Here is a 230686-nt window from a genome sequence, read left to right as displayed (position 1 = left end):
AGTTGGTATGAAGAACATGTAGTTGATGGATGGCATATTGATAAGGACATCTCAGGATGTCATAAGTACTCCCCAGATACCTGCGTATTTGTTCCCGTAGAAGTAAATATGTTGTTCCGTGATGCGAAGACGCAATTTATGAAAGGCGTTGTGTCAAACACACGAGGTTATCAATCACAGATTTCGGTTGATGGCAAAATCAAGAAGCTGGGTACTTTTGATACAATAGAGAAGGCACATGCGGCTTACCTAAATGCTCGTACTGAACGATTGCATGAGTTGGCTATTAAGTATCCAGTACTGAAATCTATTTTATAATAAAGAAGGGCATACACGGAAAGTATGCCCAATCAATTACAATCTATTTATGGAGCAACAAATGCTAAAATATATTCAAGCCGATTGCGGCAGTGGGAAAACTCATTCACTTATTGAAATGACAAAACGGTCAAATGAGAAGTTCATTATTGTACAAAGTACTTTGCAGTTGATAGATCAAACGTCCAAGGGATTAAGTAATATTTGTACCGTGATTACTTCTTCTGAACACAGCAATGTTATAAATTCCACAATGGAATTTTTAATGAATCCAACTTCAAGAGTACTAGTACTATCGGAAAAAGCATTTCTTGGAATAAGTGATATATCATTACTAAAAAATTGGAAAATCTACCTTGATGATGTAGTCAACTTTCATGCTTATAACATAATCAACACTGAGAAAAAGTACGAAGTTGAGAATGAGTTATTTAGGGACTTTGAAGAAGTATCTTCTCAGTACTTAACAGCTAAACCAGTACTTGAATTCAGTGATGATCTTCTAAATCATATGTCTAACTTATTCGACTTTGTTGGAACCTATGATCATTTCGTAATGAACCGTAATTTCTTCGATAAGATTGGAAAGGCGGGTAACGTTGATGTGTACTCTAATGATTGTAAGCAACTAACAACCTTAGCTTGGGTGAATATCTCCAAGTACAAGGATCTTGATGTTACTTTTATGTCGAATCTATTCGAAGAAACACTAATCTACAAAGGCAACAAGGAACTATTCGATAAAGTTGATTTAGAGGGCTTACGCGAGCGTGTGAAGCCAGTACGGGAACGTTTGAAGGTTTACTACTTCTCTGAAAACCATCGGCTCACAAAGTCATTCAGGGACTCTCACGGCGAAAAGTTACAAGAGGTATATGATTACATAAATGCTAATGTAAAACAGCCGTACTACTACACTACTAATACCCGTACTGGCAAAGTACTAAATGGTGTTCATATCAAGCCTGTAAGTCGTGGTATGAACTCATTTCAAGATTACAGTACTTGCGTATGGCTTGCATCAATGAAGCCGTCACCAGTCGAAGCAAAGCAGTTAGAATTGATGTTTAAAATCACTGGGGAAGAAATTACTTACGCTCGTGAACTAGAGAATCTCTATCAGTTCTGTAATCGTAGTAGTCTAAGAAAGTATGACAGTACTGAACAGGTAGTAGTGTATGTGTTCGACAAAGAACAAGCACAGTTCCTAAGCGACAATATTGAATACATTGATGTTGGTATTGATAAAGAAGTAGTGAAGTTTGTTCCTGCAAAACTATCAGATGCAGATTATAAAAGGTTGGGTAAGGTTACTATCAAACGTTTTCCGGATCAGGAATCATTTGATAGGTGGATGAATAGTACTGTAAATTCTCATTTGAATGATTTGCAACGTGATAAATTTTATCAGAAATATAATCGTGTTAGGGGGTAATCACCAACGTAACCCCGCTAAAATATAGGGGGTATTTTACCTATAGGGCTTAAGGTATTTCCCCCCTAACTGGAAAAGTTATGTACAAATCACTAACATAAGGGTGTCCATTTTTTACCTATAGAGCTTAAGGTATTTTATGGACATTCAATTATGAAATGAGTTGAGCAAGTGGATTTGGAGTGCTCGAGCACGACAAAATACGCAGGGAAACGAAATAATGCGGTTGCTTGCAATTGCATTTATCAAGTAATAACACTATTAATTACGCCCATTGCTCACAAGTTCGCAATAGTCGGCCTGTTGTTCTTAGTTGCACTTGCTCCGCTGCGTTTACTTGCGAACAAAGGCATTACTTTTTTAAGTAGTTAATAGGTATTTTAACGGCCTTGTTAGTCACTGACGCGGGACAAGCCCTTGTCGGGAATCGGGCTGTTTAAGCCCTTAAATGAAACTACCCAAAGTAGCCGACAGGCATTACTAACCCGATTTAATTGAACTGCCCTATGATGGTGAAAATGGAGAGGTTAAATTGACCTCTCCAAAATAGTTACTTGCCGTTCACGGTAACAGTAACATCGATATCTTTACTGATTAATATTGCGTCTTGATCTGTTTTACTGATAAAGGGTGCGTTACATGGATTATCAATATCAGTGATGGTTCCGTTAAAGCGATTTTTTATAAATTCGATAGCAGTATCAAAGGCACCAGTATATGATTTTTGGTTGTTAAAATTATTGATTGATGAGATATTATGTTGAGGTCTACGAGATATCACGTCAACGTTACAAGTACCATTTGCCATTTCAGATATAATGATATTGAAAAAATCGCCAACTGAGTTACGTACATAGACATCATGAATAATGTTGCTCGGATAAGTTTGAAACACGGTATTGCTCATAATATACCTCTTTAGTGGTTGGATGAAGTTACTATCTAAAAATTTCGTGTACTTTTACCGTCATAAGCTCATCGTAATATGAATCTAAATCTTGATAAATCTTGTCTTTATTGGAATGCAGCTCTTTTAAAATTGGTTTTTTTTCATTGGAGAAAAAATCTAGTTCTGAAAATTTAATTTTATATAGCAGGTACTTGGGTTCAGAATGCTTGGCTTGTAGGCAATATTGTGTTGTAAGGACAAAGGTTTCTGAAATTTTATAAAAATCAATGAGGCAATTACATATTACTTTAATTTTATTTCTTTCGGCAATATTAATCCCTAGTCTCTCGATAGAAAGAATTTCTCTTTGCAATCTAATGGCTAAGGCTTTTGCTTGTTTTAATTTCCCAACTTCAATTTTTGCTTGTTCAATATAGAGATCAAGTATTGGATTTTCAAAACTACTAGAGTTTTTTAGTTCATCCATATCAGAGGAAAACTTAGTTATACGCTCTTTACTATCAATTGCATCACTATACTGTTCATCAAGTTTAGAAATCTTTTCAATAGCAGCCTCTAGTCCTTTAGTTTTCGTTTGTGCTTTCAACCAGTCTTTCGCTTTGTAAGTAGCATAACTAGCAGATAATGCCATTATAGCATTTGAAATGGCAATAATTGAGTTGGCTAAATCCATTTTCTTATCCGAGTTATAATATATTGCAATCATCAATAGTAGTGCTAAAAAAATGAACAGTACTATAACAAGTCCAGTGATTACTCTATTCGTCCATTTCATCTAACGTGCTTCCATACAGTAGCGGGGATTTTGTCGTACAACTTACCCATTGTAATTTCTGCCAGGCGATGGTCAGAAGCTGCATAGAAGGTTTCTAACTCATCATTAGAAAGTTCATACTTATTCTTATCAATGACTTTCTCGAGTGTTTCAATACTAATACAACGGCGAAGTTGCATTATCCAATCTTGTTTGGTCATACAGGCTCTGTACTGTGGGAGGGGGGATACAAGTACTGATTCTACACTAAGGCCACGACGTTGGCGATACGACCCAGGGATGCAAAAATCGGTATGTACTACCACTAGTAGTGATTTTTATCTCAAACACATTATCTAGTACTAGGTGTTGCTATTTCACTCAGTGTGGTGTATGTTTAAACAGCTGTTTTGACCTGCTCCCCGTTGATTAATACACCGCGATGTTAGTAATGTCTTCATAAGCCACATGAGGACATCCCCATGAAGAAGCGTTTTTCCGACGAACAGATCATCAGTATTCTCCGCGAGGCTGAAGCCGGAGTTTCTGCCCGTGAGCTCTGCCGTAAGCACGCCATTTCCGACGCCACGTTTTATACCTGGCGTAAGAAATATGGCGGCATGGAGGTGCCTGAGGTTAAGCGCCTGAAGTCGCTTGAGGAAGAGAACGCCAGACTCAAGAAGCTGCTCGCCGAGGCCATGCTGGATAAGGAGGCGCTTCAGGTGGCTCTTGGGCGAAAGTACTGACGACAGACCAGAAGCGCGAAGTCGTGGTGTTGATGTGTGATGCGACCGGTCTGTCGCAACGTCGTGCCTGCAGGCTGACAGGTTTGTCCCTGTCGACCTGCCGCTATGACGCTCAGCGTCCAGCTGCTGATGCCCATTTATCAGGGCGCATTACTGAACTGGCACTGGAGCGCAGGCGTTTTGGCTACCGCCGCATATGGCAGTTACTGCGCCGTGAAGGGCTTCGGGTTAATCACAAGCGCGTGTACCGCCTTTATCATCTGAACGGGCTGGGCGTTAAACGCAGACGTCGTCGTAAAGGGCTTGCAACAGAACGTCTGCCGCTGCTCCGCCCGGCGGCGCCCAACATGACCTGGTCGATGGATTTCGTCATGGATGCGCTGGCTACCGGTCGCAGGATCAAGTGCCTTACCTGCGTCGATGACTTCACAAAGGAATGCCTGACTGTCACTGTTGCCTTCGGGATTTCAGGCGTGCAGGTCACGCGTATTCTGGACAGCATTGCGCTGTTTCGCGGCTATCCGGCTACGATAAGAACCGATCAGGGACCGGAGTTTACCTGCCGCGCGCTCGATCAGTGGGCCTTTGAGCATGGAGTGGAGCTGCGACTTATCCAGCCCGGCAAGCCGACACAGAACGGATTTATTGAGAGTTTTAACGGACGCTTTCGCGATGAGTGCCTGAATGAACACTGGTTCAGCGACGTCAATCATGCCAGGAAAACCATCAGCGAATGGCGTCAGGATTATAACGAATGTCGCCCGCACTCCACGCTGAATTATCAGACGCCGTCTGAATTTGCAGCGAGCTGGAGAAAGGGTAATGCTGAGAGTGAAGGATCCGACATTACTAACTGAGCCTTGTATCTAATCCTGGGGGCAGGTCAATGTGATAGTGCCTATTTTAGATTATTTCGGAATCGTGGTTTTTCAAATACCGATGAGTGATATATTTAAAGTACTGTTACTGTTGCTTGGTAACTAAAAGCCCCACGTGGGGCTTTTTTGTTATATGTATTGCTCTATTATTTTCTTATCGTGAGCTATTACATATTCAACTGAGCCTTCCAATATAAATTCATTTATTTTATTATGATCATTAATCATATCCTCTGTGACATCTTCACCTAATGAATATATTATTGTGTCTGATGTTAATGGATATACGAAGTTTTTAAATTGACATATGTCATCTTTGTTTTTGCATACAACTGGCTGATCACTTGAAATTAAGCACTTATCACTGAATTTTTTTATTCTCAGTCTTTCACTATAAAAGTCAGTAAGCAAAATTGGTAGCATTATATACTGCACGCCTTTAACAAGTGCTTCTAGTGCTTCTTTATCTTTTTTTATGGCGTTTCGTACTTTTCTCTGTAGATATTTTAAATCTTTCATATCAATGAATGGGAAGTGTTTAGTGAAATAGTCTCTTCTATCTTCATACAAACCTGTCAGGTTTGAACAATGCCCTATGAAATTTTTGTAATCGTGGTGTATGTTTCTAAAATATTGAAAAATGATCGCAACCTTGAAAATGAAAAACATTTCTTGATTGGTTTCTTTGTTTTCATTCATCACTTTAATATAGTTTGTTACTTTCATTGATTCATAGATTTTTGCTAAGTTGTTTTCTAAATCTGAATAGTTATTCTCGATGCCTCTAAACACCTCGTTTTTATACGTTAAATCATACTGTTTTATACCGTAAAATATTTGGGCTGATGTGAACTCTTTTGTTTTTTTATATGCCACATGGCATCGCCACACTTTTTTTTCATCATTATAAAATTGTTTGATATATGTCTGGGGGATAAAATGTTGATTTTTTGTATGCTGTTTTTTCTTTTTAAATATTTCTTTTAATTCTATCATTATGTTGAATCTTCAATTTTTCATTCAATATCGATAGTACATATTACTATAAAAAAACGAATGCCACACGTTCATTTTTTATGGTCGAATGTTATTTAGGTAAACTGATTTGACTGATGATATTCCAGACTTGATGCCTTGATTATGCGGCTGCTGGTTATGCTCACCCAATAAACACCCGTTTTAAAAGTAATGCGGGTGTTTTTCAGAATATATAGGGTTTGTCCGCGAGTCCTATTAATAACGTTGGATATTATTCACACTTCCAAATTGTATTCTGTACACCAGATCCGGCAGGTAGGTGAGGGTTCATGTTAGCACTATGAGTGTATGTAGCCTTTGTCCTGCCGTACTGTTGGCAAGCTGCGTTGGCCGTTTTCTGTAGGCTATCAAGTCCGTACCATCCGTCTGACTGAATGCTTACGGTCTTTCCATCGTTGTACTGCACTTGAGCACATCCTACCAAAATCAACGGAAGGCAAATTAGAGCCAGCTTTTTCATTGAGCTTACCAATTCCAATTCACCGTAGTGTTCAACCCGCGTAAGTTCGTATGTTCAGTTCTGGTTGGTTGTAGTACTACCTGACCTGTATCACGATCGATGATGTTAAAGGACTCGATTTCGGTCTGTCCCATCGTTCCTTTAACTCTCATGTTGGTTTGAACGTACTCGAACTTGTCTTTCGGGTAATTTTCTTCAAATTGTTCATCTGTCATTACATCATTCCCAGTAGGTGAGTAACCATAGACATCTTAGGGGATGAATAGGGGAGTGACAATCCATCTGATTGCAAATTGTACATTTTGTTTCAAGATGTGTAATCTGAATTTGATATCCCATCAAGAGGACTTACACATGGCAAAAGGTAAAGATCAACACGTAACACCCCATGCTGATGGATGGCAAGTAAAAGGTGAAGGTAACAAGCGTGCTACGATTGTTACTGGTACAAAGAAGGAAGCCATTGATGCCGGTAGGGCAATTGCCCGTAAGCAAGAAAGTGAGTTAGTGATCCATAATCGGGATGGGAAAATTGCCAATTCTGATTCACATGGACACGACCCAAACCCACCAAAAGATACTAAGTAATTCGACAAAGGAGCCTGAAGGCTCCTTTTTGTGGAGTTCATATTTGGGAGGAAAACGTTGCAATTGACAGGTCAATCATGTTGCCTCCTGCGGTAAGGTGATCTGTAAGTCATTACACGTTGTTGCGGTCTTCGCCGCGCACAAAGGTATATCAGAGATCTTTGTATAGGGTACCAACAATAGCAGCTAAGAATAGCAGGCTATGTGAGATTCGTCTGATGCTATCTCCACAAGATACATCACAATTCTCTGCGCGCGTATCTGCGGTTTGCCACGCAGTGACGGCGCGCTAAAATAGGGCTTATTTCCTTATCAGGGACAAGGTTATGAAACTGATATTTGCCTCGGATATACATGGTTCACTCCCCGCCACTGAAAGCGTACTGGCGCGGTTTGAGCAAAGCGGTGCCGACTGGCTGATCCTGCTGGGTGATTTGCTGAATCATGGGCCGCGCAATGCCCTGCCGGCGGGCTATCAGCCGGCGCAGGTTGCCGAACAATTGAATCGCTATAGCGACAAGATCATCGCCGTTCGCGGCAACTGCGACAGTGAAGTCGATCAGATGCTACTGTCTTTCCCTATCACCGCGTCTTGGCAGCAGGTGCTATTACAAAAAAGACGATTGTTTTTAACCCACGGTCACCTTTATCATCCCTCGGCACTGCCGCCGTTATCTGTCGGTGATGTGTTGGTCTATGGACACAGCCATTTGCCACAGGCGGAACGGCAGGGGGATATTTACTGCTTTAATCCAGGCTCGGTCAGCATTCCGAAAGGGGGCTTTCCTGCCAGCTATGGCATACTGGAGGACGGCGTTTTAAGTGTGGTCACTTTGCTCGGCGGCAAGGCTGTTGCAGAGGTGGCATTAACGCACTAATTTATACACACACAATAAAAATCTTTGAAAAACACTCATTGATTAACCAGTGCGCGGGATGCATCGCGCCAAAATAGAAGGTTTTAGAGGATGGCGGAACAGGATCAGGCTGCAGATACCGAGTGGGTTGATATCGTCAACGAGCAAAACGAAGTGATTGCTCAATCCAGTCGCCAACAGATGCGTGCCCAACGGCTGCGTCATCGTGCTACCTATATTGTGGTGCATGATGGGATGGGAAAAATTCTGGTGCAGCGTCGCACCGATATTAAAGATTTCTATCCGGGCTGGCTGGACGCCACTGCGGGTGGTGTGGTGCAGAGCGGAGAGAACGTGCTGGACTCCGCCCGCCGCGAAGCGGAAGAGGAACTGGGCATTGCCGGTGTGCCTTTCGCCGAACACGGCCTGTTCTACTTCGAAGAAGATCAGTGCCGGGTGTGGGGCGCATTGTTCAGTTGCGTCTCTCACGGCCCGTTTGCCCTGCAGGAAGAAGAAGTGGTTGAGGTGAGCTGGCTGACGCCGGAAGAAATCACCGCACGCTGCGACGAATTCACGCCGGATTCGCTAAAAGCGCTGTCGCTGTGGCTGACGCGCAATAACGAACAGGCCTATGGCAAACCGCTACGCGATAGCGATGAAAATGCCTGATGTGTTTTCAAAAATGAAAAAGCCGGTCAATTGACCGGCTTTTTTATGCCCGGCATCGGCAGACGATATGCCGCTCCACGCTTAACGAGGTGAATATGTGTGCCTGTTGTTGTATTCGGTATTGGGGGTGACAACGCCAAAGAACGCGCTATGTACCCACATTTTGCAGTTATTGCAACAAGGCGCAATTCTTCCGTCCCCGTTGAATGCAACGCAGTAGTAATGGCGTGGGTGTAAGTTTCGGGCATACAGTTCAAGCCACACATGCGCCTCGGCGCAGGCGCTGAACGGCCTCGCTTCAACTTCCGTTTTTCCGCTCCACGGCAGTATCAGACGCTTGGTCTCTTTTTCGCGGGCCTGCAGCTGTTCAATGTAATGGTCAAATACGGAGGCGTCATGATTAATGCCCGCGCTATGGCCGACGAACTTGGTTAACCCTGCCACATTACTTTTTCCCCTTGTGAGAGAAAAAGCCAGCGCCAGCATTCTGTTCGTTGTTGGGCCGAGTCGGTCGATCTTCCATAGGTAGGAATCGTAATTGATAGCATTGTTAATGAGAGTTTTAGCGATTTTTTCAACGGATTGCCCTGTGGATGGCATAGGGGATTAACCTTCAGAATATTTTATGAATGTTAATAGGATCTAGCACAAGATCGTGGGATTGGAATGGGTTGGATTGATATTGGGATTATTCCTAGCCATGAGCGAAGGGGGAATGGTATTGTAATTAGTTGATTATTCACGTGTTACGTTAAGGTAATCACAAAAGAAAGGGTTTGGCTAATCGGCATTGGTGTACAAGGCGCAGGATGGCAGGGCGCTGATGCGCCCGGGTAACTGAATGAAAATATTATTTTTATTCTAAAAAGAAAAGCACCGCCGAGAGATTCGTGCGGTGCTTTATAGCCTGTATCAATTTTCGTTCTGGTTTAACCTATGAACGATATTAATCAATCCGGCCGATCAGGCCTTGGCATCAGCCTGAGAAGACTGAATGGCGGTCAGCGCCACGGTGTAAACGATATCGTCTACCAGTGCGCCACGTGACAGGTCGTTCACCGGCTTGCGCATGCCTTGCAGCATTGGCCCGATGGACACCAGGTCAGCAGAACGCTGTACCGCTTTGTAGGTGGTGTTACCGGTGTTCAGATCCGGGAAGATGAACACGGTAGCCTGGCCTGCAACCGGCGAGTTAGGTGCCTTGGACTTGGCTACGTCAGCCATGATCGCGGCGTCATACTGCAGCGGACCGTCGATGATCAGGTCAGGACGTTTTTCCTGCGCCAGACGGGTTGCTTCACGCACTTTCTCAACGTCGCTGCCCGCACCTGAGTTACCGGTGGAGTAGGAGATCATCGCTACGCGTGGTTCGATACCGAAGGCGGCAGCAGAGTCGGCTGACTGAATGGCGATCTCAGACAGTTGCTCGGCGGTTGGATCCGGGTTGATTGCACAGTCGCCGTACACCAGAACCTGGTCAGGCAGCAGCATGAAGAACACGGAGGATACCAGCGAGCTGCCCGGTGCGGTTTTGATCAGCTGCAGCGGTGGACGAATGGTGTTGGCGGTGGTGTGAACCGCGCCGGAAACCAGCCCGTCAACTTCGCCTTTCTCCAGCATCAGGGTGCCGAGAACCACGTTGTCTTCCAGTTGCTCGCGCGCAACCACTTCGGTCATGCCCTTGCTCTTGCGCAGCTCAACCAGACGCGGCACATACTGTTCGCGGACGGCGACCGGATCAACAATCTCGATGCCTTTGCCCAGTTCAACGCCCTGAGCGGCCGCAACGCGCTGGATCTCTTCCGGATTACCCAACAGCACGCATTCTGCGATACCCCGTTCGGCACAGATAGCCGCCGCTTTCACGGTACGTGGTTCGTCGCCTTCAGGCAGTACGATGCGCTTGCCGGCTTTACGTGCCAGTTCGGTCAGTTCGTAACGGAACGCCGGTGGAGACAGACGACGTGAACGCTCGGAGGTGGCGGTCAGCGACTCGATCCACTCGGCGTTGATGTGGCTGGCCACGTAGTTCTGCACTTTCTCGATGCGCTGGTGGTCATCCGCCGGCACTTCGAGGTTGAAGCTTTGCAGGCTGAGCGAGGTCTGCCAGGTGTTGGTGTCGACCATAAATACCGGCAGGCCGGTCTGGAAGGCACGTTCACACAGCTTTCTGATAGGTTCGTCGATGGCGTAGCCACCGGTCAGCAGGATGGCGCCGATCTCTACGCCATTCATCGCTGCCAGACAGGCTGAAACCAGCACGTCAGGACGGTCTGCCGAAGTTACCAGCAGTGAGCCTGGACGGAAGTGTTCCAGCATGTGCGGGATGCTGCGCGCACAGAAGGTCACGGACTTCACGCGGCGGGTCATGATGTCGCCTTCATTGACCACAGAGGCCTTCAGGTGACGGGCCATGTCGATAGCGCGGGTGGCGATCAGATCGAAGCTCCACGGCACGCAGCCCAGTACTGGCAACGGGCTGTTGGCAAACAGTTGCGCCGGGTCAACGTTGGTCACGCTGGCCTTGGTGGAATCGTCGAAGATCTCGGACAGATCAGGACGGGTGCGGCCCTGCTCGTCAACCGGAGCGTTCAGTTTGTTGATGATCACGCCGGTGATGTTTTTGTTTTTGCTGCCGCCGAAGCTGCTGCGCGCCAGTTCGATGCGCTCTTTCAACTGTGCCGGGGAATCGTTGCCCAGCGCCAGTACAAAGACGATTTCTGCATTCAGCGTTTTGGCGATTTCATAGTTCAGCGCGTTGGCGAACTGATGCTTGCGGGTCGGCACCAGGCCTTCAATCAGCACCACTTCTGCGTCTTTGGTGTTTTCGTGGTAGCGAGCCACGATCTCTTCCATCAGCACGTCTTGCTGGTTGGAGCTTAACAGGCCCTCAACATAGCTCATGCGCAGCGGTTCGGCCGCCGTGATGGTGGAGTTGCTGCTGCGGATGATAGTGGTGGTCTGATCGAGCGAGTCGCCGCCAGTACGTGGCTGTGCGATAGGTTTGAACACGCTCAGGCTAACGCCTTTTTGCTCCATGGAGCGAATGACACCCAGGCTGACGCTGGTCAGGCCGACGCTGGTGCCAGTGGGGATCAACATAATAGTACGTGACACAGAATAGTCCTCTTCACGATTTAACATGAGGCTAAAACAGCACCGTCAGCCTGGGCTGACGGTGTCGGAGAGCGTTACGCGGTCAGACGGGATGCGTCTTGCGCGATGACCAACTCTTCGTTGGTCGGGATAACCAGCGCCAGGCGGCTACCGTCTTTGGTGATGGCACCGGATTTACCGAAGCGAGCAGCCATGTTGCGCTCGTGGTCAATCTCGAAGCCCAGCAGGCCCAGTTTGTTCAGGGTCAGTTCACGCACCATACCGGCGTTTTCACCGATGCCGCCGGTGAAGATCACTGCGTCCAGACGGCCGTCCATCAGTGCGCTGTAGGCACCGATGTATTTGGCCAGGCGGTGGCAGAATACGTCCATCGCACGCTTGGCGTCGGCTTTGCTTTCGTAGTTGTCTTCAACATAACGGCAGTCGCTGGTGACTTCGGTCAGGCCCAGCAGGCCAGACTCTTTGGTCAGCATTTTGTTGATTTGATCAACGCTCATGCCCAGGGAGTCGTGCAGGTGGAAGATGATGGCCGGATCGATGTCACCGCTGCGGGTGCCCATCACCAGGCCTTCCAGTGGGGTCAGACCCATGGAGGTGTCAACGCATTTGCCGTTGCGCACTGCGGTAACGGAACCGCCGTTGCCCAGATGACAGGTGATCAGGTTGACTTCTTCAACCGGCTTGTTAAGTGCCTTGGCTGCTTCCTGAGTTACGTAGAAGTGGCTGGTGCCGTGTGCGCCATAGCGACGAACGCTGTGGTCGCGGTACAGGCTGTACGGCAGGGCGTACAGGTAGGACTCTTCCGGCATGGTCTGGTGGAATGCGGTGTCGAACACGGCAACGTTTTTATCCGCCAGTTTAGGGAAGGATTTCAATGCCTCAGCGATACCGATCAGGTGTGCTGGGTTATGCAGTGGTGCAAATGGTACCGCATCTTTGATACCCTGCAATACATCGTCGTTGATCACGGCAGAAGCGGTAAACTTCTCGCCGCCGTGCACAATGCGGTGACCGATAGCGGTCAGCTGGGCAGAAAGCTCCGGTTTTTGTGCCAGAATAGTATTAACAATGTAGTTCAGTGCTTCGCTGTGCGCAGCGCCGGCACCCAGAGCCGCTTCGTGTTTGGCGCCGTCCATCTTCCATTTGAGGCGAGCCTCAGGCAGGTGGAAACATTCGGCCAGGCCGGAGAGGTGTTCTTCACCGTTGACAGCATCGATGATAGCGAACTTCAGGGAAGAACTGCCGCAGTTCAGGACCAGTACTAGCTTACTCGACATGGAAGTACCTACTTAAATAGTTCGTGTTGTTAAAGGAAAGACCAAAACACGTGGTGAATTAATCGTCAATCAGACAACAAGCGTAGCGCATAATGCCGTTGACATTTATGATTAACATCATGTGAATTGAACAAAGCACATGACGATGAAAAAACCGATGATTTCTCTGCGGTTTAAATAATCTTGATTTTTATAGGGCTAAAAGTTGACAGAATTCTTGTCATCTTCTACCGGCCAAAAGGCCGGCCTAGGATACCGATAGCCTGAGGCAAACACAAAATAAATTTAAAGCTTCAACTTTTTTAGTATTGTGTTGGCTGTGTCCTTATTTTCTTTGTGACGTTGAGGTACGCAATGACGAGCAAACCGTCCGGTTCCGTAAGCTGGTTTCAGGTCTTCCAGCGCGGGCAGCATTATATGAAAACCTGGCCGTCAGACAAACGTCTGGCTCCGGTCTTTCCGGAGAATCGCGTTGCGAGTGCCACCCGTTTTGCCGTCCGCTTTATGCCGCCGCTGGCGGTGTTTACCCTGACCTGGCAGATAGCCATGGGCGGTCAACTAGGCCCGGCCATCGCCACTGCACTGTTCGCCTGCAGCATGCCGATGCAGGGATTGTGGTGGTTGGGCCGCCGTTCGGTTACTCCGTTGCCGCCAACGCTGCTGCAATGGTTCCACGAAGTCCGTAACAAGCTGACCGAAGCCGGCCAGGCGGTCGCGCCGGTAGAAGGCACACCGACCTATCAGGCGTTGGCGGATCTGCTGAAACGCGCCTTCAAGCAGTTGGATAAAACCTTTCTGGATGACCTGTAATCTCAAGCATGGCCGCATTGATTGCGGCCTTGTTACCTGTTCCGGCCAATAACCCCGGTTTAAATCAAAGAACCGGCGAGTTGTGATTTCCTGCGATATTGCGCTGTGCGATGCTTCCGCCATAAGCAATTTATCGAGGAAATGATGATGGAAATGACCCACGCCCAACGGCTGATCCTGTCGAACCAATACAAAATGATGACCCTGCTGGATCCGGATAACGCCGAGCGTTATCGCCGCCTGCAAACTATTATCGAACGCGGTTTTGGCCTGCAAATGCGCGAGCTGGATCGGGATTTTGGCGAAATGAGCGAAGACGTGTGCCGCACCATTATCAATGTGATGGAAATGCACCATGCGCTGCAGGTTTCCTGGGACAATCTGAAAGAAAAACAGGGTATTGAGGCCCGCCGCCTGGCGTTTCTCGGCTTTGATGCCGCAACGGAAGCGCGTTATCTGAGCTATGTGCGTTTCCTTGTGACCACCGAGGGACGCTATACTCATTTCGATTCCGGCAGCCACGGCTTTAACGCCCAAACCAAAATGTGGGATAAGTACCAGCGGATGCTGGCTATCTGGCTGTCATGCCCACGCCAATATCACTTGAGCGCCGTAGAGATAGCGCAAATTATCAATGCCTGATTAAAAGAGGTTTCCTGTGGAGTGTAAGGGTTTTCTGTTCGATCTTGATGGGACGTTGGTTGATTCACTGCCGGCGGTAGAGCGCGCCTGGATTAACTGGGCCAAACGCCGCGGCATTAATCCGCAGGACGTACTGGATTTTATTCACGGTAAACAGGCCATTACCTCGTTGCGTCACTTTATGCCGGGTGAAAGTGAGGCGGCCATTCAGCAGGAATTTCTGCTGCTGGAGCAGGTGGAAGCGCAGGACACCGACGGCGTCACGGCATTACCGGGGGCTGCTGCCTTGCTCGATTGCCTCAATCGTCTCGACATCCCATGGGCGATCGTGACCTCAGGCTCGATCCCGGTTGCCAGCGCCCGCCGTAATGCCGGTGGTTTGCCGCAGCCGGAGGTGTTTATTACCGCCGAGCAGGTGAAGCATGGCAAGCCACAGCCTGATGCCTATTTGCTGGGGGCTGAGCGCCTGGGGCTGGCACCACAGGATTGTGTGGTGGTGGAAGACGCCGCCGCAGGTATTCTTTCCGGGCTGGCCGCGGGCTGCCAGGTGATTGCGGTCAACGCACCGGCCGATGCGCCCAAGCTGGATCAAGTCGACCTGTTACTGTCGTCGCTTGAACAGATTGCGGTAAGTAAAACCGAGCAGGGCGCGACGATTAGCCTGGTGGCGTAACGGCCCTATCTTCACCCGAATTGATTAGACCCCGCATCGGCGGGGTTTTTTTATGCTAATTTTTAAGCCCTTGGATATCTTTGCCGGATGAGGCCGTTTTGAACAGCGAATTACTGTGGGTGCTGAGTTTACTGTTGATTGCCATCGTGCTGTTCACCACCAACAAACTGCGTATGGACGTAGTGGCGTTGCTGGTGATCATCGCCTTTGTGCTGAGCGGTACGTTGACCCTGTCGGAGGCCACGGTGGGCTTCAGCGATCCCAACGTGATCCTGATCGCCGCGCTGTTCGTGATTGGTGAAGGGTTGGTGCGCACCGGCGTGGCTTACCAGGTGGGCGACTGGCTGGTGAAGGTGGCCGGCAGCAGCGAAACCAGAATGCTGATGTTGCTGATGGTCACCGTGGCCGGCCTGGGAGCTTTTATGAGTTCGACCGGCGTGGTGGCGATCTTTATTCCGGTGGTGCTCAGCGTGGCGGCGCGGATGAAAATCCCCCCGGGCAGGTTGATGATGCCGCTGAGTTTTGCCGGTTTAATTAGCGGCATGATGACGCTGGTGGCGACGCCGCCGAACATGGTGGTGAACAGTGAACTGGTGCGCGAGGGCATTGGCGGCTTTGGCTTCTTTGCCGTGACGCCGGTCGGCTTGGCGGTGCTGGTGCTGGGCGTGGGTTATATGCTGGTGGCCCGGCGCTGGCTGGGCAATGAAGATGGTGATAAAACGCGTGAAACCTGGCAGCGCCGTACCTTCCGCGATCTGATCCGTGACTATAAGCTGACCGGTCGTGCCCGTCGACTGGCGCTGCGCAGCGGCTCGCCGCTGGTCGGTCATTCACTCGATGAGTTGCATCTGCGTGCCCGTTACGGCGCCAACGTGGTGGGGATTGAACGTTGGAAGCGCTTCCGGCGGGTGATGGTTAGCGCGTCCGGCAGCACCGAACTGCGGGAAGGGGATGTGCTGCTGCTCGACATGTCGGACAGCCAGGTCGATTTGCGCGAGTTCTGCAGCGAGCAGCAGCTGGAGCCGATGGTTCTGCGCGGCGATTATTTCTCTGAGCAGTCGCGTAACGTCGGCATGGCGGAAGTCTCGCTGATCCCCGATTCAACGTTGTTGGGCAAAAGCCTGCGTGAATCCACTTTCCGTAGTCGTTATGATTTGAACGTGGTCGGTATTCGCCGCAATGGCGAAACCCTGGCAGGCAAGCTGGTGGATGAGCCTCTGGCGTTGGGCGATATTCTGTTGGTGATCGGCGACTGGAAGGCGATCCGCCAGTTGCAGGCGAAAACCCATGATTTTATCGTGCTCAATCTGCCGGCCGAAGTTGACGAAGTGGCACCGGCCATCACCCAGGCACCGCACGCCTTGTTCTGTCTGGCGCTGATGGTGGCGATGATGCTGACCGATGAAATCCCCAACCCGATCGCCGCGCTGATTGCCTGCCTGCTGATGGGCAAGTTCCGCTGTATCGACATGGAAAGCGCCTATAAATCGATTCACTGGCCGAGCATTATCTTGATTGTCGGCATGATGCCGTTTGCCCAGGCATTGCAAAAAACCGGCGGGGTCGATTTGATCGTGCGTGGGTTAATGGACGTCGCCGGTGATGCCGGGCCGCGGGTGATGCTGGTATGCCTGTTTGCGCTGTGTGCCACTATTGGCCTGTTTATCTCCAATACCGCCACCGCGGTATTGATGGCACCGATCGCCATTGCCGCTGCACGAGAAATGGGCGTTTCGCCGTATCCCTTCGCCATGATTATTGCCATTGCCGCTTCGGCTGCGTTTATGACGCCGGTTTCTTCGCCGGTGAACACGCTGGTGCTGGGGCCGGGGAATTATAAGTTCGGGGATTTCGTGCGTATTGGCGTGCCGTTCACGCTGTTGGTGATGCTGGTCAGCGTGATTATTGTGCCCTGGCTATATGCATTTTGATTGAAGGCGCAGCGTGCTGCGCCATGAAAATTACAGGGAAGAGTCCAGGCTGATTTCATCCAGCGACAGGCTGAAGCTGGGAATAAACACCTTCATGAAATAATCCATCTCCGGGCTGCTGCGTTGCTGCAGGGTTTTTTCCAGCCGCGCTTTCGCCAGCTTGAATTCGTTATTGCCGGCGGACAGCTCCTCCAGACATTTCAGGTAGGCGCACAGCGCATCGGCCTGTTTCACCACCAATTTTTCGTCTTCGGTGTAATAGTGTTCGTCGAGGATCGAGCGGAAATCGTTACGCAATTCTTCCGGGATCATATCCAGCAGTTTCTGTTGGGCGATCTTTTCGATCTTCTTGTACTCGTGGGCGATCTGCGGGTTGTAGTATTTGATTGGCGTCGGCATATCGCCGGTAATCACTTCGCTGGCATCGTGGTACATCGCCAGCAGGGCGACGCGATCGGCGCTCAGGTTGCCATTGAACTTGCGGTTTTTGATCACCGCCAGCGCATGGGCAACAAATGCCACCTGCAGGCTGTGCTCGGAAACGTTCTCGGTGCGGACATTGCGCATCAGCGGCCAGCGATTAATCAGTTTCAAGCGGGACAGATGGGCAAAAAAGTGGCTCTGGCTCATGGTGCTCTCTTTTACAACGGCAAGTGAGGGCTCCATTGTGAGCAGTGATGGCGGGTTATGCAACTCGGGCCGTGCGGTTAAGGTTTGGGGGGAATGGGGGGCAGCAGGCTGCCCCCGCTGAAATTACTGACGATAGCCTTCCAGGAAACGACCCAGTTTGCCCACCGCCATTTCCAGTTCATCTACTCGTGGCAGCGTCACGATGCGCACGTGGTCCGGGTACGGCCAGTTGAAGGCGCTGCCCTGCACCAGCAGCACTTTTTCCTGCAGCAGCAGATCCAGCACCAATTTCTGATCATCGTGAATATTAAAGCGTTTGGCATCGATGCGCGGGAACATATACAGCGCGCCCTGAGGCTTCACGCAGGAAACGCCCGGGATCTGATTCAACAACTCCCAGGTGCGGTTGCGCTGTTCATACAGACGGCCGCCGGGTTGAATAAATTCGTTGATACTCTGGTAACCGCCCAACGCCGTTTGGATCGCGTGCTGCATCGGCACGTTGGCGCACAGGCGCATCGACGCCAGCATTTCCAGCCCTTCGATATAGCCCTTGGCGTGCTTCTTCGGCCCGTTCAGTACCATCCACCCCTGACGGAAACCGGCCACACGGTAAGTTTTGGACAGCCCGTTGAAGGTGACGGTCAGCAGATCCGGCGCCAGCGCAGCGATCGAATGGTGTTCGGCTTCGTCATACAGGATCTTGTCGTAGATCTCATCGGAGAAGATGATCAGGTTGTGCTGACGGGCTATCTCAACAATCTGCTCCAGCAGCTCTTTGCTATAGACCGCGCCGGTCGGGTTGTTCGGGTTGATGATCACAATGCCACGGGTGCGTGGGGTGATCTTGCTGATGATATCATCCAGGTCTGGGAACCAGCCGGCCTCTTCATCACACAGGTAGTGCACGGCTTTGCCGCCGGACAGCGAAACTGCCGCGGTCCACAGCGGGTAATCCGGCGCCGGTACCAGCATTTCGTCGCCGCTGTTGAGCAGTGCCTGCATGGATTGCACGATCAGCTCGGAAACCCCATTACCGATGTAGATATCCTCAACGGTTACGTCACGTATGTTGCGCGCCTGGTAGTGCTGCATGATCGCTTTACGTGCCGAGAAGAGCCCTTTGGAGTCGGAATAGCCTTGCGCCGTGGGCAGATTGCGGATCACGTCGACCAGGATTTCGTCAGGGGCGTCAAAACCAAACGGGGCAGGGTTACCGATGTTCAGTTTGAGGACTTTGTTACCTTCTTCTTCAAGACGTTTAGCTTCTTTGAGCACCGGGCCGCGAATGTCATAACAGACGTTGTCCAGTTTGCTGGATTTCTCAATGGGGGACATAGAAAGTTGAGCCTTTTGCTGGGATGGGGGCGTTCCTACCGTGGAACACCGCAACCTGCCCAATGTACTCCTGGCGCTGACGCTTTTGAAGGGTTGTGCACGCCTTTGGTGCAAACGAAGGGCCCAGAGGAAGATTTCAGGGATTATAAACAAGATTAAAGTGTTTTGTTGGTGTTTAGTTCTTTAATTTGTTTGGTTTTAAGTTTTTAAATCTGATTTGATGGGTGTGTGCAGACCTATAAAGGTCCAGTTGATCAACGCTGTGCTAACAAAAGGGGCTTTACTGTTAAGCCACAGAGGGGATTTAACGGAGCTAAAATGTAAAGAAATGATAATGCCAGAGTCGTCTGATGGCAGTTTGCCCACCGGCGAACCAAACTGAATCATAAGAAAATTCACATTAGTACTATTTTAGTTTCTCTGTTAAGCCACGTTTAAGTAGTTATTCCCTAGTTATTCACGGGATAAATGTTACTGATTGAATTTATTAAAATCATTAAAAAATGTACCGGCTGTAACAAGAGAAACCTCTTACTCTTTCACGTATAGGAAGACGCCCAAGCCAGTCTGGCTGCGGAGGTTGTGCAGCACAATTGGTGTGGTAATCCTGCTATCTGAGTGAGTAAAATATTTTGTTCGGTAAAAATGAAACACTTGCACCACTTATAACGTCAGGCGTTGTATAAGCATTCCCGATAGATCACATTTTAAAAGGCGATAGAGGTAACGAAATAAAAGTAATTTTTTGCCCTCCACTAATGAGTGGGGTACTGTCATGTCTGGCATCGTCCCTTTTAAACGATGTCTTAGAAACACACCAGGGTAGTTTGTAAATATAGAATTTAAAAAGTGAAGAAAACACTATGACAACTGCAAATCGTCCGATACTCAATCTCGACCTCGATCTGCTAAGAACCTTTGTAGCTGTTGCTGATTTGAATACTTTTGCGGCGGCGGCAGTCGCCGTTTGTCGTACTCAATCAGCCGTCAGCCAACAAATGCAGCGGTTAGAGCAACTGGTTGGCAAAGAGTTGTTTGCCCGTCATGGGCGCAACAAATTATTGACCGAACACGGTATTCAGCTTCTCGGCTACGCCAGGAAAATCCTGCGCTTCAACGACGAAGCCTGTACTTCTCTGATGTACAACAATATTAAAGGTGTTCTGACTATTGGCGCTTCTGATGATACCGCCGATACCATCCTGCCTTTCCTGCTTAACCGCGTCACTTCGGTGTACCCAAAACTGGCGATTGATGTCCGGGTGAAACCCAGCTCGTTCATGATCGACATGCTGGAAAACGGTGAAGTCGATCTGGCGATTACCACTATGGCTACCGCAGATCGCCCGCACATTGTGCTGCGTACTTCGCCAACCCTGTGGTATTGCGCGGCGGATTACCATTTCCAGGCCGGTGAGCCGATCCCGTTGGTGGTGATGGACGAACCCAGTCCGTTCCGCTCGATGGCGATCGAACATCTGGATAACGCCGGGATCCCATGGCGAATTGCTTATGTGGCTTCGACGTTGTCCGCCGTCCGCGCCGCCTGTAAGGCAGGATTGGGCATCACCGTTCGGCCGATTGAAATGATGAGCCCGGATCTGCGGGTGCTCGGTGCAATGGAAGGGCTACCGGCACTGCCAGATACTCAATATAGCCTGTGCCAGGATACCCAGTGCGGTAATGAGCTGGCGATGGCGATTTTTAGCACCATGCAGAACGGCAACGACAACTACAGCTTCAGTGGGGCGAGTAGCTCACTGCAAGATGACACCTGTCTGGTTGACGATGAGGAATAACGCCCAAAAGCGTTAAACCGGGTAATAAAAACCTCTGCTTCGGCGGAGGTTTTTTTTGCCCTGAATTCGATGAAAGTTGAACTTATGAGTGTTTCGATTGATTTTTAAATCGAAATTATTATTTGTTTGGATTAAAGATGGTTGATGAGAACAGTTATCAGACGAAAAAATAGTCTTTCGGTGATTTTTTGAACGAATAATTATAAAGGTAAAGGCCTGGAAACAATATGGTTATTTTGGTAGTTTGTGGCGGGCCAATTTGACCGGCGGGATTGACAAAAATTATTAAAGGGCCACACTTTTTTTGAGGGTTTATGCTGAAAACGTGTCCTGGATCAAAAAAATACCCCTAGGTAGTGAGTGGAAGAACAGGAGATTCCTGAGACAATGGTATAGTAAAACTGAAATGAGCATGTTGGTTTATATCTATCTGTTTCTACACATCAATTAACTGACACGATTTAGCCTAAGCCGGTCGCATCAAATGTTAATTAAATGATGAGTATGTAAACTAGTGTGTAGATACTTTTGTCAAAGTTGACAAAAGGTTATAGAAAGGAGTAAAAAGCCCACAGTAAAACGCTGGCTAACTTGCTGTAATAGCAGTTTGTTTGTGTGGTTTATTTATCCTTCCCTTAAATCGATGTGGTGCACTAACTGCCAGAAACAAGAGCAGAGCGATCGACGCCACTTTTGATGAGTAAGCATAGAGTATGTCAACAACCACTGAAGTTATCGCTCATCACTGGGCGTTCGCCGTATTTTTTGTCGTGGCAATCGGGCTTTGCTGTTTAATGCTGATGGGCGCGTTCTTCCTGGGCGGGAGAGCCCGTGCGCGCGCCAAACATACCCCGTTTGAATCTGGTATCGACTCGGTCGGTACGGCGCGTATGCGTCTGTCCGCCAAGTTCTACCTGGTCGCCATGTTCTTCGTTATTTTCGATGTTGAAGCCTTGTACCTTTATGCCTGGTCGGTCTCCATACGTGAGAGCGGTTGGGTAGGCTTTATCGAAGCCGCCATTTTCATTTTGGTGTTATTGGCTGGGCTGGTTTATCTGGTGCGTATTGGCGCATTGGATTGGACTCCGGTGCGCTCCAGGCGCCAGAGCAAGCCAGGCACAATCAAAAACGCCACCAACAGTCACCCGCAGTAGTCGGTTAAAAACGAGGCATTAAGATGGACTATACGCTCACCCGCATAGACCCGAACGGTGAGAACGACCGTTACCCCCTGCAAAAACAGGAGGTCGTCGCCGATCCCCTGGATCAACAGGTTCACCGCACGGTTTACATGGGTAAACTCGAACATGCATTGCATGACATGGTGAACTGGGGGCGTAAAAACTCTATTTGGCCGTATAACTTCGGTCTTTCGTGCTGCTACGTGGAGATGGTGACTTCGTTTACCGCCGTTCACGACGTGGCCCGTTTTGGCGCTGAAGTTCTGCGTGCATCGCCACGTCAGGCTGACCTGATGGTGGTGGCCGGTACCTGCTTCACCAAAATGGCCCCGGTTATTCAACGTCTGTACGAACAGATGCTGGAGCCAAAATGGGTGATCTCCATGGGTGCCTGTGCCAACTCCGGCGGCATGTACGATATTTATTCCGTGGTACAGGGCGTGGACAAGTTCCTGCCGGTCGACGTGTACATTCCTGGCTGTCCACCGCGTCCGGAAGCTTACATGCAGGCACTGATGCTGTTGCAGGAGTCTATTGGCAAAGAACGCCGTCCGCTGTCCTGGGTTGTCGGCGATCAGGGTGTTTACCGTGCCAACATGCAGTCTGAAAGAGAGCGTAAACACGGCGAGCGTATCGCAGTGACCAATCTTCGGACGCCTGACGAGATTTAAGACGTTCATTTAACGTCCATCTTAGTGCGCTATTGGTTAACACAGCGAAAAGTGAACTTGCGGCGAAATAACCCTTCAGTGTGGTGAAAAAAATTATGACAGATTCAACGACGCACGACGCATTGCCGGCCTGGCAAACCAGAGATCACCTTGACGATCCGGTGATTGGCGAACTGCGCAACCGTTTTGGGCCGGAAGCCTTTACTGTTCAGCCCACCCGTACCGGAATGCCCGTGGTATGGGTCAAACCTGACCAGTTACTGGAAGTAATGACGTTTTTGAGAAAGCAGCCGAAGCCTTATGTCATGCTGTTCGATCTGCATGGCGTGGACGAGCGTCTTCGCACCCACCGCGACGGTTTACCGGCTGCGGATTTTTCTGTTTTCTATCATCTGATTTCTATCGAACGCAACCGCGACATCATGCTGAAAGTGGCGCTGTCTGAAAAAGACCTGCACGTGCCCACAGCGACCAAGGTTTTCCCGAATGCCAACTGGTATGAGCGTGAAACCTGGGAAATGTTCGGTATTACCTTCGACGGCCACCCGCACCTGTCGCGCATCATGATGCCGCAAACCTGGGAAGGCCACCCGCTGCGTAAAGACTACCCGGCGCGCGCCACCGAGTTCGATCCCTTTGTGTTGACCAAACAGAAAGAAGATCTGGAAATGGAAGCGCTGACCTTCAAACCTGAAGACTGGGGCATGAAGCGCGGCACCGAGAACGAGGACTTCATGTTCCTTAACCTCGGCCCGAACCACCCGTCTGCGCACGGTGCATTCCGTATCATTCTGCAGTTGGATGGCGAAGAGATTGTCGACTGCGTACCGGATATCGGTTACCACCACCGTGGCGCCGAGAAGATGGGCGAGCGTCAGTCCTGGCACAGCTACATTCCGTACACTGACCGTATCGAGTACCTCGGCGGCTGCGTGAACGAAATGCCTTACGTGCTGGCGGTTGAGAAACTGGCCGGTATCAAGGTGCCGGATCGCGTTGATACTATCCGCGTGATGCTGTCCGAACTGTTCCGTATCAACAGCCACCTGCTGTACATCAGTACCTTCATTCAGGACGTCGGCGCCATGACCCCGGTGTTCTTCGCCTTTACCGACCGTCAGAAAATCTACGATCTGGTTGAAGCGATCACCGGTTTCCGTATGCACCCGGCCTGGTTCCGTATTGGCGGTGTCGCACACGACCTGCCGCGCGGTTGGGATCGTCTGCTGCGCGAGTTCCTTGAGTGGATGCCAAAACGTCTGGATTCCTACGTCAAGGCTGCGTTGAAGAACAGCATCCTGAAGGGCCGTTCCGTTGGCGTGGCATCCTACAACGCTAAAGAAGCGTTGGAGTGGGGCGTCACTGGCGCGGGTCTGCGTGCCACCGGTATCGAATTTGATGTGCGCAAATGGCGTCCGTATTCCGGCTATGAGAATTTCGACTTCGAAGTTCCGGTCGGTGACGGCAACAGCGACTGCTACACCCGCGTGATGCTGAAGGTGGAAGAGCTGCGTCAGAGTCTGCGCATTCTCGAACAGTGCCTGAACAACATGCCGGAAGGCCCGTTCAAGGCCGATCACCCGCTGACCACGCCGCCGCCGAAAGAGCGCACGCTGCAGCACATTGAAACGCTGATCACCCACTTCCTGCAGGTTTCCTGGGGCCCGGTGATGCCAGCCAACGAATCATTCCAGATGATTGAAGCCACTAAAGGGATCAACAGCTACTACCTGACCAGTGACGGCAGCACCATGAGCTACCGCACCCGGGTACGTACGCCAAGCTTTGCGCACCTGCAGCAAATCCCAGCGGTAATCCGTGGCAGCCTGGTCTCCGACCTGATCGTCTATCTGGGTAGTATCGATTTTGTAATGTCAGATGTGGACCGCTAACTATGCATGATCAAAAAGACAATCACGCGAATAACCAAGCGCTTGAACCTATCAATGCGGCCGCTCCCCAGAGCGGCGTTGATGCATTTGAGCTGAGTGCGGAAGAACGTGATGCGATCGAGCACGAAAAGCACCATTACGAGGATCCACGCGCCGCCTCCATTGAAGCACTGAAAATTGTGCAGAAGCAGCGCGGCTGGGTTCCGGATGGGGCGATTCATGCCATCGCGGAGCTGCTGGGCATTCCTGCCAGCGACGTAGAAGGCGTGGCCACGTTCTACAGCCAGATTTTCCGTCAGCCAGTAGGGCGCCACGTGATCCGTTATTGTGACAGCGTTGTTTGTCACATCACCGGTTACCAGGGCATTCAGGCCGCCATTGAGAAGAAGCTGAGCATCAAACCGGGTCAAACCACCTTTGATGGCCGTTTCACTCTGCTGCCAACCTGCTGCCTGGGCAACTGCGATAAAGGGCCAACCATGATGATTGATGAGGACACTCACAGTCAGCTGAAGCCTGAAGATATCGAGACGCTACTGGAGCAGTATCAATGATTAAAGACATTGTACGCACTCCCGAAATGCACCCGCTGACCTGGCGGCTGCGCGATGACAAACAGCCGGTCTGGCTGGATGAATACCGCAGCAAAAACGGCTATGCCGGTGCCGAAAAGGCCATCAAGGGCATGGCTCCGGACGAGATCGTCTCCCTGGTGAAAGACGCCGGGCTGAAAGGCCGCGGCGGTGCAGGTTTCTCCACCGGTCTGAAGTGGAGCCTGATGCCGAAAGACGAATCCATGAACATCCGTTACCTGCTGTGTAACGCCGATGAAATGGAGCCGGGCACCTATAAAGACCGCTTGCTGATGGAACAACTGCCGCACCTGTTGGTGGAAGGCATGTTGATCTCGGCGTTCGCGCTGAAGGCCTATCGCGGTTACATCTTCCTGCGCGGTGAGTACATCGAAGCTGCGGTGCATTTGCGCCGGGCGATCGCCGAAGCTACCGAAGCCGGTTATTTGGGTAAGAACATCATGGGCAGCGGCTTCGACTTCGAGCTGATTGTTCATACCGGTGCCGGTCGCTACATCTGTGGCGAAGAAACCGCCTTGATCAACTCGCTGGAAGGCCGCCGTGCCAACCCGCGTTCCAAGCCACCATTCCCGGCTTCCTCCGGCGTCTGGGGCAAACCGACCTGCGTCAATAACGTAGAAACCCTGTGTAACGTTCCGGCGATCCTTGAAGGCGGCGTTGACTGGTACAAGGGGATCTCCGCCGGCAAGAGTAACGACGCCGGTACCAAACTGATGGGCTTCTCCGGCCGGGTGAAAAACCCAGGCGTTTGGGAGCTGCCGTTTGGCACCACCGCACGTGAAATTCTGGAAGATTACGCCGGTGGCATGCGTGACGGTCTGCGTTTCAAAGCCTGGCAGCCAGGCGGCGCGGGCACCGACTTCCTGACCGCCGATCACCTCGATCTGCCGATGGACTTCGAGAGCATCGGTAAAGCCGGTAGCCGTCTCGGTACCGCGCTGGCGATGGCAGTAGACCACGAGATTGGCATGGTTCCGCTGGTGCGCAACCTGGAAGAATTTTTCTCTCGCGAATCCTGCGGCTGGTGTACGCCATGCCGTGACGGTCTGCCGTGGAGCGTGAAGATCCTGCGTGCGCTGGAAAATGGCGAAGGGCAGCCGGGGGATATCGAAACCCTTGAGCAGCTGTGCCGTTCTCTCGGCCCGGGCAAAACCTTCTGTGCCCACGCGCCAGGTGCCGTAGAGCCACTGCAAAGCGCAATTAAATATTTCCGTGAAGAGTTCGAAGCGGGCATCAAAGTGAAGCACTTCAGCAACGCGCATGCGATTGGCGGTATTCAGGCCAATAATCTGCTGAAGCAACGCTGGTAAGCCGACTCGCCCCGACGACACGGCCAGAATTTTTGATTAACGCCTGCCGCAAGGCAGGCCACTTGGAAGCATGCTGACTATGGCTACGATTCATGTAGACGGCAAAGAATACGACGTAGATGGGGCCGACAACCTGCTGCAGGCTTGTCTCTCCCTCGGGCTCGATATTCCTTACTTTTGCTGGCATCCGGCGCTGGGAAGCGTCGGCGCTTGCCGCCAATGTGCGGTAAAGCAATACCAAAACGCGGAAGATACGCGTGGCCGTTTGGTGATGTCTTGTATGACACCGGCATCCGATGGAACCTTTATTTCCATCGACGATGGCGAAGCCAAACAGTTCCGTGAAAGCGTGGTTGAGTGGTTGATGACCAACCACCCGCACGACTGTCCGGTATGTGAAGAAGGCGGTAACTGTCACCTGCAGGATATGACAGTAATGACCGGCCACAGCTTCCGTAAATACCGTTTCAGTAAGCGTACTCACAACAACCAGGAGCTGGGGCCGTTTATCTCGCATGAGATGAACCGCTGTATCGCCTGTTACCGCTGTGTGCGCTACTACAAGGACTATGCGGACGGCACCGACTTCGGTGTTTACGGCGCGCACGACAACGTCTACTTCGGTCGTACCGAGAGCGGCACGCTGGAAAGCGAGTTCTCCGGTAACCTGGTGGAAGTGTGCCCGACCGGTGTGTTCACCGACAAAACCCACTCCGAGCGTTATAACCGTAAGTGGGACATGCAGTTTGCGCCAAGCATCTGCCAGCAGTGCAGCATCGGCTGTAACACCAGCCCGGGCGAGCGCTATGGCGAACTGCGTCGTATCGAAAACCGTTATAACGGCAGCGTGAACCATTACTTCCTGTGTGACCGCGGCCGCTTCGGTTATGGCTACGTAAACCAGAAAGATCGTCCGCGTCAGCCACAACAACTGCGTGGCAACGACTGGATCACCCTGAACGCCGAGCAGGCGATGCAGGGCGCGGCGGACATCCTGCGTCAGGCGAAGAAAACCATCGGCATTGGCTCACCACGCGCCAGCCTGGAAAGTAACTTCGCACTGCGTGATTTGGTCGGTGCCGAGAACTTCTATACCGGTATCTCGCAGGCCGAGCAGGGCCGTCTGGACCTGATGCTGAACGTGCTGCAAAACAGCGGCGTTCACACCCCTGCGCTGCGCGAAATCGAAGGTTACGACGCGGTGTTGGTGTTGGGTGAAGACTTGACCCAGACCGGCGCACGTATTGCCCTGTCGGTACGTCAGGCGGTGAAGGGCAAGGCTCGCGCCATGGCTGCGGCCCAACGCGTTGCCGACTGGCAGATTGCTGCGGTGCAGAACATCGGCCAGCACGCTAAACACCCGCTGTTTGTCACCAACGTGGATAACACCCGTCTGGACGATATCGCGGCATGGAACTACCGCGCACCGGTGGATGAGCAGGCGCGCTTCGGCTTCGCTATCGCCCATGCGCTGGACAACGCGGCACCGGCAGTCAACGATTTGGCTGACGGCCTGAACAAGAAAGTCGACATCATCGTGCAGGCGCTGACTGACGCGCGTAAACCGCTGATTATCACCGGCAGCAACGCCGGTAGCGAAGCCATCATCGAAGCGGCGGCCAACATCGCCAAGGCGCTGAAGGATCGCGGTTCTGACGTCGGCATCACCTTCGTCGCCAGCGCTGCCAACAGCATCGGTTTGTCGATGATCGGCGGCGGTTCGCTCGATCAGGCGTTGACCCTGTTGGAAAACGGCGAAGCCGACACGGCCATCGTGATGGAAAACGATCTCTACCGGCATGCGCCGGCGGCGAAAGTGGACGCTGCCCTGGCCAAGGTCAGCAACCTGATCGTGGCCGATCATCAGCGTACCGCCATCATGGATAAAGCCAACCTGATCCTGTCGGCGGCCAGCTTCGCGGAAAGCGACGGGACTCTGGTCAATCAGGAAGGCCGCGCACAGCGTTTCTTCCAGGTTTACGATCCGGCGTACTACGACGATGCGAAAAAAGACGTTCACACCGTGATGCTGGAAAGCTGGCGTTGGATGCACTCGCTGCATTCCACTTATACCAGCCGCCACGTGGATTGGACGCAGCTTGATCATGTGATCGAAGCTTGTGTCACCGCGTTGCCGCAGTTGCAGGGTATCGTCGATGCTGCTCCGGATGCGAGCTTCCGTATCCGTGGTCAGAAACTGGCGCGTTCTCCGATTCGCTCCAGTGGCCGTACGGCGATGCGCGCCAATATCAGCGTGCACGAACCGCGTCAGCCGCAGGATAAAGACACCATGTTCGCCTTCTCAATGGAAGGGAACAACAGCCCGCTGGCCGACCGCCAGCAGATCCCATTCGCCTGGGCACCAGGCTGGAACTCACCGCAAGCCTGGAACAAATTCCAGGCCGAAGTGGGCGGCAAGCTGCGTCATGGCGATCCGGGTGTGCGCTTGATCGAAGCGGGGGAGGGCAAGCTGGGGTACTTCACCCAAGTGCCTGCCGCCTTTGGTCAGCAGCAAGGCTGGCGTGTCGCGCCGTATTACCACCTGTTCGGCAGTGATGAAATGTCACAGCGTTCCGGGGTAATTCAGCAGCGCATGCCGGATGCCTATGTGATGGTCAATCCGACCGATGCTGCTGCGCTGGGCGTCAATGCCGGTGCGCTGGTGGAGTTCAGCTGTGCGGGCCAGACCTTGCGTCTGCCGGTGCGTCTGAGTGAAACCCTGACCCAGGGCCAGGTGGGCTTACCGCTCGGCTTGCCAGGGATCCCGCCGGTACTGGTGGGTGCAACGGTTGAAAATCTGCGGGAGGCGACACGATGAGCTGGTTTACCCCTGAGGTGATCGACATTCTGATCTCCATTCTTAAAGCGGTAGTGATCCTGCTGGTCGTAGTCACCTGTGGGGCATTCATGAGCTTCGGCGAACGCCGTTTGCTCGGTCTGTTCCAGAACCGTTATGGACCAAACCGTGTCGGCTGGGGTGGCTCGCTGCAGCTGGTCGCCGACATGATCAAAATGTTCTTCAAGGAAGACTGGGTACCGAAATTCTCCGACCGGGTGATCTTTACCCTGGCGCCGATGATCGCCTTTACTTCCCTGTTGCTGGCATTTGCCATCGTCCCGGTCAGTCCGACCTGGGCGGTGTCCGACCTCAACATCGGTATTTTGTTCTTCCTGATGATGGCCGGCCTGGCGGTATACGCCGTGCTGTTCGCCGGCTGGTCGAGCAACAACAAATACTCGCTGTTGGGGGCAATGCGTGCTTCTGCGCAAACCCTGAGCTACGAAGTGTTCATCGGCCTGTCGCTGATGGGTGTGGTGGCACAGGCGGACTCCTTCAACATGCAGGCGATCGTTGAATCTCAGGCGCATATGTGGAACGTCATCCCGCAATTCTTTGGTTTCATTACCTTTGCAATTGCCGGCGTGGCGGTGTGTCACCGTCACCCGTTTGACCAACCGGAAGCCGAGCAGGAACTGGCTGACGGTTACCACATTGAATATTCCGGCATGAAGTTCGGGCTGTTCTTTGTGGGTGAATACATAGGTATCGTCACCGTTTCTGCCCTGATTGTGACGTTGTTCTTCGGTGGCTGGCAGGGGCCTTTCCTACCGCCATTCGTCTGGTTCGCGCTGAAAACGGCTTTCTTCATGATGATGTTCATTCTGATTCGTGCTGCTCTGCCACGTCCGCGCTATGACCAGGTGATGTCCTTCGGCTGGAAAGTCTGTCTGCCGTTGACGCTACTGAACCTGCTGGCGACTGCCGCAGTCATTTTGTACAACGCTCAATAAGGGGTGAATAAACCATGACATTGAAAGAGTTATTGGTTGGTTTCGGCACCCAGGTGCGCAGCATTTGGATGATAGGCCTGCATGCCTTCGCCAAGCGCGAAACCCAGATGTATCCGGAAGAACCGGTTTACCTGCCTCCGCGCTACCGTGGCCGCATCGTGCTGACGCGCGATCCGGACGGCGAAGAGCGCTGCGTGGCTTGTAACCTGTGTGCGGTTGCCTGCCCGGTGGGCTGTATCTCGCTGCAAAAAGCAGAACAGAAAGATGGCCGTTGGTATCCGGAGTTTTTCCGCATCAACTTCTCGCGCTGCATTTTCTGCGGCCTGTGCGAAGAAGCTTGCCCAACTACCGCCATCCAGCTGACGCCGGATTTCGAAATGGGTGAATTCAAGCGCCAGGATCTGGTGTACGAAAAAGAAGATCTGTTGATCTCGGGGCCGGGTAAATATCCGGAATATAACTTCTACCGGATGGCCGGTATGGCGATTGACGGCAAAGCCAAGGGCGAAGCCGAAAACGAAGCCAAACCGATCGACGTCAAAGGTCTGTTGCCTTAAGGAGCCAGCAAGCATGGAAATTGCCTTTTATCTGGCAGGTTTTATTGCGGTGATCGCGACAATTCGCGTGATCTCGCATACCAATCCTGTGCATGCGTTGCTGTATCTGATCGTCTCGTTACTGGCGATCTCTGCAGTCTTTTTCTCACTCGGTGCCTACTTCGCCGCGGCATTGGAAATCATCGTCTACGCCGGTGCCATCATGGTGCTGTTCGTGTTCGTGGTGATGATGTTGAACCTCGGCAACGCGGTGCAGCAACAAGAGCGCGATTGGCTCAAACCGTCGGTGTGGATCGGCCCTGGCATCTTGTCGCTGGCGCTGTTGGTGGTGCTGATTTTCGCTATCCGCAGCGTGTCCGATCAGGGCATCAGCGGTGAGATGGTTGACGCTAAAGCGGTGGGGATCAGCCTGTTTGGTCCTTACGTTCTGGCGGTTGAGCTGGCTTCAATGCTGCTGTTGGCAGGTCTGGTTGTTGCCTTCCACATTGGTCGTGAGCACAAACCGGGTGAGGTGTTGAGCAACGCCCCGGCCAGTAGCGAAATGGCGAGAAGAAAATCGGAGGAGCAAGCATGATCCCTCTTCAACATGGCCTGATCCTGGCGGCAATTCTGTTCGTCCTGGGTCTGACCGGGTTGCTGGTGCGTCGCAATCTGCTGTTTATGCTGATCAGTCTGGAAGTGATGATCAACGCCGCGGCACTGGCGTTTATCGTGGCGGGCAGCTATTGGGGCCAACCGGACGGGCAGGTGATGTATATCCTGGCGATCAGCCTGGCAGCCGCCGAGGCCAGTATTGGTCTGGCATTGCTGCTGCAGCTTTACCGTCGTCGTCATACCCTGAATATTGATACTGTCAGTGAGATGCGCGGATGAACCTATTATATTTAACTATTCTGCTACCGCTGATCGGGTTCCTGCTGTTGGCCTTCTCCCGAGGCCGCTGGTCTGAGAACACCTCGGCAATCGTCGGCGTAGGCTCTATCGGCCTGGCTGCTCTGGTCACGGTCCATGTGGGTATGGATTTCTTCGCCCAGAAAGCCACTGGCGTGCAGCTGTTTGAGCAAAGCCTGTGGAACTGGATGAGCGTCGGTAATTTCAATATCGGTGTGACCCTGACGCTGGACGGCCTGTCGCTGACCATGCTGTCAGTGGTGACCGGCGTGGGCTTCTTCATCCACATGTTCGCTTCCTGGTACATGCGCGGTGAAGAGGGCTACTCCCGCTTCTTCGCTTACACCAACCTGTTTATCGCCAGCATGGTGGTATTGGTACTGGCAGACAACCTGTTGCTGCTGTACCTGGGTTGGGAAGGCGTGGGCCTGTGCAGCTACCTGTTGATCGGCTTCTATTACAAGGATCCGGCCAACGGTGCGGCGGCGATGAAAGCCTTCATCGTGACTCGCGTCGGTGACGTGTTCCTGGCATTTGCGCTGTTCATCCTCTACAACGAGCTGGGCACGCTGAACATCCGCGAACTGATGATCCTGGCACCGCAAAAACTGGCGATTGGCGATACGGCGATCACCTGGGCTACGTTGATGTTGCTGGGTGGTGCGGTCGGTAAATCGGCGCAGTTGCCGTTGCAGACCTGGCTGGCAGATGCGATGGCGGGTCCAACCCCGGTTTCAGCACTGATCCACGCTGCAACCATGGTAACCGCGGGCGTTTACCTGATTGCCCGTACTCACGGCCTGTTCCTGATGGCGCCGGAAGTGCTGCATCTGGTGGGCATTATCGGGGCAGTGACCCTGGTGCTGGCCGGCTTTGCCGCGCTGGTGCAGACCGATATCAAGCGCGTGCTTGCCTACTCCACCATGAGCCAGATTGGTTACATGTTCCTGGCGTTGGGCGTGCAGGCGTGGGATGCTGCTATCTTCCACCTGATGACCCATGCGTTCTTCAAGGCGCTGCTGTTCCTCTCCTCCGGTTCGGTGATCCTGGCCTGCCATCACGAGCAGAACATCTTCAAGATGGGCGGCCTGCGCAAGAGTATCCCGCTGGTTTACGTCTGCTTCCTGGTGGGTGGCGCTGCGCTGTCGGCACTGCCGCTGATCACCGCAGGCTTCTTCAGTAAGGATGAGATCCTGGCCGGTGCGATGGCCAACGGTCACATCAACCTGATGATTGCCGGTCTGGTCGGTGCATTCATGACCTCGCTGTACACCTTCCGTATGATTTTCATCGTGTTCCATGGCGAAGAGAAAATCAAAGCGCATGCCGGTAAAGGCATCACTCACCACCTGCCGCTGTTGGTGCTGTTGGTGCTGTCCACCTTCGTTGGCGCGATGATCGTTCCGCCATTGCAGGGCGTACTGCCAGATACCACCGAGCTGGCGCACGGTAGCGTGCTGCAACTGGAGATTACCTCCGGCGTAGTGGCTATTGTCGGCATCCTGCTGGCGGCGGCGCTGTGGCTGGGCAAACGTAGCCTGGTGACCCGCATTGCCAATAGCGCACCGGGGCGTTTCTTCTCGACCTGGTGGTTCCATGCCTGGGGCTTCGACTGGCTGTACGACAAAGTCTTCGTCAAGCCGTACCTGGGTATTGCGAAGTTGCTGCAACGTGATCCGCTGAACTCGATGATGAACCTGCCGGCCATCTTCTCCCGCTGGGGGAACCGAGGTCTGACAGTGAGCGAGAACGGTCAGGTGCGTTGGTATATAGCGTCTATGGGTGTGGGTGCAGTGGTCGTATTGGCTCTGTTGATTCTGGTTTAATTGAATAATTTAAACAGACGCATTTTTCGGGCGTAGCGCCCTGCAGGGCGCTACGTACAAAGTTTGAAATTATTCGTATAAGGGACACAAAACGCCATGCTATTACCTTGGCTAATTCTTATCCCCTTTATTGGCGGTCTGCTGTGCTGGCAGTTTGAGCGCTTCGGTACTAAGGTGCCGCGCTGGATTGCGTTGATCGCAATGGGGCTGACATTGGCGCTTTCTCTGTATCTGTGGATGCAGGGTGGCTACACATTGACTACGCCGAAAGGCATTCCGCAGTGGCAGTCTGAATTCCTGCTGCCGTGGATCCCTCGCTTTGGGATTTCCATCCACCTGGCGCTGGACGGTCTGTCACTGCTGATGGTGGTGCTGACCGGCCTGCTGGGCGTGCTGGCTATTCTCTGTTCCTGGCGTGAAATCCAGAAATACCAGGGCTTCTTCCACCTGAACCTGCTGTGGATCCTGGGTGGGGTAATCGGCGTGTTCCTCGCCATCGACATGTTCCTGTTCTTCTTCTTCTGGGAAATGATGTTGGTGCCGATGTACTTCCTGATTGCACTCTGGGGTCACAAGGCGTCGGACGGGAAAACCCGTATTACTGCGGCCACCAAGTTCTTCATCTATACCCAGGCCAGTGGTCTGGTGATGTTGATTGCCATTATGGGCCTGGTGTTCGTGCACTATAACGCGACCGGCGTGTGGACCTTCGATTACGAAGATCTGCTGCAGACGCCAATGTCCCATAACGTGCAATACCTGTTGATGCTGGGCTTCTTCATCGCCTTTGCGGTGAAAATGCCGGTGGTGCCATTGCATGGCTGGTTGCCTGATGCGCATAGCCAGGCACCAACCGCAGGTTCTGTTGACCTGGCGGGGATCTTGCTGAAGACGGCGGCCTACGGCATGTTGCGTTTCAGCCTGCCGCTGTTCCCGGAAGCGTCGCACGAGTTTGCGCCAATCGCCATGTGGCTGGGCGTGGTCGGTATCTTCTACGGCGCCTGGATGGCGTTTGCGCAGACTGATATCAAGCGTCTGATTGCTTATACCTCGGTTTCCCATATGGGCTTCGTGCTGATTGCCATCTACACCGGCAGCCAACTGGCTTACCAGGGCGCGGTGATCCAGATGATTGCACACGGTCTGTCTGCGGCCGGTATGTTCATCATCTGTGGCCAGCTGTACGAACGTCTGCATACCCGTGACATGCGTGAAATGGGCGGCCTGTGGGGACGTATCAAATACATCCCTGCGCTGTCGTTGTTCTTCGCAGTGGCGACCCTGGGGATGCCGGGTACCGGTAACTTCGTCGGTGAATTCATGATCCTGTTCGGCAGCTATCAGGTTGTGCCGGTGATCACCGTGATTTCTACCTTCGGTCTGGTGTTTGCTTCGGTTTATTCGTTGATCATGATGCAGCGCGCCTATTACGGCAAAGCCAAGTCTGACCAACCGTTACCGGGCATGACCGCGCGTGAGCTGTTTATCATTCTGCTGCTGGTGGTGTTGCTGGTTCTGCTGGGGGTTTACCCGCAGCCGATTCTGGATACTTCCAATGCGGCGATGAGCAACGTGCAACACTGGTTTGGTTCGTCAGTTTCAGCAATTTCAACAACAAGGCCGTAATTCGCCATGACAATAACTCCTCAACAACTGATCGCATTGTTACCACTGTTGATCGTCGGATTGACGGTGGTGGTTGTGATGCTAGGCATTGCGTGGCGACGCGACCACTTTATCAACGCCACCCTGACCGTGATCGGTCTCAACCTGGCGCTGCTTTCACTGTACTTTGTTGGCCAGGTAGGCCCAATGGACGTCACCCCGCTGGTGCGGGTGGATGGCTACTCGATGTTCTATACCGGGCTGGTGATACTGGCGAGTCTGGCGACCTGTACCTTTGCCTATCCTTGGCTGGTCGGTTACCCGGACAACCGCGAAGAGTTCTACCTGCTGGTGCTGATTGCGACCATGGGTGGCATTCTGCTGGCGAGCGCCAACCATCTGGCGTCGCTGTTCCTCGGTATTGAACTGATCTCGCTGCCGCTGTTCGGCCTGGTGGGCTATGCCTACCGCCAGAAGCGTCCGTTGGAAGCGGCCATCAAGTACATGTTGCTGTCCGCTGCCGCGTCGTCGTTCCTGCTGTTCGGTATGGCGCTGCTGTATGCTGAGTCCGGTGACCTGTCACTGGCCGGCCTGGGCAAAAGCCTGCAAGAAAACATGATGCACCAGCCGCTGGTCCTGGCGGGTATGGGCATGATGATTGTCGGTCTGGGCTTCAAGCTGTCGCTGGTGCCGTTCCAACTGTGGACACCGGATGTGTATCAGGGGGCGCCTGCGCCGGTTTCAACCTTCCTGGCGACCGCCAGCAAGATTGCGATCTTCGCCGTGGTGATGCGTTTGTTCCTGTATGCACCGGCCGCCGACAACGAAGCGCTGCGTATGGTGCTGTCAATCATTGCCGTCTGCTCAATTTTGTTCGGCAACCTGATGGCCATCAGCCAAACCAATATCAAGCGTCTGCTGGGTTACTCGTCGATCGCCCACCTGGGTTATCTGCTGGTGGCATTGATTGCGGTGCAAACCCATCAGCTGTCGTTGGAAACCGCCGGGGTTTACCTGGCCGGTTACCTGTTCAGCAGCCTGGGCGCGTTTGGCGTAGTCAGCCTGATGTCCAGCCCGTACCGTGGCCCGGACGCTGATTCACTGTTCTCTTACCGTGGTCTGTTCTGGCATAAGCCAATTCTGTCCGCGGTAATGACGGTGATGATGCTGTCACTGGCCGGTATCCCGATGACACTGGGCTTTATCGGTAAGTTCTTTGTGATCGCGATGGGCGTCAGTGCTCACCTGTGGTGGTTGACCGGCGCAGTGGTGCTGGGCAGCGCCATCGGTTTGTACTACTACCTGCGCGTGACCGTCAGCCTGTTCCTCAGCGCGCCGGAAGCGCTGCAGCGCGATACCCCGAACAACTGGGCGTTGACCGCAGGCGGTGTGGTGGTGTTGATCTCCGCCGCGTTGGTGTTGCTGTTGGGTGTTTATCCGCAGCCGCTGATTACGCTGGTACAGATGGCACAGCCGATGTTCTGATTGGCATCAAGGCAGTAAAAAAGGTCGCTTCGGCGACCTTTTTTTATGGGGCGGGGGACGTGATGTAGTACTGGAACGATCAACCGGGATTGTTTTGAAACGAGGTTTCCAGTGCCTGTACGACGGCGCGTACCCGCGCGGCACGCTGCAGATCGGGGTGTAGCACCAGCCAGATATCTACCCAGTCTTTGTTTTCCGGGAAAATGCGTACCAGATCAGGATCCTTGTCCGCCAGGAAGGAGGACAGCAGGCCGATGCCCAATCCGTTACGCGTTGCCGAGCGCAACAGCAACTGTGAATTGCATTGTAAAACTACGTTGGGGTCGATCAGCGCTTCGCCACAAAAGTCGTTCCAGTGGCGAGGCACCAACTCACGTGGGAACATCAGCAGATCGTGACCGCGCAGATGGTCACCCTTGGTCGGCATGCCGTGTTTATCGAGGTAGTCCTGCGTGGCGTACAGCCCCATTTCGATGGTGGCCATACGTTTGATAATCAGCTCATCGGACTCGGGCCGTGCACCCCGGATCGCTAAATCTGCCCCGCGGTAAGAAATATCAGAGATATTCACCGCGGTCAGCATAGTGACGGTGATTAGCGGGTGTTGCTCCCGCAGCGCTTTCAACGCCGGAATGACAAAGGCCTCGGCCATGGTGTCAGTGGTGGCGATGCGCACGTTACCGCACAGGCTGTCGTCGCCGCTGGTGGCTTTGCGGCCAATCGCCTGCACGGCATTTTCCATATTCATCACGTCCGCCAGCATTTCCTCACCCAAAGGGCTGAGGGAGAATGATTTCGGCGTGCGGATAAACAGCTTGGACCCCAGGCTCTCTTCAAAAGCGGTAATGCGCCGTCCGACGGTGGCCTGGTCGACGTGTAGTTCATTGGCGGCCTTTCGTAAAGTGCCGCAGCGGGCTACTGCCAGGAAGAAGCGTGCGTCATCCCAATTCATCATGCCATTTCCTTTATGCAGGCTTATCGGCCTTGTCGGTGTTTATTCTTGCGCAACCTTACGGGCACAGGTTCGGGCGACAAGTCAGGGCTGGTATCATAATTATTTATTATGTTTCAGGATATGAATAAATGCATTAACGTGAAGCAATTTTGCATCTTTATTTTTACCCGACAATCTTTATCCTTATCAACGTTTATGCTGTGATCTGGCGCACGTTTTGTGCCAATGTTACCTTAAACGCGAAAGCAGATGCGCATGAGAGCCTGTCTCTGTTGGCTAACCGCCTGGTGGGATCGACTCTGAATCAGGTTGGCCAACCACGACTGGACATTAAAAATGGAGTCTCACGCAGAGAAGTTATACACCCCCGTAGCACTGGCAACTGCGGACGGTGTCAGGGTTATTGCCACGCCCGGTACGAAAGCGGCGGAGCAAACGAACGCTGATGTGATTATCCAGGGTCTTGAAGCACGCGGCATTCAGCACATATTCCTGGTACCCGGCAAGCTGGTGTACCCACTGATTAAATCCATTGAACATTCCGCCATTAGCGGCATCGTCGGCGCTCATGAAACCGCCTGCGGCTTTATGGCCGACGGCTACGCCCGTGCCAGCCGCAAATTTGGCGTTTGTCTGGGCATTTCCGGCCCCGGCACCATGAATTTCCTGCCGGCGATGGCGGCGGCACAGGCCGATAAAATCCCGGTGCTTTATCTGGCCGGCGGTATTGCCACTTATCATGAAGCGCAGGGCGCTTTCCAGGACGGCAGCAATAGCGGTATCGATGAGCTGACTATCGTCAAACCGCTGCTGTCCGCCGCGATAGAAGTGAAAAATAATCTTACGTTGCAGCACGAGCTGCGGCGCGGTTTGTCCTGCCTGAACACCCAGCGTAAAGGCCGGGCTTATTTAAGCGTGCCGGTCGATATGCAAAAAAAAGCGGTGGCCGGCAATTATGAAGCCAGCCCACAGCGTACGCCACAGTGCCGTGAAGCGGCGATTGACCAGCAGGCGCTGGAGCAGGTGTTGGATGATTATCTGCTGCGTGGGCTGAACGTTGCCTGCCTGGTGGGCAACCGCATGAATAATCCGTTGGATGCTGCACTGCTGCTGCGCCTGGCGGAAAAATACCGTTTGCCGGTTGCCACCACGCTGTCCGGCAAGGGCGCTTTTCCCGAAGGGCATGAGCTGGCGTTGGGGCTGTATGGTTTCGCCGGTCACACCCGTGCGGTGGAAACCATCAATGGCGACGAGGTTGATGTGCTGCTGGTTCTGGGCTGTGACCTCAGCCAGCGCGACAGCCTGAACTGGAATTCACGGCTGCATGGCACCAAAACGCTGGTGGTGATCGATGAGGATTTCGACAAGGTCAGTTCGCATTATCAACCAGACATGCAAATCTTCTCCAGCCTGACCGATACGCTGCGGCACCTGCTGGATGCGGTCAGCGACGATGACGCGCATCTGGTTGCCATCAAGAGCCTGCGCAATGGCTGGCTTGAACAGGTGCGCCAACTGCCGTTGGAGCAACAGCAGCCCGATTTGCAGGCGCGTCTGGCCCTGGGTGAAGCCAATATGTATCCCGGTGACGCCATCAAACGCATTCGCAGCCGGATGGGCCCGGACACCAACGTGGTGGTCGACTCCGGTGCGCACCGTATCTTTATGGCGCACCATTGGCTGGCCAGCGGGCGCGGTGATTACCATACCTCAAGCTCCCTGGCACCTATGGGCTGGGCAATTTGTGCCGGTATTGGCATCAAGCTGGCAGCACCGCACCGCGACTGCGTGGTGGTCACCGGTGACGGTTGCATGCTGATGCACGGCATGGAGATCCAGACCGCCGCCCGTTATCAGGTCAAAATGACCTTTGTGGTGATGAACAACTGCGCGCACGGTGCGATGCACATAGATACCTTGCAGAACCGTGGGGTATCGGCGGACTACACGGCATTGCCAAACCACGACTGGAAGGCCTTCGCCAACAGTCTGGGGGTTTCCTCCGCCAAAGCGGCGACGCTGGAAGAACTGGACGAAGCACTGGTCGCGGCGGCTGAGCACGAAGGCCCGTTCCTGATAGAAGTGTTGGTGGGAAATCATGTGGCGCCTAATCGCTACTATGCCGAGAGCATCGTAGAATACGAGCAGCGTATCAAAGGCTTGTAAGGGCGGAGCCCTGTTATTGCGGGAGTCGTCATTATTATCCTTTGTATCACGCCATTCTATTTTACTCACAGTAGTCATGGAGCGATAACGATGTATAAACTGACACTTCTGGCATTAATGATGGCATTTCAGGGCTATGCACAGGCCGCTGACGATCACGGCGAAGGCATTACCAAAGAAACCCTGCTGAAAACCGAGACCTCGTGGGAGGGGACGCCGTACCAGCACTATCCGGCCGGTGCCCCGCAGATCACCATGCTGAAAGTTACCGTGGAGCCGAACAAGGTGCTGGCCTGGCATACCCATCCGTGCATCAGCGCGGTGTATATGACCGGCGGTAGCGTTTCGCTGACGGTAAAGAAAACCGGTGTGAAGCACACCTTTAAACAGGGCGATTCCTTTACCGATACGGTAGATATTGTGCATCAGGGCGTCTCCGGCGATAAGGGGGCCGAAATGCTGGTGTTCTTCGCCTGTGCCGATAACCAGCCCTTGACGGTGAAAGCTGCCGAATAATCGCCCGTCGTCTTTCACGGGGCGGTGCTGTTGCCGTGGGGGCGAATAGATTCGCCCCGTTTTATTTTTGTCGCCCGTTGCGGCGGCACTCCGAGGAAATCATGGTTGCTTTGTGGATGGTTGTCGCCAGCGGTTTTTTTGCGCTGATGGGGGCCAGCATCAAACTGGCTTCGGCCAAGGTCGGCTTTTTCGACATCATTTTTTACCGTTCTGTGATTAACGTGCTGATCGTCGCCGCGTTAATTCAGGTTAAAAACCTCGGTTTTCGCACCCGGCATCTGGGCCTGCATATGAAGCGTGCCGCCATCGGCAATGCGGCGATGTACTGTGGCTTTTACTCGCTGATCCATCTGCCGATCGCCACTGCCACCACGCTGGGCTACACCAACCCTATCTTTCAGTCGGCGATCGCCTTTGTCACCTCCAAAGGCCAGTTGACTGGCAAGCTGCTGTTCTCGGTTCTGCTGGGGTTTATTGGCATTCTGGTGTTACTGCGGCCGGATACGCCGAACGGTGAATATGTCGCCACGCTGATTGGTCTGCTTTCCGGCCTGCTGACGGCGCTGGCCTATTTTAACGTTGGCAAGCTGGTACGCACGGGCGAGCCGGAGCTGCGGGTGGTGTTTTACTTCTCGCTGGTGGGTACGTTGGTAGGCGCTGTGATGACCACGGTGGTGGGGTTCACTACGCTTGATAGCGCGATGATACTGTGCGTCTGCGCCATCGGCGTATTCGGCAGCCTGGGGCAAATCACCATGACCCGTGCCTATGGCAGCGGCAATGCGGTGATAGTCAGCATTCTGTCCTACAGCACCATCATTTTCTCCACGCTGCTCGGTTATCTGCTGTTTGGCGAGAAACTGTCTTATATTGCCGCGGGCGGCATGGCGCTGATTATTCTTTCCGGCGCGCTGGCTATTTTGAAACGCGCTCCTGCGAAGGTCGCCAAGGCTGAGGCCGTGTAATTTTGCATTCAACAGAATGCATTAATGAATCACTATGATGCATTCTTGGCTATTTTGACGGTTATACCCGAAAGGTATGATAACCGCGTTTCCTGATGTGTTTGGTTTCAGGGCTAGCGTTTATCCAGATTGTTTCGGGAGAGAAAAATGTCTGAAGGTGTGGCTGTTGATGAAGCGGCTAAAGCGAATTCGGGCACGTCGCATTTTGCCATTCTGCTGTTTTTAGCGCTGGCATTAATGTCTGCACTGCTCAACAGCAGTGCGCCGACGCCGCTTTATCCGCTTTATCAACATGAGTTGGCGTTAAGCTCGGTCAGCCTGACGGTCATTTATGGCGCCTATGCCGCCGGCGTACTGATCTCATTGTTCGGCGTGGGCAACATGGCCGGCAAGGTCAAAGACTTGCGCAGCATGATTGTACCGGCGTTGCTGGTGGTGCTGGCCGGGGCTTTGCTGTTCTCGATGGCCGATTCGTTTCTGATGATGTTTATGGCGCGTTTGCTGGCCGGGATCGGCACCGGGGCATTAACCGGTGCGGCCAATATTGCGCTGGTACGCTTTGGGCCGAAAGACGGCGGTAAAAATGCGGCGCTGATTGCCACGCTGTCGTTTACCACCGGTCTGGCGTTGGGGCCGATTTTCAGCGGTGTGGCGCTGCAAACCGGGTTCCATACCACGTCACTGCCGTTCATTATCATTATGGCGGTGGCGGCAGTGGCCGCGCTGGGCGTGATGCTGAAATGGCCGGTTGAAGTTGTGGTCGCGCCGTTAAGCGGGACGACGACGGTTGATGGCGCAGCGGAAAAAAGTTCATTGGCTGACGGCCTGCGTGCGACGGGTGGCAAGTTCTACCTGTGTGCCGGGGCATTGTTTATCTGTTGGGCGGTGGCCGCCAGCATTTTGGCGATTGGCCCGAGCGTGTCGGAAAAGCTGTTGGGCATGCATAGCCGCGGCGTTTATGGTTACGTGATTGCAGTTTACCTGGTTATTGCCGGTATCAGCCAAATCCTGAGTCGTCGCGTTAATGCCCGTCATTCGCTGATGTTTGGCTGTCTGGCGCAGGCGTTGTCGGTAGTGGTGTTCGCCGAAGCGATTCAAATTCACTCGTTGGCTCTGGCCAGTGCCGGTATGGTGATTGCAGGGTACGCCTACGGGGCAATTTTTGTCGGTAGCGCCACGTTGGTGAACCTGATTTCGCCGAAGGCTAGCCATGCAAGACTGATTTCGTTGTTTTATGTTATTGCTTATATTGCCAACTGGGTACCTATCCTGTTGGGGGTAGTGATCGACCATGCCAGCCTGCATCTGGCGGTCAACCTGTTATTTATGGTCAGTGCCGTGGTGTGCTTGATTTTGAGCTTTATGGTGACCCGTGCGGGCTTCCCGCGCTGAAATATTCTTGCTCTTTTAAGCTGAGGTCTTGCTGACTGAAACTTGAAATAAATATGTTCTCGCTGCGCAATGTGGCGAGCCGATTTCCCTGGTGTTGTTGTGTGTCATTTCCAGCGTGCTTGCCACGCTGGTTTTTTTTGTGACAAATTCCACATTAATGTAATTTTCACGTTTCTCATTACATATTTTATGTGAAATTCATCACATAAAAATGCCGATTTTCGAGTAAACTGCGCGCTTTCTCTGCTGCGGGTCGGTTTATGAACGTTATCTTTGCCATTGCTGTGACAACCGGGATCCTCTCCGGCGTTTGGGGCTGGGTGGCCGTCAGCCTGGGGCTGATTAGCTGGGCGGGTTTCCTCGGCTGTACGGCCTATTTTGCTTGCCCGCAGGGTGGGTTGAAAGGGTTGTTGATAAGCACGCTAACCTGCGGCAGCGGGGTATTTTGGGCAATGGTGATTATTCACGGCAGCGAGTTGGCCCCAGGCTTGAGCATCCTCGGTTACCTGCTGACCGGCGCCGTGGCTTTCCTGATGTGCATTCAGGCGAAACAGCAGTGGTTGGGGTTTGTGCCCGGCACCTTTATTGGCGCCTGTGCCACCTTCGCCGGTGGCGGCGACTGGCCGCTGGTGACCTTGTCCCTGGTGGTGGGATTGGTGTTCGGCTACGCGATGAAAAACAGCGGTCTTTGGCTGGCGGCACGCAATGAGAAACCCAAACAAACGGGCGCTGTTACCGAGCATGTTAACCGCTGATTTAAATGGTGCCGCCGAGTGAAATGCGGTAGTGCAGGTCAACGCGCTCGATGCACGGCACCCCTTTAATCCGTTTGAGTAAAATCTCTGTGGCGACTTTGCCCATATCAAACCTTGGGGTGATCACGCTGGCGATGCCCGGCGTGGTGGCCTTGCCAATATCCAGACCGTGAAAACCCGACAGGGCAATGTCCTGTGGCACCTTCAAGCCGAGCCGCAGACACGCCTGTAACACGCCCACCGCCAGATCGTCATTGGTGCACAAGATGCCGTCCAAATCGGGGTAGAGCTGCCGCGCCATCGCCAGCATGTCGGAGCCGACCGAGACCGACGAGACCCGATGCGGCGTGATTTGCCGTGGTGTCAGCCCCTGATTTTCCATCGCCCGGCAATAGCCCTGGAAACGTTTGGTGTCGCGTGCGTCGGACATGGCACCAAAGTAAACCACCTGGCGTTTACCGCTGGCGAGCAACGCTTCGGTCATGTCAAAACCCGCCTGATAGTTATCAAACCCCACGGCGATCCGCCCCTCGGGCCCTTCAAGATCCATCACCTGCGCCACCGGGATTTTGGCCGCTGCCAGATATTTTTCCGCCCGCAGGGTGTGCTCGGAATCGGTGAGGATCAACCCGGCGATCGGGTAGGCCAGCAGTTGGATAATGTGTTCTTCTTCCCGTTGCCGGCTGTAGTCATAGTTAACCACCAGAGTTTGATAGCCGTTCTCCAGCGCGATGGATTCGATACCGGCCAACAGATCGGCAAAAATCTGGTTGTTGAAAGAGGGGATCAGCACGCCAATACGCGGCTTTTGGGATGAGCGTGCCTCATCGCTGTCGGTGAAGTTAACTTCTTTCATCACCTGGGCAATTTTCGCCGCGGTTTCGGCCGCCACCTTGTCCGGCGTGCGCAGATAGCGGCTGACGGTCATTTTGGTCACACCGGCGAGCAGTGCAATGTCCTGCAGCGTGACGCGTTGGTTCTTCATTCATGGGCCTTAACAGGGGGCGAAGAGATCGCGAATTCTGCCATGTTAACAAATCGATCTGGTGATAACAATCGACGTCATAAAGTATAAAGTTCCTATTTTTCAATGAAATGAATTAATTATTGATTGTACTGGAATGCGTGGCTTCACGTTAAAGGTAACAGCTTTTAGTAACACGATTTTAAGTGATCTTTATCACGTTTTTACCGGCGATGATCCGCTGAGATAGGCGTCAGTCCTATCCAAATGACATCGCCGGGGAACGTTATGAACAACTTATTTTCACTGGATAACAAAAAAATACTGATTACCGGCGCTTCTCGGGGCATTGGTTTTCTGCTGGCCCGTGGGTTGGCACAGTATGGCGCCCATATTCTGGTTAATGCGACCACCCAGGAGAATGCACAGCGTGCTGTTGAAACACTGCGGCGCGAAGGTTTCCGCGCCGATGCTGCGGCTTTTGACGTCACCGACTCACAGGCTATCCATGCCGCCATTGAACGGATTGAGGCGGAAAGCGGCGGTATTGACGTGCTGATCAATAACGCCGGGATCCAGCGGCGTCACCCCTTTACCGAGTTCCCGGAAAAAGACTGGGATGACATTATCGCCGTTAACCAGAAGGCGGTATTTATAGTGTCGCAAACCGTAGCTCGCCATATGGTACAACGCCAAAGCGGCAAAATTATCAATATTGGTTCGATGCAAAGCGAGCTGGGCCGCGACACTATTACCCCGTATGCCGCCTCCAAGGGCGCGGTAAAAATGCTGACACGGGGCATGTGCGTTGAGCTGGCGCGTTACAACATTCAGGTCAATGGCATCGCGCCGGGCTATTTCAAAACCGAAATGACTCAGGTGCTGGCGGACAATCCGGAGTTTACCGCCTGGCTGACCAAGCGCACCCCGGCCGCCCGCTGGGGCGACCCGCAAGAGCTGATTGGCGCGGCGGTGTTCCTGTCGTCCCAAGCCTCCGATTTTGTTAATGGTCAACTGTTGTTTGTCGATGGCGGCATGTCCGCTGCGGTATAGCCACCTGCTCAGGAGAAAATCATGATGAAAATTCAAACCCAATCCTGCGTAGTGAACGGCAAATATGACGTGGCGGTGGTGGAGCAGGAAGTGGATTATCAGGGGATCGGTACACTGGTGAAAATCACCCGTGGCGGCATCTGCGGTTCCGACCTGCATTATTACCAGGAAGGCAAAGTTGGCAGTTTCCAGGTGCGCCAGCCGATGGTGCTCGGCCATGAGGTGATCGGTGAAGTGGTGGCCAGTGATACTGCCCGATTGCCTGTGGGGCAGAAAGTGGCGTTAAACCCCAGTAAACCCTGCGGCCAGTGCAAGTATTGTCTGGCAAGCCAGCAAAACCAGTGTACCCAGATGCGTTTCTTCGGTAGCGCGATGTATTTCCCGCATGTTGACGGTGCCTTCACCCAGTACAAGGTGGTCGATAGCGCGCAGTGTATTGCCTTTGACGCCGATCGTGATGAAAAGGTGATGGTGTTTGCCGAACCACTGGCGGTGGCGATACATGCGGCGAAGCAGCCCGGCGCAGTGACAGGGAAAAAGGTGTTTGTTTCCGGCGTTGGCCCGATTGGCTGCCTGCTGGTGGCGGCATTGAAGGCGCTGGGTGCCGGCGAAATTGTCTGTGCCGATCTCAGCCCACGTTGCCTGGATATTGCCCAGAAAATGGGGGCAACCCGTTGTCTGCATGCCGGTAATGACGACTTTAGCGTTTATCAGCAGGAAAAGGGGTACTTTGATATCGTTTTTGAAGTCTCCGGCCACCCGTCGTCGTTGCAGCGCTGTCTGGAAGTCACCCGTGCCAGGGGTACTGTCGTGCAGGTCGGGATGGGGGGCAGTTTCCCGGATTTCCCGTTGATGTTACTGATCGCCAAAGAGTTGAACTTGCTGGGTTCGTTCCGTTTTGTTGAAGAATTTGATTTGGCGGTGGCCTGGTTGGCCGAAGGGACAGTCAATCCACTGCCGCTGCTGTCTGCCGAGTTTGATAACCAGCAATTGGCACAGGCGTTGGCCTTTGCCGGTGACAAGAGTCAGGCGGCCAAAGTGCAACTGGTGTTCTGATTTTAGCATTTGCCCCGTAAACCCTCGCCCCCTCGGGCGGGGAGCAGTCACCCAATAGTCTGATGGCGAAGATCGGCGATCCTTGTCTATAGTTAAGGACCGTATCATTTTTAATCACGGAGAACTTAACATGGCGAGAAATACGGATAGGGATCAAACCACGCTCGATGACGATCTGAGAATGCTGAGCGACACGCTGGAAGAAGTGTTGAGGTACTCCGGCGATCGCGCCGATCAGGCCTATATCGACATCAAGTCACATGCCGAAGAGGCATTGAGCGAGGTCAAGTCGCGGCTGGCTGATACTACCGAGTCCTACTATGCGCGGGCCAAGGACGCGGTGTGCCGCACCGACGGCTACGTGCGCGAAAACCCATGGCACAGCGTCGGTATTGGCGCGACGGTCGGCCTGGTGCTGGGCTTGCTGCTGTCACGTAAATAAGCTCCCTGGAAGTTGGGCGCGGCCACCGCCGCGCCCCGATGTTTATTGCCCCAGCGTCACCTCCACCTGATGGGTTTTGCCATCGTCTACCAGCGTTATCACTGCCTCCGGCTGTATTTCACCGTCGATAGTCACCTGGGCCGCTCCCTGCCCCTGACGGACGGTCAATTGATACTCGCTGCCGCCTTCCCGATAATTCAGTGTCACCTGCGGCCAGTCCGCCGGCAGACGGGTGTTGACGGTCAGTCGGCTGCCATGGCGTTTCAGCCCCAGCAGTGACTCGACGATCAGCCGGTACATCCAGCCGGCGGAGCCGGTATACCAACTCCAGCCGCCACGGCCAACATGGGGCGCCACCGCGTAAATATCGGCGGTAACCACGTAAGGCTCGACCTTGTAGCGTTCGGCGGCGGTGCTGTCCAGGCTGTGGTTGATCGGGTTGATCAGTGCCATCAACTCCCAGGCGCGTTCAATATTGCCCATCTCGGCAAAGGCCATCACCGCCCAAACCGCGCCGTGGGTATACTGGCCGCCGTTCTCCCGCACGCCGGGCAGATAGCCACGGATATAGCCCGGATTCGGGCCGTTGCCGTCAAACGGCGGCGTCAGCAGTTTGATCAGTCCGGCCTGATCGTCGACCAGATGTTTATCCAGCGATTGCATCGCCTGCAGACTGCGTGGCTCATCACCGGCTCCGGACAGCACCGACCAACTCTGGGCGATGGCATCAATGCGGCACTCTGTCGATTCATGGGAACCCAGCGGTTCCCCACTGTCGAAATAGCCCCGGCGATACCACTCGCCATCCCAGGCGTGATTGCGCAGGTTTTCGCGCAGGGTGGCGGCCTGTTGGTGGCACTGTGTGGCCAGCCCGGTATCGTTGCGACGCTGTGCCAGTTCGCCGTAGCGCTGCAGAATATGGAACAGGAAGAACCCCAGCCACACGCTCTCACCGCGGCCCTCCAGACCGACCATGTTCATGCCGTCGTTCCAGTCACCGGCCCCCATCAGCGGCAGGCCATGCTCACCAAAGGTCAGCCCGTGTTTCAATGCCCGCACGCCATGTTGGTACAGCGTCTCCTGTATCGCACTGGGCGCCGGTTGTTCGTAAGAGGACTCCTCGCCAGGTGCCAGTTTGCGCGCTTCCAGATAGCCCACCAGTTCTTCCAGAATGGCTTGATCGTCGGTGGCGTCCAGATAGTGGCAAATCGCCAGCGGCAACCACAAATAGTCATCCGAACAGCGCGTGCGCACGCCGTTGCCCTGCGGAGGATGCCACCAGTGCTGCACGTCGCCTTCGATAAACTGGCGTGAAGCGCACAGCAGGATCTGTTCCCGCAGGCGTTCGGGGGCGGCATGGGTCAGCGCCAGCGTATCCTGCAACTGATCGCGGAAACCAAAGGCCCCGCCGGATTGATAGTAACCGCTGCGTGCCTGAATGCGGCAGGAGAGGGTCTGGTACAGCAACCAGCCGTTGGCCAGCAGGTTGACGGCCGGCTGTGGCGTGGTTATTTGCACCTTGTTGAGAATAGCGTCCCAATGGGCCGCGACCTGCTGCAGTTCATCCTGCAGGCTGTCTTCGCGCAGGTATTTATGCAGCAGCGCTTCGGCCTCATCGGCGTTTTGTCCAAGGCCCAGAGCGAAGACAAAGCTGCGCTGATCGCCGTCGATCAGGCTGATGGCCGACTGGACTGCACCGCAAGGATCCATGCTTGCGCCGGTCTTGCCGGACAGCCTTCGCAGCTTCAGCACCGCCGGACTGGCTAGCGATCCGTTGCGACCGATGAATTCACGTCGATCGCCACTGACAGAACAGTGCACACCGGTTACGCCGAAGAAAGCCGTTCTTTCCGATCCGCTGCTGCCGTAGTGATTGGTGGCCAGGATGCCGCAGCCGCTATCGAGCGTAGCCGGCTGGGTGACGATGTGCATGGCTGATTTTTGCCGCAGATCGCCGAGGATAAATTCCACATAGCCGGTGACCGACAGCTTGCGCGTGCGTCCGGAGGTATTGGTCAGCGTCAGCAGGAACAGTTTTACCGGTGCCTCCTTGGCCACCAGCACCTTGAGCTGGCTGTCGATGCCGTTCTCGCGGTGATCGAACACGCTATAACCGAAACCGTGACGGGTCAGGTAGTGGCCGCGACCACGGGCGGGCAGCGGTGTCGGTGACCAGAAGTGACCGTTCTCTTCGTCACGCAAATAAAAGGCTTCCCCGCTGCGGTCACAGACAGGATCGTTATCCCAGGGGGTCAGTCGGTACTCATGGGCGTTTTCATACCAGGTGTACGCCTGGCCGCTTTCCGAAATCACCGAGCCGAACATCGGGTTGGCTATCACGTTTGACCAGGGGGCCGGGGTGATCTTGCTTTCGTTCATCGCAATCACGTATTCACGGCCATCTTCCGAGAAACCGCCAAGGCCGTTATAGAACTGCAGGGCGTCGATGGCGGGCAACTGCGGCGAATGCAGGTTACGCGGCAGATTATCCACCGTTGCCAGTTTCGACGAGGCGGTGACCGGCGACAGCGGTTGCTGCAGAACCTGCGGCAGTTGCAGGCGTTGGTTGAGCTGTTCGGTCAGGCCGCCGCGCCGATCGTCGAGATAAATTCGTGCCACGCTGAGCAGCAACCGGTGATCTTCCGGTGACATATGCTCGCTGGTGCGTACGAAGATACCGCCGGGTTTGTCGGTTTGGGTGGATTCCATGCCAGCGGCGATCAGGCCCATTATCTGGTTCTGCAATTCCTGGCGGTAGCCGCCGACGTCTTCGTTGAGGATCACCAAATCGACCTGCAGGCCTTTCAGCCGCCAGTAGTTGTGTGCCTGGATCAGCTGTTGAACCAGCTCGATATTTTCGCCGTCGGTGACGGTCAGCAACACAATCGGCAGATCGCCGGAGATCGAGTGTCCCCACAGCCCTGACTGGCCGCGACGGTTTTGAATGATTTCGCTGCTGGCGGCGCGCATTTCCTGTGCCGGGAACACCACCGCGCTGGCCAGGCGGTTGAACAGGTTGGCGTCTTCCTCATTGGCGTTCAGTTGGCGCAGTACCACCTGGCTGTGTGACCAGGCCAGTTCAAACACGCGATCCGCCAGATGACGGTCGCGGTATTTTTCCAGCATCGCCAGGCCGCTGGCGCGATCGTCACTGACGCCGTAGAAGATATCCAGTGTCAGCGGGACATTCGGCTCCAGCACCACGCGCTGGCGGATAGCGATGATAGGGTCAATGACCGGCCCGGCGCTGTTGCTGAGCGGCGTGTTTTGATACAGCGCCTGCGGGTTGGCCGGGGTGCGGCCACGGCCGATAAACCTGGCGCGATCGGTTTCAAACGACGTTTGGCTGGAACGCCCCTGTACCGTCATCATATGCAGTAACCACGGGCATTTTTCCTTGGGTTCACGTGGACGGCGGTGGCATAAAATGGCGTCCTGATCCGGCAGCAGTTCGGTTTGTACAAACAGATTGCTGAACGCCGGATGAGCCAGATCGTTACCCGCCGGGGCCAGCACCACTTCCGCATAGCTGGTAATTTCGAGGGTACGCGGCTGTTTACCGCGATTGAGCAACGTCACCCGACGCAGCTCGATATCGTCTTCCGGTGAGACCACGATCTGCGTTTTGACCGACAGCGACCCCTGCTGATTCTGGAACTCGGCACCGGCATCATTGAACACGGCGCTGTAGCCCTTGGCAGCCCCCCCGATCGGTTGCCAGGTATTACTCCATACCTCGCCGGTTTGCGGATCGCGCAGGTAGCAGAATGCTCCCCAGTTATCGCAGGTAGCATCTTCGCGCCAGCGGGTCAGCGCCAGGTCTTGCCAGCGGCTGTAGCTGCCGCCGGCCTGGGTCAACATCAGGTGATAATTGACGTTGGACAGTAGCTGCACTTCCGGGATCGGCGTGTCCACCCGGTTAAATTCGCGTGCGGCGAAGCTGGCCGGGGTAATGGTGCCTTCGTGCGTTTCGAAATGGCGGCGAGCGCTGTACAGCTCAACCGCATCCGGCACCCGTTCCTGCAGTAGCAAACGTGCCGACTGGAACGCTGGATAGTCGGCAAAGCGCGAGACCATGGGTGCATCCAGCAGCAGGTGCGACAGGGCCAGGAAGCTCATGCCCTGATGGTGTGCCATATAAGAGCGGATAATCACGTACAGCTGGCCACGGCTGAGGCGTGCGGTGGTGTAATCCAGCGCCTCGTAGAAACCGTAACGGCCTTTGGCGCCATTTTGTTCCAGCGTGACCAGGTTATTGCAGGCGGCTTCCGGGTCAACAATCAACGCCATCACCGTGGCGTAAGGGGCGACCACCATATCGTCACCCAAGCCGCGCCTCAGGCCCAGTCCCGGCACGCCAAAGGCGTGGTATTGATAGTTCTGATCGGCATCGAAGCCAAAGTAGCCGGATTCGGAGATGCCCCAGGGCACGCCGCGCTCCTTGCCCCAGGCAATCTGTCGTTCCACTGCCGCCCGGCACATTTGCACCAGCAGTGAGTCAGGGTAGGCGGGCATCACCAACTGCGGCATCAGATATTCAAACATCGACCCGCTCCACGACATCAATGCCGCTTTATGGTCGATCAGGGTGAACAGGCGGCCGAGCGCAAACCAACTGCGTTGCGGTATTTGGTTGGTCGCTATGGCGACATAGTTGGTCAGGCGGATTTCCGAGGCCAGCAAATCGTACTTGCTGCCGTCCATGCGGTTTTGATCGCAGTTAAAGCCGACGGTCAGCAAATGGGTCGATTCGTCATACAGGAAGTGGAAGTCCATTTGCGCCATTTTTTCCAGCCGTTGCTGCAGGCTGTGTAACTGCGCCAGTCGTTCCTGTGCCAGTGCAGTCGCTGCGTCAAGCTTGCCTTGTTGATCGGCCGGCAGGGCCAACGAAGCCGGTGGATTCGCCAACCAGTGCAGACTGGGTACCTGCTCCAGCGCTGACTGCCCATCGCTCAGCCAGCCAAACCACTGTGTCCATTCGCTACAAAGTTCGTTGAGCTGTTGATGCAGCGCACCGGCCCAGCGCCGGGTTTCCTCATCGTGATTCAGCGCCGGTTCCTGCAGCCCATTACTGTAATTGCGCATGGCATTCAGCTCCGCCAGCAGCGCGACGGGATGGCAGTGGTGCGCCTGCTCCCAGTGGTTACGCAGTTTCGGCAGGTTCTTCGGTGCGGCGTCACCCCAGTGTTGCTCCAGCAATTGCAGGCTGTCGCCCAGCCCGGCCAGTATCCGTTGCGGGTCAATGACCGGTTTATGGACCAGCGCCGGCAGGCCGGCGCTGAGCGTCAGCAGATGGCCGGCCAGGTTGCCGCTGTCGACGCTGGAGATATAACGCGGGTTCAGCGGCTCCAGCGTGCGGGTGTCGTACCAGTTGTACAAGTGGCCGCGATAATGTTCCATGCGATCCAGGGTATTGAGTGTCAACCCGATGCGCCGCAGCGCTTCACTGAGCGTCAGATAGCCGAAGTCATAGGCGGTGAGATTGGCCAGCAGCGACAGCCCGATATTGGTTGGTGACGTCCGGTGCGCCACCACCGGTTCCGGTACCTCCTGATAGTTATCCGGCGGCAGCCAGTTCTCCTGTTGATTGACGAAGGTATTGAAGAAGTCCCAGGTCTGGCGGCTGGTATGGCGCAGGAAGCGCCGCTGTTCGTCGTTAAGTGCGGTTTGACTGCGCTGCGGTTCGTGGCTGAGGTAGTACAGCAGCAAGGGAGCCAGGATCCACAGAGCGGCAAGGGGGAGCGTAATAACCAGTGCCATCGGGTTATGCAGTACGGTGAAAAACAGTAACGCCAGGCCCGTCACCGGGTTAATCCACATGGCGCGGTAGAAGTTTTGCAGCGTGACCTGCTGGCGGGCTTTGGATTGATCGTAGCTGGTCCACTCTTGCAGATTGCGTTTAGTGACCAGTAGCCGCCAGAGGGTGACCATAATCGCTTTCAGGCTGTACAGCGTTTCATGCGGCAGCGTCGCCAGCCGTAGCCCAACCTGAGCCAAGCGGTGCAGCGAGCCGCTCAGTGCTAACCGCAGGTGCTGCAGGAAAGGTCTGCGCGGGGGTTTACGCACAATATCTTGCAGCAGCGCCAGCAGGGTGGGGAGCAGCAGGATAATGGCGAACACCGCCAGCCAATAGCGGGTATTTGGCAGCCAGACGAAACCGCAAAACAGCAACAGTAACAGGCTGGATGCCGTCAGGCTGCGGCGCAGGTTATCGAACAGTTTCCAGCGCGACAGGGTGCTCAGTGGGTTGGCGGTGCGGGTGCCGTCGGCGGTTTTCACCCGTGGCAGCAGCCAGTTGAGCAGTTGCCAGTCCCCACGGATCCAGCGGGAACGGCGTGCGACATCCACCAGATAGTTGCTGGGATACTGTTCGTACAACAGGACGTCACTCAACAGGCCTGAGCGGGCGTAGCAACCTTCGAGCAGGTCGTGGCTCAACACCAGGTTTGCCGGGCAGGTGCCCTTCATGCTGTGCGAGAACACATCCACGTCGTAGATGCCCTTGCCAATAAACGAGCCTTCGCCAAATAAATCCTGATAGATATCCGAGGCCATCAGGGTATAGGGATCATTGCCTGGCGTGCTGCTGCACAGTGCGGCATAGCGGCCTTGCCCATAACTCGGGATCTCTTCGGCCATGCGCGGTTGCAGGATGGCATAGCCTTCTACTACCCGTTGCTGACGGGCGTCATACTGCGGCTGATTAAGCGGATGCGCCATAGCGGCGATTAACTGGTGAGCGCTTTCACGCGGCAAGACGGTATCGCTGTCCAGCGTGATGACGTACTTGACGTTTTTAAGCACCTCCAGCCCGTCGCCAATCTGGGTACAGAAGGCGTTACCGCGGTTACGCAGCCAGTCGTTCAGCGCGTTCAGTTTGCCGCGTTTACGCTCCAGCCCCATCCACACGCCCTGTTTTTCATTCCATTCGCGATTGCGATGAAACAGGAAGAAGTGGCTTGGGCCTTGGCAGGGGTAGCGTGCGTTCAGTGCCGTCATCTGTTGGCTGGCATAATCGAGCAAGGCAACGTCATCGGCCTGCTGCTGATGGGGCGCATCGATAAAGTCGGTAAGCAGGGCAAAGTGCAGGTGTTTCATCGCGTTGCCCAGGTAACAAACCTCAAGGGCATTGATCAACTTATCAATGCCGCTTTTGCTGTCGATTAACGTCGGTATTGCCACCAGAGTCCGGAATTCGGCGGGAATACCACAGGAGAAGTCGAGCCTGGGCAACGGCTGCGGCGTGCGGCTGCGGGTTGTGACCTCGCTGAGCAGGTTAAGCACGAATTGACTGATGACAATCGCCATCGGGAAAAACAACAGAGCCAGTCCCCAACTGATGCCGGTGCTGTAAGCGTGGCGCAGCAGTTCTGCACAGCAGGCGGTAGTAATCAGGCTCAGGCTGCCGAGCCAGGAGAGCAGGGGGGCCTGACTTAACGCATGACGCAGCCGGGTAATACGGCCCAGGCGTACGTCAAGCTGTTGCTCCAATTCCGGGCGGCCATCGTCAATCAGGTAGTAACCGATGTGGTTGCAGCGGGGATCGCTGGACGGAATTTCTGCCGCCACGCGCGCCATATTCAGTACCTGTTGGGCGACCTGCACCTCATTGTACGGGCAGTGCCGCGCCAGCATCTCAATCACGTGGCGGTAGTTGTCGCGGGTGGTAAAGTGCATCAACGGGTAAACCCCGGCCGGATCCTGACGTAGGGTTTGTTCCACCTGGCTCATGGTTTCGACAAATTCGGCCCAGTCCATTTCGCTGAGCTGGCGCAGGCCGGAAATACTGTTGCTGACCGACAGTTGGCTGACAGCCAGCTGTTGGTTAAAACGGTGGATCAATTCATCCGACGTCAGGCTGACTTCTGCCAGACGTTGCTCTACCCAGGTGAGCGGCAGCGCCAGCATGGTGCCGTGGCCATGCAGGCGACGAACCAGCTCGGCGACAAAAGCGCTGGTGCGTGGGGGATTGGAGCGCGCCATATCGGCGATTACCACGATCAGGTTGGCCGGATCGTTCTCCGCAGATTCCAGCATTTTAGTCACCCAGCTGTCGGCCAGGTTACGCTCCTGCTGGGCCTGAGCCACCTCAATGCTGACGCGCCGCAGGTTTTCAATCAACGCCAGGCGTAGCATGCCGGGCAGTGCCCAAAGCTCGCCCAGCGTCAAATTGGCTTCTTTTTGATAGGCGGCGATATAGCGAGTAAGGCTTTCGGCGTCCCAGCGGCCATCTCCATGGGCTATGGCTTCGGCGGCAATGTCATAGATGCGCGGGCAGTTATGCGGCGCGCCCAGTTGGGGCAGACCACGGCCGAAGGTTTTAGGCAGATGGTGGCGTACAACGCGGATTTGTTCTTCGATCAGGTAGTAGTTGTCCAGCAGCCATTCGCCGGCCGGGGTCATGCTGGCTTTCTTGCCATTGCTGAGTTGGTGACAGCTTTCTGCCAGAACGCGTTCATTATCATCCAGCCGCTTCAGCAAATAGTAGGGAGTTTTGCGTGTCGCCAGCTTGTGTGAGCGCGCCAGGCGGTGGCCATAACGCTCCATTTGGTCGACAGAAAACAGTTCGGCCTTGATGGTGCCACCTGTCGGTTCCGGCTCGCCTTTGGCACGCCGGACAGGCAACGAATTTACTTTGGTTGTTTTGCGTTTCTTTTTTAACCAATTGATTAATATTTCTTTCACACAAAGGCTCCTTACATCTGACCCAAAGGGCAGCCGGTGTAACCGCTGGGAGATCGTGAATATCCTGTTTTTTGCGCCGGGTAGATCTGGCGTGGGTTTTTAGCAGGCAGGAACATGCCTTTTCAGTATAGCCGCACAATGCTTTATCGGACGCTTTTTGAACTAATTGTTTAGATTTAATAAACTATTTGTCGCCAGAGGCGTTGATTACCGACGCTATTTTTCCGCCGCTGCGTTTTGATTTACCGTATAATTCCTCACATTAAGTTTGGTTATTGAGGTGGTCGTGGAACAACTTTCGGCATTGCTGAGGCGCTTACGCCGGCAGCTTGAGCAACATTTGCCCTCTGAGGGTGGTTTCCGCCAGATTTCACTTCCCGTTCCGGCATCGCTGGCCGCCAACTTGCTGGAATGGCTGGCGGTGCAACCGGCATTCCCACAATTTTATTGGCATCACCGCGATGGGCATGAGGAGGCCGCGGTGTGCGGCGCACTGCGGCAGTTTACCCAGCCACGGCAAGCGCAGACCTTTCTCAGGGCGTATCAGGGCGCACGGGTTTGGGGGCTGAACGCTTTTGATGGCGCGGCGTATCTATTTTTACCGCGGCTGGAAATCCTGACCCGCGACGGTGAAACACAATTAACGCTTAATCTGTTTTCCGAAAGTTCGCTGCGCGACGATGCGGCCTTGGCCGACCGCTGGCTGGATCAATTGTCGACGGCCCAACCGATCGCACCATTAAAGGCGCAGGTGAGCCGGATGCAGCATCAGCCGGACCGCGCCGGATGGGAAGCCATGCTGTGTGAGGCCTTAAAGGCCATCAGCGGGCGGCAGATGGAAAAGGTAGTGCTGGCGCGCCGTACCTTACTGACGCTCGATGGCCCACTGTCTGCCCCGGCGATGATGGATGCCAGCCGCCGGGTCAATCACCGCTGTTATCACTATATGCTGCGCTTTGATGCGCACAGCGCATTCCTCGGCTCCAGCCCGGAAAGACTGTATCTGCGAAATGACCGTCGTCTGCTGACCGAAGCGCTGGCGGGCACCGTCGCCAATCATCCCGATCGACAGCAAGCCCATGCGCTGGCGCAATGGTTACTGCAGGACGGCAAGAATCAGCATGAGAATCTGCTGGTGGTGGATGATATCTGCCAGCGTCTGCAAGGCGGTGCCGATGCGGTGGATGTGTTGCCGCCTGAAGTGGTGCGCTTACGTAAGGTGCAGCATTTGCGGCGGCGTATTGAAGGCCGGCTCAATGACAACGATGATGCCGATTGCCTGCAACGGTTGCAGCCTACGGCGGCGGTGGCCGGGTTGCCACGTCAGGCGGCTCGCGAGTTTATCCTGCAACATGAACCTTTCCCCCGTGGCTGGTATGCCGGGTCTGCCGGTTATCTGTCCTCCTCCCGCAGTGAGTTTTGCGTCGCGCTGCGCTGTGCGCAGATTGAAGACCAGGAATTACGACTGTATGCCGGTGCCGGTATTGTGGCCGGTTCTGACGCTGCGGCAGAGTGGCTGGAAATCGAAAACAAGGCCGCCGGGCTGCTGACTTTACTGCTGCCAGAGCCGTTACGCTGAATTTCCCTGCTTATACTCCGGATTTATTGAGCGAATGACGCAGTGAGTGTAAACTGCTTGTGATTTTTATGTTTATTTTTTGTTCTAAATCAATTAATTGTCTACCATAAAGTCACCGGGATATACGGCGTTTTTGCGCTGGCGCAAAAGTCGTAAAGATAACTACTCATATAATGCAGAACATCACTCTCGGCGTGCCGCTGCCTGGCGGGCGCCAGAGGCAGATTCTGTTAACCGACTTGTGAGCGAATTATGTCGACAAGTGTTTTTAATCGTCGGTGGGCGGCGTTGCTGTTGGAAGCGCTGGCTCGCCATGGAGTACGGCATGTCTGTATCGCTCCGGGATCGCGTTCTACGCCGTTGACGCTGGCTGCGGCGGCTAACAAGTCTTTTATCTGCCATACCCATTTTGATGAGCGCGGGCTGGGCCATTTGGCGCTAGGCCTGGCGAAGACATCGCGCGAGCCGGTGGCGGTGATCGTCACTTCCGGCACCGCCGCCGCCAATCTTTACCCTTCCCTGATCGAAGCCGGGCTGACCGGTGAACGGCTGGTGTTTCTTACTGCCGACCGACCGCCTGAACTGATCGACTGCGGTGCCAATCAGGCGATCCGCCAAAACGGTCTTTATGCCAGTCACCCGACGTTGAGTATTGATCTGCCACGCCCGACGACGGATATCCCCGCCAGTTGGCTGGTATCTACCCTCGACAGCGCAATGGCGCGCCTGCAGCATGGGGCCTTGCATATTAACTGCCCGTTTGCCGAACCCTTGTACGGCGGTGATGAACAACAGTATGCCGACTGGTCGGCGACGCTCGGCGACTGGTGGCAGGGTAACCAACCCTGGCTGCGGGAAGAGAGCCTGCAAGCTGTGCTTAAGCAACCTGACTGGTTCTTCTGGCGGCAAAAGCGCGGCGTAGTGGTCGCGGGGCGTATGAGTGCACAAGAGGGCGAGCAACTGGCGCAATGGGCCGAGATGCTCGGTTGGCCGCTGATAGGCGATGTGCTGTCTCAGACCGGGCAGCCGCTGCCCTGCGCCGACTTATGGCTGGCCCAGCCGCAGGCGCAAAAACTGCTGGCCGATGCGCAATTGGTGGTGCAGTTCGGCAGCAGCCTGACCGGCAAGCGCCTGCTGCAGTGGCAGGAACAGTGCCGGCCGCAAGAGTATTGGCTAATCGATGAATTACCGGGGCGACTAGATCCGGCGCACCACCGCGGGCGCCGGATCCGTGCCAGCGTGGCGCAGTGGCTTGAACTGCACCCGGCACAACCGCGTACCCCGTGGGCCGATGAGTTGACGACGCTGGCGGGCAACGCACTGGATGCCGTCTCCGGCTATTTGGTTAACCGCTTTGGTGAGGCGCAGTTGGCGCACCGATTGCCGGAACTGCTGCCGGAAAACGGCCAACTGTTTCTCGGCAATAGCCTTATCGTACGCTTGATTGATGCGTTGACCCGCTTGCCGGCCGGTTATCCGGTATTCAGCAACCGCGGTGCCAGCGGCATCGACGGCCTGATTTCCACTGCCGCAGGCGTCCAGCGGGCGACCGCCAAACCGACGTTGGCGGTGGTGGGGGATTTATCGGCACTGTATGACCTGAACGCGCTGGCGCTGCTACGCCAATGTTCAGCGCCGACGGTGCTGATTGTGGTTAATAACAACGGCGGCCAGATTTTTTCACTGTTGCCAACGCCGGAAGAAGACCGGCAACGGTTCTACTGCATGCCGCAGGACGTGGAGTTCAGCCATGCGGCAGCGATGTTCAAGCTGGCTTACGCTTGCCCGGAAAATTGGGGACAGTTGCAGCAGGCGGTGGAACAGGGCTGGCGCCACAGTGGCGCCACGTTGATTGAGCTGCAGGTGCCGCCGAGTGATGGCGCGCAGACGCTGCAGCATCTGGTGCAACAGATGGCGGAGCAATGATGCTGGCGACTAAAGTATTGCAACAGGGGGAGGCTGATCGACCGTGGCTAATCTGGTTGCACGGCCTGTTGGGCAACAATAATGAATGGCGAGTGATTGCTTCACGCTGTGCTGAATGGCCGTCGTTGGCGATTGACCTGCCCGGTCACGGTGATTCCGTTGCAGTCACCTGTACCCACTTCGACGATATCAGTGCGCAGATCAGCGCGACATTGCAGATGCACGGTATCGAACGCTATTGGCTGGTGGGCTATTCGCTCGGGGGACGCATTGCCATGTATCACGCCTGCTACGGCGAAACCCGTGGCCTGCAGGGGGTGATTATTGAAGGCGGCAACCCGGGGTTGGCCGACGCAGCACTGCGCGAGCAGCGGCTGGCGCATGATGTGGCCTGGGCCGAACGTTTTCGCCGGGAACCCCTCACCGAGGTGCTGGCCGACTGGTATCAACAACCGGTGTTTGCCAATCTCAGCGCGGTGCACCGTGAAGCGCTGATCGACGCCCGCTCTGACAACAGCGGCGCGGCCGTGGCGGACATGCTGGAAGCCACTTCGCTGGGCAAACAGGCTTATCTGGCCCCGCAGTTGCAACAACTGGCGGTGCCGCTGGTGGTGCTATGCGGCGCTGATGACCACAAATTTCAACAGCTGGCGCGCGACGCCGGGCTGCCGTTACGCATCGTGCCGCAGGCCGGACATAACTCGCACCTGGCCAATCCGCAGGACTTCGCCGCCGAGCTGCGCAATTTTCTCGATAACCCTGGTTAAAGGAACCGAATATGCTCTATCCAAATGAAGAACAACTGTATGCCGCCATCGAATGGCAGGATTGCTCCGGTGATTTCGAAGATATTCTGTATCACAAGTCCAGCGACGGTATCGCTAAAATCACCATCAACCGTCCACAGGTACGTAATGCCTTCCGCCCGCACACGGTAAAAGAGATGATTGAAGCGCTGTCCAATGCCCGTTACGACGACGGTATTGGCACCATTATCCTCACCGGCGCCGGTGACAAAGCCTTCTGCTCCGGCGGCGATCAGAAAGTCCGCGGCGACTACGGCGGCTATCAGGACGACAGCGGTGTACATCACCTGAACGTGCTCGACTTTCAGCGCCAGATCCGTACCTGTCCGAAGCCGATAGTGGCGATGGTGGCCGGTTATTCAATCGGTGGCGGCCACGTGCTGCATATGATGTGTGACCTGACCATCGCGGCGGACAACGCCATTTTCGGCCAGACCGGCCCGAAAGTCGGTTCGTTTGACGGCGGCTGGGGCGCTTCTTACATGGCGCGCATCGTGGGGCAAAAGAAGGCTCGCGAAATCTGGTTCCTGTGTCGTCAGTATGATGCCGCTGCGGCCCTGGACATGGGCCTGGTCAATACCGTGGTGCCTTTGGCCGATTTGGAGAAAGAAACCGTGCGCTGGTGCCGCGAAATGCTGCAGAACAGCCCAATGGCGCTGCGCTGCCTGAAAGCGGCCCTGAACGCCGACTGCGACGGTCAGGCTGGCCTGCAGGAATTGGCGGGTAATGCCACTATGCTGTTTTACATGACCGACGAAGGTCAGGAAGGGCGCAACGCGTTTAACGAAAAGCGCCAGCCGGACTTCAGCAAATTCAAGCGTAATCCGTAATGAACACCAGCCCTCGTAACGCGACCCTTTACCGTTACAGCCTGCCTATGGACGTCGGCGTGGTGCTGCGTAATCAGCGGTTAAAAACTCGCGATGGTTTGCTGATCCATCTGCAGCAGGGTGAGCAAGAAGGCTGGGGCGAGGTCGCGCCGCTGCCGGAGTTCAGCCAGGAAACGCTGGCGCAGGCCGAACAGGCGGTGCTGAGCTGGTTGCAGAGCTGGCAAAGTGGGGAATTACCTCCCGAAAGCCCGTTGCCTTCAGTGGCGTTCGGTACCAGCTGCGCATTGGCGGAGTTGGAACACCAACTGCCGCAGCAGGCTGATTACCGTAAAGCGCCGCTGTGCACCGGTGACCCTGATGAGCTGTTCGAAGTATTGACCGCTTTGCCAGGTGAGAAGGTCGCCAAGGTGAAGGTTGGGCTGTATGAAGCGGTGCGTGACGGCATGATAGTCAACGTGCTGCTCGAGGCTCTGCCGGATCTCAGGCTGCGGCTGGATGCCAACCGCAGTTGGACGCGCGCCAAAGCTGACGGGTTTGCCAAATACGTCAACCCAGCGCTGCGTGAGCGCATTGCTTTCCTTGAAGAACCTTGCAAAACCCGTGATGAATCGCGGGATTTCGCTCAGGCGACGGGCATTGCCATTGCCTGGGACGAAAGCGTGCGTGAGGCGGATTTTGTGGTGCAGGCGGAACCGGGCGTGGCCGCGATAGTGATTAAGCCGACGCTGGTCGGCAGCCTGACCCGTTGTCGATCGCTGGTGGAGCAGGCCCATGCGGTGGGGTTGACGGCGGTGATCAGCTCGAGCATTGAATCCAGCCTGGGGCTGACGCAGTTGGCGCGCATTGCGCATTGGCTGACGCCGAGCACGGTGCCTGGACTCGATACGCTGGATCTGATGCAGGCTCAATTGCTGCGGAACTGGCCGGGCAGCAAGCTGCCGTTACTGAGTCAGCAAGCGCTGGAGTGTTTATGGCGCAGTTGAATGAATGGCCGTGGCGACATTGGGCGCAGCGACGTCCGCAGGCGGCGGCGCTGATTGTCGGCCATCAGCCGGTGAGTTGGCTGGTGTTACGGCGTCAGGTGGACAAGCTGGCGGCGGATTTTCAGCACCAGGGGGTGGAGCCCGGCTGCGGCGTTGCGTTGTTCGGTAAGAACAGTTATCCCTTGTTACTGGCCTATCTGGCACTGTTGCAGTGCGGTGCGCGGTTGCTGCCGCTGAATCCGGCGTTACCCGTTTCTCTGTTGGCGACGCTGTTGCCCGAGTTGGATATCGATTTTGCCTTCAGCCCGGATCAACTGCCGACCTTGCCAACCAGGATCATCCGTTTAAATCCCCCGTCTACCGAATCCCGCTGGCTGAATCCGCCGCGCTGGGATCCGCAGCGGTTGGCGACCCTGACCCTGACCTCCGGCTCCAGTGGCAGACCAAAAGCGGCCGCGCACAGTTACGCCGGTCATTTGGCCAGTGCCGAAGGCGTACTGCAGTTGATGGATTTCCAGGCGCAGGATCGCTGGTTGCTGTCATTACCTTTGTTTCACGTTTCCGGACAAGGCATTGTCTGGCGCTGGCTGCTGGCGGGGGCCACGCTGGTGGTGCGTGATATGCATCCGTTGGCCGATGCTCTGGCGGGCTGTACTCATGCATCCTTGGTGCCGACGCAGCTTTGGCGTTTGCTGGCACAACCGCTGGCGGCTCTGACGCTGAAAAAAGTGCTGCTGGGGGGCGCGATGATCCCGGTAGAACTGACCAAACAGGCAGAGGCTGCAGGGATCCGCTGCTGGTGTGGCTATGGCCTGACTGAACTGGCTTCCACGGTATGTGCCAAGCGTGCCGATGCACGGCCAGGCGTTGGGCTGCCGCTGGCAGGGCGGGAAATTAAACTGGTGAATGAAGAGGTGTGGATCCGCGGGCGGAGTCTGGCGCTGGGATATTGGCTGCAGGGCCGCTTGTTGCCGATCGTCGATGATCAGGGCTGGTTCCATACCCGCGATCGTGGCGTCCTGGATCAGGGCGAACTGCGAATTATCGGCCGGTTGGACAACCTGTTTTTCAGCGGCGGAGAAGGCGTTCAGCCAGAAGATATTGAGCGCGTATTGGCGGCCCATCCGCAGATTTCACAGGTGGTGGTGGTGCCAGTCGATGACGCCGAGTTTGGCCAACGGCCGGTGGCGGTGATCGACAGTGAAGAACCAATCGAATTGGGCGAACTACTGGCCTGGTCGCAGGATCGGCTGGTGAACTTCCAGCGGCCAATGGCGCTGTTGGTGATGCCGAATGAGTTGAAAGCTGGGGGTATCAAGATCTCGCGCCGTCAGTTGCAGCAATGGGCGGCGGAGCAGCTCTCGGCTCAATAAAAAAGGCCGCCAGAAGACGAGGCGGCCTGACCGTTGAAACGGAGTTTATTTCAGGCCTAACGCCTTGGCTACGCCGGCACCGTAATTCGGGTGCACTTTGGTAAACAATTCAACCTGACGGCGCTGAATTTGCTCCGGTACCTGCGACAGTTCACCGGCGATGCGGGTGAACATGCGTTGGTGCTCTTCGGCACTCAGCAGGTTGAACAACGCGCGCGGCTGGCTGTAGTAATCATCGTCTTCACGGTGATTCCAGTGGTCAGCGGCACCTTCAATGCTCAGCGGGGGTTCACTGAAGTCCGGTTGCTCCTGGAACAGACCGAAGCTGTTCGGCTCGTAGGTGGCTCCATTGCCGCTGTTGCCATCCACACGCATCGCCCCGTCACGGTGATAGTTGTGGAACGGGCATTTCGGGCTGTTAACCGGGATCTGATGGTGGTTTACCCCCAGACGGTAACGGTGCGCATCCCCGTAAGAGAACAGGCGCCCCTGCAGCATTTTGTCCGGCGAGAAGCTGATACCAGGCACCACGTTGGCCGGGTTCACCGCCACCTGTTCCACTTCCGAGAAGTAGTTGTCCGGGTTGCGGTGCAGTTCGAAGAAGCCAACGTCGATCAGCGGATAGTCGCCATGCGGCCATACCTTGGTCAGATCGAACGGGTTATAGGGAGTCTGAGAGGCTTCGTGTTCCGGCATGATCTGAATCTGCAGTTTCCAGCGTGGGTAGTCACCCCGTTCGATGGCTTCATACAGATCGCGCTGTGAGCTTTCACGGTCTTTGGCGATAATCGCTTCCGCTTCATCATCCATCAGGTTTTCAATGCCTTGCTCGCAGCGGAAGTGGAACTTCACCCAGAAGCGTTCGTTGTTGGCATTGATAAAGCTGAAGGTGTGGCTGCCGAAGCCGTGCATATGGCGATAGGATTTAGGAATACCCCGGTCGCTGAAGTCGATGGTCAGCTGATGCAGGCTTTCTGGTGACAGCGAGAAGAAATCCCATTTGTAGGTTGGATTACGCAGGTTGGTGCGCGGATCGCGTTTGACTACGTGGTTGAGATCGGGGAATTTCAGCGGATCGCGCAGATAGAATACCGGCGTGTCGTTGCCCACCAGATCCCAATTGCCTTCCTCGGTATAAAACTTCATGGCGAAACCACGAATGTCACGCTCGGCGTCGGCAGCCCCACGCTCACCGGCTACGGTGGAGAAGCGGATGAACATGTCGGTTTGCTTGCCGATCTCAGAAAAGATTTTTGCGCGGGTGTACTGGGTAATATCGTGGGTAACGGTGAAAGTGCCGTAGGCGCCGGAGCCCTTGGCGTGCATGCGACGCTCGGGGATCACTTCACGGTCGAAATGGGCCAGCTTTTCCAGGAACCAGACGTCCTGCAGCAGCATCGGACCACGTTTGCCTGCGGTGATCACGTTATTATTATCGACAACCGGGGCACCGGCGGCGGTAGTTAATCCTTTCTTGCTCATCACTTACTCCTTAGCGTATTGCAATCGAGTGAAGACTCGGGCGAATTAAGCGTTCATCATCATAATCTGGCAGGGCGTTGTTACCCTGACTTGGGTCAATGCCACTACTAGTTGTAGACCTATTGAACGCCTGCGGCAAATAGGTCTGAGTTATCGTTGCCATTACCACAGGGAATGAGGCTTTTGCTTGCAGAACTTTACATTTCTTTGATTAATTAAGGATTTATCCCTTAAAGACCGGTTGCGCTTTGGTATAGACTTGTGACGGTATTATTACGGGTTAATTCATATCATTCGTAATGGATGAAGCAGCAAGAGGGATAGATGATGAAAAAGACTTTGGTCGCCTGCGCAGCAAGTATGCTGTTTGTGACCGGTGCAGCGAGTGCACTCAGCCTGTCGGGCGAAGCTGGGGAGCATTACACCAACCTGGGTTTCGGCCAGGATACCGGCACTTCCGGCTTGGGAATAACAGGTAACTGGGCGCGCAGCGATCATGACGGCAACGTCGGCAGCCTGGGGTTGAATTTCGGTGTCCCGCTGGGGCCGTTGACCGCCACAGTAGGTGGCAAAGCGCTGTTTTTGAGCCCGAAAGACGGTGATAACGGTGGCGCACTGGCGTTGGGCGGTGGCCTGGACTGGGCTATCAACCGTTACTTCAGCCTGCATGGCGAAGGCTATTTTGCCCCGGAGTCGCTGACCAGCGGCGTGAAGGCCTATAACGAAGCCAGCGGTGGCCTGCGTTGGAATGTTTTCCGCCCACTCAGCGTCGATGTAGGTTATCGCTATATCAAGATGGAAGGGAAGGACGGACGTCGTGACAACACCTTGGCCGATGGCCCGTATATTGGTGTCGGTCTGAGCTTCTGATACAAAGCACAAAGGGGCCAAGCGGCCCCTTTATTTTATGGTTCTCTCTATTACCCTACCGCCGGCAGAATGCCGCTGGCAATGCCCAACTGAATGGCAATCACCGTTATCCCGCAAACAAACACCAGTGCCAGTGCCGGTGTGCCACCCCAGACGCGGTATTTCGCCTGATGCTGCTGACGCGTTTTCCACACCAGCAACGACGGCAGCAACAGCGCCAGCACCGCCAGCGCAATGGCGGCAAAACCCAGAGCCAACACAAAGCCACGCGGATAGAACAGGGCGAAAGCCAACGGCGGCAAGAAAGTGATGGCACCGGTCTGCAAACGCCCCCGCACGTTGTCCTGGCGCTTAAACAGGTCGGCCAGAAAATCAAATAGCCCGAGCGCAACCCCAAGGAACGAGGTAGCCAACGCCAGATCGGCAAACAGGTGCACTGCCAGTTCGACATGGGGGGACGCCACGACGTCACGTACCGCCTGCAACAGACCGTTCAGACCGGCTTGCTGCGCTAAAATGCCGACGAAAGTGGTGGAGCTGATGCTGCCGAGGGTCGCCAACTGCCAGAAAATATAAGCCACCAGTGGAATGGCGCTGCCGATAATGAACACCCAACGCAGTTTACGGATATTGCCGCCCATGTAGTTAACAATACTGGGTACGCTGCCGTGGAAGCCGAAAGAAGTGAAAATCACCGGAATGGCCGATAGCGCCAGCCCTTGCTCCAGTGGCAGGGTCATCAGGTTGGTTTGATGGATATTTGGCAACATCAGGCCCAGCATGACGATCAGGAAAACTACTTTGGCGCTGAACAGGATGCGGTTAAATAAGTCGACCGAATGGGTACCGATGCAGACGACGCCGCCCGCTACCAGAGTAAACAGCAGCACACCGAGCGTGGTAGGGAAATCCTGCGAGGTCCATTGGCTGATGCTGGCCGCCAGTAATTCACCGGCACCGCTGATATAGGCCGCAGTCAGGGCATACATCAGGAACATCATGCTAAAACTGGTCAGCCATTGCCCGCCGCCGCCAAGATAGCGCTTTGCCAGAGTACCGAGGCCGGTATCCGCCTGTTCATGCTGATAAACCTCAACCAGCAGCAGCGCGGTATAACACATCAACAGCCACAGGCCGACCAACAGACCCAGCGTGACGCCAAAGCCGACACCGGCCGCCGCCAGTGGCATCGCCAACATCCCTGCGCCAATGGTGGTCCCAGCCACGATAAAAACACTGCCAAGCGTGCGATTCTTCACGTTTTTCTCTACCAGCCAAAGATTTTGGAAAATTATAGGTAACTCATTCTAAGTGCGGCAGGATAGATGATGGATTATTTTGTGTCAAACAGGCGTTACGGTTTGTGTAATATTATGTTTACATGTTGGCGATCCACGTGATGTCGCAAAAAAATGCCTTCGACACAAATTAACCGGCAATGCGTAGTGAAAACTTATTTACAGGCTTCTATAGTGGAATGATCAGAAAATGTGGGAGAGATCAATGTTAAGGGTGGAGATGCTTAGCACCGGTGATGAGGTGCTGCACGGGCAAATTATAGATACCAACGCCGCCTGGCTGGCAGACTATCTGTTCCAGCAGGGTATGCCGATGAGCGGCCGTGAAACGGTGGGGGACAGCCTCTCCTCTTTGATTGAAACATTGCTGGAACGTAGCCACATCGCCGATGTGTTGATCGTGAACGGAGGCCTGGGGCCGACCAGTGACGATCTCAGCGCGCAGGCGGCGGCTAGCGCTTGCGGTGTTGAGCTGGTGGAACATGCCCAATGGTTGGCGCGTATGGAGGCTTATTTTGCCGAGCGTGGTCGACCGATGGCGGCTTCAAACCGTAAACAGGCGCAGATCCCGGCAAACGCCGAGATGCTCGATAACCCGGTGGGTACCGCCTGTGGTTTTGCGTTGAAACTGAACCGGTGCACGATGTTCTTCACCCCCGGTGTCCCTTCTGAATTCAAAGTGATGGTCGAACAGCAAATTGTACCGCGCCTGCGCGAGCGCTTTACCTTGCCGTCACCGCCGCTGTGTTTGCGTTTAACCACCTTTGGTACTTCCGAAAGCGATCTGGCCGCCGAACTCGATGGCATGCCGCTGCCGCCGGAAGTGGTGCTCGGTTACCGCTCTTCCAGCCCTATCATCGAGCTGAAGCTGACCGGCCCGGTCAGCCAGCGTGCGGCGATGGAGCAGGCCTGGGAGCGGGTACGCCAGGTGGCGGGTGACAACACTCTGTTTGAGGGCACTATCGGTTTACCGGCAGCACTGACGCAACGCTTGAACCAGCAGGGGTTGAAGCTGGCGTTGAGCGAACAGTTCAGCGCCGGATTGATCAATCTGCAGTTGCAGACCGAAGGCGCACCGCTGGCCGGTGGCGAGTTGCTGCCGTCGCACTGTGTGGAAACGCTGGAAACCACGCTGGCCCGTGCGCGTTCACTGGCGGAACTGACCGGGGCGCAACTGGCACTGGCGGTCAGTGCCATGAACGGCAACCAGGTGAGCGTGGCGCTGCACACGCCGAAAGGCGGTATTGGGCAGACGGTACGTTACCAGGCTGCACGACATGGCTTACGGCTGCGACAAGAGTCGGTAGCGATGCTGGCTTTGGACATGCTGCGGCGTTGGCTGAACGGTGGGCCAGTGTGTGGGAAAAACGGCTGGCTGGAGATCGTCGAGATTATCGAGTAGAGAATGCTTGATGGTAGTGATATATCCCTTACTAATCATAATATTATAAGGGGTTATCGCGTTGAGGACAGGCTGTTACAGTCGCTGCGGGTGCTTGAGACTATTCGTCTTGGGCATTGTGTGGCAAGGCGGATAGATGAAAGCCCCAAACTGACTCTCAATCAGAATGGGGCTGCACATACCGCCTAGACACCGGTATGGTAGCCCCTTCACAGCAAGGAGGCAAGCATGCGGTTAAAGCATGTGTTTCACTCGTTAACTGTTGTATGTATTACGATTTTGGTATTTATCTGGATGATAAGAGGCTCACTGTGTGAGCTGGCAATCTATCAGGAAAGTATCACTATTTTGATCAGGTTGGCTTGTGATGTGAAGCGGTAATCATAGGGCGGGGGAAACCCCGCCTTCTGGTCTCCAGGCGTGGTTTCAGGCACCCAACTTCTTCAGATTTCCTGTTTGATTCACTCTACGCTATACCACAACAAGGCAGGATCTTGCTCGTCGATATTATTGAGTAGAAAATGCTTGATGGTAGTGATATATCCCTTATTAATCATAATATTATAAGGGGTTATCGTTTTGAGGACAGGCTGTTACAATCGCTGCGGGTGCTTGAGACTATTCGTCTTGGGCATTGTGTGGCAAGGCGGATAGATGAAAGCCCCAAACTGACTCTCAATCAGAATGGGGCTGCCCTAACGCCTAGACACCGTTATGGTAGCCCCTTCACAGCAAGGAGGCAAGCCATGTATAAAAAGCATGCGCTATACGCGTTAACTGTTGTATGTATTACGGTTTTGGTATTCATCTGGATGATTAAAGATCGCTTTTGCGGATTAGAAATCTACCAGAAAGATATCACTATCCTGATGACGTTAACCTGTATGTGAAGCGGTAATCATAGGGCGGGGGAAACCCCGCCTTCTGGTCTTCAGGCGCAGTTTCAGGCACCCAACTTTTTACAGTTCCAGTTCGATATCGGTCAGTGGCATGCAGCAGCAAGGCAGAATTTCGCCGTCGTTGATAAATGCCAGTGGCTGCTGATGGTAAACCACATTACCTTTCACCAATTTCAGGCGGCAGGCACCGCAATAGCCGGAACGGCACTGGTATTCCACTTCAACGTCATGCAATTCCAACACGTCTAGCAGGCAGCCTTCACTTTTGGGGCAGGATAGCTGCGTGCCGGTGGCACGCAGCGTGACGATTGATGATGCCATCGCTTAGAGTTCGAAGTCGCTCAGGTCGTCGGCATGCACTTCCGAGTCGATCTGGCCGACCAGGTAGGAGCTGACTTCTACTTCCTGCGGCGCCACCTGAACGTTGTCTGACACTAACCAGGCGTTGATCCATGGGATCGGGTTGGAGCGGGTGGCGAACGGCAGGCCGAGACCCACTGCCTGCATGCGGATATTGGTGATGTATTCCACATACTGGCACAGAATGTCTTTGTTCAGGCCGATCATCGAGCCGTCACGGAATAGGTATTCCGCCCACTCTTTTTCCTGCTCGGCTGCCAGCACAAACAGGTCATAGCACTGCTGCTGACACTCAACGGCGATTTCCGCCATCTCCGGGTCATCTGCGCCGGAACGCATCAGGTTCAGCATATGCTGGGTGCCGGTCAGGTGCAGCGCTTCGTCACGGGCAATCAGCTTGATGATCTTGGCATTGCCTTCCATCAGTTCACGTTCTGCGAAGGCAAATGAACAGGCAAAGCTGACGTAGAAGCGGATGGCTTCCAGGGCGTTAACGCTCATCAGGCACAGATAGAGCTGTTTCTTCAGGGCACGCAGGGTAACGGTCACTGTCTTGCCGTTGACCTGATGGGTGCCTTCACCCAGCAGATGATAGTAGCCGGTCATCTCGATCAGATCGTCGTAGTAGCCGGAGATGTCTTTCGCGCGCTTGAGGATCTCTTCGTTGGTGACGATGTCGTCAAACACCAGCGCCGGATCGTTGACGATGTTACGGATGATATGGGTATAAGAACGGGAGTGGATGGTCTCAGAGAAGGACCAGGTTTCTATCCAGGTTTCCAACTCCGGGATCGAGATCAGCGGCAGCAGGGCGACGTTCGGGCTGCGGCCCTGGATCGAGTCGAGCAGCGTCTGATATTTCAGGTTGCTGATGAAAATGTGTTTTTCATGTTCCGGCAGCGCCTGGTAGTCGATACGGTCGCGGGAAACGTCCACTTCTTCCGGACGCCAGAAGAAGGACAGTTGCTTCTCAATCAGTTTTTCGAAAATTTCATGTTTTTGCTGATCGAAACGTGCAACGTTAACCGACTGACCGAAGAACATCGGCTCCAGCAACTGGTTGTTTTTATTTTGAGAAAATGTGGTGTAAGCCATAAGCCTGAGTCCATCGTAACGTGGCTAAATGAAGGGGCCGGAAGAGTTCCGGCCCGCTGTGTCAAACTTTAGATCTTGCAGGCGCCGCTTTCGCAGTCATCATCGCCGCCTTTGGCCGGCAGCAAGTCTTCCTGAATATCATCGGCACCGTCGCGGGTGTTCTGATAGTACAGCGTCTTGACACCAAACTTGTAGGTGGTGAGCAGGTCTTTCAACAACTGCTTCATTGGCACCTTGCCGCCGGTGAAACGGGTTGGGTCATAGTTGGTGTTGGCCGAGATCGACTGGTCGATAAACTTCTGCATCAGACCGACCAGTTGCAGGTAACCGTCGTTGTTCGGCATTTCCCACAGCAGTTCGTAGTCGTTTTTCAGACGTTCATACTCTGGCACCACCTGGCGCAGAATGCCGTCTTTCGACGCTTTGATACTGATGTGGCCACGTGGTGGCTCAATGCCGTTGGTAGCATTGGAAATCTGCGAAGAGGTTTCCGAAGGCATCAGCGCCGACAGGGTCGAGTTGCGCAGACCGGTTTCCTTGATCTCTTTACGCAGGGTTTCCCAGTCGTAGTGCAGAGGTTCCTGGCAGATGACATCCAGATCTTTCTTGTAGGTGTCGATCGGCAGGATGCCCTGTGAATAAGTGGTTTCATTGAACCACGGGCAGGCGCCCTGTTCCTGAGCCAGACGGTTCGAGGCCTTCAGCAGGTAATACTGGATGGCTTCGAAAGTCTTGTGGGTCAGGGCATTGGCGCTGCCATCGGAATAGCGCACACCGTTCTTCGCCAGGTAATAAGCGTAGTTGATCACGCCGATACCCAGGGTGCGACGCCCCATGGCACCACGATGAGCGGCTTTGATTGGGTAGTCCTGATAATCCAGCAGGGCATCCAGCGCACGTACCGCCAGGGTAGCCAGCTCTTCCAGATCGTCCAGGCTCTCGATGGCGCCCAGGTTGAAGGCGGACAGCGTACACAGGGCGATTTCACCGTTTTCGTCGTTGACGTCATCGAGTGGCTTGGTCGGCAGGGCGATTTCCAGACACAGGTTGGACTGGCGTACCGGTGCGATCTGCGGATCAAACGGGCTGTGGGTGTTGCAGTGGTCAACGTTCTGGATGTAGATGCGGCCGGTAGAGGCGCGTTCCTGCATCATCAGTGAGAACAGCTCAACCGCTTTCACGCGTTTCTGGCGAATGCTGTCGTCTTGTTCGTACTGGGTGTACAGGCGTTCGAATTCGTCCTGATCGGCGAAGAACGCGTCATACAGGCCCGGGACGTCAGACGGGCTGAACAGGGTGATGTCCTGACCCTTGATCAGGCGCTGGTACATCAGGCGGTTCAACTGCACGCCGTAGTCCATGTGGCGCACGCGGTTGCCTTCAACGCCGCGGTTGTTTTTCAGTACCAGCAGGCTTTCAACTTCCAGATGCCACATTGGGTAGAACAGAGTGGCCGCGCCGCCGCGCACGCCGCCCTGCGAACAGGACTTCACCGCGGTCTGGAAATGCTTGTAGAACGGGATACAACCGGTATGGAAAGCTTCACCGCCACGGATCGGGCTGCCCAGCGCACGGATGCGGCCGGCGTTGATACCGATGCCGGCACGTTGCGAAACGTATTTCACAATGGCGCTGGAGGTGGCGTTGATGGAGTCCAGGCTGTCGCCGCACTCGATCAGCACGCAAGAGCTGAACTGGCGGGTTGGGGTGCGCACGCCGGACATGATTGGCGTAGGCAGAGAAATCTTGAAGGTGGAGATCGCGTCGTAGAAACGTTTAACGTAGTCCAGACGGGTATCACGCGGGTAGTTGGAGAACAGGCACGCGGCTACCAGGATATACAGGAACTGAGCGCTCTCGTAGATCTCGCCGCTGACGCGGTTCTGCACCAGATACTTCCCTTCGAGCTGTTTAACGGCTGCGTAGGAGAAGTTCATATCACGCCAGTGATCGATAAAGGAGTCCATCTGCTCGAACTCTTCAGAGCTGTAGTCTTCCAGCAGATGCTTATCGTACTTGCCCATTTCTACCATGCGCGTTACGTGAGCGAGCAACTTCGGCGGCTCGAATTGGCCGTAAGCTTTTTTACGCAGGTGGAAGATGGCCAGGCGTGCTGCCAGATACTGGTAGTCAGGCGCATCGCGCGAGATCAGATCGGCTGCAGCTTTGATAATGGTTTCATGAATATCAGCAGTTTTGATGCCGTCATAAAACTGAATATGAGAACGCAACTCTACTTGAGAAACCGAGACGTTGTTTAACCCTTCCGCGGCCCAGTCGATGACACGGTGGATTTTGTCGAGGTTGATGCGCTCTTTACGGCCATCGCGTTTAGTTACAAGCAGACTTTGGTTCATGTGGTGTTTTACCTGTCCGTATGGTGCCCCTAAGCAGAAGTGTAGTAGCTCTGCTCAGTATGTAAACACTATATATAGGGGTTGTATGTCGGTGAGGTAACAAGATAGTGAGAAAACAGGGCGTTTGCAAGTGAACAAAAGTGGCCTAATTTGTGGATAACTTGGGGGTGAAATGTGACTTGTCTTTCGCAGTGCGCGCTGTGACTGGCGCGACAAGCTTGTCAATAAGTGGGATAAGAATTTCCCTAGAATCAGAAAAACGTGATCGTTTGCCGCTTTATTAAACGTTAGAAAAAAACGGCATATTGATCTGATTTAATATTCTTAAAAACTGTTTACAACGACGATTTTGATCGAAAGCGGAAAAATTGGGTATTTATCTTAATGTTATCGGCGTACCGGAACTGGCAAGCCAGTCCCGGCGTGGTTTGGCAGGCTCAGCCTTCGTGCTGGGTATGTACCATATAGTTCACATCAACGTTGCGGCCAAGCTTGAAATGGTCGGTGATTGGGTTGTAATGCAGGCCAATCATATGCTTTTCGCGCAGTGGCGTGCCGTCAACCCAACCGATCAGCTCAGAAGGGCGGATGAACTTCTTATGGTCATGGGTGCCCTGTGGCACCATCTTCAGAATATATTCCGCACCGACCACCGCCATCAGCCAGGCTTTGGTATTACGGTTAATGGTGGAGAAAAACACGTGCCCACCCGGTTTGACCAGGTGAGCGCAGGCGCGTACCACCGAGGCCGGATCGGGAACGTGCTCCAGCATTTCCATGCAGGTCACTACGTCATAGCGTTGCGGGTTGGCCTGCGCATGGCTTTCTACCGTTTCCTGGATGTAAGTCACATTCACGCCGGTTTCCAGTGCGTGCAACCGGGCAACCTGCAGCGGTTCGGCACCCATGTCCAGCCCGGTGACCTGTGCGCCTTCGCGCGCCATGCTTTCCGCCAAAATGCCGCCGCCGCAGCCAACGTCGAGTACGGTCTTGTCAAAAATGCCGCCGGCACGCTGCAGGATGTAGTTCAGACGCAGCGGGTTGATACGGTGCAGCGGCTTGAATTCACCTTCCAAATCCCACCAGCGTGAGGCCACAGCCTCGAACTTGGCGATTTCATGATGGTCTACGTTTTGCGCTTGGCTGGATGATTCTGCATTCATGGGCGTTTTTGGCTCCTGGTTCTCGTTGCGCGGATTATACATGTTCCGGCGCGGCACCGTCTGCGTCGATGCATTTTTACCGCACATATATGCACAATTTAAGTTAAACAGCGGCGGTTATTTTCCCGTAAAGCGTGCTTTGTGATATAGTTTTACACCTTTGCCACTATGGCAGCGGGCAGATGAATCATTAGTAGAGGGATAGCAGCTCCATGAGCGACCTTGCCAGAGAAATCACACCGGTAAACATCGAAGACGAGTTGAAAAACTCGTATCTGGACTACGCGATGTCCGTAATTGTCGGACGTGCGCTGCCAGATGTTCGTGATGGACTGAAGCCGGTGCACCGTCGCGTTTTGTTCGCGATGAGTGTATTGGGTAACGACTGGAATAAACCATACAAGAAATCGGCCCGTGTCGTTGGGGACGTAATCGGTAAATATCACCCACACGGTGACAGCGCGGTTTACGACACCATCGTGCGTATGGCTCAACCGTTTTCACTGCGTTATATGCTGGTGGACGGTCAGGGTAATTTCGGTTCTGTCGATGGCGACTCCGCCGCGGCGATGCGTTATACCGAAGTGCGCATGTCCAAAATTGCTCACGAACTGCTGGCGGATCTGGAAAAAGAAACCGTCGACTTCGTACCTAACTACGATGGCACCGAGCAGATCCCAGCCGTCATGCCAACCAAGATCCCGAACCTGCTGGTAAACGGTTCGTCGGGTATCGCCGTGGGTATGGCCACCAACATTCCGCCGCATAACCTGTCAGAGGTTATCAACGGCTGCCTGGCCTATATCGATGATGAAAACATCAGCATCGAAGGCCTGATGGAACACATCCCGGGGCCGGACTTCCCGACTGCGGCGATCATCAACGGCCGTCGCGGCATTGAAGAGGCTTACCGCACCGGACGCGGCAAAATCTATTTACGCGCACGCGCTGAAGTAGAAGCCGATGCCAAAACCGGTCGCGAAACCATTATTGTTCACGAGATCCCGTATCAGGTGAACAAGGCGCGGTTGATCGAGAAGATCGCCGAGCTGGTCAAAGAAAAACGCGTGGAAGGCATCAGCGCGCTGCGTGACGAGTCCGACAAAGACGGTATGCGCATCGTGATTGAAATCAAACGCGACGCGGTCGGCGAAGTGGTACTGAACAACCTGTATTCGTTGACTCAACTGCAGGTTACTTTCGGCATCAACATGGTGGCATTGCATCAGGGCCAGCCGAAGCTGCTGAACCTGAAAGACATTCTGCAGGCGTTTGTTCGTCACCGTCGTGAAGTGGTGACTCGCCGTACCATCTTCGAACTGCGTAAAGCCCGCGATCGCGCCCATATCCTGGAAGCGCTGGCCATCGCATTGGCGAATATCGATCCGATTATCGAAATGATCCGCCGTGCGCCAACCCCTGCGGAAGCGAAAGCCGCGTTGGTGGCTCAAGCCTGGGATCTGGGTAATGTGGCTGCGATGCTGGAGCGCGCCGGTGACGACGCCGCTCGCCCTGAGTGGCTGGAGCCGGAGTTCGGTATCCGCGACGGTAAATACCATCTGACCGAGCAGCAGGCACAGGCAATTCTGGATCTGCGTCTGCAGAAACTGACCGGCCTGGAGCATGAAAAGCTGTTGGACGAATATAAAGAGCTGCTGACGGCGATTGCCGCGCTGATCTTTATTCTGGAAAACCCAGACCGTCTGATGGAAGTGATCCGCGAAGAGTTGGTGGCAATCAAAGAGCAGTACAACGATGGTCGCCGCACCGAGATCACCGCCAATACTTCAGATATCAATATCGAAGACCTGATCAACCAGGAAGACGTGGTTGTTACGCTGTCGCACCAGGGCTATGTGAAGTATCAGCCACTGACCGACTATGAAGCGCAACGCCGTGGTGGTAAAGGCAAGTCAGCGGCACGGATTAAAGAAGAAGACTTTATTGATCGTCTGTTGGTGGCCAACACCCACGATACGATCCTGTGCTTCTCCAGCCGTGGCCGCCTGTACTGGATGAAGGTGTACCAACTGCCTGAAGCCAGCCGTGGCGCGCGCGGCCGTCCAATCGTCAACTTGTTGCCGTTGGAAGCCAATGAGCGTATTACCGCCATTCTGCCGGTACGCGAGTATGAAGAAGGGCGTCACGTGTTTATGGCTACCGCCAGCGGCACCGTGAAGAAAACCGCACTGACCGATTTTAGCCGCCCACGTAGCGCCGGCATCATCGCCGTTAACCTCAATGAGGGTGACGAGCTGATTGGTGTTGACCTGACCGACGGCAGTAATGAAGTCATGCTGTTCTCTGCCAACGGTAAAGTTGTGCGCTTCCCGGAAACGCAGGTGCGTTCTATGGGTCGTACTGCCACCGGCGTACGCGGTATCAACCTGGGTGAAGGCGACAGCGTTATTTCCCTGATTGTGCCACGTGGTGAAGGCGATATTCTGACCGTCACCCAGAACGGCTACGGTAAACGTACTGCAGTCACCGAGTATCCGACCAAGTCACGCGCTACCCAGGGGGTTATCTCCATTAAGGTGAGCGAGCGTAATGGTCAGGTAGTGGGTGCGGTTCAGGTGGATACCACCGATCAGATCATGATGATTACCGATGCTGGCACGCTGGTGCGTACCCGCGTATCGGAAGTCAGCGTGGTGGGTCGTAATACCCAGGGTGTTACGCTGATCCGTACTGCGGAAGATGAGAACGTCGTCGGTCTGCAGCGTGTTGCCGAGCCGGTGGAAGACGAAGAGCTGGACAGCCTCGAACCAGGTGCGGAAGTTGAAGTTGCAGAAGAAGACTCTGCACCGCTGGACGAAGGCGATGATTCCGAAGCGCCAGACGACGCGGAAGAAGACAACGCCTAAGCCATAGGGGCTGGCACATGCCCCTATCGCACTGAGGTAATAAGGGCCTGGCAGCGATGCTAGGCCCTTTTTCAGTTCTATGGTTTAATTGCCGGACCCAAGCCAGAGATCCCGGCTCTGACATGAACGCGCTGGTCGCCACTGACATTCGTATGGTATCCGATTGAAATATTTAGCTTCTTTTCGCACCACGTTAAAGATATCCCGCTATTTGTTCCGGGTGCTGGCGATCATGTTGTGGTCGTTGGGGGCGTTGCTCACCACCTTCTATATCCTGAATATCCTGCACCAGAAAGAGTCTGAAATCCGGCAGGACTACAATCTGAATTTCGATCAGGCGCAGGGTTATATCCGTCATTCGGCCGATATCATGCGTGATATCAAATACATGGCGGAAAACCGCCTTAACGGCTCAGTCAGCAGCATGGACATGTTTAGCGGTATCTTTCCCGGCAAGAACAGTCCGCTGGAGTTTGTACCGCTGTATCCAGAGTCCAGTTGCTCACTGAATACCACCTACCGCAGCTCGCTCAATTCTTTGAGTGGGTTGATCCAGTATTGGAAAGAGAACTTCGTCGCGGCCTACGATCTCAATCGGGTGTTTTTCATCGACGGCGATAGTCTGTGCATGGCGGAGTTTGGCAGCAGTAGCAGCGGTGTAGCCAATCGGGCCGACGCGCTGAAAACTCTGCATGAACGCATCCTCAAATACCGTAATGCCAAGAATCAGGACAAAGACAATAATCTGTACTGGATCAGCCCAAGTCAGCAGCGTCCGGATGTCGGTTATCTGTATGTACTGACGCCAATCTATATTGGTAACAAGCTGGAGGCGTTGCTGGGTATTGAACAAACCATCCGTCTGGAGGACTTTGTCACCGCAGGCAGCTTGCCGACCGGCGTAACCCTGTTGGATGAGAATAACCAACCGATACTGAGGCTGGCAGATGATGAGCGAGATGTACACGCCCCCAACAGCTATCCGGACGAGCCGGCTTACTTTGGCTATGTTGATAATTACCGCGACCTGATCATGAAAAAAGCGCTGCCGCCGTCATCGCTCAGTATTGTTTATTCTGTGCCGGTGAAAACGGTGGTTGAACGCTTCAGGATGCTGATCCTCAATGCGGTGCTGCTGAATATGTTGTCCGCCATAGTGTTGTTCAGCCTGGCCTGGCTGTTTGAGCGCAAAATGTTCCTGCCGGCAGAGGATAACGCCTTCCGGCTGGAGGAGCATGAACAGTTCAACCGCAAAATTGTCGCCTCGGCACCGGTGGGTATTTGTATTCTGCGCATCAGCGACGGTACCAACATTCTGAGTAACGAGCTGGCGCACAACTACATTAACCTGTTGACCCATGAAGATCGTGACCGCATTACACGCATCATCTGCGAGCAGCAGGTGAACTTTGTCGATGTGATGACCAGTAATAACAATAACCTGCAAATCAGCTTTGTTCATTCCCGTTACCGTAACGAGGACGTGGCGATCTGTGTGTTGGTTGACGTCAGTGCCCGCGTAAAAATGGAAGAGTCGTTACAAGAGATGGCGGCGGCGGCGGAGCAGGCCAGCCAATCCAAATCGATGTTCCTGGCGACCGTCAGCCATGAGTTGCGTACGCCGCTGTATGGCATCATTGGTAACCTCGATTTATTGCAGACCAAGGCGTTACCGCAGGGCGTTGATCGACTGGTCAATGCGATGAACAACTCGTCCGGACTGTTGCTGAAGATCATCAGCGACATTCTGGACTTCTCTAAAATCGAATCCGAGCAACTGAAGATTGAACCGCGCGAGTTCTCCTGCCTGGAAGTCATCACCCACATTGCCGGCAACTATTTGCCGCTGGTGGTGAAGAAGCGGTTAGGGTTGTACTGCTTTATCGAACAGAATGTTCCGGAGCGCATTTCCGGCGATCCGGTACGGTTGCAGCAGGTACTGTCCAATTTGTTGAACAACGCGATTAAGTTCACCGATACCGGCTGCATCATTTTGCAGGTGTGTACGCGCGGCAGCTATCTGGAGTTCAGCGTTCGTGATACTGGGGTCGGCATCCCGGAGAAAGAAATTACCCGCCTGTTCGATCCGTTTTTCCAGGTAGGCAGCGGCGTGCAACGCCATTTCCAGGGCACCGGGTTGGGGTTGGCGATTTGTGAAAAGCTGATCAACATGATGGACGGCGATATTGCCGTTGAGTCCGAGCCGGGATTAGGCAGTCTGTTCACCATTCGCATTCCGTTGTTTAACGCTCAATTTCCGATCCCGCAGCCCAGTGATACCTGGCAAGGTAAAACTCTGTGGCTGGATATCCGCAACCAGCGGTTGGAAAGTTATCTGATGGAGATCCTTGGCGGCTATGGCGCTACGGTACTGCGTCATCAGGGGCAGGATACCGCAGCAGGGGATGTGATGCTAAGCGATCACCCGCTGATGGTTAATACACCGCTGCTGGCGCAGATCCAGTTCTCTATCGAACATATTGGCCCGTCACAGGAAACCCGGCCGGGCTATTGGATGCACAGTACCTCGACGCCGCGTGAAACCCTGGCGCTGCTCAACCGCTTGTTTGGTACCCGTGATGAAAGCGGTAATGCTCTGATGCAATTGCCGTTGCCGGCCAAGGCCAACAGGGTAGACAACGGGGACATTCATTTGCTGGTGGTGGATGACCATCCGATTAACCGCCGGTTGTTGTCCGACCAGCTTGGCTCACTGGGCTATCAGGTGGTGACGGCCAATGATGGGGTTGATGCGCTCGACGTATTGAATCGCAATACCGTCGATATCGTGCTGACCGACGTCAACATGCCTAATATGGATGGCTACCGTTTGACCCAGCGCCTGCGCCAGTTGCATTTTACCGCGCCGGTAATCGGCGTGACGGCGAATGCCCTGGCGGAAGAAAAACAGCGCTGTATTGAGGCCGGGATGGATAACTGCCTGTCGAAGCCGGTGACCCTGGAAACGTTGGAACAGACATTAGGCTATTACAGCCAACAGGTTCGTCGCATGCGTGCTGAGTCTGAAGACGTCTGAAAGCAAAAGGGCGCGGCATAATGCCGCGCCCTCTGTTAACTACCGGGGATTTTATTCTTTGTCCAGCGGTGCCATGCTGACAGAAGAGAGGTAGTTAAGCAGTGCAATATCGTTCTCAACACCCAACTTCATCATCGCCGATTTCTTCTGGCTACTGATGGTTTTGATGCTGCGGTTGAGCTTCTTGGCGATCTCTGTCACCAGGAAACCCTCGGCGAACAGGCGCAGTACTTCGCTCTCTTTTGGTGACAGACGCTTGTCACCGTAACCACTGGCGCTGATCCTCTCCAACAGTTTGGAGACGCTTTCCGGCGTGAACTTTTTGCCTTTCTGCAATGCGGCCAGCGCTTTCGGCAGGTCGGTCGGCGCACCCTGTTTCAACACTATGCCTTCGATATCCAGATCCAACACGGCGCTAAGAATGGCCGGATTGTTGTTCATGGTCAGAACGATGATCGACAACTGCGGATAATGGCGTTTGATGTATTTGATCAGCGTAATGCCGTCGCCATACTTATCACCTGGCATCGAAAGGTCGGTGATCAGGACGTTTGCATCCAGTTTGGACAGATTGTTGATCAGTGCTGTTGAGTCTTCAAACTCCCCAACGACATTCACCCATTCAATTTGCTCAAGTGACTTCCGGATGCCAAACAGTACGATAGGATGGTCATCAGCAATAATTACGTTCAGGTTATTCATGTTGTTGGCTACCTTGCTGCAGCAGTCTACTGACGAAAAAATCAATCTGACTGATGTTATTCTCGATCTTGAGCGCATCACCGTCTGCGATGTGCTGTTCTAACGATTCACACAGTTGCTTGCCGGGAAGCAGATTTAACATGGCAAACACGCCTTTCAGGCGGTGTGCTGTCTGTGACAGAGCATGGAAATCACTGCTGCCCGCCTCAGTATACAGTTTTTTGACATCGTCGGGTACTGTATCAATAAATAGGCCATAGTAATCACTTGATTTCAATTGTTTTTCATAGAGTTGGATGTCATCTGCGGTCAGTGATAATGCACTTTCCTGCTGTTCCAATGCGGCCATTTGCTGCTCAATCAGCATCAATACGGCGTCGATCATCGCACCACTCAGGTTATAGTTTACCCGAATATACCGTTTTTCAAGCTGTTGCCATCCAGCCTCATCGCTGGTCAGCAGCAGGGTGTAATCATCTGCTCTTTGCGGGTTATCGGTCAACAAGACGTCGTAGTCGCGATTAATCTGACGTTCGTCAGCAACGATGCAACTCGCGCCATAGGCATGCAGCAGGCGGGTGACAATGCTCCGTATTTCCTCAGAAGTAATGTCCAGCAAGGCGGTCACATCGTCGAGCAGTTTTTCCTGCGCTTCCGTCTCTTTTTTCTCCATCTCCATAGGGACGCGGATGGTGTAGCGGGTGCCGATATCTATCTTGCTGCGGATATCCAACTGGCCATTGAGTTTTTTGCACAGTTGATTACACAGGAAGAAGGTGAGGCCGGAGCCATGATCAAAGCGGTCCACCAGCGTTTGGCTGAGGAACGGGTAATTCAGGTTGCTGATTTCTTCGTTGGAAATGCCTGAACCGGTGTCATTGATATGGAATACCAGGCGATCGGGGTGATCGGTCTCATGATCGATCACCAGCGAAATCTTTCCGCAGGCGGTAGTGATAATGGCGTAATGCACCAGCAGCGAGATCACCTTGCGCAGTGCGTTGGCATCGCCGATATATTGCTGTTCAACGTCAAGATGAAAATGGTTGAACAACGACAGGCCTTTTTGATTGATGGACGGCAGGGCTTCCTGCAGTAATTCATCTATCAGGGCCGATGGGCTGAAGGGGTGACGCGAAGGCTGCCAATCCTGGGTTTCCAACCGGGTGAGCAGGGTGATATTTTCAATCAGCCCCAGCACCGTTGACGATTGAACCGCCAGTTGTTTTTGCAGCGCTTGCTGTTGTTCTTCGTCCGCTTGCGTGCGCAGACGATCGACCAGATCGTGCATTTGGCGAACTGGTTGGTTCAGCTCAATGCCCAGATTATGCAGCATCAGTTTGCGTGCCTGCACGTTCTTGTCGTACTCGCGCTGTGCCTGCTGCAAACGTTTATTTACCATCACTTCCTTGTCCTGATCGTTGAGCAGGAACAGGTAGGTTTCCGGCGACAGTTGGCTGCGGAAGATGCGGATCTCATACACTTCGTTGTTTACCGTCGCCTGAATCACGCCGTGATGCTGTTCGGCCATATGGGCTATTTTTTGCAGGCTGAGATGCGGCAGCAGATGCTGAGCGATCTTATTACTGGCGATGACCGTATTGCTGGCGAAGTTGTACACCAGCAGGCCTGAAGGCAGGCTGGCGATGATTTCCTGATTTAGCGCACGTTCGGCTTCCAGCTCAACCGCCATGTTCTCGCTTGGGCGGATATATTGGCGACGGATAAAGTAAATGCCCACCAATGACAGCGCCAACAGCAACAGATTGATGGCGATCAGCCAGATATTGTTCCGCAGCAGGTCAATCGCCAGGCTGATAGCAGAAACACGATAAACCACTTTCAGTGGCGCGTTAGGCAGAGGGGCGCTGAACTCCACCCAACTACCGCTCATCGAGATGCCAGTGCTGGTCGCGGTATCCAACGGCAGGGTACCGTCGTCCATGCTGCTATCGTCAGGCAGCAGCATAAAGTTGGACCGCGCCATATTAATGGGGATGATGTCGTTAATCGGCAGATCGAAGGCGATCACCGTGGCCAAATGCCCCGGTTGGTTAAAGGTGGTGCGGATTGAAAACGAATAGGTGTTCTGGAAGCGCTGTTTGCGTAAGGCAGAGAAACTTTCACGCTCGTCGAGCATATTGGCCTGTTGCAGCATTTCCGCCCGGCGATCCTCTGCCGAGGTCGTCAGATAGCTTTCCTTGAAACGGGAGGCCAGCTCTTTTAGCGGCTGGGTGGTGATTAGGCTCAGGCTGTTATCCTGACCGTTGAGGTAATACATGGCGTAATTTTCAGTCTTGGCCCCCCAGCGGGTATCCAGATAGTCTGAAATATTGGCGATCATCGCCAGGGTGCCTTCTTCATGACTGCCAAAAATAACCGCGTCGGTTTTTTTATGCGGTTTCTCCAGGTAATAAACGTCCGGGCGCAACCGGGTTTCCTGCAGGCTGGGATCGACATTCAATGAAGGCGCGTTGCCGAATTTGTCATAAATCTGATAGGTGACGTAACGGTAGTTGTCGATGCGCTTTTGCAGGCCGTTGGCGATGCCGTTCAGGGCGTATTTTTTTTCCGCCAGCCAGGCGTTGGTATAGTTGTAGCCGTACAGGCCGATGGCAATCGTCAGCAGCACGGAAAATAGCAGGAAGCAGCGGGTAATATTGCTTGAGCTGATGGTCAGTTGTTTATTTTGCATAGTTGACTGCGCATTCCTGAATCAACGGGTTATCGCCCGGGCGCTGGCGGTGACTGCCAGAAGTAATACTGCAACGCAGGCAAAAGCCGCCGTCAGGCTGGAGAACTGGGCGATAAAGCCAATTAGCGCCGGTCCGGCGAGAATGCCGGCGTAGCCTACGGTAGTCACTGAAGCGATGGCCAGGTTAGCCGGCATATCATGCTGATTGCCAGCGGCACTGAACAGGATCGGTACCACGTTGGAAGCGCCGAGACCCACCAGCATAAAACCAATCAGTGAAACCATGGCGTTGTTGAAGATAATGGCCAGGCTCAGGCCAATGGCCGCGCACAGGCTGCCCAGCAGCAACACCTTATATCTGCCCAGCGTATTCACCACCCGATCGCCGTTCAGTCGACCCAGGGTCATGGTGATGGAGAACAGCGCGTAGCCTAATCCGGCCTGGCTGTGGTCGACGCCTCGCAGAGTGGTGAGAAACAGGGCACTCCAGTCGAGCATCGAACCTTCTGCCAGGAACATGATGAAGCACAGGATGCCAATGAACATCACCCAACCGCGTGGCAGCACAAACATCGGCCCACCTTCTTCACCGCCGCTTTCACGCAGCAAGTTGCGACTGGCCAGCATCAATAGTGCGGCAATGGTCAGTACGGCGACCCATGTTGCCAGCAAAGGTGACAGCCCCAGCCACAGCATCACACTAACGCCACCGGCACCGGCAATGCCGCCAACGCTGAAGAAACCGTGAAAGCCGGACATCATTGCCTTGCCGCTGGCGCGCTCGACCACTACCGCCTGTATGTTCATCGACACATCGATCATGCCGATTGCCGCGCCAAACAGCAGTAGCGCCAGTGCCATACCGGTGGTGCTGTCCATCAGGACCAGCAGGGGTAAATCAATACACAGTGCCAGCCCGGCAAGCAGGATCACCGGGCGACAGCCCAACCTGCCGGTCAGGAAGCCGGTAAGCGGCATCGCCAACATCGAACCTGCGCCAATGCACAGCAACAGCAGACCCAAGGAGCCGTCGTCAATACCAATACGCGCTTTGGCGAAGGGGACCAGGGGAGCCCAGGCGGCCATGCTGAAGCCGGCGACAAAAAAGGCCAAACGCGTGGCGACCTGTGCCGGGACGCCGGGTTTCTGCTGTTCATTACACAAGGTGGATGTCATGTGGGCATCAGGATCTATTGTGGAAATGCGGACTGAAAGTTATGGAGTGTTTTTATCACAATCTGCGATCCGGGTCGAAAGGATTTGCGCTCGCCCGCGGTTCTGGTCACAAGGTAATGACTTGAGTAAGGGATTATGGATATTTGCCCAGACTATCAAAATAGAGGGGGCGACCAATATTGTGGCATAGAACAGAATGCCGGCCCAAGTCGCAGGCACTTTAGCAATAAAACCATTTTCTAATTAAAACGATTAATCCGTAGCCTGATATAGGTTAGTAAATTAGCAATTAGTGCGAAAGTTAATTGTGGGGATAATATCTTTGCGTGATTATTTTTTGGCAAAAAGTGCGCATTATGGTGAATTGTGGGAAGGGTTTCAGGCAATAAAAAACCGGCCATAAGCCGGTCGAAGTGTACAAAAATTATCTTACAGATAATGAAGGTAATAATGAAAATAATGATGATAGCGGGATTATTATAACGTCAGCGTTATGAGAATATTTTGGCACAATGTGCTTATTGAGTATGACTTTTGTATGGCTGTCTTTTTTTTCTTAAAGATTTGTATAACTGCATGATTTTATATCTATAAATGTATTTTTTGTCATTGTGTGCCTTATTTTGGCTGTCTGTAATGTTTTGTGGAAGTTCGCGCAAATTTACATTTTGAAACCTTTATTAATCATGGTGAAACACTATCGGATACTTGGTATCATTTTCTTTCTGGATTAATATAACCCTTGTTACCAGAATGGTAATGCACAGTCGTGCTAATAATGCTCAAAAGGGCAGTGGCCATAGCTCGACATAATTAACGAGGATAATAACGATGAAACTTCGAGTACTCGCTTTGATGGTACCCGCACTGCTGGTTGCAGGCACAGCAGGCGCGGCGGAAATCTACAACAAAGACGGTAATAAACTGGATTTGTTCGGTAAAATCGATGGTCTTCACTATTTCTCCGATGATAAAGGTTCCGATGGTGACATGTCTTATATGCGTTTTGGCCTGCGCGGCGAAACGCAAATCAGTGACCAACTGACCGGCTACGGTGAGTGGGAATATCAGGCAAACCTCAACCACGCAGAAAGTGATGACAACAAAAACTTCACCCGTGTTGGCTTTGCAGGTCTGAAATTCGGCGATTACGGTTCATTGGATTACGGCCGTAACTACGGCGTGCTGTACGACATCGGCGCATGGACTGACGTACTGCCAGAGTTCGGTGGCGATACCTACGGTGCGGACAACTTCATGTTCCAGCGTACCAACGGTGTACTGACTTACCGTAACTCAGACTTCTTTGGTCTGGTTGACGGCCTTAACTTTGCTCTGCAATACCAAGGCAAAAACGACAGCGCTACCGAATCCAACAACGGTCGTGACGTGTTGGCGCAGAACGGTGACGGTTACGGCATGTCCGCGTCTTACGATCTGGGCTATGGCATCAGCGCTGCTGCGGCTTACTTCTCTTCCGACCGTACCAACGATCAGAACGGCAATAACAACGCCGGCATTCTGGGCCGTGGTGACAAGGCAGAGGCCTACAGCGGCGGTCTGAAATATGACGCCAACAACGTCTACCTGGCAGCGATGTATACTCAGTCTTACAACGCAACCCGCTTCGGCAGCAGCAACAGCAGCACTTACGGTTACGCCAACAAAGCGCAAAACATGGAAATCGTCGCGCAGTACCAGTTCGACTTCGGTCTGCGTCCTTCCGTGGCTTACCTGCAGTCCAAAGGCAAAGACATCGAACGCGGTTACGGCGATCAGGATCTGATGAAGTATGTTGATGTGGGCGCAACCTACTACTTCAACAAAAACATGTCTACCTACGTTGACTACAAAATCAACCTGCTGGACGAAAACGACTTCACCAAGTCTGCCGGTATCAACACCGACAACGTGGTTGCCGTGGGCCTGGTTTACCAGTTCTAAGCAACAGAGTGTGAACGCGATCGCGCGGCCTTCGGGCCGCGTTTTTTTTTGCCTGCGGTTTGGCACAAATTGGCATTTTCGCGGCACGGATTGCCATTCTGGTGTACTGAGCTTTACCTAAACTTGCGCCGTAGAGAGAAATCAGGAGGTTAATATGGAACTCAAGATAGATCGGGTGATTGAAACGGTACTGTACGTCAAGGATATCGAGCGGGCTGCGGCTTTTTATCAGCAGGTATTAAAGCTGCCGGTGATGGTGGCCAACGAGCGTTTTCGCGCCTATGACGTGGGCCAGCAAAGCGTATTACTGCTGTTTATTGAAGGCGACTCGGTCAAAGGGGCACAGTATCCGGAAGGTTATATCCCTCCGCACGACGGCAGCGGTCCGCTGCATATTGGGCTGGCAGTTGCCAAAGAACAACTGCCTCATTGGGAACAACAGCTGGTGGCACATGGCATAGAGATAGAAGGGCGCATGAGCTGGGATCACGGTGGCGAGAGTATTTATTTCCGCGATCCCGACCATCATTTGCTCGAGCTGGTGACGCCGGGGATCTGGGCTAATTACTGATGTTTCCAGGCGGCAGCCAAAGTTTTTAGCATTTCACTCAGCAGCAGCAGCGTATTCTGGGCTTGCTGTTCAATTTGTACCTTGACGATGGCTCCGTCGATCAGCATCGACAGCATCTCCGCCCGCTGTACACGTTCAGGGCTCGCAGGCAGGTGGCTGGCAATAACTTCGGCCATCTGCTCCTTATGCCGGCACGCGATTATTAGGCTCTCGGGCAACATATCCGCCAGCTCCACCACCGTATTGATAAAAGCACAGCCGCGAAAATGCGGACTGCTGAACCACTCCTCAAGGCAGGGCACCAAAGCGAGCATAGCATCCCCTGACTGTGCGACATGCTGCTCCAGAGAACGGCTGAACCAGCTCAGCCACCGATCGTGGCGGTAGGCCAGAAACGCTTCTATCAGTTCATTTTTACTGGGGAAATGACGATAAAACGTGACCTTGGCTACGCCTGATTCGCTGATGATGCGATCGATGCCGGTCGCGCGTATGCCATCGCGGTAAAATAAATCGTGGGCTGTCAGCAGGATGCGCTGCCGTGGCGGCAGAGTGTTGGCGGCAACAGTCATCAAAACATCTCCTGAAATATCGTCTGGAATGATTGTAGACAACTCTGTCTACATGCGCTAGCTTAATTATGTAGACAAATCTGTCTACTTGATTATAACCCAGCAGAGGTGATCTATGAGTATTAAACCCCCACTCCCACCATTTACCCGTGAGTCGGCGATTGAGAAAGTCCGTCTGGCGGAAGATGCCTGGAACAGCCGCGATCCAGAACGAGTCTCGCAGGTCTATTCCGTGGATACCCACTGGCGTAATCGGGCTGAGTTTGTTGATGGTCGTGAGGCCGTATGCGCATTCTTGCAGCGTAAATGGGCTAAAGAACTGGAGTACCGGCTGATTAAAGAGTCATGGGCGTTTGATGGGGCGCGTATCGCGGTGCGTTTTGCCTATGAATGGCGTGATGACTCGGGCAACTGGTACCGTAGTTTTGGCAACGAGAATTGGGAGTTTAACCCGGACGGTCTGATGATTAACCGGCACGCCTGCATCAACGACATGCCGATCCGTGAACAGGACCGGAAATTCCACTGGCCGCTTGGCCGCCGCCCGGATGATATTGCGGCGCTGAGTGAATTCGGCTTCTAATGGTCGTTACTGATAATAGGGCCGCAGTTGTGCATGAAGCGTGGAGATCAACCGTTTTTTCCACTCTACTTCTCCCTGTCGATAGTGCGAAAACAGATGGCCAATCGCCAGATTGTCCAGGATGGGCAGGGTGTATAACCCCTGTTTATCTGGTTGTGCGCTGAACCAGGGGAGCGGAACGACAGCCATCAGAGGAGCTGCCCGTAACGCTGACGGCAGCTGGGCATAATCAGCGCAGCTGAGCTGGATCCTGCGCTGTAACCCCTGACGCTCCAACTGGCGATCAAGCTCATTTTCCGCCTGTGGCCAGGGGTGACAGTAATAGTGCGCATACTCTGCCAGTTCGCGGAAGGTCAACCCATTCTTGTGCTGCAACGCCTGGTGCAGTGGCAGCCCGAATACCGCAACCAGGCGAGTACTGCCAATGAGTTCATAGCGCAGTGCGCTGGTGCGCTGTTGATGGTCGCCGACCGCGATCACCATATCAATACTTCCTTCCAGCAGTTCATTACGCCAGGAGCGGCGCTCAAAGTTCAGGCATCGGATATCTGCATTGGCAAGAGTGCTTTTTTGTGCCAGCAATGGCACCAGGATGGGATGTAGTGCCGGCGGTGCGACCAGCGTGAAATAGCGCGGTGCATTTTGCACGTGGCCAAACAATTCACTGTCCAGCGAAGAGAACAACGGCGTCAGTTTTTCTTTAAGCGACAAGGCAAACAGAGTAGGTACCTGGCGATGCCCTTCACGGCGAAATAAAGGCTCATCCAGTACTTCACGCAGGCGAGCCAACGCATGGCTGACTGCCGAGGTGCTGATACCCAGCCTGTCAGCCGTTTTCTGACTGGAACCGGTACTGGTCAACAGGTAGAGCACTTTCAGCAGATTCATGTCCATTTGCAAAATATTCATTTATGACCTTTTTAATTGAATACCTTTCAATATTACGCTGAGTATACTTCAGCCCCCGTTTACCTCCATAGAATTGGATTATGAAGAAAAATATTGGTTATCTGGCGGCTATGACGCTTGGACTGTGTTTCAACGCTCAGGCACAGCTTAACCCGGCACAACCGTTATCCAGCGCGCCGCCGTATTCATTGTTTGAACAGTGGGCGCAGCCGGTCGCACCATTCCAAATGTTCCCGCATGTTTATTACGTTGGTACCCGTAACCTTTCATCTGTGCTGCTGAGTACGCCGGAAGGCTTGATTCTGATCGATGCCGCGTTGGATGCCAGCGCTCCGACAATAAGAGCACACATTGAAGCATTGGGTTTCAACATCAAGGATCTGCGCTATATCCTCAACAGTCATGCACGTCTTGATCAGGCGGGGGGGATTGCACGCATCAAAGCCTGGAGTGGGGCAAAGGTTGTCGCCAGTGCTGCCAATGCAAAGCAACTGGCATTGGGGGGTAAGCAGGATTTCGCTCTGGGAGATGCATTGAGCTTCCCGCCAGTGAAGGCCGACATTATTGTTGGAGAGGGGGACAGCATTACTCTGGGCGGGCTAAAGTTAACGGCCCTGATGACGCCGGGCCATTTGCCGGGAGCCACTTCATGGCTGACGACGCTGCATCAGGGGGGGCAAAGCTACCGGCTGGTGTACGCAGACAGTCTGGCAACGCCGGATTACTACCTGATTGATAACAAGAACTACCCAAATCTGGTCGAGGATATGCGCGGCAGCTTCCTCCGCCTGGCGCAGCAGCGGGCGGATATTTTTATCGCCAACAAGGGAACACGCTTTGGGCTGGAAAATAAAATGGCACGGCTACAAGCAGGCGATCTGGATGCTTTTGTTGATCGTCAGGGATTACAGCGCTATGTGGCACAATCACAACAAATATTTGAGGATCAGTTAATAAAACAAGGTAATTAAAATCATCCCGGTTATTTACTTTAGGCGTAATTAATCCTGCCAAAATAAATAAGGCATAAAAATTAGAGCTGCTTAACAAAGAAGTAAAGTAAGGGTGGGGCTCGAGTTTGATAAGGTGGAAATAGGGGGAAGGAAATAACTTTATAAATGACAGAAATAAGTGTAGGAGCACGTTGAAGATCGTGTGTTACTGCAACTGCCGGTAACTCGACTAACGGCGGGGTATGGTTAAACAGGCCACAGTAACCGCAAAAATCAAAACAGGCGCCTGCCGCCATATCTGCCATGTTATGGCCTGCAGGCGTGGTATTTTCTGCCACAGGGTGCATTGTCACCATAGGTCCGGCGTGCTCCTCGCCCATTGGCATGTTCGCCATCATCTCTTTGTTATTAATATTATTTATTTCGAGCCGTGTAGAGATGGGCGGTGCGATGAAAATCATCAGCATAGCGAACAGGCCCAGCCAGGCGAGTGTACGCATATGTTGAATTGACAGTTTCACCAGCGGGCGTCTTCCAAAGTCAGGGAGTAAAGGAATGATAATGTCGGCGATTGTACCGCTATTGTAACATTAATGAGAATTAAGCTAAACAGAGAAGAAATCTGTTTGTTAAATGAATATAAATCGGGTAAATTCCGCAGATATTCCTTTTGACCACGGATGACATATTATGTCAGAACGCATTTCTGTGCTGCCTGCCGCTGCGCAGAATATTAATCAGCAGGTCACTACCCGCAGCTGGTTTATTCCGTTGATGATGCGGATTCATTTTTATATTGGACTGTTTGTCGGGCCGTTTTTACTTGTTGCAGCATTGAGCGGCATATTTTATGCCCTGACACCGCAAATTGAATCTCGCCTGTATGCTCAGCAGTTGTATAACGGCAGCACCGGGCCGGCACTGCCATTAAAGCAGCAAATCATTGCCGCTCAGGCGGTTGCCCCGTTAAAAGCCAGACTTTCGGCGGTGCGGCCGTCCGCAGCCGAAGGCGAAAATACCCGGGTGTTATTTAACGTTTCCGGGCTGCAGGATTCAGAACGTGTCGCGGTGTTTGTCGATCCGGTAACGGCGCAAACGCACGGTGCCATGGTGGTTTATGGTACCAGCGGTGTATTGCCGTTGCGAACCTGGCTGGATCAATTCCACCGCAGCCTGTTGTTGGGGGACATCGGGCGCAACTACAGTGAACTGGCTGCGTCCTGGCTGTGGGTTGCGGCGCTTGGCGGGTTAATCCTCTGGGGGGCTCGCAAGCGCAAGCAGGTGACAGGAGTTCGTGGCAGTTTGCGTTGGCTGCATGAGAAGAGCGGCGTGCTGTTGTTCATTGGTCTGCTGTTTTTTTCCGCCACCGGGCTGACCTGGTCACAGTGGGCCGGTGAGAATATCAGCGTGTTGCGCCAGCAGTTGGGCTGGGCGACCCCTTCGCTGTCGACGGCATTGGGTAAACAGGACGCACTGCCCGTGGGCGACCCCTTCGCTGTCGACGGCATTGGGTAAACAGGACGCACTGCCCGTGGGCGAACATGCGGAACATCAAGGGCATAGGATGCCGATGGCCATGGCGGAACCTCCTCAGGATGCCGCGATATATGACAAGGTACTGGCTGAAACACGACAGGCCGGTATCGATGCCGCGAAGGTTGAAATCAAGCAGCCAGCGACGGCGGGGCAGGCCTGGGCAGTGATGGAAATTGATCGCCGTTGGCCGACACAGGTTGACGCCGTGGCCATCAACCCTGCGACCATGGCGATCGTCAGTCGCGTTAGCTTCGAACACTACCCGCTGGCGGCAAAATTGACCCGTTGGGGCATTGATCTGCATATGGGGGTGCTGTTTGGCCTGGCCAATGAACTGGTGCTGGTGGTCTTTGCCGCCGGCCTGGTATCGATGGTCGTCATGGGATACCTGATGTGGTGGCGTGGCCGCACAACGCGAGGGGGGCGCAAACCGCTGCGGTCACCCTGTATGTTGCTGCGTAAAACACCCAAAGGGCCACTGCTACTGATTGTCAGCCTCACATTGCTGCTGGGGTTCTGTTTGCCGATGATGGGCGTCAGTTTGTTGGCATTTTTACTGTGCGATTGGTTTTGGTGTCTGGTGGTAAGGCGACGTGAAGCGCATCTATCGACAAAGTGAAATTTGTAGAAAAGCCTTCGCTCTTCTAGACTTAGAGTACAACAAACGTACTCCAAGAGGACAAACCATGACGAACAAGTTGGTTTTAGCTATTTGCACCGCAGCGACTTTCACCCTTCTTGCTGGTTGTACGGCTTATGACCGGGCCGCCAGTTACGTAGATGAGCCTGTGGTCAGTGACGTAAAAGTGGGGATGACCAAACAGCAGGTACGGGCAATTGCCGGACCACCGTCAACTACAGCTACTCTGGTTCATGCGCAGGGTACCTGCGACACCTACGCGGTGGCGCCACGTGACGGGAAAGTACAAACCTATTTTGTCAGCTACAACGACACGGGTCATGTAATGAACAAAGGTTATCAGACCTGTTCAGACTACGACTCTCAGCCTAAATAACGGCTGTTACGCAAACAATTCAGCCCCGCTTTGGCGGGGTTTTTCATTTTTTAACCGCTAGTGGCATGAAGTTTAACCAAACGCACTTTTTCCTGCTTTTTTTTGCATGAAACGATAGACATTTCATAACGGTAGCGCTAATATCTGCGCCCATTGGAAGGATGGCCGAGTGGTTTAAGGCAACGGTCTTGAAAACCGTCGAGTGTAACAGCTCCCAGAGTTCGAATCTCTGTCCTTCCGCCAAATTTAGCCGGCTTAGCTCAGTAGGTAGAGCAACTGACTTGTAATCAGTAGGTCACCAGTTCGACTCCGGTAGCCGGCACCATATAGAGTTGTACAGACGCTTAATCCCGTCTACGAACCCCAGCAATCTTAACGATCGCTGGGGTTTTTCGTTTTCCGCCCGCGCCGACCGGGCCTTGTAAGGGCATTGTCAGGCGCAAGATGTTAATCTGCATAAATTGCAACCGGAGGTAGTTATGGGCAGCGGCTTCGAAGATTCAAAAGCTTTGTATATCGGCATATGTACGGTGATAGGTGATGCGGTTTTGGTGTTAATTAATGAAGAACGCAGCACGGAAAAGGCCGATATCATTGATGTGTTGAAAACGGCAATCACCAGAGAAGGCAGGGATGTCAGTCTGGATGAGGCACGTATACTGGCCGTCGAATGGCTGGAGCGATAAGCGCTTGAGGTTGATTGCTGTAGCTTGATGGGCAGGGCTGAATTTGCGTCATTAAAAAACCCGGCGAGAAATGCCGGGTTGATAAAGGATACAGACTTATATTCCCAAGCTAGTCCATAACGGCAGGGCTGGATTTTTTTGCCTCGCCGCGATTGATCAGATGTTTACCCAACTGAATCCCGGGTTTTTCGATAAATTTATACAGCAACGCTGCGATCCCGTAAGTGATAGGGAGAATGATGGCAGATGCAGCGATAAATCGCATTACAGCGGACAGCTCTGCAAATTGGGTATTTGACAGCAGAAATGCGATGACGGGAAGTACGATTAACAGATGGAGTAAATACACGGAGTAAGAAACATCACCCATCAGAACACTGATCTTGTTCGTTAGTATCCAACGTGGAAAACGCAACATCTTGATCCAGAGACCTCCTTCAACCTGTGGCCAGAGGATCACCACCATCATTACAATCATACCAATCTCAGCAAGGAAACGGATTTTGTTGAAACTGTCTTGCATGTAAATGCTGATGAAAGCCGAAGTTAAAGCAAAAGCCGCGTATCTGAGGGTCTTGCTGCGTATGGCTTCAGAAATAAACATGCCGGCGATGAACAAATGCAGTTTTATCAGGATCATTGAGGGCATGGGGAATGACGAGAAGTATTTTGGCAACAGTTGTTTGGCAATGACACACAGTAGAAGCACTGCGAAGCAGGCGCGGGCAAAACCCAGCCTCATCACGGCTAGCATAATGAAGGGAAACAGAAAATAAAACTGCATTTCCAGGCCGATGCTCCAGTCAGGCAACACGGTATTAAATGAGAAGCTTGGCAGGAAACCAAACATAAAGGTTAGGTGAGTAAAGACGTTTAATAATGAAGAATCACTGTAACGCGAACTGTTGGTTTGAGTTTCACTGTAGAAGTGACCAATGACGCTGCGTGCCTCACCGAAGTAGCTGCCAAATCCAATGGCCAAGATCAGGAGGACATAATAAAGCGGTGCAATTCGGAAGAAGCGGCGTAGCCAAAACTTCTTAAAGGTTGCGCCGTCAGTCCAGGGCTCCTTCTCTTTTCGCTCTACATAGTTTTTTGCCATCAGGTAGCCAGAAAGCAAAATGAACAAATCAACGCCGATTGCCGGGTCGGAAAGGATCGGAAAATGAAAACTGGTTAAAATACAGATATGACCTAAAACAACCCAAAGAGAAGCCAGACCACGTAGCCCCTCCAACTCCTGCGACCACTTTTTAACAGGTTGCATTGATAAGCCCCTCAGAACAGTGTTTCATTAACATTTATCCCTATGCAGGTGAATTTTTTGTTAGTTTTTCAGTATAGCAGGCCAATTTAGAATGGTTACTAGGGTAAAATCTGAATGTGGGATTGATTATGGTACTGGTTTGAGGTGCTTTTAGGGGCGGACGTGTTTAATTCGTTTACATGCCTAAAACCTGTAAAAAGTAGGTCTTTATAATTTTATCGATATGAGGTTATCTTGCAAACCTTTAGCAAAGATAATCATGCCCATGTCTGCCGACATTTTCACGAAAACTGCCAGTTTGTTGCAAGACAGTGAGTGCTGAATGAGATATAACCAGATAGCGAAAAGATAAGGAGTGTTGGATGAAAAGGGTATTGTTTCTTTTGGTTATTTTAACCCTATCTGGATGTACAGGCTCTTTGGGGTCAATCTTGGGTGTTATTCCGCAAAGTTCCGACATTTGCCCCCAGGGGAAAAACTCAATCACGGGTGAATGTCGAGTTTAAGGCATAAAAAAACCAACCGCAAAGGGTTGGTTTCTCTAAGGATTTTTGGTCGGCATGAGAGGATTTGAACCTCCGACCCCCGACACCCCATGACGGTGCGCTACCAAGCTGCGCTACATGCCGATGCTATAGCAAATTATACTACCCGTTCTCAATCTCAAATCAAGAGCTCCCCTAACTGACTGGTTGTATTTTAAGCAGTTAGTTGGCGATAAAGCGTTTCACATCGGTCAATACCTGCAACAGCAGGGCCAGCTGTGGCTTCTCGTCTTTGATCTCTTTGTCGTTCTTATCGTACGCACGGTAGTTACCGCCGCTATCCAACACCAGGGTTTGCGTAGGAGTGGTGATCACTAACAGGCTGTTGTCGCCGGTAGCGACCCAGTTATTCCTGCGCTGGGCGGTAAACAGGTCTTCACCTTGTGAATAATCATTAGGGTTGGTTTTCACGTGCAATAAACGCTGCATCAGCGTACGCATCACGTCGTTATGACCGGTCAGTTTATTGATGGTCTGCGCCGGAGTACCCGGCCAGTGGATAACCAGCGGTACCTGCAGCTGTTGCTGGTTAAAGCTGGTACCCGCTCCCCAGTAGCCTTTGCCGGTATCATTAAATTCAACGCCGTGTTCTGCGGTTATCACCACTACGGTTTTATCCAGAACACCACGTTCTTTCAGCGTGCTGAGCACCTGAGCAATTTGCGCATCCACATCCTGCGCACCAGCGCGGTAGCGCTGAATAAAATCGCTCGGGGCTGGTGTTTTCTCATTGGCCGCAGGTTCAGCGCCACGGAAATTGATATAGGAGAACCACGGGGCGTTACTGTTTTGGTCAGCCAACCAGCGTTGCCATTGTTGCGTGGTCGCCGCATCATTTTGCTGTTTTGCTGCCGGCAGTGTGAAGTCGGTCAACAGCGCCTGGCGATACAGGCTGGCGTTAAAGCCGTCAGACGAGAACAAACCAAACTGATAACCCTGGGCGCTGAGCGCACTGACCAGAGCAGAAGGTTTGCGCGCGGCGAGAACGCTGTCCAGATAAGTAGGTGAAATGCCATAGAACAGGCCAAACAGGCCGGTATCCGCATGATTACCGGAGCTGTAGTGATCGCTGAAGCGAACATTTTCCTGCGCGAAACGGGTCAGGGCAGGCATATCCTGTTTCATATCCTGCTCGCGAACGCCGTCCACCACGATCATCAGCAGGTTATAGCCGCTGCCTTTGTCGCTGTAGCTAAGATCGTTCAACGGGTATTCCACCGCAACGGCTTCCGGGTTACCTTGCTGCACCAGACGGCGTTCATATTCCTGAGAATCGAGCAGGCCGTGTTTCTCAAGGAATTTACGTGCGGTCATCGGGTACGACAACGGCAGGTTGGCCCGCTGCATGGTGATCGGGCGGTAGAAGTTGGCGTCGGCCCAGATATAAATCAGGTGCGAGGCGAAAAAGGCACTGATAAACAGGGCGGCCAGCGGCTTACCGAACCGTTGACGGTTCAGACTGCGCAGCTTTTGCCAGCTCCAGGTACCAAACAGCATTTCCACCAGGAAGATAACCGGCACGCAGATGAACATCAACTGCCAGTCGCGCGCCAGCTCGCTTTGATCCGGGTTGATCACCAGTTCCCACACCACCGGGTTAAGGTGAAGGTGGAAATGCGTGAACACTTCACTGTCTACCAGCAATAGCGTTAGCCCGGCGGTGGCCAGGGCGGCGGAAATAAATCGCAACAGCCGCTGTGACATCACCACAAAGGTGAGCGGGAAAATCACCAACAGATAGCCGGCGAAAACGATAAAGCTGAAATGCCCCAACAGGCTGACCAGCGCATAAACCCGGCCCAACAGGGAAGAGGGCCAGTCGGTGACAAACAGGTAGCGGCTACCCAGCCCGAGGGCAAGCAGGATATTGAATAAGGCGAACCAGTGCCCCCAGCTAATCATCTGGGAGACTTTTTCACGATAACGCTGACGGTTTGTCACCATAATTAATTATTAATGCGCTTTATCTTCACGAATAGAAGCTTGCAGAGCTTCTGCAAACGATTTTGCCAATGTTTTCCGCTGCGCGGGAGCCACACTGGTATTGATCAGATTAGTTACCATGTTGCCCAGCACCATCAGAGAAAGATCGGTGGGAGTATGGTGTTTTTCCAGAACATTAACCAGCTCGGAGAGCAGCTGTTCAACGTGTTCGTCACTGTAACGGGATGATTGTGGCATAAAAATTGCGCTCAAAGCCTGACAAAGTCCCATATCTTACCGTATAGGACAGTGATTTTCCGCTCTTTTATCGATTCCCTTTGTCTTTCAAACCGCAGCGTAGCGGGTTGTACGTGCAGCTCCCGGCACCTTGCCTGAAATCCATCGGTTCTTCCAACTATTTACACAGTATATGGGAGCTGGAAATTTATAGATCTCTGGTGATGTAAGCGCTGCTTTAAAGTTGCAGGCTGGGGCCTTCAGTGATTGAATACGCGCTCAAAGAACAGGAGGATTTACCATGAGTCTGGATATCGACCAGATCGCTCTGCACCAGTTGGTCAAACGCGATGAGCAAACGTTGGACGTGGTGCTGCGCGATTCACTGCTGCCCACCAATGCCGCGGTGGAAGAGATGATGGAAGAGCTGCATCGTGTCTATAGCGCCAAGAGTAAGGCTTACGGCCTGTTCAATGAAGGCAGTGAGCTGGCGGATGCGTTGCGTACCTGCCGTAAGGAAGATAAGGACTTTCTGGCCTTCAGCCGTGCGGCGACCGGTCGCCTGCGCGATGAGCTGGCCAAGTACCCCTTTGCCGAAGGCGGCGTGGTGCTGTTTGGTCAGTACCGCTACCTGGCGGTGGAGTATTTGCTGATTGCGGTGCTCAATAGCCGCAACAGTTCGCGCGTTAACGAAGAGCTGGATATCAACACCACCCATTATCTGGATATCAACCACGCCGATATCGTGGCGCGCATCGATCTGACCGAGTGGGAAACCAATCCGGAGTCGACCCGTTACCTGACGTTCCTGAAAGGGCGGGTGGGCCGTAAGGTGTCCGATTTCTTTATGGATTTCCTGGCGGCGGCCGAAGGGCTGGATACCAAGGCACAAAACCGGGGCTTGCTGCAGGCGGTTGACGATTACTGCGCCGATGCCCAACTGGACAAAAATGAGCGCCAGTCGGTACGTCAGCAGGTTTACAGCTATTGCAACGAACAGCTGCAGGCCGGCGAAGAAATTGAACTGCAGGAATTGTCGAAAGAGATCGCGCCCGTGGGCGAGAAAGATTTTTTGCAGTTTTCCAGCGAGCAGGGTTATCAACTGGAAGACAGCTTCCCGGCCGATCGTGGCACGCTGCGTCAGTTGACCAAGTTTGCCGGCAGCGGTGGTGGCATCAGCATGAACTTTGATGCGATGCTGTTGGGGGAACGAATTTTCTGGGATGCGGCTACCGATACGCTAACCATCAGAGGGACTCCGCCAAACCTGCGCGACCAGTTGCAACGTCGTTTGAACAGCGGCAATAAGTAATTTCACCGGATCGCAGACAATAAAAAACGCCGCAATTGCGGCGTTTTCTACTTCGGCGTCCCGAAAGGTTCGATTTCGTTGCGATTAAACGCGACGGAAGTCGATGTGAGCCAGTTTCGGCTTGAACGGGTGACGCTGTACAGCCTGAACTTTCACTTTGGTTTCTTTACCGTCGATAACCAGAGTTACTGCTTCGCTGTAGAATTCTGGTTTGGATTCCATGTTCTTAACAGAATCATGGTCCAGTTCGATGGAAACTGGAGCTTCTTCGCCACCGTAAACGATAGCTGGGAATTTGTTGGCAATACGCAGGCGGCGGCTCGCACCCTTACCCTGGTCTTTACGTACTTCTACATTGATAGTGAACATTGTTTTTTCTCTTAAAAGAAAATTTACCCTGCTACAGGCGACCCAGTAGCAAGTTCGATAACCTGCTTTAGCACCGGGCGAACCCAGGCAAAGCGGGCGGCAGTTTAACGGAAAGCCGTCCGCAGGGCAATGGAAACCTGCCCGATTTGCCGGTCGTCAAGATCAAGACAGCTCGTTGGCACGGCGGAAGCGGCCTTGATAATCGAACACTTTTTCCCGTATTTGCCAGAACTGCCCGCGTTTGCGTGCCACCACAAAATCCGGATGGCGCAAGGCCGCTTGTTGGGCCAGCACGTCGGCAGCGGTTTGCCAGGCAAAAGAGACCCCTGGCGCACGCTGATGCGGGCGCAGGAACAGCATTTCGAAGGCTTTGCGCTGCGCTGGGGTCTGTAACCGGAAACGTTCACTGGTGCTGGTGCCGTCTTCGTCGTAATAGGTGGCTTTTAGCCACTCGCCTTTTTCATCACGGCCGCTTTGCAGTTCCATGCCGCCACAGCGTAATACCAAAGCGTCTTTCAACTTCAGCGCCGCCTTTAGCATGTCGTCAGGGTCGACCAGGACTTCCTGACACTGGTGGCAGCGGCGGGCGGCAATGTCATTCTCCGCGCCGCAATGCGGGCAAATTTTGAAGCGGAAGCGGTAGTCGCACTGTTCGCGATGGCCTTCATCATCTTCCAGCCAGCCCTGACAACGGCGGCCGTAGTGTTCGATGATATCGCCGTTCTCGGTGCACTTGCCCCAGAACAGATTGGCGAAGCCGCAGCCAGGGCAAAACACCTGTACCGGCTGGCTGTCGCGGTGGGGTTTGCTGACCCCGACTTCCGGGGTAAACAGGTCGTGCGGATTGCCGGCGTAGTCGAGGATCAGGCAATCTTCCTTGCCGGGGGCCAGCCGCAGCCCACGTCCGACGATTTGCTGATACAGGCTGACGGATTCGGTTGGCCGTAGAATAGCGATCAGATCGACATGCGGCGCATCAAAGCCGGTGGTCAGTACTGCCACGTTGACCAGATAGCGCAATTGCTGTTGTTTGAAGGCCTCTATCAGCGCATCACGCTCGCTGGCCGGTGTTTCGGCGCTGACCAGTGCGGCTTCACCGGGAGGAAGCAGGCCGTGGATCTCTCGTGCATGCTCAACGGTGGAGGCGAAAATCATCACCCCCTTACGCGTTTCGGCATATTCGACGATCTGGCTGATGATGTGTGGTGTAATGCGATTTTGCTGCTTCAGCTCACGGTTCAGATCGACTTCACTGAACAGGCCGTTGCTTCTGGCCTCCAGACGGCTGAAATCATACTGCACAATCGGCATATCCAGCCTTTCCGGCGGTACCAGAAAGCCATTTTTGATCATGTAGCGCAACGGCAGTTCATAAATGCAGTCACGAAACAGACTGTTGGCATCGCCACGGGTAAAACCGTGATAGTGATACTGATAAATCCAGCCTTTGCCCAGCCGGTAGGGCGTGGCGGTCAGGCCCAGCAGCCGCAACTGCGGGTTGGTTTTTTGCAGATGCTGAATAATCTGTTGGTACTGGCTGTCGTCATCGTCGCTGATGCGATGGCATTCATCGATAATCAGCAGCGAAAACGCCTCGTCAAACAGCGGCAGATTACGCGCCACCGACTGTACGCTGCCAAACACCACCTTGCCGGCGCTGTCTTTTTGCTGCAGTCCGGCGGCAAAGATATCGGCTTCCAGTCCATAGGCGCGGTATTTGGCGTGGTTTTGTGCCACCAGTTCTTTCACATGGGCCAACACCAATACCCGGCCACGCGCGCGCTTCGCCAGTTCGGCGATCACCAGGCTTTTACCGGCCCCAGTCGGCAGCACGATCAGCGCCGGTTGTGGGTGCTGACGAAAATGTTTGATGGTGGCTTCGACCGCTTCCAGTTGGTAGGGGCGTAGAGTAAAGGCCATAAATTAACGCCGTGGGTTGAGAAGGGCCGTCGGGAACAGGTTTTGTAACATCTGATCCCACAAAATCCGTGACATTTTACTCCCCTGATGGCTAAAAAATTTCTATTATTATGCCTTCTGAGCACTGATGGTGCGAGAAGCGTGGAAATTACCTCTGTCAGGGGGCCGTTTCCACCGCTATACTTGTGTGACAGTAATCGCTGTTTCCCCCTCTTCGAACCTGCCCTGTTGCACCTGGTGTAACGGTGGGTGTCATATTTTAGCAATACGATCAATGCGATCATAACAACGACAGGCAAAGCAGATTCAATGCGACTGGACAAGTTTTTATCTCAGCAGTTAGGTGTTAGCCGTGCGCTGGTAGCGCGTGAACTTCGGGCAAAACGCGTCACCGTAGACGGTGAAGTGGTGAAGAGCGGGGCACTGAAACTGACTCCGGAGCAGGAGGTGACCTTTGACGGCAACCCACTGCAACGCCAAAACGGCCCGCGCTATTTTATGCTCAACAAACCGCAGGGTTATGTGTGTTCCACGGACGATCCCGATCATCCGACGGTGCTGTATTTCCTCGATGAGCCGGTGGCCTACAAGCTGCACGCCGCCGGTCGCCTGGATATCGATACCACCGGGCTGGTGCTGATGACTGACGACGGCCAATGGTCGCACCGCATCACTTCACCGAAACATCACTGTGAGAAAACCTATCTGGTGACGCTGGAGCATCCGCTGGCGGAAGATACCGCGCAGCAATTTGCCGAAGGCGTGCAGTTGCATAACGAAAAAGATCTGACCCGGCCTGCGCAACTGGAACAAATTGAAGACAAGCTGGTGCGCCTGACCATCAGCGAAGGGCGTTATCACCAGGTGAAACGCATGTTCGCCGCGGTCGGCAACCGGGTTCTCGAACTGCATCGCGAACGTATTGGTGCCATCGTGATGGATGAGGATCTGGCAGAGGGCGAATATCGTCCGCTGACTGAAGAAGAAATCGCCAGCGTCGGTGCCCCGCACCTGCAAGATTAATTCATTACAAGACTACGGCTGATGAAGGAGTCGTCGAACGTGTTACAGAACCGGTCATCTCACCTCGGTTTGATTTTTATTCTGGGTCTGCTTTCCATGCTGATGCCGCTGGCTATCGACATGTACCTGCCCAGTATGCCGGTGATTGCCAAACAGTTCGGCGTCGAGTCGGGCAGCGTGCAGATGACGCTCAGCGCCTATATGCTCGGCTTTGCCCTGGGGCAGTTGTTCTACGGGCCGATGTCGGACAGCATTGGTCGCAAGCCGGTGATCCTGTGGGGGACGTTGATCTTCGCCATTGCCGGCGGTGCCTGTGCGATGGCGCAGTCGATTGACCAATTGATCAATCTGCGTTTCCTGCATGGGCTGTCGGCGGCGGCGGCCAGCGTAGTGATTAACGCCCTGATGCGCGATATGTTCACCAAGGACGAATTCTCGCGCATGATGTCGTTTGTCATCCTGGTGATGACCATTGCCCCCTTGCTGGCGCCGATGATTGGTGGCGCACTGCTGCTGTGGTTCAGTTGGCATGCAATTTTCTGGACCATGGGCGCCGCGGCGCTGATCGGTTCGTTGCTGGTGGCGCTCTTTATTAAAGAGACGCTGCCGAAAGAGCGGCGGCAAAAATTCCATCTGCGTACCACACTGGGTAACTTCGCTTCTTTGTTCCGCCATAAGCGCGTACTGAGCTATATGCTGGCCAGCGCTTTCTCCTTCGCCGGTATGTTCTCGTTCCTCAGCGCCGGGCCGTTCGTGTATATCGAACTGAATCATGTTTCACCGCAGCACTTTGGTTACTATTTTGCGCTGAATATTGTCTTCCTGTTCCTGACCACGCTGGTTAACAGCCGTAATGTACGGCGGTTGGGCGCGATCAAAATGTTCCGTTTGGGGCTGTTTGTGCAGTTGGCGATGGGGCTGTGGTTACTGGCAGTGAGCGCTATTGGTCTGGGGTTCTGGGCGTTGGTGTTGGGCGTGGCGGTTTATCTGGGGTGCATCGCCATGATTTCCTCAAACGCCATGGCGGTGATCCTGGACGATTTCCCGCATATGGCAGGTACGGCGTCTTCACTGGCCGGCACCTTGCGCTTCAGCATCGGTGCGTTGGTGGGGGCGATACTGGCAATGGCGCCCGGCAAGAGTGCCTGGCCGATGGTCTCCTCGATGGCGCTGTGTAGCATTGTCGCGGTGTTGTTCTATCTGTATGCCAGTCGGCCACGACAAAAATCTTCGTCTGATACCCCCTAGTTTTTTCTTCCTGATCCAGGCTCTGCGTTATGTGGGGCCTGGGTGAATTATCTCCTTTTGCCCAAGCCTGCTCTGAAATCCAATGGCAATGAAGACTTTGTTGCTAAACATAAGTGCGCTAATTAAATCCCCTGCGCGCTATCTGTATTCTTTTTGTTAAAAAAATGCTCTGCCTGTTCAGGCAGATAACCCGCCTATCCGTTATTTTCCTGGACTAATACCAGTGAGTGATTTGTTTTAAGGCCATTTATAGTCAATGAGTTAGCTTGGTAGTCACTGTCGTGGTGCGAGGCTAAATGTTTCCTCAATGTAAAATTATGCCGAGCAATAAGTAACCGTATTGCAAGAAAAAAGAGTTGAGATCGCGGCGGGAAAGGGTTACATATAACGCAAAAATGCGAGCTGAGTCGCAAAATGCCGTGAAATGACCCATAGAGCGTCACTAAAACAGCAAGACATCGGCAAGCGCAGGGAGCGAGTTAACCACTTGTGATGTATTTTACATTTAAATAACATCCATAAGGGGCAGAGTCGGGCGTCAACGGCTATAACTTAGTTACCCTGTCAGGTAAAAAGTATTTCATTTTTCAAACTAGGGATTTCATGTGGAAAGTATCCAACTTTCGGTAGTGCATCGCTTGCCGCAAAGTTATCGTTGGCTATCAGGTTTTACCGGCGTCAAGGTTGAACCGATTCCGCTCAGCGGAATAGACGAAGATAACAACCTGATTGGTCTGAAGCTGCTCAGCCATGAGGGGGCTGACGCCTGGCAGGTGATGCAACAGCTTAATCTGTCTTTGCAGGAGATCCAGGTCGACTGCGCCATCGTAGAGTGGGAAGGGGAACCTTGCCTGTTTGTGCATCGCTGCGATGAAAGCGCCACCATGTGTCGGCTTAAAAACGTGGGTGCCGCTATTGCCGAGCCGATGAGCGCTCAATATCCTTTCTGAATCCCGTCGCTAATCCGCCAGCTGTAACAACTGCTGCGTATAAGCGGCGGCCGGTGAGTTAAAGATCGTCTGGCAGTCACCTTGTTCAACCACTTCCCCCTGTCGCAGCACAATCACCTGATGACACAGTGAACGCACCACCTGCAAATCATGGCTGATAAACAGATAGGCCAGCCGGTGGCGCTGTTGCAGCGATTTCAGTAACGTCAGGATTTGTGCCTGTACCGATTTATCCAGTGACGAGGTTGGCTCATCGAGGATCAGCAACTGAGGTTGTAAAATCAGCGCACGTGCGATGGCGATGCGTTGGCGCTGACCGCCGGAAAACTCGGTGGGATAACGGTGGCGCAGGGCGGGATCCAGCCCCACCTCCTGCAATACTTCGATTACCCGCTGCTCTCGCTGCTCAGCGCTCAGTTTCTGGTGGACCTCCAGCCCCTCGGCGATGATTTGCAGCACATTGAGCCGGGGATTCAACGCGGAGTAGGGATCCTGGAACACAATCTGCATCTGGCTGCGGTACGGCAGCATCTGCTTCATGCTGAACTGGTGCAACGGCTGGCCTTTAAACCACATCGAGCCTTTGGCGCTAAGCAAACGCAGTAACGCCAACCCGGTGGTGCTCTTACCTGAGCCGGACTCGCCCACTAACCCGACGCTTTCCCCGGCCTTTAGCTCAAAGCTCAAATCTTTCAGTGCATAATGCTGCCCCACGGTGCGGCGCAGTAAACCGCGCCTGATTGGGAAACTGACCTGCAGGTTTTCTACCTTCAGCAATGGGGTGGCGTCAGCCGGCAGCGGCAGCGGATCGCCCACGTTCTCTGCCGCCAGTAATTGTTGGGTATAGGGGTGCTGCGGCCGGCTAAACAGGTTGCTCCGGCTGCTTTGCTCAACGCATTGCCCCTGGCGCATGACCGCTACGTTATCCGCCAGGCGGCGCACAATATTCAGGTTATGGGTGATAAACAGCAGCCCCATACCCATTTCTTGCTTCAGCTCTTTCAGCAATAGCAGAATTTGCGCCTGAATGGTGACATCGAGCGCCGTCGTGGGCTCATCGGCAATCAGCAGCTTGGGCTGGGTTAACACCGCCATGGCGATCATCACCCGCTGGCGTTCGCCGCCGGAGAGTTGATGCGGGTAGTCTTTCAACCGGCCTTTGGCATTGCGAATACCGACGCGATCCAGACATTGAATAATCTCACCGCGTGCGACGTCACGCCGCATACCGCGATGCAGCGCCAGTACTTCCGCCAGCTGTTTCTCAATGGTATGCAAGGGATTGAGTGACACCATCGGTTCCTGGAAGATCATCGAAATCTGGTTGCCGCGCACCTTGCGCAGGTCAGCCTCAGGTGCATGCAGCAACGAACTGCCGTTGAACCGGATATCGCCGCCGGTATAGACCACCGGTGGTGAAGGCAGCAGGCGCAGCACCGACAGGGCAGTGACGCTTTTTCCCGAACCCGACTCTCCCACCAGTGCCAGCGTTTCTGCCTTTTCTATCTGCAGTGAAAGCCCGCTGACGACCTGATTGAGTTGCTCACCCTGGCGGAAAGCCACACCGAGATCCTGAATTGAAAGCAAAGGAGTGCTAGCCATATCAATACGCCTTGCTGGGGTCAAAGGCGTCGCGTACCGCTTCGCCAATAAAAATGAGTAAAGACAGCAATACCGCCAACACCAGGAATGCGGTGATGCCGAGCCACGGCGCCTGCAGATTGTTTTTTCCCTGCAGCAACAGCTCGCCGAGTGACGGAGAACCGATCGGCAGGCCAAAGCCCAGGAAGTCGAGGGAGGTCAGGGTAGTGATGGACCCGCACAGAATAAACGGCAAGAAGGTCAGCGTCGCCACCATGGCATTGGGCAGCATATGCCGGTACATAATGACCCGATCCTGCACCCCCATGGCGCGTGCGGCGCGGATGTAGTCGTAGTTACGGGTGCGCAGGAACTCGGCGCGTACCACGCCCACCAGGCTCATCCAGCCAAATAAAATGGTGATGCCGAGCAGCCACCAGAAATTGGGTTGTACGATGCTCGACAGCAGAATAATCAAAAACAGCGTCGGCATACCGGACCACACTTCAATAAAGCGCTGGCCCCACAAGTCCACACGTCCGCCGTAGTAGCCCTGTATGGCACCGACACAGACGCCAATTACGCTGGAAAACAGCGTCAGTGCCAGCCCGAACAGCATCGAAATACGAAAGCCATACAGCACGCGGGCCAGCACGTCGCTGCCGTTACCGTCGGTACCCAACAGGTTTTGGCGCGAAGGGGCCGAGGGGAAGGGCACCTCGGTGGCGAAGTTGATGGTGTCGTAACTGAAGCGAATCGGTGGCCAAACTGCCCAGCCGTGGTTATCGATCTGTTTTATGACGAACGGATCCTGATAGTCGGTGGCGGTATTAAGCTCGCCGCCGAAGGTGGTTTCGCTGTAGTCGATAATAAACGGCAGGTACAGGTTACCCTGATAGCGCACCAGTAGCGGCCGGTCGTTGGCGATCAGGTTGGCGCCCAGGCTGAGGATAAACAGCACCAGAAAAATCCACAGCGACCAATAGCCACGGCGGTTGCGGCAAAAACGTGCCCAACGTGCCTGATTGATCGGGCTTAAGCGACTCATTGGCGGGCCTCGAAATCAATGCGCGGATCGACCAGGGTATAGGTGATATCGCTAAGGATATTCAACAGCAGGCCAATCAGGGTGAAGATATACAGCGTGCCGAACATCACCGGGTAATCGCGTTGCAGGGTAGCGTCATAACCCAGCAACCCCAGCCCGTTGAGTGAGAACATCACCTCGATCAGCAGTGAGCCGGTGAAAAACATGCTGACAAAGGTCGCCGGGAAGCCAGCGATCACCAGCAGCATGGCGTTGCGGAACACGTGGCGGTAAAGAATCTTGTTCTCGTCCAGCCCTTTGGCACGCGCGGTAACCACATATTGTTTGCGGATCTCATCAAGGAATGAGTTTTTGGTCAGCATGGTCAGGGTGGCAAAGCCACCAATCACCGTCGCCAGTACCGGCAGCGTGATATGCCACAGGTAATCGGTGATTTTGCCATACCACGGCAGGGTATCGAAATTGCTGGAAACCAGGCCGCGCAATGGGAACCAGTCGAGGTAGCTGCCACCGGCAAACAGCACGATCATCAAAATCGCGAACAGGAAGGCCGGAATAGCATAACCGATGATAATCAGAGTGCTGCTCCAGGTATCGAAGGCGCTGCCGTTATGCACGGCCTTGCGGATCCCCAGCGGGATCGACACCAGATAGATAATCAGCGTGCTCCACAGCCCCAGCGTGATGGATACCGGCAGACTATGACCCACCAGTTGCATCACCGATGCGCCACGGAACAGACTGTCACCGAAGTCGAAGCGCATGTAGTTCCACAGCATGGTGAAATAACGCTCGTGCAGCGGCTTGTCGAAGCCATAGCGTTTGGTGATCTCGGCGATCACTTCCGGATCCAGCCCGCGAGAGCCACGGTATTGGCCATCTGTCGCGCTGCCGACGCCAACACGCGCATGACCTAGCCCGTCGCCTGCACCGCCGCCGCCAAAGCCGCTGCTCTGGCCCATTTCGATAGTGGCAATCGCCTGGTCGACCGGCCCACCGGGAGCAATCTGCACGATAAAAAAGTTAATGGTGATGATCGCCCACAGGGTGGGGATAATCAGCAGCAGCCTGCGAATCAAATAAGCCAGCATCGCAGACCCCTATTGTTGTTGAGCCGGCAAACGCGCCGCCTTGTTGACGTCAAACCACCAGTTATCGAAACCAATGGCATAGGCAGGCCGGATCGAAGGCGTCGAGAATTTGTCCCAGTAGGCATAGCGGTCGTGATTGGAATACCACATCGGCAACATATACCTGTTCCAGGTGAGTACCCGGTCCAGTGCGCGGCCCAGTGGCAGCAGGGCTTTTTCGTCGCCCTGATGGGCGGCAATTTGCCGGACCAGACTATCGACGGCCGGATCGGTGACACCGGGGGTATTCCAACTGGAATCAATGTATTTGGAGTCCCAACGAGTCTCAAGGCTGGAGTCAGGGAAGGGCATCGCCAGATAGACCGTCGGCATCATATCGAAATCACCGTCGCGCATGCGCTTGGTGAATTGGGATATGTCGATTTCGCGGATCTGCATGTCAATGCCCAACCTTTTAAGGTTGTGCTGGAAAGGCAATACGTACTGGAAGTTGCTGCCGCTCAGCAGCATCAGTTCGAAGCTGAACGGCTGGCCGGTTTTACTGTTCACCAACTGCTGGTTTTTCACTTCCCAGCCGGCCTGTTTCAGCAACTGAGTCGCTTTCAGCAGGTTTTGCCGATCGTTACCGCTGCCGTCGGAGGACGGTGGCTGGTAAATGCTGGTGAATACCTCCGCCGGCACCTTGCCCTTTAGCGGGCCGAGCAGCGCCAGTTCGGCTGCGTCCGGATAGCCGCTGGCCGCGTAGGGGGTGTTCTGGAAATAGCTATTGGTTCGTTGGTAAGCGTTGTAATACAGCGCCTTATTCATCCAGTCGAAATCGAAGGCCAGCGTGAGCGCTTCGCGCACCCGAGGATCGGCGAACAGAGGGCGCCGCATATTGAAGGCCATCCAGCGGGTGTTTTGCGCCGACTGATTGGTCTCGTCCTGTTTGATGATGTAATTGCGGGCGAAATTGCCGCCCTGGTACTGGGTCGCCCAACTTTTTGGCGAACCCTCGATGCGGAAGTCATAGGCACCGGCCTTGAAAGCCTCCAGTGCGACTTTGTCATCCAGATAGTAGTCGTAGCGGATGCTGTCGAAGTTAAAACGGCCGCGGTTGACCGGCAGGTTGGCGGCCCAATAATCGCGTACCCGTTGATAGGTAATGTATTGGCCGAGCCGATAACTGGCGACCTTATAGGGACCGCTGCCCAGTGGCGGGGGGCTCAGTGGCTCGCTTAGCTTGTGATCTTTCCAGAAGCTCTGCGGCAAAATGGGCAGGCTGAACAGCCCGAGCAATTTGTCTTTATCCGGCTGTGGGAATTCGATGCGAACCGTCAGGCGTGAGATGGCCTTGACCGATATGCCCTTATAGGCCACGCGAAACTGCGGTACGCCTTCGGTCATAAATTTGGTAAAGGTAAAGGCCACATCGGCGGCGGTGATGGGCGTGCCATCGTGGAAGCGGGCGCGAGCGTTAATATCCACTTCTACCCAGCGCATATCGGCCGGGAAGCGGGCAGATTCGGCAATCAGTGGGTAGTAGCTGCCGATTTCATCGTCTGAGGTGGTGAACAGGCTGTCGTACAGCGCATCGGTACGCTCGCCGGGCACGCCACGTTGTGCATAGCGGTTAAAGTTATCAAAGGTGCCAATCGCCGCCAGTCGCACATCACCGCCCTTGGGGGCCGCCGGGTTGACGTAATCATAATGGCTGAAGTCGGTGGCGTATTTCGGCTCACCGAGTTGGGCGAAAGCATAACTTTCATTGAGGGTTTCGGCCTGCAGGCCAAAACTCAGTGCTGAGAGCACCAGGGCAGCAAAAACGCGCACGGACATCTTGACGGTAAGCTCCTGCTGTAAAGTCGATTAAACCTGCGCCAGCATAGCATTTACTGCCGTGCCGCAGAGTAAAGAAGTTAAAAGATTCAGGTCGTTAGCGTTTGATAATCCATGACCGTATGCGCATTGCAGAAGGTCACGAAGTTATCGATACTCAGCGGTTTGCTGAAATAATACCCCTGCATAAAGTTAACGTCCTGCTCCTGCAAGAAGTGCATTTGTTCCGCCGTTTCCACCCCTTCCGCCACGGTTTGCATTTTCAGCTTCTTGGCTAATGAAATGACGGCGTCCAGTACCGGGGCGGTGACGGTATCCCGGCCGATGGAATTGACGAAGCCGCGGTCGATTTTCAGGTAGTCCATGCTAAAGCGCTCCAGGTAGATAAGCGCACTGTGGCCGGTGCCGAAATCGTCAATGGCGATTTCAATACCTTGTTGATGCAGCCAGTCGAATTCTGCCAATGCACTGCCTTCTTCCACCATGCCGCGCTCGGTAATTTCAAACACCAGCGTAAAGTAGTTGCCGGGTAATTGTGCCAGCAGTTCGTATACGTCGTGATGGAAGGACGGCGCGCTCAGGTGGGAAGGGGAGATATTCAGGCCGATTTTCGAACCCTGTGGTAGTGCCGTTGCCAGCCTGGGGGCATCTTCGGCAATCAGACGGAACAGATGGCGCGTCAGCGGCACAATCAGGCCTTCGCTTTCGGCATAGGGAATAAACAGGTCTGGCGGAATGCGCCCCTCGATCGGGTGCTGCCAGCGGATCAGCGCTTCCAGTCCGCCAATGGAGCCGGATTGGGTATGAAATACCGGCTGATATTCGATAAAGAACTCGTTGTACTTGATGCCGCGCATCAGTGCGCGCTCCGGGCTTTGGCGCAGCAACAGCATGTAGTAGCACAGTACGCCAATCATCAACGACAGTATCAGGCTGCCCAGCAAGGTCAGGCGGATATCATTGGGCGTTAATTTTTGGTTATAAAACACGATGGTCATCGGGGTGCCGGCGATGGTTATGCGATCGGCTTTTTCGTTCGGCAGTTGGTTGACCGGCATCAGATTCGGGCTAAAGCTGCTCAGGGCGCGATCGCCCAGAATAATAGCAATACCCTGGGTTTTGTCGGGGCTGGCATTGAACATATGCTGAGGCATCAGGCCGATATCCAGCGTGGCCAGTATACCGGTATCTTCCTTGCCAGGCTGACGCAGCCAGACCGCTACCGCCGGTTTTCCGGGTACCAGTGGGGTACCCTGTTGCAGTTTGAGATCCAGTGGCTGCTGTTGATCAATTTCCGGGTAAATATTTTTCAGTGCCAGCATCATGTTGCCAGTAGCGGAAGAACAATAGGCAAATCCGTTTTTTACCAGCATAAAGGTGCGTACACCTGAGTGAAATGCTGCCTGGTAGGTAATTTCCGGCTGGCTGGTTGCGCAGGGGCGTTCGGTCAACGGCATCAATTGCTGCATGATTTCCGTTAGACCATTAAAGGTATCAATGGTGAATTTTTGGGTACGTTGTTCTACTGCTCGTTGATATTGCGTGCGCTGGTGGCTAATCAAAGAAAGCGTAATAGCCATAAACAGGATAAAAAATACCAGGGCCACGATGCTGCTTTTAGCCAGGCTACGTCGTCTGTGCGAGACGTGGCGTGCAAATGCCCTTTTCAAGCCCATAAATCTGCCCCCTGAGCACGGCGTATCAATTTGTTTTTATTATAGAGTGACTGGTTAATATATCGCAATGACGGTGTTGTCGTCATTATTCATCGTTTATCTAATGGCTGATAATAGTTTAAATCCGGCATTATTGCTGTTTTCCCATTTGACGATAATAGGTGAGTTTTTCATCGTCGGTGTAGTTCACTCCAATAATCTTGTGAAATAAAAAGAGGCAATGTTGAAAATACCGTGAATTGATAATGGGGGGAGGGAAAGAGGATTACGGCGCAAAAAAAACGCTGCCCGGAGGCAGCGTTTTATCGCTCGTTTGGTATTCAGGACAATCAAGGTTGCACCGTCAGCTGCTGGTTAGCACCCGGCGGGCTTCGCGATAACGTTTATTCCAGTAGTTATCGCTCAGTTTCGATATCATCACGCCGCTGCTGGTAGAGGCATGAACGAATTGATCGTTACCTAAATAGATGCCGACGTGGCGTCCGGTAGAACCGGCGCGGAACAGCACCAGATCGCCAGGACGCAGTTTGGTGCGCAAGATTTTCTTGCCGAGGTCTTCCTGCTCATAGGTAGAGCGCGGTAAGTCCATGCCAAACTGTTCACGGAAAGTGCGCTGTACAAACGCGGAGCAGTCGATGCCACGTTTGGTTTCACCGCCTAAGCGGTAGCGAACACCTTTCCAGTCTGCATATTGGTCCATAATTTTTGACTTAACGTCAACATTACGCACCATTGCTTCGAATTCATCCTGAGAGGCTTGCAGTAAAAGACCATCTTTGTCATTAACTGCACGCATCTCAGTTTGTGCGTTATTCAAGTTCGAAGTGTGTGTCGTGCTACATGCGGAGAGCATTACCGCTGCGGCAATTGCAGGTACTACCCGCAAAAAATATCTCAGAAACGGTTGAGATTTGACCATTGTTATTGTTTTCCCTTGAAGTCCTTAACGACGTCAGTCGCTACCTGAAAAATGCCAAACGGAACGAGACTAATCTGCACCTGCTTTATCGACAATCAGATACCGCTGAAAATGTGCTGGAACGCACATTTTTAGAGGATTTGATGCTGAGTCGAGTTAAACCAGGCACAAACGCATCCGAGATTACCGTAACGGATTGGGGATTGCGAGCCTTTTTCCCCTCTTTTATATATGAATTTGTGATGTAACATAATGTAAATCTTCATATAAAAAACGCTGATAGTCCGTTGTGTTGGTTTTGCGTGAAATTAGGTGACAGAAGCGTTAACGCGGTGATGGACAAATAAGCAGGAAACGGTGGGTAGTTTATCAGGAGGCCAGCGGCCTCCTGCCGGTCATAACTGTGGGTTATGGCTACGCTGGGCGGTGCTTGCCGGGCAGCATACGGTTCAGGCGCAAGATCAGCACATCGCTGAGTGGGGTCATCAGACACCAACTGGCGCCGACCAGCACTACCGACAGCGAACCTACGGCGATATCCGTAAACCAGTGGGCGCCAATCATCACCCGCGGTAATGAAAACACCACCGTAATCAGCAGCGCGACGGCAAACGCGCGGCGATTAAAGTAGCGCAGCATAAAGCAGGAGAAAATCATTAGCATCATGCCGTGATCGCCAGGAAAGCTGTCGCTGGAGGCGTCTTTGGTTGGAATGCCGGTCAGTTCACTGACACGGTTAACATTCTCAAAACTTAGCGACGGGCTAGGGTGCTTGACCGGAAGCAGGTGCCCAAGCTGGTTCAGCACCACGCCGGTCAGCAGCATGATAACGCCGGTTACCAGCAAACGACGACGGCCGGCAGCATCCTGTTGCAGATAAAAGCACAGGTACAACAGCCCCATGGCAACCAGTGAAATTACGTCAAATGCCCGGTTATTGGTGATGGCCACCAGATGCAGAAACCCGGGGTCCGTCGCCAGATGACGATTAAAGAAGAAGAAAATCGATGAGTCCAGAGTAAACCAATAGCCGTGGTTAACCGGCAGGTACCAGGACAGAAACAGCGCAATGCCCAGTAAATTGAAGAAGATGATGAAGGGTAAATTGCGGCGAGTCATGGCATAACCTGTTGTAAGTCTAAAAATAAAAGGGTGCTAACGGTAAAGACGTCAACTTAAACGAATGTTAAACAGCTTGGATTGCAGCGCATTCCAGTCTGCGTTATCGCTGTGAATCAGCTCAATTCGGCTGTCCAGTGGTGCAACAGGGCGGGTTTCGATGTTGAGGTCTTGCCCCTGGCGGTTGATCAACAGCGTGCCTTCAGCAATGCGCACGACGCCTTTGGCGCGTTCGACCGGTGCCAGCCGTATCCATTCCATAATGCCAACGGTATCGAACACCGTGTCGGCGTCAAAGATCCAGCCACAACTGGTAAATCCCTGCCCCTGATTGAGCGCGCGCCGCCAGCGTGAATTTTCCGGCAGTCGCAATGCCGCCAGGCCCTGCTTTTTGGCATGGCTATGATGCTGCTGAGCATCCGGTAATTCTGTGCGATTCGTGCGAGGCAGGTCCAGCAAGGCGACATCCGCCTGGCCCTGTTGAATCTGATAAAGCGGTCGCTGCTGGGGATCCTGCTCTGCCCATTGCTGCAGGGCCAGCAGATCTTGCGGCTGATAGGTGTCGCTTTTGCTGGCCAGAATAACGTCGGCCGCCGCCAGTTGATCGCGGAAATTTTCGTTTTCCCGATAGCGCGGCTCGCTGAGCTGGCGTGCGTCCAACAGGCACAGGGTGGCCTGTAGATCGATCCAGCCGGCATAGCTGTCCTGCGTCAGCAATGACAGGATCTGTTTTGGGTGACCCAGGCCGGTGGGTTCGATCAATAATCGGTCAGGTTTACTCTGTTGCAGCAGCATATTTAGCCCGACCTGCATCGGCAAGCCGTTCACACAACACATGCAACCGCCAGGGATCTCCTTTAACACCGCACCGCTGTCTGCCAGCAATGCGCCATCGATACCGATTTCACCAAACTCGTTCACCAGCACTGCCCAACGCTCATGTTCCGGTTTGTTAGCCAGCAAGTGACGAATGGTGGTGGTTTTACCGCTGCCGAGGAAGCCGGTGATCAGGTTGGTTTTGGTCATAAATTATTCCTGATGTTAATAATATTTGTTGATCAATAATCAAGCTGCGCTGTTCAACCTGCGCCAGCTCACAATTTTGGCAGGTTAAAATGCGATATTTAACCGGCTAAATCCACGATAAGTTGTCGGAAAATTCTTAGGAAAAACCATGAATTAGCCATGGATACTGATTGTTAGTATCTTGTTTTTTCTTTGTTAATTGCCCGATTAAACGCCAAATAATTCCCCTTACCTTGCGATTATTCTTAAGAAGATCCTCTATGGTTAAAATGGCTTAACAAAAAATGAGGTTGCCATGAATATCTTCCGGTTATTTTTGATCGCAGGAATGTTGTTTTCATGGACGGCAGCAAGCTATGCAGGAACCACGGGCGGGGTTATTCGTTTTGTTGGTTCTATTGTGGAAAGTCCCTGCACGGTGAACATCGCCGATTCAACGGCCAAAACACAATGTTACCGCAATGGGCAGTACTATCAAGGCCAGCAGACCCTGTCAAAATTTGATGCTACACGCAAAGAACTGCCACTGAATTTAGGGTCGACCGAGATGACGTGGGTGGATCAGCAGAAAAAACTTGCAGTAATGACGGTAGTTTATCGTTAAGTCGTTCGGCCATGCCGGATGAACTGTCCGGCATGGTCATTTTCCCTGTCGCCTTGCAAGCCAGGGCTGGGTTAACCGGGGATTAAGCCAACTGAGTCGACACCCAGCTTTGCACCGTTTGTCGTGCCCCACGGTCACGCAGGGACAAATAGGCGCGGGTCACCGCCGCTACAAACTCCTCGTTAGCTGACAGTTGTTCACCAAAAACAGCTTTTAACCCCAACAGGGCTTTCACGCGCTGTTCATCGTCCGGCGTTGCGGCTACCGTCTGTTGCAGCGTTGTCAGCAATGGATCGCGGATATCAATCGGCTGACCGGCATCATCTACGCCGCTGACATAGCGCATCCAGGCCGCCACGCCCAGCGCCAAACCGGCATAGCTGCCGCCATGCTGCAGATGCCAACGCACCGAATCCAGCATGCGTTGCGGCAATTTTTGCGTACCGTCCATGGCGATTTGCCAGGTGCGATGTTGCAGCGCCGGGTTGCTGTAGCGTTCAATTAACTCTGTGGCATAGGCGGCCAGATCGATGCCGCTGACGCTGAGCGTCGGTGCCTGTTCGGCCAGCATCAGGTGGTGTGCCGCTCGGCGATAAGACTCGTCGGCCATACAGTCGTTTATATACTGATACCCCCCCAGATAACCCAAGTAGGCCAGGAAAGAGTGGCTGCCGTTCAGCATGCGCAACTTCATCTGTTCAAAAGGCAGCACATCATTGACTAATTGTGCACCGGCCAATTCCCATTCCGGGCGGCCCGCGACAAAATTGTCTTCCACCACCCATTGGATAAAGGGCTCGCAGGCGATGGCGCATTCATCACGTACGCCACCGAGTGCGACGGCCACTTCATCGAGCGTTTCCGGGGTAGCGGCAGGAACAATGCGGTCGACCATGGTACTGGGGAAGCTGACCTGGCGAGTGATCCACTCTGCCAGAGCAGCGTCACGCGCCTGCGCCAGGCCGATGATGGCGTTGCGCAGCACATGGCCGTTTTCGGGAATATTATCGCAAGAGAGCAGGGTAAAGGCGGGCAGACCACGTTCCAGGCGCAGGCGCAGGGCTTCTACCAGAATGCCGGGCACCGTGATGGGTTGAGCGGGGTTGGCCAGATCGGCGCGGATCCCCTGGTGTTGCAGATCCAGTTTCCCGCTGCCGGGTTCGATGCAGTAGCCTTTTTCAGTGATGGTCATTGAGACGATGGCGACCTGCGGTTCCGCCAGTTTTTCCAGCACTGCACCAATTCCTTCCAGCTTGCGGTGTACGCTTTCATGCACTGCACCGATGACTATCGCCTGATTTCCCGCAGCGCCTTTTTCCAGCACGCTATAAAGATGGTTTTGCTGACGCAGCGTCTGGAACAGAGTATCGCCACCGAACAGGCTGATCTCACAAATCCCCCAGTCTCCGCCCTGACGGTTCAATACCCGGTCGGTCAGCAGTGCCTGATGGGCGCGGTGAAAGGCCCCGAATCCAATGTGTACCATGCGACTTTGTAATGTGCTGCGGTCATAGCGCGGTTGCTGGACGGCGTCGGGAAGTGATGAGTTGGCGATAGTCTTCATGCATGGCTCCAAGCTGGGTAAAAGGTGCTGGCCGGGAACTTTTGAAAAGTTATCAGACCAGTTTTGCGAAGGGGAAACGGCGCGGCGCTTACCTTTTTCGCATGAGTTCTCTGCCGCCAGTGTAAGGCTGCAAGGGGGCTAATAACATTGCTTAGCCCAAAATAAGCCAGAACCGTGAAGTGGATCAACCAATCAGGGTTTCGCTTTTGACAGTCAGGTTCGAAAGAGTAAGGTGAAAGATAACCGATATCTATTTAAATTTGGTATAACAAGATTGTCAAAACGGTGCAATCTTGATCACCACCACAATACTGGGCGATTTTTACAAGGATAAATAATGGAACAAACATGGCGTTGGTATGGGCCGAACGATCCTGTCTCTCTTGACGATGTGCGCCAGGCCGGCGCCACCGGCGTAGTTACCGCCTTGCACCATATCCCGAATGGTGAGGTGTGGCCGATCGAAGAGATCAAGGCTCGTCAGGCGTTGTTGGCGGAGAAAGGATTGGTGTGGTCGGTGGTGGAAAGCATCCCGGTACATGAAGAGATTAAAACCCACAGCGGTAACTACCAGCAGCACATCGCCCACTACCAGCAATCGTTGCGTAACCTGGCGGCCTGCGGTATCGACACCGTGTGCTACAACTTTATGCCGATCCTGGACTGGACACGTACCGATCTGGAGTATTTGCTGCCCGACGGGTCAAAAGCGTTACGCTTTGATCAAATCGCCTTTGCGGCTTTTGACTTGCATATTCTGCAACGCGCGGGGGCAGAGCAAGATTACACGCAGGAAGAGCAACAGCAGGCCGCCGAGCGCTTTGCTGCCATGAGCGAGGCGGATATCGCCAAATTGACCGGTAATATCATCGCCGGGCTGCCGGGGGCTGAAGAGGGGTATACGCTCGATCAGTTCCGCGCCCGTCTGGCCGAGTACGACGCCATCGATAAGGCGCAGCTGCGTGAGAATATGGCGGTGTTCCTGCGCGCCATTGTGCCGGTAGCAGAAGAGGTCGGCGTGCGGTTGGCGGTACACCCGGACGATCCACCGCGGCCGATCCTGGGCCTGCCACGCATTGTCTCGACCATTGAAGATATGCAGTGGTTCAAGCAGACGGTCGACAGCCGGTATAACGGTTTCACCATGTGTACCGGCTCTTATGGCGTGCGTGAGGATAACGATCTGGTGCGGATGATTGAAACCTTCGGCGATCGCATCCATTTCACCCATCTGCGTGCAACCTGCCGTGAAGATAACCCGAAAAGTTTCCATGAGGGCGCGCACCTGCAAGGCGACGTCGATATGGTGGCGGTGATTGAGGCGATCCTCAGTGAGGAGCAGCGTCGTCATCAGGCGGGTGATACCCGGCCGATACCGATGCGTCCCGATCATGGGCATCAGATGCTGGATGACTTGAAGAAAAAAACCAACCCGGGTTATTCGGCAATTGGTCGTCTGAAAGGGCTGGCGGAACTGCGCGGTGTCGAGCTGGCGCTCAAACGCCGTTTCTTCCCTGAATTGCCGTAGCGATAAAATCAACAGGGGCCATAATCGGCCCCTGAATTTCAACTAGTCGGCACGGCTCATATAGCGGCGTTCGGCAATATGAATGCGGATTTTGTCACCGGCGCTAAGGTATTCCGGTACCTGAATGGTCAGGCCGGTCGCCATGGTGGCCGGTTTGTTGCGGGCACTGGCAGAGGCACCTTTGATGCCCGGCGCCGTCTCGACGATTTCCATATCCACGGTTTGCGGCAGTTCCAGCGCCAGTACCTGGCCTTCCAGCGTCAGTACCTGCATGCCCGGCAGGCCGGCTTCAGGAATGAACAGCAATTCGTCTTCGATCTGGTCTTTCTTGAAGATGTAAGGGGTGTAATCCTCGTCATCCATAAACACGTATTCTTCGCCGTCGATGTAAGAGAAGTTCACCTTACGGCGGGACAGGCTAATGGTGTCCAGAATATCGTCGCCCTTGAAACGCTCTTCTACCTTCAGCCCGGTACGGACGTCAGAGAAACGCATTTTGTATAAGGTGCTGGCACCGCGAGCGCTTGGGCTCTGCACATCAATGTCTCTCACCAGCAGCAGTTTGCCGTTGTAGCTGATCGCCATGCCACGCTTAATTTCGTTAGCCTTTGCCATATAAAATAACCTGCAATAAAGAGTTTTTGGGAAGTTGCGACAAGTTACTCGCGCCGATGATTTCAGGCAAGCAGATCAAGCAAAAACAGTGGCGGAAAAGGGGGACGGCGAGCGCCATCCCCTGCGGTATTACTTGAAGACCGGCAACAGACCGAGCAATGCCAGTATGTGTGCGACGGCGTTGACCACCCCGAACAGAATGATAAACAGGATCATCCCCCGGCCGCCGGGAGCGTGATATTGCGCCTGGGCAAAGCGGCGACGGCTGGCGCGTGCCATCATGGCCGGTACGATCACCGCCCAAACGGTGGCCGCCAGCCCGGCGAAACCGATGGCGTACAGGAAGCCGTTCGGGAACAGCAGGGCGGCTATGGTCGGTGGCGCGAAGGTCACCAACGCGGTTTTACTGCGCCCGGCGGTGTCATCACTAAATTTGAAAAAGTCCGCCAGATAATCGAACAGGCCAAGCGAGACCCCAAGGAACGAACTGGCCAGAGCCATATAAGAGAAGGCGCTCAGCAGTTGGCCCACGGTCTGGCTGCTGGAGACGTTGCCCATCTGTTTCAGCAGGCTGCCGATATTGCCGCCTTCGGCAATCACCTGCCGGAAGGCGTCGCGGGCGATGTTGCCCTGGATCACATACTGCCACAGGATATAGATCGCCAGCGCCAGCAGCGTGCCATACACCAGGCTACGCACCACGGCCCCGCTATCCTTGTGATAATACTTCACCAGTCCCGGCACATTGCCGTGATAGCCGAACGAGGTTAACAGATAAGGCAGCGCCGCCAGGGCGTAAGGCAGATAGCTGGCCTGGCTGTCGTCGCGGTTGAACAAGACGGCCGGTTGCACATGAGTGAACATATCGCCCACCGACATCACAAAGGTGATCACCATACCGCCGATCAGAATGGTGCTCAGGCGATCGACCGCGCGGGTGGACAACCAGACGATAAACGCCACCACGATGGCAAACACCAGCCCGGCGGTGGTCTGCCCGACGCCGACGATGCCTTCCAGCGTGTGAGCGATGATCGAGCCACCGGCGGAAATATAGGCATAAGTCAGGATGTACAACACAAAGGCGATGGAAATGCCGTTAATGGCGTTCCAGCTTTTACCCAGCAGATCCTTGACGATGGTATTGAAGCTGGCACCGCTCGGAAAATGCAGTGCCGCTTCGAGGATCATCAGGCCGGAAATCAGCATGCAGGCCCAGGTATAAATCAGCAGCGCGACTGAGCCGCTGAACCACACACCAGAAGTGACAATAGGAATGGAGAACATGCCGGCACCGACGGCGGTGCCTGCAATGATCATCGCGCCGCCAAGGACCGAAGGGCGGGAAAGCTTCTGGATGGTGTCCGCGGACATTTTTGCTCCTGAGTGGTCTTATTGACCGTGAGTTCTTTTGTACTAGCTCAATGGTACATGTGCGGTCGGCGCATGTAAAGCCGTCAATATGCTTGTTTCATGCATTAATCGGTGTGACCAGGGCGATTTGAAGCCTGTATTTGCCCGGTATGAGTGCAACCCATTTGCGGTTAAAACGGGGCGATGTAAAGATTGAGCGGCAAATCCGGATTCTGCTGGCGGCGGATGAGCGCTACTGATATTGTCGCGCTTCAATTCTGCCAGCCCACCGAGAGACTCGCTGATGGACTGCCGTGCCGACTGTGGCGCCTGTTGTATTGCGCCTTCAATATCCAGCCCGATCCCCGGCATGCCCAACGGCAAGCCCGCAAATACCCGCTGTATTCATCTCAGCGAGCAACTGCGTTGCGGCCTGTTTCACTCGCCGCTGCGGCCCAAAGTCTGTGGCAGCCTGCAGGCCAGCCGCGAGATGTGTCACGACCACCGTGACGATGCCTTAATCTATCTGACCAAGCTGGAAGCGGATACCGCGCCTTAAGCGTCTTTCAGTTTCCACATGCACAGCACTGCGCCGACCACCATCGCCAGCGCGGAATAAAACACCGCGTGATAATTCCAGACCTCCGCCACCACGCCGGCAATGGAACCGGCGAAAATCCAGCCCACGCGAGTGGTGTTGGTAAACAGAGTGGTGGCTGCGCCCGCCTGCCCAGGCATCAAATCCTGAAAATAGAGCATGCCGATCCCCGCCAATACGCCGATAAACGCAGCGTTAAGCAGTTGCAGGGCGATCAGTTGCCAGGTGCCGGTGATAAACAGCAAGCCAACATAAAACAGCAGGCCCGCCGCTACCGCGCAGCGCATTAAAAAGCGTTTGCCGAAGCGTTTGGCCACCATGCCGGCAATCAGCATGGTCGGGATCTCCAGCCCGGCCGCCGTGCCCATCAATATTCCGGCCAGCCTTTCCGGCAACTGCAACTCGTGCACCATATACAGCGGCATATTGATCAGATACATGCTGTTGGCGGTCCACATAAAGGTGCAGGCCATGAACAGCAGCAGCGTATCGCGACGGTTTTGTCGTGGGGCCTCCAGCGTGCTGCTGGTGGCTACCGGTATTTTGCGCATCGAGGGCAACATTTTCCACACCAGCACGCCACACAGGATGAACGCCGCTGCGGCGGCCAGATACATCACTTTAAAACCGAAGCCCAGGGCCAGTGCAAAGGCGATGGGCGGCCCGATCACCCAGGCGAGGGAAACCTGCGCCCGCAAAATTGAACTGAACATCACGGCTTCGCGACCGGTGCGATCGGCGTGTTCGCGCGCCAGGGCGAACATCTGCGGGTTAGCGGTAGAACCGAAACTGGTCAACATCACGCCGACCGCCAGCAACAGGTAATAATTGCGGTTCCAGGCGAACAGCACGCAGCCTAGCGCACCCAGCATGCAGCAAAGGAAAATCAGCGTTTTGCGATCGCCTTTTTGATCCGAGCGGCGGGCGAGAAACTGGCTGACCAAAATACCAATTACGGCGCTGCCGGTGAAAAACAGCCCGACCATCGAAGGGCGCACCTTCACTTCCGTCGCCAGGAACAGGCTCAACGTCGGGGTCTGTAGCGCCCCGGCAATACCGGTGAGGAACGCCACCACTAAAAAGGCCAGTGAAGTGAGGTCGGGCGAGCGTCGTGTTGCCGCAGTTGATGTAGACATAGAGGTCAGAAAATAGCCGTAAATGAGGGGGGCGCGCGCATAATACGCCCATTTATTTGTAAAAAAAAGAAATGAACAGAAACCGGTTACATCTCGCTGATGGGGCAATGGTTTGCTCTGCGCGGGGACAAAAAAAGGGGCGATATTATCATCGCCCCTGATACTTTTTAGTCTGCTGTTACGCGCCGGCCGGCACGTCGTGCGCGGTGTTTTTCAGCACCTCACCCTGATACTTCTCGATCTGCAACTGAGCCATCTGCCCACAGTTGCCCTGCGCCAGGCTGGAGGAGCCGACGTCGAAGGTCAGGCAGTTGACGTTGCCGTTTTTGCACAGCGAGCCAGGTTGTGAAGGATCGGCCGGATCGAACCAGGCCCCTTCGCTGATCCGTACCACACCAGGACGCACGTCTTCACTGACCACCGCACCCACCAGGATCTGGCCGCGATCGTTAAAGGCGCGCACCAGGTCACCGCTGGCGATGCCGCGTGACTTGGCGTCCTGCGGATGGATCACAATCGCTTCCCGGTCTGCTACCGCGTACTTTTTACGTAGCGGCGTATTGTCGAGCTGCGAGTGCAGACGGTTGGTCGGGTGCGCGGTGTTCAGCGACAGCGGATACTTCACCGCTTCCGGCCCACGATACCATTCATGCGGTGGCATCCAGGTCGGGATGCCCGGGCAATCCTGATACTTCATTTTGGCAATGGCGTCGGAATAGATCTCGATTTTACCGGACGGCGTCCCCAACGGATTGAGCAGCGGGTTTTCGCGGTAGTCGGCAAAGCGTACCCATTGGGTATTGGCCTCGGGTACCGGGAAACGCACATAGTTATTGGATGCCCAGAACATGTCGAACGGCGGCAGAGCTACCCGGGCGGCGCGCGCCTGGGTTTTCATGTCGTCGTACATGCCTTTGAGCCACTGAGTCTCATCCTTGCCTTCGGTAAAGGCATCCTGCACACCCAGTTTGGCCGCCATGGCCGCGAAGATATCGAAGTCGCTGCGTGACTCATGCTGCGGCTCCACGCACTGATGCATCGGGAACACATACAGTTGCGAGTAGTCGCCGCCCATTTCCAGATCGTTACGTTCATAACTGGTGGTGGCCGGCAGCACGATATCGGCGTGTTTGGCGGTGGCGGTCCAGTAAGGTTCGTTCACCACGATGGTGTCCGGCCGTTGCCAGGCCTTGACCAGATTGTTGGTGTCCTGGTGCTGGTGGAAGGTGTTGCCACCGGCCACATACACCATTTTCACCTCGGGGTAGGTGACCTGAGTGCCGTTGAAATTAATGGTCTTGCCCGGATTGCTCAGGCATTCGGCGATGCGTGCCACCGGGATCGGTGCCGGTGAGTTTTTCGGTGCATTACCGGCTGAAATACCGGAAATGATGCCGCCTTTCGCCGTCGGGCTACCGCCGGAAGAGTAGTGATAGCTGAAGCCGAAGCCCCCGCCCGGCAGGCCAATCTGGCCGAGCATCGCCGCCACGGTGACCAACAGCCAGTGCTGCTGTTCGCCATGATGCTGACGTTGAATGCCCCAACCGCCCATGATCATGGTGCGATTTTTCGCCATGTCGCGTGCCAGTTGGCGCAAGACGTCTGCATCGACGCCGCAGACATCGGCGGCCCATTCGGCCGTTTTCGGCGTGCCATCGGTTTCGCCCAGTAGATAAGCCTGGAACTTGTCGAAGCCGGCGGTGTAGGTTTTCAGGAAGTCCGGGTTATGCAGCTTCTCGGTCAGCAGCGTATGGGCGATACCGATCAACATGGCGCCATCGGTATAAGGGCGCGGGGCGATCCACTGCGCATCGATAAATTTGGCGCTGTCGTTGTGCACCGGGTCGATGCTGATCACGCGGGTGCCTTTCTTCTTCAGCGCCTCAAAGCCGGTCTGGCCGTAGTGGTCCGGCACGTTCCAACTGTTTTTCAGCGTGATCATCGGGTTACAGCCCCACAACACCACCAGTTGGCTGTTTTCAATCACGTTCGGCCAGGCGGTTTGCTGTTCGTAAACCTCCATGGAGCCGACCACGTGTGACATGATCACCTGTGCGGCACCGGTGGAATAGTCACCGGCATAACCGAGGAAGCCACCGGTCAGGTTCATCAGGCGTTGCAGCAGCGTGCGGCTGTTGTGCAGCATGCCGACGCTCTTCCAGCCATAGGAACCGGCATAGATTGACTGCGGCCCGTGATCTTTTTGCAGACGGGTGATTTCGCCACAAACCAGTTCAATCGCCTTGTCCCAGCTGACGCGCACCCATTCGTCGCGACCGCGCAGTTCGGTATGGCTGCCAGGGCCGCCTTCCAGCCAGCTTTTACGCACCATCGGATATTTGATGCGGTTTTCAGCATGTACCTGGTAGGGCGCCATGGTGATCAGTTCATTCGGGTAAGGATCGTCTTTGACCGGCTGCACGCCGACCATTTTACCGTCTTGTACGATGGCTTCGAAAGCGCCCCAGTGCGCGCCGGTCAGAATGCCTTTTTGCGCCTGACGCAGCACCACAAATTGCGGCAGTGCCTGGCTGATGGCCTGCGCCAGTGCTGACTTGGGCCACAGGCCTGCCAGCAATGGGGCGGCAGCCAGTGCGGTGGCACCGGTCAGGAAGCGGCGGCGGCTCATTTTTAACGCTTGTTGTTGATATTTGCTCATTACGCTTCTCCCTTAAAGCTTGGCTGGTGCGGCTGGTTGCATGTCACTGGCGTGTTTCTGCACGTATTGTGTCAGAACGCGCAGTTGTTCCTGCGTCAGCGAGGTGCGTGGAGCCATACCTTTAATTACGCCGATCCACTGGTTGGCGTTGAAGCGATCTAGGGCGGTCAGGCCGTGACAGCCGGTGCAGTTGGCCGACATCATATCCGCGGTGTAGCGCCAGATTTTTTGCTGATCGTCGATCAGTTGTTTACGTGGCAGCCAGACCTGCAGAGAAACCTGGTGCCATACCAGGCCAGTTTCGGCATCGGTCATGGTGGTGCCGGTTTTCAGCAGCTTGCGGGCGTCTTCACCCAGCAGCACGCTGAGGATACGCTTGCCCTGTGCGGCGTAGAACACTTCACTGACGCCGTCCTGCTGCCAGCCGGTGACGTTGGCCAGCACCTTGTCGCCTTCCTGTTTCACCACCTGAACTTCGGTGGATGGCATCAGGTTGCCGGCGTTGTGGCTGTCGTCCGGTTTCAGGAAGAAGGGTTCGGTAGCAATGGTGTACAGCGTAGTGGCGGTCGGTGAGGTTTCAGCCGCGGCCTTCGCCAGTTCGGCAGCACCCGCCTGGGCGGCACCGCTCATGTCCGGCAGAATGTGCGCCACCCCTTTATGGCAATCGATACAGGTTTCACCCTGCTTGATAGCCACCGGATGCTGAATACGCGCTTCAGGCCGTTGAGCGGTGATATCCATGGCGTCAAAGCTGTGGCATGAACGGCAAGTGGCGGAATCGCTTTCTTTCAGCGTTTTCCATACCGACTGTGCCATAGCCAGCTTATGCGCCTCATATTTTTCTGGCGTATCGATAGTGCCCACCATCTCGCCATAAATATCTTTTACCGCGCGGATTTTGGTCCACAGGTAATCAAGCGGCTCGTGTGGGACGTGGCAGTCAGCGCATTCAGCGCGGATCCCCTTGGTATTCTGGAAATGGACGCTGCCCTGATACTCGGCCAGCGGTTGTTGCATGGTATGACAGGACACGCAGAAGGCGGTGTCGCTGGTTTTGTGGAATACCGTGGCGGTACCCGCTAATAATGCTGCTCCGAGGATAATCCCCAACAGCAAAAGCCACAGCCATCCCCAGCGGTGCTTTCTTATCAAGCCAGTGAATTTATTGGTCATATTGAACCCGCTTATAATTATGAAATACCAAGGAAAACCTTGCCAAAAAAGGGCCGGCCGAGTGCCGACACGCCTGAGGAAGTATAGGTACTATTGGCAATGACATCTAATACTATGGGGTTATTTTTAGCAGGAAAATGGTCATTTGGGGATTTTTGCAGCGTTATATTCTATGTTATATAACGTATTTTTTATAAGCCTTTATCAGACCATGAGCCAGATCACGGACAGCGTGGGCAAACCATGAATGAAAACAGCTACTTCATCGGTTGATAGGTTTGGTCCGTCAGCCAGAGATGAATGGCGTTACGACTGGCTTCGAAGTGCGGTTCCGGTAACTGGTTCGGTAAGCACCAACGCCATTCGGCGCATTTTTCCGGTTCTTTGAGTTCGGGGGTACCGCCGGGATGTTGCGTCAGCAAGCATATGGATACCGTATGCTTCCCCTCGGCACGCCAGGTTTGTAGATTATTGCTGATACCGATAAAACTCGGTGGGGCGATCATCAGCCCGGTTTCTTCGGCAATCTCACGCTGAGCGCACTGTTCAAAGGTTTCACCAGCATCCAGGTGCCCGCCGGGAATCGACCAGAAAGGGGCGTGCTGACCGCAGCGTTTCCCCAGCAATATTTCCCCTTGTGCATTTACGATAATTACCCCTACACCCACCACTACCGTCATGCTGTTCTCCGTCAGCCAAGTTTCAGCACAGTATGTCATTTTAGGGCCGCAACGGATAACCCTTCGGGAAAAGTGTGCGTAGCGTCAAAAATCTATCACATCAATTTTGAGAAAACTTGCTTTCAGCCAGTGCAGCTCACACAATCCTTGAAACGTTTCAGCGTTATGGGCACGATGATTCCGTACCGATAACGCTCCTTTTTCCCAATGAAGCTGAAACGATTCAATTCAGCAGGAGAGGAGAATCATGTTCCAGTTGTCACCGCAAGATATTCACCTGGGCGCGGCTGCCGGCAGCAAGCAGGAAGCCATCCGACAGGTTGCCGCCGCACTGACCGAAGCCGGCTGCGTCAGCGCCGCCTACGTGGACGGCATGTTGCAGCGCGAGCTGCAAACTTCCACTTACCTGGGGAACGGTATCGCCATCCCGCATGGCACTACCGACACCCGCGATCTGGTGCTGAACACCGGCGTGCAGGTATTTCAGTTCCCGCAGGGCATTGAGTGGGGCGAAGGCCAAACCGCGTTTGTGGTTATCGGTATCGCCGCCCGTTCCGACGAACACCTGGCGCTGTTACGCCAGTTGACACACGTGCTGAGTGACGACAGCGTAGCCGAACAGTTGGCGAAAACCACCTCGGCAGAAGAGCTGCGCAGCCTGCTGATGGGCGAAAAGCTGACGGCAGAGTTCAAATTTGACGCTTCTCTGATCGCGCTCGATGTGGCCGCCGACAGCCTGATGACGCTGCAGGCGCTGAATGCCGGCCGTTTGCAGAAAATCGGCGCGGTCAACGCCCAGTTTGTTAGCGACGTCATTACCCGTAAACCACTGAATCTGGGGCAGGGCATTTGGCTGAGCGACAGCACCGAAGGCAATCTGACCAGCGCGGCCACTCTGAGCCGTCCGGTGCAGGCGTTTGACGAAGACGGTGAGAAAGTCGCGTTGTTGCTGACGTTGTCGGTGGCTGACCAGCAACCGTTGGCGGTGCTGAACTACCTGAGTGACCTGCTGCTGGCAAACAAAGCTGAACGCTTGCTGAACGCCGATGCCGTCACCGTGCTGGCATTGCTGACCAGTGAAGTCGAAGAAGAAAGCACCACGCTGAGTGCCGAGTACGTCATTCGCAACGAACACGGCCTGCATGCCCGTCCGGGCACGGCGTTGGTCAATGTCATCAAGAAATTCGACAGCGAAATAACCGTCACTAACCTGGATGGCAGCGGCAAACCGGCCAACGGACGCAGCCTGATGAAGGTCGTGGCACTGGGCGTGAAGAAAGGACATCACCTGCGCTTTACCGCCAAGGGTGAAGATGCTGAAACGGCGCTGAAGGCGATCGGTGAAGCCATTAACGAAGGACTGGGCGAGGGCGCAGCATGAGCAGAAGAGTAGCAACAATCACCCTGAATCCGGCTTACGATTTGGTGGGCTTTTGCCCGGAGATCGAGCGCGGTGAAGTGAATTTGGTCAAAACCGCCGGGCTGCACGCCGCCGGAAAAGGCATTAACGTCGCCAAGGTGCTGAAAGATTTGGGCATTGATGTGACGGTGGGCGGTTTCCTGGGCAAAGACAACCAGGACGGTTTCCAACTGCTGTTCAGCGATCTGGGCATTGCCAACCGCTTCCAGGTGGTGCCGGGCCGCACCCGCATTAACGTCAAGCTGACGGAAAAAGACGGTGAGGTAACAGATTTCAACTTCTCCGGCTTTGAGGTGAGTGGTCAGGATTGGGAACGTTTCGTGACCGACTCTCTGAGTTGGCTCGGCCAGTTCGATATGGTGGCCGTGAGTGGCAGTCTGCCGGCCGGGGTTGATCCCGATGCCTTTACTGACTGGATGGTCCGTCTGCGCGCGCAGTGCCCATGCATCATTTTCGACAGCAGCCGTGAAGCGCTGGTTGCCGGGTTGAAAGCCGCACCCTGGCTGGTGAAACCCAACCGCCGTGAGCTGGAAATCTGGGCCGGTCGTCCGTTGCCGCAGTTGGCAGATGTGGTTGAGGCCGCGCATGCGTTGCGCGATCAGGGTATTGCTCACGTGGTGATTTCCCTCGGTGCTGAAGGAGCGCTGTGGGTCAACGCTTCCGGTGCCTGGATCGCCAAGCCGCCAGCCTGCGAAGTGGTCAGCACTGTCGGAGCCGGCGACTCGATGGTTGGCGGCCTGATTTATGGCCTGCTGATGCGCGAGTCCAGTGAACATACTTTGCGTTTGGCCACCGCCGTAGCTGCGCTGGCCGTCAGCCAGAGCAACGTTGGCGTGACCGACCGTCCACAGTTGGCCGCGATGATGGCGCGTGTCGACCTGAAACCTTTTAATCAATAGCGGGAGGCAGAATGAAAACACTGCTGATGATAGACAGTTCGCTGGGGCAGGCGCGTGGTCACCTGGCGAAACGCATGCTCGGCGCTGCTGCGGCGAAAGCCGGCCTGACGCTGGTGGAGTCCGCAGCCGAAGCTGAACTGGTGGTAGTGGCGGGGCAATCTGCGCCTGCTGACGCCGTGCTGAACGGCAAACGGGTTTACGTGGGCGATGTGGAACACGCGGTGCGTGAGCCTGAAGCCTTCCTGGCGCAGGCACTCGCTGAAGCGAAAGCCTGGCAGGCACCGGCGGCAGACACTGCCTTGCCGGTCAAAACTTCCGGTCAAAAACGCATTGTGGCGATCACCGCTTGTCCAACCGGCGTGGCGCATACCTTTATGGCAGCAGAAGCCATTGAGAGCGAAGCCAAAAAACGCGGCTGGTGGGTCAAGGTAGAAACCCGCGGTTCCGTCGGTGCCGGCAATGCCATTACACCTGAAGAAGTAGCGGCGGCGGATCTGGTGATCGTGGCGGCCGACATTGAAGTGGATCTGGAGAAATTTGCCGGCAAGCCGATGTATCGTACCTCTACCGGTCTGGCGCTGAAGAAAACGGCGCAGGAACTGGACAAGGCGCAGGCCGAAGCCGAGATTTTCCAGCCGCAAAAAAGCGGTGCTCCGGCCGCAGCCGGCAAGAAGAAAGAGAGTGCCGGGCCTTACCGTCATCTGTTGACCGGTGTGTCTTATATGCTGCCGATGGTAGTGGCGGGCGGTCTGTGTATTGCACTGTCATTCGTATTCGGTATCAAGGCGTTTGAAGTCAAAGGCACGCTGGCGGCTGCACTGATGCAGATCGGTGGGGGGTCGGCCTTTGCATTGATGGTGCCGGTACTGGCTGGTTTTATCGCGTTCTCTATTGCTGACCGTCCGGGTCTGACGCCAGGGTTGATTGGCGGCATGCTGGCCGTGAGCACCGGAGCCGGTTTCCTCGGCGGTATCATTGCCGGTTTCCTGGCCGGTTATGTCGCTAAATTTATCAGCACCAAACTGCGTTTGCCGCAGAGTATGGAAGCGCTGAAACCGATCCTGATTATTCCGCTGGTTGCCAGCCTGATCGTTGGTCTGATCATGATCTTCATCGTCGGTACGCCGGTGGCGAAAATCATGGAAGGTCTGACCCACTGGCTGCAGTCGCTGGGTACCGCGAATGCGGTGCTGTTGGGCGCGATACTCGGTGCCATGATGTGTACCGATATGGGCGGCCCGGTCAACAAGGCGGCCTATGCCTTTGGCGTGGCGTTGCTGAGTTCTTCGGTGTATGCACCGATGGCGGCGATTATGGCTGCCGGTATGGTGCCACCGCTGGCGATGGGGTTGGCAACGCTGCTGGCGCGTCGCAAGTTCGACAAGTCGCAGCAGGAAGGCGGGAAAGCCGCGCTGGTGTTGGGCCTGTGCTTTATCTCTGAAGGGGCAATCCCGTTCGCTGCCCGTGACCCGATGCGCGTGCTGCCATGCTGTATCGCTGGTGGCGCACTGACCGGTGCGCTGTCCATGGCGTTTGGTGCCAAACTGATGGCGCCGCACGGCGGGCTGTTCGTGCTGCTGATCCCTGGCGCTATCACCCCGGTACTGCTGTATCTGGTGGCGATCATCGCCGGTACGCTGTTGGCGGGCGTGTCTTACGCACTGCTGAAACGTGCTGACGTCCCCGCGGCCAGCGTGGCTTAACGCTAACGCAGGCAATAAAAAAACCGGAGTCCAGGCTCCGGTTTTTTATTGCGTCAATTACTGCTGGGCTTTTAGCCAGGCAATCTCTTCCGCCCAGATATCCGGGTTCACCGTTTCCAGGATCAGCGGGATATTGTCGAAGCGCGAGTCACTCATGATGTAGCTGAACACCGTTTTACCGATGTTCCCCTCACCCAGGCTGTGGTGGCGGTCGACGCGGCTGCCGAACTCGCTTTTGGCGTCGTTCAGGTGCATACCGCGCAGATAGTTGAAGCCCACCACCTCACCGAGTTCCTTAAAGGTCTGTTCGCAGGTTTCTTCGGTACGCAGATCGTAACCGGCGGCAAAGGCGTGACAGGTGTCGATGCAGACGCCGACGCGGCTTTTGTCTTCCACGCCGTCGATGATCGCCGCCAAATGTTCAAACTTAAAGCCCAGATTACTGCCCTGACCGGCGGTATTTTCGATCACTGCCGTCACACCGCTGGTTTTATCCAGCACCAGGTTGATGGATTCAGCGATGCGTGCCAGGCATTTGTCTTCGTCAATTTGCAACAGATGGCTGCCAGGGTGGAAGTTCAGCAGCGTCAGCCCCAGCTGTTCGCAGCGTTGCATTTCATCAAGGAAGGCTTCGCGGGATTTTTCCAATGCCTCGGTCACCGGGTGGCCGAGATTGATCAGATAGCTGTCGTGCGGCAGGATCTGACCTGGGCCATAACCGTACTGCGCGCAGGCGCTCTTGAATTTATCAATCACATCGGCAGGCAGCGGGGCGGCCTTCCATTGACGCTGATTTTTAGTGAACAGGGCGAATGCGGTCGCCTCTAATTCGTGCGCGCGGATAACCGCTTGATCCACGCCGCCTGACGCGCTGACATGTGCACCGACAAACTTCATTTTCAATCTCCTGTGTAATCGGCGTCATTATGGCATTGATAGCGGAAGGATTGAATGGCTGAAAAAGTTCAGGCCCGCGATGGCGGGCCTGAGTGCAGGAGATAACAGGAAGAGGGGATCAGAGGAAGTGTTGCACCAGCAGGTTAATTGCACCGCCGCCGACAATCAGCCAGATGAACAACAGGGTGGCCAGCAGAATCGGTTTTACCCCTGCCTGGCGCACTGCGCTGATGTGGGTGGTCAGCCCCAGTGCCGCCATGGCCATCGCCAGCATCCAGGTATCGGCAGTAATCAGGTGTTTTACCAGCGTAGCCGGGATCAGATTGAACGAGTTCAGCCCGGCGACGGCGATAAACAACACGGCAAACCAGGGAATGGTGATGGCAGATTTTTCTGCTTTCTCGCCGCTGTTGCCAGTGCTACGGCTGCGGCTGATAAACCCTGAGAGTACCACCAGGAACGGGGCCAGCATCATCACACGGATCATTTTGGAGATCACCGCAGCGTTTTCAGCATCCGGCCCGATGGCATGCCCGGCGGCGACCACCTGTGCCACTTCGTGAATAGTCGAACCGGTGAAGATACCGAAGCTTTCCTGATTAAACGGCAGCCACTGGAATTGTTCATTCAGATGGTACAGCCACGGGTAGGCGAATATCGCCAGCGTGCCGAACACCACCACGGTGCTGACCGCGACCGCCACTTTATTGGCATCGGCTTTCAATACCGGTTCGGTAGCCATTACCGCTGCCGCGCCGCAGATACTGCTGCCGGCACCGATCAGCATGGTGGTATGACTGTCGAGGCCAAACACTTTCTTACCCAGCCAGCAGGCGAGCAGGAAAGTGGTGGTGAGCGTTAACGCATCAATGATGATACCGGTAGTCCCTACGTCGGCAATTTGCTGAAACGTCAGGCGGAAACCGTAAAGGATAATGCCCAACCGCAGCAGGCGCTGTTTGGCGAACTGAACGCCGCTGTGGCAGCTCGGTTGTAACCAGGGATAAAGGGTATTGCCGACCACTATGCCGAGTAGAATCGCCAGCGTCAGCGCTCCCAGCCCCAGTCCGGCCACCCAGGGAATATCACCGATCCAGACGGCTAACGCGGTGATAGCCCCGGTCAACAGCAGGCCTGGTATCAGGTGAGGTAAACCGAACAGGGCAAATTGCCGAGTGGGGAAATTATCTGTGGTATTGGTCGCCATAAGTCAGCCCTTTTAATCAAAATCTTGAGCACAGACTACGTTCTGGCTGTATAAAAGAGAAATTGATTATATGGTTATAACCTATCTGAATAAGTGGTTACTCGACATGAGTGGCTTTCATGCTGATTTCTGCAAACGTGGTACCATTAATATTATTCATCCTGTGCGTTGTTGCCGGTCAGCAGCGCAGATTTTGCATTAATTTCAGTGACTTTTTTCGATGTCACCTTTGATTAAAACCGAGACGCTATGCATATCACCTTACGTCAATTGGAAGTGTTTACCGAAGTGCTGAAAAGTGGTTCGACTACCCAGGCTTCGGTAGTTCTGGCGTTATCACAGTCGGCGGTCAGCGCTGCGCTGGCCGATCTGGAAGGGCAGTTGGGCGTGCAGTTGTTCGATCGCGTGGGCAAGCGTTTGGTCATTAATGAACATGGTCGGTTACTGTACCCAAAGGCGCTGGCGTTGCTGGAGCAGGCGGGGGAGATTGAACAACTGTTTCGCCATGACGGTGGTGCATTGCGCATCGCTGCCAGCAGTACCATCGGCAACTATATGCTACCGGAGATGATCGCCCATTATCGGCATGATTTCCCTGCTTCGCCGTTGGAGCTGAACGTCGGCAACAGCCAGGACGTGATCGGTGCGGTGGCGGATTTCCGTGTCGATCTCGGGCTGATTGAAGGCCCCTGTCACATGCCGGAGCTGATCACCCAGCCGTGGCTGGAAGATGAGTTGGTGGTGTTTGCCGCCCCGGACAACCCGTTGGCCGGGCAACCGCTGACCCTGGAGATGCTGGCTACGGCCCCCTGGATCCTGCGTGAGGGCGGGTCGGGTACGCGCGAGGTGCTGCATCATCTGCTGCTGGCGCACTTGCCGCACTTCCAGCTGGTGATGGAACTGGGCAATTCGGAAGCGATCAAACATGCGGTTCGCCACGGTATGGGGATCAGTTGCCTGTCGCGGCGGGTAATTGGCGAACAGTTGGCCAGCGGCGTGCTGGTAGAACTGAATATCCCGTTGCCACCGTTGATGCGGACCCTTTATCTGATCCATCACCGGCAAAAGCATATCTCCAACGCGCTGCAGCGTTTTCTCGGTTACTGCGGGTTTCAGCCTCAATAACGTCTCCGAAACAAGAAACAAAGCATAAAAAGCTGCGCCTTGTCACATTAATGACAGTAAGTAAGGTATTCTGGCCTGTCGCTAATAATTAGCCCTGAATTATGAAGCTATCTTATATCAGTGCAATGTTACTAGTTCGCCGGCGGGTATTTGTTACAATCCGCCCTCATTTTTTTTGACCAGCAGATAGGGTAAGAATGGCTCAGCAGGATATAAAAACAACATCGGGGCAAGCAGCACCCGGATTGCGCCGCGAGCTGAAAGCTCGGCACTTAACCATGATTGCTATTGGTGGTTCTATCGGCACCGGTCTGTTTGTCGCTTCTGGCGCTACGGTTTCTCAGGCAGGTCCGGGTGGGGCACTGCTGTCTTACGCGCTGATCGGACTGATGGTTTACTTCCTGATGACCAGCCTGGGCGAATTGGCGGCCTTTATGCCGGTGTCCGGCTCTTTCTCCACCTACGGTGCCAAATACGTAGAAGAAGGCTTTGGTTTCGCGCTGGGCTGGAACTACTGGTACAACTGGGCGGTAACCATCGCCGTTGACCTGGTGGCCTCGCAGCTGGTGATGACCTATTGGTTCCCGGATACGCCAGGCTGGATCTGGAGCGCACTGTTCCTTGGCCTGATGTTCCTGTTGAACTACATCTCGGTCAAAGGTTTCGGTGAAGCGGAATACTGGTTCTCGCTGATCAAAGTGACCACCGTGATTATCTTTATCGGTATCGGCGTGCTGATGATCTTCGGCATCCTCAAGGGGGGCGAGCACGCGGGCTGGCAGAACTGGACTATTGGCGATGCGCCGTTTGCCGGAGGGTTCTCGGCGATGATCGGCGTGGCGATGATAGTCGGCTTCTCGTTCCAGGGGACCGAGCTTATCGGTATTGCGGCCGGTGAGTCGGAAAATCCGGGCAAAAACATCCCGCGCGCGGTGCGTCAGGTATTCTGGCGTATCCTGCTGTTCTATATCTTTGCCATTCTGATTATCAGCCTGATCATTCCGTATACCGATCCGAGCCTGCTGCGTAACGATGTGAAAGACATCAGCGTCAGCCCGTTCACGCTGGTATTCCAGCACGCCGGTCTGCTGTCGGCGGCGGCGGTGATGAATGCGGTGATCCTGACGGCGGTGCTGTCCGCCGGTAACTCAGGGATGTACGCTTCTACCCGTATGCTGTTTACCCTGGCATCGGAAGGTAAAGCGCCGCGTATCTTCGCCAAACTGTCGAAGGGCGGGGTGCCACGCAACGCGCTGTACGCCACTACCGTGGTGGCGGGTCTGTGCTTCCTGAGCTCGATGTTTGGTAACCAGTCGGTTTATCTGTGGCTGCTGAACACCTCGGGGATGACCGGCTTTATCGCCTGGTTGGGGATTGCCATCAGCCATTACCGTTTCCGTCGCGGCTATATGATCCAGGGGCGTGATCTGAACGATTTACCTTACCGCTCCGGTTTCTTCCCGCTGGGCCCGATCTTTGCCTTTGTCCTGTGCCTGATTATCACGCTGGGGCAGAACTATCAGGCGTTCCTGCAAGACCGCATCGACTGGTACGGCGTGACCGCCACTTATATCGGTCTTCCGCTGTTCCTGATTATCTGGTTCGGCTACAAGCTGACGCGCGGCACCCGTGTCGTGAAGTACAGCGAAATGGAATTCCCGAAAATGGACGTGAAGTAATCTCTGTCTATAGCCGTTAAATTTCAAGCTGCAGCTGACCCTTTGGCTGCAGCTTGAAACATCGTATTAGTCCTTCCCTTTTACCACTAGCGCTTGTTGCGCCGCCGCCATCAGGCTTGCAACCGTTTTATAATCCTGGGTTAACGCCAGTACTCCGCTATTCAACCGCAACGTCACTTCACCGAATGCGCCAAAGTCGTAAGGCACCTCCAACGGTGGAAGGATACGCGCCAAAAATTCGCCTTCGGAACCGTAAGGCAGGCCGTGCACCAGGATCAAAAACTGACCACCAGTATAGCGGCAGACAAAATCGCTCGGGCGCACCAGCATTTTCAGGCGTTCGCCGATGGTACGTAGCACGTCATCGCCGATCAGCACCCCGTGGCTCTGGTAGAGCGCTGCCAGTGGCGTAAATTCAATAATAAACAGGTGTGACAGGGGATGCTGCGTCGGGGAAGGGCGGCAAATCTCCTGCATAACTGCTTCCCCGCCCGCGCGGTTAAGAAAGCCGGTTAAATGGTCTTGATGGGCCGCTTGTTGTTTCTCTGCGGTTAAAGTGACCTGTTGCGCCACCTGACGATGGTAAAACGCGATCATCCCATAAGCTAACAGCAGCCACAGCGGGATGATATCTGCCAGTAAAAACAGATTTTGCACGCGTGATAACGGCGCAGCCAACAGGTAGGGCAGCGTCAGTAACATCACTTCCAGCAGGGCAAAGCGCGGGGCGGCGGCATGGCGCTGCATCAGCCAGAAAGCCAGCGCGGTAATCAGTAAGCCGGCGAACAGGATCAATACCATACGGCCTGAAAGCATCGCCAGCAGTGCAGTTGCCCCCACCAGTGAACACCACAGCAGTACCGTCACCAGCATGGCTGTTGGCCTGTTAGGGGGAGTGGCGCGCGCCAGCCACCCGCGCCCGGCGGTCAGCAATAACAGCAACGCCAGCAGCGCGGCTGCGATCGCCATATTGCTCAGCCAGCCATACGCCAGTAACAGCAGCGCCACCCCGGCGGCATTCAGCCAGGGAGTGGCGGGGGATGGCACCAGAGTAAGCCGCATTTGGCGTTGAAACTGGGCGTCATCAGCCTGATGTGGACTTTGTACCAGCCAATGCAGTAGCGCAGGTTTTTTAGGCGTTAACATTGGGGAGCGACTTCGCATTGCGGCCTCTTTAGTAAAGGCCCGCTAACGGGCCCTAAATATCTGGCTTGGGGTGCTTGGCACGCCCATTGCCGGTCTGGCTTTGGATTCTATGTGGTTTTGTTGCAATTTGTCATAGTCGGGCGCGGGGCGGCCAAACTTTCGGAATTATTAACCCTGTTCGCCATCGGACGCTTGTCAGACCTGCTTGGTTAATAGTCTTATAAAATAAAGCGTTACATATTAACATGGTAGGTAATAGCTATTGATATGATTGATAAGTATTATCGTTTGCTTTATTGTTATCGGCTGCTTATCAGCCCCAGGCGGCCGTCTGACACACCGCTATGGTCATCGTCGTAACAGGTATCCGAAATAATGAGCGTATCCACCGATCCTCTGTCTGACGCCAAGGGACAACCCGACGTCAACGTTATGGGGCGTTATCACCATATTCTCCGCCACCGTTTATTGATGATGGGGGTGTTGGCATTGGCAATTTTGGGTTCGCTGCTGCTGGATTTTACCCTGGGGCCATCCGGACTTTCGTTGTCCACCCTGTGGCAAACCTTGATTGACCCTGCGGTGGCGGATGCCGGTACGCGGGTAATTGTCTGGGATATCCGTCTGCCTTACGCCTTGATGGCCGTGGTGGTGGGCTTTGCGCTTGGCCTGGCCGGGGCAGAAATGCAGACCATCCTGAATAACCCGCTGGCCAGTCCCTTTACCCTCGGTGTTTCTTCTGCCGCCGCTTTCGGCGCGGCACTGGCCATTGTGCTGGGGATTGGCGTGCCGGGCATTCCTGACCAGTGGTTTATTTCCGCCAATGCGTTTATTTTCGCTTTGTTTGCTGCACTGATGCTGGACGGCATTACACGCTGGACGCGGGTTGCCACCTCTGGCGTGGTGCTGTTCGGTATTGCGCTGGTGTTCACCTTTAACGCGCTGGTCTCCATGATGCAGTTTATTGCCAGCGAAGACACGCTGCAGGGGCTGGTGTTCTGGACTATGGGCAGCCTGGCGCGGGCCTCCTGGGACAAACTGGGTATCCTGCTCGGGGTATTTGCCGTGCTGCTGCCGTTGTCGATGATGAGTTCGTGGAAGTTGACCGCGCTGCGTCTGGGTGAAGATCGGGCGGTGAGCTTCGGCATCGACGTGCGCCGCCTGCGCCTGACCACCTTGCTGCGTATCAGTATTCTCTCCGCATTGGCGGTGGCATTTGTTGGCCCGATTGGTTTTATCGGCCTGGTAGCGCCACATATCGCCCGCATGATTTTCGGTGAAGATCATCGTTTCTATCTGCCAGCCAGTGCGTTGATTGGCGCACTGGTGCTATCGATGGCTTCTGTTGCCTCTAAGAACCTGATCCCGGGGATCATCATTCCGGTCGGCATCGTCACCTCGCTGGTGGGTGTGCCGTTCTTCCTGAGTATTATTCTGCGTCATCGGGGAAATGTATGAGCCAGGGATTGCGTATCGAGCATTTCTCCGCCGGTTATCCGAAGCGTCAGGTGATAAGCGATCTGGCGGTGCCAATGTTGCCACGTGGCCAAATCACCGTGCTGCTGGGGCCGAACGGCAGCGGCAAGTCGACGCTGCTGCGCGCGCTGGCCGGGCTGAACCCGGCACAGGGGCAACTGTGGCTCGATGATATCGATCTGATGCAGATGCCCTTTACCCGCCGGGCCGAGAAAGTGGTGTATTTGCCGCAATCGTTGCCTGCCGGAGTGCATTTGCACGTGCTGGAGTCGATCATCGTGGCGCAACGCGCCTCGGGCGGCCGCAGCAATGCAGGTAGCGAGTCGGAAGTTATGGCATTGCTGGAACAGCTTGGTATCGCACATTTGGCGTTGAGCTACCTCGACCAGCTTTCCGGCGGCCAGAAACAGCTGGTTGGCCTGGCGCAATCACTGATCCGTCAGCCTTCGCTGTTGTTGCTGGATGAACCGCTGAGCGCGCTCGATCTCAACTACCAGTTCCACGTGATGGATTTGGTGCGCAAAGAGACGCGTAAACGCAATATCATCACTGTGGTGGTGGTGCATGACATCAATATAGCCCTGCGCCATGGCGATCATGTGTTGATGCTGCAGGACGGTGAATTGATTGCCGACGGTGCGCCGGAAGGGGTGATCACGCCACAGAGTCTGGCGCGGGTGTATGGCGTTCGCGGGCGTATTGAGCGTTGTTCGCAAGGCACCCCGCAGGTATTGATCGACGGGTTGGTGAACCAGCCGGTAGTTTGAATTGTTATTAGAAATGGTCAGGCCCCGAATTCGGGGCCTTTTTTATCGCATCAGAAGTTATAGGTCATGCCGACGGTATAACGGCGGCCATCGAGCGTGGTGTTGTAGTGGTCGTAATCCACGGTTTTGTCGAGGATGTTGTAAACCCCGCCGGTGACCTGCAGGTTCTTGTTGGCCTTATAACTCACACCGGCATCGACAAAGGTGTAGGACGGGGTGCTCTTGGCCATTGAAGTGCGGCTGAGGTACTCAGATGTTTTGCTGCGGAAGTTAACGCGTGACCACAGGCTGACGTCGTGAGTGGCTTGCCAATCCAGTACGCTGTTAATCATATGTTTTGGCATCTGGTTCAGCGCCTGGCCCTGGAACTCCCCACTTTTCTGTTCGGATGAGGTATAGGTGTAGTTGGTATTCCACTTCCAGTCTTTACTGATCTGCCAGCCAAAGGTGGTTTCCACGCCGCGCATATTGGCTTTATCCACGTTGGTACGGTCACTGATAAAGTCGTATTGTTCACCGCCAATGTTACAGTCCGGGGTCTCTTCACAGCGTCTGACTTCGGTGATCTTGTCTTTGAAATCGGTGTTGAACAGGGTTACGCCAGCGTTCAGGCCTTGCTGGTTATCCCACATCACAGCGATTTCTTCGCTCAGGCTTTTCTCTGGCTGCAGATCCGGGTTGCCGACAATAATCCCTTTACGTGAGCCACCGCCGGTAACCTGACCCCAATTGGCAGAGGATTGGCGTAGATCCGGCGAACGGTAGCCGGCAGAAACGCCGCCTTTCAGGGTAAATTGTTCGGTCAGGTGCCAGACGCCGTACATGCGCGGTGTCCAGTGGTTGCCGTAGTTTTGGTCCTGATCCATACGGATACCGCTGGTCAGGCTGAAGTCATTGGTCATCGCCCATTCGTCTTCGGCAAACAGCGCCCAACTCCAGCGAGTCAGCTGGTTCAGGTCTTTAGCCGCCGTAAGCTGGTTACCACTGTCGGCCAGTTTTTCGTAACGGTACTGGCCGCCCAGGTTCAGCATGTGGGCGCCCAGTTCAAATTGGTTCTGGGTATTGAAGATGGTGTTATACATCTTCATATTGCGGCCCGGGTTATTGGTTTCTTCACGCTGGATGTAGCTGCTGGTATTACCGAAGTCGTAATAACCGTTATGCGTCAGGGCATAGTTGGTGCGGGTATACTTGCTTTCGCTGACTTGGTTTGAGGTGCATTTTCCTTTGCTGCAACGCTCAGCTGCCACCGACATTCCCGGCGTGCTGTTACGGTCCTGCAGCGAGCGGCCAACTTCAAAGTCGAATTCGTTTTTATCATCCGGTGTCAGGGTAAACACCGCGGTGCCGCTGCGCATGCGCTGTTCGTTGAAGCCGTTGACGATTTTGTCTTCGGCACGGCGCGACAGCAGGCCGTTGACCCGCAGGCCCAGCAGGCCGTCAATCAGCGGGCCGGAGGCGTAGGCGTTGGTCTGGAAGATATCGCCGGAAGCGCTGCGTTCCTGGAAGGTGGCGTCACCATGCAGTGAACCTTTCCATTCCGTTCTGGAGGTCTTGCGGGTGATCACGTTGATCACGCCGCCCATGGCGTCAGAACCATAAAGAGAAGACATGGGTCCACGCACCACTTCAATGCGTTCAATGGCTTCCAATGGTGGCAGCCAACCCTGTTCGATGCCCGAGTTATCGCTGTTCGGGCGGGTGCCACGGGTGTCCACGCGTTTGCCATCGACCAGAATCAGGGTGTATTTGGAGGACATGCCGCGGATGCTGATATCGCTGCTGCTGGCCCCGCCGGTCACCACCACGCCCGGCACGTCTTTCAATGCATCGGTGATATCGCGGTAGGCCTTGTCTTCAATCTGCTGACGTGGGATCACCGAGATAGAGGCGGCGGAATCCTGGATTTTTTGCTGGAAACCCGAGGCGGTAACCACCATGGTGTCCTGTGCGTCATTCTGGGGTGCGGCGAACGTACTGGCGCTGCCGAGTGCTGCAATAATCAGTGCGGTGAGCTGGTTATAACGTGGCTTTTCCATGAGGCAAACCTTTCCTGGTCTGATGTAAATCGACAAAGTGTCGTTTTAACTGTTTGAATAATAAGTAGAAGCGGAGCCTCGTCGTTGCGAGGTTCGTCGTTCCGGCAGTATTTCGTCAGGCCATTGTAAGGATTTCAAACAAAATGTAAACGCAAATGATAATTCGTATCATTTGTATAATTGAAAAAGGAAAGGGAAAGATAACCGCATGAATTAAAGGGAAAACCGGCGCAGCAGGGCGCGCGCCGGGGGGAATCAGCGTTTCTGGATGTAGGTAATTGCCAGCGCCAGGGCCAACACCAGGCCCTTGATAATGTCCATGGCGTAGTAGGGGACCGAGAGCATCACCAGGCCGTTTTGCAGCACGCCGAGGATCACCGCACCGACCAGCGTGCCGAGGGCGTTGGGCTTGCCGGAGCCGGCCAGCGAAAACCCAATATAGGCGGCGGCGACCGCATCCATCAGATAACCGCCGCCGGCGTTCACCTGGGAAGAGCCGATACGTGACGCCAGCAGAATGCCACCAAGCGAGGCCAGCAGCGCTGAAATGACATAGGCGGCAACCCTGTAACGTACGGTGCGAATCCCCGACAGGCGTGCCGCTTCCGGATTACCGCCGATGGCGTACATGCGGCGGCCATGCTTGGTCAAGGACAGGAACAACTGCACGACAAGGGTGACTGCCAGCATGATTAGCACGATCACCGGTACCTGGCCCAGAGACGAGAAGATGTCCGGGATCAGGCCTTCCGCCATGTCGCCGTTCGGCAGCAGCATATTTTGGGTGATGGAGCCGCCGTAGCTGTAGGTCATCGCCACGCCCTGGATCACAAACAGGCTGGCCAGGGTCGCCAGCATATCGGGGATTTTCAGCACCACGATCAGGAAAGCGTTGAACAGACCGACCAGCGTGCAAATCAGCAACGTCAGCACTATTGCGCCGGTCGTCCCGAAGCCGTACCAGACAAACAGCGAAACCACCAGGGCATTAGCCAGCGAGGCGGTAGAACCGACGGAAAGGTCAAAACCGCCGACCGACAGTGAGATGGAGACCCCGATGGCGATCACCGTGACGATGGCGATTGAGCGTAATATATTGATGATGTTGTTGGGATCGAGAAAGTTGTCCGACGCCAGTCCGAACAGGGCGATCAGCGCGACAACCGTGAGTAACATCCCCCATTTGTAGAGAAACTCAAACAGCTGATGGCGCCAGGGTTGCGCATTCTGCAGGGATAATTCTTTACTCACGCTGGGGTTCCTCCGGTGGAATACAGTAATAGGGTTTCTTCATCAATCTCGGCGGCGTCAAGTTCCGCCACTACCCGGCCATCCCACAGCACGCAGATGCGATCGCATAAACCGACCAACTCCGAAAACTCGCCGGAAGCATAGATAATGCCTTTGCCGTCGCGTGCCAGGCCGTCGATCAGGGTGAACAGCTCCTGTTTGGCCTTGATGTCCACGCCCTTGGTCGGCTCATCGAAAATCAGTACTTTGGCATCGCCGCGTAACCATTTGCCAATGGCCACTTTTTGCTGGTTGCCGCCGGAAAGCCTGGCCAGCCGCTGCTGTGGGCCGGAGGCGCGAATATTCAGGCGCTGCATGATATCCCGCGCCCAGCGCAGTTCCTGGCGACGGCTGAACAGGCTCCAGCGTGAAAAGCTGTCGTCGGCGCTGACGCTCAGGTTCATCGGAATGGCTTCATCAATAAAAATGCCTTCTTTACGGCGCTCTTCCGGCACCAGCGCCAGCCCTTGCTCAACGCTGAGGTGCGGCGCACGCGGGGCCCAAGGTTTACCCAGCAGCTCGCCTCGTTCAACGCGTGCCGGCGTGGCGCCAAACAGCGCCTTGCACAGTTCGGTTTTGCCCGCCCCGGCCAGCCCGGCAATGCCGAGGATCTCGCCCTGATGCAGCCGCAGGCTGACGTCGCGCAGTTTATGGCGATCGTGCAGGCCTTCTACCTGCAACAACGGACGGGAACCGTGCGGTGGGCGTGGTGGTGGGAAGATATCGTCTAACCGGTGGCCGAGCATTTTCTCGACTATCTGCTCACCGCTCAGACCCTGCATGGCATCTTCGCTGACATGGCGACCATCGCGCAGCACCGTCAGGCGGTCGCAAATTTCGCTCAGTTCATGAATACGGTGTGAAATAAACACCACGCCGATGCCTTCGGACTTAAGGCGGCGCACCACGCGGAACAGGCGTTCGCTTTCGGCGCTATCGAGCGGGGCGGTAGGTTCATCGAGCACCAGGAAACGGCAGCGGTGGGACAAGGCTCGCGCCAGCAGCACCTGCTGTTTTTCCGCCAGCGTGCACTCGGCCAAGCGTTGGCGCAGGTTAATGGTCAGATCCAACTGGGCCAGTAACTGCGCCGCCTGGCGGTACAATTGCGCCCAGTTCAGCAAATACCCCGGCTCGTTCAGCCAGTCGAGCATGATATTTTCCGCCACCGACAGCGTGGGGATCAACGCCACATCGACTTCCTGCTGCACTACGTGGATCCCGTGACGGCGCGCTTGTAGCGGTGAATGAATATCCACTTTTTGCCCGTCGATAAAGATCTCGCCGCGGTAATGATGGTGCGCGCCGGAGAGGATCGCCATCAGCGTGGATTTGCCTGCGCCGTTAGCGCCGACCAGTGCATGGGTGGAGCCGCCCTGCAGGGTGAAGTCGACGTTTTGCAGTGCGTTGAAGCCGGCAAAAGCGATCGAGATATTGCGCATCTCGAGGCGTGAGGGCGTAGTGGTTGGCATAGTGTGATTAAAGACGTTTAGGTGTTTAGATGGCTAAAGTAATCCTTTTTTAACACAGATTATAATTTTCGCAACAAACTAAATGGCATAACTGAGATGAAATTGATTTTTCGCCGCTGAGGACTCCCGTTCAGTGTCAGTGATAGCACTGAACGGGGCTGTGAAATCGCGCGTTTGGCAACGCGATGTCTGATCAGAAGGTGGTGGGGGTATGGGCGCTGACGATGCGGCAGACGCGCGCCGAGGTATTGCTGAAACTGTGGGGAATACCGGTGTTGATGGCGTAGCTCTGACCGGCGGTCAGGCAGTGAGTCTGGCCGTTGATGGTCAGCATAATCTCGCCTTCCAGCAGGGTACCGATCTCCTCGCCCTGGTGCTTGATTTTCTCGCCGGTGGTGGTGCCGGGTTGGTAGGTTTCCAGCATCATCGCCAGATTGCGGGTTGGGTTACCGTTGTGCACCAGCTTCATCGAGACGCCCTGGCTGCCAATCTCAATCAGATCTTCGGCCTCGATCACCACCTTGGGTTCCTGAGCGGCCTCAGGTTCGGCAAAAAATGCAGACAGCGACAGCCCATAGACCTTCAGCAACTTTTGCAGCGTACTGATGGCCGGACTGACCTTATCCTGCTCGATGGTGCTGATGGCGCTGTGGGTTAACCCGGACAGTTCGGCGACCCGGCGCTGCGACAAACCCAATTGCAGACGGATCTGTGACAGGCGCTTACCCGGCGCCAAGCTGACTTCGCTCATAGTGGTGCTTCCTTGTGGTAGGGACGACAGGCAGAAATGAATATCGGTGTCAGATGCCTGTCCGAGTGAATTCGACACGGCATGATATCGGTAGTTGTGACCAATTTGGAAAATATATTGCCCATGACCACCCCCGTTCTGGCGGACGAAATTCTATACATAAAAAGGCAGTTAACACCTTTTCGGTCAATATTTTATCAATTTAGCAGTCGGTGGCGAATAATCAAACAGGATTGTAACATTTGCAAACCATTTGTGTTAAGGCTATGTTTCATATTATGGATGTTATTTTGAGCGCCAGTTCTGGCGCAGTCTACAGAGAAATCAGACCATGTGTTGAACCTATCGGCAGGTGAGCGCGAACGCGTTCTCAGAGCATAATGGCGGGTGATGTATGCAAACCAATATCGCAGCAGTTGAAAATTTTGCACAGCATAATGAAGAGAGGCGAAGTAGCGCGTTCCAACGTGAGGTTGCTCATTATTTGGAACGCCACCCCTCAACGCAGTATATCGATATCCTTCTCACTGATCTCAATGGTTCCTTCCGCGGTAAACGCATCCCTGTCTCCGGACTGAAAAAATTGGAAAAAGGCTGTTACTTCCCCGCCTCGGTATTCGCTATGGATATTTTGGGCAATGTGGTGGAAGAGGCGGGCCTGGGGCAGGAACTGGGGGAGCCGGATCGCGTTTGCATGCCGGTGGCCGGTTCGCTGACGCCGTCAGCGGCGGACCCGGATAATATCGGCCAGGTATTACTGACCATGCTGGATGAAGATGGCACTCCCTTTGACGTTGAACCCCGTAATGTCCTGAACCGAGTGTGGCAGGCATTACGCCAGCGCGGCATGTTCCCGGTGGTAGCGGTAGAGTTGGAGTTCTATCTCATAGACAGGCAGCGAGACGCCGAGGGGTATTTACAGCCTCCCTGCGCGCCCGGTACCCAGGATCGCAACATGCAGAGCCAGGTTTACTCGCTGGATAACCTGAATCATTTTGCCGAAGTGCTCAACGACATCGACACGCTGGCGCAGATGCAGGGCTTACCGGCGGACGGTGCGGTGGCGGAGGCCTCACCCGGCCAGTTCGAGGTGAATCTGCAGCATACCGATAACGTGTTGCTGGCCTGTGACCATGCGCTGGGGTTAAAGCGACTGGTACGCATGGTGGCGGAAAATCATCATTTGCACGCCACCTTTATGGCAAAACCCTATGAAGAATACGCCGGCAGCGGCATGCACGTGCATATCAGCATGCTGGACGGCAACGGCAACAACCTGTTCGCGCAAGCGGACGGCGAAGACTCACCCTTGTTACATCGCGCGCTGGCCGGGATGATCACCTTAATGCCCGCCTCGATGGCGCTGCTGGCGCCCAATGTGAATGCTTTCCGTCGTTTCCAGCCGGGCATGTATGTGCCGACCCAGGCTTCCTGGGGACACAACAATCGCACCGTTGCGCTGCGCATTCCCTGCGGCGAACCGGAAAATCATCGGGTGGAATACCGTGTGGCGGGTGCCGATGCCAACCCTTATCTGGTGGTGGCGGCGATACTGTCAGGCATTCTTTACGGTCTGGACAACGAACTGCCCTTGCCTGAGCCGGTGACTGGCAACGGGCTGGAGCAGGAAGGGCTACCGTTCCCGATCCGTCAAAGCGACGCGTTGTATGAATTTGAACACCAGCGTGAACTGACGCAGTATCTGGGCGAACGTTTCACCCACGTTTACCATGCCTGTAAGATGGATGAATTGATGCAGTTTGAGCGACTGGTGACGGAAACCGAGATCGACTGGATGTTGAAAAATGCCTGAAGGGGCGTAAACTGAACGCCATAAACTTGATATACGGTCGTAAAGATAGCGGATTAATTCACCTGTAAGGGTGGTTTTCCGAACGATCGCAAAAAGAATTTGTGTAACAGGCCTTCCTGATCTTGTCATCAGGAGGGTTTCTGGTGCAAAATATCCCTAATGCAGATAGCCGACGTTTTAACGCGTCGGTTATTTTTTTTGCATTTGTGTTTTACAAACTGTGCGTTTCATACACCAAGCGAGGCCGGACACCGATCCGGATAGATAAATAGTTTCGTGCGCGATCAAATAAAACTTTATGGTCGTGACTCATGAGGATAAGAAAGATGGGGCAATTTTTCACTTTAGCACCGGTGCCCGCCGGTTTCCGCTGCGGTCGCAGCGATTATGGAGCAGCCAAGGCCGCCTTGACTCGTTATCCAGCTTCCAATCCCCTTCTTTTTGAATTCAGTCGCAAGTTGCGAAGTTTCCCCGCAACCTTAAGTCTTGGCGTGTCTACGCTCCGCAAGACCGAAGGTAAGGGGGGGCTGCGTCATGTCCGATAACATCATCAATGCCGCTCCGGCTGAACGCGCACAGCTGCGTAAAACCCTGACTTTAGTTCCGGTAGTGATGATGGGGCTGGCTTACCTGCAGCCAATGACCATCTTCGATACCTTTGGCATCGTATCCGGCCTGACCGATGGTCACGTCGCCACTGCGTACGCTTTTGCTCTGCTGGCGGTACTCTTTACTGCCTTGAGCTACGGTAAACTGGTGCGGAAATTCCCGTCTGCCGGTTCTGCCTATACCTATGCCCAGAAAGCCATCAGCCCGCACGTCGGCTTTATGGTGGGTTGGTCATCACTGCTGGACTACCTGTTCATGCCGATGATTAACATCCTGTTGGCCAAAATTTACCTGGAAGCCATTTTCCCGGGCGTGCCTTCGTGGATTTTCGTGGCGGCACTGGTGGCGCTGATGACGCTGTTCAACCTGCGCGGCATCAAGCTGGTGGCGAACCTGAACTCCATTATCGTGGTGGTGCAGGTGGCGATCATGATCGTCTTCCTGTTCCTGGTCGTGAACGGCATTTCGCATGGTGAAGGTGCCGGTACGCTGATCAGCAGCCGTCCGTTCTGGTCTGAGGGTGCGCATGTGGTGCCGATGATTACCGGTGCGACCATTCTGTGCTTCTCGTTCCTCGGTTTTGACGGCATCAGCTCGCTGTCGGAAGAAACCAAAGACGCAGAGAACGTGATCCCGAAAGCCATCTTCCTGACGGCGTTGATTGGTGGTGTCATCTTTATCGTGGTGTCCTACTTTGTACAGTTGTACTTCCCGGACATTTCACGCTTTAAAGATCCCGATGCGTCCCAGCCGGAAATCATGCTGTACGTGGCCGGCAAGTTCTTCCAGTCGGTGATCCTGGTGTTCTCTTGCGTGACCGTGCTGGCTTCAGGCATGGCATCGCACGCCGGTGTTTCGCGTCTGATGTACGTGATGGGTCGTGATGGCGTATTCCCGGAGCGTTTCTTCGGTTATGTGCACCCGAAATGGCGTACCCCGGCACTGAACGTGCTGCTGGTCGGCGTGATTGCCTTGTCTGCGGTTTCGTTTGATCTGGTTACCGCAACGGCGCTGATTAACTTCGGTGCGCTGGTGGCGTTCACCTTTGTGAACCTGTCGGTGATCTCGCAGTTCTATATCCGCGACAAGCTGAACCGTACCGTTAAAGACACCTTTAACTACCTGATCCTGCCAATTATGGGTGCGCTGACCGTGGGTGCGCTGTGGCTGAATCTGGAAGCCAGCTCAATGACGCTGGGCCTGGTGTGGGCGGCAATTGGCCTGATCTACCTGGCCTTTGTCACGCGCAGCTTCCGCCTGCCGGTACCCCAGGCTAGCGAAGACGTAGCCTAAGTTTTAACAGCTTTGTGCATTAAAAAGGGCGCCTCGGCGCCCTTTGTTGTTTTTGTCAGCCGACCAACTCTTTGCCGTATTCAAACAGCGCTTTCAACAGCGCAGTTTTTTCTTGGTCGCCTTCATGCAGGTTATACAGCGACTCCAGTTGCAGTACGTAGCTCTGGACTCGTTCGGCGCTCAACACTTCCTGGCGATGCTGTAACCAGCGGCGTTGCTCGGCGTCATCGAGCGTATTGGGGTAGTTGCGGGCGCGGAAGCGGAACAGCAGCTCTTTCAGGCGACTATCATTGAAGGTCAAATCCAGCGCCGGCAGGTTTTGTGGTTTGGTTTGCTGGATAATCTTCATCGCTGCTTTATCGGCATCGCTGAAGAAACCATCGTACAGCCGTGCATCGACATCATCAGAACCCTTGAAAGGCTCGGCGTCGGCGAACAGGGCGACCACTTTTTCGCGCACTTGCGGATGCTGGCGCAGCAGTTGCAGGTTTTGCAGGCAGGCCTGACGATCGATCCCCAGCCGCTCGGCGTTTTCCGGCAACAGGGTTTTCGCCGGTGCCAGCACCGGACATTTGTTGATATGGACCAGTTTGATCGGCACCGGCGCTTGACCAGGGGCCAGATCCTCACGGCGGGTATACAGCCGCTGACGCAGCTCGTCGGCGCTCAGCGTCAGCAATGGCGTCATATCACCGGCCAAATCGCACATGATCACCGCGTTCTTGTTGTCCGGGTGCCAGGCCAGTGGCGATACCCAACTGGTGTTGCCACGTGCTGCACCGAACATGCCGGAAACGTGAACCAACGGCGTCATTTCTGCGATATCGATCAGCGCGTTCAGTTTATGTTTGTTGCGGTGCTGCAACAGAAAATCAAACAGCCGTGGCTGCGCCTGCTTGACCAGTTTGGCCATGGCAATGGTGGCGTAAACGTCCGACATGGCGTCGTGGGCATGTTCATGTTCAACGCCGTTGGCGCGAGTCAGATGCTCCAGACGGAAGCTGGGGAAGCCATCTTCGTTCTCCGGCCAGACGATGCCGTCCGGGCGCAGCGCATAGCAGGCACGCATAACGTCGAGCAGATCCCAGCGTGAGTTGCCATTCTGCCAACTGTAGGCATAGGGATCGTAGAAGTTACGGTAGAAAATATTGCGACTGACTTCGTCATCAAAGCGGATATTGTTGTAACCCAAAATGCAGGTGCCGGGCACGCTGAATGCCTGATGAATTTGCCGCGTAAACTCGGCTTCGTTAACGCCTTTGGCCAGGGCCAGTTGCGGAGTAATACCGGTGATCATCACCGCTTCGGGATCGGGCAGGTAGTCATCGGCCGGGGTGCAGTAGATGACCAGCGGCTCTTCGATGATATTGAAATCCATATCGGTACGCACGCCGGCAAACTGCGCCGGGCGGTCCATCGATGGGCTTATGCCGAAGGTCTCATAGTCGTGGATGTAGAATGTGGCCGGTACCTTGCTGCTCAAAATCGCATCTCTCACGTGCGTGGGGAATATCCCCTATTGTAACGGCGAGATGCCTGATGCCAAGCGGTCGTTAGCGTTAATCGAAGAAATGCGCGGTATTACGCACTGCGGTAGTAGTCCAGGCGCAGGTGAAAGTAGGGCCGTAAATAATCGGGCACCTGTTGTTCGGCATTGGCGGCATCGTTGACAGCTATGCCATAGCGTTCGTTATAAATCACGCTGAGGGCCAGTAAATCGACTTCAATTTTTTCACGTTCTGCTTGCGGTAAGCTATCCAGCTTTCGACCCATATTATTCTCCCTGTCAATCAAAGGGCATCATAGGATCCTTAGCCGCGCTTGTCCCTACCCCTTCTGGGGGGATTTCACAACGTGGACGACTGGGCTTGCAGGCTGTGGCTTGGTGCCGTTGCACCCTGAACATGTTGCGAGTACCTGGCCGTAAATTCCTGCTGACTTTGTCGCTCCGCACGTTCATAGGCTTGATGGGCCGAGAAAATACCCCCGATCACCGCCAGCCAGAAAACGCTGCACAGGACCAGGACGCCCAACCAAATTTTTTGGTTATAGCTCATAAATACTCCTGATGAGAAAAGGTAATAACATTCACCAGGGAATTAAATCAGAGTTAATATCAATGTTATGTCAACGGACTTGTTTATTATGGGCGGTTTCTTATTAATGTGTTACCAAACGCCTTCATGATGTTTCAAGATATTCCTTAAGATAATATTAAGAAAAGATAAATAGGTGCCACTGAGTTTTATTTAGTATTTGTTTAATTATCTCCACATACAATCAGCAACATTCAATACCAATGTGGATACGTATTATGAAAACTCTGCTGTTAACCGGTGCTACCGGCTTTCTTGGTGGTGCAGTGCTCGAGAAGTTACTTAAAGAAAATCAGTCAATTAACTATCTTCTGTTAGTGCGAGCTGAAAATGCACAGCAGGGACTGGAACGTATTCGACAGAATATGGAAAAGTTTAATATTGATGCTGGTTTATTTTCAAAGATCACGATAGAAAATATATTGTTGGGCGATTTAAGTGAGCCTGCTAATTTTTTAGCGGACACACGAATTAACAATGTAACGCACGTTATTAATTGTGCTGCCGTCGCGTCATTTGGCAATAACCCTCTTATTTGGAAGGTGAACGTCGAAGGCACGCTGGCCTTTGCCGAGAGAATGGCGCAGGTGTCTGGATTAAAACGTTTCCTGCATGTAGGCACCGCAATGTCCTGTGCACCGGAACCGGGTTCTCTGGTGGCGGAAAGCGGTGAGTTTGAAGAAACCGCCGAGCATTTGGTGGAATATACCCGCTCCAAATCGACCATTGAACAACTCATGCGCCAACGCTGCCCGCAGCTGCCGCTGGTGATTGCCCGTCCTTCGATTGTGGTGGGGCATACTCGCCTAGGTTGTCAGCCTTCCAGCAGCATTTTCTGGGTGTTCAGCATGGCGCTGATGCTGCGCAAGTTTATGTGTTCACTGCAGGACAATATCGACGTGATCCCGGTGGATTACTGCGCCGATGCGTTGGTGATGCTGTTGAACAGCGAAACGCTGGATAATGACGTTTACCATATCTCGGCCGGCGAAGAGAGCAGCGTCCGTTTTGCGGATATCGACCGTGCCATTGCCGCCGCGCTGGAAAAACCACCGCTTGGCGATCATTACGCGCAGGTCAGTTACGAAGCGCTGCTGAAAATGCGTAAACAACTGAAGGATATTTTCGGGCCTTGTAACGAACGGCTGATGCTCAAGGCGATGCGCCTGTATGGCTCTTTCGCCATGCTGAACGTGCGTTTCAGTAACGATAAAATTCTTAAGTTGGGCATGCCGAAACCGCCGCGTTTTACCGACTACATCGACTGTTGCGTACAGTCGACCCGTGGTTTGTCGATCCAGCAGCAAATGGTGGTAGATTTCAAATAACAGGCTGGCGAATTACCAGGACGAAGATGACCAGAACACGCGGCCCAATACCACCAGTTGGTCTTTGCGCTGCGGATAGCTCAGGTGTTCGTCCTGGTATTCCTCCCGGTTCAGGGAACGAATAATAACGCCGCCGTCAGGCTGCTCGATCAACACTTTTACCCGCAGCAGATTGCCATGACGGATAGCGTAGGTTTTGCCTTCGCGAATACGGATGTCATCGGTATTAATCCCCACCACATCACCGTCTTGCAGACGCGGTTCCATGCTGGAGCCGGAAATGCGGATGATGCGTGCGGCATTCACCGCCACCCCCATCTTGTGCAGATAGTAGCGACGGAAGATCAGCGAAAATTCTTCGCGATCGACGATTTCATAGCAGCCGTCGCCGGCAGAGAAATTGATATCCAGCAGGGGAATTTCCACAAACTCTTCCTTGTCCTGTTCGGTGTCTTCCCATACCACCGGCTTGAGGCGGGCAGGTTGAAAATCCGACTCTGCCGCTACGTCGTCAAACGGGCGCACCAGTTGTTTTTCATGGAAAACGTCAAACCAGCCCTTGGGCAGGTTCAGCTTGGCCTCGATCCGTCTGGCGAGGTTATCCCCCAAATTGCGGGAAGACTTTTCACCGCTGATTTGGCTCAGCGTCGGCGAAGAAGACTCTACCAGCAGCGCAAACTCGCTCTGGTTGACACCCTGTCGGGCATAGCTGGCCATCAGCTCGCGCAAATTATTGCGTCTTATTTCTTTGGTTTCCATCGTCGGATGATCGCACTGTTTAGCAAAAAGGTAAATATTGCTATCACTAAATATTTCTTGCTTTAACTTTAGCAATTAGCTAAACATGAACGGGTGGACAAGGTCCGCAAAGGCATTGTAGGGTCGCTGTATGTTGCGGCCACTTGAGCGGGACGGATCCTGCAATGACTGTGGCACGTGAGTTTAACCAACAAGGAATCGATTATGTTCAGTATGGATTACAACAGCTACCGTTCGGTAGCCAGCTTTGGCCACCGGGTGCGTTTTCTGGTGCTGCATTACACGGCGCAAAACTTTGCCGATTCGGTGCAGTCGCTGACCGGCAAGTCGGTCAGTGCCCATTACCTGGTGCCGGATCCTGAAGATCAAAGCTATCAGGCGGCCGGTTTCAGCGGGGTGCGCATTTTCAACCTGGTCGATGAAGTGGAACGCGCCTGGCATGCCGGGGCCAGCCAGTGGGGCACTCGCAATAATCTCAACGATACGTCCATTGGTATTGAGATCGTCAATCTGGCCAGCGGCGATGGCGAAGACATTAGCTTCCCGCCGTTTAACCCGCAGCAGATTGCCGCGGTCAGCCAGCTGGCGCAGAACATTCTGCAACGCTATCCGGACATCACGCCGGTCAACGTGGTGGCGCATTCCGATATTGCACCGGGCCGCAAAAGTGACCCTGGCCCGCAATTCCCATGGCACCAGCTGTATTTGGCCGGCGTGGGGGCCTGGTATGACGAAGCGGTGAAGCATCGTCACCAGCATGAATATCAATGCCAGGGCCTGCCTGCACAGCCCGATCTGCTGGCGCTGTTCGCCAAATACGGTTACGACACCTCGGCAGCGACCAATGCCGAAGGCTATCGCCAACTGGTACGGGCCTTCCAGCTGCATTTCCGTCAACGAAAATATGATGGAGTGATGGACGTGGAAACCGCCGCCATTTTGCGTGCGCTGGTGGATAAATATGCCGCTTAACGTCTGACTGCGGATAGGGGACGCCTTATCCGCCTTTTCTCTGCCTGCCTTCCTCCGCTAAACTGATATCCTTTCTCGCCATCGATAACGGGATGCATTGTGCGCCTCGACAGAAAAATATCGCCGTTTGAACGTCTGACTTACCGCCATTACCGCATTGTGCATGGTGTGCGCATTGGGCTGGCGTTTATCCTGACCTTCCTGCTGATCCGCCTGCTTGAAGTGCCGGAAGGCACCTGGCCGTTGATTACGCTGGTGGTGGTGATGGGGCCGATTTCATTCTGGGGCAACGTGTTGCAAAGGGCGCTGCAGCGTATTGCCGGTACGGTGTTTGGTGCCGCCTCCGGTCTGATTGCCCTGTATCTTGAGCTTTATTCACTACCGCTAATGCTGGCGTGGTGTGGCGTTGTGATGTTTTTCTGTGGTTACCTGACACTGGGCAAACGGCCTTATATGGCATTGCTGGTGGGCATTACGCTGGCGGTGGTTTGTGGCGCCGGTGCCGGTGATATGCATACCGCGCTGTGGCGCAGTGGCGACGTGATTTTTGGCTCATTACTGGCGCTGTTGTTTACCAGCATTTACCCGCAGCGGGCCTACATTCTGTGGCGCATGCAAATGGCCGATTGCCTGCAAAGCGCGGGCAAGATCTACGGCGCTTACCTGTCCCCGAATATGATCGAAAGGCCCCGGCTGGAGCCGCAGCTGAAAGACTTGCTCAATCAGGTGGTCAAATTGCGCGGCCTGATTGTGCCCAGCAGCAAAGAAACACATATTCCCAAAGCAGTATTCGAAGCGGTGCAGACACTGAGCCGTAATCTGGTGTGTACGCTGGAGCTGTTGGCCGACGCCTACTGGGCCTCGCGCGAAACCCATTTTATTATGCTGAATGCCAAAACCCTGCGCAGCGCGCAACTGTTGACGCTACGCTCATTGGAAGCGCTGGCGGAAACCATGCGTAACGGCCCGCAGGCGCAGCAGGCGGTGGCGGCAGGGCAACTGAGTGAAATTGCTGCCGAGCTGAAAACCCTGATGCAGGAGGCCAGCGTCAGCCAGCATGGTGAAGCCCCTATCTACGGCTACGTCTGGCTGAGCATGGAACTGACGCAGCAGTTGGAAGAACTGGGTGACCTGCTCAAGGTGTGTACCGCCGGTGAGCGTGAATAGGGGGCCAGATCATGAAGCAGGCGCTTCGGGTTTTTGTCGCGGCGGTAAAGTGGGTAAGATAGGGCGATGAGTGTTGTGTCAGAGCGCCACAAACCTGTATCTTGGTCTCATTGTGGCCGTAAGCCAATGAATCTGTGTATTACTAAAGCAAGGGTATGAAGATGGAAAATGCAAATAAGCCGAGTTTCCAGGACGTTCTGGAGTTTGTGCGTATGTTCCGACGTAAAAATAAGCTGCAACGCGAAATTATCGACAACGAGAAGAAAGTCCGCGACAACCAAAAGCGCGTGCTGCTGCTCGATAACCTGAGTGAGTACATCAAGCCGGGCATGAGCATTGAAGATGTTCAGGGCATCATTGCCAACATGCGCAGCGACTATGAAGATCGCGTTGATGACTACATCATCAAAAATGCCGATCTGTCTAAAGAGCGTCGCGAACTGTCCAAAAAGCTGAAGGCTATGGGCGAAGTGAAGTAACCGTTTTTATCGGGCCAGGCGCTCGCTTGGCCCTTTTAATCAGTCCCTCAGTTATTCCCCTTTACCGTACATATCAAAATCAAAGTATTTATCGTTCACCTTCTTATAGGTGCCGTTGGCGATAATGGCTTTCAGCGCCGCGTTGAAGGCATCAAGCAAGGCGCGGTCCTCTTTACGCACGCCAATGCCATCGCCAATACCAAAATATTTGCTGTCGTTCAGTTCCGCGCCGGTAAAGGCAAAATCCTTGCCGCCGGGCGTTTTGAAAAATTCGCTGGCACTGACGCTGGCCAGCAGCGAAGCGTCCAACCGGCCGTTGGCCAAATCCTCATTCACTTCCTGTTGGCTCTGATAGGCAATAACGTTGACCCCGGCCTGGCGCCACATTGCGTTCGCATAAGCTTCCTGACTGGAGCCCTGCTGCACGCCAATCGATTTGCCTTTCAGCGAAGCCGCCGTGGGCTGCAGATCGCTGCCCTTGCGGGCCACCAGGCGTGCCGGGGCGTTAGACACCTTGTTCGAGAAGGAGATCTGCTTTTCGCGCTGCGGCGTAATGGTCATTGACGAGGCGATGGCGTCAAACTTTTTTGCCTGCAACCCCGGGATCATCCCGTCCCAGCTGCTTTCGACCCAAACGCACTTTGCCTGCATCTCATTGCACAGCGCCTGAGCGATATCCACACCGAACCCGGTCAGGGTTCCTTGCGCCGTTTTGTACTCCAGCGGCGGAAAGGTGGGGTCTATGCCCAGCTTAATCACCTTGCCGCTGAACTCCCCGCCAAAGGCGGTGAAACTGAACGCCAGTGGCAGCAATAAAACCAGGCTACTTTTTGTTTTCATTATGTTTTCCTCAGCGTTGTGGTGTGCAAAAAGGGATTAAGCCAGGAAGCGTTCCGCCAGCTTGACCCAGTAAGTGGCGCCAATCGGCAGACACTCGTCGTTAAAATCGTAACCGGCGTTATGCAGCGAGTTGCCGGGCGAGCTTTCCCCGTTGCCAATCGAGATATAACTGCCGGGGCATTTTTCCAGCATAAAAGCGAAGTCCTCACTGGCGGTAAACGGCCGCAGCGACGGGATGAGCTGTTGTTCACCCGCCCAGTCCAACGCCACCGAACGTGCCAATTCGGTTTCCGTCGTGTGGTTTACCAGCACCGGATAGCCATGCTGGTAATCAATTTCTGCCCGGGCGCCAAAACTGACGGCTTGCGCTTCTACCAATGCGGTAATGCGGTTTTCCAGTCGTTGCCGGACATCAGCATTCAGTGCGCGTACGCTCAGCGTCATGGTAGCGGTCGAGGGGATGACATTGCTTGCAAGACCGGCCTGGATCGCGCCCACAGTCACAATCGCCGTTTCCTGAGGATCGATATTTCTGGATACGATGGTCTGCAGGCTCATCACTATGGCGGCACAGACCACCACCGGATCAACGGTGTGCTGCGGCACCGCGCCATGGCCGCCGTGACCATGCAGGATGATGTTGACCGTATCGGCCGAACACATAAAAGGGCCGCTGGCAAAGCCCAGTTGGCCGACCGGGAAGCCGGGCACGTTATGCATGGCGAACACCGCGTCGCAAGGAAAACGCTCGAACAATCCGTCTTCCATCATTACTCTGGCACCGCCGCCACCTTCTTCCGCCGGCTGAAATATTAGCTGCAATGTGCCGGTAAAGTCAGAGTGCTGCGCCAGATAACGCGCCGCCGCCAGCAGCATGGTGGTGTGGCCATCATGACCGCAGGCGTGCATCACGCCGCTGTGAGTGCTGGCATAAGGCAGTTCGCTGGTTTCCTCAATCGGTAACGCGTCCATATCGGCCCGCAGGCCAAGAGATTTCCCCACGCCGCGCTGCAGGGTGGCGACAACCCCGGTTTGTCCTATGTGGCGCGTGACCTGATAACCCCACTCGGTCAGCAGCTTTGCAACCAGATCGCTGGTGGCAAACTCATTGAACCCCAGTTCTGGATGCGCATGAATATGGTGGCGAATGGCGGCCATTTCGTGATTAACGGCGGCGATTTCGGGTAAAACAAGCGAATTGTTCATCGCGGTATCCAAAGTGAATTTTCGATTCCCGAGGCGATCGATAACCGGGAACAAGGTACTTCGGAGACTAACAAACAACCTTTTGCCCGGGGAGCCGTCGTTCGGTTATGCTGACAACTTATGATTGTCAGGGGGCGTGATGAAACTACATCAGTTACAGGCCTTGGTCGCCAGTGCCGACGGTGGCAGCATCCGCGCCGCCGCACGACAGTTGGGGCTTTCACAGGCGGCGGTCACGCGGGCCTTGCGAGAGCTGGAACAGCAACAGGAGTTACCCTTGCTGATCCGTACTCCGGCCGGACTGGGTTTTACGCCTTACGGGAAAACGCTGTTGGCACACGCCCGGCTGGTGTTGAATCAACTGGAACAGGCCAACAATGAAATGGCGGGCCTGCGTGGGCTGGCGCAGGAGCAAGTGAAGGTGGCGATCACGCCTTGGCTGATGCTGACGGTGTTACCGGCGGCGGTAGTGGCCTTTCGCAAAAAGATGCCGAGGGTGAAACTGGAGCTGTTTGAAAGCCTGATGGCCAACGCCCAATCCCAACTGCGAGAGGGTACGATGGATTTTGCCATCACGCCGCTACCGGCCTCGATAGCACCGCAGGAGTTTCATTGCGAGGCGTTGCTGGATTATGAAACGGCGGTGATGGTGCGGCACGGCCATCCATTGGCCCAAAGCACCTCGGTCCACCAATTGCTGGAGCAGGACTGGGTGCTGAATTACACCCCAGAAAATTATGACGATTTAATCCAGCAACTGTTCAGCCGACACGGCGCTCAACTTGATCCGAACCGCATTATTCATGCGCATTCCCTCGGCATGCTGCAGGCCATGGTGGAGTCGGCAGACATGTGTACCTGGTGCCCGCTACCCTTGATAGGTTTACCGCAGTTTGCCGGACGCCTGCAACCGCTGGCACTACAGGAAGGCTGTGACCTGGCGCGGCTGAATATTGTCACCAGGCGCAACAGCATCCTCAGCACCGCGGCCCATGCGTTGATTGATAACCTGATCCGCACCCTGCGCTCGCACGCTCGTTCCGCGCGGCTCGAGGATCGACTGATTTATGATCGGGTGAGGCTTTTGATTTAGGGGTAGGGGGGGAGTTCGGAGTTGTTGGTGGTGTTTTTGCTATTCTGTCATCCTGACAGTTGGTTTTGTGCCAGGAGCGTACCTCTGGTTCAAAATATAAACTAATTCGAGGAATGGCTTTTGTGCTATTTAGTAGCCTTATCTGGGCATGCGGACAGTGCTTAGAAAAAATGAAGTGATAGGTGACCCATTACCAATGAGTTGGCTAAATCTCCAGACCGACGGCAAACGTATATTCCAAAATGTTTGCTTATATGCAAAAGTGTAGGTCAGCGTAGGTCTTAACTGCCTATGGCAATCGAAAAAGACATAAAAGAATGGAGCTACTGGCAGATTTTTGAACCGGGACTCCCCCAGTTGCCTGGGGAAATGTGCTCTAACTGTCCCCCCCATAGATTTGGTGGAGGGGCCCGGGATTGCTTGTCTAGGTATCACTTTACCAATACACTAAGACTATCTAATCTATTAGGTATTGTAAAGCTATGACTACTTTGATTGCATGGGTCGGGGTTGATAGCCAGCGCATTGGATCTGTTTATATCGCCTCAGATAGTAGAATTACATGGATGGACCATGGAGATTGCTGGGATAGTACTCAAAAGGTATTTTCATCACGTTTTTACCCTGAGATATTTGGTTATAGTGGACGTGCTGAATTTGCTGTTCATACAATGCAACAATTAATTTGTCACATTGATGACGACATCTTGATTGAGCATTCAGATTCATTCGAGTTAAAAATTCAAAAAGTAATACATTTTTTTAATGAAAAGGTCTGCAGTCTCTCCGAAAACCGAATAGGGACTGGTACTATTATATACGCTACCAGGATTGGATTTAAGATGAAATCCCGGTTTCATGTTGCTGAAATAAAATTTTCTAAAGATGGATTTATTTGGAATGAGATTGAATTACCAAGTGAATCTAGAGTCGTTGCCAAGGCTGGTTCCGGAGCGGCGATTCAAGAAACTATAAATAATAAGTGGTGTATTGATGATAAATTAATTTCTAATAAAAAGTCAGGGTATATTAAGAAAGGCTATAGCCGCTTTGTATTTAGCTCTCTTTGTGAAACAATAATGAATAAAAGTGATAAATATACAGGGGGGGCACCTCAACTAGTCGGTCTTTACAAGCATAAATCCGGGCTCAATTTTGGTGTGATTTTTAATCATAAACGTTACCTGAGTGGTAAAGAAATCTCATGTTCACAAGCCAAAAGAACTAATGTTGAGTGGAGGAATGAATTCTTTGAACTTTGCGATGGTGAATCCATGCAGCTACTCGATGGAGCACAAAAACAGCCGAGATGTTAGCTAGGATAGGCATTTGCGAATGGCTTTCTCAGCTCGGTAACTAATTGTAAAAAAAGGCTTTAGGTTTATCATTCATTATATTTATCTTTCGAGTAACTCTTGATAAGAGGCTTAAAATCAATAGTGATAGTTAGGTCCAGTGAAAGTTTTATTGCGTAGTTTTAATTTTATGAGATTTTAATTTGCTTTAGCAAATGTACTTCCTTCAGAAAGGGGATTGTAAATGGGTGTGAATGATTTTTCCACAGCAATTGATAATTTGAAAAGAAGGGCGTCCTCTGCTCGAAAAACGAGCTCAATAATTGCATCAGTACTATTCATTCTTTCTCTTATCATTTTTGGGATAATATATATAAATACGACCAGTGGACTTGCTAAGGGAATGAGTGATGTCTACAAAAAATATCATTAAATGGTAATGACAAGATCGACAGTGGCATTGAAGCTATGTATTTCAATGCTATCAATGCTTCTAATTTACTGGCTGAACCCGCATCGCCAACTTCAAATAAAATAGGAAAAACAAACAAACCAGATAATGGTAAATCATTAGAAGCCTCTCAAGATGAATTTGAACGGATGGTAAAAAACCTAGAGGTGAAATCGAAGATTATGGATAGTTATGCGGATTGGAAAGGTGTGCGCTATAGATTAGGTCAAGGGAATATAATTAACAGTGTTACAACTTCTGTCGCAACAATTGCATTTTCCATATGCTCAATATTATTACTTGTGTTCCTTGTTCAAATATCAGTAATGTTTATGAGATACTATGCACAACTGGCAGAGCTTTACGACTCCCAAGCCTTAGCCTTAATTGTATCGGAAGGAAATGCAGACAAAGCTATTTCTTTTGCGAAGGAATTTTCTCCAAGAGTTATTTCTATCGGAAAGTCGCCAGATAGTGTTTACGAGAAAGCATTTGAAATAATAGGTAATGTAATTAATAAGAAAGAAAATTAGTAATAGGTTAAGTATCTGGTGTTGATTTTTATGTGCTTTTTATATTATCTAATAAACGGCCATAATGCCTGAATAACATTTCAGGCCTCTTATGACCCATTTGGATACCAACTAATAAAATTTTGGTATTCATTTTGATACTTATTGCCATGAAGGTGTGCCTCATCCAATACGGATTGCGCTACCGGATGCGACTATCTTCAGTGGCTATAACCCGTCTTTCTTCCTGATTTTGTCTACAATCGCCCAAGTGTAAGCATCCCTAAAAAAACCGTTGAGTTTTGAGAGCTTCTAGCTTCTACACAAAGGCAAATGTCCGCACCTCGCTCTTTGCAGACTTCATGCTCCATCATCCTCGTCGCCGGATGTCTGAAAAGCTAGCTTCAATATGAATCAAAGGCGGGCAGGCCAATTAGAAAAGCTATGGTAGCTTTAAAAGCTAAAAATGAATCAGGTATAGCTAATGTTTCACATTTCAGAAGTTGATAAGGGTGACCTTGAGTTAGGATGCCTAATAGATGAGCTTGATGCCTTTCAGAGCGAACTTTATCCTGCAGAAAGTAATCACTGCCTTAACCTTTCAACTGTCAGTGATGAACAGCTCCGCTGTGTCATCGCACGCGATGAGAACGGCATTCCTGCAGGATGTGGTGCTTTGTTCTTTCAGGAGGTTGGTTCAGCTGAGATTAAGCGAGTTTACATTCGCCCGGAATTTCGGGGCCTGAAGCTTGGAGAGCAGATTGTTAGCGCAATCGAGAGTATTGCTTCAGGAAACAGCTGCCACATTTTGCGTCTCGAAACAGGGATTCACCAGCAACCAGCCATAGCACTGTATCGCAGATGTGGGTATGAGATTTGTGATGTTTTCCCTCCTTATGCTGCAGACCCCTTAAGTGTCTTTATGTGCAAAGAAATATAAATCATATAAATTAAATCTTTCTGCGCCCTGCTAAAGAGTTCTACATGTTGACCGGACTAAATCACATCACCCTTGCAGTGAGTAACGTAGCAAAGAGCCTGAATTTTTATGTTGAGACGCTTGGGTTCACACCTAAAGCCAAATGGGCTCATGGCGCTTACCTTTCGTTGGGGGAGCTCTGGTTGTGTCTTTCAGTGGATACAGCATCTGTTGGCAATGACTACACACATTATGCATTCAGTATCCCTACCGAAGAATTCGATGTGTTCGTTGAACGGTTGAGGTCGTCCGGTGTTACAGAATGGAAAACTAACAAGAGCGAGGGAAAGTCCGTCTACTTTTTAGACCCCGATGGCCACAGGCTTGAGATCCATGATGGAGACCTTGGGAGCCGCCTCCGTGCTTGCCGAACTCAACCATACGAAGGAATGGAGTTCTTCTGAATGTTCATCGCTGTCTGTTTATAATAGCTATCTATTAGGTTCGCGCTGACGCGCCAAGTGGCTCCAACGAAAGAAGAGGGGGCCGCTATTCAAACGAAGGAAGTAAGATGCTTTTGCCAGATGCAAGCTATACAAAAAACCTATATCAATCGTCATTTCAAGAATGAGTCGTCAGCTGTTTGTGTCTCTGGATGGGCCCAAAGGCGCCGGTAAAACCACACTGTTGGAGGCCATTACGAAAGTACTAAGGGCAGACAACAAGAAGGTGGTTCGACTTTGCGAGAGAAAAAGCGATCCCTACAGGGGGGAAACAATGGCCCTCGTTAACCAGCTCGCCAGAAATCCCACCCTGGATTTGGAATTGGAGGTTTGTAGGCGCCTTGCTGATAGCCGTGCCTGGATTTCCCAGCAAGTGCTGACTAAACAGCCACCGGACAGCATTATCCTGATGGATCGCTGGTACCCGTCGGATGCCGCGTTTCGCCGGATGGTGCCATTTGCAGATATTTTACAGCTTAATATTGAACGAAACGTGCGAACGCCAGACCTGCATGTCGGGGTGGTTACTGCGCCTGAGATTTCATGGGCGAGGGCTGCAGCCCGTCCACGTGGGCTAAGTAGCACGGTGATTTATAAGCTGGAAGAGCATGTCGCTTGTACCAAGGCGTTCGAGCGAGAAATTGCCAATCACGGCTGGGTTTTATGCCGTAATGAAGGAATGATTGAAGATGCAACGATGCAGGTGATTTCCGAGATTTACAGAGTGCTTGGATGATGCACCACGTTCTTGCCATGGGCAGTTTTGTGCCAATAGAGGGCATTGCTGTCATCATGATGTATTAATCAAACGGAGGAGGTCAAATCGGTGGTTGATCGTCAGCAGCGGCAAAAATGCAGCAGAGCGGGGCAGACGGCGTTGCCCCCCCCTAAGAGAGCGCAATAGCTTAAGCCAGATACCATTTTCTCAGCGAGATAAATTCACCGTAGACACCTGCGGCATCCTTGCTGAGTAATGCGGCGATATCCTCTTCATCACTAACAGCACCAAGCGACTCCAGCGCTGCCAGCCGCAAACGAGTTAATCTGACACAGTTTAAATTCAACATTTCTATTGATTTCCGGGCTTTATCCACATACTGGGTCGGGCAATCTGCGGAGACATCCATCACTCCTTCTTCATCGAATTCAAACCATGTTCCATCGTCAGGAGGCTCCTGCGAAGGATCGAGGATCAGTGCTGACCAGTTATAATGGGCTTTGAGCACATCACAGCTCAGATTAGCTTCATCTGTCAGGGACTCAATATAGCTTGCTGAGCGCGCGTGTTGCCCACCAAAGCAGCACCCCAACAGATTCGTCCACAATAGCGAGTAGTTAATGGTGGGTGCAGGCTGCCCGGCCGCTATCATCCTTTTAATGGTTTTGCTGTTTTCAGGGATAAAGTGTTCAACTTTAAACCCTAGCGGTTTGTTGTCACCTTCATCTCTGAGCGCTTTTTCACAATAGGCACAGAGACCAGCCTGATCGGCAACTATCTCATTTTTCAAACTGTCCCGGTCGGCAGAAGCTAAGGTGGTATAGAATTCACCCTTCCAACCATTATTCGCATTTCCTGGCACCGCCAGATAAGTGTCCAGAATGGCATTGCTCAGCCGCTCTTTCCTGAAGCCTCTCATTACTGCTCCTTGCTAATTTTTTTTGCGTTACGCTTAATTCTGAGTTCCAGATCAATTTTCAGTTTGGTGACGTCCGGGTCGTGAGCATCGCCCCATTCAAGAATTTTCTTCAGCAGCGCCTGTGCTTCTGGCGTGTCGTACTGATTGTTTTTCATCATCTTGCGGAAACGTGCAAGATTTTGTACTGGCTCGACATCGGGCCGTGCTGCAACATCCTGGATATCATTTTGCACCTGAGAAGACTCGGCACCATATGAAAAGGCCGGAATCTCAATATAAAACCGATTATCCTTAACTTTAATTTTCCTGATCGCCTGCTCTTCAACGGTATTCAGAATATTAGGGCTATGGGTGGTGGCAATAATTTTCACATTCGGGAAGGTTTTTTTCAGTTTACTGAGCAGGGACTGCTGCCATGAAGGATGCAAGTGTAACTCAATCTCATCAATAAAGACGATTCCTTGACCGTTGAATGGGTCTTCAGTGCCACAGGTATAGATTAGCTTCAGGGCGATATCGAATAACAGTGAAAGCGTGCTCTTCTCACCATGAGAGAGATAGGACGCACTGATTTCACAATCTCGTTTTACACATACAAGATCCAATGCTTCTAGCTTTTCATCGTATTTTAACTGGATAGAGGAAATATCATCGATAAAATCGCATCCCAGTGCGAAAATCATATCCACAATCTTTTCCATCCGGTCAAGATTGGTTGATTTATCCTTTGACTGGCTGCCAAAGATGATTTCAACTTCCTTCTTTTTCTGGCTAATCAGTGTGTTTTTTATTTCATCGGCAAGATCAGAATGACTGATATGGTAGATGAATTCCTTGATGCTTTTAAGTTTTTCGCTCTGCTCATCTTCGTTAGAGACGATTTTTTTTATTTTGATTTCGGCAGCCCATTTAATAAAGCTGGCAAAGATATTAGAAGAAAGCGCCAGTGAAGAGTCCGGATAAAGTCTATCCAGCAACTTGCCAGAACCGCTTTCAATCGCAGACGTGAATCCACCGTCGGGGTAGTTCTTACCGCGCTCTACCGAGTAGTAAGCAAACATAGGAGCTACAATGCCACTGTCCTGAAATTCCAGATACATTTCAGCCAACTCTTTAAATTCTGTGTAGTCACTTTTAACCGAAGAAGCACCAAGGGAGCGGGCAATACCGATCTGATAGCCGGAGGATTTTTTGTTATTCCCCACCGAGATATCCAGATTAACTAGCATCGCGGCATTACTTACCAGGCGGCTGATGTATTTATCACCGAACTTCCACCCCTGGTTAGAACCATAAACCAACCGATAAAACCATGAGAGAGAAAGATAGATCGCTTCCAGAATCCCCGTCTTACCATAGCCATTATTGGCGGCGATCAGGATAATATCGTTATCCAGATTAATAGAAAGTTCGTTAAACCCTTTATAGTTTACCAGTTTTACTTTTTTTAAACAAAACTGTGCCTCTTTCAGATTATTAAGACACATCTGACGATAACGTGAAGATTCAGCTGGGTCGACTTCAACAAACATCCCCTCTTTATAATACTTAAACATTTTGTACTGGTCTTTGATTGAATTATCATGATCAGCACCCATTTTTATTTTTTTAATTGTCCGATTCATTTATTTACTCCTGATATTTTACGATGCCGCTAATAATTTCTGCGCCGTATTTTTTTTGCATTGACAGCTTAAATTCCGGTTCAATATGGAAATAATGTGCAAGCAAGCCTTTCAGCATCAGAGTTTCATCGGCACTGAGTTCTCCCAGTTTAAATCTGAAGATCAGTGATGAAGCATAACGTTTATTTTTGCGTCCAACTGACAGTTTATCGTCATTCGTCAGTGTCACGCCAGTGACATGACGATTATGCGCCTTCGATGAAAATACAGTTTTGCTTTCATTGATGGCGATATTTTCATAACCGGACTGCACAATTAGCGTGGAAATTTGCTCTTTCAGAGTAAACAGCACATTCTCATGCTGAGTTGAAAAGGTCATATCATCCGCATAACGGGTGTAGGTTACACCTGCCTGATGGCATATTTCCGACAGCAACTGGTCAAATTTTTTCATCACATAGTTAGAAATAAACGGTGATGACGGTGCACCGACACTTAATACCAGCTTCCCGGAGAGCTTCTTACCCGGACACCAAAAAAAGATACTAATCAACAGAATTAAGGTGTGCTCATCAATTTCCACTGAATCATGCAACAGTGCATTTTTAAAGGTCTCTGGCGTAATGCTGTTAAAGAAATTGGAAAAATCCATCTTCAACAGATAAGGATTGTTTACATGCTGCTGTGCGTTTTCCCTGATGCCCTTACCCGGTTCATAAGCGGTGGCACAGGAATGGACAGTGAGTTGAGTGCGCAGAAACTCAACGAGTTTGCGTTGTAGATCTTTCACTTCCGGGGTTGGTTGGGCAATTACTCTGACTCCAGAGCTACGCTTGGGAATTTTATAGACTTTATATTTTAACGGACTTCGCCGCGCAGTAAATGCCAGCTTATTTCTGCTAATACCGATGTCCTGATATGGAATCTCTATCTTCATCTATCATTTATAATTCAGGGTGGCAGAACGCTATTATGCCCCGTCACCCTGAAAGCCCTTTACTAGAAGCCGCGATAAACACTTCATCGCATCATAACACTTTATGATGCGATGAAGTGTTTATCGCAATCATAAAAGTGCTCAATAAGTTAGAGTCTGGCTAACCGCCCGACTAGACGCAAAAACCGTCCATACACTAAAGAGCTAACAGTGATGATAGCTAACAATGTGTACTGACAGCAAGCATTGCTGCTCGTATGTTTTGGTGCAAACTTTGCTGCTAGATGAAACAGGGGCACTCATTACATCTCTTGCTGACTGAGACCAGCCTTGCCGACAACGCGCTTAAATTGCAGGATACAGGGTCTGAGGGCCTACGATAATCCACTCAAAATGTACGGTAAGAATGAGATTTGCGTCTGAAAAACTGATTGGCATTCAACACTGTTCGTTTAATACCACTTCTGGTGTATTTGCGGGCTGATCCTCAGCAGTTGTTACGGTGGTGAGAGCGTTAACGAATGTATGATTATTTCAATGTTTTTACTGAGTCGTCAGAAGTGAAATGTCCGCTCCTCGCTCAAAGCAGCCCTTGACCTATGCCTTGGGCAGCTTCGTGCCAGAAGCGGACGTTGGTACTTTGAACTCACACGGACGATGAGCCGAAGAGATATTATGATTCTTACGAGATATTCGGTCAGTTGCTCGAACTTATGGTATCAGGCTGGATAGAGAAAAAATAATGAGTGTCAGTCCTCCGGCTATTGCCAGTCACCATAGTAATACAGGTGCGTTTTTGGGGCTTCAGCCGGGTAAAAACGTAGCTCGCAGAAAACCCTGAGAGGTGTTCGGGCGTTGTACGTATAGATTTATGGTTAATAGACTTAAGTCCAGCGAATAAAAAGGAGAGAACGTGCGGGTAGAGATGAAGGAAAAGATCATCACGACATGTGAGGCAAAAATTGTGAGCAAGGGCAGTAACGTAGGGCTGTCTTTTTATGCTTTTTTTGCCAATAAAAATGATGACCCGGAACTGCTGATGGAGGTTGCGCATTGGTGGATTATGGAGATGAAACTGGATCACTTTGAAAAGGCAGAAAAGATAAAATCTCTCGTTTTAGCTATGAAGTAAACCATTCTGGTAGCTAATGATACCTTACCGTTCGTAGCGTCTTGATTATGATATGACAGTCTTTACTCTAGACAGGTATGCCCGCTCCTCGCCCATAGCAGCCATCCACCAAAACAAAAGCAAAAAGCCCGCTCAGGTTTCCCTGAGCGGGCTTCTCTAATTTGGCTCCTCTGACTGGACTCGAACCAGTGACATACGGATTAACAGTCCGCCGTTCTACCGACTGAACTACAGAGGAATCGTGTGAACGGGGCGAATAATAGCGGGGTGGTGCGGCTTTGTCAAAGCACTAAACTGCAAGAAAAGCGCGTTTGCTGATGTAATGAGCATGTTGCGTTGTTTTTCGGCACTCATCCTGCTTATCCCTGTTGTTTATCACCACAAAAACCCCGGCTTCAGGGTTGCACCTGCCATTGCACGCTTCTGGTGCGCAAGGGGAGAGGCACCTGGCGAGCAGCAGAAAAATTTTGCCGCGAATTTGCCACCTGATCCCCCCACGGCGCCTCCTGACGGCAGTGAATCCCCGCGTTTTGCCTCTGATATGTAGGATGAATGAACAGAAAATATGTATTGGCCGTCACAATGGCTGGATTTTTGCTTAGCTAAATTCGGGTAATGCGACTGCGCTCTCGCGCAAATTATTTTCCCCGTCTACACATAAAGTGACTGCTCCACGCCCCTGGGCGTTTCGCTAAAACAGTGCTGAGGAATACAACAATGTCATCGAAATTGATTAAAAGTCCGCTCGCTGCTCTGCTTATCGGTTGTTTAGGTTCTGCTTTTTATGCTCAGGCGGATATCGTTATTGGCGTCGCCGGGCCATTCTCCGGGCCGAATGCGACCTATGGCGATCAGTACTGGCGTGGTGCCTCACAGGCGGCAGCGGATATCAACGCCGCCGGTGGGATTAAAGGGGAAAAAATCAAACTGGTGCAGGGGGATGACGCCTGTGAACCCAAACAGGCGGTCGCGGTCGCCAACCGGTTAGTGGATCAGGACAAGGTCGCGGCGGTGGTCGGGCACTTCTGCTCCTCCTCCACCATGCCGGCCTCCGAGGTGTATGACGAAGCCGGGATTATCGCCATCACCCCCGGTTCTACCAACCCGCAGATCACCGAGCGCAACATGGCCAACATGTTCCGCATGTGCGGCCGCGATGACCAGCAAGGGGTGATCGCCACCAACTACATGCTCAATACCCTGAAAGCCAAACGCATCGCGGTGATCCACGACAAAGACACCTACGGGCAGGGACTGGCCGATGCCGCCAGGGCCGAGATGAACAAGCGCGGCGTGAAGGAAGTGCTGTATGAAGGGCTGTCACGCGGTGAAAAAGACTTCAACGCGCTGGTGACCAAGATTGCCTCGGTCAAACCGGACGTGGTCTATTTCGGTGGCTGCCATCCAGAGGCCGGGCCATTGGTGCGCCAGATGCGTGAGCAGGGCGTGACCGCCAAGTTCTTCTCCGGTGACTGCATCGTGACCGAAGAGCTGGTGACCGCTGCCGGTGGGCCGCAGTACACCAACGGCGTGCTGATGACCTTCGGTAACGATCCGCGCCAAATTCCGGAAGGTAAAGCGGTGATCGCCAAGTTCCGCGCCAGCGGTTTTGAGCCGGAAGGCTACACCCTCTACTCCTACGCTTCGATTCAGGCGATAGCCGCCGCCTTCAGCGCTACCGGCGGCAAAGACAGCGCCAAGGCCAGCGAATGGCTGAAATCGCATGATGTGGATACCGTGATGGGCAAAAAGGCCTGGGACAAGAAAGGCGACCTGAAGGTATCGGATTACGTGGTCTATCAATGGGACGACAAAGGCAAATATCACCAACTCTAATCAGCCCGACGGCTCAGGTTTATCCCACCCGCAGGGGCTGGATTGACATGACTGATAAGCGGATCCGCGTTTTCGGCGGGTCCGCGCCGATACTTCTCTTGGGCCGCGTCTGCACCAGCTTGCGGTCCCACCAGGCGAGACTGCTCATTATGGATGTTTTCTTTCTGCAACAGTTGATCAACGGCCTGACGCTCGGCGCGGTTTACGGCCTGATCGCCATCGGCTACACCATGGTTTACGGCATTATCGGCATGATTAACTTCGCCCACGGCGAGGTGTACATGATTTCCGCCTACCTTTGCGCCATTGGGCTGGCGTTGCTGTCGTTCTTCGGCCTGCAATCCTTCCCGCTGCTGATCCTCGGCACGCTGGTGTTTACCATTGTGGTCACCGGCGTGTATGGCTGGGTGATCGAGCGTATCGCCTACAAACCCTTGCGCAACTCCACTCGCCTGGCACCGCTGATCTCCGCTATCGGCATGTCGCTTATTTTGCAAAACTACGCGCAAATCAGCCAGGGGCCGCGCCAGCAAGGGATCCCGACGCTGCTGGACGGCGTGTTCCGCCTTAACTTTGACGGTGGGGTGATCCAAATCACCTACACCAAGGTGTTTATCCTGGTCGCCTCGCTGCTGGGCATGGCCATCCTCACTTATATCATTCAACACACCCGTCTGGGGCGCATCTGCCGCGCCACCCAGCAGGATCGCAAGATGGCGTCCATTCTGGGCATCAACACCGACCGGGTGATCTCGCTGGTGTTCGTGATTGGTGCCGCCATGGCCGGGCTGGCGGGGGTGTTGATCACCATGAACTACGGCACCTTTGATTTCTACGTCGGCTTTATCATCGGCATCAAGGCCTTCACCGCCGCGGTGCTGGGGGGCATTGGTTCGTTACCCGGCGCGATGCTGGGCGGGCTGTTGCTGGGCGTGGCGGAGGCGCAGTTTGCCGGCATGGTGAACTCCGATTACAAAGACGTGTTTTCCTTCGGTTTGCTGGTGGTGATCCTGATTTTCCGCCCTCAGGGCCTGCTCGGTCGGCCAATGGTCGCTAAGGTTTGAGGGGAAAACTATGTCGCAATCTAGGGTTCACTCAGGGCTGAACGTTAAACGCAGCCTGCTGGATGCGGTGCTGGCCGGGCTGATCGCCCTGATCGTCTTCGGGCCGATCGTCGGTATTGTTCTCAACGGATACAGTTTTAACTTTGAACCGCGCCGCCTGGCGTGGATTATCGCCGCGGTGATGGCCGGGCGGTTGTTGCTCAGTCTGTTTTTGCAAACCGCGCCGGGGCGCAAGCTGTTGACGCGTTTTGACGGCGGCAATGACGGGGTGTATGTCCGGCCGATAGGGGCCAAAACCAGCCTGCGTTGGATTATTCCGTTAATGGCCGTGATCGCGCTGCTGTTCCCGTTTATCGCCACCAAGTACCTGCTGACGGTGGCGATCCTGGGGCTGATCTACGTGCTGCTCGGGCTGGGGTTGAACATCGTGGTCGGGCTGGCCGGGCTGCTTGATCTCGGTTACGTGGCGTTTTATGCCATTGGCGCTTATGGGCTGGCGCTGGGTTACCAGTATCTCGGGTTGGGGTTCTGGGCGATGTTGCCGCTGGGGGCTCTGATGGCGGCATTAGCCGGTGCGCTGCTGGGGTTCCCGGTGCTACGTATGCACGGCGACTATCTGGCGATCGTCACGCTGGGGTTCGGGGAAATTATTCGCCTGGTGCTCAATAACTGGATGTCGCTGACCGGTGGCCCCAACGGCGTCTCGGTGCCTGCGCCGACGATTTTTGGCCTGGAGTTTGGCAGGCGGGCGAAGGACGGCGGCGTGCCGATCCACGAATTCCTCGGTATCGCCTACAACCCCAACCTGAAATTTATCTTTATCTATGCGGTGCTGTTTCTGGTGGTGCTGCTGGTGCTGTACATCAAGCACCGGCTGACGCGTATGCCGATCGGTCGCGCCTGGGAGGCACTGCGCGAGGATGAAATCGCCTGCCGCTCACTCGGGCTGAACCACGTTCTGGTGAAGCTGTCGGCCTTTATGATGGGCGCCTCCACTGCCGGGCTGGCCGGGGTGTTTTTCGCCACTTATCAGGGCTTCGTCAATCCCACCTCATTCACCTTCTTTGAGTCGGCGCTGATCCTGGCGATCGTGGTGCTGGGCGGCATGGGGTCGACCATCGGCGTGGTGCTGGCGGCGTTTGTACTCACGGTGGCACCTGAGCTGTTGCGCAGCTTCGCCGAGTACCGGGTACTGCTATTCGGCGTGTTGATGGTGGCGATGATGATCTGGCGGCCCCGTGGGCTGGTGCGCATCAGTCGTTCCAGCTTTGCTCCGCGCAAGGGGGTAGAGCCATGAGCGACGCTATCCTGAAGGTTGAGCATCTGATGATGCATTTTGGCGGCATCAAGGCGCTCAATGACGTCAATCTGGCGGTGGAGCGCGGTTCCATCACCGCGCTGATCGGCCCCAACGGTGCCGGGAAAACCACGGTATTCAACTGTCTGACCGGTTTTTATCGTGCGACCGGCGGAGCGATCCTGCTCAACACCCACAAGCGGCCCACCGACGTGATCCAGGTGTTGGGGCAGAAATTCCGCGCCGGTGACTGGGTTAACCCGAAACGTCTGGGCTCGCGCGTTTACTACAAAATGTTTGGCGGCACCCACCTGGTCAATCGTGCCGGGCTGGCGCGCACCTTCCAGAACATCCGTTTGTTCCGCGAAATGTCGGTGGTGGAGAACCTGCTGGTGGCACAGCACATGCTGAGCAACCGCAATCTGATCGCCGGCGTGCTCAATACGCCGGGTTACCGCCGCGCAGAAAACCAGGCGCTGGATCGCGCCTTTTACTGGCTGGAAGTGGTGGAACTGGTGGATTGCGCCAACCGGCTGGCGGGGGAGATGTCCTACGGTCAGCAGCGGCGGCTGGAGATTGCCCGGGCAATGTGCACCACGCCGGAGATGATCTGTCTCGACGAACCCGCCGCCGGGCTGAACCCGGTAGAGACGGCGACGCTGAGCCGCATTATCCGTTTTCTGCGCCAGCACCACGGCATCACGGTGCTGTTGATCGAACACGATATGGGCATGGTGATGGAGATCTCCGATCGGGTGATTGTGCTCGATCATGGCGATGTGATCGCCGAAGGCACGCCGAAAGAAATTCAGCATAACGATACGGTGATCGCCGCTTACCTTGGCGCGGACGAAGAGGAGCTGGCGGGATGAGCAATGTGATGTTGGAGTTTCGCAACGTAGACGTGTTTTACGGCCCGATCCAGGCGTTGCAGCAGGTCTCGCTACAGGTGAATGAAGGGGAAACGGTGGCGCTGATTGGTGCCAACGGGGCGGGTAAGTCGACGTTGCTGATGTCCATCTTCGGCCAGCCGCGTATCAGCGGCGGGCAGATCCTGTTTCGCGGCGAAGATATCAGCCAGCGTTCCACCCATTACGTTGCCAGCAGCGGCATCGCTCAGGCTCCCGAGGGGCGGCGTATCTTCCCGGACATGAGCGTGGAGGAAAACCTGCTGATGGGCACCATTACCATTGGCAATCGCTATGTCGGGGAGGATTTATTACGCATGTTCGATCTGTTCCCGCGCCTGAAGGAACGGCGTAACCAGCGGGCGATGACCATGTCCGGTGGTGAACAGCAGATGCTGGCGATTGCCCGGGCGCTGATGAGCAGGCCAAAACTGCTGTTGCTGGACGAGCCGAGCCTGGGGTTGGCGCCGATCATCGTCAAACAGATCTTCAGTATTTTACGGGAGCTGACCCGTGGCGGCATGACGTTGTTTCTGGTGGAGCAGAATGCCAACCACGCGCTCAAACTGTCCGATCGCGGCTATGTGATGGTCAACGGTCAGATCCGCCTGACCGGCAGCGGCACGGAGCTGTTAAACGATCAGGAGGTGAGGAAAGCCTATCTGGGCGGCGCCTAGAACTGACGCTGGATCCAGCGCACGTTCAGCCGCACCAGGGCAATAATGCCGTTGGATAAAATCCGCAGCCCGGTGGGTAAATCGCGGCGGCGGATATCCAGCAGCAACACGGTGCGCACCTGGTCGCTGTCGTTCCACACCTCGTGTTCGAAGGTATCGTCCCACAGCATAAACTCCCCATCATTGAGCCGGTATTCTTGCCCGTCGACTTTCAATACGGCGGCGGGCAGACCATCGGCCCCCTTGGGCATCGACAGCACCAGATAACCGCGCAGAATGCCACGGAACGGGCCACGGTGCGCCGGCACCTGTTTACCGGGGGCGAGGAAAGACAGTGAGGCGGAAAGCACATCCGGGGAAGAGGCGATCAGGCTGGCCAATAATGGGCAGCGGGCGAGATTACGGGCTATCGGCTGGCCGTAGGCCTGCATGATAAACATCCGCCAGTCACGGGCGTCATTGGCGGAGATCGACGCCTGTTCGCTCATGATCTCGTGAAATCGCGGAATGTTTTGCAGATCTTGCGCCAGGGTCAGAGCCTCATCGCGGATCTGCGGCCACTGGGCGATAAAACGCTGGGCGTCGGGGAACAGTTGGGCACTGTCGAGCACCGGCGCACTGTTGATGCGGCGATCGTAAATACGGCGGAATACCAACACTGACCAATCATAGATAGCTGACATATGACCTCAATTAGCGTGACCCAAGCTCTCGCCGTCCGTTGATATTATTATTGTTTAATATGCGACTGCCGGACGATTAATTCACCGTTATACAAACGTTGGCCGCCCGGTTCGAAAGCCTGCGTCAGGCAATGAATGCCATCGGCAATCAGCGACTGCATCGGCTGGCGATAGGTGGTCAACTGATAGCTGGGGGAGGCGGCCAGCTCAATGTCATCAAACCCCACCACGGCAATCGGCGCGCAGTCCGGCGCGGCGCGTATGGCGTCGATCACCCCCACCGCCAGAATGTCGTTCTCACAAAAAATCGCCTCGACCCGTTGTTCCGCCGGGGTGGTCGCCAGGTAGGCCGCGAAGGCTTCCATGCCGCACTGGCGTTGATAATGCGGGGCCTGCAGCACCACGCTGACGTCGCGTTGCTTTTCCGCCAGTGCGGCGCGGAAACCGTCAAGGCGGCGTAACTGGGTAGATTCGCTCACTGGCCCGGCCAGATAGCCCATGCGCTGATAATTTTGCGTCAGCAACAGTTCGCCGATTTCTCGCCCGGCCTGATGGCCGTTGGTGGCCAACACCTGGATATAGGGGCTTTCGCTATAGCGATACAGCACCACCAGTGGAATATGGTGAATATCCTGCGCCAGCGTGATCAGCCGGTCGTTGAGCAGGGTGCCAAGAAACAGCAGGCCATCTACCTGCATTTGATCGGCCAGCGTCAGCACCGACTCATAATCGTGTTCCGAGGTGATGTTCAGCAGCAGCGCCATATAGCCCCGGCTTTGCAACTGCCGGGTGACTTCGTCCAGCAGCGTAAAAATATGCGGGTTTTTCAGTTCATCCGCCACCAGCCCAATGATGCGGGTGCTTTTTTTCGACAGGCTGCGTGCCAGCAGATTAGGGCGATAGCCTAACTCGCGCGCAGCGGTCTGAACGCGCAGCAGTGCATGGGGCGAGATCGACGCACCGTCGGTAAAGGCGCGCGATACCGTCCATTTAGACACGCCGGCGCGGGCAGCCACATCACTGGCCGTCGCCTTGCGTGCAGTGGGCGCAGGGGGAGCGCCGGGTTTCTTCGCCATCATCTTCGCTCGTGATGAAAAAACGGTATGGGTTCAACAGATTAGCACAGCCTTGCCGAATGCGGGAGTTGCTGCCGCTTGCTGCGGGATCCACCGAACATACAGGACATATTGTTCCCTCTCCCAAAGGAGAGGGAGCGCCCAAAGAGCAGTGGATCCATCACTTTGCTTGGGTGACTGGTATTAAGACACCTTCGATCGTTTTATCAGCAAATTGTGATCCTGAGCAGCAGATTTATCATGGCGTATTTGACTTATTTTTAACCCTCTCCAATAGTCCATCGCAAGTGGCATTTGTTTCGCGGTCAAGTTGCCACCCAATTTTGCACCCGGGTGCATTTTAAATTTGCACCCGGGTGCAATGCGGCGGAAAGATCAGAAACTTTGAGCTTCGGGAGCAACTATGTTGAATGGTGAAAGAAAAACGCCACGGCCTCTGCGTTGGGCGATGGTCGGCGGCGGGCGGTTGGGGCAGGTGGGTTACAAACATCGCTGCGGCGCATTGCGGGATAACACCGCCTTTGCGCTGGTGGCGGGGGCGTTTGATATTGTGCCGGAGCGTGGCCGCGAATTCGGCGTCAATCTGGGGGTGGATGCCGATCGTTGCTATGACGATTACCGCGCGCTGTTTGCTCAAGAGGCCGGGCGAGAGGACGGCATAGAAGTAGTCTCAGTGGCCACGCCGAACGGCACCCACTACGAAATTACCCGTGCGGCACTGCTGGCCGGGTTGCACGTGATTTGCGAGAAGCCGCTGTTTTTTACCAGCCGGGAAGCTTATGAAATCAAGGCGTTGGCTGCGGAGAAAAACCGCATCGTCGGCGTGACCTACGGTTTTTCCGGCCACCCGCTGCTGTTGCAAATGCGCGCCATGATTGCCAATGGGCAGATCGGCGAGGTGCGCATGGTAGATCTGCAATATACCCACGGTTTTAATGCCACCGACGAAGCCGACAGTGTTAGCGAAGCGCAGAAATGGCGTGTCGATCCCAAAATCTCCGGCCCGAGCTTTGTGCTGGGCGATATTTCCACCCACACCTTTTACCTGTCCCAATTGGTGATGCCGCAAATGCACATCCGCGAACTGCTTTGCGATCGGCAGAGCTTTATTCGCTCACGTGCGCCGCTGGAAGACAACGCGCTGGTGATGATGCGCTATGCCAACGGTGCGGTGGGGCGCATGTGGGCCTCGTCAGTCAATGCCGGTGCCATGAGCAGCCAGCGTATTCGCATCGTCGGCTCGAAGGCCAGCCTGGAATGGACCGACACCAATCCCAGCGAACTGAGTTACCAGGTGCAGGGGCAACCCAATCAGACGCTGTATCGCGGCATGCCTTATCTGGATGAAAGCTGCAACGCCTGGGAGCGGCTGGGGGCGCTGCACACCGAGGGGCTGACCGAGTCCTGGGCCAACATCTACCTGAAATTCGCCCTGGCGATTGATGCCTGTAACCGGGGCGATCGGCAGGCGCTGGATCAACTGGTGTATCCGGACATCGACGCCGGGATCGCCGGTGTGCGCTGGATTGAAAACTGCGTGCGTTCGGCCGATCAGGGTGCCCGTTGGGTGGCCTTTGAATAAACCTTTTTGCGGAGACATAACATGAAGCTTTCTTTCTGTACCGACAGTCTGGGCCACCTGCCGTTTGAAGCCATGCTGGACAGGCTGGGCGAACTGGGGGTGTTTGGCGTGGAAATGACCACCGGTGGCTGGTCTTCGGCACCGCATCTGGACACCGTTGCGCTGTTGCAGGACGCCGGTAAGCGCCGACGGCTACTGGCAGCACTGGAAAGCCGTGGCATGAAGATTGCCGCACTGAACGTTTCCGGTAATCCGCTGGAGCCAGGTGTACTCGGTGAAAAGCACCGCCACGATACCGACAACACGCTGGCGCTGGCCGCCAGCCTGGGGGTGAAGAAAATCGTCATGATGAGCGGATTACCCCCTGCGGCTCCCGGCGACAGCATCCCCAACTGGATCACCTATACCGCCAGTTGGCCGCCGACGCTAAAAAACTGCCTGGACTACCAGTGGAACGAAGTGGCGATCCCTTACTGGCAACGGCTGGTGGACAAGGCGCAGGCGTTTGGCATCGAGAAATTCGCGCTGGAAAACTTCAGCTCGATGCTGGTGTGGAACCCGGACACCTTGTTCAGGCTGCGTGACGCGGTGGGGCCGATGGTCGGCCTGAATCTTGATCCCAGCCACCTGATTTGGATGGGGGCCGATCCAATTGCCGTAGCCCGCCGTTTGGGGGACGCCATTCACCACGTGCACGGCAAGGACGTCAGGCTGGAAAGGGGCGTGGTGGCGGTCAACGGGCTGTTGGAAACCCGGCCGGTGGAGCAGGTGGCGGAGCGCGCCTGGAATTATGTGGCGGTCGGCTGCGGGCAGGATCTGCAGTGGTGGAAAGAGTTTTTCTCGGTGGTACGCATGATGGGCTATAACGACTGGGTGTCGCTGGAGATGGAGGATCTGACCATGTCGGTTGATGCCGGCATCAATACTTCGATTGAGGCATTAAGGCACTGTATCAGCCAGTAAACGGCGTTTTTTGCCGCCCAAGGTCCGCCATTGTGCAGGCCATGGGCGGCAAAAGACTGTCGAAAAAAACAGCCCAATAAAAGTGTGACGCATATCGCATTTATCCGACCAATTGGTTAAAATATCGCTACTTCCCGCACCCGTCCGGATCCCGTTTAACATGGAACAAATTCAGGTCTCTCGCTCAACCGCCTGGTTGCGCGTGGTCATTCTTGCCGTCTCGGCCTTTATCTTCAATACCACCGAGTTTATTCCGGTCGGGTTGCTGAGTGATATCGCCCAAAGCTTCTCGATGCAGACCGAGCAGGTAGGGTTGATCATCACTATTTATGCCTGGATCGTCGCCGCCAGTTCGCTGGTGTGTATGCTGCTGACCAGTCGGATTGAACGGCGCAAACTGCTGATCGGGGTATTTATCCTGTTTATCGCCAGCCATGTGCTGACCGCCGTGGCATGGAACTTCACCACGCTGGTAATTTCCCGAGCCGGTGTGGCGCTGGCCCATGCGGTATTCTGGTCGATCACCGCCTCATTGGCGATCCGGGTCGCTCCGGCAGGCAAAAAGGCGCAGGCGTTGAGCCTGCTGGCGGGGGGAACCGCGCTGGCGATGGTGCTCGGTCTGCCGCTGGGCCGTATCGTGGGGCAAATCCTCGGCTGGCGCATGACCTTTATTGGCATCGCCGCCTGTGCCACGCTGGCGCTGGTGCTGCTGTGGCGCTTGCTGCCGGTGCTGAAAAGCGAGCATTCCGGCTCGCTGGCCAGCGTGCCAATGCTGTTTAAACGCCCGGCGTTGGTCAGCCTGTATATGCTGACCATCATTGTGGTGACGGCGAATTTTACCGCCTACAGCTATATCGAACCCTTTATTCAGACCGTGGCCGGGCTGTCGGAAAACTTCACTACGTTGATGCTGCTGCTGTTCGGGGCCGCCGGTATCATCGGCAGTCTGCTGTTCAGCCGTTTCAGCGAACGCTTCCCGTCGGGCTTTTTCATCGGCGCTATCGCCTTATTGATGTTGAGCCTGCTGCTGCTGTTACCGGCCTCCGGTGATGAAAATCACCTGACGGTGCTGTTTGCGGTATGGGGCATGGCGATTATGGCGATTGGCTTATCGATGCAGGCCAAGGTCTTGAACCTGGCCCCGGACGCTACCGACGTGGCAATGTCGATCTATTCCGGGCTGTACAATTTCGGTATCGGTGCCGGCGCACTGCTGGGCAATCAGGTCAGCCTGCATCTGGGCATGGGCAACATCGGTTTTGTCGCTGCCCCGCTGGCGTTGATCGCCCTTGGCTGGTGCCTGCTGAACTTTTACCGTAGCGAACGCCTGCAACACCACCAAATCCGCTAACTTCCTGTCCTCTGATAGTGGGCCGTCGGCTCACTATCAGGCATCTCCCCGCAGCTTAAATTTTCTCTCAGCAAAACAGATTGCTGCAGTTTTTTATGCTTAATTACCTTTCATAGCCTGCTAATTAAATATTTAACTCCGACGCCGAGCCTATAGCATAGAAAAATAATAACTATGTTATGGCGAGGTTAATGGTGAGTGATTCTTTAGTTGCAGGAAGCGAGGCGGTGGCCCAGTCACCGATCCATGAACGGGATTTGTCAGCAAGAATTGATGCGTTGCCGACCTCGGCCGGCCTGTGGAAGTTTATCGCTTTGCTGGCGTTGGGCGGTTTTTTTGAGCTTTATGACCTGTTCCAGACCGGCTATATCAGCACCGGTTTAATCGCCGAGGGGATATTTCACACCGGCGCGCAAGGCGTGTTCGGCGTCTCCGACCAGGCGGCGTTTGCCTCTGCCACCTTCCTTGGCCTGTTTATCGGTGCCAGCCTGCTCAGCCCTTATGCCGACCGCTTTGGCCGCCGCACCACCTTTATGTTTGCCCTGGCCTGGTATGGCGTGTTTTCGCTGTGCCTGGCTTTTCAGCATCAGGCAGAGTGGGTGATTTTCCTGCGTTTTCTGGTCGGTGTCGGACTGGGGATTGAACTGGTCACCATTGATACCTATCTGACTGAGTGGGTGCCTGCACATCTGCGTACCCGCGCTTTTGCCTTTTCGTTTTTCATTCAATTTCTGTCGGTGCCAACGGTCGCGTTGATGTCGTGGTGGCTGGTACCACAGACCATTCTGGGCCTGAGCGGCTGGCGTTATGTGGTGATCGCCGGTGCCGTGGCTTCACTGGTGATTTGGCTGGTGCGTAAAGGCTTGCCGGAATCCCCGCGTTGGCTGGCGCAGCAGCGACGTTACCCGGAGGTCAGGCAGGTGATGCTGGCGATGGAACGCCGTTGCGGCGTTACCCAGGTGAAGGAATTTCCATTGTGTGATGCCGAATCAGCGAGCGAAACGCCCGCGCAGGGAAGCTTTAAAGATATCTGGTCGCCGCGTTACCGGGGCCGCACCCTGATGCTGGTGGTGATGAATTTCTTTCAGGCGATTGGCTTCTTCGGCTTCGGTAACTGGCTGCCGGCCTTGCTGGCCGGAAAGGGCGCCTCAATCACCCACAGCCTGCTGTATGCCTTCTTTATTACGCTGGCTTACCCGCTGGGATCGTTGCTGTGCAGTCGCTATGCCGACAAAATGGAAAACAAGTGGCAGATTGTCCTTTCTTGCCTGGTGACGGTGATTTTCGGCTCGCTGTTTGCCATGCAGAATAATCCCCTGTGGCTGATCCTGTGCGGCTTCTTTATCACCTGGTCCAATGCCTGGCTGACCTACAGTTACCACTCCTATCAGTCAGAGGTGTTCCCGACTTATATCCGTGCCCGTGCGGTCGGATTCTGCTATTCGTTCAGCCGGCTGTCGACGGTATTCAGCAGCCTGATTATCGGCATGATCCTGCAATACGGTGGCTCGGTGGGCGTGATTGCGTTTATCGTTGCCAGCATGCTGATTGTGATGGTGGTGATTGGGGTGTTTGGCCCCAAAACTCGTGGTATCGATCTGGAAAATATCTGACCCAGCCACCCGGCGTGGTGCATTGAAGCTGCGCCGGGATCTTCAGCAAAAAAACTCGCGATCATCCGAAAATAATTCCGTTATCACCGTTTCCTCTCCTGCCTTACTGTTAACCCGGAAGACCTACCCCTACCACCACCGGGAGATAACCTATGAGCACTCTGACCACGCAAGACGGCACGCGCATTTTCTATAAAGACTGGGGCAGCGGACAGCCTATTTTGTTTTCTCACGGCTGGCCGCTATCCGCCGACGCCTGGGATAATCAAATGTTGTTCTTCGGCCAAAGCGGTTATCGCGTTATCGCGCACGATCGCCGCAGCCATGGCCGCTCCGACCAAACCTGGGACGGCAACACCATGGACCGCTATGCAGACGATCTGGCGGAGTTGATCGAAGCGTTGGATCTGCGGGATCTGATCCTGGTGGGGCATTCAACCGGCGGTGGCGAAGTGGCGCACTATATTGGCCGTCACGGCAGTGCGCGGGTGGCGAAAGTGGTGCTGGTGGGGGCGGTACCCCCACTGATGCTCCAGAGCCCGCTTAATCCAGAGGGCCTGCCGATGTCGGCTTTCGACGGCATTCGCAGCGGAACGGCAGAAAACCGCTCGCAGTTCTTCAAGGATTTGGCCGTACCTTTCTACGGTTTCAACCGCGAGGGTGTCAGGACCAATACCGGGCTGACGGACAGCTTCTGGCTGATGGGCATGCAGGGCGGGGTGAAGGGATTGTATGATTGCGTGCGTGAGTTTTCCGAGGTTGACTACACCGCCGATCTGCTGGCCATCGATAAACCGACGCTGCTGGTGCACGGCGATGACGACCAGATTGTGCCGATTACTGCATCGGCATTGAAAGCCGCTAAGCTTATCAGGCAGGTTGAATTGAATGTCTATCCGGGGGCTTCGCACGGGCTGGCACAAACCGATCCCGACCGGTTCAATGCTGATTTACTGGCGTTTATCCAGTCTTGAACCCCAACTCCATTCCCAGGGATGGGGATTTTTACCTGTGACCCGGAGCCGACCATGAGCACTACCGCTTTTATTTCTCGAGTCAGACATGCTGTAGATACCCCCTTGCTTCGCTGGCTGATGCTACCGGCGATTTGCGCCGCCTATATCCAGGGCGGTTTGGTCAAGGCGCTGGACTTTAACGGCGCCATGGCGGAAATGACCCATTTTGGCCTGCAGCCGGCGGCGTTGTTTGCCGGGCTGGTGGTGGTGCTGGAGCTGGGGGCTTCGGCGTTGATCCTGACCGGTTTCTACCGCTGGCTCGGCGCATTGGCGCTGGCCGGATTCACCCTGGCCGCCACGCTAATGGCCAACCGTTTTTGGGAAATGAGCCCACCGGAGCGTTTTAACGGCATGAACGGATTTTTTGAACACATCGGACTGGCGGGGGCGTTACTGCTGGTGGCGCTTTACGATCTCAAGGAGCATAAAGATGGCTGAATCGGCACAGAGCAAGGCAGCACCCGGCGGTTTCGCACCGCTGAAGATCCCGGTATTCGCGGTGTTGTGGGGAGCCACGGTGCTGGGCAACGTTGGCAGCTTTATGCGTGACGTCGCCAGTTCCTGGCTGGTGACGGATTTGTCCTCCAATCCTTCGGCGGTGGCGCTGATGCAGACTGCCGCCACGCTGCCGGTGTTCTTGCTGGCGATCCCGGCGGGGGTGTTGTCCGATATTCTTGACCGTCGTCGCTTTCTTATTTTTGTCCAAATCTTACTGGCCTGCGTCAGCGGTACCTTGCTGCTGCTGTCGCAAAGCGGCGCGCTGACCGTCGAGTATTTGCTGGCACTGACCTTTATCGGTGGCATCGGCGGGGCGCTGATGGGGCCGACCTGGCAATCTATCGTGCCCGAGCTGGTACCGCGAGCCGATCTCAGAAATGCGGTGGCGCTGAACTCGCTGGGGATAAACATCGCCCGTGCCATCGGCCCGGCGGCGGGAGGGCTGCTGTTGGCCAGCTTCGGTGCCGGTGCGGCCTATGGTGCCGACGTACTGAGTTATGTGTTCGTGGTTTCCGCCTTGCTGTGGTGGCGCAGACCGAAGGTGGAGGATAATGGGCTTTCCGAGCATTTCTTTGGCGCTTTCCGTGCCGGTATTCGCTATGCCCGCGCCAGCCGCGAGCTGCATGTGGTGCTGCTGCGGGCGGCGGTGTTCTTCGTGTTTTCCAGCTCGGTCTGGGCACTGTTGCCGCTCGTCGCGCGGCAGATGCTGGGCGGTACCGCCGGTTTCTATGGCATCCTGCTGGGTGCGGTGGGGGCCGGCGCGATCGGCGGTGCGGTGCTGTTGCCAAGACTGCGTCAGCGGTTAAATGCTGATGGTTTGGTGTTATTGGCTGCGGTGATCACCGCCGTGGTGATGGCGTTGCTGTCGTTGGCTCCGCCGCAGTGGCTGGCGGTGTTGCTGCTGCTGGCGCTGGGAGCCGGTTGGATTATCGCGCTGACCTCACTGAACGGCGCAGCACAGGGCGTATTGCCAAACTGGGTGCGCGGACGCGGTCTGGCGATTTATCTGATGGTGTTTAATGGCGCGATGGCTGCCGGTAGCCTGCTGTGGGGGCTGATTGCTCAGGAGATTGGCGTGGCCGCCACGCTGTTGGCGGGCGGTATCGGCTTGTTGGTGATTTCGCTGCTGTTTCATCGTATTCGCCTGCCGGAAGGCGAGGCGGACCTGCAACCCTCCAACCATTGGCCGGAACCCTTGCTCAACACCCCGATTGAGAACGATCGCGGACCGGTGATGATCCAGGTGGAATACCGTGTCCGGCTGGAAGATCGCCCGCAATTTCTGCGCACGCTGCAACGGCTTTCGCGGGTGCGCCGCCGTGACGGTGCCTACGCCTGGGGGCTGACCGAACATACCGCCGATCCACAGTGCGTGATGGAGTGGTTTATGGTGGAGTCCTGGGCCGAGCATTTGCGCCAGCATCAGCGGGTTTCGCATGCCGATGCGGACCTGCAGCAAGAGGCGCTGCAGTTCCATATCGGTCCGGAAAAACCTCTGGTGCATCACTTCCTGTCGCTTGATTTGCGGCACGTGGAACGGTATACGACTGGGTAGTAAACATAAAAAGCCCGCCCAAGTTCCCCTGGGCGGGCGGTTTCACTGCGGTATGAACCTAGGCCAGGTCAAAACGATCGAGGTTCATCACCTTATTCCAGGCGGCGACAAAGTCGTAGACAAAACTCGCCTGAGCGTCCGAGCTGCCATAGACTTCCGCCAGCGCGCGCAGTTGAGAATGTGAACCGAAGATCAGATCGGCGCGGGTCGCCGTCCACTTGAGCGCGTCGGTTTGGCTGTCGCGTCCTTCGAATACGCCGTCATCGCCAACCGCTTTCCAGGTGGTGCCCATATCAAGCAGATTGACGAAGAAGTCGTTGCTCAGCGCCTGCGGTCGTTGGGTCAGCACGCCATGCTGGCTCTGGCCAACGTTGGCGTTTAACACCCTCAGCCCGCCCACCAGTACCGTCATTTCCGGTGCCGTCAGCGTCAGCAACTGCGCTTTGTCGACCAGCAAGGCTTCGGCCGGAATATTGAACTGGCGCTTCAGGTAGTTACGGAAACCATCGGCAACCGGCTCCATCGCTTCGAAGGAGTCGACGTCGGTCTGCTCCTGCGTGGCATCCATACGGCCTGGCGTGAAGGGCACGCTCACCGGATGCCCGGCGTTGATTGCCGCCTGTTCGACCGCTGCGGCACCGGCCAGCACGATTAAATCTGCCAGCGAGACGCGCTTGTTGCCCGTCTGGGCATTGTTGAACGCCTGCTGTATCCCTTCGAGCTTGGCCAGCGTTTGCGCCAGTTGCGCCGGTTGGTTGATTGCCCAATCCTTCTGCGGTGCCAGACGAATGCGCGCACCGTTGGCGCCGCCACGCTTGTCGGACCCGCGGAAGGTGGAAGCTGAAGCCCAGGCGGTGGAAACCAATACCGAGATTGGCAGGCCGGAAGCCAGGATGCTGGTTTTGAGATCGGCGATATCCTGATCGTTAACCAACTGATGATCGACGGCCGGGATCGGATCTTGCCAAATCAGTTCTTCGGCCGGCACTTCCGGGCCGAGATAGCGAGCGCGAGGCCCCATATCGCGGTGGGTCAGCTTGTACCAGGCACGGGAGAAAGCGTCTGCGAGTTGCTCAGGATGTTCATAGAAACGGCGCGAGATCTTTTCGTATGCCGGATCGAAGCGCAGCGACAGGTCGGTGGTTAACATGGTCGGACGCTGTTTCTTCGCAGGATCGAACGCATCGGGAATGGTCTCGCCCACGTCTTTGGCCACCCACTGGTGGGCACCGGCCGGGCTCTGCGTCAGTTCCCACTCGTATTCGAACAGGTGTTTGAAGAAGTCGTGGTTCCACTGGGTCGGCGTGGTGGTCCAGGTCACTTCCAGGCCGCTGGTGATGGCATCCTTACCTTTACCGGTGCCAAAGCTGCTCTGCCAGCCGAGTCCCTGCCGTTCGATGCCCGCACTCTCCGGATCGTCGCCGACATGAGAGGCCGGGCCTGCGCCGTGGGTTTTACCGAAGGTATGACCGCCAGCGATCAGCGCCACGGTTTCTTCATCATTCATCGCCATTCGGGCAAAGGTCTCGCGAATGTCACGGGCGGCAGCGACCGGATCCGGGTTACCGTCCGGGCCTTCCGGGTTAACGTAAATCAGGCCCATTTGCACCGCAGCCAGCGGATCTTCCAAATCGCGATCGCCTGAGTAGCGGCTGTTCTGGCCACCGCTCAGTTCCAGCCAGATTTTTTCCGATCCCCAATAGACGTCATCCGGCTCCCAGGTATCGGCACGGCCGCCCGCGTAGCCAAAGGTTTTAAAACCCATGGATTCGAGCGCGACGTTACCGGTCAGGATAATCAGGTCGGCCCAGGAGATTTTGCGGCCGTATTTCTGTTTGATTGGCCACAACAGGCGGCGGGCCTTATCGAGGCTGACGTTGTCGGGCCAACTGTTGAGCGGTGCAAAACGTTGCTGGCCTTCACCTGCGCCGCCACGGCCGTCGCCGATGCGGTAAGTCCCGGCGCTGTGCCAGGCCATACGGATAAACAGGCCACCGTAGTGGCCGAAGTCTGCCGGCCACCAGTCCTGCGAGTCGGTCATCAGGGCATGCAGATCCTGTTTAACGGCGGCCAGATCCAGGCTGTTAAAGGCTTTGGCGTAATCGAAGTCGGGGTCCATCGGGTCGGAAAGGGAGGAGTGCTGGTGCAGCGGTTTCAGGCTAAGTTGGTTGGGCCACCAGTCCTGATTCGAGGGGCCACGGCGTGGCGTGTTCGGTTTACCGCCGCCCGAAAATGGGCATTTGCTTTCAGTTGTCATGATGCGCTCTCTGCTTCTGTAGGTTCGCTCCCCAGGCCCTGTCTGCCGGTACCTGGGGAGCCGTTAGCTTGACATCGCGGGTAACTGCCCGCGTCGGGTGTTGCGCTAAGGGTTTTTCTAATCAACTGATTTTCAATAATAAGAGATGAGGTTTTCGCCAACCGCTGATGGGGCTCGCACTGACACTCAGCTCTAAGCTTAGTCAGTGGATGAAGATAGATAAAATAGGAATGGTTGAATGTTGTAATAGTTGGCAGCTATTGAATGTAGTGCTATTAATCGGTTGATATTAAAGGGAAGGTCGGGGTTACCAAGGCAGTCACCAGCAAGTGATGTTAAGCCGCCTGATCGGTTCGATAAACTTTGAAGTTAAAACACGGTCGATAGTCACTACCCATCGTTTTTGGGCTGTATTGGCCGTTCATTCAGTGTGTTATAGGTGAAAACCGGCTCTGTCTCCTATACTGCACTGCATGGGCTGATCCGACAAAGGATTGTAAATAATGTCAAAGTGGTGTTGGTTATTGAGTCAGTTAACGCGCAAGTTGTGGTTCCGTACCTGTTTCTTTGCCGCTCTGGCGGTTCTGTCTGCATTGGTTTCTATTGTACTGAAACCTTTTATTCCCCCGAGTATCGGTGGTGTGGTGGGCAGCGATGCTGTCGACAAGATCCTTAATATCCTGGCGTCCAGCATGCTGGCGGTGACGACTTTTTCATTGAACATTATGGTCTCGGCATACAGTTCAGCGACAACCAGCGTGACGCCGCGGGCGACCCGCCTGGTGATGGAAGACAGCACGACGCAAAACGTACTGGCAACCTTTATCGGTTCCTTCCTGTTCAGCCTGGTCGGTATTGTGGCGCTGAGTATGGGGGCCTATGGTGACCAGGGGCGCGTGGTTCTGTTTGTCGTCACACTGGTTGTTATTGGTTTGATTGTCATCACCTTGTTACGTTGGATCCAGCATTTGTCTCTGCTGGGGCGAGTTGGCGAAACGACCTCCCGGGTAGAAGAGGCAACGCGAACGGCATTGGAAAACCGGGTAAATATCCCTTACCTGGGCGGGAAACCCTGGCATGTGCATCTCACGCCACCGACGAATGCCATACCGATCTATCCGGGGGGCATTGGCTATATCCAACACGTTGACATGCAAATGCTCGATACTTATGCACAGCAGGTCGAAGGGGAGCTTTACTTACAATCCCAGGCAGGGGCCTTTGTCCATCCAGCGCAGCCGCTAGCCTGGCTGGCGTCATCTCATGGCGATATTGATGCGGCAGAAATTCTGGACGCTATAACCATCAGCGCTGAACGTTCATTTGATCAAGATCCGCGCTTTGGTCTCGCCGTATTGGCTGAAATCGCCTCCAGGGCCTTGTCTCCGGCGGTAAATGACCCCGGCACTGCGATTGATGTGATTGGGCGTGCGGTAAGGTTGTTGGCAATATGGGGCAAAAAAACCCCAGGCGCCAGTGAGGTCGAGTATGCCCAGGTCTATGTACAACCCATTTTAACGGCAGACCTGTTTGACGATATCTTCAATCCCATTGCTCGTGACGGCGCGGCGCTGATTGAGGTGCAACTGCGTCTGTTGAAAGCTTTGCAGGCGCTCGAACAGATGGATCCTGAAGTGTTCTCTGTGGATGTACGCAGGTATGTGGTGACTGTTCAGCATTGGGCCGAACAACAGATGGGTTCACCCCAGGACAGAGAAAAGTTGTATGACTGGTTACGGCACTCCGGGATGGGTAATGGCTAGTTTTTTTATCTGCGGGGCGGTTTATTGATTATCGCCCCAGATGCCGTGAGGGCGGGAGATAAGCCCTGGTCATCGTGTATTTTCTCCCTGTAAACACCCGCTACTTGTTTTCAAGGCAGTCTCCCTGTCCGAGCGAGTTAAACCCCTTTGGTTCTCCTGATTGAATATAAAGAAAAACCGATGGTTTATGCTGATATATAATATTCACCTTGTTATGATTCATCACGGCAGGTAATAATTGTGCGTGTTGGTGAAGCATTGATACCTTTCCCTATATCCCCCTCGCTTCAGGTATTGATAGACTGAAATTAATTAGACTATTTAATGGTAATTTTCTATCGCAATGGTAGTGATCGAGAGTATAACCACTCATGCAAACTGTCATGCCTGTAGGATCCAGCGCGAAAGAATAGGCTTTATTGATAAAGTCACCACCCTTATTTCAATAAGGAGGAACTATGCTAGGAAATCTTCATAATGTCGATATTCGCTTGTTGCAGATATTTTTAACCATTGTTCAATGTAATGGGTTTTCTGCCGCGCAAGCGCAATTGAATATGAGCCAATCCGCCATTAGTACCTGTATGTCCACCTTAGAGACCCGTCTGGGATTTCGCCTTTGCGAGCGGGGGAAAAAAGGATTCAGTCTGACGGATGAAGGTGAACAGGTGCTTTATTATACACAACAACTGTTTGCCAAATTAGATGACTTTGTTTTACAGGTCCATAACCTTTCGGGGCGATTACGCGGTGAATTGATGATAGGTTTATTGGACAGCACATTAACGCTGCCAGAAGCAAAAATAGTTGAGGCAATAAGACGTTTTTATCAGCGTAATCATGAGGTAAGTCTGCAGGTTTTTATTAAATCACCGACGGAACTTGAACAGAAAATTATCAGCGGCGAATTACATGCGGCGATATCTTATATCGGGCACAGATTAGAGAATCTTGAGTATATCGATCTCTTCAGTGAAAAAATTTCAATCTATTGCGGAAGGCACCATCCGCTGTATTTGTCATCAAAGGTGACTGCCGAGGATTTACAGCGCTTCAGCTGGGTAAAACGTGGCTATCTGATGCCGTCGGATTTGGTGCCTGTAACGCCATCACTAATCACGGCCACGGCCCACCAGATGGAGGCTGTCGCCTTACTAATCCTGGCAGGGACGCACATGGGTTATCTGCCGCAACATTATGCCCAGCAGTGGGTCGAAAAACAGGAAATGTATCTGCTTGAACCTGATGAATTAAGCTATGAGGTGACTCACTGCCTTATTCTTAACCGAAATCGCCCGCATAATGAAGCCCTCGAAGCCTTGGTGTCTGATATTCGTCTGGAACATGGATATCCGGGACGGTAATATTTCATTCTTATATGCTTCACACCTTTCTGGTTAAACATTAATAAATAGTAAAGTCAGCTTTATTTTATATCTATTGTTAGCCATGCAATTAATTCTTACGCTCATCGGCACATCAATGAATATTCAGATGGGTACAGTAGCTGGAATACTGCTACCCGTAAATGGGCGTTTTTATCACACATCGAGGGAAATGAAATGAGAGATAAATTTCGCGGCAAGCACTATCTTGCCATGCAGGATTATACAGCGGAAGAGATCCGTTATTTGGTCGAGCTGGCAGCCGATTTAAAACGCAAATGGACCATGCGTGAGCCACATGAATATTTACGTGGGCGGACCTATGGCATGATTTTCGAAAAAAAATCTACGCGTACCCGTAATTCCTTCCATGCCGCCGCAACGGCGCTGGGGGCTCAGTCTATCTATTTGCGCCCGGATGAAATGCAACTCAGCCGCGGTGAGCCCATTAAAGATACCGCACGCATTATTGATCGCTATTTTGATGGTTTGTATATCCGAACTTATGGACAGGAAATTGTTCAGGAGTTTGCGCAATACATGAAAAATCCGGTGATTAACGCTTTAACGGCGCTGGAGCATCCTTGCCAGGGGCTGGCCGATCTGCTGACCATTAAAGAAAAATTTGGTGAATGGAAAGGGGTAAAAGTCTGTTATGCCGGCGATGTCTATAACGTCTGTCATTCCCTGATGATCGGCTGCGGCATGATGGGCATGGATATTTATGTTGCTGCCCCTGAAGGGTACGAACCGGTACCGGAAATTCTGGCCTGTGCGCAGCAACACGCGGCGAAAAGCGGCTCCAAAGTTATCGTGACCCGGGATTTCGACGAGGCGCTGCGTGGAGCCGATGTGGTGTATGGCAACACCTGGCACAGCATGGGCGAAAACGAAGCCCAGAAAGAAAAGCGCATTCAAGACTTTATGCCGTACCAAATCAACGCCCAGGCAATGGCGAAAGCACGCAAGACGGCGGTCTTCATGCATTGCCTGCCGGGTTACCGTGGCGAAGATATGACAGATGAAGTCATTGAAGGGCCGCAGTCCGTGGTGTGGGATCAGGGTGAAAACCGCATGCACACCGTGAAGGCCGTTATGGTGGCTACGGCGGTCTAGCCTTCCGGCTCAAAGGCGAGGGAGCCCAAACGCTGGCTCCCTCGCCATGCCGCCAGACATCACTTCTGCTTTTAGTCGCCATCCGTACTTCACTAAGGAGTTTGTTATGAGCCAATCTGTGGAGAGTAAAACACATCTAAAAAAAGCCATTACCTTCAATGGATTTTTGGGGATGGGTATTGGCTGCGTTTTTGGTGCTTCCTGGCTGGTGCTCACCGGCACCTGGCTAAGCACGGCCGGTGGCCCCTCCAATGCGGCACTGGCCATTTTACTCTGCCTGCTCATTGAGCTTCCCCTTGCGCTGGCCTATCTGGAAGCCATATCCGCAGTGCCTTTGGCGGGTGGGGAGGCGGCGTATTCATATCTTGCATTCGGCAGTTTTGCCGCGATGATCGCCGGATGGTTCGGCGTGCTGGTGAATATCATTTTATGCGCCTGGGAAGCACTGGCAATTACCACCATGCTGGGCTACCTGCTGCCCTCGATGAAGAGCGCGGCGATCCTCTATGAGGTCGGCGGGTTTGCGGTCAGTGCGCCATTATTGGTTATCGGGCTGCTGCTTATCGCGGGCATCGGCATGATGCAGCACCGGGGCGTAAAACTTTCATCAACGTTACAGACGTTTATTACCGTGACGGTGTTAACCCTGGTTATCGTCTCGCTGATTGCCTGTTCATTCTATATCGACCTTGAAAACCTCAGCCCGTTACAGAGCAAACCGACCTTTGCCGGCGTGGTGGCTCTGCTGGCGCTCCTGCCATTTTCTATAGCCGGTTGGGAAACCATAGCCAAGGGAGCGGAAGAAGCCTCTGCCAGCCTGAGCCGTAAAAAAACCGCTCTTGCTTTGATTATCTCGCTGGTCATCGCCACCTTTATGTACCTGATTACCCTACTGGTTCCTTCGGCAATCGTGCCCTGGCAAAGCCTGATGACCATGGATATCCCCTTTGCTCACGCAGCAGAAATAGTGACAGGTACGCCAGTTTGGGGGGTGTTACTCACGGCAGCAGCTTGCTGCGGAGTCGTGGGGGTTTATAACGCCTGCTTTTATGGCGCAACTCGTTTACTGATGTATATGAGCCAGGTTGGATTAATTCCGGCGGCTTTTTCCCGCTTGCACCCGGTTTACCATACGCCAACGGTAGCCATCCTGTTCGTTTCATTAATAGCCGCCTCTGCCTGTTTGCTGGGTAAAGCCGTGTTTCTCCCCCTGGTCACCGTGGCCGCTTTTTCCTACATCGTCTTGTGGGGATCAACGCTGTTTTCCGTGATGCGACTGAGGAAATTACGCCCTGAGCTTCCACGCCCGCTTCCAACTCCGGGAGGAAAATTCACCCTGGCTATTGGGGCCATTGTGACTCTGCTTATGGCTGCAGCCATGTTGGTTCCTGGCAGCCCGGCGGCGCTTAAATGGCCCTATGAGCATCTGCTATTGGCCGTGCTGCTGGTGATTGGCCTGATTCTTTATTTGTTGCGGGATAAATCTGTTTCCGGAGAAGAGCAGGCCAAATTGATACTGAAAAACATTCCCACCGAAATAGTGAAAACAGAACTGACCACTCAAAATAGTAATTCTGATTAATTCCGTACTCATATCGATGAAAATATCCTGACTGTATCTTATGAAATAAAGATAATTAAGAGGTTAAAAATGGAAAGAAGCTATGTAAAAAATGCCACTAACAGGCTGAAGAAGGTTTTATTATGTCCACCAAAACATTTTTCATTCCAGCCTATTAATGTCATTACTGAAGACTGGCTGGAAAAAGGCGAGTCAGCCGATATTAACGCATTTCGGCGCGAGCATGACGCGCTGGTTCAGGCTTACCGCGAAAATGGCGTTGAAGTGGTATTGATGGATCCTGATCCTGACCTTCCTTATCAGGTTTATGCGCGCGATTTCGGTGCCTGTGTCGCGGAAGGTTTCATCATGGGGAGTTTCCGTGAACCTTGTCGCCATGGGGAAACGGCCGCCTATGAAGCCAAGATGAAACAGCTTGGTATCCCCTGCGTTGCACGCTGTACCAGCGGGGCATTTGAGGGCGGTGATTTCTGGATGATAGATGAGCACACTATTGCTCAGGGCGTCGTGGCAAGGACGGACTATGACGGCTACCAGAACATTGAACGCCAGATGTGGGAGCTGGGTTACACCATGGTCCCTATCTTCTGTAAGCGTGAAAATCTTCACCTGGACATGTGCTTTAATATTGTTGCCGAGAAAGTCGCGGTCGTCTGTAAAGCTGCTCTTCCCGATGAGTTTTTAAATCTGCTCACCAGAAGAAAATTCACGCTGATTGATGTTCCGCAACAGGGGGTATTCCGCCATCATTGCAATTTGCAGGCATTGGGTGATGACCGGGTGCTGACCTTTAAAAATAATAAAGAGACCAACCTGCAGCTTGCTGCCTTGGGAATTAAAACCATTGAAATTGAATTGGAAGAAATTCTCAAAGGTGGCGGCGGGCCTCACTGCATGACTTTCCCATTGGAACGGGAATGAAATAGTCAGCCATCTAAAGGGGAGGGTATAGCTTCCCCTTTCTTATCTGCCAGGGAACAGGAGAGGATAATTATGAGAATACTTATAGCATTAGGCGGCAATGCGCTATTAAAACGTGGCGAAGCCATGACCGCGGAAAACCAGCGGCGAAATATCGCTATAGCCTGTGAAGCCATTTCCCGTCTGGATGGCAAACACCAGATCATTATCAGCCACGGAAATGGGCCGCAGGTGGGGTTATTAGCACTGCAGTCTGAGTCCTACGCCGATAAGGTTGAACCCTATCCGTTTGACGTTTTGGGTGCGGAAAGCCAGGGGATGATTGGTTACATGCTGGAGCAAGAGCTACGTAATCATATACCCGGCAGGCAGGTTGCCTGTTTGCTGACTCAGGTAGAGGTCGATATCAACGATCCCGCAGTCAAGCAACCCAATAAATTTATTGGCCCGGTTTATAACGACGAACAGGCCAAAAAATTAATGCAAGAAAAAGGCTGGATAATAAAACCGGATGGTAAATATTACCGCCGCGTTGTTCCCAGCCCACAGCCATTGGCGGTCGTCGAAATTGAGACATTACGCACGCTGGTAAACAATGATGTGATTGTTATTGCCGGCGGCGGTGGCGGTATCCCGGTCACCACCCTCAGTTCACAAATCCGTGGGCTGGAGGCCGTTATCGACAAGGATCGCTGCTGCAGCCTAATGGCTCAGCAGCTGGATGTGGACTTACTGATTATCGCGACCGACGTCAGCAGAGTTTTTACTGACTTTGGCACGGCGGACAGCAAAGCAATTAAAGCCGCCAATCCACACGCATTGCTTGAAATGGATTTCCCGGCAGGCTCGATGTGGCCCAAGATCCAGGCTACGTGTGAGTTTTCTATCAATAGTGGCAGATCGGCAGTGATCGGATCGCTGGAGGACATTGTTGATATGGTCGAAGGACGGGCAGGAACCTTGATCAATAAAGATATTGAGGGCGTGGCGTTTCACTGACGAGCGGGTTAAAGCGCGTTGATTATGCATGGGTGCAGCAGATATTGGCACCGCGGCTATTCCAGACAATCCGCCAAAGCGACATGGCAAAGGAGACAATTGTGGTTATTGATCTCTCCCTCATTGGGCTTTACTTGTTATTGGTGTTAGGCGTGGGGTGGCTGGGCTGGAAACGGACAAAAACGCGAGATGATTACGCCGTGGCGGGCAGACGTCTCGCCCCGTTGATGTTCACCGGCACTATGGCCACGACGGTGCTCGGCGGCGCGGCAACCATGGGCAGCATGGGACTCGGTTATCAATATGGCATCTCTGGCTTATGGCTGGCAACCAGCCTGGGAATGGGGCTGATTGGACTGAGTTTGTTTTTGGTTACCCCGTTGTTGAAGCTCAATCTGCACACCGTCACCCAGGTCCTGGCACTGCGTTATCGTCCCCGCGTTCGCTTGCTGGGGGCGGCCATTATGATGGTTTATGACCTAATGGTTGCGGTCACCTCCATTATCGCCATAGGCAGCATTATCGAGGTTTTGTTGGGCATCCCCTTTCTGTATGCCATTTGGATCGGCGGCGGGGTGGTAGTGGTCTATGTTTTTCTGGGGGGGATGTGGTCATTAACCATGACTGATATTTTTCAGTTTATTATGATGACGGTGGGGTTACTTTTTATTTTAATGCCTGCCAGTGTTATTCATGCCGGTGGTTGGCAAAATATGCGAGATATTTTACCCGAGGGTTTCTTCTCGCTGACCCATATTGGTTTACCGAATATCATTACTTATTTTTTAATCTACTGTCTGGGAATGTTTATCGGGCAGGACATCTGGCAACGCATGTTTACCGCCCGCAGTGCCAATGTTGCCCGCTGGGGAGGCTTCGTCGCCGGGGTTTATTGTATTGTCTGGGGCGTGATGGGGGCAATTATCGGCATGAGTTGCCGGGTGTTTTTGCCCGATATTGGCAACCCGGATGCCGTATTCATGAGCGCCGTACAGACGGTGCTTCCCGTAGGCCTTCGGGGGATTGTCATTGCGGCTTCACTGGCCGCACTCATGTCGACAGCCAGCGCCTGTATGATGGCGACCTCAACCCTGTTTGTTTATGATATTTATGCCGCTATCTTCAAGAAAGAAAAATGTTCAATTAAAACAGATCGCTGTGCAACCCTGGCCTTTGGTATCAGCATACTGATCATCGCCAGTTTGATTGGCGATGTTATTACTGCGCTGACTGTCGCTTATAACATTCTGGTTGGCGTGTTGTTGGTCCCCCTGATTGGAGCCATTTGTTGGCAAAGATCTTCAACCACCGGGGCGATATCAGCGATGGTGTCCAGCACCATCATCATTATCTATTTTATGGTCAGATACGGATTGCAGGCCAACAGTGTGACCTATTACGGGCTGTTGGCGAATCTGGTGACCTTCGTGACAATAAGCCTGCTATGGCCTGATTTTCGGACCCCAACTCCGCTGAATTAATCGGAAACTCAATCTTCATGGCCTTCTTTATTGAGAATACGGGAGCGGCAAACGTCCAAAATCTCATCTGCCAGCGCGGAGTCATCAGGGCAGGCGCGGGACAGCACCAGAGCACCAACAACATGTGCGATGGTATCGATCAGGTCGGCTCGCGTTATGTCACCTTCGCCATTTTCATTGGCTAAAAGGGCCAACTGACGTTCAATGCCAGCCGCAAACGTCGCCTTAATTGATTCGGATTGGCGGGCCGTATCGGTGCCTAGTGCCGACATCACACAACCTTTGCCCATGTCATCGCGATGCTGGCGGGAAAGATAGTTTTCAACAAATTTCTCCCGGCTCATATCCGCCGTACTTTCTGCTGATTGCGTAAAACCGCAGTTCATCGCCTCCGACATCAAATCGGCCTTGGAACCAAAGTGCTTATAGAACCCGCCGTGAGTTAAACCTGCCGCTGACATCAATTCAGCTACGCCCACGCCGTCATAACCCCGCTCACGAAACAACTCTGAAGCTGTTTCAACAATACGTATTCGGTTTGCACGAACCTGCTCTTTAGAAACCCTCATTGTTCTGCCTCTTCTCCTAAAACTGATGTCGCAAGTATACATTGATGATGATCGTAATCAAACGGATTGACTTTTTAGATTATGATCATCATCATTGCACTTGTCCCGTTAGCCACCACTTCCAGGGTTCTACAGACATCGCAGTTTGCGAATTTCATTGACTCATTGATAAAGAAGGGCATTTCATGACCAAATCAACAGTTCTGATTACAGGCGCCTCCACAGGCATTGGTGCCGTATACGCTGAACGGTTTGCGCGCCGTGGCCATGACCTGGTTCTGGTCGCCCGCGACAAGACAAAACTTGATAGCCTTGCCGAACGCTTGAGACAAGAAAAGGGTATTGCTGTCGATGTCCTGCCTGCGGATCTCACACAAGCGGATGATTTAGCGGCTGTTGAAGCTCGCTTACGTGATGACACGCGGATAGGCATTCTTATCAATAACGCGGGTATCGCGCAGTCGGGCAGCTTTGCAGAGCAGACGTCTGATTCAATTGAGCAGCTTATCGCGCTTAATGTAACGGCTTTAACGCGACTGGCCAGTGCAGTGACGCCACGGTTTGTGTTGGCTGGCGAGGGCGCTATCGTCAATATCAGTTCCGTCGTCGGACTCGCCCCTGAATTTGCAATGTCGGTTTATGGCGCAACCAAAGCCTTTGTCCTGTTCCTGTCTCAGGGCCTGAATATTGAGCTGTCGCAGAAAGGGGTTTATGTTCAGGCGGTGCTCCCCGCCGGGACTTACACGGAAATTTGGCAACGTGCAGGTATCGACACCAACACTTTGCCCCAAATGATGGAAGCGGGCGAATTGGTTGATGCAGCCCTGGTTGGGTTTGATCGGCGTGAACTCGTTACCATCCCACCTTTGCAGGATGCCGCACGCTGGGACAACCTCGATGCTACGCGTCAGACTCTGCTATCGGATATCAAACAAGATGAAGCCGCAGAGCGATATAAAACCCTTTAGACAATAAAGGGTCCTGCTCAGAACCGTCGTTCAGCTGGCTGCACGGCAGGGGAAAAACAAATGAATAATAAGACCATGAAATCCTTAACGTTTAAGCGTTACGGTAAATCTCCTGAATTAGGGTTTGATGACGTAGATTATAAAAGGTGTTGGTTGGCCATGAAGCGGGGCTTAACTTATACCTTTCTATTCGTTCGGCCAGAAGGTAGTCAACTCAGCCAAATAGGTAAACTGGTAGAAACCGAACAAATCAAACCCGTGATCGACAAGGTATTCCCCTTTGCTCAAACAAAGGAGGCTCTTGGCTACCTTGCCCAGGGGTATGCGAAAGGAAAAGTGGCTATCAAGATGCAGGATTAATTCCTTTTTCTATGATGCCGTGTTGCCGTTGTCTGATAAGTGGCTATCATCTTTTCTTTAAGCCCTTGCCGCTGCTGAAAGGATTGCCTGCCATTATGCCCGTAAATTTTGACCTCAACGATCTCTACGCCTTCCGCGCGTTGGTTGAATACGGTAATTTTCGGCTTGCCGCAGAGTCCATCTGCCTTTCTCAGTCAGCATTGAGCCGCAGGATAGAGAAGCTGGAATCCGCGCTGGGCATCAAGCTGTTCGACAGAACCACCAGACGAGTCACGCTAACCCTGTATGGACAGACCTTTGCCGAGCGTTCAGATCAACTCTTGATGAACGTTGAGTTGGTATTAGCCGATATCAATAAGGTCAGTCAGGACAGAACGGGGCTGGTCACCGTCGCCACGGTGCCTTCAGCGGCCTACTACTTCATGCCCGACGTGATTCGCCGCTTCCAGGCTCGCTATCCACGCGTACGCGTTAAGCTTATTGATAGCAGTGCCGGCAATGTCATCGAAGCGGTTACCAGCGGCCAGGCCGACTTCGGCATCTGTTTTGCGCGAAACCTGCAACCCAATATCGAATTTCTGCCGTTAATTGGGGATGTTTACGTGGCTGCCTGCAGGCGCGATCACCCTCTGGCCGCTAAAAAAAGCCTGACCTGGCGCGAGTTTTATCAGCAGGATTATGTGGGGCTGGATAAGACCTCCGGCAACCGCAATCTGCTCGATCAGATGCTGGCACACATCATCCCTGAGCGTCCCAGCCTCTGCGAAACCCGCCATGTGACGACCCTGCTGGGCATGGTTGAAGCGGGTATCGGTATTGCCGCCGTACCCGCTATGTCGATGCCGGGATCAGAGCATTCGGTGCTGACTCACCTGCCGCTGACCGACCCGGTTGTAAAGCGCACCGTCGGCCTGATCAGGCGCAGCGGACGTATGCAATCCTACCTTGCCGCTGAGTTGGAAAAACTGATCACTGAACAGTATCACTCTGCCTAACCGGTTGTTCAGCCTTCACGACTCTCATCCCGGTGGCGTGAATGGTTTTTTGCGCCTGCGGGGAAGACAGGAAATCCAGTAGCGCTTTGCCTTCCTGCTGATGTTCGGCTTTGGCGGTGACCGCACCGGCAAAGCGGGTAATGTACTGGACATTGTCAGGCAGTTCGCCAATAAAGGTGACGCCGGGGACGGGGAGCAGTTCACTGACCTGCTGAAAACCTACCGCATATTTTCCTTTCGCCACCTCGGATGCCACCGGAATGCGTTCAACCTTATGCGCCTTCTCCTTCACCTGATCTTCAATACCCAGTTTTTGGAACAGCTGGCTGCTGACGTATCGGCCGCTGGCACTGTCAGAATAGGCAATGGATTTAGCCTGTAGCAGGGTATTGCGCAGCTCTGCATCATTTTTAATATTGGGTTTAGGGTCACCTTGTTTGACCACCATGCCAATCGGCGAATCGGCCAGTTCCACGCGCGACCCCGGCTGTATCCAGTTATCCTTTTCCAGCTTTTTCAGTGCATCGCCCACCATGATCACCACGTCGGCATTTTCGCCGCGAGCCAGGCGTGCCGGGATCGCTTGGGGCGTATTGCCCATCGAGGGGCCAGAGACCAAAATGATCTTGTCGCCACTCGTTGCTTCAAACTGTGGGGCCAGTTTTTCCAGGGCGGCTTTAAAGCCCCCTGAAATCATGACGGTCACTTCTTTTGCGTGCACTCCCGTACTGACAGAGAAAATCACCAACGTGGCGAGCAATGAACGGTAGATTTTTTGCATGACGTAACCCCTGATTTAAGCTGCTGTTTGTAAAGATAATGGGCTGCGACGGTACAGATAGAACGTCGCCAGCAATGCGCATAGCGCAGCAAAACTCATCCAGTAGCCGGGGGATGCCTTATCGCCGGTGTACTCAATCAGCGCGGTAGAAATGACCGGTGTAAATCCGCCAAAGACCGCGGTCGCCAGGCTGTAGGCCAGTGAGAAACCGGCAACCCGCACCTCCGTCGGCATGATCTCGGTTAACGCCGGGATCATGGCACCGTTGTAGAGGCCATAGATGAAGGACAGCCATAACAGCACCGTGAGCATCATGGAGAAGCTGGGGGCTGCCGCAAGCAGGCCAAGTGCCGGATACGCAGTAACCAGTGCCAGCAGGGCCATGACAATCAGGATCGGTTTTCGACCAAAATGGTCTGACAGCGCACCCCCAACCGGCAGCCAGAGGAAGTTGGATATCGCTACCAGCAAGGTCACCAGCAGGCTGTCAGAGGCGCTCAGCATCAACACTTTTTTACCGAACGTCGGTGCATAGACGGTGATCAAATAAAATGCGGTGGTGGTCATGGCGACCATCAGCATGCCGGCAATAACCACCTGCCAGTTCGCCAAGAGGGTTTTAAACACCTCGCGCATCGCCAGATGGTTGCGACGGGCGTTAAACTCCTGGGTTTCTTCCAGTTTACGGCGCAGTAAAAAGATGAAAGGGACAATCAGGCAACCGAACAGGAAAGGCAGACGCCAACCCCATTCGCGAATGGCGCTTTCTTCCATAACGGCATTCAGGGCGAAACCCATCGCCGCGGCCACCATTATGGCCACTTGCTGGCTGCCGGACTGCCAACTGGTATAAAAGCCTTTGCGGCCTGGGGTGGCAATTTCGGCCAGGTAAACGGATACGCCGCCCAGTTCAGCACCGGCTGAGAAGCCTTGCAATAATCGGCCGCCCAGCACCAGCAATGGCGCCCAGATCCCGATCGTCTGATAGGACGGGATAAGAACAATCAGGAAGGTCCCGGCGGCCATGATCGACAGGGTAACAATCAGCCCTTTACGTCTGCCGACTTTATCAATGTACGCACCCAACACGATTGCACCGACAGGACGCATCAAAAAGCCCGCGCCAAAGACCGCGAAGGTCATCATCAGCGAGGCAAATTCACTGCTGGCCGGAAAAAAGGTATGGGCAATATAGGTGGCATAGAACCCGAACAGGAAAAAATCAAACTGCTCCAGAAAGTTGCCGGAGGTAACTCGCAGTATCGCGCTGATTCTGGCCCGGTAGGTCATGGGGGCGTTAGAGGAATGCATCTCAATCTCCAGTTTGTCATTGGCGCTTTTACTGCGCCTGTTTCTGCAGACTGGATCAGGTCAATAAAGTAAATAAGCGCAATAAACTCATCAACTGATGCGTTTGCCGCATGAATCAACGTTAACAATTGAGTGCGATAAGCTGTAACGGGTCATTAACAATGATTCCCCTGCGCTGACTTGTTCGCTGGACGCTAAAACTTCATGTGCGTTTTGTGACAAGCCTCATACAGGGGAAAGGGCAGAAAAATGCTGAGAGGGGGACGCCGGGGGGAGTTCATGGGGTGGCAAACTCACTGCCGCGATCAGCTTTGATTCTCCTGATGACTATTTTCAGCCGATCGTTGCGTCTCTTTCATGTAGTCAATAAAGGCGCGTAATGGGCCGGACATATATTGGCGATTAGGATAATAGAGTTGCAGGGATGGGCGTTCGGGGAGCCAGTCGTCCAGAACCTTGACCAGCTTGCCGCTTTGCAGATGTTCTTTCACCTGTTCGTAATAGAGATAGCCCAGCCCGGCGCCGCACAGAACCGCCTCGAGCGCTGAATCCATATCGTCGAGCATGATATTACCCACCGGAGCCACTTCAAGTTTCTCTGAAGGGTTTTCAAATTCCCAGAGGTAGGGGCGGCCGCTCTGGAAACGAAAAACGACACTTTGATGATGAATCAGCTCGCACGGATGCTTCGGCGCGGGATGATGCTTAAGGTATTCAGGCGTGGCGACCACCACCAGTTTGATTTTCGGCCCAATGGGGACGGTAATCATGTCTTTTTCTACCCGGTTATTCAGGCGGATCCCGGCATCGAACTCCTGCTGGACAATGTCCACCAGCTTGTCATCGGTGGTGATCTCCACTTTGATGTCCGGATATTTGCGGCTAAACCCCGCTATTAACGGCAGCAGAAAGAGACGTGAGGCCAGGCGTGAAGTATTGATTTTGAGGGTGCCCATCGGCGCATCGCGAAAGCAATTCATCTCGTCGAGTATGGTATTGATTTCATCAAATACCGGGCGTAGCCGTTCAAAAAGGGTTAATCCTGCTTCAGTCAACGCCACGCTGCGAGTGGTGCGATTAAATAAACGGACTTTTAATCTCTGCTCCAGCTGCTTGATGGAGTGACTCATGGCGGAGGGGGATAGCCCCAGTTCATCGCCCGCTTCCCGAAAACTTTTGTAGCGTGCGACGGCAATAAACGAAGCAAAGTCTGAAAAGTTCGGCTGCATTAGTGAATTTTCCTCAATAACCCATCTCAAATACTACGTTTTACACAACTATCCTGCGGCCGTAAAGTAATAGTTCTTTCACGGAGAATTATGGTAATTATATGAAATTAAATAATATTTACTTTGTTTGGGCCCATCCGCGTCCCGATTCTTTAACCGCGCAGGTGGTGGGTGAGATGCAGAGCGAGGCGGCGCGTCAGGGCTACAATGTTTCCAGCCTTGATCTCTATCGCAGCCATTTTGATCCGCTACTCAGGGTGGAAGATGAGCCGGACTGGGATAATCCGCAGAAAACCTATTCGGAGGAAGTGCATCGGCTTTTCAATGAGCTGGAGGATAAGGACACATTGGTTCTGGTGTTCCCCGTATGGTGGTATGCCTTTCCGGCCATGCTTAAAGGCTACCTGGAACGCGTCTGGAACTATGGTCTGGCCTACGGCGAAGGGAGTGGCCTGAAGGATAAAAAGATCCGCTGGCTGGCTTTGGTGGGTGGTTCACAGTCAGGATTCATTAAGTACGGCTGGGAAAAGAACATGACCGATTACATTAATGGCAGCATGGCGTATCTGGGGGTGGAGGATGCGAGGATCGATTTTCTCTATAACACGATTGGCGTGGAGGAGGGGATCACCGACGGCGAAGCCCATTACCATAAACTGTTCGCCGAGGCGCGTGAGGTTATAAGTTCTCTGAGAGAAACCAGTGAAGCCTGAACAGTAACGCCTGGCTAAAATACAAAAAGCAGACTTCCGGGGAAGCCTGCTTTTCTAATTTGGCGAGGTTATTTAGCGGCGAGTTCTCTGCGGATGATTTCAGCACCTGCGCTTAAAGCATTGAGCTTGCCAGTGGCTACCCGACGAGCCAACGGGGCCATGCCGCAGTTGGTTGAAGGATAGAGCTTGTCGGCATCAACAAACTGCAGTGCCTTGCGTAAAGTATTGGCGACTTCTTCCGGTGTCTCTATGGTGTTGGTTGCCACGTCAATGGCGCCTACCATCACTTTTTTACCTCGAATCAGCTCAAGCAAATCCATTGGAACATGCGAGTTATGGCATTCCAGTGAGATGATATCGATATTGGATGTCTGCAGTTTGGGGAAAGCTTCTTCATATTGCCGCCATTCTGACCCCAGCGTCTTTTTCCAATCGGTATTGGCTTTGATGCCATATCCATAGCAGATATGCACAGCCGTTTCACATTTAAGCCCTTCGATGGCTCTTTCTAAAGCGGCGATGCCCCAATCATTCACTTCATCAAAGAAAACGTTAAATGCCGGTTCATCAAACTGGATAATATCGACCCCGGCCGCCTCTAACTCCCGGGCTTCCTGGTTAAGAATTTTAGCGAATTCCCAGGCCAGTTTTTCGCGGCTTTTATAGTGGCTATCGTAAAGCGTATCTATCATCGTCATCGGGCCTGGCAGGGCCCATTTAATCGGCTGCTTGGTTAGCTGACGTAAAAACCGGGCGTCTTCAACAAACACTGGTTTTTGACGAGTCACCGCACCGACGACCGTCGGGACACTGGCATCATAGCGATTACGAATTCTGACCGTCTGCCGTTTTTCAAAATCAACGCCGCTCAGGTGCTCAATAAAGGTAGTGACAAAGTGTTGGCGCGTTTGCTCGCCATCACTGACAATATCAATGCCTGCTCGTTGTTGATCTTCCAGGGACAAGCGCAAGGCATCTTGTTTACCCTCAATCAGTTCCTCATCCTGCAATTTCCAGGGTGACCAAAGTGTCTCAGGCTGTGCAAGCCAGGAAGGCTTGGGTAAGCTGCCGGCAGTCGAAGTAGGTAATAATATTTTCATAATGGGTGACCTTTTATTTTTGGTTAATCAAAGCGCGCAGTGAGCAGACCATTGCTCAAAAATAGTCTTATAGGGTTTGATAAAGTGTTCTTCAGTAAATTTCCCCTGCTCAATCGCCAATTGGCTACGCTCTTCGCGGTCATAAACAATTTTTGTTAATGAATGATCCTGATGATTCAGGGCCGGCTGATAGTATTGTCCGGCTGCAGAGTTTGCATTGTAAATCTCAGGGCGGTAAATCTTTTGGAAAGTCTCCATCGTGCTGATGGTACTGATAAGTTCAAGATCGGTGTAATCACCGAGTAAATCACCAGAAAAATAAAAGGCCAAAGGCGCAACACTATTTTTCGGCATAAAATAGCGAACCTGCAAGCCCATTTTGCTGAAGTATTGTTCAGTCAAAGAGGAATCGTTTTGCTGGTATTCAATGCCCAAGACAGGATGCTCATTCCCAGTGCGATAATAGGTGTCTTTACTGGATACGCTTAAGCATATGACCGGTAATTTTTTAAAGTTATCTTTGTACTCATTTGAGTTGACAAAATATTTAAAAATATTCCCGTGCAAGTTACCAAAGTCATCTGGAATGCTAAATTCGGGTTGGTTATTGTTGTGTTCTGACAGCAACACACTAAAGTCATAATCTCGCACATAAGAAGAGAAATTATTCCCTACGATACCTTCCGTACGCTTGTTGGTTTTTTTATCAATAATGTTGGTTTTTAATATCTCAATGACCGGGAAGCTATTGCCATTGTCTTTAATATTCATCTCAACAGAAATGATTTCAAGTTCGACAGAATAGCGATCGCCTTTGGGGTTATCCCAATGCGCCAGGGTATTGAAACGATTGTCAATCATCACCAGAGTATTGCGCAGGTTTTCCTGACGATTCTTGCCTCTGGCCAAATTGGCAAAGTTGGTAGTGATGCGCGTATTTTCGGAAGGGTTATAGTTCTCGTCGAAACTACTGCTCTTGATGGTAAATGTAAAATCTTTGTTCATCGTGATCTTGCACCCTGAGTTCTGGTATGAAAACTGAATCTAATTTTTTGATTTTCCAGAAACTACTGGGTTTCTCATTCATCAGTCTTCATGTTGTCAGTAAGTTAACATTGCATCTTTTATGCCAGAGCCACTGAATGAGTGAAAGCGACTTAATTTCATTACCACATGAGGCATATTCATGATCTGGGTGCGAAGGGAGGAAATGTCGATAGTGGGGGCAGTGACGGGTCAAAAAGCTTCGAGAAACGCCCCCTACAAACGGCTTTGATGTTTACCGCTTCAACCCGGCCCCTCGCTTCCTGCCGCCAACAAAGGAACCAGGATGTCGCTAATAGGGGTAGGAATACCTTGTGAATGTCCATAACGCTGCACGACGCCGTTACGTATTTCCCATTCCAGCGGGCGATTGGCCTGACGATCGGCGAGAATGGAGGTACCCAAGTCCGCAGGCGCACGATGAAAACCGTCAACGATCTCCTGGGGAACATTATCGCTAAGTACCGCACCTTCGGCACGTGCGACAGCCAGACATTCATGCAGATAAGCCAGTGCCAGTTTCGTGATATCCCCGCGTGAGAACATTCCCGCACGGCGGTTTGCAAGAACCATCAGGCCCGCGACCGCATTCTGCAATAGTTTGCGCCAGGCGATCGAGAGGAAATCGGATGACAGCTCAACGCTGCAGCGGGTACCGCTGAGCGCACCAATGATCCGTTTTACCTGTGGCACATCCGGGAGTGTCAAACGCGGTTTAGCCCGCAGGCGGACAGAGGAATCTGGTTCGCGCTGTGCCGGGAACCATACGACCGAAGGCAGTACCGTTGCTCCGTTAACATAGGGTTCCAACAGAGTTTTCTGTTCGACACCGTTTTGCAGCGCACACACGACAGTGTTTTCATCGCATAACGCGGCAAGCCAATTGGCGCTCTCAGCCACCTGGGTCGTTTTCACCGCCACAAAGACCAGATCGAAGGGTTGGGTATTGGTCGGTGGCTTGCTCAATACCGGACCAGGAACCACCACTTCACCTTCATCGTGACGCAGAATTAATTGTGGGTGCGCGGTGCGTCCGCAAAGCAGTGGCGTGCGGCCAACTTCGTGCAGTGCAGCAGCGATAGTGGTACCAATCGCACCGGGACCAATCAGAGCAATAGTAGGGGAGTCAGGCATTTCAAGTCCTCTTGTGATCGTCAATCCATCAACAGCGTGCCGGTAGCACTCACCGTGCTCGCCAGTATTTTGTTCAACGTGTGTATTTCACCGAGAAACAGATAACTCAGGAGTGCGGCAAACAGCAAGCTGATTTCATGTCGCAGCGATACGGCACTCACCGCCTCTGGTAGCCCACAGGAGAGTCTCACAGAGTCGTTGCTTTGGGATGTGTTGAGAATAGAGGGGAAAAATTGCTTAAAGCCAGGAGATGAGCATGCTTTTACCTGGGATATGCGATATCTGGAAAAGCAAAAAGCCCGCTCAGGTTTCCCTGAGCGGGCCTCTCTAATATGGCTCCTCTGACTGGGATCGCCTTTGCCAGTAACTGGCGAATAAGTAAGCTAAATCTGAATTCCCTTGCTGTCAAGACCACCAGAATGACCACCAATCGACGCTGATGAGCGAATCAGGGGGGCTGGAATGTAGTTACTTATTGTTGGAATTGGGGACATGCTGCTGCATCAATTCAACGATCCAATCAATAAAAACTCGCAGTTTGGCGTTGACATGGCGGTTCGGCGGAAATGCCAGATAAAGGGGCATTGGATTAATATGCCAATGTTCAAATAGCGGAATCAAGGAGCCACAAGCCTGATGTGCTGCCGCCATATAGACTGGCAGCGCAATCACACCTAACCCAGCTATCCCAGCTTCGAGGTAAGCATTGCCATCATCCACTGCAAGCACATAGCTGCTCTTGATTTCAATATGTTCACTCTCACAGTGCAGAACCAGAGAATCAATCTTGCCGGTGCGTGAGGACAAGAATCCCACGATGCGATGGTCGGTGTTTTCCAGCTCTCGCGGATGTGCAGGGGCGCCAAGGCGTTCCACATAACTGGGGGCGACGTAGACGCCGATTTGCAAATCGCCGACATGACGTGCGATTAGGGACTGATCGTTGATTTCGCCGCCGCGCAGGACGCAATCCACATTGTCGCCGATCAGATCCACCATCCTGTCACTCACGCCCATGTCGAACTGGATATCAGGGTAGCGCGCGTGGAAAGCCGGTAGCGCCGGCACCAGCACAAGGCGGGCCAACGGACTGGGCACATCCACCCGTAGCCGTCCCCTGGGCGTAATCGCCGCACTGGACAGGCTGTTTTCAGCATCATCCATGTCCGCCAGAAGACGAATAACGCGCTCGTAGTAGGCCGCTCCATCAGGAGTGACACCAAGCTTGCGGGTGGTGCGATGGAGTAACTTGACGCGCAGGCGCGCTTCCAACTGCTGAATGAGTTGTGTCACTGTGGTTTTGCTCATATGAAGTGTTTGGGCAGCCTTTGTGAAGCTACCTGCCTCCACCACACGAGCAAAGGCGCGCATCGCATCGAAACGATCCATTCCTCACCCTCTCTTTTCACCGATTGTTTGGATTTTACAAACAATGATGGACAAAGTCGCTTGTTTATCCATCCGATTTGGTACCTGTAAAGTGTCTTTATATTCATTGGGCAGATTTCGCCCCATTGCAAAGGTACAAACATGACAACACGCGAAGCAGTTTTTCCCTTCGGGCGACAGGAGCTCTATGAGCGCAATCGGTATTCACCAGCCATCAAATCTAACGGCTTCTTGTTTGTTTCGGGGCAGGTTGGTAGCCGGGAGGATGGTTCGCCTGAACAGGATCTTAAAGAGCAGATCAGGCTGGCATTCGATAACCTTAATGCTGTTCTCACGGCTGCGGGCTGCACGTTCGGTGACGTGGTTGACGTTACCCTCTTTGTCGTCGATCCTGAGTCAAACCTCGACGCTATCTGGAGTATCCTGCCCGAATATTGGGGGGAAGCGCCTTACCCTACGTTGACCGGGATCGGCGTGACGTGGCTTTACGGATTCAAGTTTGAGATTAAGGTGATTGCCAGGCTACCCTAAGTGTTACGGGTCTTTCCGCCAGTCGAAAATTCAACAGGGCAGCCCGCGCTGCCTGTAGAGGCAACAGAGAGATTTCTGGCGTGCTATATGCCGGATCGGGATGGTTTGCCGGGCCTGTCTGGATTGACTGATGAGACAGAGGAAAATTTATGAAAGCAGCGATTTATGACGTGCAAGGCGCTCCCGACGTCCTGAAATATGTCGATATCCCCGATCCGGTCGCAGGACCTGACGACGTCCTGATTTCTGTCGAGGCCATCTCGATTGAAGGTGGAGACCTGATCAACCGCCGTTTAACTCCGCCGCCTCTTCCTTCATGGATCGTCGGCTACGCGGCCGCGGGCACGGTTGTTGCTGTCGGCTCGAATGTCCGTAGCCGTTCGGTTGGGGACCGGGTCGCTGCTTTTAACATGCAGGGATCGCATGCGGAGCTATGGGCTGTGCCCGCGGAACGAACATGGCTGATACCCGATGGGGTGGATGCGGCAGAAGCAGCAGTGTTACCGATTTCTTTTGGAACTGCGCATCATTGCCTTTTCACACGGGGCATGCTTCGGCACGGAGAAACCGTCCTTATTCAGGCAGCAGCGGGTGGCGTAGGGCTCGCGGCTGTTCAACTTGCCTCACAAGCAGGCGCGACGGTCATCGCCGTGGCAAGCGGAACGCAGCGAAGAAGCCGGTTGCTTGAACTGGGTGCCGATCATGTCGTGGATCGTGCAGAGAATAACGTCGTGGACAGTGTCCGACAATACACCCATGGCTCCGGTGTTGACCTGGTCATCGATCCGGTGGGGACGACGTTGCCTGCTTCGCTTTCTGCACTCGCTCCGGAAGGACGTCTACTCTTCGTCGGTAATGCGGGCGGTGGCAGCCTGACTGTCGACTTGTGGCCGCCAATGCAGTCTAACCAGACACTCATGGGGGTATTCATGGGACCCCTTTTTGAAAGGCCCGGAGTTCGGGCAAGTGTGGATGACATGTTGCAGGCTGTAGCAGCAGGGCGCATCAGGGTTGTCATTGACCGTATCTTCCCCCTGGCCAACGCTGCCGCGGCCCACGAATTCGCCGAGACAGCGAAACCGCTTGGCCGCATAGTGATGAAGCCCATCTTTATTTAGGGATTGGAAGTCGTGATGATGAAATACTGAAAATGCATCGGGCCTGTTTTTCACACTCACTGATTGCATCAAAGCCACACAGGCCTGGGCTCCGGGAATAAAAAGCAAAAAGCCCGCTTAAGTTTCCTTAAGCGGGCTTCTCTAATATGGCTCCTCTGACTGGACTCGAACCAGTGACATACGGATTAACAGTCCGCCGTTCTACCGACTGAACTACAGAGGAATCGTTTGAACGGCCGGAATCATAACGGGGTGTTGGCAGCATGTCAAAGGCGGATTACGCATTCTGTGACTGTTTGCTTACAGAATGCGCAACCCGTTGAGCTTTTGGCAGATTTAGCCCTGTTCTGCGCGTTTTAGACGCAGTTGATAATGGTAATGGCTGCGGCTGAGCAGGTAGTCCTGGTTAACGCTCGGGCTCCAGGAGTCGTCACCGCCCACCCCCATATGGAAACCGTCCAGACTGAGCCAGGTGCCGGCTTCCGGTTGCAGCAGGTGCTGGTGGCTGCACTCCATCAGCTGGCGCAGGCCGTAGCGGCTGAGCGAGAAGTGGAACAGCCCGTCGATGTGCCAGTCACCGTACTGTAGGCTGCGGGTCTCGCAGCGCAGCCCGTTCTCGCCGGGGAAGATATACGGCGTGTGCAACGCTTCCAGCGGCAGTTGCCAGCGCCCGAATTGCGCGGCGAGGCGGCGGTCCGGGTAGTTCTCATGCGGGCCCAGCCCCAACCATTGCGCCTGTGGATGAATTTCTTTCAGTTGGCAGCTCAGGCCAATACGCGCCGGTGGCGGCAGACTGGCGGCAATATCGACGTCGACGCTGATGCTGACTGCGCCCTGGCTGTCGAACAGCCACTGTTTGCGGCTGCGTAACAATGTTTGTCCATCGGCCCCGAACAGGTGTTCACTCACCACCCGCACGCCATCGCCAAGCTGGTCGGCCTGCAACAGCGTGCAGCGCTCCTCCAGCCGGTACATGCCCGCCAGCTTCCAGCGTTCGACCCAGGCGTTGGGATCGATGCGCTCGACTTCGCTGATGCCGATGTCGTTATCCAGCGGCGCACGGATAAAGTTATCGCGCAGTGGCGTCAGCAATTGAGGGCGCTCATGTTGCCACCATTGGCTTAAACAGCCGTCGTGGCGCGTAAACTGCCAGCGTTGATGACCGTGAGTGATGTCGATCGTTTGCTCATTTTGGCTCAGCTGTGGCGCTGAACCGGTCTCTGCTGGTGGTGCAAAATGCAGCGTGCGGAGCACCAACCATTGGTCCCAGGCGCAGCGATGGTTGGCTTCGGACCAGTCGGTGGCCTGCGGTTGCACCACTTCGACATTCAGCCACAGTTCGCCGGGTTGATGGAGCATCGGCAAGCGCTCGAGCAGTGGGAAGCTGGCGCTGCCCTGCGGCGGCAGGCTGAGATCGAAGCTGCCGCTGGCGCGTTCCGTGCCATCGAGTTCCAGCCGCCAGTTCAGCCGTTCATTGTCGGTTTGGCGGAACAGATACTCGCTGTTGACGGTCAACGTCAGCGTCTCGGCGTCGAAGGCAAACTGGAAAAATTGCTGTGCGCGTTGTGCTTCAAACAGCGCAGGGTGGGGTGTGCGGTCGGGGAATACCAGCCCATTAAGGCAGAATTGTCGATCGTTCGGCGTGTCGCCAAAGTCGCCACCGTAAGCCCAGTATGAATTGCCGTTTTCATCGCTGCGGGTCAGTGCCTGATCGACCCAGTCCCAGACGAAGCCACCCTGCAGGCGCGGATACTGACGGAAGGCCTGCCAGTAGCGGTCAAAACCCCCGAAGCTGTTGCCCATCGCATGAGCGTATTCGCACAGGATTAACGGGCGATGCTCATCCGGCAGGCCGATCCACTTTTTGATTGACCACTTGGGCACGGCGGGGAACGGCTGATCCTGATCCACCCGCGCGTACATCGGGCAGATAATATCGGTGGCGGCGCTGTTGGCCCCCCCGCCTTCGTACTGAACCGGGCGGGTAGGGTCCTGACTTTTCACCCAGCGATACAACGCGTCGTGGTTGCAGCCGTGACCGGACTCGTTGCCCAGCGACCAGATAATAATGCAAAGGTGGTTGCGGTCACGCTGCACCATGCGGGTTACGCGTTCGCTCATGGCCGGCAACCACAGCGGATCGTCAGACAACCGGTTCATCGGCTGCATGCCGTGGGTTTCAATATTGGCTTCATCCACCACATACAACCCGTAGCGATCGCATAACCGGTACCACAATGGATGGTTCGGGTAATGTGAGCAGCGCACCGCGTTGAAGTTGTGTTGCTTCATCAGCAGGATGTCATGGCGCATGGTGGCCTCGTCCATCACCTGACCGTGCTGCGGATGATGTTCGTGACGGTTGGTACCGCGGATCAACAACGGTTGGCCATTAAGTTTTAGCAGCCCATTGCTGATTTCCACCTGGCGGAAGCCGACGTCATAGGCCTCCACCTCAATAATTTTCCCTTCCGGCGACAGCAGGGTGGCGGTTGCGCGGTACAGCGTGGGCGTTTCCGCGCTCCACAGCGCAGGTTGTTCCACCGGCAGGCGCAGGGTAGTGCGATCCTCATAGGCACCGCGTTCGTCGATAATCGCACTGCCGAAAGCCTGGGTTTTTTCCCCAACCAGTTGGCCATCGCGCCATAGCTGTAACTGCACCCGATGCTGCGTGGGCTGGTTGACGTGCACTTCTGCGACCAGCTCGCCACGGCGGAAACTGTCATACAGCGGAGTGGTGATGCGGATATCGCTCAGGTGTGCGGCGGGTTTATGCAGCAGGCTGACGTCGCGGAAAATACCGCTCATACGCCACATATCCTGATCTTCCAGATAGCTGCCATCGCACCAGCGCAGCACCATCACCGCCAGTCGGTTTTCACCGGGCTGCAACCAGGGGCTGAGATCAAACTCGGCGGGCAGGCGGCTGTCCTGTGAATAACCGACCCAGTGGCCGTTGCACCACAGATAAAACGCCGAGTTGACGCCGTCAAAAATAATGCGCGTCTGGCCTTCAGCCAGCCAGGCCGGGTCGACGGTAAATTGCCGCGAATAGCAGCCGGTCGGGTTATGTTCCGGCACTCTCGGCGGATCGACCGGGATCGGGTAGCGGACGTTGGTGTAGATTGGCGCGTCATAACCGGCAAGTTGCCAGTTGGACGGCACCGCGAGGGTATCCGCGTCGGCCTGGTCCTGTTGTAACCAACTGTCGGGCACCGCCTGCGGCTTGTCGAAATAGCTGAACTGCCAGTCGCCGTTCAATATTTGCCGACTCCCGCTGCTCTCATCATCACGTGCGGCATTCAGGCTGCGCCAGCTCGAGAAAGGCGGATGTGCGGCCAGCCGCTGATAATGGGTACAGGCCGGATTTTGCCAGTCCCGGCGGGCGAGAAGGTCTTTCAGGGAAGGAGGGGGCAGGCTACTCATCGGCGATCGTCCTGTCGGCAGATTATAGAGGCATCATGCCGAATAAGATGCTGATGAGTCCCCAAAAAGTAAAGCGGTTACATTCAACCTTGCAGGGCCGATCAAATAACCGCTTATTCTGGCAGGCTGGGGCGATAAATCCTCTGCGGACGGCCTACTTTGCCGTAAATGATTTCTGCACGCAGCTGCTGGGCGGCGGTGCAAAACTCCAGATAACGGCGCGCGGTGGTGCGGCTTAACCCCATCTTTTGCGCAACGCTTTCAGCGGTGTGACTGGCGGAGGGGAGCTCGAACAAGGCGCGGACTTTGACCAGCGTCAGTTCATCAATGCCCGCAGGTAGCGCTGCCTGCTGTTCACCGCGTGCATAGGTGTTGAACATCTGATCGATGCGCTGCTGGCTAAGTCGCGCTTTGTCTTTCAGCGCCTGACGCCGCTGGCTAAAACGCAACAGCGTGTGGGCCAGACGATCATAAGCCAGCGGTTTGATCAGGTAGTCGAACACCCCGTAACGCAGCGCTTCGGCCACGGTATCCATATCGCTGGCGGCGGTGATAAACACGATACCGCCGGCATAACCACTCAGGGTCAGTTCACGCAGCAGTTCAATGCCCTGGCCGTCGGGCAGGAAGTTGTCCAGCAGGATCAGATCCGGTTTAAAGCGGTCGGTCATCATGCGCGCCTGAGCCAGGTTGCCAGCCAGCCAGATTTGCCGACAGCCGCCATTCTGCCGGATAAATTCCGCATGCATCTCCGCCAGTGGCGTCTCATCTTCGACGATCAGTATGTTCAACCATTCCATAGGGCAGCTTCCCGTTGCAATGAATATGCTAAATAAATGTAAGTGAATTGCACTATCGAATAAAGAATATCTTAGTAATAAACACCATAAAAATAATTAAGCAAATAAACAACATTAAATAACTTATTAACCGAAAGGTGTTTGTGAAACAGGTCAATAATTGGCTGTTTTTTTCTTATTACTATTGTTTCATTAAGTTTTAGCCATGGTTTTTCGTTTTTATCTTCATGGTTTTTAAGGTTTTAATTGCCCATGAAATGTTAATTGATGTTTGTTTTCTGTTTTGTTTGTTATTTATTAGTTAACCCAGAGAGCGTGATATGTTGGGCGATGCCATATTTGACCGAGTGAGAAGATCAGATCATAAAAGTATTGCGCAGATTAATGCCTTTCTGCGAAGTAACGATCTGAATATTGATACTACGGTTGAAATATTTATTACCGTTACACAGAACGATAAATTGGTCGCCTGCGGCGGTATTGCGGACAATATTATCAAATGCGTTGCCATCAGCCCACAAATGCGTGGCGAAGGCCTGGCACTGCAACTGGCGACCGAACTGGTGAATCTGGCTTATGAACGCCACCACACCCAGCTATTTATCTACACCAAAATCCAAAATGAACCGCTGTTCCGCCAGTGTGGTTTTTATCCGATAGCTCAGGTGCCGGGCATCGTGGTGCTGATGGAAAACAGCCCGTGCCGCCTGAAGCGCTATGCTGCCCAACTGGCGGGGCAGCGGCAGCCGGGCCAGCGCATTGGCAGCATTGTGATGAATGCCAATCCCTTTACCCGTGGCCACCAATATCTGGTGCGCCAGGCGGCCGAAAAGTGCGACTGGCTGCACCTGTTTTTGGTCAAGGAAAACACCTCGCGTTTCAGCTATGAAGACCGGCGGCGGCTGGTGCTGGCGGGGACGGCAGACATTGCCAACCTGACGGTGCATGAAGGCTCGCAATACGTCATTTCCCGCGCCACTTTTCCTTGTTACTTCATTAAAGATCAGGGTATTGCCGACGACTGCTACACCGAAATCGATCTCAAGATCTTTCGTCAGTATCTGGCCCCTGCACTGGGCATCACCCACCGTTTTGTCGGCAACGAGCCGTTCTGCGCGGTCACCGCAAAGTACAACCGCGATATGCGTTATTGGCTGGAAACCCCGGCGTTATCCAGCCCGCCAATCGCGCTGGTAGAAATTGAGCGTTTGCAATATCAGGGCACGGCAATCTCCGCCTCCTGGGTGCGCAAGCTGTTGGCCGCGGGGGATTTTCACGCCGCCGCGCCGCTGGTGCCACCGGACACCCTGTATTACCTGCAAGATTTGCAAACGCAGCGCCGGACCAAACCGGCGGCCACCCCCTTTGAATCCGCACAATCAGGTGAAAGATGAAAATTATCCGAGAAGCAATGGCCGGCACGCTGGAATCCAGCGATGTCATGGTGCGCATCGCCCCCGCCGAGGGGCCGGAACACGATCTGCTGATCGCCAGCAGCGTGGAAAAACAGTTCGGCCAAGCCATCCGCCAGACACTGCTGCAGGTGCTGGAGCACTACCAGGTGGAGCCGGTGCAGGTGATGGTGGACGACAAAGGGGCGCTCGACTGTGTACTGCGGGCCCGGCTGGAAACCGCGCTGATGCGTGCCAGCGACAATGGCCAACTGCCGTGGGGAGCGCCTAATGAAAACGCTGAATAAACACCGCCTGCGTCGCAGCATGCTGTTTGTACCCGGTGCCAATGCGGCGATGGTAAGCAACGCCTTTATCTATCAGGCCGATGCGCTGATGTTCGATCTGGAAGACTCGGTGATCCTGCGTGAGAAAGACGCGGCGCGGCGGCTGGTTTACCACGCGTTGCAACATCCACTGTATCAGGAAGTGGAAACCATTGTGCGGGTTAACGCGCTGGATTCCGCCTACGGCCTGGCCGACCTGCAGGCAGTGGTACGCGGTGGGGCGGACATTGTGCGTCTGCCGAAAACCGACAGCGCGCAGGATGTGGTGGATATGGACCGAGAGATTGCCGCCATCGAAGCCGATTGCGGGCGCCCGGTCGGCAGCACCGGCCTGCTGGCGGCGATTGAGTCGGCAGCGGGGATAACCCAGGCGGTGGCGATTGCTCACGCCTCACCACGGCTGATCGGTATTGCGCTGGGGGCGGAAGACTACGTGCGCAACCTGCGTACCGAGCGTTCCCCGGAAGGCATCGAACTGTTGTTCGCACGCTGTTCGTTGCTGCAGGCAGCGCGGGCGGCAGGTATTCAGGCGTTCGACACGGTCTATTCCGATGCCAATAACGAAGCCGGTTTCCTGCAGGAGGCGGCGCTAATCAAACAGCTCGGCTTCGACGGCAAATCTCTGATTAACCCCCGACAGATTGAACTGTTGCACAACCTGTATGCGCCCACCGCCAAAGAGGTGGCTCATGCCCAGCGGGTGGTGGATGCCGCGGCGGCGGCGGAGCAGGAGGGGCGCGGCGTGGTGTCGCTCAACGGCAAGATGGTCGACAGCCCGGTGATTGAACGCGCACGGCTGGTGCTGCAGCGTGCGGCGCTTTCCGGCATCCGCGAAGCCTCGGTTCAGCATGGAGAGGAAGCATAATGAAACGTCAACAACGACTGATGACCCTGAATAACCTGGCGGATTTACGCTGCTATCAGGCGTCCTCCAAGGCTAACCAGCAGGCGAGCAAACCCCGTGATATCAAACGCTGTGACTCGCTGGAACAGGCGGTGCGCCGCAGCGGGCTGCAGGACGGCATGACCATTTCTTTCCACCATGCGTTTCGTGGTGGCGATCTGGCGTTAAATCAGGTGATGGAAGCGCTGGCGGCGATGGGGTTCCGTAACTTGACGCTGGCTTCCAGTTCTCTCAGCGAATGCCATGCGCCGCTGGTCGGCCATATCCGTAACGGGGTGGTGAGCCGTATTTATACCTCCGGCGTGCGCGGCCCGCTGGCGGACGCCATCTCACGTGGTTTGCTGGCCGAACCGGTACAAATCCACTCCCATGGGGGGCGGGTCAACCTGATCGAATCCGGCGAATTGAGCATCGACGTTGCCTTCCTCGGGGTTCCGGCCTGCGATGAGTTCGGTAATGCCAATGGCTACAGCGGCGAAGCCTGCTGCGGCTCGCTGGGCTATGCCAAAGTGGATGCCGATGCGGCAAGCACCGTGGTGTTGTTGACCGAGGCGATAGTGCCTTATCCGCATCATCCGGCCAGTCTGGCGCAGGATCGGGTGGATCTGATTGTTCAACTTGAGCGAGTGGGCGATGCCGACAAGATTGGTGCCGATGCCACGCGCATGACCTCCAACCCACGTGAACTGCTGATTGCCCGCCGGGCCGCCGAAGTGATCGCCGGTTCCGGCTACTTTACCGAAGGCTTCTCGCTGCAAACCGGCACCGGTGGTGCTTCGCTGGCGGTGACGCGTTTTCTGGAAGACAAAATGCGCGCACGCGGCATTCGCGCCGGTTTCGCATTAGGCGGCATCACTTCGACCATGGTGGATTTGCATGAAAAGGGGCTGATTGCCCGCTTGCTGGACGTGCAGAGCTTTGACCGTGCGGCGGCGATGTCGCTGGCGCGTAACCCCAATCACATAGAAATCAGCGCCAATCAGTATGCCAACTTCAGCTCGAAGGGGGCTTCGGTCGACAGGCTGGACGTGGTGGTCTTGAGCGCGCTGGAAATCGACACCGGTTTTAACGTTAACGTGCTGACCGGCTCCGACGGCCTGCTGCGTGGGGCTTCCGGTGGCCACTGCGACACCGCGGCGGCGGCGCGGTTGGCGATCATCGTGGCACCGCTGGTGCGTGGGCGCATCCCAACGCTGGTCGAGCAGGTCACCACCTGTGTCACGCCTGGCTCCAGCATCGATATTCTGGTTACCGATCATGGTATTGCCGTTAATCCGGCGCGGCCGGAGCTGGCGCAGCGGCTGAAAGAGGCCGGTTTACCGGTGGTCAGCATCGACTGGCTGCGCCAGCGAGCGCTGTTGCTGACCGGTGAACCGGAGCCGATCGTCTTTACCGACAAGGTAGTGGCGGTAGTGCGCTATCGCGACGGGTCGGTGATCGACGTGGTGCATCAGGTGGCGGAGTAATCCTATGGCTAGCGTCCTTCCCGAACTGGCCGCCAACCGCGCAGTCAGCCTGCCGGAATTGCTCACCAGCCGTGAATGCCGTCAGGCACGTCAGCAGGCATGGCTGGCGCAGCATCAGTCCACCTTGCTGGTGCTGACGCTGGTGGTGCCCGGCGCGGTAAAAGACAGCGCGCTGACGCGCAATATCTTCAACCTGGGCTGGCAGGCACTGCAAAACATGTGGGGTGAACAGGGTTGGCACTGCCTGCAGGCTGAAACGCTGGCGCTATCGACCGGCTGCGAGGGTTTTGTGGCGCTGCAGGCCGATGCCCAGCGGGTGAAAGACTGCGCCATCGAGTTGGAAGTGCAGCAGCCGATTGGCCGACTGTGGGATATCGACGTGCTGGACTCACAGGGGCGTATTTTGTCGCGCCGCGATCTGGGGTTGGCGGAGCGTCGCTGTCTGCTGTGCAGCCAACCGGCCAAACTCTGCGCCCGTCAACGGCAGCACAGCAGTGAACAGCTACTGCAGGAAATGGAAAGGATGCTCAATGATGCACTCGCTCTCCGCTGATCCCGTCAAGTTTGCTCCGCAAACAGAGGTCGGTGACTTCGCCCATGCTGCCTATCGCGCGCTGTTGGTGGAAGTGAATCTGACCCCAAAACCGGGGTTGGTGGATCGCCACAACAACGGGGCTCATCGGGATATGAACCTCGGTCATTTTTACCGTAGCGCCCGCGCCATTGGCATCTGGCTGCCGCGTTTTGTCCGTCAGGGCCGCGACGATGCCTTCCGTCCGGCAGCCGAACAGCTATTGCGGTTGCGACCGCTGGGACTGGCCTGTGAAAACCACATGTTTCAGGCCACCGGTGGCATCAACACCCACAAAGGCAGCGTGTTTTCTCTCGGCCTGCTGTGTGCCGCCTTCGGCCGTCGTTACCAGCAACAACAACCCGTTGACGCCAAAACCTTGTGCGCCGAGGTGGCAAGCCTGTGTCACGGGCTGGTGGCGCGTGAGCTACAGCAGCACAACGCGTTGCAGACTGCCGGGCAGCGATTGTTTGCCGAATATGGCCTGAGCGGCGCTCGCGGTGAGGCCGAGTCCGGTTTCGCATTAGTGATTACCGGCGCGCTACCGCTGTATCGACAACGGCGGAAGGCCGGTTGTGACGAGCAGACCGCATTGATGGATAGCCTGCTGTGGCTGATGGCGCACAACGACGACACCAACGTCGCTTCGCGCGGCGGCATCGAAGGCTTGCGCTGGTTGCAGCAACGCGCCGCAGAGTTGTTGGCTCAGGGCGGGGCACAGGGCGAGCGGGGCATTGATCGCCTGCGACGATTCGACGCCGAATGCATCACGCGCAATCTCAGCCCCGGCGGCAGCGCCGACCTGTTAATCGTCACCTGGCTGCTGGCGCAGTTAGCGAACTAAAAACAATAACCCGTCTTCAGGAGAATTTTATGTCCGAAACCAAGGAAAAAATCTGGAAAGCGCTGACGCCGTTGCTGGTGTTGGCGATCCTGCTCTGGATACCCACGCCCGACGGCATGCCGCCGCAGGCCTGGCGTTACTTTGCCATTTTTGTGGCGATGATTGTTGGCATGATCCTCGAGCCGATCCCGGCGACGGCGATCAGCTTTATCGCCGTGACCCTCAGCGTGCTGAGTGCCAATTGGGTGCTGTTCGGGGCGCAGGAACTGGCAGAACCGGGCTTTAAGGCCGGTAAAGAAGCACTGAAGTGGGGGCTGGCGGGGTTCTCCAGCACCACCGTGTGGCTGGTGTTCGGTGCCTTTATCTTCGCGCTCGGCTACGAAGCTACCGGGCTGGGGCGGCGTATCGCGCTGTTCCTGGTGAAGTTTATGGGCAAGCGCACCCTGACGCTGGGCTATGCGGTGGTGATCATCGATATCCTGCTGGCGCCGTTTACCCCGTCCAATACCGCGCGTACCGGCGGCACCGTGTTCCCGGTGGTGAAAAACCTGCCGCCGCTGTTTGACTCGTTCCCCAATGATCCCTCTTCGCGCCGCATTGGCGGCTACCTGATGTGGATGATGGTAGTCGGTACCAGCATCAGTTCCTCGATGTTCGTCACCGGTGCCGCGCCCAACGTACTGGGCATCGAGTTCGTCAGCAAGATCGCCGGGGTGCATATCAGTTGGATGCAATGGTTCCTGGCCTTCCTGCCGGTTGGGTTGCTGTTGTTGATTATCGCGCCGTTGATCTCCTATTACCTGTATAAGCCGGGCGTAACCCACAGCAGTGAGGTGGCGACCTGGGCCAACACTGCGCTGGGGGAGATGGGCAAGCTGACGCGCAAGGAATACACGCTGATTGGTCTGGTGCTGCTTAGCCTGTGCCTGTGGGTGTTTGGCGGCAAGCTGCTGGATGCCACCACGGTCTGCCTGCTGGCGGTCTCCCTGATGCTGGCGCTGCACGTGGTGTCGTGGAAGGAAATCACCAAATATTCCAGCGCCTGGAACACGCTGGTTAACCTGGCGACGCTGGTGGTGATGGCCAATGGCCTGACGCGTTCCGGTTTTATCGACTGGTTCGCCCAGACCATGAGTACCCATCTGGACGGTTTCTCGCCGAATATGACGGTGGTGGCACTGGTGCTGGTGTTCTACTTTGCTCATTACCTGTTCGCCAGCCTGTCGGCGCACACCGCTACCATGCTGCCGGTGATCCTGGCGGTCGGTAAAGGGCTGCCGGGGGTGCCGATGGAGGAATTGTCGATGTTGCTGGTGCTGTCGATCGGTATCATGGGCGTGCTGACGCCGTACGCCACCGGCCCAGGGGTGATCATCTACGGTTGTGGCTACGTGAAGTCGAAAGATTACTGGCGCATGGGCGGCATTCTCGGCGTGGTGTATATCGCCGCGCTGCTGTTGATCGGTTGGCCAATCATGCGTTTGTGGCTGTAAGTTTTTGAGTTAACGGCGGTCATCTATGGGTGGCTGCCGGGCAGACCTCTCCTTGTGATACCCATCACACACTTTCCCCGTTAACCTCGCCATCATAACGAAGCAAAGCTAACACATTAAAAATAATCATATTCCTGGAGCCTCTGCGGATGAAAAGAAATGCCTTATTGCTGTGCTTGCCGTTATTCATCACCGGGACTGCCCTGGCGGAAACCAACGACTATCAATTGGATCAGGTACTGGTGATGAGCCGCCATAACCTGCGTGCGCCGCTGGCTAATAACGGCAGCGTACTGGCACAGTCCACCCCCAAAGCCTGGCCGGCCTGGGACACGCCGGGTGGCCTGTTGACCACCAAGGGCGGGGTACTGGAAGTGTATATGGGCCATTATTTCAATGTGTGGCTGAAACAAACCGGCGTGCTGCCGCAGGAAGGCTGCCCGACGGCCGGCAGCGTTTATGTTTATGCCAACAGCCTGCAGCGCACGGTAGCGACCGCGCAGTTCTTTACCAACGGCGCTTTCCCCGGCTGTGATATCAGCGTGCATCATCAGGACAAAATGGGGGAGATGGATCCGACCTTCAACCCGATTATCACCGACAACAGCGACGCCTTTAATCAACAGGCGATGGGGGCGATGAACCAAGAACTGGCCTCGCTGAAACTGGATGCGGCCTATAAACAGCTGGCGAAAATCATCGACTATAAAGATTCCAGCAGCTGTAAAACCGACAAACGCTGCGATCTGACCCAAGAAGTCAGCAAAATGAGCGCGGTGCCGGGCAAAGAGCCGGGTGTCGCCGGCCCGCTGCGGGTGGGCAACTCGCTGGTGGACGCCTTTATGCTGCAATATTACGAAGGTTTCCCGATGAAGGACGTGGCCTGGGGTAAAATCACCACGCCGCAGCAGTGGAAACAGTTGGCGCAGTTGAAAGACGGCTATCAGGACTCTCTGTTTACCTCGCCGGTCGTGGCGCAGAACGTGGCCAAGCCACTGCTGACCTACATCAACGGCGTACTGATTGGCGAGCGCAAGCCGGACTCACCGAAAGTGACGGTGCTGGTGGGCCATGATTCCAACATCGCTTCTCTGCTGTCGGCGATGGAGTTCCAGCCCTATCAACTGCCGCATCAATATGAGAAAACGCCGATTGGCGGCAAGCTGGTATTCCAGCGTTGGCACGACAAGAAAAACGATCGCGACCTGCTGAAGATTGAGTACGTCTATCAATCCACTGACCAGTTGCGCAATGCCAGCCCGTTGACGCTGAAAACGCCTCCGCAGCGCGTCACGTTGGCACTCAAAGGTTGCCCGGTCGATAAACAGGGCTACTGCGCCTGGGGCGACTTCGAAAAAACCATGAAAGGCATTCTGTAATCCAGCCATTCCTCTCCCTCGATTGCGGGGGAGAGGAATAATCATTGTTGCCTATGGGTTCGGCGTCTAAAATTACCGCTTACACACCCAACATGGACGACAAGTGTTCTCTTCCTTTATCCCCACTCTTGAATGGCTGAACCTGGATGATTACCCAGGGCAGGTTGCCCGTTGCCGATTTTCTTTGGCCCATTATCAGGACAGCTGTTTCGACGAAATCGGCATGACATTGCCCGATCATCTGGCTCGTGCGGTGCCAAAGCGGCGGGCGGAGTATCTGGCCGGGCGTTACCTGGCGCGGAAGTTGCTGGCTCCACTGGGGTTTGCTGATTTCACGTTGTTACGCGGGGAAGACCGTGCGCCGCAATGGCCGAGGGGCATCGCAGGAGCGATCAGCCATAACGCTGATACCGCACTCTGCGCCGTGCATCGGGAGAGCGGACTGGGTGGCGTGGGGCTGGATGTTGAAACGCTAATTCCCACCGTACGGGCGCAGGAGCTGTGGGGAGCTATCGTCAGCGAGACGGAATATGAATACCTGCGCGCTCAACCGCAGGCATTTAATCAATTGCTGACGCTGGTGTTCTCCGCCAAAGAAAGCCTGTTCAAAGCCTTGTATCCGCAGGTGCGCAGCTATTTTGATTTTCTCGATGCCCGTCTGGTGGCGCTCGATACACAACAACAAGCCTTTGCATTGGAACTGCTAAAACCGCTCACGCCGCATTGCCACGTTGGCCGCCGTTTTAGTGGCCGCTATTGGCATGAAAGTGACGATGTAACGACATTTATTTGTTTATAATCAAATTAATATATATGTTGCACTGTCACCTTTTACGGCTGGATGCGCCGCCGCCGAACCAGATGGCCAGCACCTTCCGACACCAGCAACAGCACCGCCAGCCAGATTGGAATATAGGTCAACCATTCATCGTGGCCGATACTTTCGCCGAGTAGCAGCGCCACTATCACCAACAGCACCGGTTCCACATAGCTCAGCAGGCCGAACAGGCTGAATGGCAGCAGACGGCTGGCCAGGATATAGCACACCAGCGCGGCGGCGCTGATTATCCCCAGCAGCGGAACTTGCCAATAGAGTGCCGGGCTGATGCTCAATGCCGCCAGCGGCCCGTCGCCACCGAAGGCGAACCAGGCGGCCACCGGTAACATCAATGTCAATTCGCACCACAGCCCGCCGAGGTTATCGGTGCCAAAACGGCGGCGCAAAATAAAGTAAAGCGGATAACCCAGTGCCACCACCAGCGTGGTCCAGGAGACGCCACCCACCTGATACAGCTCATTACCAACGCCGATAATCGCGCAGCTGACAGCCAGTTTTTGCAGTAACGAAAGTCGGTCGCGAAAGATTAAACGCCCCGCCAGCACCATGGTCAGAGGTAGCAGGAAATAGCCCAGTGACACCTCCAGCGCTTTGCCGTGCAGCGGTGCCCACAGGAACAACCACAGCTGAACCCCCAGCAGCGCCGAACTCAGCGGCAGAAACAGCAGGCGGCGCGGCCTTTGTTTTATCCAGTGCAGCGTTTCACTGACTTTGCACCAGTCGGCGGAATACAGCATAAACAGCGTCAAAAATGGCACCGTCAGCAGGGTGCGCCAGCCAAACACCTGCTCGCCGTCGAGCGGCGTCAGAGTGGAGGTGTAGTAATACATCACGCCGAACAATATTGAGGCGATGACGGAAAGCGCTATTCCTTTAATCACAGGCTGTCCTGAAAAGTTATTGATTTTATGGCCGCTACTCTAGTGAAGTTTGGTGCTGACAACAATGCCGCGTATCACACTGGACAATCGGCAGTGGCGAGTTAAAATAAGTACTGTGTATTAATACAGGTGTTGTGCGATGACCCTCGATCTTTTTGAAGACTCTGTGCCGCCGCCGTGGCGGGAGCAGATCGCCCCTGGCGCGGTGGTGATGCACGGCTTTGTGCGCGATCACGGCCCGGAGTTGCTGGCGGCAGTGAATGGGGTGATCGCCCAGGTGCCGTGGCGGCATATGACCACGCCGGGCGGCCACGTGATGTCGGTGGCGATGAGCTGGTGCGGCAACGGCTGGACCAGTGACAGCCGGGGGTACCGTTACTCCGAACGCGACTCGCGCAGCGGCAAACGCTGGCCACCGATCCCGGCTATCCTGATGGCGCTGGCGGATGAGGCGGCGCAGCAGGCAGGTTTTGCTCCCTTCGTGCCGGATTCCTGCCTGATGAACCGCTACGATCCGGGCAGCAAGCTGTCCTTGCATCAGGATAAGGACGAACATGATTTCGGCTCGCCGATCGTTTCCGTGTCGCTGGGGTTACCGGCGGTGTTCCAGTTTGGTGGCATGCAGCGCAGCGATCGCGCCCAGAGAATTCCGCTGGCACACGGTGACGTGGTGGTGTGGGGGGGCCCGTCGCGGCTGTGCTTCCACGGTATTATGCCGATCAAAGAGGGCTACCATTCGTTGGCGGGGCCACACCGCATTAACATCACTCTACGTAAGGCGCTTTAGCTGTGGCTCTTTCGCCAAACAGGCAACCAGATAGTCGATAAACACCCGCAGCTTGGGCGGCAAGTGCTGGTTGGGGCCATACAGTAGCCACAGGCCGCCGTGGTAGCTGCTGAGAAAATCCCATTCCGGCAGCACCTGCACCACTTCACCGCTGTCCAGCGCCTGCCGGGCTGTAAAGTACGGCAGGCTACCAATGCCAATGTGCTGTTTCACCGCATCCAGCCGCACACCGGTATGGTTGGCGGCATAGCGCCCCTGTACGTTTACCGTTACCGATTTACCGGCGCGGCGGAATTTCCAGCGGGCATCATTGGGGGTTTCCCCTAAATAAATACAGCTGTGCTGGGCCAAATCCTGCGGATGCTGCGGCGTGCCGTGTTGCGCCAGATAATCGGGGGTGGCGCACAGCAGGTGTTCGATAGTCATTAATTGACGGCCAATCAAGCCGGGAGAAGGGCGCTCGGTAATACGCAGCGCCAAGTCGACCCTATCGTCAATCAAATCCATATAGCGATCTTCCAGCCGCAGGCGAACGTTTACCTTGGGGTAACGGCGTAAAAACTCCGGCATGTGCGGATGCAATACAAAGCGGCCCACCGCCTTGGGCACGCTGACGCTGACCAGCCCTTCGGGTTCCACCGCGCCGCGACCGCTGAACGCCATGACAGAGTTCGCCGCGTCCAGCATGCTGCGACAGCGCTGAAACACCTCTTCACCTTGTTCACTCAGGCGCAGCTTACGCGTGGTGCGGTGCAGCAGTTGCAGCGCCAACGCCTGTTCGAGTTTGGCCACACTACGGCTGGCAGCAGAAGGGGACGTGCCCAGCCGACGGGCAGCGGCGGAAAAACTGCCGCTCTCCACCACCTGAACAAAAACGGCCATTTCGGCCAGCAGTGAATGAGAGAGATTTGTGCTCACAGCGCAAAGGTCCATTGTATCTTTGATGGATTATGCTTTGATTATGGCATGAATATAATGGAGCCACTAATCAGGAGAAAAACCATGACCGAACGGCTTTATTATTACAGCGATGACTTACAGGGCGAAGCACAGGTGCTGGCCTGTACCCCGGTTGAAGAGGGGGGATACGCGATAGAGCTGAACGCCACGCTGTTCCACCCGCAGGGCGGCGGGCAACCGGCCGACGGCGGCCTGCTTGGTTCTATCCCGGTACTGCGCGTGGCACAGCAGGGCGAAAAAGTGCTGCACTTTACCGCCGAGCCGCTGCCCGAAGGGCCGGTGAGCGTGCAGGTGGATGGCGAACTGCGCCGCTTGCACACCCGCTGGCATTCCGCAGGGCATTTGATCGGCTGGTTGGGTGAAACGCGCGGCTGGCAGCCGGTAAAGGCGCACCACTGGCCGGGGGAAGGGCGCATTACCTTCGTGCCGGGTGCTGAACCCCAAACCCTGGATCAGGATTTCCTGGAGGCAGAGTTGGCGCGGCTGATCGCGGCGGATTTCCCGCGTAAACAAGGGGCGGTTGAGAGTTTGCGCCAGGTAGGGTTCGGCGAACTGCCCGCCTATGGCTGTGGTGGTACCCATGTACCTTCACTGGCCGAGCTGGGATCGGTAAAGATTACTGGGTTAAAGATGAAAAAAGGGCAGTTGATTGTGCAGTACGAACTGGGCTGAAGTCTGATCCGGATCGGTTATTTCGCCGGTCCGGCCTGTCGTAGCATGGTGCAGAAAGCACATTGGCATCCGGCCTGTGGCAGGGCCGCACAGGTGCCGATATTGACCGCCTGCGCGTCCAGCGCATGGAAGCCGTAGAATATATTTTCGATGTTATTTTCTGCAATACGTGCCTGTTGTGGTTGCGGTTCGGGCACTTTGGACTGAAATGCGGTGGCCTTGCCGGCCAACAAGCCAAGGAACAATAGCAAGAGCTGAGTTTTCATTTTCATCGTCCTGGTTTGATTTTCGATACATTATAACAAAACATCCCTTCTGCCAAGCACCGATGCCTTGCATATTTCTGCGGTGGATTGAGTGTAATCTTACAGTTGGCAAAATATAAATTACGTCTTCCTGCATGTTTTTAACGTTATTAACAAAATGACATAACTCTTGTCGTAATTATGTCGAAGAACTCAAATTGCATAAATTGCCCGATGTTATCAATGCCCCGATACTCACCCCATCAATGAATTTAATTTAGATCAGACGAATCCTTGTTGGCGTGGATGCATTTTTGATGGGAAATTGGCCCGATGGGAAGTTTTTTTAAGCAGGTATATCGTTACTCTCATTCTCGCCCTTACAGGCATAATGAAAACCTCTGGCCCTATGTGAAAATAGAACGCGCCGCCAGTGGAGAGATTAGCGTACTTAATTATAAGAAGAAGATTGTCCCTATTGTAGAATTGTCCGCACTAAAAGACAGCTGCCAGGGACCAATACTGTTGACGGCGACAGGGCCATCGGTGAATTCCATTTGCTTTGGCGATATTCCTGAAATGCCGGCTCTCGGGGTCAATGGCGCTTATTGCTTAAGCTCGAAGGTGAGTTTTCGCTTTTATGTTATTGTCGATATGGGCTTTATCGATAAACGGCCTGACATTATAGAAGAGATCATTCTGGCAACGGGGTTAATCCTGTTCACTACGGTCCACGGCGTGGCGAAAATCATTGATCGCTTCACGCTGGCTGGCGTGAAGTGCCAGTTCGCCGTCATCGAGGACGCGGCTTTCAAGATTTATAGCCCCAAAATAAACCCTCTGGCACTTTGGGACCATTACCGCCACGACTGTGATGTCCATTTTTCCTCTGTCTGTAAATCCATCGCCTTTAGCCATGATATTCGGCATGGCATCTTCGATGCTGGCACGGTGGTTTATTGGGCCTTTCAGATACTGTCCTTCCTGGGGTTTAAACAGCTATTTATTGCCGGGCTGGATATGAACAATTTCGATTTGCCGCGCTTCTATGAAACGCCAGAGAACCAATTGCCGACATTTTTACCCGAGAAGGTTGAAGATATGATCATCCCGGCTTTTAGCCATGCGGGTGAAAGAATGAAAAGCAACAATATTGCTATAAAGAACTTTTCATTAACCAGCGCCATAGATACCAGCATTTTTGAAAAGGTTGACTGTCATGTCTTTTTCAAAGAAAGCTGATTTCACAACCTTGATTTATCTGTACGCCTTGCTGTTGTTTTCCTTTTTTAGCGCCATTTTTTGCGGCCATACCCGGGTGAACAATCTGTTCCATATCGCAGCGGTTTTTTTCCTGTTGGCGCTGGCCACCCGGCCGGAGTTTCGTAAGATTTGGCATAACCGGCGAGCCGCCGTCAGGGGAATAGCGTTGGCAGCGTGTTTTCTGGCTTACTATTCTGCCAGTAATCTTTGGGGGGGCACGCCGGAGGACACGGCATCGGCCTTGACGCACAGCGCTTATATTCTGATTTATCTCGGCCTGTTGGTCTCGGTGTTGGATAGCCCTCGCCGCAATCTGTTACTTTGTGCGGTGATCGTCGGCATCACGTTACTGTGCCTGTATCTGGCATGGAGTGATTACCAGCAAATCTATACCCTCAGAGAAACCTCAGACACGAATCCCGGCCCGCGCAATGTCATAGATCTTGCCGGCTATGCCGCGCTGGGCATTATGTTAAGCCTGATGGTTTTTCGGGATACCCAACAGAAAAAGGTGCTGCTGGTCGTCCCGCTGCTTTTTGCCTTTATGGTACTGACGCAAAGCCGTGGGCCGTTAATTGCCTTATTAGCGGCACTGGTGTTAACCACATCTTACCGGGCGTTGAATAAAAAATCGGTAATGCTCATTGTGGCCGCGGTAATATTTACCGCAGGCGTAGTGTTATGGTCGTCCATTGGTGAAATGCTGATAACGCGTTTTACCCAGCTTTATCAACAGAGCTTTGTGCGGATGAGCATTTGGCGACACAGTGTTTCGTTGATAGAACAGGCGCCGTTTTTTGGCTATGGATTTGATAGAGAACTGACTTTTACCAACTATACCGGCGAGTTTATTCATACTACTCACAGCCTGTATCTGGGCGCGTTGCTCAAAGGCGGGCTGGTGGGCTTTTGTCTGTTCATCGCGTTGCTGGCATTTGGCGCGCGGCTTGCCGTGGTTCACCTTAAGACCGGGCGACGGCTGGAGGCAGCGTTATACCTGTTTATGCTGATCTTCTACTGCTCACAGGGCATGTTTGTCATCGCCAACCCGGCCGAGTTTTGGTACCTGTTCTGGTTCCCCTTGGCTATGGTATTCGCCCAACCCACCTCAATGGCGCGTTAATGCCAACGCACTCGTCACTTTTTCAAACACCTGATTTTCAGTGATAATGCTGAGGGGTTGGCGGCGCTGAGCCGTAGTGAGCGTTAGTGCATCAACCGACACGTTCATTACCTGATGCAGTTCGTGATTTTGATAAGGGCCGGTGTGCTGCGGATTAGCCGTGACAAACAGGCTGATGGTCGGAGTTTTCAGGGCAATAGCCAGGTGCAATGGGCCGGTGTCGCCAGTGACCAATACCTGCAGATTTGACATCACCGCCAGCAGTTGTGGCAGGGTGGTTTTGCCGATATGGCTGACCACGCGTTGCCGTTCGGCCGCTGTCAGCCCCGCGATAAATTCTTGCTCTATCGACAGCTCTTTTGGCGAGCCGATTAATTCGATTTGGTGGTGCGGCGACTGCGCCAGCAGCAGTTTTGCCAGGCGAATAAACTGCCCGACGGGCCAGCAACGCAGCGTTTCAGAAGCGCCCATTTGAAAACCAATAGAAATTTTATCTGCGGTTTTATCAATCGTCGCAAACTCAACGGGAATAAACATTTCGCTGTTGTCGGTCTTGCAGCCCAACTGTGCCACTAAATCCAGCTTGCGCTGAATTAAATGGCCACCGGTACTTTGGCTCACGCCGCTCAACCAGGGCTCCATGCCAGTGGCTTTGTTGCCATAGGCATCCTTGAACACATATTGGCAACCGGCAGTAATGGCGACAATTACGTCGTAAGGGGATTTGGAGTGCAGGATGATCGCCAGTTGCGGCTTGTGTTTACGCAACTGGTGAATAATGCTGAGCATGTCCTTGGCTTTATGATCCCAATAAATGACATCACTAAAGTAACGGCTGGTCGCGACCAATTGTTTATTTTTATGGCTGGAAATCAGGGTGATATTGGCCGTTGGGTAGCGTTCACGCACCGCGCGAATGGCCGGCGTATTAAACATCAGGTCGCCCAGGGCAGTGGTGGAAAAAATAACGATGCGCTCAAAGGTCAGCTCCGGCTTAAAACTGGCTTTCTGCTGGAAGTTGCCGCCCAACCGGGTGAACATCTGAAGACAGGCGTTGGCCGCTGTTATTTTCCACTGTTTCGACATCTTGTTTCGCTTTGAGTTAATTGGCGCGCCGGTCTGGCATCTGCATCATATGATGTTTGTCCCGACGGGCCAATGGTCGGCAATAGTTTGCTACATATGCTTGCGCAACCTTGATAAAGGGGCAGCGAGCCACCCCATTTACTGAGTCAATCTTGCCAAACCTGTGTGCTGCGCGGCGAATCCATCCGGTAATCCGAATAATGGCGCGTGAAAATTTCGCGGCCCAGATCGCGGGCGGCCTGCAGTGGATTACGCGGATCGCGGCTGACCTCGCCCCGGTTGTTGCCCGCACCCTGTACCATTCCGACGAATTCGGAATGTGTGTAGCGGCTGAATTCCTGAATTTGATGCACGATCCCCATTGCCCCTGCGGGGTAGGTTTCTTCCGAGGCCACCGTCAGCCCGATGCGTTTGCCACTCATACGCTGATGCACCTGTTCGGCATCAGCGTAGGCGTTGGAGTAATAGCTGAAAGAGCGATCGAAAAAGGCCTTGGTTTGCGCCGACATGCCGTACCAGTATAGCGGGGTGCAAAATACCACCCCATCCGCCGGCAAAAAGTGTTCCAGAAACAGTTCGCCATAACGGTCGGCAGGGGGCGCGGCATGGCGTTCATCAGTCAGAAAACCGCTGATATAGTCATCGAGAAAATGCAGGCTGGCTTCGGTGCCGGCTTCGGCAGCTCCTGCCATCACGGCCTGCGCCAATGCTGCACTGTTGCCGTCACGCCGTGGGCTGCCCACCAGAACAATAAGGCGCTTGGGTTGCTGAGATGAATTCATGTCACTCTCCGTTTGCTGATCATGGGAATACGATCGCCAATTTACGGCGATCAAAGCGTAAGTGACAAATGACGGCTATTCTTTCAGGATGAGTTAAATTCATCCATATGGAACTTGTACATGTTTGCCACGCTTCCGGTTACCGCATTGCGCACCTTTGAATCCGCCGCCCGCCTGCGCAGTTTTAAACAGGCCGCACTGGAGCTGGCGGTCACCCCGACGGCGGTATCGCATCAGATCAAGGCGCTTGAGCAGCAGCTGGGCTTTGCCTTGTTCGATCGGGTACCGCGCGGTGTGCGGTTAACCCACAAGGGCGAGCGTTTGTTTGCTGGAGTGCACGCTGCGTTGCTCGATGTGGCAACCACGTTGGATGCCCTGCGACCGGTGCCCAGTGCCGGTTCCTTGTGTGTTTCTGTCACCCATTCTTTTGCCGCGTTGTGGCTGGTCCCGCGCCTGGGGCGTTTTTATCAGGCCTACCCGCACTATCTGGTACGCCTGGAGGCCTGCGGTGAGGTGATTGATCTGCAGCAGGACGCCAGCGTGGACATTGCTATTCGCTACAGCAGCGCTGACTACCCGCAGTTGCATCAGGCAGCGCGGCTGGAAGAGCGTTTCGGCGTCTATGGCGCCCCGGATTTGTGTGCCACGGAGCAACAAGCGCCCACGTTGATCACCGTACATTGGCACGACTCCACGCTTTATGAAACCGGCTGGCGCGAGTGGTGTCAGGCTGCCGGAGTCGACTGGTGGCAGCGGCATAGCGCGTTGCGGGCTTATGACGAAGAGCATTATGCGTTGCAGGCCGCGGTAGCCGGGCAGGGGCTGGTGCTGGCCAGCTCGGTGATGGTGTCGGATCTGGTACGTAACGGGTTGCTGGCATCCTATCGGCCGGAAATTTGCGTACCGGGTGCGGCTTATACCGCGCTGTGCGTACCTGGGCGCGAGCGACACCCGCCGGTACGGGCGTTTCTGGACTGGTTGCAACTGGAGATCTTGCGCTGAGCCACCGCACAAAATAAAAGTTTTTCTGGCGTGAGGCATGGGAATATCAGATAACTTTGTTATTCCCTTCCCATGAGAGAGATGTCCATGAGCCAGCCAAGAGTTTCTGATTACCCGATTGATGCGCAGTTTATTGAACGTTGGTCGCCACGCGCGCTGGCAAATGAGGCTATCGATGATGAGACTTTGCTGAGCTTCTTTGAAGCAGCGCGTTGGTCACCTTCGGCCTATAACATCCAGCCGTGGCGCTTTGCCTACAGCAAGCAGGGGTCGGCCAGTTGGGACAGCTATCTGGATTTCCTGATTGAGTTCAACCGCGGTTGGGCGCAGCATGCTTCGGCGCTGGTGGTGGTGATCTCCAAAACCACCAGTCTGAACGGTGAGAAGGAAGTCAGTAACCCAAGCCATGCCTTTGACACCGGGGCTGCCTGGGCCAATTTGGCGCTGCAGGCGCACCTGAAAGGTTGGGCGACGCACTGCATGAGCGGTATCCATTCCGACAAAATCAAGGCGGCGTTGAACCTGCCGGATAACTATCAGGTGCACAGCATGGTGGCGATCGGTAAAACGGGCGATAAATCCCGCTTGCCGGAATTCTTGCAGCAAAAAGAGATCCCTTCAGGGCGTTTACCGCTGGAGCAGACCGTGGTGGAAGGGCTGAACTTTACCCTGTAATCATCCCCAAGTATGGCCTGACCCGCTCAGGCCTTTTTCGTCACTAGGGCAATGCCAGGCTCAGGAAATGGCGGCGGC

199 protein-coding genes, 5 tRNA genes and 1 pseudogene (2 of these 205 running past the window's edge) are annotated in these 230686 nt (G+C 54.1%); 121 read left to right on the top strand and 84 right to left on the bottom strand.

The genetic code is table 11. From position 1 onward, the window contains the following. A protein-coding gene (locus E5C26_RS16980; protein WP_135317360.1) for a hypothetical protein crosses the window boundary here: on the top strand, positions 1-318 show its 3' portion. It extends 153 nt beyond the left edge of the window; only the last 318 of its 471 coding nucleotides appear in the window; the start codon falls outside the window, past its left edge; its stop codon occupies positions 316-318. 61 nt (positions 319-379) lie between these two features. Continuing rightward, on the top strand, positions 380-1753 hold the full coding sequence (locus E5C26_RS16975; protein ID WP_135317359.1) for a type III restriction endonuclease subunit R: 1374 nt from the start codon (positions 380-382) through the stop codon (positions 1751-1753). A 550-nt stretch (positions 1754-2303) separates the two neighbouring features. On the opposite strand, the gene E5C26_RS16970 is transcribed toward E5C26_RS16975, so the two are convergent. The 3 genes from E5C26_RS16970 to hha are packed head-to-tail and all read right to left on the bottom strand — an operon-like array spanning position 2304 to position 3638. Continuing rightward, positions 2304-2660: a hypothetical protein gene (locus E5C26_RS16970; protein ID WP_135317358.1), complete on the bottom strand. Its 357-nt coding sequence runs from the start codon at positions 2658-2660 to the stop codon at positions 2304-2306. Between the two features lie 31 nt (positions 2661-2691). Beyond that, positions 2692-3438 (bottom strand): hypothetical protein, encoded by a 747-nt coding sequence (locus E5C26_RS16965; RefSeq protein WP_135317357.1) that lies wholly within the window; start codon positions 3436-3438, stop codon positions 2692-2694. Continuing rightward, on the bottom strand, positions 3435-3638 hold the full coding sequence (gene hha, locus E5C26_RS16960; RefSeq protein WP_135317356.1) for a hemolysin expression modulator Hha: 204 nt from the start codon (positions 3636-3638) through the stop codon (positions 3435-3437). The genes E5C26_RS16965 and hha overlap by 4 nt, the downstream gene beginning before the upstream one ends. Before the next feature lie 261 nt (positions 3639-3899). Here hha and E5C26_RS16950 point away from each other — a divergent pair. Continuing rightward, positions 3900-5020, top strand: a protein-coding gene (locus E5C26_RS16950) for an IS3 family transposase (RefSeq protein WP_135317354.1) whose coding sequence is annotated in 2 segments (ribosomal slippage) — positions 3900-4158 and positions 4158-5020 — 1122 coding nt in all. Because the reading frame shifts where the segments join, the coding sequence is not laid out codon by codon here. Between the two features lie 150 nt (positions 5021-5170). On the opposite strand, the gene E5C26_RS16945 is transcribed toward E5C26_RS16950, so the two are convergent. Together E5C26_RS16945 and E5C26_RS16935 are read right to left on the bottom strand one after the other, a co-directional pair. Beyond that, positions 5171-6037, bottom strand: coding sequence for a DUF4238 domain-containing protein (locus tag E5C26_RS16945; protein ID WP_135317353.1), 867 nt, complete (start codon positions 6035-6037; stop codon positions 5171-5173). A gap of 507 nt (positions 6038-6544) precedes the next feature. Beyond that, positions 6545-6754 carry a hypothetical protein gene (locus tag E5C26_RS16935; RefSeq protein ID WP_006320250.1) on the bottom strand — a complete coding sequence of 70 codons (210 nt, stop codon included), beginning with the start codon at positions 6752-6754 and terminating at the stop codon, positions 6545-6547. A gap of 139 nt (positions 6755-6893) precedes the next feature. Here E5C26_RS16935 and E5C26_RS16930 point away from each other — a divergent pair, with 139 nt between their 5' ends. The 3 genes from E5C26_RS16930 (at position 6894) to yfcD (ending at position 8653) form a co-directional block, all read left to right on the top strand. After that, positions 6894-7127 carry a DUF2188 domain-containing protein gene (locus E5C26_RS16930; protein ID WP_135317351.1) on the top strand — a complete coding sequence of 78 codons (234 nt, stop codon included), beginning with the start codon at positions 6894-6896 and terminating at the stop codon, positions 7125-7127. A gap of 326 nt (positions 7128-7453) precedes the next feature. Beyond that, the gene (gene yfcE / locus E5C26_RS16925; RefSeq protein ID WP_135317350.1) at positions 7454-8005 is read left to right on the top strand and encodes a phosphodiesterase; all 552 of its coding nucleotides are present in this window, start codon (positions 7454-7456) and stop codon (positions 8003-8005) included. Positions 8006-8095: 90 nt separating this feature from the next. Further along, the gene (yfcD, locus tag E5C26_RS16920; protein ID WP_012146032.1) at positions 8096-8653 is read left to right on the top strand and encodes an NUDIX hydrolase YfcD; all 558 of its coding nucleotides are present in this window, start codon (positions 8096-8098) and stop codon (positions 8651-8653) included. A gap of 81 nt (positions 8654-8734) precedes the next feature. On the opposite strand, the gene E5C26_RS16915 is transcribed toward yfcD, so the two are convergent. The 3 genes from E5C26_RS16915 to ackA form a co-directional block, all read right to left on the bottom strand. Next, positions 8735-9253: a hypothetical protein gene (locus E5C26_RS16915; RefSeq protein ID WP_135317349.1), complete on the bottom strand. Its 519-nt coding sequence runs from the start codon at positions 9251-9253 to the stop codon at positions 8735-8737. A 363-nt stretch (positions 9254-9616) separates the two neighbouring features. After that, positions 9617-11770 (bottom strand): phosphate acetyltransferase, encoded by a 2154-nt coding sequence (pta, locus tag E5C26_RS16910; RefSeq protein ID WP_135317348.1) that lies wholly within the window; start codon positions 11768-11770, stop codon positions 9617-9619. A gap of 74 nt (positions 11771-11844) precedes the next feature. After that, complete coding sequence (ackA, locus tag E5C26_RS16905) at positions 11845-13047, bottom strand: acetate kinase (protein ID WP_135317347.1); 1203 nt, start codon at positions 13045-13047, stop codon at positions 11845-11847. 354 nt (positions 13048-13401) lie between these two features. On the opposite strand from ackA, the gene yfbV reads away from it, so the two are divergent. The 4 genes from yfbV (at position 13402) to E5C26_RS16885 (ending at position 17103) form a co-directional block, all read left to right on the top strand. Beyond that, the gene (yfbV, locus tag E5C26_RS16900) at positions 13402-13857 is read left to right on the top strand and encodes a terminus macrodomain insulation protein YfbV (RefSeq protein WP_017893496.1); all 456 of its coding nucleotides are present in this window, start codon (positions 13402-13404) and stop codon (positions 13855-13857) included. Between the two features lie 147 nt (positions 13858-14004). Further along, a complete protein-coding gene (locus E5C26_RS16895) occupies positions 14005-14499 on the top strand; it encodes a YfbU family protein (RefSeq protein ID WP_135317346.1) in 495 nt (164 codons plus the stop codon). Between the two features lie 16 nt (positions 14500-14515). After that, positions 14516-15172 (top strand): sugar phosphatase, encoded by a 657-nt coding sequence (locus E5C26_RS16890; protein ID WP_135317345.1) that lies wholly within the window; start codon positions 14516-14518, stop codon positions 15170-15172. A 98-nt stretch (positions 15173-15270) separates the two neighbouring features. Next, complete coding sequence (locus E5C26_RS16885; RefSeq protein ID WP_240776055.1) at positions 15271-17103, top strand: SLC13 family permease; 1833 nt, start codon at positions 15271-15273, stop codon at positions 17101-17103. A 30-nt stretch (positions 17104-17133) separates the two neighbouring features. On the opposite strand, the gene yfbR is transcribed toward E5C26_RS16885, so the two are convergent. Then, positions 17134-17733, bottom strand: a complete 600-nt coding sequence (gene yfbR, locus E5C26_RS16880; RefSeq protein WP_017893493.1) for a 5'-deoxynucleotidase — start codon at positions 17731-17733, stop codon at positions 17134-17136. A gap of 123 nt (positions 17734-17856) precedes the next feature. Next, entirely contained in the window at positions 17857-19071 is a 1215-nt protein-coding gene (locus tag E5C26_RS16875; protein ID WP_135317343.1) for a pyridoxal phosphate-dependent aminotransferase, read from the bottom strand. Between the two features lie 863 nt (positions 19072-19934). Between E5C26_RS16875 and lrhA the strand changes: the two genes are divergently transcribed. From lrhA to nuoN, 14 genes are all read left to right on the top strand, one after another. After that, entirely contained in the window at positions 19935-20870 is a 936-nt protein-coding gene (gene lrhA / locus E5C26_RS16870; RefSeq protein WP_135317342.1) for a transcriptional regulator LrhA, read from the top strand. Positions 20871-21583: 713 nt separating this feature from the next. Then, positions 21584-22024: an NADH-quinone oxidoreductase subunit A gene (locus E5C26_RS16865; protein ID WP_012146022.1), complete on the top strand. Its 441-nt coding sequence runs from the start codon at positions 21584-21586 to the stop codon at positions 22022-22024. A 23-nt stretch (positions 22025-22047) separates the two neighbouring features. Further along, on the top strand, positions 22048-22722 hold the full coding sequence (locus tag E5C26_RS16860; protein ID WP_012146021.1) for a NuoB/complex I 20 kDa subunit family protein: 675 nt from the start codon (positions 22048-22050) through the stop codon (positions 22720-22722). Between the two features lie 95 nt (positions 22723-22817). Beyond that, a complete protein-coding gene (gene nuoC / locus E5C26_RS16855; RefSeq protein WP_012146020.1) occupies positions 22818-24614 on the top strand; it encodes an NADH-quinone oxidoreductase subunit C/D in 1797 nt (598 codons plus the stop codon). Between the two features lie 2 nt (positions 24615-24616). Continuing rightward, a complete protein-coding gene (nuoE, locus tag E5C26_RS16850) occupies positions 24617-25168 on the top strand; it encodes an NADH-quinone oxidoreductase subunit NuoE (protein ID WP_012146019.1) in 552 nt (183 codons plus the stop codon). Beyond that, a complete protein-coding gene (gene nuoF / locus E5C26_RS16845) occupies positions 25165-26517 on the top strand; it encodes an NADH-quinone oxidoreductase subunit NuoF (protein WP_135317341.1) in 1353 nt (450 codons plus the stop codon). Before nuoE ends, nuoF begins: the two co-directional genes overlap by 4 nt. 79 nt (positions 26518-26596) lie before the next feature. Then, on the top strand, positions 26597-29335 hold the full coding sequence (gene nuoG / locus E5C26_RS16840; RefSeq protein ID WP_135317340.1) for an NADH-quinone oxidoreductase subunit NuoG: 2739 nt from the start codon (positions 26597-26599) through the stop codon (positions 29333-29335). Beyond that, on the top strand, positions 29332-30309 hold the full coding sequence (gene nuoH / locus E5C26_RS16835) for an NADH-quinone oxidoreductase subunit NuoH (RefSeq protein WP_135317339.1): 978 nt from the start codon (positions 29332-29334) through the stop codon (positions 30307-30309). Before nuoG ends, nuoH begins: the two co-directional genes overlap by 4 nt. Positions 30310-30323: 14 nt before the next feature. Continuing rightward, the gene (gene nuoI / locus E5C26_RS16830; RefSeq protein ID WP_004947256.1) at positions 30324-30866 is read left to right on the top strand and encodes an NADH-quinone oxidoreductase subunit NuoI; all 543 of its coding nucleotides are present in this window, start codon (positions 30324-30326) and stop codon (positions 30864-30866) included. Between the two features lie 13 nt (positions 30867-30879). After that, on the top strand, positions 30880-31440 hold the full coding sequence (nuoJ, locus tag E5C26_RS16825) for an NADH-quinone oxidoreductase subunit J (RefSeq protein ID WP_135317338.1): 561 nt from the start codon (positions 30880-30882) through the stop codon (positions 31438-31440). Beyond that, positions 31437-31739 carry an NADH-quinone oxidoreductase subunit NuoK gene (nuoK, locus tag E5C26_RS16820; protein WP_012146014.1) on the top strand — a complete coding sequence of 101 codons (303 nt, stop codon included), beginning with the start codon at positions 31437-31439 and terminating at the stop codon, positions 31737-31739. Before nuoJ ends, nuoK begins: the two co-directional genes overlap by 4 nt. Beyond that, complete coding sequence (gene nuoL / locus E5C26_RS16815; protein ID WP_135317337.1) at positions 31736-33583, top strand: NADH-quinone oxidoreductase subunit L; 1848 nt, start codon at positions 31736-31738, stop codon at positions 33581-33583. The genes nuoK and nuoL overlap by 4 nt, the downstream gene beginning before the upstream one ends. Before the next feature lie 96 nt (positions 33584-33679). Then, entirely contained in the window at positions 33680-35209 is a 1530-nt protein-coding gene (gene nuoM, locus E5C26_RS16810) for an NADH-quinone oxidoreductase subunit M (protein ID WP_012146012.1), read from the top strand. 6 nt (positions 35210-35215) lie between these two features. Beyond that, positions 35216-36673, top strand: a complete 1458-nt coding sequence (nuoN, locus tag E5C26_RS16805; RefSeq protein WP_135317336.1) for an NADH-quinone oxidoreductase subunit NuoN — start codon at positions 35216-35218, stop codon at positions 36671-36673. 79 nt (positions 36674-36752) lie between these two features. Here nuoN and E5C26_RS16800 read toward each other — a convergent pair whose 3' ends face one another. Further along, positions 36753-37628, bottom strand: a complete 876-nt coding sequence (locus E5C26_RS16800) for a LysR family transcriptional regulator (RefSeq protein WP_135317335.1) — start codon at positions 37626-37628, stop codon at positions 36753-36755. Positions 37629-37964: 336 nt separating this feature from the next. Between E5C26_RS16800 and E5C26_RS16795 the strand changes: the two genes are divergently transcribed. From E5C26_RS16795 to E5C26_RS16775, 5 genes are all read left to right on the top strand, one after another. Beyond that, positions 37965-39794 carry a thiamine pyrophosphate-binding protein gene (locus E5C26_RS16795; protein ID WP_135317334.1) on the top strand — a complete coding sequence of 610 codons (1830 nt, stop codon included), beginning with the start codon at positions 37965-37967 and terminating at the stop codon, positions 39792-39794. A gap of 90 nt (positions 39795-39884) precedes the next feature. Then, positions 39885-40310, top strand: a complete 426-nt coding sequence (locus E5C26_RS16790) for a cupin domain-containing protein (RefSeq protein ID WP_135317333.1) — start codon at positions 39885-39887, stop codon at positions 40308-40310. Between the two features lie 101 nt (positions 40311-40411). Further along, complete coding sequence (locus E5C26_RS16785) at positions 40412-41275, top strand: DMT family transporter (RefSeq protein WP_135317332.1); 864 nt, start codon at positions 40412-40414, stop codon at positions 41273-41275. A gap of 147 nt (positions 41276-41422) precedes the next feature. Next, positions 41423-42667: an MFS transporter gene (locus tag E5C26_RS16780; RefSeq protein ID WP_135317331.1), complete on the top strand. Its 1245-nt coding sequence runs from the start codon at positions 41423-41425 to the stop codon at positions 42665-42667. A 260-nt stretch (positions 42668-42927) separates the two neighbouring features. After that, positions 42928-43422, top strand: a complete 495-nt coding sequence (locus E5C26_RS16775) for a DUF1097 domain-containing protein (RefSeq protein WP_135317330.1) — start codon at positions 42928-42930, stop codon at positions 43420-43422. Between the two features lies 1 nt (position 43423). On the opposite strand, the gene E5C26_RS16770 is transcribed toward E5C26_RS16775, so the two are convergent. After that, on the bottom strand, positions 43424-44407 hold the full coding sequence (locus tag E5C26_RS16770; protein WP_135317329.1) for a LacI family DNA-binding transcriptional regulator: 984 nt from the start codon (positions 44405-44407) through the stop codon (positions 43424-43426). A gap of 267 nt (positions 44408-44674) precedes the next feature. Between E5C26_RS16770 and idnO the strand changes: the two genes are divergently transcribed. The 3 genes from idnO (at position 44675) to elaB (ending at position 46937) form a co-directional block, all read left to right on the top strand. Then, positions 44675-45439 carry a gluconate 5-dehydrogenase gene (idnO, locus tag E5C26_RS16765; protein ID WP_135317328.1) on the top strand — a complete coding sequence of 255 codons (765 nt, stop codon included), beginning with the start codon at positions 44675-44677 and terminating at the stop codon, positions 45437-45439. 24 nt (positions 45440-45463) lie between these two features. Next, positions 45464-46495, top strand: coding sequence for an L-idonate 5-dehydrogenase (idnD, locus tag E5C26_RS16760; protein ID WP_167796677.1), 1032 nt, complete (start codon positions 45464-45466; stop codon positions 46493-46495). A gap of 130 nt (positions 46496-46625) precedes the next feature. Next, the gene (gene elaB / locus E5C26_RS16755) at positions 46626-46937 is read left to right on the top strand and encodes a stress response protein ElaB (RefSeq protein ID WP_012146001.1); all 312 of its coding nucleotides are present in this window, start codon (positions 46626-46628) and stop codon (positions 46935-46937) included. 42 nt (positions 46938-46979) lie between these two features. Here the strand turns inward: elaB and E5C26_RS16750 are convergent, their stop codons facing one another. Further along, positions 46980-55622 (bottom strand): GH36-type glycosyl hydrolase domain-containing protein, encoded by an 8643-nt coding sequence (locus E5C26_RS16750; protein ID WP_135317326.1) that lies wholly within the window; start codon positions 55620-55622, stop codon positions 46980-46982. A gap of 286 nt (positions 55623-55908) precedes the next feature. On the opposite strand from E5C26_RS16750, the gene menF reads away from it, so the two are divergent. The 6 genes from menF (at position 55909) to menE (ending at position 63119) form a co-directional block, all read left to right on the top strand. Further along, positions 55909-57201 (top strand): isochorismate synthase MenF, encoded by a 1293-nt coding sequence (menF, locus tag E5C26_RS16745; RefSeq protein ID WP_135317325.1) that lies wholly within the window; start codon positions 55909-55911, stop codon positions 57199-57201. Positions 57202-57453: 252 nt separating this feature from the next. After that, positions 57454-59127 (top strand): 2-succinyl-5-enolpyruvyl-6-hydroxy-3-cyclohexene-1-carboxylic-acid synthase, encoded by a 1674-nt coding sequence (menD, locus tag E5C26_RS16740; RefSeq protein WP_135317324.1) that lies wholly within the window; start codon positions 57454-57456, stop codon positions 59125-59127. Then, positions 59124-59894 (top strand): 2-succinyl-6-hydroxy-2,4-cyclohexadiene-1-carboxylate synthase, encoded by a 771-nt coding sequence (gene menH, locus E5C26_RS16735; protein ID WP_135317323.1) that lies wholly within the window; start codon positions 59124-59126, stop codon positions 59892-59894. The genes menD and menH overlap by 4 nt, the downstream gene beginning before the upstream one ends. Before the next feature lie 11 nt (positions 59895-59905). After that, entirely contained in the window at positions 59906-60763 is an 858-nt protein-coding gene (menB, locus tag E5C26_RS16730) for a 1,4-dihydroxy-2-naphthoyl-CoA synthase (protein ID WP_012145996.1), read from the top strand. Then, on the top strand, positions 60763-61746 hold the full coding sequence (gene menC / locus E5C26_RS16725; RefSeq protein ID WP_135317322.1) for an o-succinylbenzoate synthase: 984 nt from the start codon (positions 60763-60765) through the stop codon (positions 61744-61746). The genes menB and menC overlap by 1 nt, the downstream gene beginning before the upstream one ends. After that, a complete protein-coding gene (gene menE / locus E5C26_RS16720) occupies positions 61734-63119 on the top strand; it encodes an o-succinylbenzoate--CoA ligase (protein WP_135317321.1) in 1386 nt (461 codons plus the stop codon). The genes menC and menE overlap by 13 nt, the downstream gene beginning before the upstream one ends. Before the next feature lie 45 nt (positions 63120-63164). Here menE and katA read toward each other — a convergent pair whose 3' ends face one another. Further along, a complete protein-coding gene (gene katA, locus E5C26_RS16715) occupies positions 63165-64601 on the bottom strand; it encodes a catalase KatA (protein ID WP_167796666.1) in 1437 nt (478 codons plus the stop codon). Between the two features lie 327 nt (positions 64602-64928). On the opposite strand from katA, the gene E5C26_RS16710 reads away from it, so the two are divergent. Beyond that, entirely contained in the window at positions 64929-65471 is a 543-nt protein-coding gene (locus E5C26_RS16710; protein ID WP_135317707.1) for a YfaZ family outer membrane protein, read from the top strand. A gap of 50 nt (positions 65472-65521) precedes the next feature. On the opposite strand, the gene tyrP is transcribed toward E5C26_RS16710, so the two are convergent. Continuing rightward, positions 65522-66730: a tyrosine transporter TyrP gene (gene tyrP, locus E5C26_RS16705; protein ID WP_012145991.1), complete on the bottom strand. Its 1209-nt coding sequence runs from the start codon at positions 66728-66730 to the stop codon at positions 65522-65524. Between the two features lie 244 nt (positions 66731-66974). Here tyrP and E5C26_RS16700 point away from each other — a divergent pair, with 244 nt between their 5' ends. From E5C26_RS16700 to E5C26_RS24955, 3 genes are all read left to right on the top strand, one after another. After that, complete coding sequence (locus tag E5C26_RS16700; protein WP_135317319.1) at positions 66975-68171, top strand: nicotinamide mononucleotide deamidase-related protein YfaY; 1197 nt, start codon at positions 66975-66977, stop codon at positions 68169-68171. Between the two features lie 228 nt (positions 68172-68399). Continuing rightward, the gene (locus E5C26_RS24905; protein WP_135317318.1) at positions 68400-68552 is read left to right on the top strand and encodes a Hok/Gef family protein; all 153 of its coding nucleotides are present in this window, start codon (positions 68400-68402) and stop codon (positions 68550-68552) included. 140 nt (positions 68553-68692) lie between these two features. Next, positions 68693-69061: a Hok/Gef family protein gene (locus tag E5C26_RS24955; protein ID WP_312847932.1), complete on the top strand. Its 369-nt coding sequence runs from the start codon at positions 68693-68695 to the stop codon at positions 69059-69061. 69 nt (positions 69062-69130) lie between these two features. On the opposite strand, the gene yfaE is transcribed toward E5C26_RS24955, so the two are convergent. From yfaE to ubiG, 4 genes are all read right to left on the bottom strand, one after another. Then, a complete protein-coding gene (yfaE, locus tag E5C26_RS16685) occupies positions 69131-69391 on the bottom strand; it encodes a class I ribonucleotide reductase maintenance protein YfaE (protein WP_135317317.1) in 261 nt (86 codons plus the stop codon). Between the two features lie 3 nt (positions 69392-69394). After that, the gene (nrdB, locus tag E5C26_RS16680; RefSeq protein ID WP_135317316.1) at positions 69395-70525 is read right to left on the bottom strand and encodes a class Ia ribonucleoside-diphosphate reductase subunit beta; all 1131 of its coding nucleotides are present in this window, start codon (positions 70523-70525) and stop codon (positions 69395-69397) included. A gap of 68 nt (positions 70526-70593) precedes the next feature. After that, complete coding sequence (gene nrdA / locus E5C26_RS16675) at positions 70594-72882, bottom strand: class 1a ribonucleoside-diphosphate reductase subunit alpha (protein WP_135317315.1); 2289 nt, start codon at positions 72880-72882, stop codon at positions 70594-70596. A gap of 437 nt (positions 72883-73319) precedes the next feature. Continuing rightward, positions 73320-74045 (bottom strand): bifunctional 2-polyprenyl-6-hydroxyphenol methylase/3-demethylubiquinol 3-O-methyltransferase UbiG, encoded by a 726-nt coding sequence (gene ubiG / locus E5C26_RS16670; RefSeq protein WP_135317314.1) that lies wholly within the window; start codon positions 74043-74045, stop codon positions 73320-73322. Positions 74046-74257: 212 nt separating this feature from the next. Here ubiG and gyrA point away from each other — a divergent pair, with 212 nt between their 5' ends. Both gyrA and rcsC read left to right on the top strand, forming a co-directional pair. Next, positions 74258-76912, top strand: coding sequence for a DNA topoisomerase (ATP-hydrolyzing) subunit A (gene gyrA, locus E5C26_RS16665; RefSeq protein WP_135317313.1), 2655 nt, complete (start codon positions 74258-74260; stop codon positions 76910-76912). A gap of 163 nt (positions 76913-77075) precedes the next feature. Beyond that, positions 77076-79949, top strand: a complete 2874-nt coding sequence (rcsC, locus tag E5C26_RS16660) for a two-component system sensor histidine kinase RcsC (RefSeq protein ID WP_135317312.1) — start codon at positions 77076-77078, stop codon at positions 79947-79949. Between the two features lie 51 nt (positions 79950-80000). Here rcsC and rcsB read toward each other — a convergent pair whose 3' ends face one another. Genes rcsB through E5C26_RS16645 form a run of 3 tightly spaced genes read right to left on the bottom strand, consistent with a single transcriptional unit; the run spans position 80001 to position 84522 of the window. Then, entirely contained in the window at positions 80001-80651 is a 651-nt protein-coding gene (gene rcsB, locus E5C26_RS16655; RefSeq protein ID WP_004947156.1) for a response regulator transcription factor RcsB, read from the bottom strand. Then, positions 80644-83346, bottom strand: a complete 2703-nt coding sequence (gene rcsD, locus E5C26_RS16650) for a phosphotransferase RcsD (protein WP_135317311.1) — start codon at positions 83344-83346, stop codon at positions 80644-80646. Before rcsD ends, rcsB begins: the two co-directional genes overlap by 8 nt. Before the next feature lie 21 nt (positions 83347-83367). Further along, positions 83368-84522 carry an MFS transporter gene (locus tag E5C26_RS16645; RefSeq protein WP_135317310.1) on the bottom strand — a complete coding sequence of 385 codons (1155 nt, stop codon included), beginning with the start codon at positions 84520-84522 and terminating at the stop codon, positions 83368-83370. A gap of 831 nt (positions 84523-85353) precedes the next feature. Here E5C26_RS16645 and E5C26_RS16640 point away from each other — a divergent pair. Further along, positions 85354-86466, top strand: coding sequence for a porin OmpC (locus tag E5C26_RS16640; RefSeq protein ID WP_135317309.1), 1113 nt, complete (start codon positions 85354-85356; stop codon positions 86464-86466). 154 nt (positions 86467-86620) lie between these two features. Beyond that, positions 86621-87037 carry a VOC family protein gene (locus E5C26_RS16635; protein ID WP_135317308.1) on the top strand — a complete coding sequence of 139 codons (417 nt, stop codon included), beginning with the start codon at positions 86621-86623 and terminating at the stop codon, positions 87035-87037. Here E5C26_RS16635 and E5C26_RS16630 read toward each other — a convergent pair. Next, complete coding sequence (locus tag E5C26_RS16630; protein WP_135317706.1) at positions 87031-87609, bottom strand: TetR/AcrR family transcriptional regulator; 579 nt, start codon at positions 87607-87609, stop codon at positions 87031-87033. The genes E5C26_RS16635 and E5C26_RS16630 overlap by 7 nt on opposite strands. A gap of 115 nt (positions 87610-87724) precedes the next feature. On the opposite strand from E5C26_RS16630, the gene E5C26_RS16625 reads away from it, so the two are divergent. Continuing rightward, entirely contained in the window at positions 87725-88192 is a 468-nt protein-coding gene (locus tag E5C26_RS16625; RefSeq protein WP_135317307.1) for a nuclear transport factor 2 family protein, read from the top strand. A 6-nt stretch (positions 88193-88198) separates the two neighbouring features. Here the strand turns inward: E5C26_RS16625 and E5C26_RS16620 are convergent, their stop codons facing one another. After that, positions 88199-89101 (bottom strand): LysR family transcriptional regulator, encoded by a 903-nt coding sequence (locus E5C26_RS16620; protein WP_135317306.1) that lies wholly within the window; start codon positions 89099-89101, stop codon positions 88199-88201. 80 nt (positions 89102-89181) lie between these two features. On the opposite strand from E5C26_RS16620, the gene blaSPR reads away from it, so the two are divergent. Beyond that, complete coding sequence (blaSPR, locus tag E5C26_RS16615) at positions 89182-90072, top strand: SPR family subclass B3 metallo-beta-lactamase (RefSeq protein WP_135317305.1); 891 nt, start codon at positions 89182-89184, stop codon at positions 90070-90072. Between the two features lie 62 nt (positions 90073-90134). Here blaSPR and E5C26_RS16610 read toward each other — a convergent pair whose 3' ends face one another. Beyond that, entirely contained in the window at positions 90135-90575 is a 441-nt protein-coding gene (locus E5C26_RS16610) for a DUF2946 domain-containing protein (RefSeq protein ID WP_240776053.1), read from the bottom strand. Between the two features lie 169 nt (positions 90576-90744). On the opposite strand from E5C26_RS16610, the gene E5C26_RS24995 reads away from it, so the two are divergent. From E5C26_RS24995 to E5C26_RS16585, 6 genes are all read left to right on the top strand, one after another. After that, positions 90745-91569 (top strand): PepSY-associated TM helix domain-containing protein, encoded by an 825-nt coding sequence (locus tag E5C26_RS24995; RefSeq protein ID WP_409513909.1) that lies wholly within the window; start codon positions 90745-90747, stop codon positions 91567-91569. 61 nt (positions 91570-91630) lie between these two features. Continuing rightward, a complete protein-coding gene (locus tag E5C26_RS24990) occupies positions 91631-92209 on the top strand; it encodes a PepSY domain-containing protein (protein WP_409513908.1) in 579 nt (192 codons plus the stop codon). 67 nt (positions 92210-92276) lie between these two features. Beyond that, positions 92277-92606 carry an osmotically-inducible lipoprotein OsmE gene (gene osmE / locus E5C26_RS16600; RefSeq protein ID WP_135317304.1) on the top strand — a complete coding sequence of 110 codons (330 nt, stop codon included), beginning with the start codon at positions 92277-92279 and terminating at the stop codon, positions 92604-92606. Positions 92607-92761: 155 nt separating this feature from the next. Continuing rightward, positions 92762-92849 (top strand) — tRNA-Ser (locus E5C26_RS16595). A 6-nt stretch (positions 92850-92855) separates the two neighbouring features. Next, positions 92856-92931: transfer RNA gene (locus E5C26_RS16590), tRNA-Thr, on the top strand. Between the two features lie 154 nt (positions 92932-93085). Next, positions 93086-93292, top strand: a complete 207-nt coding sequence (locus tag E5C26_RS16585; protein ID WP_135317303.1) for a DUF2767 family protein — start codon at positions 93086-93088, stop codon at positions 93290-93292. Positions 93293-93401: 109 nt separating this feature from the next. On the opposite strand, the gene E5C26_RS16580 is transcribed toward E5C26_RS16585, so the two are convergent. The 4 genes from E5C26_RS16580 to E5C26_RS16565 form a co-directional block, all read right to left on the bottom strand. Further along, entirely contained in the window at positions 93402-94559 is a 1158-nt protein-coding gene (locus E5C26_RS16580) for an acyltransferase family protein (RefSeq protein WP_135317302.1), read from the bottom strand. 552 nt (positions 94560-95111) lie between these two features. Further along, positions 95112-95188, bottom strand: a tRNA-Pro gene (locus tag E5C26_RS16575). Between the two features lie 78 nt (positions 95189-95266). Next, a complete protein-coding gene (gene yejM, locus E5C26_RS16570) occupies positions 95267-97048 on the bottom strand; it encodes an LPS biosynthesis-modulating metalloenzyme YejM (RefSeq protein ID WP_135317301.1) in 1782 nt (593 codons plus the stop codon). Positions 97049-97057: 9 nt separating this feature from the next. Next, entirely contained in the window at positions 97058-97285 is a 228-nt protein-coding gene (locus tag E5C26_RS16565; RefSeq protein WP_017893455.1) for a YejL family protein, read from the bottom strand. Between the two features lie 280 nt (positions 97286-97565). Here E5C26_RS16565 and yejK point away from each other — a divergent pair, with 280 nt between their 5' ends. Continuing rightward, on the top strand, positions 97566-98576 hold the full coding sequence (yejK, locus tag E5C26_RS16560) for a nucleoid-associated protein YejK (protein WP_130381454.1): 1011 nt from the start codon (positions 97566-97568) through the stop codon (positions 98574-98576). A gap of 84 nt (positions 98577-98660) precedes the next feature. On the opposite strand, the gene rplY is transcribed toward yejK, so the two are convergent. Further along, positions 98661-98945, bottom strand: a complete 285-nt coding sequence (rplY, locus tag E5C26_RS16555; protein ID WP_012145970.1) for a 50S ribosomal protein L25 — start codon at positions 98943-98945, stop codon at positions 98661-98663. A gap of 162 nt (positions 98946-99107) precedes the next feature. After that, the gene (locus tag E5C26_RS16550) at positions 99108-100865 is read right to left on the bottom strand and encodes a DEAD/DEAH box helicase (RefSeq protein WP_135317300.1); all 1758 of its coding nucleotides are present in this window, start codon (positions 100863-100865) and stop codon (positions 99108-99110) included. A gap of 309 nt (positions 100866-101174) precedes the next feature. On the opposite strand from E5C26_RS16550, the gene rsuA reads away from it, so the two are divergent. The 3 genes from rsuA (at position 101175) to E5C26_RS16535 (ending at position 104086) form a co-directional block, all read left to right on the top strand. Then, a complete protein-coding gene (gene rsuA, locus E5C26_RS16545) occupies positions 101175-101888 on the top strand; it encodes a 16S rRNA pseudouridine(516) synthase RsuA (RefSeq protein WP_017893452.1) in 714 nt (237 codons plus the stop codon). Between the two features lie 39 nt (positions 101889-101927). Continuing rightward, the gene (locus E5C26_RS16540) at positions 101928-103136 is read left to right on the top strand and encodes a Bcr/CflA family multidrug efflux MFS transporter (RefSeq protein WP_135317299.1); all 1209 of its coding nucleotides are present in this window, start codon (positions 101928-101930) and stop codon (positions 103134-103136) included. Positions 103137-103741: 605 nt separating this feature from the next. Continuing rightward, positions 103742-104086: a YejG family protein gene (locus E5C26_RS16535; protein ID WP_135317298.1), complete on the top strand. Its 345-nt coding sequence runs from the start codon at positions 103742-103744 to the stop codon at positions 104084-104086. A 9-nt stretch (positions 104087-104095) separates the two neighbouring features. Here E5C26_RS16535 and yejF read toward each other — a convergent pair whose 3' ends face one another. From yejF to E5C26_RS16490, 8 genes are all read right to left on the bottom strand, one after another. Beyond that, positions 104096-105688 carry a microcin C ABC transporter ATP-binding protein YejF gene (gene yejF / locus E5C26_RS16530; RefSeq protein ID WP_135317297.1) on the bottom strand — a complete coding sequence of 531 codons (1593 nt, stop codon included), beginning with the start codon at positions 105686-105688 and terminating at the stop codon, positions 104096-104098. 1 nt (position 105689) lies between these two features. Beyond that, complete coding sequence (locus tag E5C26_RS16525; protein WP_135317296.1) at positions 105690-106715, bottom strand: ABC transporter permease; 1026 nt, start codon at positions 106713-106715, stop codon at positions 105690-105692. After that, on the bottom strand, positions 106712-107806 hold the full coding sequence (locus E5C26_RS16520; RefSeq protein WP_135317295.1) for a microcin C ABC transporter permease YejB: 1095 nt from the start codon (positions 107804-107806) through the stop codon (positions 106712-106714). The genes E5C26_RS16525 and E5C26_RS16520 overlap by 4 nt, the downstream gene beginning before the upstream one ends. Positions 107807-107815: 9 nt before the next feature. Beyond that, positions 107816-109624: an extracellular solute-binding protein gene (locus E5C26_RS16515; RefSeq protein WP_135317294.1), complete on the bottom strand. Its 1809-nt coding sequence runs from the start codon at positions 109622-109624 to the stop codon at positions 107816-107818. Positions 109625-109713: 89 nt separating this feature from the next. Continuing rightward, the gene (locus tag E5C26_RS16510) at positions 109714-111300 is read right to left on the bottom strand and encodes a cyclic di-GMP phosphodiesterase (protein ID WP_135317293.1); all 1587 of its coding nucleotides are present in this window, start codon (positions 111298-111300) and stop codon (positions 109714-109716) included. Between the two features lie 343 nt (positions 111301-111643). Beyond that, on the bottom strand, positions 111644-112219 hold the full coding sequence (gene mepS / locus E5C26_RS16505; RefSeq protein ID WP_135317292.1) for a bifunctional murein DD-endopeptidase/murein LD-carboxypeptidase: 576 nt from the start codon (positions 112217-112219) through the stop codon (positions 111644-111646). 414 nt (positions 112220-112633) lie between these two features. Continuing rightward, positions 112634-113338, bottom strand: a complete 705-nt coding sequence (locus E5C26_RS16495) for a phosphatase PAP2 family protein (RefSeq protein ID WP_135317291.1) — start codon at positions 113336-113338, stop codon at positions 112634-112636. Between the two features lie 51 nt (positions 113339-113389). After that, the gene (locus tag E5C26_RS16490) at positions 113390-114364 is read right to left on the bottom strand and encodes a CobW family GTP-binding protein (RefSeq protein WP_135317290.1); all 975 of its coding nucleotides are present in this window, start codon (positions 114362-114364) and stop codon (positions 113390-113392) included. 295 nt (positions 114365-114659) lie between these two features. On the opposite strand from E5C26_RS16490, the gene E5C26_RS16485 reads away from it, so the two are divergent. Then, the gene (locus E5C26_RS16485) at positions 114660-114968 is read left to right on the top strand and encodes a type 1 fimbrial protein (RefSeq protein ID WP_135317289.1); all 309 of its coding nucleotides are present in this window, start codon (positions 114660-114662) and stop codon (positions 114966-114968) included. Positions 114969-115050: 82 nt separating this feature from the next. Here E5C26_RS16485 and E5C26_RS16480 read toward each other — a convergent pair whose 3' ends face one another. After that, positions 115051-116532: a mannitol dehydrogenase family protein gene (locus E5C26_RS16480; protein WP_135317288.1), complete on the bottom strand. Its 1482-nt coding sequence runs from the start codon at positions 116530-116532 to the stop codon at positions 115051-115053. Between the two features lie 337 nt (positions 116533-116869). Between E5C26_RS16480 and uxuA the strand changes: the two genes are divergently transcribed. Next, the gene (gene uxuA / locus E5C26_RS16475; RefSeq protein ID WP_135317287.1) at positions 116870-118060 is read left to right on the top strand and encodes a mannonate dehydratase; all 1191 of its coding nucleotides are present in this window, start codon (positions 116870-116872) and stop codon (positions 118058-118060) included. Between the two features lie 42 nt (positions 118061-118102). Here uxuA and yeiP read toward each other — a convergent pair whose 3' ends face one another. Beyond that, positions 118103-118675 (bottom strand): elongation factor P-like protein YeiP, encoded by a 573-nt coding sequence (gene yeiP, locus E5C26_RS16470; protein ID WP_135317286.1) that lies wholly within the window; start codon positions 118673-118675, stop codon positions 118103-118105. Between the two features lie 129 nt (positions 118676-118804). Next, entirely contained in the window at positions 118805-120049 is a 1245-nt protein-coding gene (gene mtr, locus E5C26_RS16465; RefSeq protein WP_135317285.1) for a tryptophan permease, read from the bottom strand. Between the two features lie 283 nt (positions 120050-120332). On the opposite strand from mtr, the gene E5C26_RS16460 reads away from it, so the two are divergent. Then, positions 120333-120587 carry a YkgJ family cysteine cluster protein gene (locus tag E5C26_RS16460; RefSeq protein WP_135317284.1) on the top strand — a complete coding sequence of 85 codons (255 nt, stop codon included), beginning with the start codon at positions 120333-120335 and terminating at the stop codon, positions 120585-120587. Here the strand turns inward: E5C26_RS16460 and E5C26_RS16455 are convergent. From E5C26_RS16455 to E5C26_RS16440, 4 genes are all read right to left on the bottom strand, one after another. Then, positions 120584-121762: a sugar efflux transporter gene (locus E5C26_RS16455; protein ID WP_135317283.1), complete on the bottom strand. Its 1179-nt coding sequence runs from the start codon at positions 121760-121762 to the stop codon at positions 120584-120586. The two genes, E5C26_RS16460 and E5C26_RS16455, sit on opposite strands and share 4 nt — an antisense overlap. Before the next feature lie 178 nt (positions 121763-121940). Then, the gene (gene torA / locus E5C26_RS16450; protein WP_135317282.1) at positions 121941-124421 is read right to left on the bottom strand and encodes a trimethylamine-N-oxide reductase TorA; all 2481 of its coding nucleotides are present in this window, start codon (positions 124419-124421) and stop codon (positions 121941-121943) included. Between the two features lie 12 nt (positions 124422-124433). After that, positions 124434-125594, bottom strand: coding sequence for a NapC/NirT family cytochrome c (locus E5C26_RS16445; RefSeq protein WP_135317281.1), 1161 nt, complete (start codon positions 125592-125594; stop codon positions 124434-124436). A 257-nt stretch (positions 125595-125851) separates the two neighbouring features. After that, positions 125852-126274, bottom strand: a complete 423-nt coding sequence (locus tag E5C26_RS16440; RefSeq protein WP_135317280.1) for a nucleotide triphosphate diphosphatase NUDT15 — start codon at positions 126272-126274, stop codon at positions 125852-125854. 247 nt (positions 126275-126521) lie between these two features. Between E5C26_RS16440 and fruB the strand changes: the two genes are divergently transcribed. From fruB to fruA, 3 genes are read left to right on the top strand one after another with little or no spacing between them, the layout of a single operon-like run. Continuing rightward, positions 126522-127655 (top strand): fused PTS fructose transporter subunit IIA/HPr protein, encoded by a 1134-nt coding sequence (gene fruB / locus E5C26_RS16435; RefSeq protein ID WP_135317279.1) that lies wholly within the window; start codon positions 126522-126524, stop codon positions 127653-127655. Then, positions 127652-128593, top strand: a complete 942-nt coding sequence (gene fruK / locus E5C26_RS16430; RefSeq protein ID WP_135317278.1) for a 1-phosphofructokinase — start codon at positions 127652-127654, stop codon at positions 128591-128593. Before fruB ends, fruK begins: the two co-directional genes overlap by 4 nt. Positions 128594-128604: 11 nt before the next feature. Continuing rightward, positions 128605-130296, top strand: coding sequence for a PTS fructose transporter subunit IIBC (gene fruA / locus E5C26_RS16425; protein ID WP_135317277.1), 1692 nt, complete (start codon positions 128605-128607; stop codon positions 130294-130296). Between the two features lie 57 nt (positions 130297-130353). Here fruA and nfo read toward each other — a convergent pair whose 3' ends face one another. Then, positions 130354-131193: a deoxyribonuclease IV gene (gene nfo / locus E5C26_RS16420; protein WP_135317276.1), complete on the bottom strand. Its 840-nt coding sequence runs from the start codon at positions 131191-131193 to the stop codon at positions 130354-130356. A 118-nt stretch (positions 131194-131311) separates the two neighbouring features. After that, on the bottom strand, positions 131312-132400 hold the full coding sequence (locus E5C26_RS16415) for a YeiH family putative sulfate export transporter (RefSeq protein ID WP_135317275.1): 1089 nt from the start codon (positions 132398-132400) through the stop codon (positions 131312-131314). Between the two features lie 249 nt (positions 132401-132649). Here E5C26_RS16415 and yieE point away from each other — a divergent pair, with 249 nt between their 5' ends. Next, complete coding sequence (yieE, locus tag E5C26_RS16410; RefSeq protein ID WP_135317274.1) at positions 132650-133525, top strand: DNA-binding transcriptional regulator YeiE; 876 nt, start codon at positions 132650-132652, stop codon at positions 133523-133525. Positions 133526-133722: 197 nt separating this feature from the next. Continuing rightward, the gene (locus E5C26_RS16405; protein ID WP_135317273.1) at positions 133723-135204 is read left to right on the top strand and encodes an amino acid permease; all 1482 of its coding nucleotides are present in this window, start codon (positions 133723-133725) and stop codon (positions 135202-135204) included. A 66-nt stretch (positions 135205-135270) separates the two neighbouring features. Here E5C26_RS16405 and E5C26_RS16400 read toward each other — a convergent pair whose 3' ends face one another. Then, positions 135271-136368: a GGDEF domain-containing protein gene (locus tag E5C26_RS16400; protein WP_135317272.1), complete on the bottom strand. Its 1098-nt coding sequence runs from the start codon at positions 136366-136368 to the stop codon at positions 135271-135273. Between the two features lie 357 nt (positions 136369-136725). Between E5C26_RS16400 and E5C26_RS16395 the strand changes: the two genes are divergently transcribed. After that, positions 136726-137808, top strand: coding sequence for a FecCD family ABC transporter permease (locus E5C26_RS16395; RefSeq protein ID WP_135317271.1), 1083 nt, complete (start codon positions 136726-136728; stop codon positions 137806-137808). Beyond that, the gene (locus E5C26_RS16390; protein ID WP_135317270.1) at positions 137805-138593 is read left to right on the top strand and encodes an ABC transporter ATP-binding protein; all 789 of its coding nucleotides are present in this window, start codon (positions 137805-137807) and stop codon (positions 138591-138593) included. Before E5C26_RS16395 ends, E5C26_RS16390 begins: the two co-directional genes overlap by 4 nt. 50 nt (positions 138594-138643) lie before the next feature. Here the strand turns inward: E5C26_RS16390 and E5C26_RS16385 are convergent, their stop codons facing one another. From E5C26_RS16385 to puuR, 4 genes are all read right to left on the bottom strand, one after another. After that, positions 138644-140632, bottom strand: a complete 1989-nt coding sequence (locus E5C26_RS16385) for a ligand-gated channel protein (protein ID WP_135317269.1) — start codon at positions 140630-140632, stop codon at positions 138644-138646. A 255-nt stretch (positions 140633-140887) separates the two neighbouring features. After that, positions 140888-141883, bottom strand: a complete 996-nt coding sequence (locus E5C26_RS16380) for an ABC transporter permease (protein ID WP_135317268.1) — start codon at positions 141881-141883, stop codon at positions 140888-140890. After that, positions 141880-143391, bottom strand: a complete 1512-nt coding sequence (locus tag E5C26_RS16375) for a sugar ABC transporter ATP-binding protein (RefSeq protein ID WP_135317267.1) — start codon at positions 143389-143391, stop codon at positions 141880-141882. The genes E5C26_RS16380 and E5C26_RS16375 overlap by 4 nt, the downstream gene beginning before the upstream one ends. A gap of 193 nt (positions 143392-143584) precedes the next feature. Then, positions 143585-144142, bottom strand: coding sequence for an HTH-type transcriptional regulator PuuR (gene puuR, locus E5C26_RS16370; RefSeq protein WP_135317266.1), 558 nt, complete (start codon positions 144140-144142; stop codon positions 143585-143587). A gap of 394 nt (positions 144143-144536) precedes the next feature. On the opposite strand from puuR, the gene E5C26_RS16365 reads away from it, so the two are divergent. Together E5C26_RS16365 and E5C26_RS16355 are read left to right on the top strand one after the other, a co-directional pair. Next, positions 144537-145955 (top strand): glutamine synthetase family protein, encoded by a 1419-nt coding sequence (locus E5C26_RS16365; RefSeq protein ID WP_135317265.1) that lies wholly within the window; start codon positions 144537-144539, stop codon positions 145953-145955. Between the two features lie 534 nt (positions 145956-146489). Beyond that, on the top strand, positions 146490-147857 hold the full coding sequence (locus E5C26_RS16355; protein WP_135317264.1) for an APC family permease: 1368 nt from the start codon (positions 146490-146492) through the stop codon (positions 147855-147857). A gap of 55 nt (positions 147858-147912) precedes the next feature. Here E5C26_RS16355 and sbcB read toward each other — a convergent pair whose 3' ends face one another. The 3 genes from sbcB to E5C26_RS16340 form a co-directional block, all read right to left on the bottom strand. After that, a complete protein-coding gene (gene sbcB / locus E5C26_RS16350; protein WP_135317263.1) occupies positions 147913-149340 on the bottom strand; it encodes an exodeoxyribonuclease I in 1428 nt (475 codons plus the stop codon). Between the two features lie 98 nt (positions 149341-149438). Continuing rightward, positions 149439-149630: a DNA polymerase III subunit theta gene (locus E5C26_RS16345; protein WP_135317262.1), complete on the bottom strand. Its 192-nt coding sequence runs from the start codon at positions 149628-149630 to the stop codon at positions 149439-149441. A 74-nt stretch (positions 149631-149704) separates the two neighbouring features. After that, positions 149705-149914 carry a hypothetical protein gene (locus E5C26_RS16340; RefSeq protein WP_135317261.1) on the bottom strand — a complete coding sequence of 70 codons (210 nt, stop codon included), beginning with the start codon at positions 149912-149914 and terminating at the stop codon, positions 149705-149707. Positions 149915-150171: 257 nt separating this feature from the next. On the opposite strand from E5C26_RS16340, the gene E5C26_RS16335 reads away from it, so the two are divergent. Then, positions 150172-151281, top strand: a complete 1110-nt coding sequence (locus E5C26_RS16335) for an SDR family oxidoreductase (RefSeq protein ID WP_135317260.1) — start codon at positions 150172-150174, stop codon at positions 151279-151281. Between the two features lie 12 nt (positions 151282-151293). On the opposite strand, the gene E5C26_RS16330 is transcribed toward E5C26_RS16335, so the two are convergent. Next, positions 151294-152040 carry a S24 family peptidase gene (locus E5C26_RS16330; RefSeq protein WP_135317259.1) on the bottom strand — a complete coding sequence of 249 codons (747 nt, stop codon included), beginning with the start codon at positions 152038-152040 and terminating at the stop codon, positions 151294-151296. Positions 152041-152244: 204 nt separating this feature from the next. Between E5C26_RS16330 and E5C26_RS16325 the strand changes: the two genes are divergently transcribed. The 3 genes from E5C26_RS16325 (at position 152245) to tmaR (ending at position 154658) form a co-directional block, all read left to right on the top strand. Next, positions 152245-153012, top strand: coding sequence for an N-acetylmuramoyl-L-alanine amidase (locus E5C26_RS16325; RefSeq protein ID WP_135317258.1), 768 nt, complete (start codon positions 152245-152247; stop codon positions 153010-153012). A 99-nt stretch (positions 153013-153111) separates the two neighbouring features. Beyond that, positions 153112-154179 carry an FUSC family protein gene (locus E5C26_RS16320; RefSeq protein WP_135317257.1) on the top strand — a complete coding sequence of 356 codons (1068 nt, stop codon included), beginning with the start codon at positions 153112-153114 and terminating at the stop codon, positions 154177-154179. Positions 154180-154340: 161 nt separating this feature from the next. Next, positions 154341-154658 carry a PTS system regulator TmaR gene (gene tmaR / locus E5C26_RS16315; RefSeq protein WP_012145924.1) on the top strand — a complete coding sequence of 106 codons (318 nt, stop codon included), beginning with the start codon at positions 154341-154343 and terminating at the stop codon, positions 154656-154658. A gap of 51 nt (positions 154659-154709) precedes the next feature. Here the strand turns inward: tmaR and E5C26_RS16310 are convergent, their stop codons facing one another. Continuing rightward, the gene (locus tag E5C26_RS16310) at positions 154710-155498 is read right to left on the bottom strand and encodes an ABC transporter substrate-binding protein (protein WP_135317256.1); all 789 of its coding nucleotides are present in this window, start codon (positions 155496-155498) and stop codon (positions 154710-154712) included. Between the two features lie 36 nt (positions 155499-155534). Beyond that, positions 155535-156704 carry a M20 aminoacylase family protein gene (locus tag E5C26_RS16305; RefSeq protein ID WP_135317255.1) on the bottom strand — a complete coding sequence of 390 codons (1170 nt, stop codon included), beginning with the start codon at positions 156702-156704 and terminating at the stop codon, positions 155535-155537. A 139-nt stretch (positions 156705-156843) separates the two neighbouring features. On the opposite strand from E5C26_RS16305, the gene E5C26_RS16300 reads away from it, so the two are divergent. The 6 genes and pseudogenes from E5C26_RS16300 to E5C26_RS16275 all read left to right on the top strand — a co-directional run bounded on the left by E5C26_RS16300 (position 156844) and on the right by E5C26_RS16275 (position 162213). After that, on the top strand, positions 156844-157797 hold the full coding sequence (locus tag E5C26_RS16300; protein WP_135317254.1) for a LysR family transcriptional regulator: 954 nt from the start codon (positions 156844-156846) through the stop codon (positions 157795-157797). A 482-nt stretch (positions 157798-158279) separates the two neighbouring features. Beyond that, the gene (locus E5C26_RS16295; protein WP_135317253.1) at positions 158280-159113 is read left to right on the top strand and encodes a hypothetical protein; all 834 of its coding nucleotides are present in this window, start codon (positions 158280-158282) and stop codon (positions 159111-159113) included. A 447-nt stretch (positions 159114-159560) separates the two neighbouring features. Continuing rightward, positions 159561-159770: pseudogene (gene spr / locus E5C26_RS24825) on the top strand (bifunctional murein DD-endopeptidase/murein LD-carboxypeptidase); the annotation flags it as partial. Between the two features lie 769 nt (positions 159771-160539). After that, positions 160540-160995: a GNAT family N-acetyltransferase gene (locus E5C26_RS16285; RefSeq protein WP_135317252.1), complete on the top strand. Its 456-nt coding sequence runs from the start codon at positions 160540-160542 to the stop codon at positions 160993-160995. Between the two features lie 44 nt (positions 160996-161039). Then, complete coding sequence (fos, locus tag E5C26_RS16280) at positions 161040-161438, top strand: fosfomycin resistance glutathione transferase (protein ID WP_135317251.1); 399 nt, start codon at positions 161040-161042, stop codon at positions 161436-161438. 163 nt (positions 161439-161601) lie between these two features. Continuing rightward, positions 161602-162213, top strand: coding sequence for a dTMP kinase (locus tag E5C26_RS16275; RefSeq protein WP_135317250.1), 612 nt, complete (start codon positions 161602-161604; stop codon positions 162211-162213). A gap of 169 nt (positions 162214-162382) precedes the next feature. On the opposite strand, the gene E5C26_RS16270 is transcribed toward E5C26_RS16275, so the two are convergent. The 3 genes from E5C26_RS16270 to E5C26_RS16260 are packed head-to-tail and all read right to left on the bottom strand — an operon-like array spanning position 162383 to position 165676. Next, on the bottom strand, positions 162383-163114 hold the full coding sequence (locus E5C26_RS16270) for a retron system putative HNH endonuclease (RefSeq protein ID WP_135317249.1): 732 nt from the start codon (positions 163112-163114) through the stop codon (positions 162383-162385). Next, the gene (locus E5C26_RS16265) at positions 163114-164739 is read right to left on the bottom strand and encodes an AAA family ATPase (RefSeq protein WP_135317248.1); all 1626 of its coding nucleotides are present in this window, start codon (positions 164737-164739) and stop codon (positions 163114-163116) included. The genes E5C26_RS16270 and E5C26_RS16265 overlap by 1 nt, the downstream gene beginning before the upstream one ends. Before the next feature lie 4 nt (positions 164740-164743). Then, a complete protein-coding gene (locus E5C26_RS16260) occupies positions 164744-165676 on the bottom strand; it encodes a retron St85 family RNA-directed DNA polymerase (protein WP_135317247.1) in 933 nt (310 codons plus the stop codon). 913 nt (positions 165677-166589) lie between these two features. Here E5C26_RS16260 and E5C26_RS16255 point away from each other — a divergent pair. Then, positions 166590-166808, top strand: a complete 219-nt coding sequence (locus tag E5C26_RS16255; protein WP_135317246.1) for a DUF6500 family protein — start codon at positions 166590-166592, stop codon at positions 166806-166808. Positions 166809-166970: 162 nt separating this feature from the next. Here E5C26_RS16255 and E5C26_RS16250 read toward each other — a convergent pair. Next, positions 166971-167046: transfer RNA gene (locus E5C26_RS16250), tRNA-Asn, on the bottom strand. Between the two features lie 479 nt (positions 167047-167525). On the opposite strand from E5C26_RS16250, the gene E5C26_RS16245 reads away from it, so the two are divergent. The 5 genes from E5C26_RS16245 (at position 167526) to E5C26_RS16225 (ending at position 172590) form a co-directional block, all read left to right on the top strand. Next, positions 167526-168644, top strand: coding sequence for a branched-chain amino acid ABC transporter substrate-binding protein (locus E5C26_RS16245; RefSeq protein ID WP_135317245.1), 1119 nt, complete (start codon positions 167526-167528; stop codon positions 168642-168644). A gap of 149 nt (positions 168645-168793) precedes the next feature. After that, positions 168794-169708 (top strand): ABC transporter permease subunit, encoded by a 915-nt coding sequence (locus tag E5C26_RS16240; RefSeq protein ID WP_017893418.1) that lies wholly within the window; start codon positions 168794-168796, stop codon positions 169706-169708. Positions 169709-169718: 10 nt separating this feature from the next. After that, complete coding sequence (gene livM / locus E5C26_RS16235) at positions 169719-171005, top strand: high-affinity branched-chain amino acid ABC transporter permease LivM (RefSeq protein ID WP_135317244.1); 1287 nt, start codon at positions 169719-169721, stop codon at positions 171003-171005. Further along, on the top strand, positions 171002-171877 hold the full coding sequence (locus E5C26_RS16230; RefSeq protein WP_135317243.1) for an ABC transporter ATP-binding protein: 876 nt from the start codon (positions 171002-171004) through the stop codon (positions 171875-171877). The genes livM and E5C26_RS16230 overlap by 4 nt, the downstream gene beginning before the upstream one ends. Further along, entirely contained in the window at positions 171874-172590 is a 717-nt protein-coding gene (locus E5C26_RS16225) for an ABC transporter ATP-binding protein (RefSeq protein WP_135317242.1), read from the top strand. Before E5C26_RS16230 ends, E5C26_RS16225 begins: the two co-directional genes overlap by 4 nt. Here the strand turns inward: E5C26_RS16225 and E5C26_RS16220 are convergent. After that, the gene (locus tag E5C26_RS16220; RefSeq protein ID WP_135317241.1) at positions 172587-173273 is read right to left on the bottom strand and encodes an aspartyl/asparaginyl beta-hydroxylase domain-containing protein; all 687 of its coding nucleotides are present in this window, start codon (positions 173271-173273) and stop codon (positions 172587-172589) included. The genes E5C26_RS16225 and E5C26_RS16220 overlap by 4 nt on opposite strands. Positions 173274-173320: 47 nt before the next feature. After that, positions 173321-174352: a LacI family DNA-binding transcriptional regulator gene (locus E5C26_RS16215; protein ID WP_135317240.1), complete on the bottom strand. Its 1032-nt coding sequence runs from the start codon at positions 174350-174352 to the stop codon at positions 173321-173323. A gap of 400 nt (positions 174353-174752) precedes the next feature. On the opposite strand from E5C26_RS16215, the gene E5C26_RS16210 reads away from it, so the two are divergent. From E5C26_RS16210 to E5C26_RS16180, 7 genes are all read left to right on the top strand, one after another. Next, on the top strand, positions 174753-175931 hold the full coding sequence (locus E5C26_RS16210; RefSeq protein ID WP_135317239.1) for a Gfo/Idh/MocA family protein: 1179 nt from the start codon (positions 174753-174755) through the stop codon (positions 175929-175931). Between the two features lie 21 nt (positions 175932-175952). After that, the gene (locus tag E5C26_RS16205) at positions 175953-176894 is read left to right on the top strand and encodes a sugar phosphate isomerase/epimerase family protein (RefSeq protein ID WP_135317238.1); all 942 of its coding nucleotides are present in this window, start codon (positions 175953-175955) and stop codon (positions 176892-176894) included. Positions 176895-177054: 160 nt separating this feature from the next. Beyond that, the gene (locus E5C26_RS16200) at positions 177055-178245 is read left to right on the top strand and encodes a sugar transporter (protein WP_135317237.1); all 1191 of its coding nucleotides are present in this window, start codon (positions 177055-177057) and stop codon (positions 178243-178245) included. 194 nt (positions 178246-178439) lie between these two features. Continuing rightward, a complete protein-coding gene (locus E5C26_RS16195; protein WP_206194284.1) occupies positions 178440-179858 on the top strand; it encodes an MFS transporter in 1419 nt (472 codons plus the stop codon). Positions 179859-180010: 152 nt separating this feature from the next. Then, a complete protein-coding gene (locus E5C26_RS16190) occupies positions 180011-180832 on the top strand; it encodes an alpha/beta fold hydrolase (RefSeq protein WP_135317236.1) in 822 nt (273 codons plus the stop codon). Between the two features lie 54 nt (positions 180833-180886). Further along, positions 180887-181312 (top strand): DoxX family protein, encoded by a 426-nt coding sequence (locus tag E5C26_RS16185; RefSeq protein ID WP_135317235.1) that lies wholly within the window; start codon positions 180887-180889, stop codon positions 181310-181312. After that, positions 181305-182927 carry an MFS transporter gene (locus E5C26_RS16180; RefSeq protein WP_135317234.1) on the top strand — a complete coding sequence of 541 codons (1623 nt, stop codon included), beginning with the start codon at positions 181305-181307 and terminating at the stop codon, positions 182925-182927. The genes E5C26_RS16185 and E5C26_RS16180 overlap by 8 nt, the downstream gene beginning before the upstream one ends. A 58-nt stretch (positions 182928-182985) precedes the next feature. Here E5C26_RS16180 and katG read toward each other — a convergent pair whose 3' ends face one another. Continuing rightward, positions 182986-185184 carry a catalase/peroxidase HPI gene (katG, locus tag E5C26_RS16175; RefSeq protein ID WP_135317233.1) on the bottom strand — a complete coding sequence of 733 codons (2199 nt, stop codon included), beginning with the start codon at positions 185182-185184 and terminating at the stop codon, positions 182986-182988. A 503-nt stretch (positions 185185-185687) separates the two neighbouring features. Between katG and E5C26_RS16170 the strand changes: the two genes are divergently transcribed. The 7 genes from E5C26_RS16170 (at position 185688) to E5C26_RS16140 (ending at position 194431) form a co-directional block, all read left to right on the top strand. Then, a complete protein-coding gene (locus tag E5C26_RS16170) occupies positions 185688-186947 on the top strand; it encodes a DUF2254 domain-containing protein (RefSeq protein WP_240776050.1) in 1260 nt (419 codons plus the stop codon). Positions 186948-187405: 458 nt separating this feature from the next. Then, positions 187406-188311, top strand: coding sequence for a LysR family transcriptional regulator (locus tag E5C26_RS16165; protein WP_135317231.1), 906 nt, complete (start codon positions 187406-187408; stop codon positions 188309-188311). Positions 188312-188509: 198 nt separating this feature from the next. Continuing rightward, entirely contained in the window at positions 188510-189448 is a 939-nt protein-coding gene (gene argF / locus E5C26_RS16160; RefSeq protein ID WP_135317230.1) for an ornithine carbamoyltransferase, read from the top strand. Between the two features lie 106 nt (positions 189449-189554). Further along, positions 189555-191030, top strand: a complete 1476-nt coding sequence (locus E5C26_RS16155; RefSeq protein ID WP_135317229.1) for an APC family permease — start codon at positions 189555-189557, stop codon at positions 191028-191030. A 69-nt stretch (positions 191031-191099) separates the two neighbouring features. Continuing rightward, positions 191100-191951, top strand: a complete 852-nt coding sequence (locus tag E5C26_RS16150; protein WP_135317228.1) for a dimethylarginine dimethylaminohydrolase family protein — start codon at positions 191100-191102, stop codon at positions 191949-191951. A gap of 72 nt (positions 191952-192023) precedes the next feature. Next, entirely contained in the window at positions 192024-192950 is a 927-nt protein-coding gene (gene arcC, locus E5C26_RS16145) for a carbamate kinase (protein WP_135317227.1), read from the top strand. A gap of 101 nt (positions 192951-193051) precedes the next feature. Continuing rightward, a complete protein-coding gene (locus tag E5C26_RS16140) occupies positions 193052-194431 on the top strand; it encodes a sodium:solute symporter family transporter (protein WP_135317226.1) in 1380 nt (459 codons plus the stop codon). An 8-nt stretch (positions 194432-194439) separates the two neighbouring features. On the opposite strand, the gene E5C26_RS16135 is transcribed toward E5C26_RS16140, so the two are convergent. Beyond that, complete coding sequence (locus tag E5C26_RS16135) at positions 194440-195000, bottom strand: TetR/AcrR family transcriptional regulator (protein ID WP_135317225.1); 561 nt, start codon at positions 194998-195000, stop codon at positions 194440-194442. Positions 195001-195185: 185 nt separating this feature from the next. On the opposite strand from E5C26_RS16135, the gene E5C26_RS16130 reads away from it, so the two are divergent. The 3 genes from E5C26_RS16130 to E5C26_RS16120 all read left to right on the top strand — a co-directional run bounded on the left by E5C26_RS16130 (position 195186) and on the right by E5C26_RS16120 (position 197323). Beyond that, positions 195186-195968 (top strand): SDR family NAD(P)-dependent oxidoreductase, encoded by a 783-nt coding sequence (locus E5C26_RS16130; protein WP_135317224.1) that lies wholly within the window; start codon positions 195186-195188, stop codon positions 195966-195968. Between the two features lie 60 nt (positions 195969-196028). Beyond that, a complete protein-coding gene (locus E5C26_RS16125) occupies positions 196029-196328 on the top strand; it encodes a zinc-binding dehydrogenase (RefSeq protein WP_260516246.1) in 300 nt (99 codons plus the stop codon). Positions 196329-196423: 95 nt separating this feature from the next. After that, positions 196424-197323, top strand: a complete 900-nt coding sequence (locus E5C26_RS16120; protein WP_135317223.1) for a LysR family transcriptional regulator — start codon at positions 196424-196426, stop codon at positions 197321-197323. Here the strand turns inward: E5C26_RS16120 and E5C26_RS16115 are convergent. The 3 genes from E5C26_RS16115 to E5C26_RS16105 form a co-directional block, all read right to left on the bottom strand. After that, on the bottom strand, positions 197298-198104 hold the full coding sequence (locus E5C26_RS16115) for a substrate-binding domain-containing protein (protein ID WP_135317222.1): 807 nt from the start codon (positions 198102-198104) through the stop codon (positions 197298-197300). The two genes, E5C26_RS16120 and E5C26_RS16115, sit on opposite strands and share 26 nt — an antisense overlap. 15 nt (positions 198105-198119) lie before the next feature. Next, complete coding sequence (locus E5C26_RS16110) at positions 198120-199415, bottom strand: MFS transporter (RefSeq protein ID WP_135317221.1); 1296 nt, start codon at positions 199413-199415, stop codon at positions 198120-198122. Between the two features lie 305 nt (positions 199416-199720). Continuing rightward, the gene (locus E5C26_RS16105; RefSeq protein ID WP_135317220.1) at positions 199721-200644 is read right to left on the bottom strand and encodes a LysR family transcriptional regulator; all 924 of its coding nucleotides are present in this window, start codon (positions 200642-200644) and stop codon (positions 199721-199723) included. A 101-nt stretch (positions 200645-200745) separates the two neighbouring features. Here E5C26_RS16105 and E5C26_RS16100 point away from each other — a divergent pair, with 101 nt between their 5' ends. Then, on the top strand, positions 200746-201357 hold the full coding sequence (locus tag E5C26_RS16100) for an NAD(P)H oxidoreductase (protein WP_135317219.1): 612 nt from the start codon (positions 200746-200748) through the stop codon (positions 201355-201357). Between the two features lie 68 nt (positions 201358-201425). Here E5C26_RS16100 and E5C26_RS16095 read toward each other — a convergent pair whose 3' ends face one another. The 5 genes from E5C26_RS16095 to E5C26_RS16080 form a co-directional block, all read right to left on the bottom strand. Then, positions 201426-202457, bottom strand: coding sequence for a methionine synthase (locus tag E5C26_RS16095; protein WP_135317218.1), 1032 nt, complete (start codon positions 202455-202457; stop codon positions 201426-201428). 27 nt (positions 202458-202484) lie between these two features. Next, entirely contained in the window at positions 202485-203462 is a 978-nt protein-coding gene (locus E5C26_RS16090; RefSeq protein ID WP_135317217.1) for a DUF1852 domain-containing protein, read from the bottom strand. A 282-nt stretch (positions 203463-203744) separates the two neighbouring features. Then, on the bottom strand, positions 203745-204635 hold the full coding sequence (locus tag E5C26_RS16085) for an oxidoreductase (protein ID WP_135317216.1): 891 nt from the start codon (positions 204633-204635) through the stop codon (positions 203745-203747). 20 nt (positions 204636-204655) lie between these two features. Next, positions 204656-204826 carry a hypothetical protein gene (locus E5C26_RS24650; protein ID WP_167796665.1) on the bottom strand — a complete coding sequence of 57 codons (171 nt, stop codon included), beginning with the start codon at positions 204824-204826 and terminating at the stop codon, positions 204656-204658. Between the two features lie 277 nt (positions 204827-205103). After that, entirely contained in the window at positions 205104-206024 is a 921-nt protein-coding gene (locus E5C26_RS16080) for a LysR family transcriptional regulator (RefSeq protein ID WP_135317215.1), read from the bottom strand. A gap of 141 nt (positions 206025-206165) precedes the next feature. Here E5C26_RS16080 and E5C26_RS16075 point away from each other — a divergent pair, with 141 nt between their 5' ends. Both E5C26_RS16075 and E5C26_RS16070 read left to right on the top strand, forming a co-directional pair. Beyond that, positions 206166-206555: a RidA family protein gene (locus E5C26_RS16075; protein WP_135317214.1), complete on the top strand. Its 390-nt coding sequence runs from the start codon at positions 206166-206168 to the stop codon at positions 206553-206555. A 149-nt stretch (positions 206556-206704) separates the two neighbouring features. After that, positions 206705-207673, top strand: a complete 969-nt coding sequence (locus E5C26_RS16070; protein ID WP_135317213.1) for a quinone oxidoreductase family protein — start codon at positions 206705-206707, stop codon at positions 207671-207673. A 147-nt stretch (positions 207674-207820) separates the two neighbouring features. On the opposite strand, the gene E5C26_RS16065 is transcribed toward E5C26_RS16070, so the two are convergent. The 3 genes from E5C26_RS16065 to dpiA all read right to left on the bottom strand — a co-directional run bounded on the left by E5C26_RS16065 (position 207821) and on the right by dpiA (position 211899). After that, positions 207821-207896 (bottom strand) — tRNA-Asn (locus E5C26_RS16065). A gap of 113 nt (positions 207897-208009) precedes the next feature. After that, a complete protein-coding gene (locus tag E5C26_RS16060) occupies positions 208010-211099 on the bottom strand; it encodes a beta-galactosidase (RefSeq protein ID WP_135317212.1) in 3090 nt (1029 codons plus the stop codon). A gap of 113 nt (positions 211100-211212) precedes the next feature. Then, positions 211213-211899 (bottom strand): two-component response regulator DpiA, encoded by a 687-nt coding sequence (dpiA, locus tag E5C26_RS16055; RefSeq protein ID WP_135317211.1) that lies wholly within the window; start codon positions 211897-211899, stop codon positions 211213-211215. A gap of 320 nt (positions 211900-212219) precedes the next feature. Here dpiA and citC point away from each other — a divergent pair, with 320 nt between their 5' ends. The 9 genes from citC to E5C26_RS16010 all read left to right on the top strand — a co-directional run bounded on the left by citC (position 212220) and on the right by E5C26_RS16010 (position 221093). Then, the gene (gene citC, locus E5C26_RS16050) at positions 212220-213293 is read left to right on the top strand and encodes a [citrate (pro-3S)-lyase] ligase (protein ID WP_135317210.1); all 1074 of its coding nucleotides are present in this window, start codon (positions 212220-212222) and stop codon (positions 213291-213293) included. Then, positions 213290-213598 (top strand): citrate lyase acyl carrier protein, encoded by a 309-nt coding sequence (gene citD / locus E5C26_RS16045; protein WP_135317209.1) that lies wholly within the window; start codon positions 213290-213292, stop codon positions 213596-213598. The genes citC and citD overlap by 4 nt, the downstream gene beginning before the upstream one ends. Continuing rightward, positions 213582-214502, top strand: coding sequence for a citrate (pro-3S)-lyase subunit beta (gene citE, locus E5C26_RS16040; RefSeq protein ID WP_017893387.1), 921 nt, complete (start codon positions 213582-213584; stop codon positions 214500-214502). Before citD ends, citE begins: the two co-directional genes overlap by 17 nt. Then, positions 214502-216007, top strand: coding sequence for a citrate lyase subunit alpha (gene citF, locus E5C26_RS16035; RefSeq protein WP_135317208.1), 1506 nt, complete (start codon positions 214502-214504; stop codon positions 216005-216007). The genes citE and citF overlap by 1 nt, the downstream gene beginning before the upstream one ends. 4 nt (positions 216008-216011) lie before the next feature. Next, positions 216012-216560 carry a citrate lyase holo-[acyl-carrier protein] synthase gene (citX, locus tag E5C26_RS16030; protein WP_135317207.1) on the top strand — a complete coding sequence of 183 codons (549 nt, stop codon included), beginning with the start codon at positions 216012-216014 and terminating at the stop codon, positions 216558-216560. Beyond that, positions 216538-217422 carry a triphosphoribosyl-dephospho-CoA synthase CitG gene (gene citG / locus E5C26_RS16025; protein ID WP_135317206.1) on the top strand — a complete coding sequence of 295 codons (885 nt, stop codon included), beginning with the start codon at positions 216538-216540 and terminating at the stop codon, positions 217420-217422. The genes citX and citG overlap by 23 nt, the downstream gene beginning before the upstream one ends. Before the next feature lie 29 nt (positions 217423-217451). Then, a complete protein-coding gene (locus E5C26_RS16020) occupies positions 217452-218915 on the top strand; it encodes an anion permease (RefSeq protein WP_135317205.1) in 1464 nt (487 codons plus the stop codon). 149 nt (positions 218916-219064) lie between these two features. Then, positions 219065-220294: a bifunctional glucose-1-phosphatase/inositol phosphatase gene (agp, locus tag E5C26_RS16015; RefSeq protein WP_135317204.1), complete on the top strand. Its 1230-nt coding sequence runs from the start codon at positions 219065-219067 to the stop codon at positions 220292-220294. A 103-nt stretch (positions 220295-220397) separates the two neighbouring features. Continuing rightward, positions 220398-221093, top strand: coding sequence for a 4'-phosphopantetheinyl transferase family protein (locus E5C26_RS16010; RefSeq protein ID WP_135317203.1), 696 nt, complete (start codon positions 220398-220400; stop codon positions 221091-221093). Between the two features lie 32 nt (positions 221094-221125). Here E5C26_RS16010 and rarD read toward each other — a convergent pair whose 3' ends face one another. After that, entirely contained in the window at positions 221126-222013 is an 888-nt protein-coding gene (gene rarD, locus E5C26_RS16005) for an EamA family transporter RarD (RefSeq protein WP_135317202.1), read from the bottom strand. Positions 222014-222152: 139 nt separating this feature from the next. Between rarD and alkB the strand changes: the two genes are divergently transcribed. Continuing rightward, complete coding sequence (gene alkB / locus E5C26_RS16000) at positions 222153-222800, top strand: DNA oxidative demethylase AlkB (protein WP_135317201.1); 648 nt, start codon at positions 222153-222155, stop codon at positions 222798-222800. Here the strand turns inward: alkB and E5C26_RS15995 are convergent. Then, positions 222783-223718 (bottom strand): LysR family transcriptional regulator, encoded by a 936-nt coding sequence (locus tag E5C26_RS15995; RefSeq protein WP_206194283.1) that lies wholly within the window; start codon positions 223716-223718, stop codon positions 222783-222785. The genes alkB and E5C26_RS15995 overlap by 18 nt on opposite strands. An 84-nt stretch (positions 223719-223802) precedes the next feature. On the opposite strand from E5C26_RS15995, the gene E5C26_RS15990 reads away from it, so the two are divergent. Continuing rightward, positions 223803-224432 (top strand): alanyl-tRNA editing protein, encoded by a 630-nt coding sequence (locus E5C26_RS15990; RefSeq protein WP_135317199.1) that lies wholly within the window; start codon positions 223803-223805, stop codon positions 224430-224432. Between the two features lie 17 nt (positions 224433-224449). Here E5C26_RS15990 and E5C26_RS15985 read toward each other — a convergent pair whose 3' ends face one another. Continuing rightward, a complete protein-coding gene (locus E5C26_RS15985; RefSeq protein ID WP_135317198.1) occupies positions 224450-224698 on the bottom strand; it encodes a hypothetical protein in 249 nt (82 codons plus the stop codon). Between the two features lie 312 nt (positions 224699-225010). Between E5C26_RS15985 and E5C26_RS15980 the strand changes: the two genes are divergently transcribed. Then, on the top strand, positions 225011-225919 hold the full coding sequence (locus E5C26_RS15980) for a sugar glycosyltransferase (protein WP_135317197.1): 909 nt from the start codon (positions 225011-225013) through the stop codon (positions 225917-225919). Then, complete coding sequence (locus E5C26_RS15975) at positions 225897-227063, top strand: O-antigen ligase family protein (protein ID WP_135317196.1); 1167 nt, start codon at positions 225897-225899, stop codon at positions 227061-227063. Before E5C26_RS15980 ends, E5C26_RS15975 begins: the two co-directional genes overlap by 23 nt. Here the strand turns inward: E5C26_RS15975 and E5C26_RS15970 are convergent. Both E5C26_RS15970 and E5C26_RS15965 read right to left on the bottom strand, forming a co-directional pair. Next, positions 227049-228149 (bottom strand): glycosyltransferase family 9 protein, encoded by a 1101-nt coding sequence (locus E5C26_RS15970; RefSeq protein WP_135317195.1) that lies wholly within the window; start codon positions 228147-228149, stop codon positions 227049-227051. The two genes, E5C26_RS15975 and E5C26_RS15970, sit on opposite strands and share 15 nt — an antisense overlap. A gap of 146 nt (positions 228150-228295) precedes the next feature. Next, a complete protein-coding gene (locus E5C26_RS15965) occupies positions 228296-228931 on the bottom strand; it encodes a flavodoxin family protein (protein WP_135317194.1) in 636 nt (211 codons plus the stop codon). 120 nt (positions 228932-229051) lie between these two features. On the opposite strand from E5C26_RS15965, the gene E5C26_RS15960 reads away from it, so the two are divergent. Then, a complete protein-coding gene (locus E5C26_RS15960) occupies positions 229052-229933 on the top strand; it encodes a LysR substrate-binding domain-containing protein (RefSeq protein ID WP_135317193.1) in 882 nt (293 codons plus the stop codon). Between the two features lie 87 nt (positions 229934-230020). Further along, the gene (locus tag E5C26_RS15955; RefSeq protein WP_135317192.1) at positions 230021-230608 is read left to right on the top strand and encodes a nitroreductase family protein; all 588 of its coding nucleotides are present in this window, start codon (positions 230021-230023) and stop codon (positions 230606-230608) included. Positions 230609-230668: 60 nt separating this feature from the next. Here E5C26_RS15955 and E5C26_RS15950 read toward each other — a convergent pair whose 3' ends face one another. Continuing rightward, positions 230669-230686 carry the 3' end of a hypothetical protein gene (locus E5C26_RS15950; protein WP_135317191.1) on the bottom strand. Its footprint extends 582 nt past the window's final position, so the window shows 18 of its 600 coding nt (coding positions 583-600); its start codon lies beyond the right edge, outside the window; it ends in the stop codon at positions 230669-230671.

Source organism: Serratia proteamaculans (genome assembly GCF_004684015.1).
In the GTDB taxonomy this organism is placed as follows: Bacteria; Pseudomonadota; Gammaproteobacteria; order Enterobacterales; family Enterobacteriaceae; genus Serratia; species Serratia proteamaculans_F.
This window is presented reverse-complemented; position numbering and strand designations above follow the sequence as displayed.

Coding starts and splice junctions, on each gene's coding strand:
- katG (WP_135317233.1), bottom strand. CDS start 185,184: ATGACAACTGAAAGCAAATGCCCATTTTCGGGCGGCGGTAAACCGAAC.
- rcsD (WP_135317311.1), bottom strand. CDS start 83,346: ATGCAAAATAAACAACTGACCATCAGCTCAAGCAATATTACCCGCTGC.
- yejF (WP_135317297.1), bottom strand. CDS start 105,688: ATGGCTAGCACTCCTTTGCTTTCAATTCAGGATCTCGGTGTGGCTTTC.
- E5C26_RS16215 (WP_135317240.1), bottom strand. CDS start 174,352: ATGATGGCGAAGAAACCCGGCGCTCCCCCTGCGCCCACTGCACGCAAG.
- E5C26_RS16125 (WP_260516246.1), top strand. CDS start 196,029: ATGAATAATAAGACCATGAAATCCTTAACGTTTAAGCGTTACGGTAAA.
- E5C26_RS16515 (WP_135317294.1), bottom strand. CDS start 109,624: ATGTCCGTGCGCGTTTTTGCTGCCCTGGTGCTCTCAGCACTGAGTTTT.
- rplY (WP_012145970.1), bottom strand. CDS start 98,945: ATGTTCACTATCAATGTAGAAGTACGTAAAGACCAGGGTAAGGGTGCG.
- E5C26_RS16225 (WP_135317242.1), top strand. CDS start 171,874: ATGAGCAATGTGATGTTGGAGTTTCGCAACGTAGACGTGTTTTACGGC.
- nfo (WP_135317276.1), bottom strand. CDS start 131,193: ATGAAGTTTGTCGGTGCACATGTCAGCGCGTCAGGCGGCGTGGATCAA.
- E5C26_RS16260 (WP_135317247.1), bottom strand. CDS start 165,676: ATGAAGATAGAGATTCCATATCAGGACATCGGTATTAGCAGAAATAAG.
- E5C26_RS16100 (WP_135317219.1), top strand. CDS start 200,746: ATGAAATTAAATAATATTTACTTTGTTTGGGCCCATCCGCGTCCCGAT.
- E5C26_RS16355 (WP_135317264.1), top strand. CDS start 146,490: ATGTCCGATAACATCATCAATGCCGCTCCGGCTGAACGCGCACAGCTG.
- E5C26_RS16640 (WP_135317309.1), top strand. CDS start 85,354: ATGAAACTTCGAGTACTCGCTTTGATGGTACCCGCACTGCTGGTTGCA.
- E5C26_RS16455 (WP_135317283.1), bottom strand. CDS start 121,762: ATGTCTACATCAACTGCGGCAACACGACGCTCGCCCGACCTCACTTCA.
- citF (WP_135317208.1), top strand. CDS start 214,502: ATGAAACGTCAACAACGACTGATGACCCTGAATAACCTGGCGGATTTA.
- yfaE (WP_135317317.1), bottom strand. CDS start 69,391: ATGGCATCATCAATCGTCACGCTGCGTGCCACCGGCACGCAGCTATCC.
- E5C26_RS16415 (WP_135317275.1), bottom strand. CDS start 132,400: ATGGCGACCAATACCACAGATAATTTCCCCACTCGGCAATTTGCCCTG.
- E5C26_RS16375 (WP_135317267.1), bottom strand. CDS start 143,391: ATGCCAACCACTACGCCCTCACGCCTCGAGATGCGCAATATCTCGATC.
- E5C26_RS16520 (WP_135317295.1), bottom strand. CDS start 107,806: ATGCTGGCTTATTTGATTCGCAGGCTGCTGCTGATTATCCCCACCCTG.
- E5C26_RS16875 (WP_135317343.1), bottom strand. CDS start 19,071: ATGTCCCCCATTGAGAAATCCAGCAAACTGGACAACGTCTGTTATGAC.
- E5C26_RS16700 (WP_135317319.1), top strand. CDS start 66,975: ATGTTAAGGGTGGAGATGCTTAGCACCGGTGATGAGGTGCTGCACGGG.
- E5C26_RS16305 (WP_135317255.1), bottom strand. CDS start 156,704: ATGAACAATTCGCTTGTTTTACCCGAAATCGCCGCCGTTAATCACGAA.
- E5C26_RS16150 (WP_135317228.1), top strand. CDS start 191,100: ATGGAAAGAAGCTATGTAAAAAATGCCACTAACAGGCTGAAGAAGGTT.
- E5C26_RS16130 (WP_135317224.1), top strand. CDS start 195,186: ATGACCAAATCAACAGTTCTGATTACAGGCGCCTCCACAGGCATTGGT.
- nuoN (WP_135317336.1), top strand. CDS start 35,216: ATGACAATAACTCCTCAACAACTGATCGCATTGTTACCACTGTTGATC.
- elaB (WP_012146001.1), top strand. CDS start 46,626: ATGGCGAGAAATACGGATAGGGATCAAACCACGCTCGATGACGATCTG.
- E5C26_RS16265 (WP_135317248.1), bottom strand. CDS start 164,739: ATGAATCGGACAATTAAAAAAATAAAAATGGGTGCTGATCATGATAAT.
- E5C26_RS16395 (WP_135317271.1), top strand. CDS start 136,726: ATGAGCGTATCCACCGATCCTCTGTCTGACGCCAAGGGACAACCCGAC.
- E5C26_RS24905 (WP_135317318.1), top strand. CDS start 68,400: ATGCGGTTAAAGCATGTGTTTCACTCGTTAACTGTTGTATGTATTACG.
- E5C26_RS15980 (WP_135317197.1), top strand. CDS start 225,011: ATGGGAAGTTTTTTTAAGCAGGTATATCGTTACTCTCATTCTCGCCCT.
- fos (WP_135317251.1), top strand. CDS start 161,040: ATGTTGACCGGACTAAATCACATCACCCTTGCAGTGAGTAACGTAGCA.
- E5C26_RS16480 (WP_135317288.1), bottom strand. CDS start 116,532: ATGAAGACTATCGCCAACTCATCACTTCCCGACGCCGTCCAGCAACCG.
- E5C26_RS16585 (WP_135317303.1), top strand. CDS start 93,086: ATGGGCAGCGGCTTCGAAGATTCAAAAGCTTTGTATATCGGCATATGT.
- E5C26_RS24995 (WP_409513909.1), top strand. CDS start 90,745: ATGTCAGAACGCATTTCTGTGCTGCCTGCCGCTGCGCAGAATATTAAT.
- E5C26_RS15990 (WP_135317199.1), top strand. CDS start 223,803: ATGACCGAACGGCTTTATTATTACAGCGATGACTTACAGGGCGAAGCA.
- E5C26_RS16495 (WP_135317291.1), bottom strand. CDS start 113,338: ATGACTCGCCGCAATTTACCCTTCATCATCTTCTTCAATTTACTGGGC.
- nuoM (WP_012146012.1), top strand. CDS start 33,680: ATGCTATTACCTTGGCTAATTCTTATCCCCTTTATTGGCGGTCTGCTG.
- E5C26_RS16310 (WP_135317256.1), bottom strand. CDS start 155,498: ATGAAAACAAAAAGTAGCCTGGTTTTATTGCTGCCACTGGCGTTCAGT.
- E5C26_RS16165 (WP_135317231.1), top strand. CDS start 187,406: ATGCTAGGAAATCTTCATAATGTCGATATTCGCTTGTTGCAGATATTT.
- E5C26_RS24990 (WP_409513908.1), top strand. CDS start 91,631: ATGGCGGAACCTCCTCAGGATGCCGCGATATATGACAAGGTACTGGCT.
- nuoF (WP_135317341.1), top strand. CDS start 25,165: ATGATTAAAGACATTGTACGCACTCCCGAAATGCACCCGCTGACCTGG.
- yfbR (WP_017893493.1), bottom strand. CDS start 17,733: ATGAGCCAGAGCCACTTTTTTGCCCATCTGTCCCGCTTGAAACTGATT.
- E5C26_RS16185 (WP_135317235.1), top strand. CDS start 180,887: ATGAGCACTACCGCTTTTATTTCTCGAGTCAGACATGCTGTAGATACC.
- E5C26_RS16965 (WP_135317357.1), bottom strand. CDS start 3,438: ATGAAATGGACGAATAGAGTAATCACTGGACTTGTTATAGTACTGTTC.
- idnD (WP_167796677.1), top strand. CDS start 45,464: ATGAAAATTCAAACCCAATCCTGCGTAGTGAACGGCAAATATGACGTG.
- agp (WP_135317204.1), top strand. CDS start 219,065: ATGAAAAGAAATGCCTTATTGCTGTGCTTGCCGTTATTCATCACCGGG.
- E5C26_RS16120 (WP_135317223.1), top strand. CDS start 196,424: ATGCCCGTAAATTTTGACCTCAACGATCTCTACGCCTTCCGCGCGTTG.
- E5C26_RS16200 (WP_135317237.1), top strand. CDS start 177,055: ATGGAACAAATTCAGGTCTCTCGCTCAACCGCCTGGTTGCGCGTGGTC.
- gyrA (WP_135317313.1), top strand. CDS start 74,258: ATGAGCGACCTTGCCAGAGAAATCACACCGGTAAACATCGAAGACGAG.
- E5C26_RS15975 (WP_135317196.1), top strand. CDS start 225,897: ATGTCTTTTTCAAAGAAAGCTGATTTCACAACCTTGATTTATCTGTAC.
- menC (WP_135317322.1), top strand. CDS start 60,763: ATGAACACCAGCCCTCGTAACGCGACCCTTTACCGTTACAGCCTGCCT.
- yejK (WP_130381454.1), top strand. CDS start 97,566: ATGAGTCTGGATATCGACCAGATCGCTCTGCACCAGTTGGTCAAACGC.
- E5C26_RS16070 (WP_135317213.1), top strand. CDS start 206,705: ATGAAAGCAGCGATTTATGACGTGCAAGGCGCTCCCGACGTCCTGAAA.
- E5C26_RS16295 (WP_135317253.1), top strand. CDS start 158,280: ATGACTACTTTGATTGCATGGGTCGGGGTTGATAGCCAGCGCATTGGA.
- nuoG (WP_135317340.1), top strand. CDS start 26,597: ATGGCTACGATTCATGTAGACGGCAAAGAATACGACGTAGATGGGGCC.
- E5C26_RS16785 (WP_135317332.1), top strand. CDS start 40,412: ATGGTTGCTTTGTGGATGGTTGTCGCCAGCGGTTTTTTTGCGCTGATG.
- E5C26_RS16110 (WP_135317221.1), bottom strand. CDS start 199,415: ATGCATTCCTCTAACGCCCCCATGACCTACCGGGCCAGAATCAGCGCG.
- E5C26_RS16210 (WP_135317239.1), top strand. CDS start 174,753: ATGTTGAATGGTGAAAGAAAAACGCCACGGCCTCTGCGTTGGGCGATG.
- E5C26_RS16935 (WP_006320250.1), bottom strand. CDS start 6,754: ATGACAGATGAACAATTTGAAGAAAATTACCCGAAAGACAAGTTCGAG.
- E5C26_RS16020 (WP_135317205.1), top strand. CDS start 217,452: ATGTCCGAAACCAAGGAAAAAATCTGGAAAGCGCTGACGCCGTTGCTG.
- ackA (WP_135317347.1), bottom strand. CDS start 13,047: ATGTCGAGTAAGCTAGTACTGGTCCTGAACTGCGGCAGTTCTTCCCTG.
- E5C26_RS16240 (WP_017893418.1), top strand. CDS start 168,794: ATGGATGTTTTCTTTCTGCAACAGTTGATCAACGGCCTGACGCTCGGC.
- hha (WP_135317356.1), bottom strand. CDS start 3,638: ATGACCAAACAAGATTGGATAATGCAACTTCGCCGTTGTATTAGTATT.
- rcsB (WP_004947156.1), bottom strand. CDS start 80,651: ATGAATAACCTGAACGTAATTATTGCTGATGACCATCCTATCGTACTG.
- fruA (WP_135317277.1), top strand. CDS start 128,605: ATGAAAACACTGCTGATGATAGACAGTTCGCTGGGGCAGGCGCGTGGT.
- E5C26_RS16915 (WP_135317349.1), bottom strand. CDS start 9,253: ATGCCATCCACAGGGCAATCCGTTGAAAAAATCGCTAAAACTCTCATT.
- E5C26_RS16400 (WP_135317272.1), bottom strand. CDS start 136,368: ATGCGAAGTCGCTCCCCAATGTTAACGCCTAAAAAACCTGCGCTACTG.
- menB (WP_012145996.1), top strand. CDS start 59,906: ATGCTCTATCCAAATGAAGAACAACTGTATGCCGCCATCGAATGGCAG.
- fruK (WP_135317278.1), top strand. CDS start 127,652: ATGAGCAGAAGAGTAGCAACAATCACCCTGAATCCGGCTTACGATTTG.
- E5C26_RS15970 (WP_135317195.1), bottom strand. CDS start 228,149: ATGTCGAAACAGTGGAAAATAACAGCGGCCAACGCCTGTCTTCAGATG.
- E5C26_RS16385 (WP_135317269.1), bottom strand. CDS start 140,632: ATGGAAAAGCCACGTTATAACCAGCTCACCGCACTGATTATTGCAGCA.
- E5C26_RS16565 (WP_017893455.1), bottom strand. CDS start 97,285: ATGCCACAATCATCCCGTTACAGTGACGAACACGTTGAACAGCTGCTC.
- argF (WP_135317230.1), top strand. CDS start 188,510: ATGAGAGATAAATTTCGCGGCAAGCACTATCTTGCCATGCAGGATTAT.
- nuoL (WP_135317337.1), top strand. CDS start 31,736: ATGAACCTATTATATTTAACTATTCTGCTACCGCTGATCGGGTTCCTG.
- E5C26_RS16340 (WP_135317261.1), bottom strand. CDS start 149,914: ATGAGCTATAACCAAAAAATTTGGTTGGGCGTCCTGGTCCTGTGCAGC.
- E5C26_RS16205 (WP_135317238.1), top strand. CDS start 175,953: ATGAAGCTTTCTTTCTGTACCGACAGTCTGGGCCACCTGCCGTTTGAA.
- E5C26_RS16330 (WP_135317259.1), bottom strand. CDS start 152,040: ATGGAAACCAAAGAAATAAGACGCAATAATTTGCGCGAGCTGATGGCC.
- E5C26_RS16390 (WP_135317270.1), top strand. CDS start 137,805: ATGAGCCAGGGATTGCGTATCGAGCATTTCTCCGCCGGTTATCCGAAG.
- yeiP (WP_135317286.1), bottom strand. CDS start 118,675: ATGGCAAAGGCTAACGAAATTAAGCGTGGCATGGCGATCAGCTACAAC.
- E5C26_RS16325 (WP_135317258.1), top strand. CDS start 152,245: ATGTTCAGTATGGATTACAACAGCTACCGTTCGGTAGCCAGCTTTGGC.
- E5C26_RS16485 (WP_135317289.1), top strand. CDS start 114,660: ATGAATATCTTCCGGTTATTTTTGATCGCAGGAATGTTGTTTTCATGG.
- nrdB (WP_135317316.1), bottom strand. CDS start 70,525: ATGGCTTACACCACATTTTCTCAAAATAAAAACAACCAGTTGCTGGAG.
- nuoE (WP_012146019.1), top strand. CDS start 24,617: ATGCATGATCAAAAAGACAATCACGCGAATAACCAAGCGCTTGAACCT.
- E5C26_RS16300 (WP_135317254.1), top strand. CDS start 156,844: ATGAAACTACATCAGTTACAGGCCTTGGTCGCCAGTGCCGACGGTGGC.
- E5C26_RS16630 (WP_135317706.1), bottom strand. CDS start 87,609: ATGACTGTTGCCGCCAACACTCTGCCGCCACGGCAGCGCATCCTGCTG.
- nuoJ (WP_135317338.1), top strand. CDS start 30,880: ATGGAAATTGCCTTTTATCTGGCAGGTTTTATTGCGGTGATCGCGACA.
- nrdA (WP_135317315.1), bottom strand. CDS start 72,882: ATGAACCAAAGTCTGCTTGTAACTAAACGCGATGGCCGTAAAGAGCGC.
- idnO (WP_135317328.1), top strand. CDS start 44,675: ATGAACAACTTATTTTCACTGGATAACAAAAAAATACTGATTACCGGC.
- E5C26_RS16780 (WP_135317331.1), top strand. CDS start 41,423: ATGTCTGAAGGTGTGGCTGTTGATGAAGCGGCTAAAGCGAATTCGGGC.
- katA (WP_167796666.1), bottom strand. CDS start 64,601: ATGAGCAAGAAAGGATTAACTACCGCCGCCGGTGCCCCGGTTGTCGAT.
- E5C26_RS16230 (WP_135317243.1), top strand. CDS start 171,002: ATGAGCGACGCTATCCTGAAGGTTGAGCATCTGATGATGCATTTTGGC.
- E5C26_RS16080 (WP_135317215.1), bottom strand. CDS start 206,024: ATGGATCGTTTCGATGCGATGCGCGCCTTTGCTCGTGTGGTGGAGGCA.
- E5C26_RS16930 (WP_135317351.1), top strand. CDS start 6,894: ATGGCAAAAGGTAAAGATCAACACGTAACACCCCATGCTGATGGATGG.
- mepS (WP_135317292.1), bottom strand. CDS start 112,219: ATGGTCAAATCTCAACCGTTTCTGAGATATTTTTTGCGGGTAGTACCT.
- citX (WP_135317207.1), top strand. CDS start 216,012: ATGGCTAGCGTCCTTCCCGAACTGGCCGCCAACCGCGCAGTCAGCCTG.
- E5C26_RS16095 (WP_135317218.1), bottom strand. CDS start 202,457: ATGAAAATATTATTACCTACTTCGACTGCCGGCAGCTTACCCAAGCCT.
- E5C26_RS16865 (WP_012146022.1), top strand. CDS start 21,584: ATGTCAACAACCACTGAAGTTATCGCTCATCACTGGGCGTTCGCCGTA.
- E5C26_RS16335 (WP_135317260.1), top strand. CDS start 150,172: ATGAAAACTCTGCTGTTAACCGGTGCTACCGGCTTTCTTGGTGGTGCA.
- nuoI (WP_004947256.1), top strand. CDS start 30,324: ATGACATTGAAAGAGTTATTGGTTGGTTTCGGCACCCAGGTGCGCAGC.
- E5C26_RS16510 (WP_135317293.1), bottom strand. CDS start 111,300: ATGGGCTTGAAAAGGGCATTTGCACGCCACGTCTCGCACAGACGACGT.
- mtr (WP_135317285.1), bottom strand. CDS start 120,049: ATGTCCGCGGACACCATCCAGAAGCTTTCCCGCCCTTCGGTCCTTGGC.
- lrhA (WP_135317342.1), top strand. CDS start 19,935: ATGACAACTGCAAATCGTCCGATACTCAATCTCGACCTCGATCTGCTA.
- E5C26_RS16170 (WP_240776050.1), top strand. CDS start 185,688: ATGTCAAAGTGGTGTTGGTTATTGAGTCAGTTAACGCGCAAGTTGTGG.
- arcC (WP_135317227.1), top strand. CDS start 192,024: ATGAGAATACTTATAGCATTAGGCGGCAATGCGCTATTAAAACGTGGC.
- tmaR (WP_012145924.1), top strand. CDS start 154,341: ATGGAAAATGCAAATAAGCCGAGTTTCCAGGACGTTCTGGAGTTTGTG.
- E5C26_RS16550 (WP_135317300.1), bottom strand. CDS start 100,865: ATGGCCTTTACTCTACGCCCCTACCAACTGGAAGCGGTCGAAGCCACC.
- E5C26_RS16710 (WP_135317707.1), top strand. CDS start 64,929: ATGAAAAAGACTTTGGTCGCCTGCGCAGCAAGTATGCTGTTTGTGACC.
- E5C26_RS16285 (WP_135317252.1), top strand. CDS start 160,540: ATGTTTCACATTTCAGAAGTTGATAAGGGTGACCTTGAGTTAGGATGC.
- nuoK (WP_012146014.1), top strand. CDS start 31,437: ATGATCCCTCTTCAACATGGCCTGATCCTGGCGGCAATTCTGTTCGTC.
- E5C26_RS16645 (WP_135317310.1), bottom strand. CDS start 84,522: ATGACATCCACCTTGTGTAATGAACAGCAGAAACCCGGCGTCCCGGCA.
- E5C26_RS16365 (WP_135317265.1), top strand. CDS start 144,537: ATGCAAACCAATATCGCAGCAGTTGAAAATTTTGCACAGCATAATGAA.
- E5C26_RS15965 (WP_135317194.1), bottom strand. CDS start 228,931: ATGAATTCATCTCAGCAACCCAAGCGCCTTATTGTTCTGGTGGGCAGC.
- E5C26_RS16790 (WP_135317333.1), top strand. CDS start 39,885: ATGTATAAACTGACACTTCTGGCATTAATGATGGCATTTCAGGGCTAT.
- E5C26_RS16405 (WP_135317273.1), top strand. CDS start 133,723: ATGGCTCAGCAGGATATAAAAACAACATCGGGGCAAGCAGCACCCGGA.
- E5C26_RS16115 (WP_135317222.1), bottom strand. CDS start 198,104: ATGCAAAAAATCTACCGTTCATTGCTCGCCACGTTGGTGATTTTCTCT.
- dpiA (WP_135317211.1), bottom strand. CDS start 211,899: ATGGAATGGTTGAACATACTGATCGTCGAAGATGAGACGCCACTGGCG.
- E5C26_RS16970 (WP_135317358.1), bottom strand. CDS start 2,660: ATGAGCAATACCGTGTTTCAAACTTATCCGAGCAACATTATTCATGAT.
- E5C26_RS16345 (WP_135317262.1), bottom strand. CDS start 149,630: ATGGGTCGAAAGCTGGATAGCTTACCGCAAGCAGAACGTGAAAAAATT.
- fruB (WP_135317279.1), top strand. CDS start 126,522: ATGTTCCAGTTGTCACCGCAAGATATTCACCTGGGCGCGGCTGCCGGC.
- torA (WP_135317282.1), bottom strand. CDS start 124,421: ATGAGCAAATATCAACAACAAGCGTTAAAAATGAGCCGCCGCCGCTTC.
- E5C26_RS16275 (WP_135317250.1), top strand. CDS start 161,602: ATGAGTCGTCAGCTGTTTGTGTCTCTGGATGGGCCCAAAGGCGCCGGT.
- osmE (WP_135317304.1), top strand. CDS start 92,277: ATGACGAACAAGTTGGTTTTAGCTATTTGCACCGCAGCGACTTTCACC.
- E5C26_RS16635 (WP_135317308.1), top strand. CDS start 86,621: ATGGAACTCAAGATAGATCGGGTGATTGAAACGGTACTGTACGTCAAG.
- citG (WP_135317206.1), top strand. CDS start 216,538: ATGATGCACTCGCTCTCCGCTGATCCCGTCAAGTTTGCTCCGCAAACA.
- livM (WP_135317244.1), top strand. CDS start 169,719: ATGTCGCAATCTAGGGTTCACTCAGGGCTGAACGTTAAACGCAGCCTG.
- E5C26_RS16135 (WP_135317225.1), bottom strand. CDS start 195,000: ATGAGGGTTTCTAAAGAGCAGGTTCGTGCAAACCGAATACGTATTGTT.
- E5C26_RS16085 (WP_135317216.1), bottom strand. CDS start 204,635: ATGCCTGACTCCCCTACTATTGCTCTGATTGGTCCCGGTGCGATTGGT.
- E5C26_RS16155 (WP_135317229.1), top strand. CDS start 189,555: ATGAGCCAATCTGTGGAGAGTAAAACACATCTAAAAAAAGCCATTACC.
- E5C26_RS16105 (WP_135317220.1), bottom strand. CDS start 200,644: ATGCAGCCGAACTTTTCAGACTTTGCTTCGTTTATTGCCGTCGCACGC.
- yfbV (WP_017893496.1), top strand. CDS start 13,402: ATGACGAGCAAACCGTCCGGTTCCGTAAGCTGGTTTCAGGTCTTCCAG.
- yfcE (WP_135317350.1), top strand. CDS start 7,454: ATGAAACTGATATTTGCCTCGGATATACATGGTTCACTCCCCGCCACT.
- E5C26_RS16860 (WP_012146021.1), top strand. CDS start 22,048: ATGGACTATACGCTCACCCGCATAGACCCGAACGGTGAGAACGACCGT.
- E5C26_RS15985 (WP_135317198.1), bottom strand. CDS start 224,698: ATGAAAACTCAGCTCTTGCTATTGTTCCTTGGCTTGTTGGCCGGCAAG.
- yejM (WP_135317301.1), bottom strand. CDS start 97,048: ATGGTGACAAACCGTCAGCGTTATCGTGAAAAAGTCTCCCAGATGATT.
- citD (WP_135317209.1), top strand. CDS start 213,290: ATGAAAATTATCCGAGAAGCAATGGCCGGCACGCTGGAATCCAGCGAT.
- E5C26_RS16620 (WP_135317306.1), bottom strand. CDS start 89,101: ATGAATATTTTGCAAATGGACATGAATCTGCTGAAAGTGCTCTACCTG.
- E5C26_RS16975 (WP_135317359.1), top strand. CDS start 380: ATGCTAAAATATATTCAAGCCGATTGCGGCAGTGGGAAAACTCATTCA.
- citC (WP_135317210.1), top strand. CDS start 212,220: ATGTTGGGCGATGCCATATTTGACCGAGTGAGAAGATCAGATCATAAA.
- E5C26_RS16060 (WP_135317212.1), bottom strand. CDS start 211,099: ATGAGTAGCCTGCCCCCTCCTTCCCTGAAAGACCTTCTCGCCCGCCGG.
- menD (WP_135317324.1), top strand. CDS start 57,454: ATGTCGACAAGTGTTTTTAATCGTCGGTGGGCGGCGTTGCTGTTGGAA.
- E5C26_RS16775 (WP_135317330.1), top strand. CDS start 42,928: ATGAACGTTATCTTTGCCATTGCTGTGACAACCGGGATCCTCTCCGGC.
- E5C26_RS16270 (WP_135317249.1), bottom strand. CDS start 163,114: ATGAGAGGCTTCAGGAAAGAGCGGCTGAGCAATGCCATTCTGGACACT.
- E5C26_RS15955 (WP_135317192.1), top strand. CDS start 230,021: ATGAGCCAGCCAAGAGTTTCTGATTACCCGATTGATGCGCAGTTTATT.
- blaSPR (WP_135317305.1), top strand. CDS start 89,182: ATGAAGAAAAATATTGGTTATCTGGCGGCTATGACGCTTGGACTGTGT.
- nuoH (WP_135317339.1), top strand. CDS start 29,332: ATGAGCTGGTTTACCCCTGAGGTGATCGACATTCTGATCTCCATTCTT.
- E5C26_RS16090 (WP_135317217.1), bottom strand. CDS start 203,462: ATGAACAAAGATTTTACATTTACCATCAAGAGCAGTAGTTTCGACGAG.
- yieE (WP_135317274.1), top strand. CDS start 132,650: ATGCATATCACCTTACGTCAATTGGAAGTGTTTACCGAAGTGCTGAAA.
- citE (WP_017893387.1), top strand. CDS start 213,582: ATGAAAACGCTGAATAAACACCGCCTGCGTCGCAGCATGCTGTTTGTA.
- rsuA (WP_017893452.1), top strand. CDS start 101,175: ATGCGACTGGACAAGTTTTTATCTCAGCAGTTAGGTGTTAGCCGTGCG.
- E5C26_RS16625 (WP_135317307.1), top strand. CDS start 87,725: ATGAGTATTAAACCCCCACTCCCACCATTTACCCGTGAGTCGGCGATT.
- E5C26_RS16245 (WP_135317245.1), top strand. CDS start 167,526: ATGTCATCGAAATTGATTAAAAGTCCGCTCGCTGCTCTGCTTATCGGT.
- E5C26_RS16190 (WP_135317236.1), top strand. CDS start 180,011: ATGAGCACTCTGACCACGCAAGACGGCACGCGCATTTTCTATAAAGAC.
- E5C26_RS15960 (WP_135317193.1), top strand. CDS start 229,052: ATGTTTGCCACGCTTCCGGTTACCGCATTGCGCACCTTTGAATCCGCC.
- E5C26_RS16460 (WP_135317284.1), top strand. CDS start 120,333: ATGGACTGCCGTGCCGACTGTGGCGCCTGTTGTATTGCGCCTTCAATA.
- E5C26_RS16075 (WP_135317214.1), top strand. CDS start 206,166: ATGACAACACGCGAAGCAGTTTTTCCCTTCGGGCGACAGGAGCTCTAT.
- ubiG (WP_135317314.1), bottom strand. CDS start 74,045: ATGAATGCAGAATCATCCAGCCAAGCGCAAAACGTAGACCATCATGAA.
- menH (WP_135317323.1), top strand. CDS start 59,124: ATGATGCTGGCGACTAAAGTATTGCAACAGGGGGAGGCTGATCGACCG.
- E5C26_RS24955 (WP_312847932.1), top strand. CDS start 68,693: ATGCTTGATGGTAGTGATATATCCCTTATTAATCATAATATTATAAGG.
- uxuA (WP_135317287.1), top strand. CDS start 116,870: ATGGAACAAACATGGCGTTGGTATGGGCCGAACGATCCTGTCTCTCTT.
- E5C26_RS16525 (WP_135317296.1), bottom strand. CDS start 106,715: ATGAGTCGCTTAAGCCCGATCAATCAGGCACGTTGGGCACGTTTTTGC.
- E5C26_RS16795 (WP_135317334.1), top strand. CDS start 37,965: ATGGAGTCTCACGCAGAGAAGTTATACACCCCCGTAGCACTGGCAACT.
- E5C26_RS16445 (WP_135317281.1), bottom strand. CDS start 125,594: ATGACCAATAAATTCACTGGCTTGATAAGAAAGCACCGCTGGGGATGG.
- E5C26_RS16220 (WP_135317241.1), bottom strand. CDS start 173,273: ATGTCAGCTATCTATGATTGGTCAGTGTTGGTATTCCGCCGTATTTAC.
- E5C26_RS16945 (WP_135317353.1), bottom strand. CDS start 6,037: ATGATAGAATTAAAAGAAATATTTAAAAAGAAAAAACAGCATACAAAA.
- E5C26_RS16800 (WP_135317335.1), bottom strand. CDS start 37,628: ATGATGAATTGGGATGACGCACGCTTCTTCCTGGCAGTAGCCCGCTGC.
- E5C26_RS16490 (WP_135317290.1), bottom strand. CDS start 114,364: ATGACCAAAACCAACCTGATCACCGGCTTCCTCGGCAGCGGTAAAACC.
- menE (WP_135317321.1), top strand. CDS start 61,734: ATGGCGCAGTTGAATGAATGGCCGTGGCGACATTGGGCGCAGCGACGT.
- E5C26_RS16580 (WP_135317302.1), bottom strand. CDS start 94,559: ATGCAACCTGTTAAAAAGTGGTCGCAGGAGTTGGAGGGGCTACGTGGT.
- E5C26_RS16770 (WP_135317329.1), bottom strand. CDS start 44,407: ATGAAGAACCAACGCGTCACGCTGCAGGACATTGCACTGCTCGCCGGT.
- E5C26_RS16895 (WP_135317346.1), top strand. CDS start 14,005: ATGGAAATGACCCACGCCCAACGGCTGATCCTGTCGAACCAATACAAA.
- puuR (WP_135317266.1), bottom strand. CDS start 144,142: ATGAGCGAAGTCAGCTTGGCGCCGGGTAAGCGCCTGTCACAGATCCGT.
- alkB (WP_135317201.1), top strand. CDS start 222,153: ATGACCCTCGATCTTTTTGAAGACTCTGTGCCGCCGCCGTGGCGGGAG.
- E5C26_RS16440 (WP_135317280.1), bottom strand. CDS start 126,274: ATGACGGTAGTGGTGGGTGTAGGGGTAATTATCGTAAATGCACAAGGG.
- yfcD (WP_012146032.1), top strand. CDS start 8,096: ATGGCGGAACAGGATCAGGCTGCAGATACCGAGTGGGTTGATATCGTC.
- E5C26_RS16180 (WP_135317234.1), top strand. CDS start 181,305: ATGGCTGAATCGGCACAGAGCAAGGCAGCACCCGGCGGTTTCGCACCG.
- nuoC (WP_012146020.1), top strand. CDS start 22,818: ATGACAGATTCAACGACGCACGACGCATTGCCGGCCTGGCAAACCAGA.